This window comes from Gellertiella hungarica (assembly GCF_014197145.1).
GTDB classification, from domain to species: Bacteria; Pseudomonadota; Alphaproteobacteria; order Rhizobiales; family Rhizobiaceae; genus Gellertiella; species Gellertiella hungarica.
Map to the genome: position 1 here is coordinate 504331 of NZ_JACIEZ010000002.1, position 228024 is coordinate 732354.

Annotated in this window: 198 protein-coding genes, 3 tRNA genes and 4 pseudogenes (2 of these 205 cut by a window edge); 108 read left to right on the top strand and 97 right to left on the bottom strand. The window is 62.7% G+C overall.

Annotation, left to right across the window (positions count from 1 at the left end):
* The 12 genes from GGR23_RS06980 to GGR23_RS07035 form a co-directional block, all read left to right on the top strand.
* Positions 1-13: the 3' end of a glycosyltransferase family 4 protein gene (locus GGR23_RS06980; protein WP_183365446.1), read on the top strand. 1085 nt of this gene lie to the left of the window's left edge; only the last 13 of its 1098 coding nucleotides appear in the window; the start codon falls outside the window, past its left edge; the stop codon is at positions 11-13.
* Positions 14-40: 27 nt separating this feature from the next.
* Positions 41-1111 (top strand): non-hydrolyzing UDP-N-acetylglucosamine 2-epimerase, encoded by a 1071-nt coding sequence (wecB, locus tag GGR23_RS06985; RefSeq protein WP_183365447.1) that lies wholly within the window; start codon positions 41-43, stop codon positions 1109-1111.
* Positions 1108-2352: a glycosyltransferase gene (locus GGR23_RS06990; protein WP_183365448.1), complete on the top strand. Its 1245-nt coding sequence runs from the start codon at positions 1108-1110 to the stop codon at positions 2350-2352. The genes wecB and GGR23_RS06990 overlap by 4 nt, the downstream gene beginning before the upstream one ends.
* Before the next feature lie 17 nt (positions 2353-2369).
* Positions 2370-2936 carry a sugar transferase gene (locus GGR23_RS06995; RefSeq protein ID WP_210296903.1) on the top strand — a complete coding sequence of 189 codons (567 nt, stop codon included), beginning with the start codon at positions 2370-2372 and terminating at the stop codon, positions 2934-2936.
* Between the two features lie 249 nt (positions 2937-3185).
* Positions 3186-4361: a lipopolysaccharide biosynthesis protein gene (locus GGR23_RS07000; RefSeq protein ID WP_183365449.1), complete on the top strand. Its 1176-nt coding sequence runs from the start codon at positions 3186-3188 to the stop codon at positions 4359-4361.
* Positions 4358-4969, top strand: a complete 612-nt coding sequence (hisH, locus tag GGR23_RS07005; protein WP_183365450.1) for an imidazole glycerol phosphate synthase subunit HisH — start codon at positions 4358-4360, stop codon at positions 4967-4969. The genes GGR23_RS07000 and hisH overlap by 4 nt, the downstream gene beginning before the upstream one ends.
* Positions 4969-5724 carry an AglZ/HisF2 family acetamidino modification protein gene (locus GGR23_RS07010; protein WP_183365451.1) on the top strand — a complete coding sequence of 252 codons (756 nt, stop codon included), beginning with the start codon at positions 4969-4971 and terminating at the stop codon, positions 5722-5724. The genes hisH and GGR23_RS07010 overlap by 1 nt, the downstream gene beginning before the upstream one ends.
* 5 nt (positions 5725-5729) lie before the next feature.
* Positions 5730-7049, top strand: coding sequence for a hypothetical protein (locus GGR23_RS07015; RefSeq protein WP_183365452.1), 1320 nt, complete (start codon positions 5730-5732; stop codon positions 7047-7049).
* Positions 7050-7156: 107 nt separating this feature from the next.
* Positions 7157-8302, top strand: coding sequence for an N-acetyl sugar amidotransferase (locus GGR23_RS07020; RefSeq protein ID WP_183365453.1), 1146 nt, complete (start codon positions 7157-7159; stop codon positions 8300-8302).
* A 13-nt stretch (positions 8303-8315) separates the two neighbouring features.
* Positions 8316-9068: a hypothetical protein gene (locus GGR23_RS07025; RefSeq protein ID WP_183365454.1), complete on the top strand. Its 753-nt coding sequence runs from the start codon at positions 8316-8318 to the stop codon at positions 9066-9068.
* 199 nt (positions 9069-9267) lie between these two features.
* The gene (locus tag GGR23_RS07030; RefSeq protein ID WP_183365455.1) at positions 9268-10215 is read left to right on the top strand and encodes a diacylglycerol/lipid kinase family protein; all 948 of its coding nucleotides are present in this window, start codon (positions 9268-9270) and stop codon (positions 10213-10215) included.
* A 101-nt stretch (positions 10216-10316) separates the two neighbouring features.
* Positions 10317-11939 (top strand): ABC-F family ATP-binding cassette domain-containing protein, encoded by a 1623-nt coding sequence (locus GGR23_RS07035; RefSeq protein ID WP_183365456.1) that lies wholly within the window; start codon positions 10317-10319, stop codon positions 11937-11939.
* A 46-nt stretch (positions 11940-11985) separates the two neighbouring features.
* On the opposite strand, the gene GGR23_RS07040 is transcribed toward GGR23_RS07035, so the two are convergent.
* The 3 genes from GGR23_RS07040 to GGR23_RS07050 all read right to left on the bottom strand — a co-directional run bounded on the left by GGR23_RS07040 (position 11986) and on the right by GGR23_RS07050 (position 14820).
* Positions 11986-12369 (bottom strand): hypothetical protein, encoded by a 384-nt coding sequence (locus GGR23_RS07040; RefSeq protein WP_183365457.1) that lies wholly within the window; start codon positions 12367-12369, stop codon positions 11986-11988.
* A 64-nt stretch (positions 12370-12433) separates the two neighbouring features.
* Positions 12434-13675 carry a peptidase T gene (gene pepT / locus GGR23_RS07045; RefSeq protein WP_183365458.1) on the bottom strand — a complete coding sequence of 414 codons (1242 nt, stop codon included), beginning with the start codon at positions 13673-13675 and terminating at the stop codon, positions 12434-12436.
* Between the two features lie 95 nt (positions 13676-13770).
* Positions 13771-14820 (bottom strand): acyltransferase family protein, encoded by a 1050-nt coding sequence (locus GGR23_RS07050; protein ID WP_183365459.1) that lies wholly within the window; start codon positions 14818-14820, stop codon positions 13771-13773.
* Positions 14821-14911: 91 nt separating this feature from the next.
* Here GGR23_RS07050 and GGR23_RS07055 point away from each other — a divergent pair, with 91 nt between their 5' ends.
* Complete coding sequence (locus tag GGR23_RS07055; RefSeq protein ID WP_210296885.1) at positions 14912-15805, top strand: aldo/keto reductase; 894 nt, start codon at positions 14912-14914, stop codon at positions 15803-15805.
* A 177-nt stretch (positions 15806-15982) separates the two neighbouring features.
* On the opposite strand, the gene GGR23_RS07060 is transcribed toward GGR23_RS07055, so the two are convergent.
* Entirely contained in the window at positions 15983-18265 is a 2283-nt protein-coding gene (locus GGR23_RS07060) for an SNF2-related protein (RefSeq protein WP_210296886.1), read from the bottom strand.
* 261 nt (positions 18266-18526) lie between these two features.
* Between GGR23_RS07060 and GGR23_RS07065 the strand changes: the two genes are divergently transcribed.
* The 3 genes from GGR23_RS07065 to GGR23_RS07075 all read left to right on the top strand — a co-directional run bounded on the left by GGR23_RS07065 (position 18527) and on the right by GGR23_RS07075 (position 21945).
* Positions 18527-20038: a tyrosine-type recombinase/integrase gene (locus tag GGR23_RS07065; RefSeq protein WP_210296887.1), complete on the top strand. Its 1512-nt coding sequence runs from the start codon at positions 18527-18529 to the stop codon at positions 20036-20038.
* 237 nt (positions 20039-20275) lie between these two features.
* A complete protein-coding gene (locus tag GGR23_RS07070; RefSeq protein ID WP_183365462.1) occupies positions 20276-20821 on the top strand; it encodes a DUF4365 domain-containing protein in 546 nt (181 codons plus the stop codon).
* Positions 20818-21945, top strand: a complete 1128-nt coding sequence (locus tag GGR23_RS07075) for a hypothetical protein (protein ID WP_183365463.1) — start codon at positions 20818-20820, stop codon at positions 21943-21945. The genes GGR23_RS07070 and GGR23_RS07075 overlap by 4 nt, the downstream gene beginning before the upstream one ends.
* Before the next feature lie 82 nt (positions 21946-22027).
* On the opposite strand, the gene GGR23_RS07080 is transcribed toward GGR23_RS07075, so the two are convergent.
* The 14 genes from GGR23_RS07080 to brxF all read right to left on the bottom strand — a co-directional run bounded on the left by GGR23_RS07080 (position 22028) and on the right by brxF (position 41923).
* Complete coding sequence (locus GGR23_RS07080) at positions 22028-22588, bottom strand: recombinase family protein (protein ID WP_183365464.1); 561 nt, start codon at positions 22586-22588, stop codon at positions 22028-22030.
* A gap of 94 nt (positions 22589-22682) precedes the next feature.
* The gene (locus GGR23_RS07085) at positions 22683-23075 is read right to left on the bottom strand and encodes a hypothetical protein (RefSeq protein ID WP_183365465.1); all 393 of its coding nucleotides are present in this window, start codon (positions 23073-23075) and stop codon (positions 22683-22685) included.
* Positions 23076-23324: 249 nt separating this feature from the next.
* Positions 23325-24200, bottom strand: a complete 876-nt coding sequence (locus tag GGR23_RS07090; RefSeq protein WP_183365466.1) for a hypothetical protein — start codon at positions 24198-24200, stop codon at positions 23325-23327.
* Between the two features lie 230 nt (positions 24201-24430).
* Positions 24431-24607, bottom strand: a complete 177-nt coding sequence (locus tag GGR23_RS07095; protein WP_183365467.1) for a hypothetical protein — start codon at positions 24605-24607, stop codon at positions 24431-24433.
* A gap of 701 nt (positions 24608-25308) precedes the next feature.
* On the bottom strand, positions 25309-26934 hold the full coding sequence (gene groL, locus GGR23_RS07100; RefSeq protein ID WP_183365468.1) for a chaperonin GroEL: 1626 nt from the start codon (positions 26932-26934) through the stop codon (positions 25309-25311).
* Between the two features lie 48 nt (positions 26935-26982).
* On the bottom strand, positions 26983-27297 hold the full coding sequence (gene groES, locus GGR23_RS07105; protein ID WP_183365469.1) for a co-chaperone GroES: 315 nt from the start codon (positions 27295-27297) through the stop codon (positions 26983-26985).
* Between the two features lie 184 nt (positions 27298-27481).
* Positions 27482-28171 (bottom strand): IS110 family transposase, encoded by a 690-nt coding sequence (locus tag GGR23_RS07110; protein ID WP_246365008.1) that lies wholly within the window; start codon positions 28169-28171, stop codon positions 27482-27484.
* Between the two features lie 335 nt (positions 28172-28506).
* Entirely contained in the window at positions 28507-29250 is a 744-nt protein-coding gene (locus tag GGR23_RS07115) for a hypothetical protein (RefSeq protein ID WP_183365470.1), read from the bottom strand.
* Positions 29247-31241 carry a BREX-3 system phosphatase PglZ gene (gene pglZ / locus GGR23_RS07120; RefSeq protein WP_183365471.1) on the bottom strand — a complete coding sequence of 665 codons (1995 nt, stop codon included), beginning with the start codon at positions 31239-31241 and terminating at the stop codon, positions 29247-29249. Before pglZ ends, GGR23_RS07115 begins: the two co-directional genes overlap by 4 nt.
* The gene (locus tag GGR23_RS07125) at positions 31238-34051 is read right to left on the bottom strand and encodes a helicase-related protein (RefSeq protein WP_183365473.1); all 2814 of its coding nucleotides are present in this window, start codon (positions 34049-34051) and stop codon (positions 31238-31240) included. The genes pglZ and GGR23_RS07125 overlap by 4 nt, the downstream gene beginning before the upstream one ends.
* Positions 34048-36879, bottom strand: coding sequence for a DNA methyltransferase (locus GGR23_RS07130; RefSeq protein WP_183365475.1), 2832 nt, complete (start codon positions 36877-36879; stop codon positions 34048-34050). The genes GGR23_RS07125 and GGR23_RS07130 overlap by 4 nt, the downstream gene beginning before the upstream one ends.
* Positions 36880-36894: 15 nt before the next feature.
* The gene (locus GGR23_RS07135) at positions 36895-37611 is read right to left on the bottom strand and encodes a hypothetical protein (RefSeq protein WP_183365477.1); all 717 of its coding nucleotides are present in this window, start codon (positions 37609-37611) and stop codon (positions 36895-36897) included.
* A 107-nt stretch (positions 37612-37718) separates the two neighbouring features.
* The gene (locus tag GGR23_RS07140) at positions 37719-41450 is read right to left on the bottom strand and encodes a DUF6079 family protein (RefSeq protein WP_246365011.1); all 3732 of its coding nucleotides are present in this window, start codon (positions 41448-41450) and stop codon (positions 37719-37721) included.
* Between the two features lie 14 nt (positions 41451-41464).
* Positions 41465-41923 (bottom strand): BREX-3 system P-loop-containing protein BrxF, encoded by a 459-nt coding sequence (gene brxF, locus GGR23_RS07145; RefSeq protein WP_183365479.1) that lies wholly within the window; start codon positions 41921-41923, stop codon positions 41465-41467.
* Positions 41924-43018: 1095 nt separating this feature from the next.
* On the opposite strand from brxF, the gene GGR23_RS07150 reads away from it, so the two are divergent.
* From GGR23_RS07150 to GGR23_RS07175, 7 genes are all read left to right on the top strand, one after another.
* Positions 43019-44227: a hypothetical protein gene (locus tag GGR23_RS07150; protein ID WP_183365480.1), complete on the top strand. Its 1209-nt coding sequence runs from the start codon at positions 43019-43021 to the stop codon at positions 44225-44227.
* Between the two features lie 294 nt (positions 44228-44521).
* Entirely contained in the window at positions 44522-44650 is a 129-nt protein-coding gene (locus GGR23_RS23415) for a hypothetical protein (RefSeq protein ID WP_281375678.1), read from the top strand.
* Positions 44651-44770: 120 nt separating this feature from the next.
* A complete protein-coding gene (locus GGR23_RS23160) occupies positions 44771-45874 on the top strand; it encodes a hypothetical protein (protein ID WP_246365014.1) in 1104 nt (367 codons plus the stop codon).
* A 617-nt stretch (positions 45875-46491) separates the two neighbouring features.
* Positions 46492-48510 (top strand): ATP-binding protein, encoded by a 2019-nt coding sequence (locus tag GGR23_RS07160; protein ID WP_183365482.1) that lies wholly within the window; start codon positions 46492-46494, stop codon positions 48508-48510.
* Positions 48507-49274 carry an ATP-dependent metallopeptidase FtsH/Yme1/Tma family protein gene (locus GGR23_RS07165; RefSeq protein WP_183365484.1) on the top strand — a complete coding sequence of 256 codons (768 nt, stop codon included), beginning with the start codon at positions 48507-48509 and terminating at the stop codon, positions 49272-49274. Before GGR23_RS07160 ends, GGR23_RS07165 begins: the two co-directional genes overlap by 4 nt.
* Before the next feature lie 15 nt (positions 49275-49289).
* Positions 49290-50222: a DUF429 domain-containing protein gene (locus GGR23_RS07170; protein ID WP_183365486.1), complete on the top strand. Its 933-nt coding sequence runs from the start codon at positions 49290-49292 to the stop codon at positions 50220-50222.
* A 420-nt stretch (positions 50223-50642) separates the two neighbouring features.
* Complete coding sequence (locus tag GGR23_RS07175; protein WP_246365017.1) at positions 50643-50927, top strand: hypothetical protein; 285 nt, start codon at positions 50643-50645, stop codon at positions 50925-50927.
* Positions 50928-51169: 242 nt separating this feature from the next.
* On the opposite strand, the gene GGR23_RS07180 is transcribed toward GGR23_RS07175, so the two are convergent.
* Positions 51170-53188, bottom strand: coding sequence for a site-specific integrase (locus tag GGR23_RS07180; RefSeq protein ID WP_183365489.1), 2019 nt, complete (start codon positions 53186-53188; stop codon positions 51170-51172).
* Positions 53189-53344: 156 nt separating this feature from the next.
* Positions 53345-53418 (bottom strand) — tRNA-Gln (locus GGR23_RS07185).
* 277 nt (positions 53419-53695) lie between these two features.
* Between GGR23_RS07185 and GGR23_RS07190 the strand changes: the two genes are divergently transcribed.
* The 3 genes from GGR23_RS07190 to GGR23_RS07200 are packed head-to-tail and all read left to right on the top strand — an operon-like array spanning position 53696 to position 56377.
* Entirely contained in the window at positions 53696-55222 is a 1527-nt protein-coding gene (locus tag GGR23_RS07190; RefSeq protein ID WP_183365490.1) for a Ppx/GppA phosphatase family protein, read from the top strand.
* 10 nt (positions 55223-55232) lie between these two features.
* A complete protein-coding gene (locus tag GGR23_RS07195) occupies positions 55233-55961 on the top strand; it encodes an RlmE family RNA methyltransferase (RefSeq protein WP_183365491.1) in 729 nt (242 codons plus the stop codon).
* Between the two features lie 32 nt (positions 55962-55993).
* On the top strand, positions 55994-56377 hold the full coding sequence (locus GGR23_RS07200) for a VOC family protein (RefSeq protein ID WP_183365492.1): 384 nt from the start codon (positions 55994-55996) through the stop codon (positions 56375-56377).
* A 7-nt stretch (positions 56378-56384) separates the two neighbouring features.
* Here GGR23_RS07200 and GGR23_RS07205 read toward each other — a convergent pair whose 3' ends face one another.
* Positions 56385-57782, bottom strand: a complete 1398-nt coding sequence (locus GGR23_RS07205) for a DHA2 family efflux MFS transporter permease subunit (protein ID WP_183365493.1) — start codon at positions 57780-57782, stop codon at positions 56385-56387.
* 293 nt (positions 57783-58075) lie between these two features.
* Here GGR23_RS07205 and GGR23_RS07210 point away from each other — a divergent pair, with 293 nt between their 5' ends.
* The 3 genes from GGR23_RS07210 to GGR23_RS07220 all read left to right on the top strand — a co-directional run bounded on the left by GGR23_RS07210 (position 58076) and on the right by GGR23_RS07220 (position 61297).
* Positions 58076-59071: an MBL fold metallo-hydrolase gene (locus GGR23_RS07210; protein WP_183365494.1), complete on the top strand. Its 996-nt coding sequence runs from the start codon at positions 58076-58078 to the stop codon at positions 59069-59071.
* A 154-nt stretch (positions 59072-59225) separates the two neighbouring features.
* Positions 59226-60722 (top strand): IMP dehydrogenase, encoded by a 1497-nt coding sequence (guaB, locus tag GGR23_RS07215; protein WP_183365495.1) that lies wholly within the window; start codon positions 59226-59228, stop codon positions 60720-60722.
* On the top strand, positions 60722-61297 hold the full coding sequence (locus GGR23_RS07220) for a hypothetical protein (protein ID WP_183365496.1): 576 nt from the start codon (positions 60722-60724) through the stop codon (positions 61295-61297). Before guaB ends, GGR23_RS07220 begins: the two co-directional genes overlap by 1 nt.
* Positions 61298-61329: 32 nt before the next feature.
* Here the strand turns inward: GGR23_RS07220 and GGR23_RS07225 are convergent, their stop codons facing one another.
* Positions 61330-63081, bottom strand: coding sequence for a methyl-accepting chemotaxis protein (locus GGR23_RS07225; RefSeq protein ID WP_183365497.1), 1752 nt, complete (start codon positions 63079-63081; stop codon positions 61330-61332).
* Positions 63082-63549: 468 nt separating this feature from the next.
* On the opposite strand from GGR23_RS07225, the gene GGR23_RS07230 reads away from it, so the two are divergent.
* Positions 63550-64200, top strand: a complete 651-nt coding sequence (locus GGR23_RS07230) for a TetR/AcrR family transcriptional regulator (RefSeq protein ID WP_183365498.1) — start codon at positions 63550-63552, stop codon at positions 64198-64200.
* A gap of 4 nt (positions 64201-64204) precedes the next feature.
* Here GGR23_RS07230 and GGR23_RS07235 read toward each other — a convergent pair whose 3' ends face one another.
* Positions 64205-65158: a LysR substrate-binding domain-containing protein gene (locus tag GGR23_RS07235; protein ID WP_183365499.1), complete on the bottom strand. Its 954-nt coding sequence runs from the start codon at positions 65156-65158 to the stop codon at positions 64205-64207.
* Positions 65159-65362: 204 nt separating this feature from the next.
* Between GGR23_RS07235 and GGR23_RS07240 the strand changes: the two genes are divergently transcribed.
* Positions 65363-65626 carry a DUF1127 domain-containing protein gene (locus GGR23_RS07240; protein WP_183365500.1) on the top strand — a complete coding sequence of 88 codons (264 nt, stop codon included), beginning with the start codon at positions 65363-65365 and terminating at the stop codon, positions 65624-65626.
* A 350-nt stretch (positions 65627-65976) separates the two neighbouring features.
* The gene (locus tag GGR23_RS23165; protein WP_246365024.1) at positions 65977-68547 is read left to right on the top strand and encodes a methyl-accepting chemotaxis protein; all 2571 of its coding nucleotides are present in this window, start codon (positions 65977-65979) and stop codon (positions 68545-68547) included.
* 27 nt (positions 68548-68574) lie between these two features.
* Here the strand turns inward: GGR23_RS23165 and GGR23_RS07250 are convergent, their stop codons facing one another.
* The 10 genes from GGR23_RS07250 to GGR23_RS07295 form a co-directional block, all read right to left on the bottom strand.
* Positions 68575-69423: a DUF937 domain-containing protein gene (locus GGR23_RS07250; RefSeq protein WP_183365501.1), complete on the bottom strand. Its 849-nt coding sequence runs from the start codon at positions 69421-69423 to the stop codon at positions 68575-68577.
* A gap of 158 nt (positions 69424-69581) precedes the next feature.
* The gene (locus tag GGR23_RS07255) at positions 69582-70955 is read right to left on the bottom strand and encodes a glutamate--cysteine ligase (protein WP_183365502.1); all 1374 of its coding nucleotides are present in this window, start codon (positions 70953-70955) and stop codon (positions 69582-69584) included.
* Positions 70956-71121: 166 nt separating this feature from the next.
* Positions 71122-71859, bottom strand: a complete 738-nt coding sequence (locus tag GGR23_RS07260; protein ID WP_183365503.1) for a 16S rRNA (uracil(1498)-N(3))-methyltransferase — start codon at positions 71857-71859, stop codon at positions 71122-71124.
* Between the two features lie 11 nt (positions 71860-71870).
* The gene (locus tag GGR23_RS07265; RefSeq protein ID WP_183365504.1) at positions 71871-73355 is read right to left on the bottom strand and encodes an inorganic phosphate transporter; all 1485 of its coding nucleotides are present in this window, start codon (positions 73353-73355) and stop codon (positions 71871-71873) included.
* Positions 73356-73457: 102 nt separating this feature from the next.
* Positions 73458-73940 (bottom strand): NUDIX hydrolase, encoded by a 483-nt coding sequence (locus GGR23_RS07270; RefSeq protein WP_183365505.1) that lies wholly within the window; start codon positions 73938-73940, stop codon positions 73458-73460.
* Positions 73941-74146: 206 nt separating this feature from the next.
* Positions 74147-74800 carry an outer membrane protein gene (locus tag GGR23_RS07275; RefSeq protein ID WP_183365506.1) on the bottom strand — a complete coding sequence of 218 codons (654 nt, stop codon included), beginning with the start codon at positions 74798-74800 and terminating at the stop codon, positions 74147-74149.
* Positions 74801-75076: 276 nt separating this feature from the next.
* A complete protein-coding gene (locus GGR23_RS07280; RefSeq protein WP_183365507.1) occupies positions 75077-75745 on the bottom strand; it encodes a LutC/YkgG family protein in 669 nt (222 codons plus the stop codon).
* Positions 75746-75747: 2 nt separating this feature from the next.
* The gene (locus tag GGR23_RS07285; protein ID WP_183365508.1) at positions 75748-77166 is read right to left on the bottom strand and encodes a LutB/LldF family L-lactate oxidation iron-sulfur protein; all 1419 of its coding nucleotides are present in this window, start codon (positions 77164-77166) and stop codon (positions 75748-75750) included.
* Positions 77167-77168: 2 nt separating this feature from the next.
* Positions 77169-77963 carry a (Fe-S)-binding protein gene (locus tag GGR23_RS07290; protein WP_183365509.1) on the bottom strand — a complete coding sequence of 265 codons (795 nt, stop codon included), beginning with the start codon at positions 77961-77963 and terminating at the stop codon, positions 77169-77171.
* The gene (locus GGR23_RS07295) at positions 77960-78793 is read right to left on the bottom strand and encodes a FadR/GntR family transcriptional regulator (RefSeq protein WP_183365510.1); all 834 of its coding nucleotides are present in this window, start codon (positions 78791-78793) and stop codon (positions 77960-77962) included. Before GGR23_RS07295 ends, GGR23_RS07290 begins: the two co-directional genes overlap by 4 nt.
* 511 nt (positions 78794-79304) lie before the next feature.
* On the opposite strand from GGR23_RS07295, the gene GGR23_RS07300 reads away from it, so the two are divergent.
* A complete protein-coding gene (locus tag GGR23_RS07300) occupies positions 79305-80582 on the top strand; it encodes a DUF3422 family protein (protein WP_183365511.1) in 1278 nt (425 codons plus the stop codon).
* Between the two features lie 3 nt (positions 80583-80585).
* Here GGR23_RS07300 and GGR23_RS07305 read toward each other — a convergent pair whose 3' ends face one another.
* The gene (locus GGR23_RS07305) at positions 80586-81482 is read right to left on the bottom strand and encodes a LysR substrate-binding domain-containing protein (RefSeq protein ID WP_183365512.1); all 897 of its coding nucleotides are present in this window, start codon (positions 81480-81482) and stop codon (positions 80586-80588) included.
* A gap of 183 nt (positions 81483-81665) precedes the next feature.
* Between GGR23_RS07305 and GGR23_RS07310 the strand changes: the two genes are divergently transcribed.
* Genes GGR23_RS07310 through GGR23_RS07325 form a run of 4 tightly spaced genes read left to right on the top strand, consistent with a single transcriptional unit; the run spans position 81666 to position 86174 of the window.
* Positions 81666-83102: an FAD-binding oxidoreductase gene (locus tag GGR23_RS07310; protein WP_183365513.1), complete on the top strand. Its 1437-nt coding sequence runs from the start codon at positions 81666-81668 to the stop codon at positions 83100-83102.
* Entirely contained in the window at positions 83099-84319 is a 1221-nt protein-coding gene (glcE, locus tag GGR23_RS07315; protein ID WP_183365514.1) for a glycolate oxidase subunit GlcE, read from the top strand. Before GGR23_RS07310 ends, glcE begins: the two co-directional genes overlap by 4 nt.
* A gap of 6 nt (positions 84320-84325) precedes the next feature.
* The gene (gene glcF, locus GGR23_RS07320; RefSeq protein ID WP_183365515.1) at positions 84326-85666 is read left to right on the top strand and encodes a glycolate oxidase subunit GlcF; all 1341 of its coding nucleotides are present in this window, start codon (positions 84326-84328) and stop codon (positions 85664-85666) included.
* Positions 85667-85691: 25 nt separating this feature from the next.
* On the top strand, positions 85692-86174 hold the full coding sequence (locus GGR23_RS07325; RefSeq protein WP_183365516.1) for a hypothetical protein: 483 nt from the start codon (positions 85692-85694) through the stop codon (positions 86172-86174).
* Here the strand turns inward: GGR23_RS07325 and GGR23_RS07330 are convergent.
* The 3 genes from GGR23_RS07330 to GGR23_RS07340 all read right to left on the bottom strand — a co-directional run bounded on the left by GGR23_RS07330 (position 86160) and on the right by GGR23_RS07340 (position 88704).
* The gene (locus GGR23_RS07330) at positions 86160-86849 is read right to left on the bottom strand and encodes an outer membrane protein (RefSeq protein ID WP_183365517.1); all 690 of its coding nucleotides are present in this window, start codon (positions 86847-86849) and stop codon (positions 86160-86162) included. The two genes, GGR23_RS07325 and GGR23_RS07330, sit on opposite strands and share 15 nt — an antisense overlap.
* Before the next feature lie 239 nt (positions 86850-87088).
* On the bottom strand, positions 87089-87769 hold the full coding sequence (locus GGR23_RS07335; protein ID WP_183365518.1) for a L,D-transpeptidase: 681 nt from the start codon (positions 87767-87769) through the stop codon (positions 87089-87091).
* A gap of 122 nt (positions 87770-87891) precedes the next feature.
* Entirely contained in the window at positions 87892-88704 is an 813-nt protein-coding gene (locus GGR23_RS07340; RefSeq protein ID WP_183365519.1) for a L,D-transpeptidase, read from the bottom strand.
* Positions 88705-88967: 263 nt separating this feature from the next.
* Here GGR23_RS07340 and GGR23_RS07345 point away from each other — a divergent pair, with 263 nt between their 5' ends.
* A complete protein-coding gene (locus GGR23_RS07345; protein ID WP_183365520.1) occupies positions 88968-89603 on the top strand; it encodes a DNA-3-methyladenine glycosylase I in 636 nt (211 codons plus the stop codon).
* Positions 89600-90034 carry a hypothetical protein gene (locus GGR23_RS07350; protein ID WP_183365521.1) on the top strand — a complete coding sequence of 145 codons (435 nt, stop codon included), beginning with the start codon at positions 89600-89602 and terminating at the stop codon, positions 90032-90034. The genes GGR23_RS07345 and GGR23_RS07350 overlap by 4 nt, the downstream gene beginning before the upstream one ends.
* On the opposite strand, the gene GGR23_RS07355 is transcribed toward GGR23_RS07350, so the two are convergent.
* The 4 genes from GGR23_RS07355 to GGR23_RS07370 are packed head-to-tail and all read right to left on the bottom strand — an operon-like array spanning position 90035 to position 92013.
* Positions 90035-90742, bottom strand: coding sequence for an HAD family hydrolase (locus GGR23_RS07355; RefSeq protein WP_183365779.1), 708 nt, complete (start codon positions 90740-90742; stop codon positions 90035-90037).
* Positions 90742-91536: a hypothetical protein gene (locus GGR23_RS07360; RefSeq protein ID WP_183365522.1), complete on the bottom strand. Its 795-nt coding sequence runs from the start codon at positions 91534-91536 to the stop codon at positions 90742-90744. Before GGR23_RS07360 ends, GGR23_RS07355 begins: the two co-directional genes overlap by 1 nt.
* The gene (locus GGR23_RS07365; RefSeq protein WP_343066614.1) at positions 91533-91808 is read right to left on the bottom strand and encodes a type II toxin-antitoxin system RelE family toxin; all 276 of its coding nucleotides are present in this window, start codon (positions 91806-91808) and stop codon (positions 91533-91535) included. The genes GGR23_RS07360 and GGR23_RS07365 overlap by 4 nt, the downstream gene beginning before the upstream one ends.
* Positions 91747-92013 (bottom strand): DNA-binding protein, encoded by a 267-nt coding sequence (locus GGR23_RS07370; RefSeq protein WP_183365524.1) that lies wholly within the window; start codon positions 92011-92013, stop codon positions 91747-91749. The genes GGR23_RS07365 and GGR23_RS07370 overlap by 62 nt, the downstream gene beginning before the upstream one ends.
* 166 nt (positions 92014-92179) lie before the next feature.
* Between GGR23_RS07370 and hisS the strand changes: the two genes are divergently transcribed.
* The 3 genes from hisS (at position 92180) to hisG (ending at position 95749) form a co-directional block, all read left to right on the top strand.
* Positions 92180-93694, top strand: a complete 1515-nt coding sequence (gene hisS, locus GGR23_RS07375) for a histidine--tRNA ligase (protein ID WP_183365525.1) — start codon at positions 92180-92182, stop codon at positions 93692-93694.
* Positions 93695-93929: 235 nt separating this feature from the next.
* Entirely contained in the window at positions 93930-95057 is a 1128-nt protein-coding gene (locus GGR23_RS07380) for an ATP phosphoribosyltransferase regulatory subunit (RefSeq protein ID WP_183365526.1), read from the top strand.
* On the top strand, positions 95054-95749 hold the full coding sequence (gene hisG / locus GGR23_RS07385; protein ID WP_183365527.1) for an ATP phosphoribosyltransferase: 696 nt from the start codon (positions 95054-95056) through the stop codon (positions 95747-95749). The genes GGR23_RS07380 and hisG overlap by 4 nt, the downstream gene beginning before the upstream one ends.
* A 4-nt stretch (positions 95750-95753) precedes the next feature.
* Here hisG and GGR23_RS07390 read toward each other — a convergent pair whose 3' ends face one another.
* Both GGR23_RS07390 and GGR23_RS07395 read right to left on the bottom strand, forming a co-directional pair.
* Positions 95754-96110, bottom strand: a complete 357-nt coding sequence (locus tag GGR23_RS07390; protein ID WP_183365528.1) for a PilZ domain-containing protein — start codon at positions 96108-96110, stop codon at positions 95754-95756.
* Positions 96111-96274: 164 nt separating this feature from the next.
* Positions 96275-96712: a DoxX family protein gene (locus GGR23_RS07395; protein WP_183365529.1), complete on the bottom strand. Its 438-nt coding sequence runs from the start codon at positions 96710-96712 to the stop codon at positions 96275-96277.
* 255 nt (positions 96713-96967) lie between these two features.
* Between GGR23_RS07395 and GGR23_RS07400 the strand changes: the two genes are divergently transcribed.
* Entirely contained in the window at positions 96968-97669 is a 702-nt protein-coding gene (locus tag GGR23_RS07400) for a glutathione binding-like protein (protein ID WP_183365530.1), read from the top strand.
* A gap of 73 nt (positions 97670-97742) precedes the next feature.
* On the opposite strand, the gene GGR23_RS07405 is transcribed toward GGR23_RS07400, so the two are convergent.
* The 3 genes from GGR23_RS07405 to groES (GGR23_RS07415) form a co-directional block, all read right to left on the bottom strand.
* Positions 97743-98207, bottom strand: a complete 465-nt coding sequence (locus GGR23_RS07405) for a hypothetical protein (RefSeq protein WP_183365531.1) — start codon at positions 98205-98207, stop codon at positions 97743-97745.
* 1080 nt (positions 98208-99287) lie between these two features.
* Entirely contained in the window at positions 99288-100925 is a 1638-nt protein-coding gene (gene groL / locus GGR23_RS07410; RefSeq protein ID WP_183365532.1) for a chaperonin GroEL, read from the bottom strand.
* 63 nt (positions 100926-100988) lie between these two features.
* Entirely contained in the window at positions 100989-101285 is a 297-nt protein-coding gene (groES, locus tag GGR23_RS07415; protein ID WP_183365533.1) for a co-chaperone GroES, read from the bottom strand.
* 170 nt (positions 101286-101455) lie between these two features.
* Here groES (GGR23_RS07415) and chrA point away from each other — a divergent pair, with 170 nt between their 5' ends.
* The 3 genes from chrA (at position 101456) to GGR23_RS07430 (ending at position 104871) form a co-directional block, all read left to right on the top strand.
* Positions 101456-102910 carry a chromate efflux transporter gene (chrA, locus tag GGR23_RS07420; RefSeq protein ID WP_382342270.1) on the top strand — a complete coding sequence of 485 codons (1455 nt, stop codon included), beginning with the start codon at positions 101456-101458 and terminating at the stop codon, positions 102908-102910.
* 88 nt (positions 102911-102998) lie between these two features.
* The gene (locus tag GGR23_RS07425) at positions 102999-103850 is read left to right on the top strand and encodes a TIGR01459 family HAD-type hydrolase (RefSeq protein ID WP_183365534.1); all 852 of its coding nucleotides are present in this window, start codon (positions 102999-103001) and stop codon (positions 103848-103850) included.
* A gap of 40 nt (positions 103851-103890) precedes the next feature.
* The gene (locus GGR23_RS07430; RefSeq protein WP_183365535.1) at positions 103891-104871 is read left to right on the top strand and encodes a bifunctional riboflavin kinase/FAD synthetase; all 981 of its coding nucleotides are present in this window, start codon (positions 103891-103893) and stop codon (positions 104869-104871) included.
* Here GGR23_RS07430 and GGR23_RS07435 read toward each other — a convergent pair whose 3' ends face one another.
* The 4 genes from GGR23_RS07435 to parS form a co-directional block, all read right to left on the bottom strand.
* A complete protein-coding gene (locus GGR23_RS07435; protein ID WP_246365027.1) occupies positions 104872-105090 on the bottom strand; it encodes a type II toxin-antitoxin system RelE/ParE family toxin in 219 nt (72 codons plus the stop codon).
* 127 nt (positions 105091-105217) lie between these two features.
* Positions 105218-105451, bottom strand: a complete 234-nt coding sequence (locus GGR23_RS07440; RefSeq protein ID WP_183365536.1) for a ribbon-helix-helix domain-containing protein — start codon at positions 105449-105451, stop codon at positions 105218-105220.
* Positions 105452-105535: 84 nt separating this feature from the next.
* The gene (locus tag GGR23_RS07445; protein ID WP_183365537.1) at positions 105536-105964 is read right to left on the bottom strand and encodes an RES family NAD+ phosphorylase; all 429 of its coding nucleotides are present in this window, start codon (positions 105962-105964) and stop codon (positions 105536-105538) included.
* A 3-nt stretch (positions 105965-105967) separates the two neighbouring features.
* Entirely contained in the window at positions 105968-106384 is a 417-nt protein-coding gene (parS, locus tag GGR23_RS07450; protein WP_183365538.1) for a type II RES/Xre toxin-antitoxin system antitoxin, read from the bottom strand.
* 306 nt (positions 106385-106690) lie between these two features.
* Between parS and ileS the strand changes: the two genes are divergently transcribed.
* From ileS to GGR23_RS07470, 4 genes are all read left to right on the top strand, one after another.
* Positions 106691-109597 (top strand): isoleucine--tRNA ligase, encoded by a 2907-nt coding sequence (ileS, locus tag GGR23_RS07455; RefSeq protein WP_183365539.1) that lies wholly within the window; start codon positions 106691-106693, stop codon positions 109595-109597.
* A gap of 158 nt (positions 109598-109755) precedes the next feature.
* Entirely contained in the window at positions 109756-110382 is a 627-nt protein-coding gene (locus GGR23_RS07460; protein ID WP_183365540.1) for a hypothetical protein, read from the top strand.
* 117 nt (positions 110383-110499) lie between these two features.
* Positions 110500-111000, top strand: a complete 501-nt coding sequence (locus tag GGR23_RS07465; protein WP_183365541.1) for a GNAT family N-acetyltransferase — start codon at positions 110500-110502, stop codon at positions 110998-111000.
* 114 nt (positions 111001-111114) lie between these two features.
* Entirely contained in the window at positions 111115-112389 is a 1275-nt protein-coding gene (locus tag GGR23_RS07470) for a hypothetical protein (protein WP_183365542.1), read from the top strand.
* A gap of 3 nt (positions 112390-112392) precedes the next feature.
* Here the strand turns inward: GGR23_RS07470 and GGR23_RS07475 are convergent, their stop codons facing one another.
* Positions 112393-112842 (bottom strand): nucleoside deaminase, encoded by a 450-nt coding sequence (locus tag GGR23_RS07475; protein ID WP_183365543.1) that lies wholly within the window; start codon positions 112840-112842, stop codon positions 112393-112395.
* Positions 112843-112912: 70 nt separating this feature from the next.
* Here GGR23_RS07475 and GGR23_RS07480 point away from each other — a divergent pair, with 70 nt between their 5' ends.
* From GGR23_RS07480 to GGR23_RS07490, 3 genes are read left to right on the top strand one after another with little or no spacing between them, the layout of a single operon-like run.
* Positions 112913-114712, top strand: coding sequence for a pseudouridine synthase (locus GGR23_RS07480; RefSeq protein WP_183365544.1), 1800 nt, complete (start codon positions 112913-112915; stop codon positions 114710-114712).
* A gap of 6 nt (positions 114713-114718) precedes the next feature.
* Positions 114719-115276, top strand: coding sequence for a 16S rRNA (guanine(966)-N(2))-methyltransferase RsmD (gene rsmD, locus GGR23_RS07485; RefSeq protein WP_183365545.1), 558 nt, complete (start codon positions 114719-114721; stop codon positions 115274-115276).
* Positions 115277-115310: 34 nt separating this feature from the next.
* A complete protein-coding gene (locus GGR23_RS07490; RefSeq protein ID WP_183365546.1) occupies positions 115311-116192 on the top strand; it encodes a patatin-like phospholipase family protein in 882 nt (293 codons plus the stop codon).
* Positions 116193-116512: 320 nt separating this feature from the next.
* Here the strand turns inward: GGR23_RS07490 and GGR23_RS07495 are convergent, their stop codons facing one another.
* Positions 116513-118297 carry a monovalent cation:proton antiporter-2 (CPA2) family protein gene (locus tag GGR23_RS07495; RefSeq protein WP_183365547.1) on the bottom strand — a complete coding sequence of 595 codons (1785 nt, stop codon included), beginning with the start codon at positions 118295-118297 and terminating at the stop codon, positions 116513-116515.
* Positions 118298-118504: 207 nt separating this feature from the next.
* On the opposite strand from GGR23_RS07495, the gene GGR23_RS07500 reads away from it, so the two are divergent.
* From GGR23_RS07500 to lpxK, 7 genes are all read left to right on the top strand, one after another.
* Complete coding sequence (locus GGR23_RS07500; protein WP_183365548.1) at positions 118505-120067, top strand: acetolactate synthase large subunit; 1563 nt, start codon at positions 118505-118507, stop codon at positions 120065-120067.
* A 94-nt stretch (positions 120068-120161) separates the two neighbouring features.
* On the top strand, positions 120162-121508 hold the full coding sequence (locus GGR23_RS07505) for a TldD/PmbA family protein (RefSeq protein ID WP_183365549.1): 1347 nt from the start codon (positions 120162-120164) through the stop codon (positions 121506-121508).
* A gap of 4 nt (positions 121509-121512) precedes the next feature.
* Positions 121513-122328 carry a 3'(2'),5'-bisphosphate nucleotidase CysQ gene (locus tag GGR23_RS07510; protein ID WP_183365550.1) on the top strand — a complete coding sequence of 272 codons (816 nt, stop codon included), beginning with the start codon at positions 121513-121515 and terminating at the stop codon, positions 122326-122328.
* A 62-nt stretch (positions 122329-122390) separates the two neighbouring features.
* Positions 122391-122624: a DUF4170 domain-containing protein gene (locus GGR23_RS07515; RefSeq protein WP_183365551.1), complete on the top strand. Its 234-nt coding sequence runs from the start codon at positions 122391-122393 to the stop codon at positions 122622-122624.
* Between the two features lie 175 nt (positions 122625-122799).
* Entirely contained in the window at positions 122800-124119 is a 1320-nt protein-coding gene (waaA, locus tag GGR23_RS07520; protein WP_183365552.1) for a lipid IV(A) 3-deoxy-D-manno-octulosonic acid transferase, read from the top strand.
* A 25-nt stretch (positions 124120-124144) separates the two neighbouring features.
* A complete protein-coding gene (locus GGR23_RS07525; protein WP_183365553.1) occupies positions 124145-124861 on the top strand; it encodes an HAD family hydrolase in 717 nt (238 codons plus the stop codon).
* Positions 124862-125005: 144 nt separating this feature from the next.
* Positions 125006-126043, top strand: a complete 1038-nt coding sequence (gene lpxK / locus GGR23_RS07530; RefSeq protein WP_183365781.1) for a tetraacyldisaccharide 4'-kinase — start codon at positions 125006-125008, stop codon at positions 126041-126043.
* 18 nt (positions 126044-126061) lie between these two features.
* Here the strand turns inward: lpxK and GGR23_RS07535 are convergent, their stop codons facing one another.
* Entirely contained in the window at positions 126062-127453 is a 1392-nt protein-coding gene (locus GGR23_RS07535; protein WP_183365554.1) for an aminotransferase-like domain-containing protein, read from the bottom strand.
* Between the two features lie 115 nt (positions 127454-127568).
* Here GGR23_RS07535 and GGR23_RS07540 point away from each other — a divergent pair, with 115 nt between their 5' ends.
* On the top strand, positions 127569-128465 hold the full coding sequence (locus GGR23_RS07540) for a DMT family transporter (RefSeq protein ID WP_183365555.1): 897 nt from the start codon (positions 127569-127571) through the stop codon (positions 128463-128465).
* Here the strand turns inward: GGR23_RS07540 and GGR23_RS07545 are convergent.
* Both GGR23_RS07545 and GGR23_RS07550 read right to left on the bottom strand, forming a co-directional pair.
* Positions 128446-129450 carry an inorganic phosphate transporter gene (locus GGR23_RS07545; protein ID WP_183365556.1) on the bottom strand — a complete coding sequence of 335 codons (1005 nt, stop codon included), beginning with the start codon at positions 129448-129450 and terminating at the stop codon, positions 128446-128448. The two genes, GGR23_RS07540 and GGR23_RS07545, sit on opposite strands and share 20 nt — an antisense overlap.
* Entirely contained in the window at positions 129450-130094 is a 645-nt protein-coding gene (locus GGR23_RS07550) for a DUF47 domain-containing protein (RefSeq protein WP_183365557.1), read from the bottom strand. The genes GGR23_RS07545 and GGR23_RS07550 overlap by 1 nt, the downstream gene beginning before the upstream one ends.
* Positions 130095-130321: 227 nt before the next feature.
* Between GGR23_RS07550 and GGR23_RS07555 the strand changes: the two genes are divergently transcribed.
* Together GGR23_RS07555 and GGR23_RS07560 are read left to right on the top strand one after the other, a co-directional pair.
* Positions 130322-130630 carry a flagellar basal body protein gene (locus tag GGR23_RS07555; protein WP_183365558.1) on the top strand — a complete coding sequence of 103 codons (309 nt, stop codon included), beginning with the start codon at positions 130322-130324 and terminating at the stop codon, positions 130628-130630.
* A gap of 115 nt (positions 130631-130745) precedes the next feature.
* Positions 130746-131501: an SDR family oxidoreductase gene (locus GGR23_RS07560; RefSeq protein ID WP_183365782.1), complete on the top strand. Its 756-nt coding sequence runs from the start codon at positions 130746-130748 to the stop codon at positions 131499-131501.
* A gap of 43 nt (positions 131502-131544) precedes the next feature.
* Here the strand turns inward: GGR23_RS07560 and GGR23_RS07565 are convergent, their stop codons facing one another.
* Both GGR23_RS07565 and mutL read right to left on the bottom strand, forming a co-directional pair.
* Entirely contained in the window at positions 131545-131772 is a 228-nt protein-coding gene (locus tag GGR23_RS07565; RefSeq protein WP_183365559.1) for a DUF2093 domain-containing protein, read from the bottom strand.
* Between the two features lie 156 nt (positions 131773-131928).
* Positions 131929-133743: a DNA mismatch repair endonuclease MutL gene (mutL, locus tag GGR23_RS07570; RefSeq protein ID WP_183365560.1), complete on the bottom strand. Its 1815-nt coding sequence runs from the start codon at positions 133741-133743 to the stop codon at positions 131929-131931.
* 393 nt (positions 133744-134136) lie between these two features.
* Between mutL and GGR23_RS07575 the strand changes: the two genes are divergently transcribed.
* Positions 134137-135849: a response regulator gene (locus GGR23_RS07575; protein ID WP_183365561.1), complete on the top strand. Its 1713-nt coding sequence runs from the start codon at positions 134137-134139 to the stop codon at positions 135847-135849.
* A gap of 294 nt (positions 135850-136143) precedes the next feature.
* The gene (locus tag GGR23_RS07580; protein ID WP_183365562.1) at positions 136144-137487 is read left to right on the top strand and encodes a putative bifunctional diguanylate cyclase/phosphodiesterase; all 1344 of its coding nucleotides are present in this window, start codon (positions 136144-136146) and stop codon (positions 137485-137487) included.
* On the opposite strand, the gene GGR23_RS07585 is transcribed toward GGR23_RS07580, so the two are convergent.
* The gene (locus tag GGR23_RS07585) at positions 137475-138422 is read right to left on the bottom strand and encodes a LysR substrate-binding domain-containing protein (RefSeq protein WP_183365563.1); all 948 of its coding nucleotides are present in this window, start codon (positions 138420-138422) and stop codon (positions 137475-137477) included. The genes GGR23_RS07580 and GGR23_RS07585 overlap by 13 nt on opposite strands.
* A gap of 120 nt (positions 138423-138542) precedes the next feature.
* Here GGR23_RS07585 and GGR23_RS07590 point away from each other — a divergent pair, with 120 nt between their 5' ends.
* Positions 138543-140087, top strand: a complete 1545-nt coding sequence (locus GGR23_RS07590; protein ID WP_183365783.1) for a trimethylamine methyltransferase family protein — start codon at positions 138543-138545, stop codon at positions 140085-140087.
* Between the two features lie 143 nt (positions 140088-140230).
* Here GGR23_RS07590 and GGR23_RS23170 read toward each other — a convergent pair whose 3' ends face one another.
* The 5 genes from GGR23_RS23170 to GGR23_RS07615 all read right to left on the bottom strand — a co-directional run bounded on the left by GGR23_RS23170 (position 140231) and on the right by GGR23_RS07615 (position 144538).
* Positions 140231-141067 (bottom strand): PRC-barrel domain-containing protein, encoded by an 837-nt coding sequence (locus GGR23_RS23170; RefSeq protein WP_246365029.1) that lies wholly within the window; start codon positions 141065-141067, stop codon positions 140231-140233.
* Between the two features lie 225 nt (positions 141068-141292).
* A complete protein-coding gene (locus GGR23_RS07600; protein WP_183365564.1) occupies positions 141293-142168 on the bottom strand; it encodes an SMP-30/gluconolactonase/LRE family protein in 876 nt (291 codons plus the stop codon).
* Complete coding sequence (locus GGR23_RS07605; RefSeq protein WP_183365565.1) at positions 142161-142817, bottom strand: 2-dehydro-3-deoxy-6-phosphogalactonate aldolase; 657 nt, start codon at positions 142815-142817, stop codon at positions 142161-142163. Before GGR23_RS07605 ends, GGR23_RS07600 begins: the two co-directional genes overlap by 8 nt.
* A gap of 9 nt (positions 142818-142826) precedes the next feature.
* Positions 142827-143759 (bottom strand): 2-dehydro-3-deoxygalactonokinase, encoded by a 933-nt coding sequence (locus GGR23_RS07610; RefSeq protein ID WP_183365566.1) that lies wholly within the window; start codon positions 143757-143759, stop codon positions 142827-142829.
* A complete protein-coding gene (locus GGR23_RS07615; RefSeq protein WP_183365567.1) occupies positions 143759-144538 on the bottom strand; it encodes an SDR family NAD(P)-dependent oxidoreductase in 780 nt (259 codons plus the stop codon). The genes GGR23_RS07610 and GGR23_RS07615 overlap by 1 nt, the downstream gene beginning before the upstream one ends.
* A gap of 90 nt (positions 144539-144628) precedes the next feature.
* On the opposite strand from GGR23_RS07615, the gene GGR23_RS07620 reads away from it, so the two are divergent.
* From GGR23_RS07620 to GGR23_RS07670, 11 genes are all read left to right on the top strand, one after another.
* Complete coding sequence (locus tag GGR23_RS07620) at positions 144629-145417, top strand: IclR family transcriptional regulator (protein ID WP_183365568.1); 789 nt, start codon at positions 144629-144631, stop codon at positions 145415-145417.
* Positions 145418-145820: 403 nt separating this feature from the next.
* Positions 145821-146561, top strand: coding sequence for a helix-turn-helix transcriptional regulator (locus tag GGR23_RS07625; protein ID WP_183365569.1), 741 nt, complete (start codon positions 145821-145823; stop codon positions 146559-146561).
* 429 nt (positions 146562-146990) lie between these two features.
* A complete protein-coding gene (locus GGR23_RS07630) occupies positions 146991-148169 on the top strand; it encodes a P-loop NTPase (protein ID WP_183365570.1) in 1179 nt (392 codons plus the stop codon).
* 313 nt (positions 148170-148482) lie between these two features.
* On the top strand, positions 148483-149481 hold the full coding sequence (locus tag GGR23_RS07635) for a magnesium transporter CorA family protein (protein WP_183365571.1): 999 nt from the start codon (positions 148483-148485) through the stop codon (positions 149479-149481).
* Between the two features lie 17 nt (positions 149482-149498).
* The gene (locus tag GGR23_RS07640; protein WP_183365572.1) at positions 149499-151454 is read left to right on the top strand and encodes a potassium transporter Kup; all 1956 of its coding nucleotides are present in this window, start codon (positions 149499-149501) and stop codon (positions 151452-151454) included.
* 323 nt (positions 151455-151777) lie between these two features.
* Positions 151778-152950, top strand: coding sequence for a cell wall hydrolase (locus GGR23_RS07645; protein ID WP_246365032.1), 1173 nt, complete (start codon positions 151778-151780; stop codon positions 152948-152950).
* Positions 152951-153274: 324 nt separating this feature from the next.
* Positions 153275-153613 carry an AtpZ/AtpI family protein gene (locus GGR23_RS07650; RefSeq protein ID WP_183365573.1) on the top strand — a complete coding sequence of 113 codons (339 nt, stop codon included), beginning with the start codon at positions 153275-153277 and terminating at the stop codon, positions 153611-153613.
* A 90-nt stretch (positions 153614-153703) separates the two neighbouring features.
* Entirely contained in the window at positions 153704-154456 is a 753-nt protein-coding gene (locus GGR23_RS07655; protein ID WP_183365574.1) for a F0F1 ATP synthase subunit A, read from the top strand.
* 69 nt (positions 154457-154525) lie between these two features.
* Positions 154526-154753 (top strand): F0F1 ATP synthase subunit C, encoded by a 228-nt coding sequence (locus GGR23_RS07660; RefSeq protein WP_183365575.1) that lies wholly within the window; start codon positions 154526-154528, stop codon positions 154751-154753.
* A 181-nt stretch (positions 154754-154934) separates the two neighbouring features.
* On the top strand, positions 154935-155573 hold the full coding sequence (locus GGR23_RS07665; protein WP_183365576.1) for a F0F1 ATP synthase subunit B: 639 nt from the start codon (positions 154935-154937) through the stop codon (positions 155571-155573).
* Positions 155574-155577: 4 nt separating this feature from the next.
* Complete coding sequence (locus GGR23_RS07670) at positions 155578-156063, top strand: F0F1 ATP synthase subunit B (protein WP_183365577.1); 486 nt, start codon at positions 155578-155580, stop codon at positions 156061-156063.
* Between the two features lie 106 nt (positions 156064-156169).
* On the opposite strand, the gene GGR23_RS07675 is transcribed toward GGR23_RS07670, so the two are convergent.
* From GGR23_RS07675 to GGR23_RS07695, 5 genes and pseudogenes are all read right to left on the bottom strand, one after another.
* Positions 156170-156850 (bottom strand): ribonuclease HII, encoded by a 681-nt coding sequence (locus GGR23_RS07675; RefSeq protein WP_183365578.1) that lies wholly within the window; start codon positions 156848-156850, stop codon positions 156170-156172.
* A gap of 164 nt (positions 156851-157014) precedes the next feature.
* Positions 157015-158172 carry a PA0069 family radical SAM protein gene (locus GGR23_RS07680; RefSeq protein WP_183365579.1) on the bottom strand — a complete coding sequence of 386 codons (1158 nt, stop codon included), beginning with the start codon at positions 158170-158172 and terminating at the stop codon, positions 157015-157017.
* Positions 158173-158349: 177 nt separating this feature from the next.
* On the bottom strand, positions 158350-159219 hold the full coding sequence (locus tag GGR23_RS07685; RefSeq protein ID WP_183365580.1) for a 4-(cytidine 5'-diphospho)-2-C-methyl-D-erythritol kinase: 870 nt from the start codon (positions 159217-159219) through the stop codon (positions 158350-158352).
* 321 nt (positions 159220-159540) lie between these two features.
* Positions 159541-161334: pseudogene (locus GGR23_RS07690) on the bottom strand (tetratricopeptide repeat protein); the annotation flags it as partial.
* Positions 161335-161482: 148 nt separating this feature from the next.
* Positions 161483-162499 carry a polyprenyl synthetase family protein gene (locus GGR23_RS07695; RefSeq protein WP_183365582.1) on the bottom strand — a complete coding sequence of 339 codons (1017 nt, stop codon included), beginning with the start codon at positions 162497-162499 and terminating at the stop codon, positions 161483-161485.
* Between the two features lie 109 nt (positions 162500-162608).
* Here GGR23_RS07695 and GGR23_RS07700 point away from each other — a divergent pair, with 109 nt between their 5' ends.
* On the top strand, positions 162609-162833 hold the full coding sequence (locus GGR23_RS07700; RefSeq protein WP_183365583.1) for a putative signal transducing protein: 225 nt from the start codon (positions 162609-162611) through the stop codon (positions 162831-162833).
* Positions 162826-163644: a tRNA1(Val) (adenine(37)-N6)-methyltransferase gene (locus GGR23_RS07705; RefSeq protein WP_246365035.1), complete on the top strand. Its 819-nt coding sequence runs from the start codon at positions 162826-162828 to the stop codon at positions 163642-163644. The genes GGR23_RS07700 and GGR23_RS07705 overlap by 8 nt, the downstream gene beginning before the upstream one ends.
* On the opposite strand, the gene GGR23_RS07710 is transcribed toward GGR23_RS07705, so the two are convergent.
* Complete coding sequence (locus GGR23_RS07710; RefSeq protein ID WP_183365585.1) at positions 163623-164957, bottom strand: Nramp family divalent metal transporter; 1335 nt, start codon at positions 164955-164957, stop codon at positions 163623-163625. The two genes, GGR23_RS07705 and GGR23_RS07710, sit on opposite strands and share 22 nt — an antisense overlap.
* Positions 164958-165211: 254 nt before the next feature.
* Here GGR23_RS07710 and GGR23_RS07715 point away from each other — a divergent pair, with 254 nt between their 5' ends.
* Both GGR23_RS07715 and GGR23_RS07720 read left to right on the top strand, forming a co-directional pair.
* Positions 165212-166078 carry a S49 family peptidase gene (locus GGR23_RS07715; RefSeq protein WP_183365586.1) on the top strand — a complete coding sequence of 289 codons (867 nt, stop codon included), beginning with the start codon at positions 165212-165214 and terminating at the stop codon, positions 166076-166078.
* A gap of 31 nt (positions 166079-166109) precedes the next feature.
* Complete coding sequence (locus GGR23_RS07720) at positions 166110-166301, top strand: hypothetical protein (protein ID WP_183365587.1); 192 nt, start codon at positions 166110-166112, stop codon at positions 166299-166301.
* Positions 166302-166752: 451 nt separating this feature from the next.
* Here GGR23_RS07720 and GGR23_RS07725 read toward each other — a convergent pair whose 3' ends face one another.
* Positions 166753-168108 (bottom strand): pilus assembly protein TadG-related protein, encoded by a 1356-nt coding sequence (locus GGR23_RS07725; RefSeq protein ID WP_183365588.1) that lies wholly within the window; start codon positions 168106-168108, stop codon positions 166753-166755.
* 157 nt (positions 168109-168265) lie between these two features.
* Positions 168266-169573 carry a vWA domain-containing protein gene (locus GGR23_RS07730; RefSeq protein WP_183365589.1) on the bottom strand — a complete coding sequence of 436 codons (1308 nt, stop codon included), beginning with the start codon at positions 169571-169573 and terminating at the stop codon, positions 168266-168268.
* Between the two features lie 267 nt (positions 169574-169840).
* On the opposite strand from GGR23_RS07730, the gene GGR23_RS07735 reads away from it, so the two are divergent.
* The gene (locus GGR23_RS07735) at positions 169841-170800 is read left to right on the top strand and encodes a glycine--tRNA ligase subunit alpha (RefSeq protein ID WP_183365590.1); all 960 of its coding nucleotides are present in this window, start codon (positions 169841-169843) and stop codon (positions 170798-170800) included.
* 367 nt (positions 170801-171167) lie between these two features.
* Here the strand turns inward: GGR23_RS07735 and GGR23_RS07740 are convergent, their stop codons facing one another.
* On the bottom strand, positions 171168-171800 hold the full coding sequence (locus tag GGR23_RS07740; RefSeq protein WP_343066616.1) for a glutathione S-transferase family protein: 633 nt from the start codon (positions 171798-171800) through the stop codon (positions 171168-171170).
* Positions 171801-171999: 199 nt separating this feature from the next.
* Between GGR23_RS07740 and GGR23_RS07745 the strand changes: the two genes are divergently transcribed.
* The 7 genes and pseudogenes from GGR23_RS07745 to GGR23_RS07770 all read left to right on the top strand — a co-directional run bounded on the left by GGR23_RS07745 (position 172000) and on the right by GGR23_RS07770 (position 178046).
* Positions 172000-172548 carry a LemA family protein gene (locus GGR23_RS07745; protein ID WP_183365591.1) on the top strand — a complete coding sequence of 183 codons (549 nt, stop codon included), beginning with the start codon at positions 172000-172002 and terminating at the stop codon, positions 172546-172548.
* 8 nt (positions 172549-172556) lie between these two features.
* A complete protein-coding gene (locus GGR23_RS07750; RefSeq protein ID WP_183365592.1) occupies positions 172557-174488 on the top strand; it encodes a DUF2207 domain-containing protein in 1932 nt (643 codons plus the stop codon).
* Between the two features lie 50 nt (positions 174489-174538).
* Positions 174539-174823 carry a type II toxin-antitoxin system RelE/ParE family toxin gene (locus GGR23_RS07755; RefSeq protein ID WP_183365593.1) on the top strand — a complete coding sequence of 95 codons (285 nt, stop codon included), beginning with the start codon at positions 174539-174541 and terminating at the stop codon, positions 174821-174823.
* An 11-nt stretch (positions 174824-174834) separates the two neighbouring features.
* Positions 174835-175134, top strand: a complete 300-nt coding sequence (locus tag GGR23_RS07760) for a HigA family addiction module antitoxin (RefSeq protein WP_183365594.1) — start codon at positions 174835-174837, stop codon at positions 175132-175134.
* A gap of 145 nt (positions 175135-175279) precedes the next feature.
* A pseudogene (glyS, locus tag GGR23_RS07765) lies at positions 175280-177043 on the top strand (glycine--tRNA ligase subunit beta); the annotation flags it as partial.
* Positions 177017-177535: pseudogene (locus GGR23_RS23610) on the top strand (DALR anticodon-binding domain-containing protein); the annotation flags it as partial. The pseudogenes glyS and GGR23_RS23610, both read left to right, overlap by 27 nt.
* A 19-nt stretch (positions 177536-177554) precedes the next feature.
* Positions 177555-178046, top strand: a complete 492-nt coding sequence (locus GGR23_RS07770) for a 2-thiouracil desulfurase family protein (RefSeq protein WP_281375679.1) — start codon at positions 177555-177557, stop codon at positions 178044-178046.
* A 6-nt stretch (positions 178047-178052) separates the two neighbouring features.
* Here the strand turns inward: GGR23_RS07770 and GGR23_RS07775 are convergent, their stop codons facing one another.
* From GGR23_RS07775 to GGR23_RS07790, 4 genes are all read right to left on the bottom strand, one after another.
* Positions 178053-178559, bottom strand: coding sequence for a plant virulence effector HPE1-like domain-containing protein (locus GGR23_RS07775; RefSeq protein WP_246365038.1), 507 nt, complete (start codon positions 178557-178559; stop codon positions 178053-178055).
* 114 nt (positions 178560-178673) lie between these two features.
* The gene (gene purD / locus GGR23_RS07780; protein WP_183365597.1) at positions 178674-179945 is read right to left on the bottom strand and encodes a phosphoribosylamine--glycine ligase; all 1272 of its coding nucleotides are present in this window, start codon (positions 179943-179945) and stop codon (positions 178674-178676) included.
* 168 nt (positions 179946-180113) lie between these two features.
* Entirely contained in the window at positions 180114-180404 is a 291-nt protein-coding gene (locus GGR23_RS07785) for a type II toxin-antitoxin system RelE/ParE family toxin (protein WP_183365598.1), read from the bottom strand.
* Complete coding sequence (locus tag GGR23_RS07790; protein WP_183365599.1) at positions 180401-180649, bottom strand: type II toxin-antitoxin system ParD family antitoxin; 249 nt, start codon at positions 180647-180649, stop codon at positions 180401-180403. Before GGR23_RS07790 ends, GGR23_RS07785 begins: the two co-directional genes overlap by 4 nt.
* Positions 180650-180952: 303 nt before the next feature.
* Here GGR23_RS07790 and GGR23_RS07795 point away from each other — a divergent pair, with 303 nt between their 5' ends.
* Positions 180953-183256 carry a Tex family protein gene (locus tag GGR23_RS07795; protein WP_183365601.1) on the top strand — a complete coding sequence of 768 codons (2304 nt, stop codon included), beginning with the start codon at positions 180953-180955 and terminating at the stop codon, positions 183254-183256.
* A 530-nt stretch (positions 183257-183786) separates the two neighbouring features.
* Complete coding sequence (ubiA, locus tag GGR23_RS07800; protein ID WP_183365603.1) at positions 183787-184746, top strand: 4-hydroxybenzoate octaprenyltransferase; 960 nt, start codon at positions 183787-183789, stop codon at positions 184744-184746.
* A gap of 60 nt (positions 184747-184806) precedes the next feature.
* On the opposite strand, the gene GGR23_RS07805 is transcribed toward ubiA, so the two are convergent.
* A complete protein-coding gene (locus tag GGR23_RS07805; protein WP_183365604.1) occupies positions 184807-185373 on the bottom strand; it encodes a DUF6101 family protein in 567 nt (188 codons plus the stop codon).
* A gap of 326 nt (positions 185374-185699) precedes the next feature.
* Here GGR23_RS07805 and GGR23_RS07810 point away from each other — a divergent pair, with 326 nt between their 5' ends.
* The 4 genes from GGR23_RS07810 (at position 185700) to modC (ending at position 190589) form a co-directional block, all read left to right on the top strand.
* A complete protein-coding gene (locus GGR23_RS07810; protein WP_183365605.1) occupies positions 185700-187901 on the top strand; it encodes a DUF1217 domain-containing protein in 2202 nt (733 codons plus the stop codon).
* Positions 187902-188015: 114 nt separating this feature from the next.
* Positions 188016-188795: a molybdate ABC transporter substrate-binding protein gene (gene modA, locus GGR23_RS07815; protein WP_183365606.1), complete on the top strand. Its 780-nt coding sequence runs from the start codon at positions 188016-188018 to the stop codon at positions 188793-188795.
* Between the two features lie 14 nt (positions 188796-188809).
* Complete coding sequence (modB, locus tag GGR23_RS07820; protein ID WP_183365607.1) at positions 188810-189508, top strand: molybdate ABC transporter permease subunit; 699 nt, start codon at positions 188810-188812, stop codon at positions 189506-189508.
* A complete protein-coding gene (gene modC, locus GGR23_RS07825; RefSeq protein WP_183365608.1) occupies positions 189501-190589 on the top strand; it encodes a molybdenum ABC transporter ATP-binding protein in 1089 nt (362 codons plus the stop codon). Before modB ends, modC begins: the two co-directional genes overlap by 8 nt.
* On the opposite strand, the gene GGR23_RS07830 is transcribed toward modC, so the two are convergent.
* From GGR23_RS07830 to GGR23_RS07845, 4 genes are all read right to left on the bottom strand, one after another.
* The gene (locus GGR23_RS07830) at positions 190574-190960 is read right to left on the bottom strand and encodes a winged helix-turn-helix domain-containing protein (RefSeq protein WP_183365609.1); all 387 of its coding nucleotides are present in this window, start codon (positions 190958-190960) and stop codon (positions 190574-190576) included. The genes modC and GGR23_RS07830 overlap by 16 nt on opposite strands.
* A 3-nt stretch (positions 190961-190963) precedes the next feature.
* Positions 190964-192394: an FAD-binding oxidoreductase gene (locus GGR23_RS07835; RefSeq protein ID WP_183365610.1), complete on the bottom strand. Its 1431-nt coding sequence runs from the start codon at positions 192392-192394 to the stop codon at positions 190964-190966.
* A gap of 25 nt (positions 192395-192419) precedes the next feature.
* Complete coding sequence (locus GGR23_RS07840; RefSeq protein WP_183365611.1) at positions 192420-193400, bottom strand: L-threonylcarbamoyladenylate synthase; 981 nt, start codon at positions 193398-193400, stop codon at positions 192420-192422.
* A gap of 78 nt (positions 193401-193478) precedes the next feature.
* Positions 193479-194084, bottom strand: coding sequence for a DUF6656 family protein (locus tag GGR23_RS07845; protein WP_183365612.1), 606 nt, complete (start codon positions 194082-194084; stop codon positions 193479-193481).
* Between the two features lie 272 nt (positions 194085-194356).
* Here GGR23_RS07845 and GGR23_RS07850 point away from each other — a divergent pair, with 272 nt between their 5' ends.
* The 3 genes from GGR23_RS07850 to GGR23_RS07860 all read left to right on the top strand — a co-directional run bounded on the left by GGR23_RS07850 (position 194357) and on the right by GGR23_RS07860 (position 197371).
* Positions 194357-196141 carry an acyl-CoA dehydrogenase family protein gene (locus GGR23_RS07850; protein ID WP_183365613.1) on the top strand — a complete coding sequence of 595 codons (1785 nt, stop codon included), beginning with the start codon at positions 194357-194359 and terminating at the stop codon, positions 196139-196141.
* Between the two features lie 12 nt (positions 196142-196153).
* Positions 196154-196915, top strand: coding sequence for a crotonase/enoyl-CoA hydratase family protein (locus tag GGR23_RS07855; RefSeq protein WP_183365614.1), 762 nt, complete (start codon positions 196154-196156; stop codon positions 196913-196915).
* 66 nt (positions 196916-196981) lie between these two features.
* The gene (locus tag GGR23_RS07860; RefSeq protein ID WP_183365615.1) at positions 196982-197371 is read left to right on the top strand and encodes a DUF4267 domain-containing protein; all 390 of its coding nucleotides are present in this window, start codon (positions 196982-196984) and stop codon (positions 197369-197371) included.
* A gap of 17 nt (positions 197372-197388) precedes the next feature.
* Here GGR23_RS07860 and GGR23_RS07865 read toward each other — a convergent pair whose 3' ends face one another.
* Entirely contained in the window at positions 197389-197574 is a 186-nt protein-coding gene (locus tag GGR23_RS07865; protein WP_183365616.1) for a hypothetical protein, read from the bottom strand.
* Between the two features lie 302 nt (positions 197575-197876).
* On the opposite strand from GGR23_RS07865, the gene GGR23_RS07870 reads away from it, so the two are divergent.
* On the top strand, positions 197877-199961 hold the full coding sequence (locus GGR23_RS07870) for a methyl-accepting chemotaxis protein (RefSeq protein WP_183365617.1): 2085 nt from the start codon (positions 197877-197879) through the stop codon (positions 199959-199961).
* 471 nt (positions 199962-200432) lie between these two features.
* Entirely contained in the window at positions 200433-202517 is a 2085-nt protein-coding gene (locus GGR23_RS07875; protein WP_183365618.1) for a methyl-accepting chemotaxis protein, read from the top strand.
* Positions 202518-203038: 521 nt separating this feature from the next.
* On the opposite strand, the gene GGR23_RS07880 is transcribed toward GGR23_RS07875, so the two are convergent.
* On the bottom strand, positions 203039-204292 hold the full coding sequence (locus tag GGR23_RS07880) for a class I SAM-dependent RNA methyltransferase (RefSeq protein ID WP_183365619.1): 1254 nt from the start codon (positions 204290-204292) through the stop codon (positions 203039-203041).
* On the bottom strand, positions 204289-205035 hold the full coding sequence (locus tag GGR23_RS07885; protein ID WP_183365620.1) for a TlyA family RNA methyltransferase: 747 nt from the start codon (positions 205033-205035) through the stop codon (positions 204289-204291). The genes GGR23_RS07880 and GGR23_RS07885 overlap by 4 nt, the downstream gene beginning before the upstream one ends.
* Before the next feature lie 173 nt (positions 205036-205208).
* Between GGR23_RS07885 and GGR23_RS07890 the strand changes: the two genes are divergently transcribed.
* Positions 205209-206240, top strand: a complete 1032-nt coding sequence (locus tag GGR23_RS07890; RefSeq protein WP_183365621.1) for a DUF4424 domain-containing protein — start codon at positions 205209-205211, stop codon at positions 206238-206240.
* Between the two features lie 28 nt (positions 206241-206268).
* Here the strand turns inward: GGR23_RS07890 and GGR23_RS07895 are convergent, their stop codons facing one another.
* A complete protein-coding gene (locus GGR23_RS07895) occupies positions 206269-207195 on the bottom strand; it encodes an MBL fold metallo-hydrolase (RefSeq protein WP_183365622.1) in 927 nt (308 codons plus the stop codon).
* Between the two features lie 2 nt (positions 207196-207197).
* The gene (locus GGR23_RS07900; protein WP_183365623.1) at positions 207198-207494 is read right to left on the bottom strand and encodes a cupin domain-containing protein; all 297 of its coding nucleotides are present in this window, start codon (positions 207492-207494) and stop codon (positions 207198-207200) included.
* Positions 207495-207696: 202 nt separating this feature from the next.
* Between GGR23_RS07900 and GGR23_RS07905 the strand changes: the two genes are divergently transcribed.
* Together GGR23_RS07905 and GGR23_RS07910 are read left to right on the top strand one after the other, a co-directional pair.
* Positions 207697-207771 (top strand) — tRNA-Gln (locus tag GGR23_RS07905).
* A gap of 154 nt (positions 207772-207925) precedes the next feature.
* Positions 207926-209611: a site-specific integrase gene (locus tag GGR23_RS07910; RefSeq protein WP_183365624.1), complete on the top strand. Its 1686-nt coding sequence runs from the start codon at positions 207926-207928 to the stop codon at positions 209609-209611.
* Positions 209612-209626: 15 nt separating this feature from the next.
* Here the strand turns inward: GGR23_RS07910 and GGR23_RS07915 are convergent.
* Positions 209627-210816 (bottom strand): IS3 family transposase gene (locus GGR23_RS07915; RefSeq protein WP_183365625.1). Its coding sequence is split into 2 segments (ribosomal slippage): positions 209627-210564 and positions 210564-210816, totalling 1191 coding nucleotides; the frame shifts between segments, so codons are not numbered across the junction.
* A gap of 76 nt (positions 210817-210892) precedes the next feature.
* Between GGR23_RS07915 and GGR23_RS07920 the strand changes: the two are divergent.
* Positions 210893-211738, top strand: a pseudogene (locus GGR23_RS07920) (IS3 family transposase); the annotation flags it as partial.
* Positions 211739-211828: 90 nt separating this feature from the next.
* Positions 211829-212143 carry a hypothetical protein gene (locus tag GGR23_RS07925; protein ID WP_183365627.1) on the top strand — a complete coding sequence of 105 codons (315 nt, stop codon included), beginning with the start codon at positions 211829-211831 and terminating at the stop codon, positions 212141-212143.
* A 146-nt stretch (positions 212144-212289) separates the two neighbouring features.
* Here GGR23_RS07925 and GGR23_RS07930 read toward each other — a convergent pair whose 3' ends face one another.
* From GGR23_RS07930 to GGR23_RS07970, 9 genes are all read right to left on the bottom strand, one after another.
* Positions 212290-214047 carry a COG3904 family protein gene (locus GGR23_RS07930; RefSeq protein WP_343066628.1) on the bottom strand — a complete coding sequence of 586 codons (1758 nt, stop codon included), beginning with the start codon at positions 214045-214047 and terminating at the stop codon, positions 212290-212292.
* A gap of 172 nt (positions 214048-214219) precedes the next feature.
* Positions 214220-214957, bottom strand: coding sequence for an 8-oxoguanine DNA glycosylase OGG fold protein (locus tag GGR23_RS07935; RefSeq protein ID WP_183365629.1), 738 nt, complete (start codon positions 214955-214957; stop codon positions 214220-214222).
* Positions 214958-214959: 2 nt separating this feature from the next.
* Positions 214960-215964, bottom strand: a complete 1005-nt coding sequence (locus GGR23_RS07940) for a helix-turn-helix transcriptional regulator (protein ID WP_183365630.1) — start codon at positions 215962-215964, stop codon at positions 214960-214962.
* A gap of 92 nt (positions 215965-216056) precedes the next feature.
* The gene (locus tag GGR23_RS07945) at positions 216057-217130 is read right to left on the bottom strand and encodes a hypothetical protein (RefSeq protein WP_183365631.1); all 1074 of its coding nucleotides are present in this window, start codon (positions 217128-217130) and stop codon (positions 216057-216059) included.
* Positions 217131-217140: 10 nt separating this feature from the next.
* Complete coding sequence (locus GGR23_RS07950; RefSeq protein ID WP_183365632.1) at positions 217141-219342, bottom strand: AAA family ATPase; 2202 nt, start codon at positions 219340-219342, stop codon at positions 217141-217143.
* A 102-nt stretch (positions 219343-219444) separates the two neighbouring features.
* A complete protein-coding gene (locus GGR23_RS07955) occupies positions 219445-220188 on the bottom strand; it encodes an NYN domain-containing protein (RefSeq protein ID WP_183365633.1) in 744 nt (247 codons plus the stop codon).
* A gap of 684 nt (positions 220189-220872) precedes the next feature.
* Positions 220873-221367, bottom strand: coding sequence for a hypothetical protein (locus GGR23_RS07960; protein WP_183365634.1), 495 nt, complete (start codon positions 221365-221367; stop codon positions 220873-220875).
* A 52-nt stretch (positions 221368-221419) separates the two neighbouring features.
* Entirely contained in the window at positions 221420-222379 is a 960-nt protein-coding gene (gene lepB, locus GGR23_RS07965) for a signal peptidase I (protein WP_183365635.1), read from the bottom strand.
* A gap of 107 nt (positions 222380-222486) precedes the next feature.
* Positions 222487-222906, bottom strand: coding sequence for a hypothetical protein (locus GGR23_RS07970; protein ID WP_183365636.1), 420 nt, complete (start codon positions 222904-222906; stop codon positions 222487-222489).
* Positions 222907-223296: 390 nt separating this feature from the next.
* Between GGR23_RS07970 and GGR23_RS07975 the strand changes: the two genes are divergently transcribed.
* The 3 genes from GGR23_RS07975 (at position 223297) to GGR23_RS07985 (ending at position 225946) form a co-directional block, all read left to right on the top strand.
* Positions 223297-223373, top strand: a tRNA-Pro gene (locus GGR23_RS07975).
* Between the two features lie 712 nt (positions 223374-224085).
* Positions 224086-224325 (top strand): hypothetical protein, encoded by a 240-nt coding sequence (locus GGR23_RS07980; protein WP_183365637.1) that lies wholly within the window; start codon positions 224086-224088, stop codon positions 224323-224325.
* A 178-nt stretch (positions 224326-224503) separates the two neighbouring features.
* Positions 224504-225946 (top strand): pyridoxal phosphate-dependent decarboxylase family protein, encoded by a 1443-nt coding sequence (locus GGR23_RS07985; protein WP_210296889.1) that lies wholly within the window; start codon positions 224504-224506, stop codon positions 225944-225946.
* 267 nt (positions 225947-226213) lie between these two features.
* Here GGR23_RS07985 and dxs read toward each other — a convergent pair whose 3' ends face one another.
* Positions 226214-228024: the 3' portion of a 1-deoxy-D-xylulose-5-phosphate synthase gene (gene dxs, locus GGR23_RS07990; protein ID WP_183365788.1), read on the bottom strand. 112 nt of this gene lie beyond the right edge of the window; the window shows 1811 of its 1923 coding nt (coding positions 113-1923); its start codon lies off the right edge, out of view — the gene reads right to left on this strand; its stop codon occupies positions 226214-226216.

Here is a 228024-nt window from a genome sequence, read left to right on the forward strand (position 1 = left end):
TACTCAGATATGATCGTCAAGCGAACGAGTCGAGATATCCATGAAGAAGATTGTGACAATAGTCGGGGCAAGACCGCAGTTCATTAAGGTAGCTCCGGTTAGCGCTGCACTTAAGGCTACATCAAAGTTTCACGAGATACTTGTTCATACCGGCCAACATTTCGATGCAGATATGTCAGATGTGTTTTTTGAAGAGCTTGGTATTGATCCACCTGAACACAATCTCGCAATTCACGGCGGCGGCCATGGTGAGATGACCGGCGCAATGCTGCAGAAAATCGAGCCATTGTTGCTGCAGGTTAAGCCAGAGTGCGTGCTAGTCTACGGGGACACAAATTCGACGCTTGCAGGGGCCCTCGCAGCAGCGAAGCTTCATATTCCCGTGGCTCACGTGGAGGCGGGCCTTCGTTCATTCAATAAGAAGATGCCCGAAGAGCTAAATCGTATACTCACGGATCATATGGCGCGTTATCTGTTTGCGTCGACAGAGTCAGCTCGTGAAAACTTGCTGCGCGAAGGAGCGGATCCCTCCACCATTTACTTCGTTGGGGACGTTATGTTCGATGCCTCCCTTCACTTCGCGGACGTGGCAAGAAGCCGCAGCTCGGTAATGGAGCGGCTTGCACTGAAAGAGAAAGAGTTTGTACTTGCGACCGTCCATCGTGCGGAAAACACGGACGATTCCATCCGGCTTTTAAATATCGTGGACGGTCTCGAAACTGTGGCGGCTTCCATGCAGGTAGTTCTTCCGCTACATCCCAGAACCCGGCAAAAGCTCGCCCAGATAGGCTTTTCGTTTAAAAACGTTATGGCAATTGATCCGGTGGGATACCTCGACATGATCTCCCTGGAAGCGAATGCCACGCTCATTGCCACAGACTCTGGTGGAGTCCAAAAGGAGGCTTTCTTCTTCAAGGTCCCTTGTGTAACGCTGCGGGATGAGACCGAATGGGTTGAACTTGTAGCCTCCGGCTGGAACACCCTCTTGTCACCGAGCCTCCCCGATCTTGCTTCGCAGATTTTGGATAAGATAGGGAGGGTCGGCGCAGACATTGAGCCTTACGGCCAGGGAAATGCTGCGGCACATATCGCTGAGGTGCTTCTTCAGTGACGAAGGTTGTCTGGATTCTTAGCCATTATGCGCAGGAGCCCAGCGGGGGAGGCGCAGGGGGAACACGTCACTATTCCCTGTGCCAAAGTATCAGGTCCCTGGGGTGGAAACCAGTAATTGTCGCCTCAAGCGTTGAGCATGGAACTGGCCGCCAAAGATTGGGCGATGCGGAAAAAACTCGGCTTGAAGAAATCGGTGGTGTGACTTTCCTTTGGGTCAAAGGTCCTTCGTATACAACAAACGGTTTGGCCCGCATAAGAAACATGCTCAGCTATTTTTTCAACGTAATGCAGGGCGAAACTACAGATACATTGCCGCGCCCGGATGTCGTCGTCGGATCGAGTTTTCATCCCCTTGCTGCTCTAGCAGGATACTTTCTCGCAAAACGAAGAAAGGCAGCCTTTGTGTTTGAAGTGCGGGACCTTTGGCCAGAGACAATCATTGCCATGGGCAAGATATCCCGGAACGGCCCGGTCGCCGTCGTCATGAGGCAATGGGAGAAGTATCTTTACAAACGCGCACAACGCATCATTACCCTCCTGCCTTCAGCGCACGAATACATCGGATCCTTGGGCATCGATTCAAGCAAGGTGCGCTGGCTCCCCAACGGTGCCGTTATAACAAATTTCAACCATTCGGCTGACAAGGTCCGCGGCGGTCCGTTTACATTTATGTATTTTGGCAGTCACGGGGTAGCCAATGGCCTGGCTCCGGTCATCCGCGCCTTCGCCAAAGTCCGCAAAGAATACCCCGCTCTTGCCTGTCGCTTGAGAATGGTAGGCTCCGGTCCCGAAAAGACAGCGCTTCGGGAGCTGGCCGAGTCGCTAAGCACGGGCGAAGACATCAGCTTCGAGCCGCCAGTACCGAAAAGCGCAATTCCCGCTCTCGCTGCGGAAGCGGATGCATTCGTTGTCAATCTTCGCGATCTCGAACTGTATAGGTACGGCATCAGCCTGAACAAGATGTTTGAATACATGGCTGCTGCAAGGCCCATTTTGTTCGCTGGCAATCCAAAAAACAATATGGTCAAGGATGCTCTATGTGGTATCACGGTAGCGCCTGATGATGTCGATGCCATTTCGAAGGGCATGGTGGCAATGGTCCAAGCCGACCCGTATATTCTGCGCACCTGGGGAAGTAACGGTCGTCAATACGTGATTGAGCACTTTGACTACCAGAAGCTTGGCCATGATTTTTCGCGCATCCTCGACGAGGCAATCGCCAATAAGGCCGACGCTTGAAGCCCGACGGACTGGATCTGATATTGAAAAGAGTAACCGATTTACTGTTGGCCTGTTTCATTGCTGCTCTGGCCGCATTACCTATGCTTCTTACGGCACTTGCAGTCAAACTCACCTCTCCTGGACCCGTGCTCTACTGGTCCGACCGGATTGGAAGAGGCAACGCCATATTCAAGATGCCCAAGTTCCGGAGCATGCGCGTGGGTACGCCCGCCGTTGCGACCCACCTTCTCAAGGATCCGCGGTCAGCGCTCACGCCTATCGGCGCATTCATTCGCGCGACCAGCCTTGATGAACTTCCCCAGCTATGGTGCGTCTTTACCGGCGACATGAGCTTCGTCGGCCCGCGACCCGCATTGTTCAATCAGGACGATCTCATCGCCCTGAGAACGGCCTGCGGCGTGTCGGCCCTGCGGCCGGGCATCACCGGCTGGGCACAGGTAAACGGCCGGGATGAGCTATCGGTCGAGGAAAAAGTCAGGTTCGATCGGGAGTATCTTGAAATGCAGTCGCTTCTATTCGACCTCAAGATCCTCTTTCTGACGGGGGTCAAGGTTCTCCAACGCAGCGGCGTGAGTCACTAGAGCAGAGCAACGAAGGACTGAGAGAGGTCGGGGTAGAGGGCTCTGGACCGTTGGACCTGTCTCCATGCGGCGAAACAGCTGTTGAACGGGTTTGGCGAAGAGGCTAACCGTCTAGGGACTTCATCTGAGTACACTGTCGCCCAGGCATGAAGTGGCGGGTCCGGGACGGCGCAAGCGAACAGGAAAAAGTGAGTGAACGGTCGCGCAAGTTATTGGAGGGCAGTGGCGCTCGTCTTTTCCGGAACAGCCATGGCTCAGGCGATACCTATTCTGGGTTCTTTGCTGATTGCGCGTATTTTTGCCCCAGCCGAGTTCGGAACATTTATGACGTGGTTCGGGCTCGTTTCGATTGGCGCGGTATTCGTCACAGGCCGCTTCGAGATGGCCCTCGCACTTGAGCCAGACGGTCTTCCAAGGGCCGAGGCAGCAACCTGCGCCTTATACACGACTTTCGTGCTTCTTGCGACGCTGAGTCTCCCCGCTGCAGTCCTCTATCTATTTTTCCGCGCGCGTGTGGACTATCTGCCTGTATCGCTGCTGCTATTGTACGCCCCAGCCGTGGCCGCCTCTGCATGTGTGCTCATATTTCAGGCTTGGGCTGCTGCCGAAGGTCGCTTCAAGTCGCTCTCCGCCATGCGAATCGCACAAGCAGGCACGATTACCGGACTCCAGATCATCGTTGGGTTGATAACGCCGTCTGCGGCCGGTCTGGCCACAGCGCATCTTATCGGTGTTGTAACTGGCGTTGCCTTCATAGCACGAAAACTCCGTCCGGTGTCGCTGCCAAACGGCTTCCAAAGCGTAAGAAAGTTCTGGATGCGCTATCGCCGATTTCCCATGTTTTCCCTCCCGGCTGATACTGTCAACACTGCGGCGGCTCAACTGCCGCTGACCATTCTTGCCCATCGCTTCGGCGCGGACGTCGCGGGGTATGTAGCAATGGCATTCAGAATGCTGGGTGCGCCAATCTCGCTTTTAGGCTCCGCCGTGCTCGATGTATTCAAGCGCCGGGCTTCGGAGAGCTGGCGCGCCTCGGGCTCTTGCAGGGGGCCGTATTTGGAAACACTGCTGGTTTTAGCAGCCGGCTCGGCATTTGCCACCATCTTCTTCTGGTTTTTCGGCGAGGCTGTCTTTGTGCTTGCCTTCGGAGAGCGCTGGGCCGAAGCTGGGAGGGCGGCAGTCATTCTTCTGCCCCTTTTCGCCTTGAGGTTTGTCGCCAGTCCGCTAAGCTACACTTTCTATATAGCGCAAAAGCAGCCGGTCGATCTGGCTTGGCAAATCTGTCTCCTGGGCATGACCCTATTTACCCTGTTGAGCTTAGACACCTATCATCAAAGTCTAACGGCTTACGCGATGGGATATGCCGCCCTTTACGCCATCTACATTACCCTTTCATATCGCTACAGTGCAGGCAGGACCACATGATCGCCATCATAGACTACGACATCGGCAACTTGGGGGCCGTGGCAAACATGCTCCGGAGAATTGGTCACGCCAGCACAATCACCGCAGATCCCGAAACCATCTCGAAGGCAGACCGAATTATTCTGCCGGGTAACGGACATTTCGATACGTGCATGCGAAATATCCGCGCCAGTGGTCTGGTTCCTTTGCTGGAAGACCTGGTAAAGGCAGGCAAGCCGCTACTGGGCATTTGCGTGGGCGCGCAGATGCTGGGAAGCGGAAGCGAGGAGGGTATCGAGCCTGGCTTGGGTTGGCTCGATCTAAAGGTCAAACGGTTTCCAGAGATGGAAGGCCTGCGGGTCCCTCATATGGGCTGGACTGAGGTTTCACGTCCTCAGCCGGAAAATCTCCTTGTGCAGGGTTTGGAGGATGATGCCCGCTTTTACTTTGTCCACAGCTACTACCTTGCGCCAGCGGACAAATCGACGATCTTGCTCTCCGCTCATTACGGTATAGATTTCGCAGCAGGTGTATCGGTTGGAAACATTGCTGGTGTGCAGTTCCACCCGGAAAAAAGCCACCGCTTCGGAAAGGTTCTGCTCGGCAATTTTGCAGGAGGGAAACTCTGATGTTCAGGCCGCGCGTTATTCCGGTCCTCCTCCTACGGGGTCATGGGCTTGTAAAAACCAAGAAGTTCAAGGATGCCGTCTATGTCGGCGATCCCGTCAATGCGGTGAGGATATTTTCGGAAAAGGAAGCGGACGAAATAGTAATCCTTGATATAGATGCCTCCAAAGAGGGTAGAGAGCCCAACTATGACCTTATCGAGGAAATAGCGGGCGAGTGCTTGATGCCTATGGCTTATGGCGGTGGCGTGAGGTCCTACGATCAAGTCCGGAGACTAATTCGCTCCGGAGTAGAGAAAGTGGTAATCAACTCTGCAGCCGCTTCAGGCGATTTGGGAGTAATTACGCAGTCATCGCAGGCGTTTGGCAGTCAGGCTATCGTCGGTGGAATTGATGTACGTCACAGTATGCTAAAGGGGTACCGGGTCGTAGCCCGTTCGGCGACTGTTGAGACTGCCCTTAAGCTGGAGGAGCACGCAAGAGAACTCGTGCGTGCTGGTGCGGGTGAAATCTTGATCAACAACGTGGATGCAGACGGGACCATGGCCGGTTTTGATTTGAAGTTAATCCGGCGAGTAGCAGATGCCGTTAACGTCCCTGTAGTGGCATGTGGTGGGGCGGGGAGTATCCAGCACCTTCGAAGTGCCCTGTCAGAGGGTGGTGCCTCCGCTGTTGCTGCGGGCAGCATGTTTGTCTTTCATGGCAAGCACCGTGCTGTCTTGATAAATTACAATCCCCACGAATTGCCAGTGTCGTGAACTGCATGTTTCGCGCTCACACCCTTCTTCTAGGGGCAATCGCCCTTGTATACGCACTGACTTATCAATGGTGCTTGGTGCCGATTTATGCCTATCAGGGCATGCGTCCCCTAGAGATGGATACTGAGTTCTGGGGCTTCTATGCCTTTGTGATTGGCTGCCTCGGCTGCATCTTCCCGGCCAAGATTAAGCATCCCTCGGACTTTTTTCTCTTTTTCTACTGCATTATCAGTGTCCTCTGGCTGAGTGTTGCATGGTCGGCCACGGACTATGGCACCAGCGATCGAAAATGGATGCTGTTTGCCGTCATGTTCATACCCGCCCTTTTTCTGGTTGCAGCTCGCAGGGCCGCCTTGGGGATTCTTGGCCGGTTCGTAATGCCCCTCCAGCTGGGGCGGGAGGCGTACCTGCCATTTGTACTCGTATTGTTGTTGATTACAGGAGCGGCACTTGCATTCACGACCATCGGCGGTGGCAGTCTCAACTGGGAAGAGATGTACGTACGACGCCATGCGGCAAGGGCCGCTTTCTCCGATAACCTCACCGCTGCCTATTTTACGGGTATGGCGACCAACGGCGCTTTGCCCATCCTGGGTTTCATTGCCGGATACCGTCGTAGTGCAAGCCTCATGTTCCTCTGCATTTTATTCATCCTTCTGATGTTTTTCCTGATCGGTCTGAAGTCGCCAGCTATCAACTTCGCTGGACTGGGCACTCTAGGCTTTATGCTTTCTTCCAGAAACCTGCGGCCAAATTTGGTCGTTTATCTACTGATTGCCGTTCTCGGAGTATACCTCACTGGACTGCTGGTTTATCTGCAGTCCGGAAACCTGTTCATCGCTGACTATTTAGTCCGGCGTATCTCCATGCTTCAGCCACAGATTCAGTCTTTCTACCTTGATTACTGGCTGTCTAGAGGGAGCGACAACAATGCTTGGAGTGCTGCAGGTGCGTTTTCAGATCTAACTTACCACATGGGTTATCGTTACATGGGTAATCCTGATGCCAATCTAAACACGAACACCTTTATATACGCCTTGGCCAAGGGAGGTTTCGGTTCATACCTGTTTACAATTGTTGGGGTGGTCTCGGTGCTTCTGACACTGGACGTTTTTTATGGCAAGACTCGGAAGCCGGCTTTTCTGGCCCTTGCTGCCCTTTTTTCGGTATTGGTCTCCGAGCAGGTCTGGACGACATCGCTGGTTACATCTGGTATTGCTTTATGTATTTTTCTGGCAATGCTCTTTTCCTATGGAACCGAGACACGGGCGCTTCGGTCCGGTGGTGATGAACGCACCCTTTCCGGAAGCAGTGAGGGCACATGATGCCACCCCGGGCGATGTTCGTCGGGAAGGGGCTACGCTTGTTAAAGCGGGCTGATTCAACTATCAGTTCCACCGTTCTCCGGAAAATATCCTAGGAAGCTGATAAAATGACTGCATTGAAGTACCAAAGATGTTCACGCTGCGTGATGGACACGACCGACCCGGAAATCGTGTTCGACGCTGCTGGGGTTTGCAATCATTGCCATTCGTTTGAAAGCTTGAAGGGAACAAAATGGTTTCCCGGGCCTGAGGGCCAGCCAAAGTTGCAGGCCATGCTCGACCGAGTGAAGGCAGAAGGCCGCAAGCAGGAATACGATTCTATCCTTGGACTGTCCGGCGGCGCGGACAGTACCTATTTGGCCATGAAGATGAAGGACTGGGGGCTTCGTCCACTTGTGGTCCACGTGGATGCCGGGTGGAACAGCGAACTTGCTGTCGCCAACATTGAGCGGGTAGTGAAATACTGTGGCTATGACCTCCATACGCATGTAATCGATTGGGAGGAGATGCGCGACCTCCATCTTGCTTATCTAAAAGCAGGCATCCCCAATCAGGATGTTCCACAAGATCACGCTTTCTTTGCCAGCCTGTATAACTTTGCTACCTCGAACGGCATCCGGACAATTTTCTCTGGCGGCAATCTGGCAACGGAGGGAGTCTTTCCGAAAAGCTGGCATGGGAGCGCCATGGATGCCATCAATCTGAAAGCGATCCACGCCAAATACGGAAGCCACCCCTTGAAGTCTTATCCTACGGTGAGCTTCTTTAACTATTACTTCTGGTATCCGTTTGCCAAGAAGATGCGTACAGTGCGTCCTCTGAATTTTATGCCATACGTGAAGGCAGATGCCATAAGAGAAATGGAGAATACTTTCGGTTATAAGCCATACGATCGAAAGCACGGTGAATCGCTATTCACGAAGCTCTTCCAAAATTACTACCTTCCTACCAAGTTTGGCTACGATAAACGGATTCCGCATTTATCCAGCCTTATTGTGTCAGGCCAGATGACGCGTGATGAGGCCTTGAGTAAGCTCCAGGAGCCCCTTTACGATCCGTTCGAACTCGAAACGGACATTACATATTTCTGCAAAAAACTTAGGATTTCGAGGGACGAGTTTAACGCCCTCATGACTGCGCCCAATCGGCATCATACGGATTTCCCGACATGGGATAATCGTTACCGTATCGCCAAGAAGGGGCAAGATATTGTCGGGCGTCTGCTGGGCCGCCAAATCGCTGTATATTCTTGATCCGGAGAACCACATGAACGACGTCGAACAGAACGACGGCATTGATTTCTTTGATTTTCTTTACGAGGTTTGGAGCATCAAGTGGACAGCCGTTGGTGCCCTGCTGGTGCTGACGGTTGCCGGCGCTCTCTGGCCATTTGTTGGGCGCGCTGGGGTTCCGGAATTGGTAGCAGTGGAAGAACCCCTGACGGGGCGAGTCCCCTTCATTCTAAAGGTTTTGGATGATCCGGTTCAAAGAACGGCTGGTGCTCTCGTGCTGGATTTAGCCGCCCGTGTTGATCCGGAAGGAAAACTGGGTCTTCGTTATGCCGGATACGTGACTGACGACGGCAAGACACCTTTGGCACCCCTTACAAATGAGGCCAGGACTTTTCAGTTTATATTCGACGGATCTGCAAACAGCGGGGTCATACGGATAGCTATTCCCAGTGGCACGGCCAACGATCTCAAAGCCGCATCGGACGCTATCTCTGCCGCTGCAACAGAACAGGCGAAAGACGCTGCAGAGATAGCGGAAGGCACGACAGATTTGCTGAAGACCACGGTTGGATACACCGCTAATCCGGAGCAGCCCGTTCTCGCCAACCGGCTGGTTGCCTCGGTGCAGTTTCTCGCCAATCCGAAAGTTAAAGCAGGCAGTTTCCGTTTTTTCCAGACACAGCGCGTAGAGATCCTGGATCGGCAGAAGCCTTCCATGGCCGAAGCCCTGCCAAGCAATGGACGGTCGATAAAGTCCGCGGCGATCGGCTTATATTTGGTCTGCTGATTTGCACCTTGATCGTCATGTTTCGCATCGCGATTCGCAGAAATACTGTCCGGTAATCGGCGGCATTCCACGCAGCCGTGCTGATAAATCTCATCCTGCTGCCCTTGCCCAGCTTGGGCTGCCGCACCAGCTTAGGCCTTGGCGCCCATTCGGGGTCCTGTTGGATGCGGTGTGGTTTCTCTAGGGAGCGGAGCGAGATATGCGGGTTCGGGTCGTCTTGAACCGGGATGGCGGTACGCTGAAGACTGCCGACATCGAGGCGCTTGCCGAAGAACTTGGCAATGCACTGCGGGCGCGCGGGCACGAGGCATCCGTGCAGATCGTGGCGGGCAAGGAAATTGCCCAGGCGGTCGAGGATGCCGCCGCCGCTCCGGAGGTGGAGGCGGTGATCGTCGGCGGTGGGGATGGTACCGTTTCCCTCGCAGCTTCGCTGTGCTGGCGTGAGAACAAGGTCCTCGGCGTCTTGCCGGCCGGGACGATGAATCTCTTTGCCCGCTCGCTTGGCATGCCACTCGATCTTCCCGAGGCAGCCAAAGCGCTGGCGGGCGCCGAGGTGCGCGAGGCAGATATTTGTACCGTCAACGGCCACCCATTCGTGCATCAGGTGTCGATCGGCGTCCAGCCGCGCATGGTGGAGCTGCGCAAGGCCATCCCCTACCGCTCGCGCATCGGCAAAATCAACGCCAGCGTCAAGGCGGCCCTGAGGGCGATCCTGCGGCCCCCAAGCTTTCGCGCGCGGCTGAAGGGCGGTGATGTGGATAGCGTCCGACCCTATTCTATCCTTGCCGTCTCCAACAACGTTTATGGCGATGGTCATCTGCCCTTCGCGGATACCATCGATGGCGGGACGCTTGGCGTTTATGCCTCCGGCCCCCTTAGTCCGGTGATGAACCTGAAGCTGGCACGCGACCTGCTCCTGAGGCGCTGGACCAGCAACGAACACTTTCTCTCCCAATCCGGTGACCGGGTGGAAATCGAGATTTTGTCAAGGACGCGCGGCCGCAAGATGTCCGTGGACGGGGAATTGCTCCCATTGCCGCCGCGGCTCGATATTCAACTGCACCCGCGCGGGCTCAAGGTACTCGTGCCGGTGCCGGAGCCTCCGGCCGCAGGGCAGGAGGTGCCGGCCGCGATCCCTGCCGGCTGATCCTGAAGGAAACCGGCGACATCGCTTTCGTCGCATGCTAGGAGGCGCTCGCAAGCGCCGGCGTGGCCGGCTTCCGTGCCTTCAGGTCGAGACCGGTTTTCATGATACGCATCGAGAATATCTCCAAGCAGCTCAGCCACCGCATCCTTTTCATCGAGGCGTCCGCCGCCTTGAACCGCGGCGAGAAGATCGGCCTTGTCGGGCCGAACGGGGCCGGCAAGACCACCATCTTCCGGATGATAACCGGGCAGGAATTTCCCGACGAGGGGCAGATCTCCGTCGATAGGGGCGTCACGATCGGCTATTTCAACCAGGATGTGGGCGAAATGTCCGGCAGGAGCGCCGTGGCCGAAGTGATGGAGGGCGCAGGCCCCGTCAGCGAGGTTGCGGCCGAGTTGCGCGCGCTCGAAGCCGCCATGAGCGATCCCGACCGCATGGACGAGATGGATGCCATCATCGAACGCTATGGCGAAGTGCAGGCCCGCTTCGAGGAACTGGACGGCTATGCGCTCGAGGGGCGCGCCCGCGAGGTGCTGGCAGGGCTTTCCTTTTCCGAAGAGATGATGGATGGCGATGTGGGCAAGCTTTCGGGCGGCTGGAAGATGCGCGTGGCTCTGGCCCGCATCCTGCTCATGCGTCCCGATGTGATGCTGCTCGACGAGCCCTCCAACCATCTGGATCTCGAAAGCCTCATCTGGCTCGAGGACTTCCTGAAGGGCTATGAGGGCGCGCTTCTCATGACGTCCCACGACCGGGAATTCATGAACCGCATCGTCAACAAGGTTCTGGAAATCGATGCCGGCAGCCTGAACAGCTATACCGGCAACTACGAGTTCTATGAAGAGCAGCGGGCGCTTGCGGAAAAGCAGCAGCAGGCCCAGTTCGAGCGGCAGCAGGCCATGCTGGCCAAGGAGATCAAGTTCATCGAGCGGTTCAAGGCCCGCGCCTCCCATGCAGCCCAGGTGCAGAGCCGCGTGAAGAAGCTGGAGAAGATCGAGCGCGTGGAGCCGCCGAAGCGCCGCCAGACGGTTGCCTTCGAATTCCGCCCGGCACCCCGCTCGGGCGAGGACGTGGCAAGCCTGAAGAATGTTGCCAAGGCCTATGGCTCGCGCGTCATCTATGACGGCTTCGATTTCATGATCCGCCGCAAGGAGCGCTGGTGCCTCATGGGCGTGAACGGGGCGGGCAAGTCCACCCTGCTGAAACTGGTCGCCGGGGCGACCGAACCGGATTCAGGCAGCGTTTCCATCGGCGCAAGCGTCAAGATGGGGTATTTCGCCCAGCACGCCATGGACCTGATCGATGGTGACAGGACGATCTTCGAGGAGCTGGAACACCACTTCCCGCAGGCCGGACAGGGCTCTCTGCGGGCGCTTGCCGGCTGCTTCGGCTTTTCCGGCGACGATGTGGAAAAGCGCTGTCGCGTGCTTTCGGGCGGGGAAAAGGCGCGCCTGGTCATGGCGATCATGCTGTTCGATCCGCCGAATTTCCTCGTGCTCGACGAGCCGACCAACCACCTCGACCTCGACACCAAGGAGATGCTGATCAAGGCGCTCTCCGATTTCGAGGGAACCATGCTGTTCGTCTCGCATGACCGGCATTTCCTAGCCGCGCTTTCGAACCGCGTGCTGGAGATCACGCCGGAGGGTGTGCACCAGTATGGCGGCGGCTATACGGAATATGTCGCCCGCACCGGCCACGAGGCACCGGGCCTGCACAGCTGAGCAGACCCGGCCTGAAGGGGACGGCACAGATGGCGAGGGCCGGAGCTCAGTTGCCCACGGTCACGTTGACGAAGTCTCCCTCGTCGCCATTGCCATAGATTTCCACGGTAACCATGACGCCGCCGCGCACCAGCGCCTTTGCAGCGGAGCGGGCTATGCTGCCGTGCTGCACCATGTATTCCATGTTTGCCCGGTTTTCGGCGCTGGCAAAGAAGTCGTCGTCCTCGTCGCCCCGCTGGGCAATGCCGAACTTGTGAAAGTTCGCCCGGTCCTGGCGCAGCACCTGCCACGGTTGCCTGAGGCGTTCGCCACTCGAATTGTAGAGATCGTCCTCGCCGATATAGGCGCGGTAGCTGCCGATGAGTTCATCGGCAAGGGCCGGCGCGGCGGGAAGGGCGGCAAGGGCCGCCAAAAGGCAAAGGGTCTTCACGGGGGTCTCTCTCCTCAGGGATCTCGAAGCGGAGCGAAGCATATCACGCATCAGGCGCTGCTGCCTATGCCGGGGCTTGCTCTTCCCAGACCTGGACGAGTTCGACGATGGTTTGAACCGCCTTTTCCATATCCTGGCGGCTCACCCATTCGAGCGGCGAATGGAAGGCATGGCCACCGGCAAAAAGGTTGGGGCAGGGAAGTCCCATGAAGGAAAGTCGCGAACCATCGGTTCCGCCGCGGATGCTGCCCCGCACCGGCTCCATTCCGGCCCGGCGGATTGCCTCGAGCGCGTTTTCCACGATCGCCGGGCTCCGCTCCAGAACCTCCTTCATGTTGCGATACTGCTCGGTGATCTTCATCCGGTAGCTGGAGCCCGGATGATCTTTCATGACCTCCCGCACGATCTTCTCCAGGAGGCGTTCCTTCTCCTTCAGCCCCTCGACGGTGAAGTCCCGGACGATCAGGCCTATATGGGCCTTCTCCATGGAGCCGGAGAGATCGGTCGGGTGAAGGAAGCCTTCCCGGCCTTCGGTCGTTTCCGGTGCCATGTGCTTCGGCAGCCGGTCGATGATGGCAGCGGCGATGCGGATCGCGTTTTCCATGCGGCCCTTGGCAAAGCCCGGATGGATGGCCACGCCGGTGATCTCGATGTCGACGCCATCGGCGGAAAAGGTCTCGTCCTCGATATGCCCGGCCGTCTCTCCATCGAGAGTATAGGCAAAATCGGCGCCGAGCTTCTGCAGGTCCACGCGGTTCACGCCACGCCCGACCTCTTCGTCGGGCGTGAAAAGGATCTTGATCGTGCCGTGCGGTATCTGCGGATTCGCCATCAGCTCCGCCGCCGCCGTCATGATTTCGGCAATGCCTGCCTTGTCATCGGCCCCCAGCAGCGTCGTGCCGTCGGTGGTGACGATATCGTTGCCGATCTGGTTGGCGAGCTCCGGATGCTCCGCCACCCTTATGATGCGCGTGGCATCGGCCGGCAAAACGATATCGCCGCCCCGATAGTTCTCTATCACCTGCGGCTTAACGCCCGTCCCGGAGAAATCGGGAGCCGTATCCATGTGGGAGCAGAAGCAGATGACCGGTACCTGGGCCTTGCCGGTATTGGCCGGAATGGTGCCATAGACATAGCCATGCTCATCGAGATGCGCATCCGCAACGCCGATCGAACGCAGCTCCTCAACCAGCAGGCGCCCGAGATCCTTCTGCTTCTCCGTCGTCGGCTGAGACGTGGAGGAGGGATCCGACTGCGTATCGATCGCGACATAGCGCAGGAAACGGGAAAGGACGGTGTCGTTCATGGGGGTACTCCAGAATATTTGGGAAGCCGATGCGCTACGAGATCCTGCACTGCATGAGCGGTTAGGTAAACGCGCCTGCAGGACACCTATATGCGTTACGTCTTCCTCGACTGGTAGGCCGCCTCCGTCGAGCCAAAGTAACGCCTGAGACGGGAAATCGGCTGCTCAAAGTAATGGAACGAAAGCATTGCGGCAGGAAGGGTCAACGCGGCGCCCAGATAAACGTCTGGCGGCCAATGCGGTGTTTCTCGGTACGTACCGTTGCCAGTCAGAATTCCCTGCCAGACATAGAGTCCGTAAGATATGGTGCCGAGATAGGCGAGCGGTCGGAATTCCAAGGCATTGGCCAGCCAGCTTTCTTGGCGCAGGAAAACCCAGCAGATGAAACCTCCAATTCCGACCGGCGACAGCTGGACAGACAGATCGGTTGGCCCCGTCGCCAGCGGTAATAGGATGATCGCGATACAAAGTCCAAGGAAGAAATTCGACCGAAAAACCGTTGAACACCTGTCCACGATCAAGGCGTAGAAGCAGCCGCAGATGATCGGGTAAATTGCCGGAATAGTCCAGCTGGGCTGTACGCCCATTCCGCGGAAGTCGAAGGGAATTCCGTTGAGCACCAGTAAACATAGCCCGATGATCGCCAGGCTTGCCACACCGAGCCAGTAGCGGTGAGGCAGTAGTGCCAAGCTCACAAACGGCCAGAAAAGATAAAACTGCTCTTCAACCGCCAAGCTCCAGAAATGGGAGAGATAGTTCAGTTTGGCATCGGGCGGAGTGTAATTGCCAAGAAAGAGAAGTGAAAAAGTAAACGCTTGAGGCTTGAATTTAGCTATACCGGCTGCTGCGAGGGCAATGCATACGGCGAGAACTAGAAAATAAAGTGGGAATATTCGTAGCGCGCGCCTTACGAAGAAATTAAAAATTTTTATTGTGCCCGTTTTATCATTCTCGCGCAGGAGAAGTGTCGTAATCAAAAAGCCAGAAAGAACGAAGAAAGTCTTGGCGCCATAATTTGCGTTGAAAACAGAGAAAAAGAGCTTCACGCTTTCTGTTGTTGCGCCTTCGACTATTCCAACATGCGAAACTATTACCAGAATTACAGAAAAGGCTCTAAGGGCATTAAATCCCTTTATATGCTGCATCACGAAAAGTCCGTTTCTAGATTGCCTAGCTTGTTATGTCGCATTACAATTATTATATGAAGCGACATAACGCAAAGGAAGGCTCAGGCACTTGTTGGCGAAAAGGCAGATTGGCGCAAGCGGAATTTCGATTTCCTCACTCGGTTTCGGTGCAGGCGGCTTCTGGGGGATGCCCCTTTTCGATGAAGGCGTCGCCCGCTCGCTAGTCGATATCGCACTGGAGCGCGGGATTGATGCCTTCGATACCGGCCCCAATTATTCCCAAGCGAACGCAGAGCCGCGATTGGGCAGGATTTTGGGTTCCCGTGTCAATGATGTCTTTCTGGCCACGAAGGTCGGTACGAGACTAATCAATGGCAAGCACGTGAAGGGCTACACTCGGGCCGAGATGACGCAATCGTTTGAGCAGAGCCTCCGTCTGCTCGGCCGAGACCACGTGGATCTCCTACAGTTCCACGGAATGCCCGACCCGCTCACAAATGAAGCCATGGACTTTCTGCTCGAGCAAAAACAAAAGGGACGCACCCGACTTGTTGGGACCTCCACGAGCGTTGAAGGTGGACGGCAGGCGCTGGCGGCAGGCGGCTTTGATGTCCTGATGATTGAGTACAACGTCATTCATCGGCACGAAGAGAAGCAGCTAACAGAAGATGCGGCGAAGGTTGGCGTGGGTATCCTTGTGAAATCACCACTTGCGCAGACGCTTTACTCAAACCGAATCTGGAAGGTTCGTTCACTTTCGGATTTCTGGTACCTTGCTCGTGCACTGAAGAATATGCGCCACAAGATAATAAAAGGCCGAAAGTACCGGTTCCTGACGGAAAACGGCCCCGGCCACGATCTCGCTCTTCAGTTCGTTCTCGATAATAAAGATGTAACGGCAGCAATCATAGGAACCACGCGGCCCCATAACCTGCTGGCGAATATCCAAGCGGCCCAACAACCTCTTCCCCCCGACATTCGCCGGCGAATTCTGGCAGCCTGACTCTATAAGACGCTTTCACAGCGCCGTTTCAACGTTAGACTGAGTCGAAAGCAGGACTCGAGACGTCGACAACTTAACCATAAGGTGTATACAATACGAGTTGCTATTCGCTTGTACGTAGCTAAACGAAGCAAACCTCGCTGCCTCAAGCCTTCTCGCTCTTATCTCGGCTTCGAACTAAACCCGGTAGCCGCCATCCGGCAGACGCTCGTATGACACGCCGCCCTCTCGCGCAAACATTGCCGCCATTGCGTCTTCGACCGGGTGGCCCGTCGAACGGCGTCGGTCATCCTTCAGCATGGCCTGCAGTTGATCGGCGTCGTCTTCCGTGTCGCCCATGGGCCATAGCACCGTTGTGGCAAGGTTTCGCTTGCGCGTCATGAGGCTGTTGAGAAGGCAGTCGAAAGACTGCTCCTGGAAAGCGGGATGAATTGCCATGGGCAGGTGGATCGTTACCGGTCTTGTCTGGCCTATGCGGTGAACACGGTCATTGCATTGCTCTTCAACAGCAGGATTCCACCATCGTGACAGGTGGATAACATGCGTGGCGGCCGTCAGGGTTAGGCCAGTGCCTGCCGCCTTGGGTGCCAAGACGAGCAGATCAAAACCCCGATCGTCCTTGAGGTGATTCTGGAATCGGTTGACGATCTCCTGACGTTTGTGGATGGGCGTGGAGCCGTTGATCAGATCGACCCTGTTCAGCCCGAATACCTGCTTGACCAATCCGATAAACCGGTACTGCATCTGGAGATGCTCGATGAACACCAGGGCGCGTTCCCTCTTTGCCCGGATCTTTTCGAGAATGTCGAAACAAGCGGAGAGCCGGGCAGACATTTCGATAAAGGACTGAGCTTCGTCCGACGCGGTGATGGCCGGGTGTACCGATACTGTCCGGATATGGTGCAGCATTTTGAGTGCACTCCCGCGGCTGCCGGTCGTGAGCTTAAGGCGGGCATCCTCATAGGTGCGGGCCTGATAGTCAGGCATGAGCCGAGGCCGAAGGATGCGCGTCTTCGTCGGCAGGTCGCGGGCGACATCCTCCTTCAGTCGGCGCAAAGCGACGGGAGGAAGTCCGTTTTGCCTGCTGAATACGAGCTGATTGAGCTCCTGCATGTTTCCCGCCTCCGGCGTCCTGAACCGGGCCCGGAAATCAAGAAGTGTACCCAGCCGTCCCGGAACCAACTGTTCGTAGATCGCCCAGAGATCCGTCGTCGAGTTTTCGATGGGGGTACCAGTCCGGCCGATATGGAAATCCGCCTTGACCGCCATTCCTGCCTTTGCCCTCAAGCTCACCGGGTTCTTCAGAGCCTGAATCTCGTCGAAGACGACGGCGCTGAACGGGATTGCGCCGAGGGAGTGCTGATAGTTGGTCAGCGTCGTGTAGGTGGTCAGGACCCAGAAATCATGACCACGGCCTTGCCTGATCGCATCTTCGAGGAATCCCAGTTCGAGAAGGGTATCACCGAAATCAGTGTCCATCCCACGGGCCCCGGCCTTCTTCACCGCCCCGGTTGCGCTTCCATAAAGACGAACGAGATGGCCGAGGCCGCCCGGACCCACATGGTTTGCCACCTCCATCTCCCAGTTTTCGAGGAGAGACGTAGGTGCAACCACGAGGATTGGCCCAGCCTTTTGTCCGGAGACAGGGCTATTGGCTCGCAACCAGCACAGGAAGGCAATCGTCTGAAGCGTTTTACCGAGACCCTGCTCATCTGCGTTCAGAATACCAGGCAAACCGGACTGCCAGGCCTCGATTTGCCATTTCAGGCTTTCGATCTGATGTTCCTTGAGTGCGGTTCGGATGACAGGCGGAACGGATGCGGGCAGAAACGCCATGCGGGGCTTGAACGCGAGCTTCCATTTCAGGCTCTCATAATTGTCCTCTGTTTCCAGGATGACCGGCCCTTTAGGCTTTTCCTCTGCTTCCTCTGGCAGTTCGCGTTCATTGATTGGCGCCTCCGCCTGTTCGGCCTCCATGAGTTCCCGTTGCCGCCGCACGGCATGCTCGGTTGCCGGCGTCGCAGCGATGGTCTCCCCGGCAAACGGGACGTCCGGGCGACTTGCCTCTATGGCGCTCCTGATATCCTGCTCCAGAACCGCAAGGTCTTCCGCGGGCAGACCGCGGATCATTCTCGCAGTCGCTTCGCCAAAAATTTCGGGAAGCCATGTGGTGCCGCTGGGCTCGAACAGATCGAGATTAGGCTTCATATAGACGACCTTGCCCGTAACGCGTTCGGAGTATTCCCGCGTTTCGACCAGAACGGGTTCCGCGTGGGCGTCGATCAGCTCCTGCTCCTGCGCCGCCGAGAGGCCGTCAAGAAGCCCGCGCCGGCGCAAGTCTGCCTCGATTGCTTCAGAGATCAGGAGCCGAGGGTTCCTGATGAAGTCACGACGGGCTTCTGCGGGCGCCGACTTCATCCGGTGCATTACGTCGAGCGCGGGTGCTGCTGAGCGGTCCACGACAAGATAGCTGCGCTCGCCGGTCTTATAGGCGGGGATCGAGCCTTTATCTGCAAGCCTGCTCCTGAACGCCTGCAGGGCAGGACCGTCGAGAAGGCTTGCTTCCTCTCTAGCCGTTGCCCGCTTTCGGGCATGGGCATCACCTCTGGGCTACAGTTCTGGGCATCAGGTCGCCAATGATGCCAAAACAGGATCCGGCGCGGCTGGAAAACTCAAGAATAACAGGAATTTGGGAGAAGTGGCTGGGGAACCTGGACCCTCATGGGGTACGCAGATAAGCGTTTGATCTTGAAAAACATTCAGCGATTTCATAAAGGTAGGGTACATTCAACAGGGCATTTTGAGGTACATACTTTGTCTCGCAGTCGTGCGCCGACCTACCTTGAGAGGATGAACAACGGTGGCTGGAGGGTGTCGGTTCCGGTCCCCCGAGAACTCGTCAAAGCCATCGGCAAGACCCGCCTGAAGCGTTCCCTTGAGACGCATAGCCAAGCCGAAGCGGAACGGAAGAAACATGCCGTCGTGGCCGAGTTCCTCGCGATGATACAAGCCGCCCGGGAAGGAAGGCTGCCGAAGGCCACAGTCGTGGGGATCGCCGCCGCGCCTTCCATGTCCGACCGGGAGCTTACCAGTCTGGCCCTTGATCTTCGAAGCAATCTCCAGTCCCAACACGAAGGCACCGACGATTTCGAGTTGGAGAAAGAAGGCATCTTTCAGGTGGCAGAACGGATCAGGGGGCCTGAGATCGGGGTTGATGAGGAGACGGACAGTCCGGTGTTCGACCCGCACAGCGAGAAGAAGGCTGGCCAGTTTCTCCGCGTTGCCCTCGGCAAGGAAACGCCCGTTCGTGAGCCGCTGGATCTCTTCCATGCACAGGTGAAGTGGTCGCCGCGTACCAAGAGCGACAGCGGCAGGGCGATCAACGCGCTGGAAGACTGGTGCAAGGACAAGCGTGTGCCCTTCGTCATTGAGGCCATTACCCGCAAGAGGGCTGGCCAGTTCATCGGTGACCTCGCGGCCAACCCAGACAGGCCACTGACCAACCGCACCATCAACAAATATCTGTCCTGCCTTTCACAGTTCTGGTTCTGGCTGGAGAAGCGTGGCTATGTCGAGCTTGATAGCTCTCCTTGGTCACGCCAATCGCTGCCCAAGGTCCAGCCGAAGGAGGACGAGAAGGAACGACCGTTCACTGACGACGAGATGCTTAAGCTGTTCAGCGGCCAACCCAATCAACCCTATCTCAAGGACGTGATGTTGATCGGTGCCCTGACAGGTGCCCGCATCGACGCGATCATCAGCCTCAAGCGCAAGGACATCACCGAGGACGGAAACATTCGCTTCAAGCCGCAGAAACGGGAGAAGGCGTCCCGTCTGGTTCCGATCCATAGCGCCTTGAAATCGACCATGGAGCGGCTTGTGAAGGGCAAGCAGCCCGATGATGATCTATTCCCCGAATGTCCTCCCGTGGCCGCTGACAAGCCGCAGGAACGGTCCATGCCGGCGGTCAAAGCCTTCACCTACTACCGCAGGGCCTCGGGCATCGTTGATCCGGTGGAGGGCAAGCGCAGAGATCGCGTCAACTTCCACTCGTTCCGCCGATGGTTCATCACGAAGGCGCTTCAAGCGGGCCAGCCTGAACTGGTGGTTCAGATCGTGGTCGGGCACAAGCCGCAGAGCGTCGCAGCTAACGTGTACCTTGGAGGGCTTACCATCGAGCAGATGATTGAATGCGTTGAGGCGGTGAAGCTGCCGTCGGCTCTCACTGAATGACGCCGTTCCAGCCATGTATCTTGCGATGACAGCGGTCCCTTCCGCGTCCAGCTCCGATGTCCGGACATCAATCTAAATGCAGAGGCCTCAAAAGATTCACTTCTCTGAATTAGTTTGGCATACGCATCGGCCTGAACATGGGACAATTGCGCAGGAACGCACGGTTTGTGGATGGATTAGGGAAAGAAATCGATTAATTATTTTCGCTTAGCATCGGGTTTCTCAACGGGATTGTCTATGCGTCCGCTCACCTCCCAGAACATCGAATCAGAACTGAGCTATGCCTACATCCATGCGGTGGCGGCCAGCGCCGGTATGGGGTGTGAGGTTGCTGGTAGGCATGATGATGCAGCAGGCGTCGATGCAAAGATCACAGCTTGGGGACCGTTTAAGGGTGGCCTCCTGCAAGAGGTGGATTTAAAGGTTCAGCTCAAGGCTACTGTGAAGCCGCCCACATTAGCGGGGAGCTGCTTTTCTTATAGCTTGGCTGGCATACCACGTTATGATGATTTGCGGTCGACGGAGGTTGCTACTCCACGGATACTGGTTGTGCTTTTTCTGCCCTCAAGGCCTGAGGAGTGGGTTTCTCACTCAACTGATGCATTGATGCTAAGAAATTGCGCTTACTGGGTCAGTTTGCGTGGAGCAGACCCCTCATCTAATGCGACTGCGCAGACGGTTTACATACCGCAGATGCAAAAATTTGACCCCGCTGGGCTGACCGAGCTTATGAGTTCCCTGTCGAGATTTGAACTGCCATCCTACAAGGGAAGCGAACCTTGAGCGATAGACCTGTAATCACCCCAATGGATCTGCGCGACTTTTTGAAAGCGCAAGGCTGGTCTCTGCATAAGGAAGCTCTGCAGCATCGCTATTATGCGATGTCCAGCGCTCTGTATCCTCGCCGTCAGCTCGTGTTCCCGATGGATATCACAGCGGACTACGAAGAGACGCTGGGCCACATTCTTGAGAAATTTGCTGACATCACCTCCACAAAAATACAGGCCCTGTGGTCTCGGTTATCGACGGTGCGTGATGACGTGCTGCGTTTTCGCGTGTTCTTTGATGGTGATGACCGTTCTCTTCCTCTGTCCTACGCTTCAACGCTTGTAGCCAGCACTGAAAAACTGCTTAAGGCTTCAGCTTGCACCGTCGTAATTCCCCGCACCAATCATCCCCGGCTGAATCTCACGGAGGCCAATCAGTTCGTTGAAAAATCTCGCTTCAACCAAACAGAAGAGGGAAGTTTTATTCTCAGCGTTTCTTGCCCTGTTAACTCAATGGATGCGCAAAGCAGGATTGAGTTCGACGCTGATGACGCACCATTCGTGCGAAAAGTGACTCTGTCCCTTCAGAAAGCGCTTGGGGAACTGGTTACCGCCATAGAGGGGGACGCATTGGAGGCCTTGGTGGATGACTTGAAGGCCTCGGATGTGCCACTCATTTCTTCCAACTTGTGTGACGCGCTTCTAGGTATGCATGATGAGCAGGTCGACAACTCTTTGGACATAGGCTTTGAATGGTCATCTCTGCGCGAAGCTCCAAAGTCGCATAATCTTCCAAGGCTTCGCTTTCAGCGGGACTATTTTTCTCGGGTGGAGGATGTGAGACGGGAGCTGAAGGCTCAGGACAGGGACGAGATTGACTCCTTTATTGGTACGGTCGAACGTCTAGAAGGCGAGATGGGCGAAGACGGAAGAAGGTCGGGGGCAGTCGTCTTGGCGCTCCTGCTACCCGAAGGAGAGATAGTCCGTGCTCGAACCGTTTTGAGCGCTGATGACTATCTCAAGGCCGACAAGGCTCATATGTCAGCCGGTGCATATGTTCGTGTCACGGGGATATTGAGACAAGGTAGGCAGCCTCGGGCGCTAACTGAGGCGAAGAGTTTCGAGCTTCTGACCGCCTGAGGTAAGACGCTGTAGCGTTCAGCCGCGACCGAGTTTGATTTTTCGAAAACACATTATCGCCTCGCGACAGACGTGATGCCGACTATCTCGCTCGCAGCATCCTGAACACGCTCGAACGGCTGATGCCGAGTACCGCGACAATCTCTTCCGCAGTCTTTCCTTCGGCCTTCAGTCGCCTGACATCCTCTGCCTTGCGCTGGGCTGTTGGTGCGCGGCCCTTGTACTTGCCCTCTTCCTTGGCCTTGGCAATGCCTTCCCGCTGCCGCTCCAGCATGATGTCCCGTTCGAACTCGGCAATGGACCCCAGCAGGTTCATCATCAGCTTGCCGGTGGGCGTCGAGGTGTCGATCCCGAGGGCCAGGATTTTCAGCGTCACGCCCTTGGCTTGAAGCGTGTCCCTGATCCTGACCAGATCGGGCATGGAACGGGCAAGGCGGTCCAGCTTGGTGACCACGAACACGTCTCCCTCTCGGGCATACTCCAAGGCCCGCTCCAGTTCTGGCCGGTTCTTGTCGACTGAGGAGACCTGTTCCTGAAACACCTTCTCACAGCCGGCAGCCTCAAGATCGCGAAGCTGGGCAGCAAGGCCATAGGTCTGATCGAGGGTGGAGGTGCGGGCATAGCCGATGATGGTAGAGGGCATGGGTGAAGCTCCGAAAGTGCCAGATGAGTTTTAGATCTTGTGGCACTATGAGTTCCAAAAGTCAATAACCATTCATGTGGCACTATCGATGACGTCACTCCGAGGGAATCACTAGGGCGTGGTCTATTGGCACTGGTGTGCCTTCTGGGGTGCTACAGCGCCTCTTGGCCGTGCGGCCCCGTTCAAGTACCCGCTGCCGATATTCAGGGGCACTGTGGTAGCGCCTCTTGTTCGCCTCACGGCTGACCTCCAACCTCTTGGCTCGAAAGACAGGGTCGGTCCTGTAACGCTCCTTGATGCGCTCCAGCTTGCGCTTCTGCTTCGCCTGATACGCTGCCTGTCTCTTCTCCAGCTTGGTCTTACGTGCTGCCTCGTCGTCCGACTGTTGGTGGATCTTCTGGGGCCGGTGGTGCTGGCCCCAATGGTCGTCGGTCTTGGCCTCGTAGTCATCACCCCAGCGGAGATCGATGGTGGTGCTATGATCCATGGTGTTCCTTCTTAGACGCCATGACCAACCACCCCCAGAGGGGGGAAGTGGCCACAACTCTTTCTATGATTGGGGTCTCGAAAATTTGCTGCAGATATTCGTGACCCCTCGTCAGGCTCGACCTCGAAGAAGGCGGCAGAGGGAACCCGACAAGAGGCCACGAAGGGTGACCGGCAAGGGTGGCAAGAGGTGCCGGTCAGGCGGCAGGGTGTACAAGATGTACACCTCTAGAAATGTACACCCTTGGCTTCAGAAGTCGGCTTCTTCCTCGTCGTCGGTAAAGCCATCCAGATCGCCTTCAGACAGCAGCCGTATGATGTCCTCGACCCTGCCCGGGCAAAGCTTCTCAATGGTAGCCGCCATGATCTCCGTGTTCTTGAAAAACTGGGGGCCAACGGCCCGTTGTATTCTGTCAGCGTATTCCTTCGCCTTCTGCTCCACGACATCCTCCCAATCTAAATCCATCTTGCATGTTCGGCCCTTGGCCAACGACAGAGCCGCATTCCAAGCCGAAGGCAGCGTTTGATCCGCCTTCAACAACTCCTTCCTCACCTTCCGCATGTTGCCGATGGTGCTAGTAGGGAGCCCCGTAAGCTTGTTCTCCTGTTGTTTGGAGTAGATCCCAAGGCAGACCAGCATCCATGCGTGGTTGCTTCTCTGTGCCGATGTGAGGGGAAGCTTGATGTCGAGGTGAGAACCAGTGGCGAAAGCTAGTGCGTCTTGAGGTGTGCCTTCAAACCAACTGACGGGGATCGTCACCGGCTTCCCGGTTCGCCTCCGATACAGCTTGTAGGCCTTCACGCGATGATGGCCATCAAGGAGGATGATCGAGCCACCGCATCTCCAAACAGAGATGGGTCTCAGATCGTCCCCAGTGGTCAGGGTGTAGAGCAGGCTCTCAACGTGTCTGTTATCGATCTCCCCCGCTCCCCGTGCCTGAAACAGGGCTTCGATGTGGAGCAGGTCATTAGGGTTGATCCTGTCTGGCTTGGCGGGATCGTCGCGCCCCGTAGCTTTCACCTCCCCCAACACCTTCAGTATGTCGGCAGGATCTCGCCACGGCAAATCAGCCGGTAATGTTCCGAAACCCTCCAATGAGGGCGCATTGTGTTCCTTGGTCGTCATCGTTGTTTCCATTGATTGTCATGATGTTCGTTTTGTTGTTGTCGTCTCCACCACCGACCAAAAAGAAACCCCGCAGTCGCAGGACCACGGGGCTAAGCTGACAATGGAAACGTGAGCGGGACAGAGGCCAACTCTCAAGTGTCGAGTGGTCATAAAGACCGGCCTTCTCTCTCCCTATGTGAGGGGCATTCGTGCCTCTTCCCCATAGGGGTGGCAATCGGCCCTTGCCCTCAGGCTGCAATGCCTTTCCTGTCGAAACACCAGTGTCGGACCTCGCCATTCTTCCCCTCGAACCGCTCATGTCTCGACCAAAAGGCCTCGAACCAGTTCGTGCTGACATAGGCCCAGTGAGTCCCGACGACCTCGACCAACAGCTTCAAACCCAAAACATCGATATTCCAGCGCATGACTTCTCCTTCGGGCTTTGTGCCCGTTGCAAATAAGGCCCACAGAGGGGCGTGATGTCCTTCGAAGGTCAGGCGAAGAAGAAATGAAAATCAGATTTATGTCAACAAAAACATGTATTTAACCCACGCGTGGGACAGTTGCAGTCGTGGGTGGATCAGGTGCTTTTGCTGGGAGCAGCTTGTGTTGCCTCAGTTCCGGCCGGGAGCGTTTGGCGACAGTGCCACTCACGGTCGGTCGATCTCTTGAGAGAGACGGCTAGGAGAGGCGTCAGAGGTACATACCGGGGTACCATCTGAGGTACGCGCTGGGCCATAAGTCATTGAATTTGCTGAGGCAAAAAAGATTGGCTGGGGAACCTGGATTCTCACATGATTTCAGAGGCTTAATGGAAGCAGCCTTTAGATTTCCTCTGTTTTCCCATCGCGAGCGACCGTGGATGCCACACTTGTGCCCTGGCTTTGGGCATCAGTCAACCGGCGGGGTCAGCGGAAATAATTTCCGCTTTCGGCCCTAACAGTTGCGCAGGCGCAGCCATAAAGCTGCCTGGCAGTTTTGCGCCTCCAAGCCAGATATAAGCATCACGAACAAGGCACCTTCAAAGCGGACGTCCCTTTCAAGGCTCGTTCCCAGCGAGCTGATGAGTCATCTGCTTGTTCGAGGATGGCCCGCCCCCGAGGGAAGGGCGGGCCGAGGTGGCAACTCAGAAATCCATGCCGCCCGCGGGCATGGCCGGTGCCGCTTCCTTTTTCGGCTTTTCGGCGATCATCGCTTCGGTGGTCACCAGAAGGCCGGCGACGGAGGCTGCATCCTGAAGCGCTGTACGCACTACTTTCACCGGGTCGATCACGCCTTGCGCGAACAGATCACCATATTCGCCGGTTTGAGCGTTCCAGCCGTACGCGAACTCGCTCTTCTCGCGGAGTTTGCCGACGATGATCGAGCCTTCCTTGCCGGCGTTCTCCGCGATCTGGCGGACGGGTGCCTCGATGGCACGGCGGATGATGTCGATCCCGACGCGCTGATCGTCATTGGCGGCCTTGAGGCCGTCAAGCGCCTTGGCAGCACGCAGCAGCGCCACGCCGCCACCGGGAAGGATACCTTCTTCCACTGCAGCGCGGGTGGCATGCAGTGCATCGTCCACCCGGTCCTTCTTCTCCTTGACCTCGACTTCGGTCGCACCGCCGACGCGGATCACGGCAACGCCACCGGCGAGCTTGGCAAGACGTTCCTGCAGCTTCTCACGGTCGTAATCCGAGGTGGTTTCCTCGATCTGCGCCTTGATCTGGGCAATGCGGCCATCGATCTCAGCCTTGGAGCCGGCACCATTGATGACCGTCGTGTTCTCCTTCTCGATGGACACCTTCTTGGCCCGGCCGAGCATGTTGAGGGTGACGTTCTCAAGCTTGATGCCGAGGTCTTCGGAAACGACGGTGCCGCCCGACAGGATGGCGATGTCTTCTAGCATGGCCTTGCGGCGATCACCGAAGCCCGGAGCCTTCACGGCAGCGACCTTGAGCCCGCCGCGCAGCTTGTTGACGACGAGGGTCGCCAGCGCTTCGCCTTCCACGTCTTCGGCGATGATGACGAGCGGCTTGCCGGACTGCACGACGGCTTCCAGAACCGGAAGCATGGCCTGCAGGTTGGAGAGCTTCTTCTCGTGGATCAGGATGTAAGGATCCTCGAGCTCGACGCGCATCTTGTCCTGGTTGGTGATGAAGTAGGGCGAGAGATAGCCGCGATCGAACTGCATGCCCTCGACCACCTCAAGCTCGGTATCGGCAGTCTTGGCTTCCTCGACGGTGATCACCCCGTCATTGCCCACCTTCTCCATGGCTTCCGCAAGATAGCGTCCGATCTCGGTGTCGCCATTGGCGGAAATGGTGCCGACCTGAGCGATTTCAGAATTGTTGGAGATCTTGCGAGCATTGGATTTGAGCTCGGCGACGACGGCATCGACGGCAAGATCGATGCCGCGCTTCAGGTCCATCGGGTTCATGCCGGAGGCGACGGCCTTTGCACCTTCGCGGACGATGGCCTGGGCGAGCACGGTCGCGGTGGTGGTACCATCACCGGCCAGATCATTGGTCTTGGAGGCAACCTCGCGCACCATCTGGGCGCCCATGTTCTCGAACTTGTCCTCAAGCTCGATCTCCTTGGCGACCGAAACGCCGTCCTTGGTGATGCGCGGTGCGCCGAAAGACTTGTCGATCACGACGTTGCGGCCCTTGGGGCCGAGCGTGACCTTGACGGCATTGGCGAGGATATCGACGCCACGCAGCATCTTCTCGCGTGCATCGGAATGGAATTTGACTTCCTTGGCAGCCATGATTCACTCCTTCTTTAGGCAGCTTTGATGACTGGATGCAGAAACCGCTCAGGCGGCCTTCTTCTGTTCGGCCTGGGCTTCGATGATGCCCATGATGTCGGCTTCCTTCATGATCAGCAGCTCCTCGCCGTCGATCTTGATCTCGGTGCCTGACCATTTGCCGAACAGCACGCGATCGCCGACCTTGACGTCGAGCGCCACGACCTGGCCCTGCTCGTTGCGCGCGCCGGGGCCGACGGCGATGACCTCGCCTTCCTGCGGCTTTTCCTTGGCAGTGTCGGGAATGATGATGCCGCCCTTCGTCTTTTCTTCGGACGTGACGCGGCGGACGACGATACGATCATGCAATGGTCGGAACTTCATGTTTTCCTCCTGGACAAACACAACAGTTGATACCCCTCCATCCCGGTCCGGACGACCGTTCCGGGGCGGGACCGGACCTTTTCAAGCATCCGGCGACCAACGATCTGGTTGCTCGATTTTCCCTGTTCAAGAGCGGGCAGTAAAATTTTCTTCAGTGGAGATAGAGGTTTTTCAAGGTCCGCTTTTAGAACACAAGAAAGGAAGACTGCAGACTAAAAACCAACAGCAAGCCTGGACCTCGGTGCCTTCGACTGAATCGCCCCAATTCCCTGCCATCGCCGGTCCGGATGTTCGAAAGTGCCTCCTTCCAGCGCCCTCCCCAAAGACCAGGAACAGAGCGGATACCATGGAGAATAAGCAATGCGCGGATACGATTGACGTGCCGCGTGCGCTCCTTCTTTAATTGAGTGCGCTCTCGGGCAAGACGTTTCGCGTCTTCTTCCGCGACCGAGGGCAGCCGAACCGGTCGACAAACTGACCTGTCGCCAAGCAAATACGCCTTCAGCGTGAACACCATCGCTTCGACATCGATGCGATCTGTCTTCACACGTCGGCCTCGTCGCGAAACCAGAAAGCTGGATGGGTCCAGGATTGTGGTATCGATGCCGCGATCGATAAGATACCGGGCAAGCCAGAAGCCGTCATAACCGGCCTCGAAGCAGACCCGCATCAACACCATGGTGCATTCTGCAGGCGACCGAATTCCTGCCAGGCTTTCAATCCTTCTGAGCTCCGACAGAAGAGATTCGGCGTCACCGCCAGCAACTGCCGTAGTCTGAACTTTATCCGAGCCGGGCAGAAGATAGCCGATCAGCCATGTGCGTTGGCTGAGTTCAAGGGCGACATAACAATCGTTGACACGTTCGGCGCTCATGATCATCCTCCTTGGAAAGCGGAGGCAGATTATCAAGCTCCGCGGCGAGCTTGCATAGGATCTACAATGAGGTTCGGCCACATGGCGCGATCGGAAACAAGGTCCCGATCTCGCTGATAAATCCGGGAAGCGAAACCAGCCCGCCTCCCTGAATGAAGCCGGAAAACTCCAACCTCCGCTGGTCCAGAAAGTCGGGGCGGTTCAACAACCACCCAAGCTCTAATCGCCGCCGGATGAAAGATCAGTGGCAGGTCAAGGTGCATTAGAGTCGATTACTCACTACATAATAGGATTTAGGAAATTTATGGCCGCGCTTTAGAATGAAGTGGCTTAAGTCATGTACGAAGCGCTGTATTACTCTGTTGGCTTTCTAGGCCCACGACCTGAACACCGGCACTGTCCATCCGCATTTCAAATCTGCTGGATCTAGAGAGGAGGTAAGCCGTAGAGCCGCCTAGAATAAACGGATAGATAGTGGGACTCGACTCTATACTCATAACAGGCAGCGCACGTCCACTATACAGAAGGCATGCTTCGGCGAGCCAAGCAGCCACTGCTGATCCTTTCAGATCCATCGCCTCCTTGCGTGCGATCCGCTTGCCTTTGTCTGTGCGTTCGATGGCACCCCAATTGGCCTGCGACTGCAGCACCATGTTTGTCATCCGACGAGTGCCTTCTCGTTCGCCAAAGATTTCGGCCATGCGCCGGTGAACCTCTGCCGATGTGCATTCACCTTGAAGCGTTGTGAGTCGACCAACAATCTCCGCCACCTTTCCGAAGAAAGGGTATGTAGCGAGCGCCATACCCCATATCAGTGCCGGCACTGTGGTCTCGGGCGCATCGCAGAAGATTTCAACTCCGCGGTCGGCAAAGTCGACAAGGTCAGCACGGGGCTCCAGCCAAAGGCGGTTGAGTACCGTCCTAGTCTTTTTCTTGGCTGCTGGTCCGGAGTGCGAAGACGCCAACACCGCGTCGAGCTCATCCAGAGTGCCCCTACCAGCCCGGATGCGGAGTGCCAGCAAAGCCCAGTCCAGCTGGATGAAGCGGTCGAAACCTATTTGCGGCGACGAGGAGTTCATGATGCTGGTCTTTTTATGTTTATCTTAATGAAGGGAACGATGAGCTCCTCAACGGAGATCCCCCCGTGCGCGACGATTTGGTCTCCTATTGGAACGAATGCTCCCCGCGTGTCGGCGTATACCGGCAAGAAGTCTGGCGGTAGTCCAGGACTATCAAACCTAAACGCATCGATTTCCGACGGCACAGATGCTGCCAGAGTTTCACTGCGATAGGTCCGGACCCTTTCGCCTCTCAGCTCTGACACGACACCTTGGCTGAGACGGCCAATGCCCTCCGCGTCGACGTTGCCGTGGTCAGCAGTGAGGTAAATTTGATACCCTTGCTCTGCGAGGAGCAAGAACAGCTTCTCGACGAAACCAGTTTCGCACCAGGCATTGATTTGTCCGGCGATACCTCGCTTTCCTAGCATCGCCCCGTGAACGATTTCATCGACCATATCGACGACTATGCCGGCGACCCTTGTTGCCGGCCTGGCGATGGCATCCTCTAGCTCAGCCATTTGCTCCGTTCGCTTCAGGCCTTTCTGATAAACGATCTCTGGCTTTCGAAGGCCGTTCTCCTGCCAGAAACGGGCCCATAGAGACGGCTCCTGGGTTGTGCTTTCGATCGAGTTCGAGAACTCGCGGGGCTTTAGACCTGAAAAAAGAGCTTGTCGTGAGACGGAAGTGAGAGTGGGCAGCCAAGCGAAGCACCCACCTTCTTCCGCTGAAAAGCCAGGTAGACGAGCCGCCAAGTACTCTCGGATTTGGAACCACTGATCCAGAGCCAAGCCGTCGAACACAAGGAGAGCAACCCGTTCCTCGCCGGCACTTCGGCGCAGCGCCAGGTACCGCGGCACGTGATGAACCATCACTGGCCCTTTCGCTGCTGGGAGGGAGGGTAGATCCGCGTAATGCTGAACTAGCCAGCCCCTCAGCCGCTCGTCAGCGTCGCGCTGCAGCTTGCAGATATGCTCCTTGATCGGCTCGGCGATCTCTGTGCTGAGACTATTGAAGCGCGAGATTAGTTCGCCGAGCCGGCGGGCCAGTTCGATCCAGTCGCGATGCGTCGCGTTGGCATCAGGAAGGTCGGCGGCGACTCTCCTTACACCTTCGGATACAAGGTTGCCGAGCGCAACTGGATCCTCAACCAGCCCTACCTTGACCCACCCTGGCAAGTCAGTCGGAGAGTCATGCGCCCCGACAGGCTGAAGAGCCCCTTCGAGGAACATCGTGTCGACGATGACCCTGACGTCGGGATGCTCAAACGGTAATGAAACCTCCGGCGATACCTCTACCAAGTCGTTCGAAGTGCGTTCGCTGTGAACCCCATACTGCGACAAGAAGCGGCCCCAGGCATCCTGCACGGTGCGCACCATGTAGCTCTTTGACGCCAGCAGCTCCGCTATGGGCAGATCGCCGAGAGACGTGTCCTTCAAGATTGCCGCAACGTGCCTCGCCAGCAGATCCGGCAGCCCTGCACCGCGGTAATGGAGACGCAAGACCTCTCGCCAGAAATCCTCGGGCCTGCTCAGCAGGTAAGGGCTGATGCGGAAGATGTGGGTCAGGATGAAGTCTTTGGTGGCGCCTTCCCCGAGCGGCTGAGTGGCGTGCTTGTTGTGCGCCAGAAAGAGGGCTTCGTGGTGCTCCGAGTCCATTTGCCGGATTACGCCATAGCTCAACCTCGGAAACAGGTCGGCCAGGCTCAGGCTGACCTTGCGTCCCATGCGGACATAGTCCCATGGCAGCGTGTTCAGATCAGTCCCACGCAGTTGAAGGACGAGCGCCTTCGACGTTCCTTCGTCGCCGCGATCCCAAGCCGCCCGGTAGCGCTCTTCATACTCTGTTCTAAAGGCGACAGGGTCCTCGAAGGGCAGCACTTCGAAACCCCGTTCCCGAAGACCGTGCAAGATGCGCTCATCCAACAGGAGATCATCCGGGTCGCAGGCGATCCAGAAGCGGGAAAGATCGGCAGGAAACTCTTGCAGGATGCGATCGGTCCAGGTGCTCATGATGCAGCCATTCCCGGTTGGCCGACACGCAACAGGAGAACGGCGTTCAGATCGGGCGTGTATGCCTCGGCGGCATCCAGCTGCGCCATTCGAGCCTCATGGTCCGTACGCAGACGCTTGCGACGGTAGTCGCGGACCGTCTGGAGCCCGATCCGGCCTATGGCCTGATGCCGCGCATCGTAGGCGTACTTGGCACGTTCGCGCTCTTCCTGGATGCGGGCCCTGTGCTCCTCCACCATGTCCGCAAAGATGCGTTCGCCTTGGGTGAGAGCAGCGTTCTTTGAGCGCTCAAAGCAGCCGTTTGCATCTGCGGCGGCAACGGCTCCGACACTCTCGACCCGTTCCGTCAGAAGAAGATCCCAGATCCGCTTCGCTGTCGGCAGGAAGGTTCGCCCTTCATCATTTACGAAAACGGACAGGAAGCGCCGTCGGCTGAAATCATCGGCGGACAGGCTGATCTCCCACAGCGACCATACGCCCCGAACGCTCTCCGGAAGGCCGGCAATCCGGACGATAGGAAGCGGTTGACCCGAAACGCAGCGCGGCAGATCGCTGATCACTGCCCGAGCGCGAGGATCTTCAAGGGTCACCCATTCGACATCGGGCCGCTCCTCGGCCGTCCTCGCGTCGAAGCAGACCTTGGTCGACTCGCTGCCATCCACCCAACGCACCCGCCAAAAATCGGCTTCCTTGACGGCGTCTCCGCCCCGCGCGGGCAGTCCGGTTGTGATCGCCCGCTCCAGCCAGAACTGTGCCGGGTGGTCTCTCCATTTGCGGGCATCGTCCGCATCAAGCTTGTGCCCATCGGACAAGAGCTCGCTGCTCTTGCGGCCTTCGGCGATGGTCGACCGAAGCTGCGACACAACCGCGTCGCATTCGCTTTCGATGGCGTCTGGGTTTTGAAGCCCTTGAACGAAGAGCTCATCGAACAGCGGCTCTGCTTCGACCGAGTCCATCACGTCGGCGGCCTTATCCACGCCGAACTCTTCGGCGATGACCGCGAGCTTCGTCTCCAGTACCTCGCGCACGCGATGCTCGACCGTGTCCTCCAGGACGAAGTTGATTGCGCGCACGACGTGCGGCTGCCCGATACGGTCGACGCGGCCGATGCGCTGTTCGACCCGCATCGGGTTCCATGGCATGTCGAAGTTCACGATGACGTGGCAGAATTGGAGGTTCAAACCCTCGCCGCCGGCATCGGTTGAGATGAGGACGCGCACCGATTGCGCGAATGCCTTCTGGGCGCGGCTGCGCGCTTCGAGATCCATGCTCCCGTTCAATGTGGCGACCGAAAAGCCGCGGCTTTCGAGGAAATCCGCAAGCATCGCCTGCGTGGGCACGAACTCGGTGAAGACCAACACCTTCAGCTCAGGATCATTCTCCTCCTGCTGAAGCTTGTAGATCAGTTCCAAGAGCGCCTCAGCCTTGGCGTCCGTCCCCTGTGCCTCCGTGGCGCGGGCCAGGTCGAGCAGCGTTTCGACCTCGGCCTTTTCCATCTCCCACCCCTTGGTCTGGATGGCGAGATCCACCTGGGTCTGCCCGTCCAGCTCGGCCCATTCGTCAACGTCCGCCGTTTCGAAGAGGGATGGCTGAAGCTGCGGCTGGTCCAGCAAGGCTTGGCGTTTTTCGAGGGTCGCCCGAATGGCGGCAGTGCTGGATGTCACGAGCCGTTGCATCAGGATCATCAGGAATCCGATATGCCGCTGCTTCGCGGCCATGGCCTGGTTGTAGCCGTGTCGGACATAGTCGGTGACAGCCTCGTAGAGCTTCTGCTGGCTCGCGTGGCGGTCCTGCCATGCCACCGGATGGAGGCGGGTCATGCGCGGTTTGAAGAGCGGCTTGCCCTCGGCATCGATCGCGACGCGCTTCTCCGTGCGCACGACGAAGGGGCGCACCCGCTCGCTGGAAACGCTGCTCTCGTCCGGGAAGGAGTCCCGGTCGAGCAGCTGCATCAGCCGATGGAACTGGTCCGTTTTGCCCTGGTGCGGGGTTGCGGACAGCAGAAGCAGGTAAGGTGCCGCCTCCGCTAGAGCGGCACCCAGCTTGTAACGAGCGACCTGATCCGTGCTGCCACCCATGCGATGGGCTTCGTCGATGATGACCAGATCCCAGGATGCCGAAATCAGATCCTCGAAACGCTCCCGGTTGTAGGTGCTGAGCTGCTCAAGGCTCCAGCCGCGGCGGCCTTCGAGCGGCTTCACCGAGTCGAGCGAGCAGATCACCTGATCATGCAGCCGCCAAAGGTTTTCCTCGTCGCTTCGCCATTGGCGGAAGGCCGAAAGTTCGGCGGGTTCGATAAACTGGAAGTTCTCGCCGAAATGCAGCCGCATCTCGGCCTGCCATTGTCGTACCAGCCCCTTCGGCGCCACGACGAGAATCCGCTTCGCCATGCCGCGCAGCTTGAGCTCGCGCAGGATTAGCCCCGCTTCGATCGTCTTGCCGAGCCCCACCTCGTCCGCGAGCAGATATCGGATGCGGTCCCGGCTCATGGCGCGGTTGAGCGCGTAGAGCTGGTGTGGCAGCGGCACGACGCTCGACTGGATCGGCGCCAGCAGGAGGTTGTCCTCCAGCGCATCCAGCAGCTTCGCCGCCGCGGCGGTGTGGAGGATCTGATCGACCGTCGGCTGGACCGCGTCGAGCGGACTCAGATCGCGCGCACGGGCGCGGACGACAGCGTCCTTACCGGGCAGCCAGACCCGATAGGCGGTCTCGCCCCAGATCTCCTCCCGATCAACGACACGGCAGGGTGCGGCATGCCTCTCATGCCAGCACCACGCGCCGATGCCATGTCCGCCGTCCGCATGGGTCACGCATTGGCCTCCATGCGGGTGAGCGCCTGGTCGTACCAGAGCAGCAGCTTCTCATCCTCCTGCAGCGCCTCCTCGGGGATCTTTTGGGCGATGCCGATGATGGTCTTGTAGTCCTTAGCGGCCCACGCGGTTTTGAAGCCGGCGCGCAGGACCTCGAGCCGGAACTCCTTAAGCTTTCGGCCAGGCGCAGACTTGTAGCTCTCGAACTCCTTCAGCAGCGCTCGCTCGCGTTTCTGCTCCAGATCCTTCGCCTTGCTCGGGTCGGGCGCGTACCAGCGGTCCTTCGCCTTGGCCTTCAGCCTTGGGTCATCCTTCTCCAGACCACGCAGATCCTTGAAGTTGGTGGACAGATAGCTGTGGATCTGGCTCGGAACGTCGCCGTTGCCATCGTAGCGCAGGAAGTTGTCGGCGAGCAGCGCCGAGAGCTCTGGTCGTTCCTCGTGCTTCTTCCATCCCGCACCCAGCTGCGCGATGAACTCAGGGTGGATTTCTTGGTATGTTGATGGCCGCCTTCTCAAGAACTCAGATATCCAGTCGATGGCGCTGCGTTCATCCGAAACGAATAACTCCATCTGCGGCGCTTCTGAGGTTAAAGCGCGCTTCTTATCGTACTCCGCTGCTTGTTCGGGCAAGAAAAACATTCCGTCCCGCTCTGGGAAACGGCTGCGTAGCCCGTCCTGAAACTCTTGGCTAGAAAACGGTACCGGCGCACTGTGACCAACAAACCAAGCAACCATACGATCAAACAAGATACGCGCGTCTCGTTCTGCAACATATTCTAACCGGCCGCTCTTCAGCTTAATTACCGGAAGCTGCTTCAAGTGCGTCTGAACGAAGTCCCACACCGACTCCGCCGTGGCCCCACACTCCGCAAAGCGCTGTTCAAGCCCACCATTAGGCTTGTAGGCAGAAATGACCAAATCCTGCTTAACAGCAGTTTTCGTCGTAACAGCTTTGAAGCTTCCCTGCTGTTTATCGAGTGCTGATACGTTAGCAACTACAAACCCGGCTTGCTGCAGAGCCGTTTGTATTGCGTTCCATACTGAAGCTTGGGTGTTTGAAAACTCGACAGTCATCCACCGTCCGGGCTTCAGCGTTTCGAAGGCGCGCTTAAAAGATTCGGTCATCAATCGGCGATATTCGTCTAGCCCCTTTTCCTGCGCCTTGCTGACAATCGCCTCCTCTTGGTTATTCGTTTTCACCCCAAGCCACGCCTCCCAAAGAAAACTTAGCTCAGAGTAATCTATGTTTGCGCCAAACGGCGGATCAGTAAATATATAGTCCGCGACCACCGGCTGCTGACTGGCGGCGGAACCCGTTGTTACGATGTTTTGATGCCTGACTTGCGAAAATGCAGCAATCAGCCTATTGAGCTTGTTCTCATAAGCTGTATGCACATTTGCCTCGGATACGAGAGAGCCAACGTAAAATGTTCCGCTAAGAGGGTTGTACGGGAATGAGACTTCAGGTCGATAGCGATTCAACTTGCTTACATTGACCAACTGGGCATTGAACCATAGCCGCGTCTGCATTGAGTGGCACCGCGATTTTAAAGCGGCGAGATACGCAAGGTTCCGTTTTGTATAAAAATGATGAACATGAGTGAGTCCGACAGGATCGTTCCTCCTTGTTTCGCGTCCCTCGATCATCCGATCTTGGGGAAACCAATAAGGAATTTTCATCTCATTGATATGCGCGATCAGCGCCAAGTCGAACGCGTCGGGCCTTTTCTCAAAACGCTGCCTACCCACTGAGTAGCTAATAAGTACCGGAACTTGTTTGATCTGCTTAATGTCCTGATCAATTGCGTCATCACGAAGTTGCGTTAGCTTTTTCTCGACATTGCGCTTCGTCAACTCTGCGCTGCAGTGAGAGCAACAAAACGTGTCGCTGACTTTTCCTGTGCTCTTGTTCGCGGCAGCCTCCCAAAAAACGATGTCACCAGCACAATGAGGGCAGGTAAAAACGTCGGACCATACAGTATAATGGATTCGACCTATCGTCGCTGACGCTGGAAGCCGAACGTGGCCGCTTACTCGCATGGCCTCGATGGCTTCAGACAACGCGCTCTCGCTTGCTTGATGCACGGTTTGATACATCCACCCGAATTCGTCCTCCACTGCTTGAAGAGCGGCTTTGGCTTCTTCTTCGAATTCGCGGACGTCTATGGGAGTATTGTAGTTGGCTGCGATGAATGATGCCGCCGGAGAGAGATCGTTAAGAATGGCGTGTCTGCGTCCAATCCGCGAAAATGGTAGCCATTTTTGTTCGTCCGAGCCCTCGCCCCTATTATAAATGACTCCATCTTTGTCGACCCTATATCCGAGTGACTCAACGACCTTTTTATCGCCGCATAGTTGAGCAGCAACTCCTGTCATCCCAGTTCCACAAAATGGATCGTAAACGACGTCGCCGGGTTCTGTGTAATGCAGTATGTAACGCATAATTGCCTTATGCGGCACCTTGGTGTGGTAGCTGTGCGCATTGTAAATAGGATCCATCTTTCCTTCGCTTACATCAGCAATAAATGGCTTTCTGCTATACGAATTTGTTGGATCACTGGCATCGCTGTATTGAGCGACGAAGTCCCCTAGCCAAGGATTCGGGCAAGCGGTGTAGTATGGCGGGTTAGACATGGCGAGAATGGCCTCGTCCGTCCCTGCCGGAAAGCCAGGCTGCTCGCGATACTCTGGAGCCTTGAGTTTCTCGGCCAAAATCCTCAGGAATTGCTCGTGTCGAGCCGCGTCGCTAGGGAAGTGCTGTCCGAGGCAGTCGACCGGGCCGGATGCTACCGGTTCGTCGAAGTTTAATGTTCGATTTTCGCTCATGTCGTGGACCTCCTCCTACAGCCGCGATAGAAATTGCTGATAGGTGCAGAACGTGGCATCGGCTGGCACTCGGCCATTCGCTAAGGCGGCGACCGAATTACTTGTCAACGGAAAAAATAGTACGTTGCCTTTCGTATTCAGCGCGCTACCTACGCGACCGACTGTATTCGCGCAGACAAAATAATATTCTACATTTAAGTCCATGGCAGCGAGTGCTATTTTTATCATTGCATGCGCTCCGTTGGGACCAGCCCACGATGGCCTGCGATTAATCATTGAAACTAGCCGCCTAGCTTCCGCTTCGGTAGAAAACGGTACCCAGAACGTCGTCAGCTCAAAACCTTTGAAGGCTGTTCCGGTAAACCAAACGTAGTCCAGATCGACTGTTGAGTAAGTGTCTTGCTGCAAAATAAAGTCATAGCTGTTGTCAAATGAAGCCGACAAAAAAGGATTGAAGAGCTTAGCCGGTGGCGTTGCGGAACGTGGATTCGACATGTAGTCGACAAAGAAGGTTTGTATGCCGGATTGGCTTGCAGGCCTAATGTCGTCTTTTGAATTGATCTGATTTTGCGCATTTCGTTCATAGTAATATGCCAGTGTGTCTCCAGACGGTCCGGATAGCACGATGGGCGAGGTCAATGCTTTCGTGCCGTACTTTTCTACCAACATATCAATAATTGGCGCTTCGGCCGTTCCCGTCGCGTAAGGATAGTTGGGTGTCGTCTGCGACATCACGTGTTTCCTTCGGAAGAAGCCAATCTCGCGTCTCGCGCTATGGGATCGTGTTACTGATTAAGCGGCGATTGACGAGACAGATATTGCTCAAGAACACCCGGTGTTCACTCGATCACAAATCTGAGCTTTCCGGTGTCCTTGCCTTTGCAGCGGTCGTTCAGGAAAGACTCGAATCTCTTTCGGAGGTCCTCGGGTGTAGCCGGTGAACCGCCTTGCAAGAGTGCCTGTCTGATGTCCGCATTGCTGACATTGATCTTTTCCAGCCCAGACAACGCTTCCTGAACAGCTGCGACAAATTCAGGCGTGATGAACTCGGGAAGGGTCTTCGTTTCCGCGAAGCCAAGGACGATCTTTCGAGACGACTGCTTCAACAATTCGAAATTCGACTGAATGATCGGATCTTCGAGGTTATCAACCAGCGTCTGCACCCAGCCGTCAAGAAGGCGATCCAGCTCATCATCGAGCTGCTTCAGGACATTGGTCGCAGGAAGCATGTCCCCTTGCTCGTTCGCCGGCCGGAAGCCGCAATGCGGGCAGACAGGGTTTGCCGAAAGCTCAGACTCGACAAGCGATGCACAGCTCTTCAGCTTGTCCAGCTTCTCCTCGAAACTCGTTAACTGGCTGGTCGGCATCAAGGAGATGCCAGCCAGCGCCCGCATGGCGATCAGCCGCGGGTCCTTGCGCAGCGCCGATTTCGTCTTCTCTTCCGTGACCCCAAGGCGCGCCTTGCTGTGCAGCCCGACATAGGCCGTGATGTAATCCTTCTTCAGCTTGGCCAGCGTCTGCCGGTACTCGGCCGCATGCTGCGCAGTCCGATCTGCCGCGAGCTTGTCGAGGACCTGCTTGCGCGCATCTTGCGCCTGTCGCACCCAGGCATGGTCTGCCGACAGAACCATCTCGGCTTGCGACAGATAGCTGGCCGTGGTGCCGAGGTCGGCGACCAGCTCCAGCATCCCCTCGACAGCCTGCAGAACCTCGAGGTTCTTTTTCTGGGCCGCGATATCGTCAGAGCCGATGCGAAGGTTCTTGAGCTTCCCGACTGTGTTGTAGGGGGCCAGGCTCTCCGAAAAGGCTTTGAGCGCATCAAGCTTGGTGCGCCAGTCCCGGATCTCTTCTTCCCGCAGCAACGGCTGACCCCAGAAGCTCAGCCGACCAGACATGTCCGTGGCGGCGCTGAGCACGCGCCGCGTCAGCTTCCCGACCTCCTCCTGGAGCAGCTTGACTGGCTCGTCCGAGCCCTGTGTTGCCTGCTGAGCGAGCCCGGGCGGCAAGCCCAACATCTCGAACAGTGAGCGGAGGACGGCGACGTTGATCTCCTTCGGCGCCTCAACGTGCTTGAACTGCTTCAGCTCGTCGAGCGGCCTTTCAGCCAGGAGCGTGATCTTGCCGGAATCAATCTTGTCGCCGGTGATCGCCAAGACGATGTCGCCGGCATAGACCAGCCCGCCCAGAACGGTGACCAGCAGATCGGGCTCCAGGCGGAACTTGATCGGCGCGAAATACTCGACATCGGCATCTCCGCTGACCAGCTCGCCGCGGTTCAGCACCTGGCCATGGCCTTTCGCCTTCAGCCGAGCCAAGACGTCCTGCGCGTAGCGAGACCGTGTGGGGTCGATGCGATCGCCGTCCAGCATCTCCAGGCCGTCGAGGATGACCACGGCGTCCTTGGTCCGGTTTCCGCCTGCGAGTGCGCGCAGGGCGTTGCCGACAAGCTGCTTCCGGTTCGCTTCAGTGACGAGTGCGGAGAACCTCGGGTATTCGGGCGCTACCTCGGCAAACTGATTGTTAAGCGCGAGACCGGAGATGATGTTGACAACGTCGCGGAAGTTGATCCGCTCGTCCGGGCCAAGACGCGCCTTATCGCGCAACGAGACGCCTTTGGTCCACTCCTGTAGGGTCTTGCTCTTGCCCTGATAGGTGACCTCGTAGGCTGTCATCTGCTTTTCCTGCAGCCACTTGCTCATGTCGCGCAGGGCGTCTTTGGCCTTGTCGAGGTAGATGGACTTCGCGCCGCCACTGGCCGTGGACGCGAGATCCTGAGCTGCGGCATAGAAGGAGAGATGACGCTTGATCGCCTCATCGAGCCCTTTGAGCCGGAAGAAGACCTCGTCGGCCTTGTGGTCGTCACGAAACCGTGGCGGCTCGAACGGCTGAATGAAATAGATATAGAAATCCCGCTCGGGCTGCGCCGTCGGCCGGTCGTTCGGGGCGCCGAAGAAGAGATACCCGCTGCGCTCGACGCGGTTATCCTGCCATTCGATCTGATATTGCCAGATCGAATGGCCGGTGACGTAGGTGGTCTCGTCAGTCCGCTCCATCAGCTGGCGGATCGCGCTGTAGTACGCGCGGTCGAGCGCATCATCGGACAGGGCTTCAGCCCGTTTCTCGATCTGGGCGTCGTAATCGACGTCCTTCTTCAGATCGAGGTAGTATTGTTCGGTGTCCGGCGCTTTCGAGATGAACTGGCCGTTGACGGTCTTCAGCGTCTCCCGCAGGACTGTCTGGACGAGGGAAAGAAGGTCGGCCTCCGGCTCTCCGCCCATGTCTTCGATGCCCGGCTGAAACAGGCACAGCGTGTCGCGGAGCTCCTCGGCCGTCGGTCCCACGGGAACATAAATGTCGCCGCCCGTCGTCAGGCGATGAACCGAAAGTCCGTCGATGATGCGGATCGCCATCGGCCTATATGCCGGGCGGGTGAAAGCCTTCCTTACGCGCTCGGACAGGACTTCGGATACCTTAAGCACTGGCCCGATGTTCGGATCCGCGCGCAGCACGGAGTTCGACGTGACCGTTTCCCAGAACTTGTCGTAGCCGATCAGTCCCGGCCGATCGTCGGGCACCTCTTCGCTGAGAATAGCCTGGATCTGATCCCGGAGTGTCACCAGCGCCCCGCGCTTCTCGGTGAACACCAGCCGCTCGAAGGTCCCGATGTAATCAGGGTGCACCGGGAACAGCCGGACGTACTCGTCCATGCGTTCGTTCATCGAGCCATAGAATTTGGCGAACGGCGTCAGGTAAGCGCGGATCTTGTTCTGCTGATCCGCCGTCTTCTTCAAGAGGCGTTCGGCCACGACGAAACTGACGTCCTGGCGGGCGAGCAGGATCTGCGTGAAGCGATCCTTCACACGACGAAGGCTGTCGGCGACATGCTGGAAGCGGCTGCTGTCGAAGATCGCTTCCTGAACGCCGGCGACAAACCGGAAGCGGAGGTGCTTTGTGACCTCGCCGATCTCTCGCAGGAACGACAGGTCAAGGACCAGGTCGTGATCCTTGCGGGATCGCAGGTATTCGAGAAACTCGTCGACTACCAGCAGGACGCCGTGGTTGGGGTGGACCTCGGCGAACGCCGCCATCATCTCTTCGAAGGCGGCCTTGTTATTGATGACCTTGTCGGCTGGCGGGAAGGAATAGCTGACGCCGTGCTTGTCGAGGAATACCTCAAGCTGTTGCGTGATGATGTCCCGCAGGGACATCTGGCTAGAAATCTCGATCCGGTGAACCTTGAATTTTCCGGCAATGACACTTGCGGCCTCGGCCACCTTGGGATGACGGATCATAGGGACATATGCGGAGTCTTCGGCGACCAGCGATAGCACCGACATCAAGTGCGACTTACCGGTCCCATAGTTGCCGACAACCAGCACGCCCTTATGGTCTACAGCCTCGTCGAACGAGAGCTGGGGGATCATTTGCTTGGCGATCCGCTCGGCCATGTCGTCGGAAATGACGTAGGTCGAAACAAGCTTCTTGGCCTCATCCGGACGATTGGCGTCCAGAAGCTGAATGACCGACTCGATCGGTTCAAACTGAATGAGATCGCCATAATGCATCGGCATCCCGAGTTCCCCCTTCAATGAATTTTGAACGGGACCAGGCCGTCGATGCCGTAGTCCTGATGTTCTGGATGTCCTGTCGTGGCATAGGAAAGCCGTCCTGCCTGCAGCTCTCCTGGCCACGCTGCAACCACGCGATGTGCGTGAGCAAGCCGCTTCATTAAATCAAGCGGGTTGAGTTGAAGTGTTCGATCGAAAAGGAGTTCAATGTTATCCAAGAGCAAGAGACCGTTGCTGGCAAATCCATCGGCAAGCTCCTTCAGTAAATGAGCGGCCTGCAGGTGTCTACGGGTGCCCGGCACCTTAAGCATTTCACGGCCAAGAACTGCGCCAACGCTCAAGACCCTCGCCTGCCGCAGCTCGGCCAACTGACGAACCATATTGCTTTTCCCTGACCGCGGGGGACCGACCAATAGGATCAGCTTGCTATTCACGCCAGAAATATCATCGACAAGTTGATTCAGGTTCCCGATCATCTGCGCTCCTAGGCTCCACTCACCGGACATCGCCTGACTCATTTGAAAAATTGTTACTGTCCGTCCGTTTGTGTATTTCTGATGAGGCTTATTTGACAAGCGTATCAGCCAACTGGGAGAAAAAAAGGCTACGCAAGGGTGAGGTTGGCGGCTGCTGCTTCGGCGACTGTAGTGAGATCTAAATTTGGCTGGTCCTCAAGATCCACAGAGGACGCCGGATCATCTTCCTGATGGACGTCGTCGATGACGGGGAGCGAAGAGGAGCTCGCGAGCGAGTCCGGCATGACTGTCGGTTCGCTCTCTTCTATGACTGATACTCAAGTGCATGCAACCGGATGGACAAAGTGCCGGCGGCACATCCGGAGGAAACGTTAATCGTAGAGACGTTCCATTCCGAATGAGGGGTCTATTACCGCCGTTTTTCGTTTGGTGGATGCGGCCGTACAAGTGTCATGGATGTAGGCATAGTCGGAAATTATTTCCGGATCCTCACCACTTGAAATACCTTCTCTTAATGATGGTGCCTGAACTCATGTGGCCGCTTGTGAGGGCGTGCCCGCACAAGCAGGCTTCGCCCCAAATCATAAGCCGTGCGACGGTATCAGGAACGCTACCACCTGCAACAAACAGTTTGCAGTCGTCACTGACGCAAATCAATTCACGATCGAACATCCAGTACACCGTTGACGAAAGCTCCAACGCTCACTGACGGTGAACGGTGCGACGACAGCTATCCGCGGCAGGGAGGCTCTGCATAAAGCTCTGGGCAAGTTTCCTTTCCCACAGCGTAAGCGTTTAAGAGTTTATGAAATGCCCGTGATTTCGCCGTCCCGGCAAGGTCGAAATGCGCGATGTCACTTGAGTGCAGAATGTGTGTGGAAATTTTTTTACGAATGTATAAAACGGTTAAAACGTAAATATAAATGCAAGTATAAGACAGAGATACTGTTTAAATTTGAGGAAATTTCGGAAATTGCGCTTGGAATTCAAATTGTTGACAATTGAGCCGTTTGACAAGATTTGGAATATCGCGGACCATTGTTGTGTGAGCTGCTGAAAAGTGCTCACGATATTGTCAACAATTAGGAGCGTGACGTGAGTAGCATTCTCAAGACTTTGAAGGCGACGGTAAGCGACTTGTACGTGAAGATGGATCTGGCGAAGCCCACCCAGCTTCAACTCGAGAAAATCGCCGGCGAGCTACAGGCGGTCGACCAGCTGACCACCAAAACGGTTTTTCAGCGTGGAGAGCTGTTCGAGAAGGTCGCCGAGCTTCTTCCTGAGAAGGAGATGAGCGTCTGGACGAAGGTCCGATGTGACATCGAAGCCCGTCATGCGCGGAACTACCGTGCCGTGGCCCGAAACCTCGGCCGGTACCGGGATCGGGCGATCGAACTGGGTCTCAACGCCACGGTGCTGTTCAAGCTCGCACCTGCGGAACCGGAGCAGATCGAGCGGGCCATGGAGCTTGCAAAAGAGCAGGGGTACCTCAAAGTGCGGGATGTCGTCGCCATCCTGGATGAAGGCAAGGACGCCGCCGTCGAGAAGTCGGATCCACACTCTCAAGGCGGGCTCGCAGGCCTGAGGGTGGCAATCGCCTACAAACTTTCGTGTACGACGGGTTCGTTCATCGAGCACTGCAGAGAGCTTGCCGAAGAGCTCAAAGCGGCTTTGGACGGAGGGCGCATCAAGAAAGCCGAACTCATCAGGATCGTCTACAAGAAAGCTCGCTTGGCGGGTAAAGAGCTGGAAAGTCTGGCGTGGTCGGTTGAGCCAAACCCCGTAGTGCCGGAGGTCATCTGGAACAAAGACCTGACTGGCGAGTCGCGCTGGGGGCAGGTTCATAAACTGCTCAGGCTGCTCGGCGGGCTGGAAGGGTGGCCGGACGCTAAGGAGCTCCCTGAATGGCTGACCCGCTATGCCATCCCGGTTCTGGAGTGGGCATCGAGCAGAGCCAAGAACCCGGAATGGACGGCTGCTGCCGTTGGCTCGAATCTTCAACTGCTAGCATCGGAAGATGAGCGCACTCGTACTGTCATCCCGTTCCCCACCTCCAGCGATCGCCGTGTTCCGACCAAGCCCGAAAAGGCGGCGTCGGAAACGGGAGAGGCAATTGGTGATATCGGACTTGCCGAGGCCGAAGCTGGGGGTAATCCAGCAGAAGCCGAAGGCACCGAAACACAGTCGGAGCTCGATGAGGCCTTGCCAAGGCAAACTGCGCCATCGGTCTCAGTCGTGACACAGATCTCGTCGCGGAAGAAAGCGAGAAGCGCCGAAACCGACGATGCGGCTTCTGCCGGCTAGCTAGCGAGTGTGCCTTAAGTTCGATCGTGCATCACATTCAAACTCAACTGGGGCCTTTGCGGCCCCTTTTGCTTTTGCCGGCCTGGCCGATCATTCGGGTCCTATCGAGCTCCTGAGCCCGGCGTTAACTGTGTACCGGCTTTGTTCTAATCTTTCGATTTTGGTCCTTGAGCCCGACCTCGGGTCCTGCCAGGATGCAGGCGTTCCAGATTGGCTGGAACAAGCGGCCAAGGCCGGTGCTGGTAACACCGACCAAGGCCTGACCCTCAAGCCTTCGTCAAAAGGAATCGGGCTATGACCATGACTACTCCCATCATCCCCTCTGGGGAAGCTCTCCGTGCCTTCACTGGTTTCGTCGCCGTTGCCTCGGCCGGCCGCGCCGCCGACGTCTCGCTCTTCGGCTGCATCTCGATCAGCCACTGACGACCGGCTCCAGCCTGCATGCGATCCACGCTGTCTTCCGTGCCGCCCTCCGCGGCCAGTGAATACACGTGTCCCTCGATCAGCCGGCCTCGACTTCACATCAATCTCGGAGACATTCCCATGACCAAGACGATCAAGACCAAGCTCGCCTCTGCTGCCAACCGCTCTGCCACCTCGTCCTTCGCGCTCGCCGCCGGTCTCGGAGGCTCAAGCCTCGGCTTCCGCCGCGACGCCACGCACGGCAGCGTCGAAGCCGTCGAGACGGCCGATGCTTCCGCGCCGGCTTATCCGTACTCGGTTTGCTATGCCGAGTTGGAAGCCGAGCTTGATGCCCTTATCGATCAGGCGATTGCCGCAATCGTTGAAGGCGACATCGTCGAGGATGACATCCTCGGTCACTACGTCCACATCGCCTCCCTGGTTCGAGCCGTCTCGTTCCGCGAAGGGAAGCTCCTGGAGCTCGCTATCGAGCTGATCAGCAGGGTCCGCCCGGACCTTGTCGTGCTGACCAAGTCGCTGCGGCTGCCGCTGGTCAAGGCCGCTCTTGAAGCGGTCGCAAACAATAACTGGGCGAACTTGGATGGAGTTCTGCTTGACTGCGAGGCGCCCGCGAAAGGCACCTATACCCCCGACGTCATCATCGTCGACCTCACGCGCCGGCTCGGCTACATCCTCGACGTCAAGCGCTCGCTGGCCAGCTACGGCGATACGAGCAGGCTCGAAGAGCTGAAGGCCAAGATGATGGCGTCGGCCTTGGTATTGCCGGACTGGCTCTACAAGCATCACAAGCGGCTGATGATCGACACGGTGGGTGTCGCGATCCTCGATGGCGCGAGCCGGCCGAGCGATCACGAAAACGGAGTCTGGGCCCTAGACGAGCTCGATGACTTGCTCGGGATCTCGGGTGCCGCCGCGACCATGGCGGAGCTTCGCCGCAGGCTCGCCGCTCGGGTTCAACAGGTTCTCGAACGGGAGACGCGGAAGGCGCTCGGCATCAAGTCGGCGAGCGCACAGGTAGATGCCGGGGGAACCGAGCTTTCCGTCAAAAGGCAGCTGAACTTCAACGCCGTTGCGAGCCTTCATGAAGGTGACCCGCAGCACTGGTCTGAATACGGCGACGACGACGGCCTGGAACAAGAGCCTGCCGACGAGGAAGACGAGCCCATGCACGTTCACCCGGTGCGTCTCAAGGTAGGCTTCGCCCGCAGCCTGCGGCTCAACTGATCCAGGCTGAGGCCGGCCGGGACCTGTTCCGGCTCCGGTCGCGCTTAGCAAACAATCCCATCCCCCTTTCTTTTTTGGCGCCGCGTGTCCAAAGCCCCGGCGCGGGAGATCCTGCATGCCCAAATTCCCCAAAGATCACCTGTCTGTCGCAACACCAACGGCTTTCAAGACCGGTGGTGTGCCATCCAACTGTCTGCCCTGTGAAACCGAGGTCGAGACACCACATTCGTCTCTGATCACCGATGATCCGGCGCTGCTCATCGGCCTTGCCCTCGCCTTTGTCCGGCAGGATGCTCCCCTCGGAGGCGTCGTGCCGTTACCGGTCCTCGTGCGGCTCGGAGTCCATGTCAGGCATGGCAACCCTGCCGCACGTCTGGTCCTCGACTGGCTAGCGCGCCGGCATGCTCGACTTGGTCTCAGCCCAGGATCCGAAAACGCACACTCTGACAGCATGAGGCAAGGCCGGAGTTCGCCGCGCCAGCGGGTCATGGAAGAGCTTGCTCGCCCTGCGCCTAACGACCTCCGACCGCGTGGCCGCATCCGCCCACGCTGGCCAAGAGAGCCCGCCTCAACCGCATTTGCGCCGGAAGCTGTTTCCGTTTCGAGCGAGGTGAACCATGGATAAATTGACGCGCCTCTTCATCAAGCGTCTGCAGCAGGACGTCCGCCGTCGCACCCTGCGCAACGCGCTTCTCAGCGGCTTGCTCGAATTGAAGCTTGCGGAACATGACGGCCATTTGCTGAAACGCTTCAGCCCGGCCTTCGATACCAGCCAGCTCTCAGGTCATCTCGATGAGGACGTCGCTTGGGTCAAGAAGCATTTTGCCTCGTTCCTGATCGAACCACCGAATGCGCAAGAAGCGAGCCTGGTGGCAAATGCATCTCATGGTGCCTCGGTAGACGTCCTGCCACCGGTGCCTGACCGCCTCAAACTGCTGTTCCGGCGGAAGCTTGAGACTGCAGCCTGGCCGGTGGCTGATGAGGCACGCCGCGCTTACGCGGTTCGGCTGGTCGCCGCGGCAGGTGAGGCGCCTGCTTCGGGTCATGTAGTTACCGCCATCCTGCTTGCGCGGGCCTTCGCGCAATCGGGCCGTACCGTGTCAGATTGGATGCGGGTTCTCCGCGCCGGCACCAGCTTCATCTGCATCCAGTCCGACGTCGAAGGCTTCGAGCGTCATCTGATGCGTCTGCTGGAGCACACAGGCCTGCTGGCCGGCAATCGTCTTTCTCTCATCGATGGTGGCGCGCCGTTCCGCGACTGCGATCTCGGTCTGGACGATCGTGGGCCCTATCGCCCCGTTATGCACATGGATGGCCGCGATGCCGCCCGCCTTACCGGCCCTTCGCTTCGCCGGCGGATGGTCGACGCCGCAGCACGCGATCTTCCTGTACTTCTGACAGCCGACGACCCGGAGCGCCTGCCGGAGCAAGTACTGCTCGCTTCCGATCTGAGGCTGGTCATCATGAAGCCGGATCGAGACCTTCTCGTCGATATCATCGAAGCGATCTATGGAGTGCCGGCCATGGAGGAGCTGAAGAGGTCGCCTCTCCGGTTCTCGCCAAGATGGCTCTCGGTGGAGGAACTGATCCTCGCTTTCCGTCCGACCCGGCGGCTGGCAGATGCCATGCGGATTGTCGAAGCTCTCGCACGGCAGAATCGTCAAGCGGCCGGCGAGACGGACGACGCTGACGATGAATGCTGGGACGATGAACAGGATGGGGCCGTAAAGCCGCACAACCGTCAGGCCGAGGAAACAGGCATGACGTCCAATGCAGGTTCTGACAAGCCTGGGCCAAAGAAGGTCGTTAGATCAGGAGGGCAGGGGGAGGGGCGGCCCGTGACCTACAATCCCGAGAAACAAACACCAGCTCGCAAGCGTGATAAGCCGAGCGGCGCCGAGGTCATCCAGCCGCAGCGAAATTCCGGGACGACGACTCTGCACTTTGGCAATTACCTGGCGGTCGAAACGCTGGCCGGCTATGGCAGGGCACGGGACTGGGCCCTCGATCTGAAGGCCGATCTCCAGGACTATCTGGCGGATCGTCTTGATTGGGCGGAGATGAGCACACGGCTGCTTCTCTCCGGTCCGCCCGGTACCGGCAAGACGACCTTTGCCCGTGCGCTCTGCAATACACTTCAGGTTCCCCTCGTCGTGACCTCGGTCGCGACCTGGCTGGAAGGTGGGCATCTCAATGACGTCATTCGCAAAATGTCGAAGACCTTCGAGGAAGCGCGCGAACTCCAACCTTGCATTCTCTTCGTCGACGAGATCGACGGCATCGGCAAGCGGCAGCCCGCCGAGCGCGAGTATGCCGATTACTGGAATACCGTCGTCAATCGGGCGCTGGAGCTCCTCGATGGTGCCGCCAAGTCCGAAGGTGTCATCGTCGTCGGCGCGACCAATCGGCCCATGGAGATTGATGAAGCTCTGCGGCGTTCAGGCCGGCTCGAAACACACATCGAGATCCCGAGGCCCGATATCCCGGCACTCGCCGACATTCTCAGGTTCCATCTGGGCGAAGACATCGAGCTGTTGAAGGGACATCAACCTGGCGGCAGTGCCACGATCGCACCGCTAGATGCTGAGAGCCGGCGCGATCATATCCTGGACCGAAACGAGGGAGCGCAGCCATGACCCAGCAGATGGAAGATATCAGCGTCGCGCTGCAGCGCCTGGCCGCTCGCGCGCTCGGCATGACCGGAGCGGACATCCAGCGCGTCGTTAAGGAGGCGAGGGCGCAAGCCAGGCGCCAGAAGCGGCCGCTCATGCTCGCCGATCTTGAAGCCGGCATTCGCCGTCAGCGGCCAGTGCCGAGCATGGAGCGCCTGCGGACAGTCGCGGTACATGAGGCGGGCCATGTCCTGGTGCACCATGTGCTTGGACTGGGATCGATCGCGAGCGTGACCATCGATGATCCCTCAGGGCGCGGCTACGGGTTGGTCGGATTCGAACCGACAGCGATGGAGCATGTAACCTGGTTCCACAATACGCTTGCGATGTTGCTTGCCGGCCGCGCCGCCGAGGTGCTGGTTTTTGGTCTGCCCGGAGCAGGGGCCGGCGGCAGCGACGACAGTGATCTGGCCCGTGCGACAAGCCTTGCCTTTGCGCTTGAGCGAACCGTCGGTCTTGGCAGCGAGCATCCGCTTCTCTACCGTCCGCATCAAAACCCCACTTCGGTACTCGACGCCCAGCCGCAACTGGCCGAACGGGTGCATGAGCATCTTGAGCGCGCTGAGAAAAGGGCAGGGGATCTCATCCTCGAGTACCGGCCGGCCTTCGATACTTTGGTGGAGGCACTTGTCCGTGCCCAGGCACTCGATGGACCTGAGGTCGTTGATATCCTCGAGAAGGCTGGCGCGAAGCCGCTGAAGGAAGCTATCAAGGCAAGAGAGCAATGAGACCGGAGGAGCACCGTGGCGAACACCCTACTGGCACACTGCGACTGGGGGCGGGATCCTGCAAAGCGGTGGATGGCGGCGGCGGTTCGAACAGAAGGCGTCTGGCAGATCACACGGCCAGAGCTGGTCGGCGACACCGCCACGTTGATCGACCGTCTTCATGACCGGCGCAAGGAGGCTGGAAGTGTCTTGATCGGCTTCGACTTCCCGATCGGGCTTCCCACTGCCTATGCGAAGGCAGCGGAACTGCCGAGCTTCAGGCAGGCCCTTTCGCTCCTCGGCCATGGGCAGTGGGCCGATTGGTTCAAGGTCGCCGGGCACCACTCCGAGATCGGTCGGCATCGCCCATTCTATCCGATGCGCCCCGGTGGCACGAACCGGGCCCATCTCCTCAAGGGCCATGGGCTCGAAGAGCTTGTGCATCTCCTGCGCGAATGCGAGCGGGCAACGCCTGACCGCCAGGCAGCTTGCTCGCTCTTCTGGACGCTTGGCGGCAACCAGGTTGGCAAGGGTGCAATTGCCGGCTGGCAGGAAGTCATCATCCCGAACCTCGCACGGATCGGGCTTTGGCCATTCGACGGCAGCCTGACCGAGGTTGCGGAGATGTCGGAGACGATCATCGCGGAAACCTATCCCGGCGACGTCTACCACTGGATCGGCATCAAAAGGCGCGCAGGCTGGAGCAAACGCCGCCAGTCGGATCGCGCGGGAGCCGGCCCGATCCTGCTCGACTGGATTGCGGCGAGACCCGTGATTGACGCTCAAGCCGTCAGCTCCGCCATCCAGACTGGTTTCGATCCAGGTCCTGCAGGCGAGGACCAGTTCGATGCGATGATCGGTCTCCTCGGCATGATTGCGGTTGTCGAGGGCGAAAGAGGCGAGGGCGTGCCTTCCCAGAGCCTCGACATCCTCAAATGGGAAGGCTGGATCCTCGGGCATCAGCGATAAATCTTGCCGGTAAAGCGTCTCGCCTTATCGGCGCTTCATCTCGACACGCCCGCACATTGAAACAAGTTGCGATCATTCGATTCGAGATCCCACGCAGATGATTCCGATCTCTTTGCCGTCGATTCAGAATTGGGGAAATCCGATTCCGCAGCACAGTTCAAACGCTGTTTGTGGCGGACAGAAAACGCGCACATCATCTCAATGTGTCCGCACTTCAAGACAAATTGCGCTCATTCGATTCCAGATTCGAGAGCGCTGATTCCCGGATTGATAAAACCGATTCAGCGAGAAATCGGGTTGCGCCGGCTGTCCGGGCCCGGCAGCATGAGTGGGGTCAGAGCATCTTCAGAGGGCAGAATGGCGCGGCAATCGGACGATGAGCGGCTGGCGAGGCAACGGGCCTACCAGCAGGAGAAGCGCATGAGGGACGCCAAGGCGCGGCGCCCCGGTCGAGACGATGTGGCACGCACTGCGTTCTTCTGGATTGTGAAGCGGATGGCGGAGCGGACCCCGCATGAGATGGAGCTGTTCCAGGAGCGCATGGTCGAGATGCTGGTCGAGCAGGGGTTCGATCATCAGGCGAGCGACGCCGTGTTGGACGAACTGATCGCCAAGTACCGAACCGGGGGCCCGCCGTTCCGGCGCAAGGTCCATCTGCTTTATCCGGACGGGCGGCCGCTACTAGAGAACGACGAGGACGATTAATCGCCTCGTTAGGCTGCGCTCTAGCAGCCGGTGGACTGGCTCTCGAGGTTCCTGAACGCTTTCCGTGTTCCCGTTCGAGATGGACTGTCCAGATCAAACTGCGTTTGCCAAGCCACCCCAAGAAAGCCGGTCTCCCCCCATTACTTCGTAAAACGCCGTTTGAAGAGGAATCGGAGATCTTAACGGATAGGCGCATAGGCTTACGTGATCCAATGCCACTAAGAGCGGAAATTGTTTCCTAACTATTGGCTCTTCTTTCCTCTACGAGCCCAGGGCGCAGGCAGCTTGTTTTCCACCCAAGGCAACAGCTGAATTGGTTTCGGTTCAACGCCGGACGTGATGATGGGATATTTGGACAGCGCCTCCCTCATGAGAGGAAGACCGGCTACGTTGGTATAGCGGGTTGCCGTCTCGCTATCATCGCCAAGACGTCCGGCAATATCGTCGATGACAGCGGTGGGCACGCCGGCCTGATATAGCGTGTCTGCCATCCCGTGCCGAAGCGCGTGCAGAGCCCTGTTCCACATTTTGTCCTGAAGTGCCTTCTTCATGATCGGCGTGAAAGCGTCATAGAACCGATCGCCGGGGTCATTGTTCGACTTGTCTGAAAACAGGTCCGGGAACAGTTGGATATAGCCGAGCTTTCGGATCGCCTTCTGGTAATCCAGAATTCCGAGGCGCACGAGTTCGTCCGGAAGAGGCAATATGCGTTGCGACTGCTCGTTCTTGAGACGACGCAGCGAGTTTGGCTGGAGATCGATCACATACCCGCCGGCCTCCTGGTAAATGTCATCGACTTCAAGAGCTGCAAATTCTTTCCGCCTTGCGCCGAGATAGGTGAGCATGATCGGCAGGAAGTAGAGGGAGTCGTGGTAGACTTCCTTGCCAGGTTTGCTCCGACCACGGCCGCTGTTCAGCGAGCCCGTGTAGATCGAAGAAGAAAAGATTGGCTTAATGTCTTCGGGCGTCGGTTTGAACTGTTGCGCCCGGATGGATCCCTTCTTCGGTTTTCGTGGGCGTAAGCCATCGAAGGTCCAATCGGTGATCTCGAAGCCGTGACCCCGGATGTGCTTCAAGAAGTGCTGAAGGTTGCCGAAGTGCTTTCGGATGGTTCCTGCTGAAAGTCCAACCTTGGCTTGATCCCCGAGCGTAGCCTTCAGCTTTTCGCCTTCGGCCCGAAGCTCAGGCGCCGACATTCCTCGCATGCGATGGCTCTGGCCCCAACGTGCCGGAATGTCGTTGAAGTGCTGACGCAGCTTGCCGATGTGGTATTGGGTAATCTGGCCGGAGTGCTTGACGTCGTGTTCCTCAAGCACGGTTTTAAACAGCCGGACAAGCGCCAGAACGTCGCGCGCCGTCGCCGGCTCCCATTCTTCTCCCATATTTGTAATCAATTTATTGCATTCGCTCTCGAACTCTTCGAGGGCGACAACGGGCCGCGGATCGGTGCCAGGCTTCACCTCGGTCGCCTGTGAACCTGAATTGTCCGCATCGATGACGGGGTCGTGCGAGGGCGCCGCTTCCTTGGTTTTTGGCTCCTCGGCTGCGTTTGGGACGAGCTTCAGTGTTGGACGGCCACCGCCGGTGAACTCGCTGAGAGAGCGGTCGGCGAGGGGATGGCGATCATCGACGTCGAGAAGGGCTTCTGCTTTGCCTTCGAAGAAGCGGGAAGCTGCTTTCTCACGGTTGATCGGATTGTCGTTGATGTCGAAGGCTTCCATCAGCTTGCGGATGCTGTGCTCGAAGCTCGGCTGAATGGAGCGCTTGAGCTCGTTGAAATAGTTTGCCCGGATTGCAGGGATATGGGAGGCCGGTACGCCGTTCTTCAGGAGATAGGTGGTACCGCTGCAATCGTCTTCCAGCGTCAGTTCGCGACGAAGCCCGAACTGGGCGAGCAGCTTGTAGGCCCAGCCCATTTCCAGGTCATGCTCGAGCTCCTCGATATCGTCGGCGCGGCCGTTGCGCTTGGCTGCGACGCTGATGTCCTCCAGGTGATCGAGCATCTCGTCTCGAACCTGGATGAAGAGCTTTTGTAGCTGTTCCCGTGTCGACATGCGTTCCCGTTCGACAAACCGTAGTTCCGCGAGCCGGGTGTTGAGCCGGCGCGCAACCATCTGCGCCTTTCTATGATCGGAAACCTGAAGACTGAGTGAAAGCCGGCTGCCGCTCGGACAGGCGGTGAAGTGCGCCGGGATGCGCGGCCGCCAGTAGAAGATGTTTCCGCGGCGGATGAGATTCTCGACCTCGTGGCGAACGGCCATGACGGAATGCCCTGTCTTGCCAGAGCTGACGCCGTAACCTCTTTAGGGCCTGGGCATCACCTTTGGGTATCAGTTCTGGGCATCAGGTCGCCAATGACGCCAAAACGGGATCCGGCGCGGCTGGAAAACTGAGAAATAACAGAAATTTGGGAGAATTGGCTGGGGAACCTGGATTCGAACCAAGATCGACGGAGTCAGAGTCCGCTGTTCTACCATTGAACTATTCCCCAGCAGTGCGAGCGGTGTTCGCCGCTGGTGTGGCGGGCTTATAACCAAAAGATTGGAAGATGCAAAGGCCTGTTTCGAAAAAAATCGGAAGTTTTCCAGAAGCAGGCGTGGCAGTCCTTCGGGTACTCCCGGCCGCCGTCGGGCGGGGCGTTGCGGGCCGGTGGGAAAAAACAGTTTGGAGAAGAAGCGTCCCGCTGTTATTCTCGCCGCAACGAAACTGATGAACCGCCAGCGGCATGCCTCTCTTGACGGCTTTGCGCGGCGAAGTGGACCATAGACGTGAAAGACCCCGAAAACGGCGCAAGCGCGCCAAAATCAGGGGCGTCTGATGCGGGCCGCAGGGCAGGGAAGCCTTCCCGGCGCGGCAAGAGACGGCGGAGTGGGAGCCCCCATGCCGCCGGCATCGCCGTATCCGCAGGCCAAGCGGGCTCTGTTCCCGCCGCCGGACGTCCAAACGAGGCCGGAGACGCCAAAGCGTCCCGCAAGCGGAAACGCAGGCGGTCGAGACCCGAACATTCGCCCGAAAAACAGGCCTTGCAGCCGCGCGGCCCCCAGTCGCCACAGCCTCCCCAGGCCGAAGCTCCTGCGGGCGAGGCCAGCGGAAAGGCGCGCCGCGGCCGGCGCAAGAACCGCAGCAAGCGCAGCCTGCAGGGCCGCCCCATGCCGCCTGCCGCCCCAGGCGCAAGCGTCGGGCACAGGGCCGAGCCCCGCAGCGACGCCCGCATCGATCAGCCGCGGGGCGCCCCGCCCCCCCAGCGCCACGCACCCGAACGGGCCTCGCCGCCCGTGGCAAGGCCGCGGGAAGAAGATCTTTACGCCGCACTCGATCTCGGCACGAACAATTGCCGCCTCCTGGTCGCGCAGCCTGGGCGGCCGGGCCAGTTCCGGGTGGTGGATGCCTTCTCGCGAATCGTTCGCCTCGGCGAAGGCCTTGCCGCCAGCGGCCGGCTTTCCGATGAGGCGATGGACCGCGCCGTGGAGGCGCTGCGCATCTGCGCGGCCAAGATCCGCAACCGCGATATCCGCCGCATGCGGCTGATCGCGACCGAAGCCTGCCGCGCAGCCGAAAATGGCGAAAGCTTCCTGAAGCGGGTCACGGAGGAAACGGGGCTCGAGCTGGAGATCATCAACCGCGAGACGGAAGCACGGCTTGCGGTCTCCGGCTGCTCCTCGCTGGTCGGACGCGAGGCGCGTTCGGTGGTGCTATTCGATATCGGCGGCGGCTCTTCGGAAATCGCCGTGCTCGACATCAATGGCCAGCGCTCCAGCCGGCTTGCCCATCACATCACCCACTGGACATCGCTTCCCGTCGGCGTGGTGACGCTATCCGAGCGGCATGGCGGGCAGGATGTCACGCCCGAGGTCTTCGCCGCCATGGTGAGCGAAGTCGAGGGCATGCTGGCGCGTTTCGATTGCCCGCCCTTGCCCTCCCGGGGCGATGGTTTCTACCTCATCGGCACTTCGGGCACGGTCACCACGCTTGCGGGCGTCCATCTCAACCTGCCGCGCTACGACCGCCGGCAGGTGGATGGCCTCTGGCTCAGCGATCCCGATGTCACCGCCATGCAGGCCAAGCTTCTGTCCTGGGGCTTTGCCGAGCGTGCGGCCAATGCCTGCATCGGCCCGGACCGGGCGGATCTCGTGCTGGCGGGCTGCGCCATCCTGGAAGCCATCCGCCGCCGCTGGCCGAGCCAGCGCATGCGGGTTGCCGACCGGGGCCTGCGCGAGGGCCTGCTCACCGACATGATGGCCGACGATGGCGTGTGGAGCCGCAACCGCGCCCGCCGCACCCAGAAGAACCGCTGAGGAAACCCGTATGACCAAACCACCCGTCGGCGGAAACCGCACCGGCCGAAAGCTGGGACAGAAGGTGAAGAAGGGCAAGCTGAAGGCCTCTTCACGCCGCTGGCTCGAGCGCCACATCAACGATCCCTACGTTCAGCGCGCGAAGCTGGAGGGCTATCGCGCCCGCGCCGCCTTCAAGCTGCTGGAGATCGACGAAAAGCACCAGATCCTCAAGGGCGCGAAGCGCATCATCGATCTCGGCGCCGCTCCGGGCAGCTGGAGCCAGATTGCCGCGAAGGTGACCGATTCCACCGATGAGGACGTGCGCGTCGCGGCCATCGATTTCCTGGAAATGGCGCCCCTGCCGGGTGTGCACATCCTGCAGCTCGACTTTCTCGATCCGGAAGCGCCCGCCAAGCTGATGGAGGCGATCGGCGGTGCGCCGAATGTGGTGCTATCGGACATGGCGGCCCCCACCACCGGCCATCAGAAGACCGACCATCTGCGCACCATGCATCTCTGCGAGGTGGCTGCGCATTTCGCCGTCGAGGTGCTGGCCGAGGGCGGCCACTTCCTCGCCAAGACCTTCCAGGGCGGTACCGAGCGGGAGCTCCTCGCCATGCTGAAGCAGAATTTCCGGCAGGTCATCCACATCAAGCCCGCCTCCTCGCGGGCCGAATCGGTGGAAATGTTCCTGCTCGCCAAGGGCTTCAAGGGCCGGAAGAAGGAAGAGGCGCAAGAGGACGAGGCGGCTGCCTGACCGGCAAGCCCAAGGGGAGGGGAACACCAATCATGCTGCTCTACATCACGCTGGGCACCAATGATCTCGAACGCGCAAGGCGCTTCTACGAAGCGGTCATGCCCACCATCGGCCTGACGCTCGAGGGCGCGGACGAGACGGAGTTCGGCTTTGGCCGGACGGGCGACCTGCGCACCCGCTTCTGGGTCACGAAGCCCTTCGACGGTAATCCCGCAACCATCGGCAATGGTTCGATGGTCGCTCTCGAGGCGGAAAGCCGCGCTGCCGTCGATGCCTTCTATCATGCCGCGCTCGCCCATGGCGGAACGGACGAGGGCGCGCCGGGGCTTCGCCCCTATCACGCCCATTTCTATGCCTGCTACATCAGGGATCCGGATGGCAACAAGCTTTCCGCCGTCTGCGAACGGGCGGAATAGCCGGCCATCAGTCGTGCCCGCGGGAGGCGGGTATGCGGTGGCCTGAAACGGCCGCTCCCACGCGCTTGTCCAGCCGGACGAAGGGGATGACTGCGGCGAGCGAGAGACCGGCGACAACGAAGAAGGCCATGTGGAAGTCGGCGAGCTGAAGCTCCCCGCCGCGCAGCGCCGAGCCCCCTTCGAGGATGACTGCCGCCAGCGCGACGCCCAGCGCCAGGCTCACCTGTTGCGCCACCGAGCCCATGGAGGTCGCCTGGCTCGCCCGCTCGTCGGGGATCTCCGCATAGCCGAGGGCATTCACGCCGGTGAAGAAGAAGGAGCGGGTAAAGCCCGCCATCAGCAGGAAGGCGATCATCACCGCCACCGGTGTCGTCGCCTCGAAGAAGCCGTTGGCAGCCGTGGTCAGGGCCGAAGCGGTGGCGGCGACGATGAGGGTGGTGCGGAAGCCGATGGCGGCAAAGACGCGCTGCGCCAGGAATTTCGTGCTGATGGCGCCAACGGCACCGGTGAAGGTGATCATGCCCGACTGGAACGGGGACATGCCAAAGGCGATCTGCAGCATGAGGGGCGTGAGGAAGGGCACGGCGCCCGTCGCGACCCGAAAGATGGAACCGCCGATCGTGGCCGCCCGAAAGCCGGCATTGCGGAAGATCTCCGGATCGAGGATCGGATTGGGATGCCGCCGGGCGTGGCGCAGGTAGAGGACAAGCGCGAGAATCCCGGCGAGAACCGAGGCATAGCCGGTGACAGGCGGCAGGGCGGGCAGGCTGATCACCGATAGGCCGAAGACCACGCCCGAAGCCGACACCGCAACCAGAACGAAACCGAACACATCCATCGGCGGTGGCCTCGGCGTTTCGATCTCCGGCAGGTGCACCGTTGCCAGCCATATCCCGAGAAGGCCGATCGGCACGTTGATCAGGAAGATCCAGTGCCAGCTGAAATAGGTGGTGATGAAACCGCCGAGCGGCGGCCCGGCCATCGGACCGATCAGCGCAGGGATGGTCAGATAGGCCATCGCCGCCACCAGTTCGCTGCGCTTGGTGGTCCGCAGCAGAACGAGCCGTCCGACCGGCGTCATCATGGCCGCGCCTGCTCCCTGCAGGAAGCGGAAGAGCACGAATTGCAGCAGGCTGCCGGCGATGGCGCACAGCACCGAACCGATCATGAAGACGAGGATCGCCCCGCGAAACACCGATTTGGCGCCGAACCGGTCCGCCATCCAGCCGCTGACGGGAATGAAGATCGCAAGCGCCACCATATAGGCCGTCAGGGCAAGCTTCAGGGTGATCGGCCCCACGGAGAGATCGGCGGCAATTGCGGGCAGCGCCGTCGAAATCACCGTCGCATCCATCTGCTCCATGAAGAGCGCCACGGCGAGAATGAGCGGAATGATGCGGTTCATGAAGAGAATGTCCGGTGGCCGGTGGTCATGCGGGATGCAGCGCTGGCGCGCTGGCTTTGGCATCGATCCTGCCGCCCCGGCGGGTCCGGGGCGGCAGGGACACGCGCCGGTGGAGGAGATAGCGGTTCGGGGCGATTTGTCCAGCAAAAGCGGCGCCCTGTCGTGGCGTCCCGCCGCCGGCGCAACCGGCAACCCATCAAATCGGCGTGAATGGCCCGCTGGCTTCGTTTCCCTGCCGCTCGTGCGCCCTAGTCTCTGTCCCGGGTCTGAAGCCATAAAGGGAGTGACCGGAGATGAAGAACTTGGGATTGAACAGGCGCAGCCTGATGGTAGGAACGGCTGCGGGCGTGCTCGCAGCCCCCGCGCTGATCGCGGGAGGCCGTACGGCGGAGGCAGCAATGGCGGCGGATGACGCGGCAGGCAGCATGATGGGCGAAGGCATCCGGCCCCTGAAGGTCGGCAGCTTCCGCGTGACCGTGATCCGCGACGGGGCCCGCGCCGGTGACAAGATCAACGAGACCTTCGGAACCGACCAGCCCAAGGAGGAGGTCGCCAAGCTGCTTCGGGAGAATTTTCTGCCCGAGGATCAGTTCGTGAACAGCTTTTCCCCGGTGCTGGTCGAAACCGGCAGCGAGAAGATCCTCTTCGATACCGGCATGGGTGAAATGGGGCAGTCTTTCGGGGCAGGGCGCCTGGTCGACGGTCTTGCGGCCGCCGGCGTGAAGCCGGAAGACATCACCACGGTCGTGCTGACCCACCTTCACCCCGACCATTTCGGCGGGCTGATGAAGGGCGGCGAACCGGCCTTCCCGAAGGCCCGCTATGTGATCGGCGAGGCGGAATACGGCTTCTGGACCTCCACCGACCGCAAGGGCACGCCGGCGGAAAAGAACCACGACATGGTGATGCAGGCGGTGGCGCCGCTGGCGGAGAAGGCAACCTTCCTGAAGGAAGGCGATGCCGTGGTGCCGGGGATTACCGCCATGCTGGCGCCCGGCCATACGCCCGGGCACCTGATCTTCGGGCTGGAATCGGAGGGCCGCAAGCTGATGCTGACAGCCGATACCTGCAATCACTATGTGCTTTCGCTTCAGCGGCCCGACTGGGAAGTGCGCTTCGATGCCGACAAGGCCGGAGCCGCAGCCACACGCAAGAAGGTCTTCGACATGATCGCCACCGACCGGATCGCCTTCATCGGCTATCACATGCCGTTCCCGGCCGTCGGCTTCGTGGAAAAGTCTGGTCCCGGCTATCGTTTCGTGCCGGCCAGCTATCAGTTTGATATCTGAATAAAATCCAAAAGCCCGCCTCGCCAGCGGGCTTTTGCTATTCCCTTCGGGCAAAAGTCATGTTACCAGCCCTCGCCAACTCCACGGAACACCTCGAAGGTAACGGCGGCCCGAAAGGCTAGACCGGCATCTTCCATTTTCAAGGGATTTGGTCATGGCACGCATCATTGAAACGGCAACCGGCGCGGAAGCGCTTACCTTCGACGACGTGCTCTTGCAGCCCGGCCATTCCGAGGTCATGCCCGGCCAGGTCAATGTCGCCACCCGCATTGCCCGCGATTTCGAGCTCAACATCCCGATCCTTTCCTCGGCCATGGATACCGTCACGGAGGCGCGTCTCGCCATCGCCATGGCACAGGCCGGCGGTCTCGGCGTCATCCACCGCAACCTCACCCCGGTCGAGCAGGCCGAGCAGGTCCGCCAGGTGAAGAAGTTCGAAAGCGGCATGGTCGTCAACCCGGTCACCATCAGCCCGGAAGCACCGCTTTCGGAAGCGCTCGGGCTGATGAAGGCCCATGGCATTTCCGGCATCCCGGTCGTGGAAAATGGCGGGAACGGCAAGGCCGGCCGCCTCGTCGGCATCCTCACGAACCGCGACGTGCGCTTTGCCTCCGACCCGAACCAGCGCATCTATGAGCTGATGACGCGGGAAAACCTGGTGACGGTGAAGGAAAACGTCGATCAGCAGGAAGCCAAGCGCCTGCTGCACAAGCACCGCATCGAAAAGCTGCTGGTGGTGGACGGCGACGGGCGCTGCGTCGGCCTCATCACCGTCAAGGACATCGAGAAGTCGCAGCTGAACCCGAATGCATCGAAGGACGCGCAGGGGCGCCTGCGCGCCGCCGCCGCCATCAGCGTCGGCGATGACGGCTTCGAGCGCGCCGAGCGCCTCATCGATGCGGGCGTCGACATGCTCGTCGTAGATACCGCCCACGGCCATTCGCAGCGCGTGCTGGATGCCGTTTCCCGGGTGAAGAAGCTCTCCAATTCCGTCCGCGTCATCGCCGGCAACGTCGCCACCGCCGAAGGCACGCTCGCACTCATCGATGCGGGCGCCGATGCGGTGAAGGTCGGCATCGGCCCCGGCTCGATCTGCACCACGCGCATCGTCGCAGGCGTCGGCGTGCCGCAGCTGGCGGCCATCATGTCGGCTGTCGAGGCCGCCAATGCCCATGACGTGCCCGTCATTGCCGATGGTGGCATCAAGTTCTCGGGCGATCTTGCCAAGGCGATTGCCGCCGGCGCCTCCGCCTGCATGATCGGCTCGCTGCTGGCCGGCACGGACGAAAGCCCGGGCGAGGTCTATCTCTATCAGGGCCGCTCCTTCAAGGCCTATCGCGGCATGGGCTCCGTCGGTGCCATGGCGCGCGGTTCGGCAGACCGCTACTTCCAGGCGGAAGTGCGCGACACGCTGAAACTGGTGCCGGAGGGCATCGAGGGCCAGGTGCCCTACAAGGGACCGGTCTCCGGCGTGCTGCACCAGCTGACCGGCGGCCTGCGCGCTGCCATGGGCTATGTGGGCGGCAAGGACCTGAAGGATTTCCAGCAGAAGGCCACCTTCGTGCGGATTTCCGGTGCAGGCCTGCGCGAAAGCCATGCCCATGACGTGACCATCACCCGCGAAAGCCCCAACTATCCGGGCAGCGTCTGATGGCGCGTTTCTCGCCCAGCCTGTTTCCGCTGGCGGCGGGTTTTCTCGCCGCCGTTTCGCTCGGCATGCTGGCGGTCATGGGGCTCCGCATCGAGCCTGCCTTTCATGCGCTAACGGGACTTTCCATTCCCGATCTGCGGCTGGGCGGTTACGAGGCGGCCGATGTGAAGGCGCTGATCGCCGCTCTCGCCCAGTCGCCGGAAGCGGCGGCAATGCTGCGGGGCATGCATCTGGGAGCCGATCTCGCCTTCCCGCTTGCCTATGGGCTGCTGTGCCTCATGCTGCTCGCCCGCTTTGCCCCCGGAGCGACTGTTTTCCACAAGCCAGTGGCAGGTATCCGCCTCGTGGCCATGCTTGCCATGCCGGTTCTCTACATGGCCGCCGATTATGTGGAGAATATTGCGAGCCTGATGCTTTTCCCGCCAGCCCTGCCGGCACCGGAACGGCTGGCGCTGCTGACGGATCTTTTGCCGCTCGCCACGCGGGCGAAGGCGATGCTGTTCTTCATCTCGCTGATTCTGGTTCTGCGATTCACGCTCTTCCGCGAGGCCGGAAAAACGAATGCCGGCGCGTGAGCGCCGGCATCCATCGGGTCATGCCCGCCTGATCAGAACTGGCTCCATTCCTCCGCGCGCTCGACCGCCGCGCCCCCCGCAACCCTGCGGAACGAGGGCGTGGGCTGTGCCTGCGGCTGACGCACGGGAAGGGGTGCCATCCGGCCTTCTGCGCCGAGGTTGAACTGCTTGAGCAGGCGGTCGAGCTGATCGGCCTCATGGGCAAGGCTGATGCTCGTCGTCGTGGTCTGCTCCACCATGGCCGCGTTCTTCTGCGTTCCCTGATCCATGCTGGCGACGGCATGGTTGATCTCTTTCAGCGCATTCGATTGCTCCTGCGAGGAGCTGATGATCGCCGCCACGTGCCGGCTGACATCCCGGACGTCGGAGACCATGGATTTCAGCGACTGGCCGGCGGCATCCACCAGCGATACGCCGGCGGTCACCTGGTCGCGGGAACTCAGGATCAGCGCCTTGATCTCCTTGGCTGCGGTGGCCGAGCGTTGCGCCAGCTCCCGCACTTCCTGCGCCACGACCGCAAAGCCCCGGCCCGCATCGCCGGCCCGCGCCGCTTCGACCCCGGCATTGAGGGCGAGCAGATTGGTCTGGAAGGCGATGTCGTCGATCACGCCGATGATGCTGGCGATTTCTCCCGACGACTTGTCGATGTCGTAGATGGCTTCCACCGCCTTGCGCACGATCTCGCCGGAATGCTCGGCACCCGAGCGAGTCTGTTCGACCAGCCGTCCGGCATCCTCGGCACGCACGGCGGCATCCGAGACCGTACGGGTAATCTCCTCGATGGCGGCTGCCGTCTCCTCCACGGAGGCGGCCTGCGAATTCGTGCGCCGCGCGAGATCGTCCGTCGCAGCCCGCATTTCCACCGCAGCCGCATTGATCGCCGAGGCATTCATGCCGACGGCGCGGAGCGTATCCAGAAGCTTCTCCGCGGATACGTTGAAGTTCTGCCGCAGGGGTTCCAGCTCCTCGGAGAAGCGCCGGTCGATGCGGTAGACGAGATCGCCGGAGGCGAGGCGCGAAAGCCCCTCGCCGAGATTGTCGATGGCGAAGGTGAGGTTGGTGCGCTCCTGCCGGCGCTCCTGGTCGCGCAGCTCCCGTTCGGCCTCGCTCTCGAGGCGGGCGGCATCGGCGCGCAGCTCAAGCTCTATCCGGTTGATTTCATTGGCGCGGAATACGGCCACGGCCTGAGCCATGTGGCCAATCTCGTCCTTGCGGCCGAGGCCATCCACCGGGGTCTGGGTGTCTCCGGCCGCCAGCGCCGACATGCGTTCGATGGAGCGCAGCAGGGGCCGGATGACCCCACGGCGGGCTATCAGCAGGGAGGCGGCGATGGCCAGGGTCATGGCGAGGGCCATCAGGCCCACCGTCATGATCAGCGCCCGGTGGTTCTCGTCGCTGAGCTTCTGGCGCGACGTATCGGTTTCGGTTTTCACGAACCGCGCAAGTTGCACCAGGCTCTGGTCCATCTGATCCCCGGCCGCGTCGAGCGACAGGAAGAGGGTCTGGCCTGAGGAGCGGCTTCCGGTTTTTGCCATGTCGACGGCATTGGCCAGTTGCTCCAGCAGTTTGTCCGCCCTGAGCCATGCCTGGTTGATGCCCTGGCTGAACTTGGGAGCCAGTTCGCCTGCATCCTTGAAGAGTTCGCCGATTTCCTTGCGTGTCGCCGCCATGTCGTGCTGGCCGCCCGCACCATCGGTGGCATAGATCATGTTGCCCGCCTCGACGGTGGCGCTGCGAAACTCGGCCCTGGCTTCCATCAGCTTCGAGATGGCCGCTGTATTCATGTTGAGAAACTTTGCATATTGTATGTCGCTGCCCACCAGCTGATATCCGAGCGCGGCCAGACCCAGGCATCCGCACAGGCAAACGCCGACGATGGGCAGGAGAATTTTCGTGGTCAGATTCAAATTGCCTAAATTAAACATGGGTTTCATCCTTGAATTGGGCTGTAAGCGGTAGAGGCGGCCCATCGTCCTTGCCTTTAAGTTATAGAAATCGAAAATTAGAAAATAATTAAATCCGTTTGACGCGGCCTTCTGCAACGCACGGATGAACCGCGAATGCCGAAAGTGCAGCAGTTATGTTTTGTAAAATTAAAGTTGCTTTATATCTAAATAATACATGTGAATTGAGGTAATACTTTAGATTTCTGCTGTCACCGCCGTTGGAAACCGGCTAAACATCCCTGTCTTTCAAACGGCCTGCCGGCATGGCCCTTCGGCAGGGCGGACGGAACATCGGAATTCAAGGGAATGGCGCAGAAATCGGGTTCGGACCGGATCAACTACAGGAAAAAGCCTCAGCAGGATCGTAGCGTCCAGCGTGTCGAGCAGATCCTCGCGGCGGCACGCCTCCTGATCGGTCGCCACGGCATGCAGGGCCTCAAGATGACCGAGATTGCGGCCGAAGCCGGCGTCCCCATCGGCTCGCTGTACCAGTATTTCCCTGAGCGCGCCGCCATCATCAAGGCCTTGTTCGATCGGACGGCAGAGGCGGTTCAGGAAAAGATCCGGTCGAGCTTCCATGCCGTCGGCAGCCTCGAAGAGGCCCTCGACATCATCTGCTCGGTGACCGACTGGTACTATCAGCAGTTCCGCGAGAATCCCGCCGATTTCGAGATCCTGATCGCCACGGAAACCGATCGGGACCTGATCATGCTGAATGTGGAGGATAGCCGGCAGGTCGGAGAGCTGTTCTACAACTCCGTCCGCCATCTGCTGCCCGAGGATTTTCCCGTCGACATGTCGACCCGCAGCTTCCTGTTCAGCCATCTGATCGGCTCCGCCATCCGCCTTGCGGTGGTGGCAGGCGAGCCGCTCGGGCGGACACTCCTCAACGACTGGAAAACCCTGATCCGGGACATGCTTTTCCACGTCCCGGCAGGCGCGGGCCGAAGGGGCTGAGGTTTCACCACCCCTGAAGCGAACCGGTTCCGCCGCGAGCGCGGAGATACCGGCCGAAGCTTTTCACGTCGCCTTCCACCTCGTCGTTCATGTTGGCGGGGGTGATGTTGTCAAGGCAGGCGGTGATGTGGTTGGTGATCGCGTTCATCAGCGATGTGGCGACGCCGGGGCGCTTCATGATGCCGATCTGCATCGGGGGCAGGGCGGGGAAGCCGTCGGCCTGGGTCAGCACCTTCATGCCCGTGCGCAGGGCCGATTCCGGCAGCACCGAAACCGCCATGCCCGCGAGAACCGCCGAGGCGACCACGGTCGAGGACCAGCTGGTGAACAGGATCTGGTACTCGCGGCCGATGCTGTCGAGCGCAGAGCTTGCGAGCTGCCGCCACTGGCAATCGCGTCGCCCGACCGCAAGCGGCACCGGCGCGTCGTCCGGGAGCGGATGGTTGGCCGAGCCAACCCAGCAGAGCGGCTCCGTTCTCACCACGTCCGACATGCGCTCCCGCGGATTGTGCGTGACCAGCGCGATGTCCAGCTCGCCCTTCGCCATCTTCTCCGCAAGATCCACGGAAGGCTCGCAGACGATGTAGAGCTCGACATTCGGGTGGGTCTTGGCGAAGCGGCCGATGATCTCGGGCATGTAGCGGTCGGCATAATCGTCGGGTGTGCCGATACGCAGCGTTCCCTCGAGGCGGTTGTCGTCGAAGGCGGCGATGGCCTCGTTGTTGAGGCGAATGATGCGACGGGCGTAGTTCAGGAGCTTCTCTCCCTCGCTCGTCAGGCGGATGCCGCGTCCGTCCTTGGCGAAGAGCTGCTTGCCGATGCGCTCCTCCAGGCGGCGCATCTGCATCGAAACGGCGGACTGGGTCTTGTAGACGCGATCCGCCGCTTTCGTGAAGCTGCCCGTATCCACGATGGCAATGAAGGTCTGCAACTGGTCGAGGTCGAGTGGCGCAGTCATCGGAACACCCATGAATATGTTTGATGGTTACTATTAAAAACATGCGTTGGACTGATCAATAGTTATTTGACAAGTTTCAAGGGCAATCTCACCGGAAGCCGCCTCCCACGGTTTCCAAGCCCCTGATCCACCCCGTGCCGCCAGCGGACCGCCTCCATCCGCTGCCGGTGGCGTGGCGGATTCTTCGTAAAGAGGTCAACGACCATGCACGTGATGGATGATACCTGCGCGGGTGCCATGCCCGCGGTCGCCGGGCGTCCTGCAAGGCTCTGGACTGCCCTTGTTCGCAGCCTGCGCAACAGGCTGCACCGCAAGAAGGTGCTGCGGCTCGACGGCATGACCGATCACGAACTCATGGATATCGGGCTCACGCGGCTCGACATCCAGGATGCCCTTCGCGAATCCCGTTTCTTCGAGGATCCGAGCCACCGGCTCGCCTCGGCCGCGCGGCGCCGCCGACGCGCGTGACGTGGTGAAGCCGGCCCTGTCCGGCCGGCTTCACGGTTACTCCCTTTTCCCCGCAGGGCCCATCCCAAGAAGCCCTGCCACTTCGCCGGCGGAGCATTGGCTTCGCCGGTTTTTTTATCCACAGCTTCCTTAGCCGGGCGCAAGGTGCGCTGGGTTGCCGGGAACCCTTGTTTTTCAGGACCTTCGGGCTGTTCAGTCCCGTATCCTCGGGCTCCGCGGGCCATTCGTTAACCCCCGTTAAACTCCGCTCCTGCTAGTCTTGCGCAGATGGCGGACAGCCTTTGTCGCGCATGATGCGGGTCGCCTCGCCGGTTCCCTCCGGCATGCTGCAGGTTTGAAGGGTTTCAGTCATGCGTTTTTCCCGGAAGTTACCGCTTGTTGCAGCGCTTTTCGCGATTGCCTCCATCAGCGGAACGGCAGCGGTCGGCCTCTATTCGAATGCCAACAATCTGGTGGCACAGGAATACGAGAAGCTCGAGGCGACGGCGGATGGCCGCCGCAACGAGGCGCGCGTCTATCTCCAGTCGATCCGCAGCGACATCACCAGCCTCGCGGCCTCGGCCATCACCCAGCAGGCCCTCTACGGTCTTGAAGGCGCGTGGAAATTCCTCGGCGCGGACCCGAAGGCGGAGATCCAGGCGCGTTACATCGCGGGCAACCCGCATCCCCCCGCCGAGCGAATGAACTTCGATACCGCCAAGAAGGATGCCTTCGACCGGGCCCATCGGCAGAGCCATCCCTTCTTCCGCGATCACCTGATCAGCGAAGGCTATGCCGATATCCTGCTGATCGATCCCGAGGGCAACGTGATCTATTCCGTTGCCAAGCAGGAGGATCTCGGAACCAACCTTAAGAGCGGTGCAGCCCCGGACAGCGCCCTGTCGCAGGCGGTGGCGGCTGCCCTTGTCCTGAAGCCCGGCGAACCGGCCGTCATGACCGGTTTCTCGGCCTATCAGGCCGCCGGCGGCGAAGCCTCCGCCTTCCTCGTCGCGCCGGTGCTGATGAGCGATCAGGTGATCGGCCTGGTGGCCTACCGTCTTCGCGCCACGATGCTGACGCCGATGTTCTCCAACGCGACGGGTCTGGGGCAGACGGGCGAGTCCCTTCTCGTCGATGCCAATGGCCTCGTCATCAACGACAGCGTGAAGACACCCGAAGCCGATCCGCTCGCGGTGCAGATCGACAGCGCGCTGATCGGGGAGGCGCTCGTGAACGAGCGCTCCCACGGGATGATCGAGGGATATCGCGGCATGACGAGCTATGCGGCCCTCAGCAGGCTCGAAATCGGCGGGTTGCAGGCAGCCGTCGTTGCGCTGGTCGACCGCCAGGAGGTGAATGCGGGCCTCTTCCGGGGCATCCGCGACGTGGCGCTGGTCTCGCTGCTGATGGTCATCATCGGCACCATCGCCGGGATCCTGTACTCGCGCACGATTACCCGCCCCATCTCGTCCCTCGTCGACAGCATGAAGAGCCTTGCCGGAGGCAACACGGCCGTGAAGCTCGAGGGCGAGGAGCGGAAGGACGAGATCGGCGACATGGCGCGATCGGTGGCGGTGCTGCGGGAAGCGGCCATCGAGAAGCTGCGGCTTTCGGCCGAATCCGAGGATGCCCGCCGCCAGGCCGACGAGGCCCAGCGTCAGCGGGAAGCGGCCAAGGCCGAGGAACAGCGCCAGCTGGCCTTCGCGATCGACAGCCTCGGCGCCGCACTGGAGCGCCTGTCCGCCGGCGATCTGACCGCCAAGATCCACAAGCCCTTCTCCGCCCATCTCGATCAGCTTCGGCTCGATTTCAATGCCTCGCTCGAGCGTCTTTCGCAGACCATGGCATCTGTCCATAACAATGTGGTCGGCATCAACAGCCGCGTGGTGGAAGTGGGCAAGGCCGCCAACGAGCTGACCCAGCGCTCCGGCGAGCAGCAGGCCTCGCTGAACGAAACCTCCGCCGCGATCCGCAGCATCATGGCCGCGATCCGCTCCTCGACCGAAAAGGCCGAGGTGGCATCCCAGCTTGCCCAGGCGGCACGGCGGGAATCGGACCAGTCGGCCAACATCGTCACCGATGCGGTCGATGCCATGCACCGGATCGAAAGCGCGTCGCGCGAGATTTCGCAGATCATCAACGTCATCGACGAGATCGCCTTCCAGACCAATCTCCTGGCACTGAATGCCGGCGTCGAGGCGGCGCGCGCGGGGGAGGCGGGCAAGGGCTTTGCCGTCGTCGCGCAGGAGGTCCGGGAACTCGCCCAGCGCTCCGCAAAGGCGGCGAAGGACATCAAGGCGCTGATCACCAAGTCGGGCCAGGAGGTTGCAAGCGGCGTCGGCCTCGTCCAGCAGACGGGCGAGGTGCTGTCCTCGATCGCCGGGCAGGTGGTGAAGATCAACGACCACATCCAGTCGATCGCCGATGGCGCCAAGGATCAGTCGTCCAGTCTGGGCGAGATCAACACCGCCATATCGCGCATGGAAAATGCCAGCCGCCTCAGCCTCCAGGCGACCAATGACACGAATGCGAATGTCGGGCTTCTGGCCGGCGATGCGGAGGCCCTGACCTCGCTGTTGTCGCAGTTCAACACCCGCGACACGGAGTATCGCACCGCTTCCGTGACGCGTCCCGATGGCGGCACGACCGCCCAGCAGTTCGGAACGCCGGTCCCGCCGCAGAATCCGCGTCCTCCGGCCGCTTCGAGGACGCCCCGTCCAGAACGGCCGCAGCCGCCGGCTTTCGAACCGCCGAAGAAGCCCGCACCTCCGAGGTCGTCGCTCTTCACCTTCTCCAAGCGCATCGAATCGGTGGATAGCGCCACCCGGCCGAAGCGCCCCGTGGCCTCGCCGGCCCGCGAGCTCCTGGGCCGCGTCAGCGCAGGGCTCGGCCTCAAGCAGCAGGATACATCGAAGGACAATCAGAACTGGGAAGAGTTCTGACCGATGGCAGGGTAAACGGGGCGGCGCTCAGGCGCCGCTCTTTTTCGTCCAGCTGTCGAAGATGGCGTCCAAGCTCTGCTGGTAGGATTTCTGCACTTCGAGGCCCGTGTCGAACATCTGGTTGATGAAGGTGCCATAGGCATCCGGCGCCGGTGCTTCCGGCGGGGCTTCCTCCGCCCTGGACGGCGCCGCAGGCGCCGCCGCCTTCGCCATCATGTCCTGAAAAGCCTTCATGTAGGGATTGAAGCCGAAGGGATCGCTTTCGGTCGCCTTCTGCTCCGCCTTCTGGGGCGTGAAGAAGGCCTGCATCGCCTGCGTGAAGGGGTTGTCGAAGAAGGTGGCCTGGGGAGCGGGTTCGCGGCTCCGGAAGCCCATCGCCTCCATCCACTGGCGCGACATGTCCGCCATGCCCTCGGCCGTGAAGGGATTGGCCGGTGAAGCCTGCTGGCCGAGTTGCCCCGTCATCTGCTTCAGCAGGCCACCCATCATGGTGTCCGCCATGATCGGCATCATCCGCTTCAGAACGTCCTGGCCTATGCCGGTCAGTTGTTCGGCCTGTGCCGCCACGGCGCGGGAGATTTCCTTCGAGCCGAAGATCTGGGCAAGGGCCGCATTGCCGTCGGCAATGCCCTGCGGGGTAAAGGCGCGGGTGAAATCCTCGAAATAGCTCTGGTAGTTGCCGCTTGCAGCCCTGCCCATCAGGGTGGCGAAGTCGAAGGGGTTGCTGCTCTGGCGCTTGAGGCCCGCGGAAAAGGCGGGCATCAGCGCGGCGACCGCCTGGGCGGCCTGCTCCTGCGCGAGGTTGAACTGGCGCGCCAGCGCCTCCATCGCCTGGCCGTTCTGGGCCTTCATCATCAGGTCGAATAGTGGCAGCATCCCGTTCCCCGTCTGGTTCAGGGGCGCTCCGCGGCCATTCCCTGCTGAAGGAAGGCACATGCCGCCGGCGCCCGCCGAAGCACTATAGCGGCAAATGCCTCAACGGAAACCGCTTTCTGACATTTCGGCAGGCAACGAAGGTCTTAGGTGCGGCCGCGTCAGTACTGGTATTCGGAGAAGACCGGCTCCACCGACCCGTTCCAGCGACCGTGATAGAGGGCAAGCAGCTCGTCCGCGAGCGTGGCACCCTTGGCAATCGCCTCCTCGAGCGGGGACAGGAACACGCTTTCGTTCACGCCGTCGCTGTTGCGGCAGGCGCGGTCCCGAAGGCCGTCCCGGGAGATCGCGAGGATCTCGCGACCGATCTCCAGCAGCGAACGCCCACGGATGGTCGCCCGCAGCCCTTCGGCCGGAACCGTGTCACGGAGTTTCTGCACGTCTTCGAAGGTCCAGGCAGCCGTTGCCTGCTCGGCGGCATCGAGCGCGCTTGCGGAATAGAGAAGACCCACCCAGAAGGCCGGAAGCGCGCAGATGCGCCGCCACGGGCCGCCATCCGCACCGCGCATCTCGAGGAAGCGCTTCAGGCGGACATCGGGGAACAGCGTGGAGAGATGGTTGGTCCAGTCGCCCATCGTGGGTTCCCACTGGGCAAGCTCGCCCTTCAGCGCGCCGTTCATGAACTGGCGGAAGGTCACATGGGTGCAGTCGTGATAGCGTCCGTCGCGGACGACGAAATACATCGGCACGTCGAGCGCCCACTCCACGTAGCGCTCGAAGCCGAAGCCCGGCTCGAAGGCAAAGGGCAGCAGGCCGGCGCGCTGGTTGTCCGTGTCGCGCCAGATGTCGCCGCGCCAGGAGAGAAGACCGTTCGGCTTGCCCTCGGTGAAAGGCGAGGATGCAAAGAGCGCAGTCGCGAGCGGCTGAAGCTTCAGCGACACGACCATCTTGCGACGCATGTCGGCTTCCGAGGAGAAGTCGAGGTTCACCTGGATGGTGCAGGTGCGGTACATCATGTCGAGCCCCCGCGAGCCGACCTTCGGCATGTAGCGGCTCATGATGGCATAGCGGGATTTCGGCATGCGCGGCGTGTCGGCGAAGCTCCATTTGGGGCTGCCGCCCAGGCCGAGGAACCGGATGCCGAGCGGCTCGGCCACCTCGCGCAGGGTTGCAAGGTGGTGGTTGGATTCCTTGCAGGTCTCGTGAATGGTGGAAAGCGGGGCACCGGAAAGCTCGAACTGGCCGCCGGGCTCCAGCGAGATCGCGCCCATGCCTGTCGGCGAGGCAAGACCGATGATCTTTCCCGCATCCATGATCGGGTCCCAGCCAAGCTTGTCCTGCATCCCGGTCAGGAGCGCGGAGATGCTCGCTTCGCCCTCATAGGGAACCGGGCTGTTGTCTGCGCGGAAGAAGGCGAATTTCTCGTGCTCGGTGCCGATCCGGAACGCCTCTTCCGGCTTCGACCCCGCCGCGAGATAGGCGGCCAGTTCGGAAACGGAGGAAATCGGGGTGTCGTCGGTCGTATCGCGAGCCATGAAGAAATTCTCTTGCCTGGTTGAAATTCAGGTGGACACCATTCTGTCCGTCTGGGTGATTGAACTGGAAACGGGTGACGCGCAAGTGAATTTGTTTCATGTGCGCGTGAAAAAAATCTGAGCCGTCGCCTCTTGAATTCCCGCTTCTGCCTGCCCGCGATGGCCGTTACCGCCAGTCGCCGATCGCGGCCTGCACGACGGCAAGGGCCGCGACGGCGGCCGTATCCGCCCGCAGGATGCGCGGGCCGAGCGGAATCGCGGTGACGAAGGGAAGGCTGCGCAGCTGCCGCCGCTCGTCCTCGGAAAATCCCCCCTCCGGCCCGACCAGGAGCCCGAGCTTCTGGGTGGCGATCCGCGCGAGCACCGGCAGAGGGTTCTGTCCCTCGTCCCCCTCGTCGCAATAGATCAGCGTGCGTTCGCCATCCCAGTCGGAGAGAATGTCGGAGAGCTTTCGCGCCGGTTTGACGGCCGGCACCGCGAGCACACCGCATTGTTCGGCCGCCTCGATCACGTTCGCCTCGATCTTGTCGCTGGAGGGCGCCTTGCCCTGGGTGTGCTGGGTCAATGCCGGCTGCAGCACGCCCGCACCCATCTCCACCGCCTTCTGGACGAGGTAATCCATGCGGCCGACCTTCAGGGGCGCGAAGACATAGACGAGATCGGGCTGTGGTGGCTGGGGACGGGTCTGCTCGAGCATGGAAAGCCGTATCCGCTTCTTCGTCGGATAGGTCAGCCGGGCCCGCCACTCCCCGTCGCGGCCATTGAAGACGAGAAGCTCCGCATCCGTTTCCATGCGCAGCACATGGGCAAGATAATGGAACTGGTCGTCGGTTGCGGCAATCTCCGCACCCGTGCCGAGGTCCTCGCGCACGAACAGGCGCTGCATGCGGAAATTGGCACGCATGGTGTCCTCCCTCACAGGAAAATGATGCGAAACAGCAGGAACAGCAGGGCCGAAAGCCCGCCTGAAATCGGCAGCGTGATCATCCAGGCGCCGGCGATGGTCATGAAGTGCGAGCGACGCACCAGCAGCCTGCGCCGCAGCTCCTCGGTATCGTCCTCGCTGTCCTCCGTGACCGCCTTGCGCTTCTTCGAGGGCTTCTGTGCCGCCGGACGCCAGCTGTTGACATACCATTCGCGGAAAAAGCCGACGCCGAAGACCGATCCCACGGCGATATGAGTGGACGAAACCGGAAGTCCCGCCCAGGAGGCGGCCAGCACGGTCAGGGCCGCCGAAAGCGCGACGCAATAGGAGCGGACGGGGTTGAGCTTGGTGATCTGCTCGCCCACGAGACGGATCAGCCTCGGGCCGAACAGCAGCAGACCCGTCGAGATGCCGAAGGCGCCGATCGTCAGCGCCCAGAAGGGCACGATTTCACCGGGCGCCGGCGGCTGGTCGGAGACCGCCACGATGGCTGCCAGGGGACCGATTGCGTTCGAAACGTCGTTTGCGCCATGGGCGAAGCAGAGAAGCGCCGAAGAGGCAATCAGGGGAATGCGAAAGAGGATGCGCAGGGAGGCATTGCGGTTCTCGAGCCCCTCCGACTGGATGCGCACGTAGGGAATTGCGGAAAGCCACCCGACGAGCAGGAACATTCCCCCGAGCGGCAGCACCGCGTCTTCCGGAAAGCGGCCGCGGACGGCAAACTGCAGCGCGAGATAGGCGGAGAAGGCACCGGTCATCAGCCCGATCAGCACCGGGACCCACCGTCTTGCGGCGGCAATCTTGTCCTCCTTCTGGAGGATGCGCTCCTCGATGAAGAACAGCATGCCCGCAGCCAGAATGCCGCCGATCAGCGGCGAGGCGACCCAGCTCATCACGATCTGCCCGATGACGCCCCATTGCACCACGCCGAAACCGGAGGCCGCTATGCCTGCCCCGATGATCGCCCCGATGATCGAGTGGGTGGTGGAAACCGGCGCATGAAGCCAGGTGGCGAGATTGATCCAGAGCGCGGCGGCACTGAGCGCCGCCATCATGACGGCCATCACATGGCCGTCGCCGGGAAGGGCTGCCGGCGGCACCACGTGAACCGAGATCGTCTCCGTCACGTCCCGCCCGGCAATCACGGCGCCCAGGATTTCGAAGACGGCCGCCATCAGCAGTGCCGAACGCATGCTGATCGCCCGGGCTCCCACGGCCGCGCCGGTATTGTTGGTCACGTCGTTCGCGCCGATATTCATGGCCATGTAGCCGGCCAGCGCTGCCGCGATGATCAGGACCGCGGGGCTGGCGTGGCCGAGCGCATAGGTTCCGGCATAGACCATGGCGAGAAGAACGAAGAGCATGCCGGCGCTCGGAGCGGCAAGCCGCCTCCAGACATGCTGGGAGGCATGCTCGACAAGCGTCATCTTGTCGAGATCCTTGTCCAGCGCCGATTTCTTCTTCGTGCCGCCCATGCGGAACCAGTCCTCCCTTTGCCCCGGCCCCCTGACCCTCAAAAGGGTGGGTAGAGGCTTGATGCTCCGGGGGCAAGCCCGAAAACGACGAATGCGGAGGCTTCAGGCGGCGCGCTGTTCCAGGCTGCGGCCGAAATCCAGGATGAGCGAGCGAAGCGTCGGCTCCCGGACCTGCTCGGCGGCCGACTTGTAGGGAAACCAGCGATGCTTGCGCTGGTCCTTTTCCGGGTAGTCGTCGAGCAGCTTGTCAACCGCCAGCGCATGCACCTGCACGCGACAGCCGACGGCGAAGTCGTCTTTCAGCACCTTGTCGTAGAGATAGTAGCCGATCGGCCGCTTCTCGACCTGGCCGGTGACGCCCGCTTCCTCGAAGGCTTCCTGAGCGGCCACGCCGTGGCCGGGCTTGTCGGCCATGGGCCAGCCCTTGGGAATGATCCAGCGGCCGGTGTCGCGGCTGGTCACGAGAAGCACCTCGACATGGCGGTCGGCAGGATCCTGCCGGTAGCAGAGCGCAGCATATTGCTGGCGCGGCGGGCGCCGGAACATCAGCTTCAGCCATGCTGCCAGTCGGGAGATCAGCGCCATGTCGAACACGACTCCTTTCGAGAGAGATCATAAATGGAAATGGCTAAGGCCGAGTTTCCATCCACGCAAGTTCTTTTTGACCGATTTGTGACGGTCGGCACCACCTGCCCGAAGCTTCCCACCGCATGCTTGCGCCGGGCGTGACAAGAAACGAGAAAACCCCGGCGAACCGGGGTTTTCGGTACGTTGACGCGGAAGACGCCAGATCAGAACTTCATACCGAAACCGACGGTGACGGCATGCTGGTCGAAGTCGACATTGGTGCCGCCGATGTCGCGGTCGCCGTAGTTGTTGTAGCGGTACTCCGCACGGCCAAAGAGCGTGTCGGTGAAGGCGTAGTCCACGCCGGCGCCGACGGTAAAGCCGTTGAAGGTTTCGGTTTCCTTGTCGCCGCCGGTGACGTCGACATAGCCGCGGGCCGCGGTCCAGCCGCCCGTTGCGTAGAGCAGGGCGTTGTCGAAGGCATAACCGAGACGACCGCGAACCGAGCCGGAGACATCCGTACCGACTTCGGTTTCCGTGCCGAAGAGGGTGTAGGTGTTGCTGTTCCAGTTGTAGTTCAGGTCACCTTCGATACCGTAGACGAAGTTGCCGGACTGCATGTTGGCACCGACGAAACCGCCGAAGATGCCACCGTTGAAGTCTTCCTCGGCGGTCAGGCCGCCGCTGGCAAAGTCGGCATTGGCCCAGGTGCCGCCGCCCTGAAGACCCACGTAGCCGCCGGACCAGGTGAAGAGCGGCACGGTGGTCTGCTCGACGGGCGCAGGCGCATATTCCGTCTGTGTCACCATGTCGGCGGCGTGCGCCGAGAAGGCAAATGCAGAGGCGATGACCGCCGAAGCAATGATGGGCTTGAACATGTCACGTTTCCTTCTTTTCATAAACGCGTCGGTTACAAGTGCCCCCCGTGAAGCGACCGAGACAGGAGATTTGTCGTTTTTCCCGTTCCTGCCGGCCCAGCCATCCCCATGGCGGGTGCCGGCCATCCCGGGTAACCCCGCTGGCCTGAGATCGGAAATGGATGCTGGGTTGGCTTTTTCCATGGCAGCCAAGAGAATTTCGATCGAAGCGAGCAACAGATTTTGTTGAAGACACCCAAAAGTGTGTCTTTTTGGTCTCACTTTGGGTGCAAGGCCTTATCCTACCACCATCACGTGAAGAGCACGGGGGCCGTGGGCGCCGAGAAGAATGGTCTGTTCGATGTCCGCCGATCGGGATGGGCCGCTGACGAAATTGACGGTGCGTGGCATCCGATCCTTGCCCTGCAGCATGCGCAGGCGGGCAATTGCCGCCTCCATGTCGCCCCCGATGTCGTCAGCCCGAACCACCACCAGATGATGTTCCGGCAGGAAGGTGAGAGTCACGGGATTGTCCGGACCGGAAAGCAGCATCAGGGTGCCCGTTTCGGCAATGCCGAAGTCCGCGTGGCTGATCGCGGCGAGATCGGAGCCGTCGCTCGCGCCCGCGAGCATTTCGATTGCCGGCTCCTGCTCGAAGCCCAGCGCTTCCAGGCGGGGATCGGTGCCCCGGCGCAGCCGGGCGGGCAGATTGTGGGCACGAAGATAGGCGGCGGCAAGCGCCGGGACATCCCGGGGAAGCGGCGTGCGCTCATGGGTGGCGCCGGCCTTTGCGATCATGTCGAGGAAGAGCGCGATCCGGCCCTCCCGGTCGAGCTGGCCGCGGGAAGGCACGATGCCGGAAGCGGGTCGTGCAAGGCGGCTTTCCACGGCGAGGCACCGTGCCGTTTCGTCGCCGGTGTCGCGTGTCGCACGGATCTTCGAGAGTATGGCGCTGCGGCTGTCCATGGTCAGGCTCCCTTCTGCCTGTGGTAGGCGGCGACGAAGGTTTCGCCCTCCGGCGCGGGCAGGTCGCGATGGGCGGTCCAGCCGCCGGCCAGGGGAAGGCTGGAAAGGCGGTGGTTGCGGGCGCCCATGCGCCCGAGGAGCTTCATGCCGATGCCGGACGCCCAGCGATAGAGCGCCGGCCGCCTGGCGAAAAAGGCCCAGATGCCGAGCCCGTAGCGGCTGGCGGCGGGCGCGAGGTTGCGTTCGAACTCCCGCTCGCGCCAGTGCCGCATCATCTTGGGCAGCGGTATCTTCATCGGGCACACGCTTTCGCAGCGCCCGCAGAAGGTCGATGCATTGGGCAGGTGGCCCGACACGTTGATGCCGTTCAGCGACGGCGTGAGCACCGCCCCCATCGGCCCCGGATAGACCGATCCGTAGGCGTGACCGCCGACGGCGTGATAGACCGGGCAGTGGTTCATGCAGGCGCCGCAGCGGATGCAGCGCAGCATGTCCTCGAATTCGGAGCCGAGCATGGCCGTCCGGCCATTGTCGATCAGCACCACGTGATATTCTCCCGGACCGTCGGGATCCTCCGGCCGCCGCGGGCCGGTGGAGAAGGTGGTGTAGACCGACATGTCCTGACCGGTGGCCGAGCGGGCGAGAAGTCTCAGGATGCCGGCGCAATCCTCGAGCGTCGGCACGATCTTCTCGATCGAGGCGACCACCACATGCACCTTGCCGAGTGTCTGGGTGAGGTCCCCGTTCCCTTCATTGGTGACGATGACGGATGAGCCGGTTTCGGCGATGAGGAAATTGGCGCCGGTGATGCCCACATCGGCGGCGAAATAGCGCTGGCGCAGCACCGCCCGGGCTTCGGAGAGAAGGGCCACCGGCTCGGAGAGATCGCGGCTGTCGGGCAGGTGGGTATGCACCCGCCGGAAGTCTTCCTCCACCTGCTCCTTGTTGAGATGGATCGCGGGGGCGATGATGTGGCTCGGATGTTCATGCCTGAGCTGGATGATGTATTCGCCGAGATCGGTCTCGACCGGCTCGATGCCGTTCTTCTCCAGATAGTCGTTGAGGTTGATCTCCTCCGAGATCATCGACTTGCCCTTGGTCACCGTCCTGGCATTGGCCTTGCGGCAGATGCCGAGGATGATCTCGCGGGCCTGTTCGGCGCTTTCGGCCCAGTGCACATGGCCGCCGCTCGCCGTCACCCTGGCCTCGTAGGCCTCGAGATAGAGATCGAGATTGGCGAGCACATGGGTCTTGATCGCGCGGGCCTGGTCGCGCAGCGCCTCGAACTCCGGCAGGGCGGCCCGGGCAGCCGCTCGCTTGGCGACGAAGCCCTTCTCCACATTGCCGAGCGCCTTCTGCAATTGCGGATCGTTGAGCGCGCGGACGGCATTCTGCTTGAAGGCGGGGGAGGTGAGTTCCATGGTCAGCGTCCCTTTCCACCCGTGGTGCCGGCAATCGGCGGCTTGTCGGTGATCCCTGCGAGCACCTCCGCCACATGGCGCACGGCGATGGCTGAGCCTTCGCGCCTCAGCTTGCCCGCCATGTTCATGAGACAGCCCATGTCACCGGCAAGCAGCAGATCGGCGCCCGAGGCCTCGATATTGGCGGTCTTTTTTGCCACGATGGCATTCGAGATGTCGGAATACTTGATGCAGAAGGTCCCGCCGAAGCCGCAGCAGATGTCGCTGTCCTTCATTTCCTTCAGCTCCAGCCCCTCGACTGTGGCGAGCAGCTTTCTCGGCTGGGCGGAAATGCCGAGCTCGCGCAGCCCGGAACAGCTGTCGTGGTAGGTGACGGAACCGGAAAACGTCGCCGCGACCGCCTCTACCTTCCTGATATCCGTGAGGAAGGAGACGAGCTCGAACACCTTTTCCGAAAAGGCCCGGGCCCGGGCCTCCCAGGCGGGATCGCCGTCGAAAAGCCCCGGATAATGCTTCTTCAGCATGGCGGCGCAGGAGCCGGACGGTGCAACCACATAGTCGAAACCCTCGAAGACCTCGATCACCTGCCGTGCGAGGAGCCGGGCATCGGCTCGGTCGCCGGAATTGTAGGCCGGTTGCCCGCAGCAGGTCTGCGCCATCGGCACGTCCACCCGGCAGCCGGCCTCTTCAAGAAGCTTCACCGCCGAGAAGCCCACGCTCGGGCGGAAGAGATCCACCAGACAGGTGGCGAAAAGCCCCACGCGGGGGGAGGCATTGTCATGGATGGGGGTCGTCATGGGTCATTCCTGGAAGATGATGCGGTGCGCCGTGGCGTGTTTGCGGGCCGTGCCTGCCTCTGCTGGAGCCGGAGCGTCGCGATCCGGTTGCGGTCGTCCTGCCGGGCCGCCTCGCGATTGGTCTCGGTGACATAGTCGATATGCTCTTCCGCCGCGCGTCGGGCGCGGGCGGGATCCCCCGCCATGATTGCCTCGGCCAGCGCCACATGCTGGGCCAGCAGCCGGTCGCGCGCGCCAGGCAGGTCGAAGATCAGCCGGCGGTGATAGAAGATGCCCTCCGACAGCAGCCGGTAGCAGGCCCGCAGCGTGTGCAGCAGCACGATGTTGTGCGCGGCCTCGCCGATGGCATTGTGAAGCTCGAGATCGGCTTCCATCTCGTCGTCGAAATGCCCCGCTTCGTGGGCGGCGCGCATGTCGTCGACGATCCGGGCAAGAAGCGCCCTGTCCGCCGGCGTGGCCCGCGCCGCAGCAAGCTCCGCCGTCAGCCCTTCGAGTTCGCGGCGGTATTCGAGATAATCGGCCGTCGCCCGCTCGTGCCGGGCGATCAGCGCGGCGAGCGGGGCTGAAAAGACCTGCCCGATGATATCGGCGACGAAGGTGCCGCCGCCGTGGCGGCTGACGAGAAGCCCCCTGTTTTCCAGCTCCTTCAGCGCCTCCCGGAGGATCGGCCGCGAAACACCCAGCCGTTCTGCCAGGTCCCGTTCGCCGGGAAGCCTGTCCCCGTCGCGCAGCACCCCTTCGAGGATCAGGAGCTCCACCTGGCGCACCACTTCGTCAGCGGTGCGTCCGTGCTCGATGGGAGGAAAAAGGGCAATCAAGGGTTCGTGCATGGGCGCTTCATAGCACCCGTTCGCCAAGTGGTCAATTATATGGACCACTCGTCAATGCGCGCAAGAACGATGACACCCTGAGAACCGGCATCTGTTTCTGAAGGAATGCCAAGAAGAGGGTGGCGCACGGAGGGTAACGGGTTGTTCTGGTTTGTCCGGCAGTCCGACAAGGGATGAACGATTGCTCTGCCGCTTCGTGTGTCCTGCGGGTGCTGATCACGACGGGGCACGTTCTCCGGATCTCCGGCAGGCGGAAAACCTCTTCCGGCACCTTGTTGCACCAGTTGAGGGTCCCGGCTTTCGGCGTCGTCCTGATAAAGGGGGGATGGTGTCTGGCGCTGGTGCAGATCACGGGAAAAAGAAGGCAAGTGAAACGCAATGACGCCGCGTCAAACCAACCGGTGGCCTTGCGGCTTGATGGATGCTAAGCCGTCGCAAACAGAAGCGCGGACGAGGCCTTTCCTGGCGGATCGTACCGGCCGTTGGACGGAACAGTTGCGGGGGCATTTTCATGGGCAATGGGTCCTTTTCCTTTCCGGTATCGCCGGATCGAACGCTGGCGCTCGGCGAAATCCATGCGCGGCCCTATGCGCTGGTGACGGCTCCGCGGGTGATCTTCCAGCTGGCCTTCACCATGGAAGGCGGCTCCGCCGTGCATCATTCGGTCATTTCGGAGCTGTCGCGTGCCCGCGGCATTTCCCCGCCGGACAGGGATGCCCGCCATCACGCCATTCCCTGGGGGCAGGGAACGCTGCGCTGGGAGCGGCACACGGAATTTTCCACCTGGTTCTGGGATTGCCCCGCGCCGGAGCAGTTTGGCGCACCCATTCCCGTCCATCCCTTCGGCGACGGCTTTCATGCCCCGGGCTCGCTGATATCGGGCATCCGCCTCGAAATCCGCCCCGATGGGCAGGAAACGGAAGCGGCCCGGCAGGTCTTCGATCCGACCAGCCTCTGCCGGAGCTTCACCAAGAACGGGCAGGCCGAGATCCTCACCGATTTCCGCCAGAACGGCGACGGCCTGACGCAGATCCTGGTGATCGACCGCGGCCTCACCCAGGCGGGCACCGGCGCGCTCGCCCAGCGCCTGCTCGACATCGAGACCTACCGCACCCTTGCCATGCTCGGGCTTCCGCTCGCGCAGACGCTTTCCCCGGAAATCCGCCGCATCGAGGACGGGCTGACGGCGGTGACGCAGCGCATGAAGGCCCATGCCCGCGAGGAGGCCGATGCGATGCTCGGCGAGATCACCCGTCTGCATGCGGAGCTCGAGGCGAATGCCGCGCTCAGCCTCTACCGTTTCGGGGCAAGCCGGGCCTATGACGGCATCGTGCAGGAGCGCATCCGCACGCTGGACGAGGCGCCGGTCCCGGGCTTCGAGACGCTGGGCTCCTTCCTCGGCCGGCGTCTGGCCCCGGCCATGCGCACCTGCCAGTCGATCGAGGAGCGGCAGGCAAACCTGTCGCGCAAGCTCACCCGCGCCACCGGCCTCGTGCGCAGCTGGATCGACGTGGAACTGGAGCGGCAGAATTCCGCCCTGCTCGCCTCGATGGACAAGCGCGCCAATCTGCAGCTTCGCCTGCAGCAGACGGTGGAAGGCCTTTCGGTCGCGGCCGTGTCCTATTACATCGTCGGGCTGATCGGCTATCTCGCAAAGGCGCTGCCCCACGGCGAGGATGGCCATGGCGGGCTCGATCCCGCGCTGGTCACGGGGGCTTCGGTGCCGCTGGTGGTGCTCTTCGTCTGGCTGATGGTGCGGCGCATCCGCCGCCACCATTCCGGCGAATAGGCCTCACCGTTCCCAGTAGGGGACGGGCCCGTAGAGATCGCCGAGAAAATCGATGAAGGCACGCACCTTGGCCGGCAGGAACTGCCGGCTCGGATAGACGGCCGAAAGGGTTACATGCCGCGAGCCTTCGATGCCCGGCAGCACCTGCACCAGGCGGCCGCTCTTCAGTTCCTCTCCCACATCCCAGGTGGAGCGCAGCGCAATCCCCATGCCCGCAAGCACCGCCTCGCGGATCACCTCGCTGGAATTGGTGATCAGCCGTCCTTCCGGACGGATCGCCAGCGGCCCCTCCGGGCCGACGAGCCGCCAGACCTCGCCATTGTGCGGTCTCAGGCACACGTGGCCCTTCAAGTCCGAAACATTGTCGGGCCTGCCATGGCGGCGGATATAGTCGGGCGTGGCGCAAAGCACGCGGCGAACGGGCGCGAGCTTGCGCGCCACAAGGCTCGAATCGCCCGGCTCGCCGATGCGGATCGCCAGATCGAACCCGCCGCCGATGATGTCGGTATAGTCGTCGGAAAGGATGAGGTTCACGGAAAGCTCGGGGAAGCGGTCCATGAAGCCCTTCAGGTGCGGCGCAATGTGCATCCGCCCGAAGGAGGTGGGCGCCGATACCTTCAGCACGCCCTGCATGCGCGCGCCACGGCCCATCACGAAGGCCTCCGCCTCCTCGACGCCGGCGAGGATCGCCAGCACCCGCGCGTAAAAACCCTGTCCTGCTTCGGTGAGCGACATCTGCCGCGTGGTGCGCTGGAAGAGGCGCGCGCCAAGCCGCTCTTCCAGCCGCTTCACGCTTTTGGAAACGACGGCCGGCTGCAGTCCGAGCGCGCGCGCCGCCGCCGACATGGATCCCGCCGTCACCACGCGGGCAAAGATTTCGAGATCGCCAAGCTGGCTCACGGTGGGGCCTTCCAGATGTCCGTCCTGCCTCCATTACTAGAGGAGGAAGGGGCGTTTGCGAAGGTCCCGGCTGCCCGCTCGGCAGCGAAGGCGGTCCCCGGGGTGGATATCCCGGATAAATCGATTCCTGTTTCAGGACCAATGCTGTAGAACAGCGGGGAGCATGCATGAAGGGGGAAGCCCATGGGCGAAACGATCCGGTTTCTGACGCCGAAGGCTCCGGTGCTGTCGCGGCGGGACGTCATCATTGCCGACCTGCGGGAGCTGGTGCCTGCCGAGTGCCTGGTGCATGACGAGCGGGCGCTGGTGCCCTTCGAGACCGACGGCTTCATCGCCTATCGCCGCCGTCCGCTGTGCGTCGCCCTGCCGGGCACGACGGCCGAGGTTGCGGCACTGCTGAAATACTGCCACCGCTACCAGATCCCCGTCGTGCCGCGCGGGGCGGGAACGTCGCTTTCGGGCGGCGCCATCCCGGAAGAGGATGCGGTCGTCATCTGCCTGTCCCGGATGAACCGCATCCTGGAAGTGGATGCCGCAAACCGCACGGCCACCGTGCAGGCCGGCGTCACCAACCTGTCGATCTCCGACCGGGTGGGTCCGGAGGGCTTCTTCTATGCGCCCGACCCCAGCTCGCAGCTTGCCTGCACCATCGGCGGCAACATCGGCATGAATTCCGGCGGCGCCCACTGCCTGAAATACGGTGTCACGACGAACAATCTGCTCGGGGTGAAGATGGTGCTGGCCGACGGCGAGGTGATCGAGCTCGGCGGCAAGGCGCTCGATAGCGGCGGCTACGATCTCCTCGGCCTCGTCTGCGGCTCGGAAGGCCAGCTGGGCATCGTCACCGAGGCGACCGTGCGCATTCTCGCGCGGCCGGAAGGGGCACGCCCCGTGCTCTTCGGCTTCGAAACGCCGGAGGATGCCGGTGCCTGCGTTTCCGCCATCATCGCCTCCGGCATCATCCCCGTGGCGATCGAATTCATGGACCGGGAGGCCATCGCCATCTGCGAGGCCTTCGCCCATGCGGGCTACCCGCTCGATGTCGGTGCCCTGCTGATCGTCGAGGTCGAGGGTTCGGAGGCCGAAATGGAGGCCATGCTGCAGTCGATCATCGCCATCGCCCGCGGTTTCGGCGTCAAGACGGTGAAGGAAAGCCAGTCCGCCATGGAAGCGGCGGCGATCTGGAAGGGGCGGAAATCCGCCTTCGGCGCGACCGGCCGCATCGCCGATTACATCTGCATGGACGGAACGGTGCCCCTCGGGCAGCTGTCGCATGTGCTGAAGCGCACGGGCGAGATCGTCTCCGGCCATGGACTTCGGGTCGCCAATGTCTTCCATGCGGGCGACGGCAACATGCATCCGCTGATCCTCTACGACATCAACGATCCCGAGGAGGCGAAGAAGGCCGAGGCTGCAGGCAACGACATTCTCAAGCTCTGCGTGGAGGCGGGCGGCTGCCTGACCGGCGAGCACGGCGTCGGCATCGAGAAACGCGATCTCATGCGCTTCCAGTTCGCGGAGGCCGATCTGCAGCAGCAGATGGCGGTGCGCGCTGCCTTCGATCCGGGCTGGCTCCTCAACCGGTCCAAGGTCTTCCCGCTGGAGGGCAGGCCGGAATGAGGCAGTTCTACTATCCGCGCACCGAGGCGGAAGCCGCCGACATCGTGCGGTCCCATATTGCGTCGAAGATGCCGCTCCGGATTGCCGGCGGCAACACGCGGGCGCTCATCGGCCATCCTGTTGCGGCCGAATACGGCCTGCGCAGCACCAGCCTTTCCGGCATTCTTGCCTACAATCCGGCGGAAATGGTCATGACCGCCCGTGCCGGAACGCCGGTCCGCGAGATCGAGGCCGCACTGGCCGAACGGAACCAGATGCTCGCCTTCGAACCGATGGATCACCGGGGCGTGCTCGGCACATCGGGCGAGCCCACCATCGGCGGGCTCTTTGCCGTCAACAGTTCGGGCCCGCGGCGGCTGACCGCCGGTGCGGCGCGCGACCATCTGCTCGGCATCCGCTTCGTCAATGGCCGTGGCGAGGCGATCAAGGCCGGCGGACGGGTGATGAAGAACGTCACCGGGCTCGATCTCGTGAAGCTGCTGGCCGGCTCCCATGGCACGCTGGGTTTCCTCACGGAGGTCACCTTCAAGGTGCTGCCGGCACAGGCGGAAACGGAAACGGTGCTGGTCTCCGGGCTCGGCGAGGCGGAGGCGGCGATTGCCATGGCAACCGCCATGGCCCTGCCGGTGGAGGTCTCCGCAGCCGCCCATCTTCCCTTCACGGTCCGCCATCGTTTTCTCGGAAACCGGCTGCCGGATGGCGCCGCCACCATCTTCCGTCTCGAGGGGCTGAAGGCTTCGGTCAAGGCACGGCTGCAGACGCTGGTGAGCGCGCTTGCGGGCTTCGGTCCCGTCAGCCGCATCGCCGCGCCGGAAAGCCGCATGCTCTGGCAGGAAGTGCGCGATTGCCGCGCCTATGCGGATGGCACCAGCCGGGCGCTCTGGCGCATCTCGGTTGCGCCCTCGGCCGGCCACCGGATCGTCGCGGCGCTGCGGCTCGAGGCCGGGGTGGATGCCTGCTACGACTGGCAGGGCGGTCTTGTCTGGATGCGGATGGAGGCCGATCCGGAGGCCGACATGCTGCGCCGCCTCATTAAAGCCGCAGGGGGAGGGCATGCGACGCTGATCCGCGCCAGCGAGGCCGTTCGCGCAAGCGTCCCGGTCTTCGAACCGCAGGCGCCGGCGGTTGCAGCGCTTTCTGCCCGCGTCAAGGCGGCGCTCGATCCCGATGGCATCTTCAATCCCGGCCTGATGTACCAGGAGAAAGGCGAGCGCTAGCCCGTCATGCAGACCCGTTTCTCGACCGAACAGCTTGCCGACCCGCGCATCGCGGAAGCGGAAAAGATCATCCGAAAATGCGTGCATTGCGGCTTCTGCACGGCCACCTGCCCGACCTATGTCACGCTCGGCAACGAACTGGACAGTCCGCGCGGGCGGATCTACCTCATCAAGGACATGCTGGAAAACGGCCGCGCGGCGGATGCGGAAGTGGCCCTGCACGTCGACCGCTGCCTGTCCTGCCTTGCCTGCACCACCACTTGCCCTTCCGGCGTCGATTACATGCATCTGATCGACCAGGCGCGGGTCCATGTGGAGGAAACCTATCGCAGGCCGCTTGCGGACCGCTTCATCCGTGCCCTTCTTGCCCGCGTGCTTCCCTATCCCGGCAGGTTTCGTCTGGCGGTGCGGATGGCGACGCTTGCCCGCCCTTTCTCCGGCCTCTTCTCCCGGATTGCCGGGCTGAAGCCGCTCTCGGCCATGCTGGCGCTGGCGCCGCAGGCGCTGCCCCGGCGGCTTGACCAGCCGAAGAACGGGCTTTTCCCCGCCCAGACGGCGCGGCGCGGCCGCGTGGCAGTCCTTGCGGGCTGCGCCCAGTCGGTGCTCGATCCCGAGATCAACCGCTCGGCCATCGCGCTGCTGACCCGGCTCGGCATCGACGTGGTCATGCCGAGGGGGGAGGGGTGCTGCGGCGCGCTCACCCATCACATGGGCCGGGAGGAAGAGGCCAAGGCCCATGCCCGCCGCATCATCGACGGCTGGATGGCGGAAATCGAGGGCGAGGGTCTCGATGCCATCGTCATCACCACCTCGGGCTGCGGTACGGTGATCAAGGATTACGGCCATCTCTTCCGCGACGATCCGGCCTATGGCGAGAAGGCGGCGCGCGTTGCCGCCCTTGCCCGCGACGTGACCGAATATCTCGCCACGCTCGAGCTTCCGGATCTGAAGGCCAATGGCGTTTCGGTCGCCTATCACGCGGCCTGTTCGCTCCAGCACGGGCAGAAGATCACGCTCCAGCCGAAGGCGCTGCTGCGCAAGGCAGGCTTTGCGGTGCGCGAACCGGCGGAAGGCCATCTCTGCTGCGGTTCTGCCGGCACCTACAACATTCTCCAGCCGGAGATCGCAAGCCGGTTGCGGGACAGGAAGGCGGACAACATCCGTGCAACGAAGGCGCAGATCATCGCTGCCGGCAATATCGGCTGCATGACCCAGCTTGCAGGCGCACTGGATGTGCCAATCCTGCACACCGTCCAGCTTCTGGACTGGGCCTATGGCGGAGAACACCCATCATTTCTTAATGAGAAAAGTATTATGTTAAAACCTGTGGAGGTGCCCGCGACCTGATGGCCCTCCCTTAAAGGAGAGTGCCATGCGGAATTTCCTGCTTCCTGCGGCCATCCTCACGGCCGCTGCGCTGCCCGGTGCGGCCGATGCCGACGAACGCTTCGGCTGCATGGCGGAGGACAGCCGCCTCAAGCTCGCTGCCCACGTGGAGTTCGCCGACGAGCTCGGCGGTCGCCTCTCGCATCTGTCCGGCCGCTTCACCGTGCACGAAAAGGGCGCACCCGCCACGCTTTCGGACCGCCGCCTCAGCAGCCAGATGCTGGCGCAGAGCTGGGCGGAGGATGGTCTCGTGATGGTGAGGCTCTATGACGACAGCGACCGTGTTCCCCTCGACGTCACGCTTGCCGCCGCTGCGTCCGGCATGGCGGGCAGCCCGCTCCAGGGCCACTATCTGATCCGCGAACGGCAAGAGAAAGGGCCCGGCTTCCACATGGAAGGGGCCCTGTTCTGCCAGCGTCAGCCGCCGCGGGATCCGCTTTCCGCAGATCCGCCGTCAGAAGCGGAATGACACCCCGAAATTGACGGCATTCGTCCAGATGTTGGTGTCCAGCGTGGCGTTGTTGTCGATGTCCACATTCACGAAGGAATAGTTGCCCTTGTATTCGGCAAAGACCGACCAGCGATCCGTCAGGCGGTAGTCGATGCCGGCCTGCGCCTGCAGCGTGGCGCCGCCGATCTGGTACTCCGAGGTGATGCCGCTCGGGCGGGTCACTTCCACATGCGGCACGTTGATACCCGCACCGGCACCCACATAGGGTGTGAAGCTGGTGTTCTCGATGGGGAAGCGATAGAGCGCGTTCAGCGTCAGCAGGTTGAGGCCGTCGGTGAATTCGAAGTGGGTCCAGCCCGGCGTCGATGCCAGCGTCTCGTCATCCGCATAGACCTTGGCATGGGTGAAATCGAGCGACAGGCCGAGATCCGGCATGCTGTCGACCGCACCCCACCAGACACCCCGGGCGCCGAGATAGAGCGGCATCTCGAAGGAGTTGCCTTCCCATCCGGCGGTGAATTCCGTTCCGTCGGATGTGGATACGGTGCTGTGCGGCGCGCCCTGCAGGCCACCATAAACCTGGATGTCGAAATCGTCGGCGCTTGCACCGGCAAGTCCGATGGACAGAGCTGAGACGGAGGCAATGAAACCGACCTTGCCGGCAGTTTTCAGGCGACGGAGCGTCGAGCGCATGGGCTCTCCTTGAGACGAAGCACAGGTTGAAAGGCGAATCTTCCATGTTCTCGCACTATCGGTTCTGAATTGCAACTACGGCTCGTAAAATATCAGTCAGCATCGTCCAGATTTGGTGCAATCATGGCGGGGCTGCATCAGTGGCAATAGTTCGCTTCGCCTGAATAAACGGAAAGACGCGCGGCCGGAGGGCACGCGCGTCCTGTCGTAAAGGCTCGAAAGGCGGAGCTGAGATCCGCTCAGCCGCCGAAGAGGGTCCGGAAGAAATCGAGACCGCGGTCCTCGTAGTTCACCTTGCCCTGCTTGTTGCCCGGGCCGATGACGATGACCTTCGCCCCGATGGCGACCCGCGAATAGAGATCGATCACATCCTTGTTCATCATGCGAATGCAGCCGGAGGAGAGGTTGAGCCCGATGCTCCAGGGCTGGTTGGTGCCGTGGATGCGGAAGGCGGTGTCTCGTCCCTTGCGGTAAAGATACATGGCGCGCGCGCCCAGCGGATTGTCTTCGCCGCCCTTCATGTGCACCGGAAGGAAATGGCCCTTGGCCGCCTCGCGTGCGCGCATCTCCGGCGGCGGCGTCCAGTCCGGCCATTCCTGCTTGCGGCCGACCTTGACCACGCCCGACCAGCCGAAGCCCTCCTTGCCGACGCCGACGCCGTAGCGGATCGCCCGGTTGCCGCCCTCGACGAGGTAGAGGAACTTGTTGTTGGTATCGATGATGATCGTTCCCGGCGCCTCGTCCGTCGCAAGCCGCACGAGGCGCCGCTTGAACTGCTGAGGCACCTGGCGATGCGTGTTGTAGGTAGGTTCGGCCCGCGAATTGCGCGCCAGTGCGGGCTCCTGCGCGGCGGCCATGTCGGCCGCCAGCATGCCCGCCACAAGTCCTGCCATCGCAAGACCCATCCTGATCGTCTTCATTGTCGTCTTCCTTCCCAGCCCCGGAAATATCGGGTCTATCCCGCCTGAAACGCTAAACCCAAATTGCAAAACCGCAAGTGGAAATCTGCCTTCCGGCCTGCATGGTCGGGTCACCGTGTTCTTCAGAGCACGATGACCTTCGTGCCGACCTTTACCCGTTCGTAGAGATCGACCACATCCTCGTTGCGCATGCGGATGCAGCCGGAGGAGACGGCATAGCCGATCGTCCACGGCGCATTGGTGCCGTGGATGCGGTACAGCGTGGAGCCGAGATACATGGCGCGTGCGCCGAGCGGGTTTTCCACCCCGCCTTCCATGCTGGCCGGCAGGATATGGCCCTTTGCGGCCTCGCGGGCCCGCATTTCGGCCGGCGGGTTCCAGGTGGGCCATTCCTGCTTGCGGGTGATGCGGTGGGTTCCGCGCCACTCGAAGCCGGGCTTGCCGACACCGACGCCATAGCGCCGGGCTTCCCCATTGCCGAGCACGAGATAGAGGAAGCGTTCATTCGTATCGATGACGATGGTCCCGGGCTTCTGCTCGGTATCGTATGCCACCGTCTGGGGCAGGTAGGCGGGATCGATGGGCCGGCGGGCGGGATCGCGCGAGGGCACGAAAGCGACGGGCTCGGCTGCCGGTGCTGCCGGGTTGATTGCCTGCGGCCGCATTGCGGCAGCCGGCATCCCGAAGAGCGGCTGCTTCTGGCGATAGACCACCACGCTGCGCTGCTGGCCGTTCTGGAAGACCATCGGCCGGTAAACCACCTTGCGGGACGAATAGACGACGGCGCCGCCCTGGCCGAGCTGCATGACCCAGGGAGCCGTCAGCGCCGGATCGACCATCACGGGTGCGCCCGACCGGTAGCGGTCGCGGGCTTCTGCGGGCAGGGCCGCAAGGGAGGAGAGGGCAAGCAGGACGGCGGCAGTTTTCTTCAGCATGGGCAGACTCGCTACAAACAGCCGGAACGGTTCCGGCGACCCGGTAAACGTAAGCGCGCCCGTTTTCGATCCATGGGCTGCTCTTTGCCCGCAATGGTGGCGATGATCCGCCAGATAATGGTTAACGGGTGGAGTTTCGCCTTTAACCGAATGCATAAACCTTTTGTCAGGGTTAGCGCCCGGTTTGGAAACAGGGTAAGCAGGTGGTAAATGCAGCCGAAGCGGGCCGGAAACAGGCCCGGCGGCTGCGGGAAGGAACTGGAATGGACGAGGCGATCGAGGGAATCATCCGCGAGGACCATGGCGTGGGCCGCTGCTCCTGGTATGGCGGTCTTGCGGATTACCGGCGCTATCACGACGAGGAGTGGGGCCGCCCCGTCGCGGATGACCGGCGTCTGTTCGAGAAGATCTGCCTCGAAGGCTTCCAGTCGGGCCTTTCCTGGCTCACCATCCTGCGCAAGCGGGAAAACTTCCGCTCCGCCTTCGCCGGCTTCGATTTCCACCGGGTCGCCGCCTTCGACGAGACGGATGTCGAACGTCTGGTGCTCGATGCGGGCATCATCCGCCACCGGGGCAAGATCGTCTCGACCATCAACAACGCGCGCCGGGCGGTGGAGCTTGTTGCCGAGCGTGGCTCGCTGGCGGCTTATTTCTGGAGCTTCGAGCCCGATGAGGCCGAGCGGCCCGCCCGGATGGACCTGGCAACGCTGCGCGTCAATCCGACAAGCCCCACCTCGGTGCGTCTTTCGAAGGATCTGAAGAAGCGCGGCTGGACCTTCGTCGGTCCAACCACCATCTACGCCTTCATGCAGGCCATGGGCCTCGTCAACGACCATCTCGACGGCTGCCATTGCCGGCCCGTGATCGAGGATCTCCGGAGGGATTTCAAGCGACCATGACCGCGAAAACGTTCCGTTTCCGTCCCGCTCTCGTTGCGCTTGCGCTGGGGCTTGCGGCTGCCGCCCCGGCCTTCGCCGCCTACGAGCTCTATCCCGGCGAGCGCCTTCAGGGGATCGCCGTGCCGCTCAAGGGACCGCTGACGCTGAGCGGCTGGACGCGGGAAGGGCGCGGCATCGTCTACAGCCTGCCGGTCAAGGCGGGCGAGAGCTTCCGCTTCCGGTTCAAGCCGCGCAACAATTTCGTGGGTCTCGTCGTCTTCGACGAGCAGGGGGAGGACGAGGAGGAGCTCTTCTCCGTTCAGGGCACGGAAGCGGACAAGGTGCTGAAGGCCGAAACGGATACCAGCTGGATCATCCGCCCCTATTACGCGCGCATGTCGCCGCGCCGCGGGCCGGGCGCACCCTATTCCATCGAGATCATTCCCGAGTGATCAGCGGGCGATGTCCTGGATCAGCGGCAGCAGATGGCCGAGATCGGGTATCTCGCGGAAGCGGGGCGCCTCGCGCGGCACCTCCACATGTTCGTAGACCCAGGTGAGTTCGTGCGGCACGAAAATGCCCCAGGCACCGCTTGCCAGCGCCGGAACGATATCCGATTTCAGCGAGTTGCCCACCATCGCCGCGCAATCCGGCCCGCCCGCCGTCTTCGAAAAGATCCGCCGGTAGGTGGTTGTGGACTTGTCCGAGACGATCTCGACCGCATCGAAGAAATCGCCGAGACCTGACTGGGCCAGCTTGCGCTCCTGGTCGAAAAGATCGCCCTTGGTGATCATCACGAGGTAATACTGGCCGCGCAGGGCCTCCAGCACATCGCGCGCATGGGGCATGGTTTCCACCGGGTGCTTGAGCAGCTCCCGGCCGATGGCGAGGATGTCCCCGATCACCGAGGCGGGCACCTTTCCCTCGGTGATCTCCACCGCGGTCTCGATCATCGAGAGGGTGAAGCCCTTGATGCCGAAACCGTAATAGGCAAGGTTCCGCTTCTCGGCCTCCAGCAGCCGCGACGTGATGTGCTCGCCCTTGGCAAAATCGCTGAGCAGGTCGGTGAACTGCTGCTCCGTCAACCGGTAGAACTGCTCGTTCTGCCAGAGCGTGTCATCCGCATCGAAGCCGATGGTGGTGATCTTGCGCAGGCTCATCATGGGGCATTTCTCCGCGAGACATTGAACACATGGGCCATAACCCGATGCCGCAGCGCGTAATTCTTGCTGGCTTCGCCAAGCGGAGCAACGGGCCAGTCCCAACTTTCCCCGGCTTCCGGCAGGGCCGCGCCATGGGTGAGATCCACGCGATCCTCCACCGCGCCCGCCCGATTGACGATCTCGAAGCCGATGTCGCTGACCAGAAGAGCAGGGCAGGACAGCGCCCGAAGTCCCTCCAGATGCACCTCGACGACCTTGCCGAGCAGGGCCTCCCGCTCCTCCTCCCCCATGGCCGGCTCCTCCTTCTCCAGCCGCCGCCCGGCACCGATGGCAAGCTGGGAAAGCAGGTTCGCGGAAATCACCAGATCGAGATAGGGAACCCGGGCGAGAAAGGCGAGGGGTTCTGCCGCGTCGCCCCTTCTGATCGCCTGGAAACCGGAGACATCCCGGTGGATGAGGCGGAAGCTTCGCGCGCCCTGCCGCCAGAGGCGGGCGCGCGTGCTCGCAAGATGGAGAAGGTCGACGAGGATCACCGTATCGAAAGCGTTCCCCAGCAGGCGAACCGGCATGTCCCGCATCAGCCCGGAGCCGAGTATCACGCAGCTGCGGCGCGCGGGCAGGGCGCTTACCGTCTCCGCAACCACCCGCCTGGTGTTCTCCTCATGCGCCCTCCACGCCGCCGCGCATCGGTTGGCGCGCGACCACAAGCTGACGGAGGACGGGATGAACGGACGAAAGGCGGGCGGCGTGAGTGGCCAGGTTGCCGCATAGTTCAGCGCTTCGAGGATCATCGATAGATATTCTTCCTGTTCCCGATTTCGAAGACCAGCACGACGGGTTGCCTGTCGCGGATCTCGCGGACGATCCGGTAGTCGCCGACGCGGTATCGCCATTTATCTTCATAGTCGGGACCCTGAAGCGCTTTGCCGATACTCCGCACGTCCTGGAGGTTGGCGAGGCGGACTTCCAGAAAATCATGGATCCGCCTGCGCTGCTTCGGATCAAGCTTTTCGGCGAATTTTCGTGTAGACTTCCGGTACCGTATCGTCCAGCGCGAGCCCACTCCAAAACTTCTTGGCGTCTTTGAATTCGTCCTCGCCATTGCGGATGCGTTCCAGCGCTTCCTCGGCAGCCTTGAGGTCTTCCGTGTCCTCTGCGGCTTCCAGGATGGCATCGAGGATAAAATGGCGCACCGGCTCGCCCTTCCCGGCGGCGGCGGCTTCGGCCCGTTTGAAAAGGTCTTCGGGAATATCGACTGGCTGGCTCATGCGGTCCTCGCATCGGCTGCTTGCAATGGCCTGATCATAGTCCTCTCAAGGCGGCAAGGCCAGCGGCCTTTCACGCGCTTCTAAAACGCCCTCCGCCCTTGCCGCTGCGGGCTCAATCCGCTAGGAACCGCACGAACAGAAAGCCTCGGTAACCAAGAGTCCCGACATGAGCGAAAAGTCAAAGAAACCGCAGAAGCTGAAAGCCCGCTTGCCTCGTGGTTTTGTCGATCGCCATGCCGGCGACATCCGCGCCGTCGAGGAGATGGTGGCGAAGATCAAGGCGGTCTACGAGCGCTACGGCTTCGATCCCGTCGAAACCCCGCTCTTCGAATATACGGATGCGCTGGGCAAGTTCCTGCCCGACAGCGACCGGCCGAACGAGGGCGTGTTCTCGCTGCAGGACGACGACGACCAGTGGATGAGCCTGCGCTATGACCTGACCGCGCCGCTCGCCCGCCACGTGGCCGAGAACTTCAACGAGATCCAGCTTCCCTACCGCACCTATCGTGCGGGCTATGTCTTCCGCAATGAAAAGCCCGGCCCCGGCCGCTTCCGCCAGTTCATGCAGTTCGATGCCGACAGCGTTGGCGCCCCCGGCGTCCAGTCAGATGCGGAAATGTGCATGATGATGGCAGATACGCTCGAGGCGCTCGGCATCAGGCGCGGCGATTATGTGATCCGCGTCAACAACCGCAAGGTTCTCGACGGCGTGATGGAGGCGATCGGCCTCGGCGGCGAGGAGAATGCCGCCCGGCGTCTCAACGTGCTGCGCGCCATCGACAAGCTGGACAAGTTCGGCGAGGAAGGCGTGCGCCTGCTGCTCGGCGAGGGCCGCAAGGACGAAAGCGGCGACTTCACCAAGGGTGCGGGCCTGAACGAGGAGCAGATCGGCAAGGTTCTCTTCTTCGTCGGTATCAAGAATTACGCCGAAAGCGCAGACGCGCTGGCGGCACTTGTGGCAGGCACGTCGAAGGGTGCAGAAGGCGTCGAGGAACTGAACCTCATCGGCGCGCTGGTATCGGGCGCCGGCTATGACAGCAGCCGCATCAAGATCGATCCCTCCGTCGTGCGCGGCCTCGAATACTATACCGGCCCGGTCTACGAGGCCGAGCTCACCTTCGACGTCACCAACGAGAAGGGCGAGAAGGTCGTCTTCGGTTCGGTTGGCGGCGGCGGGCGCTATGACGGGCTCGTTTCGCGCTTCATGGGCCAGCCGGTGCCGGCCACGGGCTTCTCCATCGGCGTTTCGCGCCTGATGACGGCGCTGAAGAACCTCGGCAAGCTCGGTCAGGACGAGGTGCTGGCACCTGTCCTCGTCACGGTCATGGATGGCGACGTGGAGGCCATGGGCCGCTACCAGCGCTTCACCCAGGCCCTGCGCAACGAGGGTATCCGCGCCGAGATGTACCAGGGCAACTGGAAGAAGTTCGGCAACCAGCTGAAATATGCCGACCGCCGCGGCTCGCCGGTCGCGATCATCCAGGGCGGCGACGAGCGCGCCTCGGGCGTCGTGCAGATCAAGGACCTGATCGAGGGCAAGCGCCTTTCCGGCGAGATCGAGGACAACGCCACCTGGCGCGAGGCGCGGGTGGCCCAGGTCACCGTGCCGGAAGCCGAGCTTGTGGAAACCGTCAAGCGCATCCTCGCCGAACAGGCAGAGGATCGGGCGAGGGCGAAGTGAACATGTTGCCGAGGGCTTTCCCCTCCCCCTTGTGGGGAGGGGTCAGGGGTGGGGGTATCTTGGCGCACCGGCTTGCTGTCGCGCGCAAGAATGATATCTCCCGCCTTGCCCGGACAGTCCTTTCTTTTCGTGCGGAATTACCCCCACCCCTGACCCCTCCCCACAAGGGGGAGGGGAAGGTTGCCGCAAGTGCTTCCTTCCCGAAGGGAGGCCGTCAATGTCCCGAGGTCACCCCATGCCTCTGATGAAACTTCCCGCCTTTGCGGCAGAACTCTCCGGCCTGCTTGCCGCGCGTGGCACGGAGCGGGTCGATACCGCCGTGATCCAGCCGGCCGAGCCCTTCCTCGACATGGCCGGTGAGGATCTCCGCCGCCGGATCTTCATGACCGAGAGCGAGACCGGGGCAAGCCTTTGCCTGCGGCCGGAATTCACCATTCCCGTCTGTCTGCGCCATATCGAGACCGCCACCGGCACGCCGCGGCGCTATTCCTATCTGGGTGAGGTCTTCCGCCAGCGGCGCGACGGTCCGAACGAGTTCTATCAGGCCGGCATCGAGGATCTCGGCGATGCCGCGACCGATGCGGCCGACAGCCGTGCGATCGGCGATGCGCTCGACATTCTGGCGGCGCTGCTGCCGGGCCGGACGATCACCACGATTCTCGGCGATCAGGCGGTTTTCGAGGCCGTGGTCGGAGCGCTCGGCCTGCCGTCCGGCTGGCAGAAGCGCCTCATCCATGCTTTCGGCAACATGGCGCAGCTCGAAACCTGGCTCACGCGGCTTGCCGAGCCGCAGCCGGTGACGGGCCTGACGGACGAGGTCCGCGGCCTTCTCGAAGCCGGCGACGAGGCGGCGCTGATCGGCTGGATCGACCGCACGATGGCCGCAACCGGCTATTCCACCAATGCAAGCCGCAGCCCCGAGGATATTGCCCGGCGGCTGAAGCAGAAGCTGGCGCTCGCGGAAACCCGGCTCGATCCCGGCAAGATCGCCGTCCTCCGCCGCTTCCTCTCGCTCTCGGTTCCGCTTTCGGAAGCACCCGCCGCGCTCGACGGCTTTGCGGCAGGGGCGGGGCTGGATCTCGGTCCGGCGCTCCAGGCGTTCCGCGAGCGGGTCTCGGCGCTCACGCGCCTCGGCGTCGATGCCGCCGCGATTACCTACCGCGCCGCCTTCGGGCGACCGCTCGATTACTACACCGGCCTTGTCTTCGAAATGACCGGTCCGAACGGTGCCGTGCTTGCGGGTGGCGGGCGGTTCGACCGGCTGCTGACGCTGCTGGGCGCCGAGCGTGCCATTCCCGCCGTGGGCTTCGCCCTCTGGCTCGACCGGATCGAAACGGCCCGCGCGACAGGAGGCGAGGCATGACCATCACCATCGCACTGCCCTCCAAGGGCCGGATGAAGGACGATGCATCGGCCATCTTCGAACGTGCCGGGCTGAAGATCTCCGGCATCGGCAACGACCGCAATTATCGCGGCCGGGTCGACGGGCGGGAGGACATCGAGATTGCCTTCCTGTCCGCGTCCGAGATTGCCCGCGAGATCGGCAATGGCGGCGTCGATTTCGGCGTGACGGGCGAGGACCTGGTGCGCGAGGGGCTGGCGGATGCGGATCGCCGGATGGAGATTGCCGCCCGCCTCGGCTTCGGCCATGCGGATGTGGTGGTTGCCGTGCCGGAAATCTGGCTCGATGTCGCCACCATGGCCGATCTCGGCGATGTGGCGGCGGATTTCCGCACCCGCCATGGCCGGCGGCTTGCCATCGCAACCAAATACTGGCGCCTGACGCAGCAGTTCTTTTCCTCGCAGCACGGGATCCAGCTTTACCGCATCGTCGAAAGCCTGGGCGCGACGGAAGGCGCCCCGGCCGCCGGTTCCGCCGATATCATCGTCGACATCACCTCCACCGGCTCGACCCTTGTCGCCAACCATCTCAAGATCCTTGACGACGGGGTCATCCTGAAGTCGGAGGCCTGTCTCGTGCGCGCAAAAAAGCCCGCGCACGAAGGCAGCGGGCTTGTGTCGGAGATCGTGGAGCGCGTTCGCGCGGCGCTCTGAGCCTTTAGCGCAGCACGCGTGGCATCGGCTTCATGTCCTCGTGGAAGAAGCGGAAATAGGATGCCACCTGCGCATAGGTGCTGGAGGTGTGCTTCAGGCGCACGCCCACCGTGCCGTTGCGATACCAGGAAACGGTTCCGTTCAGGTGCCCGAGTTCCTTGCCGTAGAAGGAAACGGGGATGCCGGGCGTCATTTCCCGGGGCTGCTCGAGCGCCAGGCCGATGCCCTGCTCGGAGAGATTGACGACCCGGCACATGATTTCCGCGTTCATGTATTTGAGGCGACCGAAAAGGCGCACTTCCGAACGCGCTTCCTTGCGTGCCTTGATCCCGCCCGCTGCTGCCTGACCTGCCGTCGTCATATCGTCCGTCTCCCGCTTTTATCGTTGGGGGCAGACTAGCAGCCACATATTGTATATTCATAAATCTGCATGGTTCACCAAGGGTAACCGCAGCAGGCGGCATTCGATCGAAAAAGCCCCCCGCTGGCGCGGAGGGCGAGGCATGGGAACAGGCGTCGTGCCGATCAGGCGAGGGCAGGAGCGCCGCGGCGGGCGTCGACGGAGAGCGCGCCTGCACCGACCGTTGCCAGCAGGATATAGGCGCCGGCCAGCGTCAGGTTCTTCATCAGCATGATCTGGTTCAGCGTGGACAGCCAGCCATTGGCTTCCGGCGGGAAGGTCGGAACATTGATCGCGCTGCCGTGGAAGACAAAGCCGGTGAACACGCAGAAGATGGCCAGCGCCCAGCCGACGATGCGGACCTGATAGCCGACCAGCACGGCCAGACCGGCCACCAGTTCGAAGAGACCGGCAAGATAGGCAAGCGCGGTCGGGGCCGGCAGGCCGGCGCCGGCAATCATCCCGGCAGTGCCGGACGCATCCATCAGTTTGCCGAAGCCGGCCATGATGAACATGAAGGCGAGCAGGACGCGGGCCACCAGAATAAGGATATCGCGAGACATGGAAAACTCCCTGGCATGGTGTGATCCGCCCGGCCCGGGGCCGGAAACGGTTTCGAGACGATCGCCGCGCCACTATGGCGGAGCGAACAACTGTCGTAATGGTTACCCATTTCTTGACAAAAGCGAAATATAAACAACCAACGACACATCGTTCAAAATTCCTGAACGAATGCCGATAAAGTTTTATGGTATTTCTGTATTGCGGGCTTCGTATGCGGTTCCTACCTTGCCTGTCGAACCAACGGAGACCCTGTCATGACCGATCTTTCCGCCTTCCCCGTCACCCGCCGCTGGCCGGCTGCCAATCCCGACGTGCTCCAGCTTTACTCGCTCGCGACGCCGAACGGCGTGAAGGTATCCATTGCGCTCGAGGAGCTCGGCATTCCCTACGAGGTTCACAAGGTGACCTTTGCCGACAATTCCCAGAAGAGCCCGGAATTCGTGTCGCTGAACCCGAATGGCCGCATCCCCGCCATCCTCGATCCGCACGGTCCGGGAGGCAAGCCGCTCGGCCTGTTCGAATCCGGCGCGATCCTCGTCTACCTTGCGGAGAAGGCCGGCAAGCTCCTGCCGTCCGATCCCGCTGCACGCTACGAAACGCTCGCCTGGGTGTTCTTCCAGATGGGGGGAGTGGGGCCGATGTTCGGCCAGTTCGGCCATTTCTTCAAATATGCCGCCGACAAGGTCGCGAACAATTCCTATCCGGTCGAGCGCTATCGCGACGAGGCAAAGCGGCTTCTCTCCGTGCTCGAGGCGCGGCTTGAGGGGCGCGACTATCTGATGGGCGACGAATACTCCATCGCCGACATCGCCACCTTCCCGTGGGTGCGTGGCACCGATGTGTTCTACAATGCGCGCGAGGTTCTGGAGCTGGACAGCTTCCCGCGGGTGATGGCCTGGGTGGAGCGCTGCTGGGCGCGGCCAGCAAGCCAGAAGGGCTGGGCAGTACCGGCCTGAGGCGGGGCTCGCGCACTGCTTCACGTAACCCGGCCGAAAGGCCGGGTTTTTTCATGGGTGTGGCTGGACGCCTTCAGGCGAAGCGCGCAATGAAGGGCAGGGGCACCTCGGCGATTTCCGCTTCCACCTTGAAGCGCGGAAAGATGAAAATGCCGCGCAGCGTCAGCCCGCATTCCTCCTGTTCCCGCAGCGAGCGGGCGATGCAGAAGACCGGCTGGCTGCGGCCCTGGCCGAGCTGCAGCGAGGAGGAGAAGCAGAAGGACGAGGGTGCTGCCGCGGCCTGTTCGAACAGGCTGAGAATGTGACGGCGGTCCTGCGGGTCGTAGGCACGGGTCAGGCTGGTAAGTCCGCAGCGGCCGGAACCGAGATTGTGCAACGCCGCCGTCCACCGGCCGACGCTGATGACCCCTTCCTCCAGATCGGCGGACCAGTCTTCCGAAATGCAGTAATCCGAAAGGGCAGCCTCGCTCCCCGCGCCATCGGCGATGGCGGGCATGCGGGCAGGATTCCGTCCGGCAGTCTCGACGATCTTGAACACCTCAATCCCCCAGTTCGGCTGTGGCGGCAGCCGTCTTGCGCTCGATCCAACCGGCGCTGGAAAGCTTCCGGTTGCATTTCGAAGTCACGCCAGAACGAGCCCGGGCAGGTACCGTCGGGCTTCGCTGGCCGCGTTCCGGGAATTTACGGGTGCCCCAACCCCTGACGGGACAATCATAAACCGGCGGAACAACAATAGGTGCGGTGATGTCCATCCGCACGCACCGCCATCTGTTATAGCCGGAAAACGGCATCTTGTTGTGATATGGCGACGGCCGAACAAATCATTTCGGCGAACGGATGTATAAATAAGGTATGGAATATTGCAATCCCATTTTATGGCTGCATAAATTCACAGTATTAACCGCTGGGTTGCAGGAAGCCCCTGCCGATTTCTGGTTCTCCGGCTGGCGAATACCTGACAAAAGTCAGAAAACACCAATGCCCCTCCGCCGCTGCCCTTCTCGCGGGATCAGCTGGTTCAGGCTGATACAGTATTGTTATCATTGATGTTTGCGTGATGGTGGCGGGAGCGGCAACGCTCTTCCTCTGCCGTCCGGCACCTCCCTCTGTCCCTGCGGGCGTGGAGATTGGCGATGTGCACCCGCGCCGCACGGTGTGGTGGAGTTTGCCGATGCGCACCCCCCTCTGCCCTGCCGGGCATCTCCCCCTCAAGGGGGGAGATTGGGATGGGGATTCTTGGGGCAGTCCCCAGCCACCTTTTTGCGGATGAGACGCCAGTTGTCTGGGGAAATCAAAAACCGCAATGTCGATCTCCCCCCTTGAGGGGGAGATGCCCCGGCAGGGGCAGAGGGGGGTGCGGTGCGGCAAACTCCACGCCCTGCCAGGCAGGGGGGTGCGGTGCGGCAAACTCCCCGCCGTGGCTGCAGAAGGATTCAGCGCGCTAATCCCGCTTCGCGCCGTCCCTGGTAAGCAAAAAAAGGCGGCCCCTGAGAGCCGCCTTCCTGATGTCAGTCCTGTTGGACCGACATATTACATCATGCCGCCCGTTCAGCGCGCTTGACGCGCTGAACCATGCTTGGTTATGGGCGGCTTTATGATGTTCAGGCCTTTGGCCTGATTACATCATGCCGCCCATGCCGCCCATGTCGGGCATGCCGGCGCCGGCCGGTGCATCCTTCTTCGGAGCGTCGGCGATCATGGCTTCGGTGGTGATCAGCAGCGAGGCAACGGACGCGGCGTCCTGAAGCGCGGTGCGGACAACCTTGACCGGATCGACGATACCCATGGCGATCATGTCGCCATATTCGCCGGTCTGGGCGTTGTAGCCGAAGTTGTCGTCCTTGGTTTCAAGGATCTTGCCGACGATGATCGATGCTTCGTCACCGGCGTTCTCGGCGATCTGGCGGCACGGAGCCTGGAGCGCGCGGCGAACGATGTTGATGCCGGCTTCCTGGTCCTGGTTTGCACCCTTGGCCGAGATCTTCTGGGCGGAGCGGAGGAGGGCGGTGCCGCCACCGGGGACGATACCTTCCTGAACGGCAGCGCGGGTCGCGTTGAGCGCGTCGTCGATGCGGTCCTTCTTTTCCTTCACTTCGATTTCGGTCGCACCGCCGACGCGGATGACGGCAACGCCGCCTGCGAGCTTTGCCAGGCGCTCCTGGAGCTTCTCGCGGTCGTAGTCGGAGGTGGTTTCTTCGATCTGGGCCTTGATCTGGGCAACGCGGCCTTCGATTTCAGCCTTCTGGCCTGCACCGTCGACGATCGTGGTGTTTTCCTTGGAGATCGCAACCTTCTTGGCACGGCCGAGCATGTCGAGCGTGACGTTCTCGAGCTTGATGCCGATGTCTTCGGAGATGACCTGGCCGCCGGTGAGGATCGCGATGTCCTCGAGCATGGCCTTGCGGCGATCGCCGAAGCCCGGAGCCTTGACGGCAGCAATCTTCAGGCCGCCACGCAGCTTGTTGACGACGAGCGTTGCAAGGGCTTCGCCTTCGACGTCTTCAGCGATGATGACGAGCGGCTTGCCGGTCTGCACGACGGCTTCGAGAACCGGCAGCATGGCCTGGAGGTTGGAGAGCTTCTTCTCGTGAAGGAGAATGAAGGCGTCTTCCAGCTCGGCAACCATCTTTTCGGCGTTGGTCACGAAGTAGGGCGACAGGTAGCCGCGGTCGAACTGCATGCCTTCGACGACTTCCAGCTCGGTTTCGGCGGTCTTGGCTTCTTCAACCGTGATGACGCCTTCGTTGCCGACCTTCTGCATGGCTTCGGCAATGTCGAGGCCGATCTGGCGCTCGCCGTTGGCGGAGATGGTGCCAACCTGTGCGACTTCTTCGGAGGTGTTGATCTTCTTGGCCTTGGCCTGGAGATCGGCAACCACTTCGGAGACCGCGAGGTCGATGCCGCGCTTCAGATCCATCGGGTTCATGCCGGCAGCAACGGCCTTGGCGCCTTCGCGAACGATGGCCTGGGCAAGAACGGTGGCGGTGGTGGTGCCGTCGCCGGCGATGTCGTTGGTCTTGGAAGCGACCTCACGAACCATCTGGGCGCCCATGTTCTCGAACTTGTCTTCCAGTTCGATTTCCTTGGCAACCGAGACGCCGTCCTTGGTGATGCGCGGTGCGCCGAAGGACTTGTCGATGATGACGTTACGACCCTTCGGGCCGAGGGTGACCTTTACGGCATCCGCCAGGATGTCGACGCCGCGCAGCATCTTTTCGCGTGCGGTACGGCCAAACTTGATATCTTTTGCAGCCATTTCTCTTAACTCCCGGGCCTCAAGTGCCCACTGGTTGTCAATTCAAAGGATGGGGTTCGGCTATCAGCCGATGATGCCCATGATGTCGGCTTCCTTCATGATCAGAAGGTCTTCGCCGTTGAGCTTCACTTCGGTGCCGGACCACTTGCCGAACAGGACGCGGTCGCCGACCTTGACGTCGAGAGCAACAATCTTGCCGGATTCATCGCGGGCGCCCGAGCCGACAGCGACGATTTCGCCTTCCTGCGGCTTTTCCTTTGCGGTGTCCGGAATGATGATGCCGCCCTTGGTCTTTTCTTCAGACTCGACGCGACGAACGACGACGCGATCGTGGAGCGGACGGAAATTGGTGCTTGTCATTGTCTAATCCCTCGATCAAATGACTTGGCGGATCGCTCATGGGACCCGCGTGGATGGGTGTTAGCACTCACCTTGGTCGAGTGCTAGCGGCTTGGAGATAAGGATGGCCCTTCGGAGAGTCAAGAACGGCACGCTGAAAAAAATCGGCGCCGGGCCGCGGAGCGCAAAGCGTGGTTAAGGCCATCAAGCGGCCCCCGGCTGCCGAGGACAGTCCCGAGGTGGATCCACCGGGTCTGGCGCGGGCCAGTCTCACCTGGGCAAAGATCGGTTTTCTCAGCTTTGGCGGGCCGGCAGGCCAGATCGCCATGATGCATCGCATCCTGGTCGAGGAGAAGAGGTGGATCGGCGAGGAGCAGTTCCTGCATGCGCTGAACTTCTGCATGCTGCTTCCCGGCCCCGAGGCCCAGCAGCTCGCCACCTATTGCGGCTGGCTCATGCACGGCAAGCGGGGAGGGGTTGTCGCCGGCTCGCTTTTCGTCCTGCCGGGACTTGCGGTCATCCTGCTGCTCTCGAGCCTCTATGCGCTCTACAGCGATACCCACTGGCTGGACAGCCTGTTTCTCGGCCTGAAGGCCGCGGTGCTTGCGATCGTCGTCGACGCGCTGATCCGTGTCGGGCGGCGGGCCCTCACCAGCCGCTTTCACCAGGGGGTGGCGCTTGCGGCCTTCCTTGCTCTCTTCCTCTTCAACCTGCCCTTTCCGCTGGTCATCCTTGCGGCTGCGGCCTCCGGCTATCTGGCCCTGCGGCGCGGCCTGATCGACAAGCCGAAGCTCAAGAAGCTTCCGGCCCTCAAGGGCAAGCGCCCGAAGAAGCCGGGCCTGACGGCCACGCTGAAGACGGTCCTGGTCTGGGGGGCGATCTGGATGGCGCCGCTGCCCATTCTATGGATGCTGCCCGCCGATCCGGACCTGATCGCGGAAGTGATGACCGGCGCACCGAATACCTTCGCCACCGTGTTTCTCTTCTTCTCCAAGATGGCGCTGGTGACCTTCGGCGGAGCCTACGCGGTGCTTGCCTATGTGGGGCAGACGGCCGCCAGCCATTATGCCTGGCTCAATGCGGGCGAGATGCTGGACGGACTTGCGCTTGCGGAAACGACACCCGGGCCGCTGGTGCTGGTGCTGTCCTTCGTGGGCTTCCTGGCCGGCTATCGCAACCCCTCCGGCTTTCCGGCGCTGGCGGGCGGTCTTGCCGGCGGGGTGCTGGCCGCATGGGCCACCTTCCTGCCGAGCTTCCTCTTCATCTTCGCCGGCGCGCCCTACATCGAGAGGCTGCGCACGAACAGGGCCCTCTCCGGCGCCCTTTCCGCCGTCACCGCCGCGGTGACGGGCGTCATTCTCAACCTCTCCGTCTGGTTTGCGCTTCACGTCATCTTCCGCTCCAGCCACCGGGTGGCGCTGCTGACCTATTCCACGGGAACGGGCGCCGGCGAGACCGCGCTGCCGCTGATGTCGCTGCCTGTCCCCGATGTGACGACCATCGATCTGCCCGTTGCGCTTCTCTCGGCGCTGGCGCTGCTGCTCGTCTTCCGGTTCAAGGCAGGCATGGTCACGGTGCTGGGCATATCGGCGGCGCTCGGCTTCGGCTGGCGCCTGCTTGCACCCTCCCTGGGTTTCGCACCATGAGGAAGACGAAATTTTGGGCGGATGCGCTTGCCTTCCGGGGCGTCCTTTGTCATGTCACCCACACCGAACCTTATGGACTGGAATGATCATGGCCGAGCGCATCCAACGTTTCGAGGACATCACGCCGAATTATGACGTGGTGCTTTGCGATGTCTGGGGCGTCCTTCACAACGGGGTCGACGCCTTCGCCGAGGCATCCGACGCGCTGATCGCAGCGCGCAAGGCGGGTGCGACCGTCGTGCTTCTCACCAACTCTCCCCGTCCGACCCCTGGTGTCACCGCACAGCTGCGGCTGATCGGCGTGCCGGACGAGGCCTATGACGGCACCGTCACCTCCGGCGACGTGACCCGCAAGCTGATCGCGGAAGGCCCGAAGAAGGTCTTTCTTCTCGGTCCCGAGCGCGACCTGCCCCTGATCGAAGGCCTCGGGGTCGAGCGGACCTCCGCGGAAGAGGCGGGCGCCATCGTCTGCAGCGGCTTCTTCGACGACGAGCGCGAGACGCCGGAAACCTATCGCGAGATGCTTTCGGCCTTCATCGCCCGCGGCGTGCCCATGATCTGCGCCAATCCCGACCTGGTGGTCGAGCGCGGCAGCCGGATCATTCCCTGCGCCGGAGCCATCGCCCAGCTTTACGACAGGCTGGGCGGCGAGACGCGGATCGCCGGCAAGCCGCACCGGCCGATCTACGAGGCAGCGCTTTCGCTGGCGGCCGGCCTTCGGGGCGGCACGCTGGACAAGGCCCGCGTGATCGCTATCGGCGACGGCATGGTGACCGACGTTCGCGGCGCTCTGGATCACGGTCTCGATCTCCTTTACATCAGCGGCGGCATTCATGCCGCGGACTATGTGCAGGAGGGCCGCACCAACGAGGCTCTGCTTGCGGACTTCCTCGCCAGGCACGATGCGCATGCCCGCTACTGGATGCCGCGGCTGGCCTGAGCCAGGCCCGAGGGGACAAAACGGATTTCAAGGACCTGCAATGACCGTCTTCCATCGCAATGACAGTCTTTCTCCCCTGCCGGATCACCTGAAGGGCGGGGTCGTGGCCATCGGCAATTTCGACGGTGTCCATCGCGGTCATCGCGCCGTGCTGGAACGGGCGCTGCAACTGGCCGAGGCCCGGGGACGCCCGGCGCTGGTCTTGACCTTCGAACCGCACCCGCGCTCGGTCTTCAAGCCCGATCAGCCGGTTTTCCGCATCACGCCCGCGCCGCTGAAGGCCCGCATCCTCGAGGCGCTCGGCTTCCAGGGCGTCATCGAATATCCGTTCACCCTTGAATTCTCGCAGCGTTCCCCGCAGGACTTCATCCAGTCGATCCTGATCGACTGGCTGGGCGTTTCGGATGTCGTGACCGGCTTCGATTTCCATTTCGGCCGCAACCGCGAGGGCGGACCCGCCTTCCTGATGGATGCCGGCACCCGCCACGGCTTCGGCGTGACGCTGGTCGATGCCTTCCGAGATGAAAATGCCGATGTCATCTCCTCCAGCCGCATCCGCGACCGCATTGCCGAAGGCCATGTGGCCGAGGCCGCCGGCCTGCTCGGCTATCGCTACACGGTGGAAGCGGAAGTGATCCACGGCAAGCAGCTCGGCCGCACCCTCGGCTACCCGACCGCGAACATGGCACTGCCCATGGAAGTGCCGCTCCGGCCTGGCATCTATGCGGTCAAGTTCCGCATGGGCGACGGATCGATCCACAATGGCGTCGCCAGCTTCGGCCATCGTCCGACGGTGACCGAAAACGGCCGCGCGCTCCTCGAAACCTTCGTCTTCGATTTTTCCGGCGATCTCTACGGACAGGTCTGCGCCGTATCCTTCTTCGGGCATCTGCGCGACGAGCAGAAATTCGACGGCCTCGAAGCCCTCGTGGTCCAGATGGAGCAGGACGACCAGGAGGCCCGCGCACTGCTTGCCGGTGTCACCCCGCTCGGGCCTGTGGATGCGGCGGTTTGCTTCTGATTACCGTTCACCGAACAGCAGGCGGTTCATGTCCATGCTTGCGCGAACCACATGCGGGATGACGACCGTGTCGCCCGACTGGCGATAGAGGATCAGATAGTTTCCATGCACCCGGCGCCGTATATTCCTGTCCCGATGGGAGGCAAACAGCGGAAAGGCGAGGGGAATATCGGCAAGTTCCTCGCATTTCTCGGAGTTCAGCGAGGAATGTGGCCGCACGGGCCGGGTTGTGCTCAGCGATGAAATCACCGATCGCGACCAGGTCTGCCACTGCCTTCGAGGTGGAGACGACGTCCATTGTGAAAAGGTCTTAATTAAACAGATAGAAAAAGATGCGTCCGCCGGATCAACTGGCGAAGCGCGTCACAAGCCTGGCCCGCACATCCGCTGCGGAATGGATCCGGCCGGCGCCGAGATCCGCAAGTCCCTCTTCGATGCCGGCGTCTATGGACTGGAGAAGGCGCTCTCGCTCCGCAACGAGGCGAACACCTTCATCCAGCACGTCGCCAGGCGTGGAAAAGTGGCCGCTTTCCACCGGCTGCTCCACGGTCTCTTCGAGATTGCCTGGATCGTTTCTCATGCAGGATACTCCCCGGTTCATGAGCGACAGCTTAACAGGAAGGCGCCTGCCCGTCCATCATGGCTTTTGCCGGTTTGCTTCTGATCAGCGCTTCAGCCGCTGGTCGAACGGATACTGGTAGGTCGCCGCAATCGCGATGTCACCCGCAAGCGGATGCCGGGGATTGATGAGGATGTTCCGGGCCGCCGGCATGACGGCCGACGGCACGTCGATCAAAAGGGTTTTTGCGTCTTCGAGAAGCCGCGAGCCTTCCGCCTGTGTTCCGGCGAGATCGGCAAAATCGGCGGTTTCAACCCGGTGGATCGGCGCGCCGCCGGGGCAGGTGATCTTCAGCAGCTGGTAGTGGCTCGGTACATCTTCGAAATCCATGTGAACAAGAATTTCGAGCATGGCCGTCGAGGGGTGGTCGGCGCAGTAGGTCACGGGCAATCCCTGCCGATGCCAGCGCCCCGGGGCCAGCAAGCCCCCACGTCCGCTGAGGTCGGCGAAGGCCGAGATGCGCCAGATATCCATGGCTCAGAGGAAAATGCCGTGTTCGATGCGGTTGAGCTCCTGTTCCACGAGCAGGGCACCGCTTTCGGAAGGAAGAAGTTCGATCGGCGCCACCCCTTCCAGGGCCCGACAGGGCTTGCGCAACCAGCGCTCGGCCTTGGCCTCGTCTCCAAAAACACGACGGGAATGGGCGGCAATGCGCTCCACCCGCAAGAGGCTGTCGTTTTCCTGTATCGTCAGCGGTTCGTTCGCTTGCAGGCGGCGGGCAAGCGTGCGGCGGGGCGCCACCAGGCGATAGATTTCCTCCTGCGAGAACCCGTATTGCCTCAGCCGGTCAACCGCGCGCGCGGAGTGGATCCGGTAGGCACCGCCCGAAGCGGTGGCGACCCGTTGCGAAAGAATCTCGTCCCGCTGCGGTATGCTGTGTGCAAGCTCGGTCATGACGGAAGATCCTTGCTTTTGCCAACTGCCCTTCAATATAGGCGCAAATGGCACGATGCTCAAGCGGAGCCAAAACCCCTTTCCTTTCGCGGGAAAAACGCTTAAACAACCGGCCATCATGAGCAAGCTCTTCCGGCGTCCTATTCTTCGAATTATTGGCCCGGCCTTCCGCGCGATCTGACGCTGCTGGAAGTCCGGGATTTCTGGCGTTCGCCGCAAGGCCGCGAACGCAAGCCCTCACGCCTCTATCCCCAAATCCAAAGCGCATGAAGCCCGTCGGGGCCGCGCTCCAGAATGGCCGAGACCATGACCGAGACCGAAACCAAGATCGATTATTCCACCACGCTTTACCTGCCGCAGACCGATTTCCCGATGCGTGCCGGCCTGCCGCAGAAGGAGCCCGAAATGGTGGCCCGCTGGCAGAAGATGGACCTTTACAAGCGGCTCCGCGCCTCCGCCGCCGGCCGGGTGAAATTCGTGCTGCATGACGGCCCGCCCTATGCCAACGGCAACATCCATATCGGCCACGCGCTGAACAAGATCCTCAAGGACGTGATCGTCCGCTCCTTCCAGATGCGCGGCCGCGATGCCAACTACGTGCCCGGCTGGGATTGCCACGGCCTGCCGATCGAATGGAAGATCGAGGAAAAGTATCGCGAGAAGGGCAAGAACAAGGACGAGGTTCCGGTCAACGAATTCCGCAAGGAATGCCGCGAATTCGCCAGCCACTGGATCGGCGTGCAGACCGAGGAGTTCAAGCGCCTCGGCATTGAGGGCGATTTCGAGAACCCCTACACGACCATGGCCTTCCACGCCGAAGCCCGCATCGCCGGCGAACTGCTGAAGATCGCCAAGAGCGGCCAGCTCTATCGCGGCTCGAAGCCCGTCATGTGGTCGGTGGTCGAGCGCACCGCGCTCGCCGAAGCCGAAGTCGAGTATCAGGATTACGAGAGCGACACCGTCTGGGTGAAGTTCCCGGTCACCAAGGGGCCGGAAGATTTTGCCGGCGCATCCGTCGTCATCTGGACGACCACCCCCTGGACCATGCCGGGCAACCGCGCAATCGCCTTCTCCTCGCGCTATCCTTACGCGCTCTTCGAGGTGGAAACCGCTGAAAACGCCTTCGGCCCGCAGCCCGGAGACCGGGTGATCTTCGCGACCCGTCTGGCCGATGATTGCGCCGCCAAGGCCAAGGTCTCGCTGAAGATGGTCCGCCACATCGAGCCGGAAGAGCTCGGCACGGTCGAATGCGCCCATCCGCTCGCCTCGCTCGGCTATTCCTTCCGTGTGCCGCTTCTCGATGGCGATCACGTCACCGACGATGCCGGTACCGGCTTCGTGCACACCGCACCCGGCCACGGCCGCGAGGACTTCGATGCCTGGATGGCGGAAGCCCGCAATCTGGAAGCCCGCGGCATCTCCTCGAAGATCCCCTTCACGGTCGACGATGCCGGCTTCTACACCGCAGACGCGCCCGGCTTCGGCCCGGATCGCGAAGGCGGACCTGCGCGCGTCATCGACGACAAGGGCAAGAAGGGCGATGCGAACGATGCCGTCATCAAGGCGCTGATCGCGGCCAACAACCTCTTTGCCCGCGGTCGCCTGAAGCACACCTATCCGCACTCCTGGCGTTCCAAGAAGCCGGTGATCTTCCGCAACACGCCGCAGTGGTTCGTCTACATGGACAAGACGCTCGACGACGGACGTACGCTGCGCGACCGGGCGCTTTCCGCCATCGACGACACCCGCTTCGTGCCCGCCGCCGGCCAGAACCGCCTGCGTGCCATGATCGAGGGCCGTCCGGACTGGGTGCTCTCGCGTCAGCGCGCCTGGGGCGTGCCGATCGCCGTCTTCTGCGACGAGAAGGGCGAGATCCTGGTCGATGACGCCGTCAACGCCCGCATCCTCGAGGCCTTCGAGCAGGAAGGCGCCGATGCCTGGTTTGCCGACGGTGCCCGCGAGCGCTTCCTCGGCGACCGCGCCTCCGAAGGCTGGACGCAGGTGAAGGACATTCTCGACGTCTGGTTCGACTCGGGCTCCACCCACACCTTCACGCTGGAAGACCGTCCGGATCTCAAGTGGCCGGCGGATGTCTATCTGGAGGGTTCCGACCAGCATCGCGGCTGGTTCCATTCCTCGCTGCTCGAAAGTGCGGCGACCCGTGGCCGCGCGCCCTATGACGCCGTCATCACCCATGGCTTCACCATGGATGAGAAGGGCCAGAAGATGTCGAAGTCGCTCGGCAATGTCGTCTCGCCGCAGGACGTGATGAAGGAATCGGGCGCCGATATCCTGCGCCTCTGGGTCATGACCACCGACTACTGGGAAGACCAGCGCCTCGGCAAGACGATCATCCAGACCAACATCGACGCCTATCGCAAGCTGCGCAACACCATCCGCTGGATGCTCGGCACCCTGGCGCATGACAAGGGCGAGGAGATCGCGCTTGCCGACATGCCGGAACTCGAAAGGCTGATGCTGCACAAGCTGGCCGAACTCGACCGGCTGGTCCGCGACGGCTACGATGCCTTCGACTTCAAGAAGATCTCCCGCGCGCTGATCGATTTCTCGAATGTCGAGCTCTCGGCCTTCTACTTCGACGTCCGCAAGGATGCGCTCTATTGCGACGCGCCCTCGAGCGTGAAGCGCCGCGCCTCGCTGGCCGTCATCCGCACGATCTTCAACTGCCTCGTCACCTGGCTTGCGCCCATGCTGCCCTTCACCACCGAAGAGGCCTGGCTGTCGCGCTATCCGGAGAAGGAGAGCGTGCATCTCGAGCAGTTCCCCGAGGTTCCGGCCGAATGGCTGAACCCGGCACTGGACGAGAAGTGGGAAAAGATCCGCACCGTCCGCAAGGCGGTGACCGGTGCTCTGGAAATCGAGCGCCGCGAAAAGCGGATCGGCTCTTCGCTGGAAGCGGCCCCCGTCGTCCACGTGGCGGACAAGGACCTTCTGGCGGCGCTGTCCGGCCAGGATTTTGCGGAAATCTGCATCACCTCGGCCATCTCGGTCGTGGAGGGCGAGGGGCCGTCGGACGCCTTCCGGCTGGACGACGGTACGAAGGTGGCGGTCGAGCCGAAGCTCGCTTCGGGCAGGAAGTGCGCCCGCTCCTGGAAGATCACCGACGATGTCGGGTCGGACCCGTCCTATCCCGACGTATCCGCCCGCGATGCGGCGGCGCTGCGCGAGCTGGGCGTTGCCCCGGCTGCGTGAGGCGGCCAAATTGAGGATGACCGGCCGGATGAATTGCGCTTTCGTGGTTCATCCGGTACAACCGGCCTGAAATTGGCCGGATTTCCGCGGCAGGTGACATTCGACAAGGGTGTGCCGCCTGTCCTGGAGTGGCGCACCGGCGAGGCTGGAAGGGTTACATGAGCAATCTGCGTGCTATTCGCGTTATCGCCGGGCTGACCGGTCTTCTCGCAGCGACCGCGGCCTTGAGCGGCTGCGTCAGCAGCCCGACCTACGGGACCGGCACGACGGCTGCCGAACAGCTGGTGGACGACATCGGTGCAGCCGCGACCATCGGTGGCGGCGGCAAGAAGAAGAACATCAAGTATGCACCGCGTCCGGGTCTGGTCGTTCCCCCGGCCGGCGAACAGACCGCGCTGGTAACGCCGCAGCCTTCCGTTGCCGACAAGGACAACGGCCAGTGGGCCGAAAGCCCCGAGGAAATGCGCGCCCGTCTGGCCCAGGAAGCGGAAGACAACCGCAACAATGCAAGTTATCAGTCGCCTCTGGCGAAGGGTCCGGGCTTCGGCGACAAGCCGGGCGTGTCCTCCCAGGCGCAGTTTGCCCAGTTCCGCCAGAACATCCAGACCCAGAAGGGCAACTACGAAGGCCGCCGCTATCTTTCCGATCCGCCGCCGGTCTATCGCCAGGCCGATCCGGCAGCGCTTACCGATCTCGGCGAACCGGAAAAGGTCAAGGAAAAGCGCCGCCGCAAGGCAGCCGTGGTCGAAGGAACCGGCGCCAGCTGGTGGCAGCCCTTCCAATAAGCGGCTCTCCCAAGAATTCGGGGTCGCCTTTTGGCATGAAACCACGCATGGTCACGATGGCCGCCCCGATCCGGGCGGCCATTTTCATGTCCGCACACAAAGCATGAGGAATTCGACATGACGTTTGTCCTTCGCCCGGCCACGCCCGACGACGCAGCCACCATTCTGCGCTTCATCCGGGAGCTGGCTGCCTATGAGCGCGCCGAACACGAGGTCGAGGCGACGGAAGAGACCATCCGCAGCTCGATCTTCGGCGAGGGGGCGGTCACGCGGGCGCTGATGTGCGAAGTCAACGGCAAGGCTGCAGGCTTTGCGGTGTGGTTCTACAACTATTCCACCTGGCAGGCCCGCAAGGGGCTCTATCTGGAAGATCTCTACGTAACGCCGGAGTTCCGCGGTTCGGGCGCCGGCAAGCTCATCCTGCGCAAGCTGGCCGAAATCGCGGTGAAGGAAGGCTGCGGCCGCTTCGAATGGAGCGTGCTGGACTGGAACGAACCGGCGATCCGCGTCTACAAGGCCATCGGTGCCGAACCGCAGGACGAGTGGGTCCGCTACCGGTTGTCGGGCAAGGCACTGCACGATTTCGCCGCCGGCGTGACAGAAGCCGCACCCGCCTGAGGTCAGGCACTCAAGCATTGCAGCTCCCAAAAATGGTTTTCCCGGCGAGATTGCTTTGCCGGGCGATCAGGATAGTCTGCGCGCATTCGCAAACCTCCCTTCCTGGACCTTTGGATGCGCCCGACTTTCCTTGCCCTCCTGACTGCATTTCTTTCCGCCACCACCGTTGCCGAGGCAGCCGAGGCCTGGACCTACAAGGGCACGTTGGGGAAGTTTCCCATCATCGTGGAAATGACCGAGCTTGCCGCCGACGGCACGCGTCAGGCGCGGTACAGCTATCTCGCAAAGGGCGTGGACATCCCGCTGCATGCCCCGGCTTCGGATGAGGAGGACAGCTTCACCTTTGCGGAGGAAGCGCCCTGCACGCCGAAAACCTGCGTTTCCTCGATGAGCGGCGACGGCACGAACCAGAAGCCGGCGCCGATTGCCGCCGACTGGTCGCTGACCTTCTCCGACGAGGGCAACCACCTTTCCGGAACCTGGAAGGACCGCAAGAGCGGCAAGACCCTGCCGGTCGAGCTGGACTATGTGGAGACGCGCAATGTGGATGCGGAGTTCGATTCCGCCCTGCCGCTGGTTCTGGACAGCCTGCTCGATTCCGAACGCATCGAGAGCTTTCCCTATGACGACCTGAAGTTCCAGCGGCCCTACAAGAAGGGTCCGGTCCAGGAGTTCAACGGAGCCAGGTTCCGGATCGACGAAGACCCCCGCATCGCGCTCGGCTATCCCGCCATCGAGTCGCTCGAAGGGGCCAGCCCCGATGCGGCCAACCGCTGGCTCCAGGATCAGCGCATCCGCATGTCGCTGCGCGATTTCGCCTGTGCTGCCCGGGCCTACCAGGATTTCGGCTGGGACGAGAACGTGATGGCGGACAAGAGCCCCTATCGGTCCGATCAGATGGCCCGGCTGGAATACCTGTCGGACCGCCTCGTCGGTCTGACCGAAAGCGGTTCCTTCTTCTGCGGCGGCGCTCATCCAGACAATTTCTGGAACTACCGCCTCGGGGACGTGAAGACGGGCAAGACCGTTGCACCCGAAAGCCTGGTCAAGGGCTTCACCTTCCGCGATTACAACGACAAGCCGATGGACCCTGCGGACGCGAGTGAGGAAAACCCCGGCCAGTACAAGCCGGACGCCAGCCTCGTCGAGCGGGTGAAGAAGGAGCGTCCGATCGACGAAAGCGAGGCCGAAAGCGGCTGCGAAATGGACACCTTCATCCGCGAGAACCTCTCCGTTGCCTTCAAGGGTCACAATCTCGTCTTCGTGCTGAAGGATCTGCCGACCTATGCGGCCGCCTGCTACACCGATCTCTATTCCATCCCGCTGACCGAGGCGCGCGATTACCTGACCGCGGAGGGCCAGCGCTATTTCGTCGAGCTCGACCGGTAAGGACTAGCGGCGCTCCGCAAAGAACTGCCGGAGAATCTCCGCCGCCTCGCGCTCGGCAATACCGGAATAGACATCGGGAGCGTGATGGCAGGTCGGCTGCCGGTAGAAGCGTGCGCCGTGATCGACACCGCCGCCCTTCGGATCCTCCGCGCCGTAGTAGAGGCGGCGGATCCGTGCGAAGGAAATGGCCGCGGCACAGAGGGTGCAGGGCTCCAGCGTGACATAGAGATCGGCGCCTTCGAGACGTTCGTCCTCAAGTGCCGCGCAGGCCGCGCGGATCGCCAGCACCTCGGCATGGGCGGTCACGTCGCGCAGCTCGCGGGTGCGGTTCCCCGCCGCGCCGATCACCCGGCCATCCTTCACCACGACGGCACCGACGGGCACTTCGCCCCGCCTTGCAGCGGCGCGCGCTTCCTCGAGCGCCCGCTCCATGTACGGATTTGTCTCCGTCATCCGCAGATTTCCTCTTAACCCCGGCCTTTCGACCTGATAGGACACCGGGTCAAACCAAGGCAAACAGCAAATGACATCCAAAGACAAGTCCAGCCGTGGCGGCAGGCCCGCCGCAGGGCGCGACGGCGCCAATCGCAACCGCTCCGGCAAACCTTCCGGCAAGCCGCCGGGGAAGCGTTTCGGCGGCCCGCGCGGCGCTGACCGGCCCGCCGACGGCGAGCGATCCGAACGCCCCTTCGCCAAATCGCGCCCCGCAGGCGCGCGCGACGAGGGCGCAAAACGCGAAAAGAGCCATTTCGGGGAAAAGCGCGAAGGCCGCTCCTTCGGAAAGCCTGCCGGCAAGGGCAAGCCCTTTGCGGCCAAAGGCGATGCACGCCCGGCACGTCCCGCACGCCCGCGTCCGGCACCGGTTGCCGTCGAAGCGGCGACCGACGGTCCGAAGCCCGAGCGCATTTCCAAGCTGCTGGCCCGCGCAGGCGTTGCCTCGCGCCGCGACGTCGAGCGGATGATCATGGAAGGCCGGGTCTCGCTGAACGGCACGGTGCTGGACACGCCGGTCGTGCTTGCGACGCTTGCCGACAAGATCGAGGTGGACGGCATGCCGGTGCGGGGCATCGAGCGCACCCGCCTGTGGCTCTATCACAAGCCTGCTGGCCTCGTGACGACCAATTCCGATCCGGAAGGCCGTCCGACCGTCTTCGACAACCTGCCCGACGATCTGCCGCGGGTCATGTCCGTCGGCCGGCTCGACATCAACACCGAAGGCCTGCTGCTGCTGACCAATGACGGCGGCCTCTCGCGCGTTCTCGAACTGCCCTCGACCGGCTGGCTGCGTCGCTACCGCGTGCGCGCCCATGGCGAGATCGACCAGGCGAAGCTCGACACGCTGAAGGACGGCATTGCCGTCGACGGCGTGCTCTATGGCGGCATCGATGCCGTCCTCGACCGCCAGCAGGGCCACAATGTGTGGATCACCATGGGCTTGCGCGAAGGCAAGAACCGCGAGATCAAGAACGTGCTGGGCGCGCTCGGTCTCGACGTGAACCGCCTGATCCGCCTGTCCTACGGCCCGTTCCAGCTGGGTGACCTGCCGGAAGGCGCGGTGGTGGAGGTGCGCGGTCGCCTGCTGCGCGACCAGCTCGGCCCCCGCCTGATCGAGGAGGCCAAGGCCAATTTCGACGCCCCCATCTTCAACCAGCCTGTCCGCGAGGAGGGTGAGGCCGAGGCAGACGAAGCCCCGGCAAGGAAACCCGCCCGGGCAAGACCCGCGGCAGCGGACCACGCCTTCGACGATCGCCCCGAACGCCGGGGCAAGCCGGCAGCAGGCGGAAAGCCGTTCAAGGGCAAGGGTTTCGACCGCAAGGACGAGCGCGACGACCAGTTCGATGCCCGCCCGAAGCGCAAGCCGGCCGGCACGACGCGCACCGCCAATGTCTGGATGGCGCCGGGCGCCAAGCCCCTTTCCGACAAGCAGCGCTCCAAGCGCGGCGCGATCCCCAATGCCAAGCCCGTCGTTGCCTCGCCCGATATCAAGGGACCGCGCGTCAAGGTGACCCGTGCCCAGGAGGACCGGGACTGGATCCGCGCCGAGAATCCCGCGCCGAAGAAGGACGAGGGCGGCTTTGGCGGCCGCAAGTCCTTCGGCGACCGCAAGCCGCGCGAGGACCGCGACGACCGTCCGCCCCGTGGCGAACGGGCTGACAGGGGCTCCTTCGGTGACCGGCCTGCCCGGGGCGACCGTCCGGCGCGCGGCGAAAGGGGTGATCGCCCCATGAGCCGCAAGCCCTCCGGCGACCGCCCCTTCGGCGGCAAGCCTTCCGGTGGCCGTCCGTCGGGCAAGCCCGGCGGCCCGCGCGGCAGGAAGGGCTGAGCCACCATGCGCATCGTCGGTGGAGACCTGCGCGGGCGCGCGCTCGCCACGCCGAAGACAAACGCCATACGGCCCACCACGGACCGGACGCGCGAAAGCCTGTTCAACATTCTTGCCCATACCTATCCCGATGCGCTGGATGGGGCGCGGATGATGGACCTCTTCGCCGGGACCGGCGCCGTCGGCATCGAGGCGCTCTCGCGGGGGTGCCGCTTCGGCCTCTTCGTCGAATCGAGCGTCGAGGGCAGGGGCCTGCTCTGGCAGAATATCGAGACGCTGGGCTTGACCGGCCGGGCGCGGATGCTGCGTCGGGACGCCACCGATCTCGGCTCTGCCGGGACGATGGAAGCCTTTCATTTTGCCTTTGCAGATCCGCCCTATGGTCAGGGTCTCGGGGAGAAGGCGCTTGCCGCCGCTGCCGCCGGCAACTGGCTGAAGCCCGGCGCGCTTGTCGTTCTGGAAGAACGGGCCGATATTGAGCCGGCAATGGATGCGGTTTTCCAGCGACTGGAAGACCGCACCTTTGGCGATACCAGGATGCATTTCTACCGCTATAGGCCCTGACCTCCCGGGCCATGCGGATCGAGGACGGATACGCATGACCCGCGCGCACCATGCCGGCAGGACCAGCCCTTCGGGCAGCACGCCCACGATTGCCATCGCCTTCGGCGGCGGCGGCGCCAGGGGCCTTGCCCATATTCACGTCATCGAGGCACTGGACGAGCTCGGCATACGGCCGGTAGCGATCTCGGGTGCTTCCATCGGCGCGATCATGGGGGCCGGCATGGCCGCCGGCCTCTCCGGCGCTGAAATCCGCGAGCACACGCTCGCAACCGTCGGCAACCGCGCCAATGTCGTCAACCGCCTCTGGAGCCTTCGTCCCTCCACGGTCAAGGCCGCCATGTCGGGCGGCTTTCGCATGGGCCAGTTCAATCTCGAGCGCATCCTGGGCGTCTTCCTGCCGGAAGCCCTGCCCGAGGATTTCGCCGACCTCCAGATCCCGCTCAAGGTCTCGGCCACCGATTATTACGGCCAGTGCGAGAAGGTCATCGAGACGGGCGCGCTCGTGAAGGCGCTTGCCGCGAGTGCAGCGCTGCCGGCAATCTTCATGCCTGTCACCGTCGAGGGCAGGGTGATGATCGATGGCGGCATCTTCAACCCCGTGCCCTACGAGGAGCTTCTGCCCCTGGCCGACATCGTCATCGGCATCGATGTGGTCGGAGGGCCCGAGGGCGACGGCACCCATGTGCCCAACCGGCTGGACAGCCTGTTCGGTGCAAGTCAGCTGATGATGCAGGCCAACATCGCGCTGAAGCTGAAGCTCGGCCCGCCCCACATCTTCCTGCGACCGGCCGTCAACCGCTTCCGGGTGCTCGATTTCCTCAAGGCAGGCCAGGTGCTGGACGCCTCGGCCGGCATCAAGGAAGACCTGAAACGCGCGCTCGAGAGCGAAATGGAGAAGCGCCTCAGGGCCTCCTGACGATATCCGATTTCATGATCCCGATCGGGAGCAGCGGCAGCTCCGGCGGCTTTTCCCGCCCATGGCGGATACGCAGGATCTTGGATGTCTCCAGCGCGAATTCGATGATCCACGAGATAGGCGCCCATAAAAAATGATACCGGGTGATCTCCGGTATCTCGCGTCCTTCACTCGCGAGACAGGTCTTCAGGGCACGGCCCCGACCTGTTGCAGCACGTCAGGGGCAGCCTGAGGTTCAGGGGAGCGGATAACTGTTGTTCTGACACAGATATTCTCCCCTTTTATAATGCCGGAATGGACAAGAAGGGCGAGAGCTCCGTTCAGGTCTTGGCTTCTTCCGCCACCTTTCCGTGCCGGGGCTTCATCAGCGGCTCCGGCGTGACCGGGCGGGTGTGGAGCTTGTCGGTGCCGGCATAGATGCCTTCGGCGGCCTGTATGGCGAGCCGCTCCTCGTCGCGGCGGCGGATGTCCCGGCGGATCTCGTCGGCCGTCGCCTCGTCGGTGCCGAGCGCCTCCAGCGTGCGGGCGCCGAAAAGCAGGCCGGATTCCAGCGTCTCGCGCAGCTCGTATTCCACGCCCTTTTCCCTGAGCGCGATGGTGTGGATGCGGTCATAGGAGCGCACGAAGAGCCGCACGTCGGGAAAATCGGCCTGCACGAGATCGACGATGCGGTCGGTGATGTCGCGCTGATGGGTGCAGATCGCGACGATCTTCGCCCGTTCGATGCCGGCGGCGATAAGCACGTCCTTGCGGGTGCCATCGCCGAAATAGATGCGGAAGCCGAAGCGCTCCGCCTGCCGGACACGATCGGCAGAGGTGTCGATGATGGTCACGTCGCGTCCGGCGGCAAGCAGCATCTGGGAGGCGATCTGTCCGAAGCGGGAGAAGCCGATCATCAGCACGTCGGAGCCGGCGCCTTCGAAATCCTCCTCCAGTTCCTCCTTCTCGCCCTTGGTCAGCATCCGGCGCGAGAGGGCGGAGCCGAGCGGTGTGAGCGCCATGGAAAGGGTGACGACCGCAATCAGCAGCGAGGCGGTTTCTGCGGAGAACAGGCCGGAAGCCGCCGCCGTGGTGAACAGCACGAAGCCGAATTCGCCGCCCTGCGGCAGGAGGAAGGCGATGCGGATCGCGTCGTTGTGGCTGGAGCCCGTCATGCGGCACAGGCCATAGATCACGCCCGCCTTCAGCAGCATCATGGCCGGCACGGCAATGGCGATCACCACCAGCTTGTCGAGGAGCACCTCGATCTCCAGCGAAAGGCCGACCGCCATGAAGAAGGTCGCGAGCAGAATGCCGCGGAAGGGTTCGATATCCGCTTCCAGTTCGTGGCGGTAGCTGCTTTCCGCCAGCATCACGCCCGCAAGAAAGGCACCCATGGCCATCGAGAGGCCAACCGCCTGCATCAGCGTCGCCGAACCGAGGACGAGGAAAAGCGCTGCCGCAATCATCGCCTCGCGCGCACCGGTGCGCGCAATCACGTTGAAGATGCGGGAAAGCAGGTAGCGCCCCGCAAGCACCATGCCGCCCACGGTGGCGACCGCAACGAGAATATCCACCCACAGCGGATTGGCCGCTTTCTCGCCGGAGCCGTCGAGGAAGCTGGTGAGCGCCAGAAGCGGCACGATCGCAAGGTCCTGGAACAGCAGCAGCGAGAAGGAGCGCTGGCCGTAGCGGGTGTTCACGTCGCTTTCGCTTTCGAGGATCTGCATGGCGAAGGCGGTGGAAGAGAGCGCCAGCCCGAAGCCTGCGACGATGGCCGGCCGCCAATCGAGTAGGCCGGTCACCCGGATGGCGGCGGTCAGGACGAGACCCGTCACCACCACCTGCGCCATGCCGAGCCCGAAGATGTCGCGCCGCATCTGCCAGAGCCGCGAGGGCTTCAGCTCCAGCCCTATGATGAACAGCAGGAAAACGACACCCAGCTCCGAGACGGACAGGATTTCCTCCCCCGTCGTGATGATCCTGAGGAGCGGCCCGATGACCACCCCGGCCGCGAGATAGCCAAGCACCGTGCCAAGGCCGATCTTCTTGAAGAGCGGCGCTGCGACGGTCACCCCGCCAAGGAGCACGAGGACTTCGGCGAAAAGGGCGTTGGGGGTGGTCATGAAGGAGGGTCCTGTGCGATTCGGCGCCAAAATCTGAAAATTGATGATTGCATAGTAAAGCCAACCGCCCGCCGCGCCAATGCATGGGGGCATGTCTGCCCTGTGCGACCCGTGGCATTGCGGATAAGCACTCGGGCGAGCGCCTTCTCCCTTGCGCGGCTGCCTCGATCGCCGATATCAAGGCCGCACAATCGAGAGGAGATGGGCATGAACGGCGCGGAAATCCTGGTCAACACGCTTCTTTCGGGAGGCATCGACGTCTGTTTCGCCAATCCGGGCACCTCGGAGATGCATTTCGTCGCCGCGCTTGACCGCTATCCCCGGATGCGCTGCGTGCTGGGACTGTTCGAGGGTGTGGTTACCGGCGCTGCGGACGGCTATTACCGCATGGCCGGCAAACCGGCATCGACGCTGCTGCATCTCGGCCCCGGCCTCGCCAACGGCCTGTCCGCGCTCCATAACGCGATGAAAGCCTCCTCCGGCATCGTCAACGTGGTTGGCGATCATGCAAGCTGGCATTTGCAGTATGATGCGCCGCTGACCAGCGATGTCGATGGCATCGCGCGCCCCGTCTCGCACTGGCTGAAGCGCTCCCACGCGCCCGATGATGTGGGCCGGCATGCGGCGGAGGCGATCGAGGCTGCCAATGGCCGTCCGGGCGCCATCGCCACGCTCATCCTGCCCGGTGACGCGGCCTGGAACGAGGCTGGAACACCCCTCCGTTTCGACCCCGCCACCAGCGCCGCCCCCCATCGCCAGCCGCTCGCCCCGCGCGCGGATGCCATCGATGCCGCGGCAAGGGCGCTTCTTTCCGGACAGCCGGCCGCGCTCTTCCTCGGCGGTGCTGCACTGACGGCAAAGGCCATGGAGATCGTCGGGCGGATCGTCGCGAAGACCGGCGCACGCCCCTTCAGCCAGACCTTCGCCGCCCGCGTCGAGCGGGGGGCGGGCCGGGTGGCGGCCGAGCGGCTTCCCTATCCGGTCGATCATGCGGTGGAGGTGCTGAAGCCCTATCGCCACATCGTGACGGTCCAGGCAAGCCAGCCGGTCGGCTTCTTTGCCTATCCCGGCAAGCCGAGCGTCCTGTCCCATCCGGAGGCGGAAATCCATCCCCTGTGCGGTCTGCAGGAGGATGTCGTGGCAGCGCTCGAGGCGCTGGCCGAAGCGGTGGGCGCGGCAGGAGTTCAGCCGGTTCGCGCCATGCGCGCCGAAGCCGCACTGCCGACCGGGGCGCTCAATCCGCTCGCCATCGCCCAGGCGCTCGCCGCCCTGATGCCGGAGGATGCGGTGGTCGTCGACGAGGCGATCACCGGCGGGTTCAGCTCCTATCCGTTGACGGCAACGGCCGCGCCGCATGACTGGCTGCAGAACATGGGCGGCTCCATCGGCTTTGCCCCGCCGGTCGCGACCGGTGCGGCGCTCGGCGCGCCCGGCCGTCCCGTCATCTGCCTGACCGGCGACGGCAGTGCGATGTATTCCCTTCAGGCGCTCTGGACGCAGGCCCGCGAAAGCCTTCACGTCGTCACGCTGGTCTTTTCGAACCGCACCTACCAGATCCTCAAGATGGAGTTTGCCGGCGTGGGCGCCGGCGAGCCCGGCCCGAGCGCGCTCGCGATGATGAACCTCGACCGCCCCGATCTCAACTGGGTGAAGATGGGCGAGGGCATGGGCGTTCCCTCCACCCGCGTGACGACGGCGGAGGAACTCTGCACGGCGCTGTCGCGGGCGCTTTCCGCCGAAGGCCCCTCGCTGATCGAGGTCATGCTCTGAGGGGCAGGGGCCCGGGGTCCGGCCAAAACTTCTCGCCCGCCCCTTGATGCGGCGGGGGTCGGGGAATAAATGCAGGGCAACGAAAGGCCTTCCCATGACGTCAGAACTCAAGAGCAGCACCCTAGTCGATCGCGCCGCGCAGCTGATCGAGCTCGCCAGAGCCGCCGGTGCTGATGCCGCCGATGCGGTCGTGGTGCGCTCCCGATCCCAGTCGGTTTCCGTGCGCCTTGGCAAGGTGGAGAACACCGAGGCCTCCGAGAGCGACGATTTCTCGCTTCGCGTCTTCGTCGGACGGCGGGTGGCGAGCGTCTCGGCCAATCCCGGCTTCGACCTGAAGGTGCTGGCCGAACGCGCCGTTGCCATGGCCCGGGTCTCGCCGGAGGATCCGTTCGCCTGCCTGGCGGACGAGGAGCGGCTGGCAAAATCCTATCCCGATCTCGCGCTCTTCGATCCGACGACGGTCGAGACCGCACGGCTCAGGGAGATGGCGCTCGAGGCGGAAGCGGCGGCCCTTGGCGTTGCCGGCGTGACCAATTCCGGCGGCGCCGGAGCCTCCGCCGGCTTCGGAGGACTGGTTCTCGTGACCTCCCACGGTTTCGAAGGGTCATACACCGCCTCCCGCTTCGGCTGCTCGGCGAGCGTGATTGCCGGCGAGGGCACGAAGATGGAGCGCGACTACGACTATGACAGCCGCCTCTATTTCGGCGAGCTCGACGATCCCGCGGAGATCGGCCGCCGCGCCGGCGAGCGCGCGGTGCGAAGGCTCAATCCGCGGCAGGTGGAAACGGGGCAGGGCGTGACCGTCGTCTTCGATCCGCGCGTGGCGCGCGGCTTCGTCGGCCATATCGCCGGTGCGATCAACGGCGCCTCTGTCGCCCGCAAGACCTCGTTCCTGCGCGACCGCATGGGCGAGCGGGTGCTCAAGGCCGGGCTCAACGTGATCGACGATCCTCTGGTCGTGCGCGGTTCTTCCTCGCGCCCCTTCGATGGCGAGGGCGTCACCGGGGAACGGCTTGCGATGATCGAGGACGGTGTCCTGAAGCACTGGTTCCTCTCCACCTCCACCGCCCGCGAACTCGGCCTTGCCACCAACGGGCGCGGCGTGCGCTCCGGCACCATGGTATCGCCGTCTTCAACCAACCTGTCGCTGGAGCCCGGCGAAGTCTCCCCGGAGGAGCTCATCCGCTCGGTCGGCAATGGCTTCTACGTCACGGAGCTGATCGGCCAGGGCGTCGACATGATTACCGGCGAGTACAGCCGCGGCGCTTCCGGTTTCTGGATCGAGAATGGCGCGCTGACCTTCCCGGTTTCGGAGGTCACCATCGCCTCGAACCTCAAGGACATGTTCATGCGGGTGACCCCGGCCAGCGACATCGATCGAAAATACGGTGTCGCCAGCCCGACGCTCGCCATCGAGGGCATGACGCTCGCAGGAAAGTGATCCCATGACCCTCCGCATCACCGGTGCCCAGACCTGGGCCGACGATCTCGCCCTCATCGCGGAGGCGGCGCGCGCCGCCGGGGCGGTCGCGCTCGGCTATTTCCGCCAGTCGCCGGAAGTGTGGTGGAAGAACAAGGATCGCTCGCCGGTCAGCGCTGCGGATTTTGCCGCCAACGAGTGCCTCTCCGACATGCTGCGCAGCGCCCGCCCGGGCTATGGCTGGCTTTCGGAGGAGACGGAGGACAGCCGGGACCGGCTTTCCTGCGAGACCGCCTTCGTCATCGACCCCATCGACGGGACCCGCGCCTTCATCGGCGGGGAGGTGACGTGGTGCGTCAGCGTCGCGGTGGTGCACCAGGGGCGGCCGGTTGCCGGCGCGCTCCATGCACCGGCGCTGGAGGAGGAATATCTGGCCATCGCCGGCGGGCCGGCCCTCAAGAACGGGCTGCCGATCGCCACCACCCGCTGGCACGAGGGCGAGCCGATGCGGCTTGCCGTGCCGGAGGACATGCTGGCGAAGTTTCCGCCCGAACGGCGCCAGTCGATCACCCGCATCACCCACGTGCCGTCGCTGGCCTACCGGCTCGCCATGGTGGCCGAGGGGCGGATCGACGGGACGCTGGTAAAGCGCAATTCGCACGACTGGGATCTGGCTGCAGCCGACCTCATTCTCGAATGCGCCGGCGGCCGCCTGACCGACCTTCAGGGGCAGGCCCTAGCCTATAACCGCGCCGAGGTGAGCCACCCGGTTCTCTGCGGTGCGGCGGGCTCGCTGGTGAAGCCGCTGGCGCGGGAATTCGCGGCGCTTCAGCACGGTTGACCCCGGCCCGTCTTTGAGCCAAGGAGGGGCGGGAGGACCGCACCACAGAAGGGGCTTGATAAATGGCAGAAACGGAAGACAAGAAGCAGCTTCTCCACCTGGTTTTCGGTGGCGAGCTCGAAAATCTGCAGGACGTCCAGTTCCGGGATCTGGAGAAACTCGACATCGTCGGCATCTTCCCGGATTACCAGAGCGCGCTGACTGCCTGGAAGGCAAAGGCACAGCAGACGGTGGACAATGCGCACATGCGCTACTTCATCGTTCACATGCACAAGCTGCTTTCGCCGGGGAGTTGATCCGCGCCGAATACAACCCGTCTTCGGTTGCGTCGCGAATTAGACGCAATTATATCGGATGGGACGCCCTTACATAATAATAATGCCGCAAAGGCGTGCGGCACACGGCAATGGCGGGGATGAAGACCTTGATCTCGAGCATGGCTCTGCCCGGAAGGGCGCGGAGAGCGATCCGATGAGCAGCCGTTTCGCGCGGCTCGCGCTTTCGAGCTACAAGCTGGCAGGGCTTGCGGCCTACCCGCTGCTCGGCCCCTATCTCAGCTACCGCGCCGCCAAGGGCAAGGAAGACCGTGCGCGCCGTCTGGAGCGCTTCGGCTTTCCGAGCCTCGAGCGCCCCGCCGGCCCGCTGGTCTGGTTTCATGCCGCAAGCGTCGGCGAAACCTCCGCCGTCATCCCGCTCATCCGGGAAATGCGCCGACGGGACATCTGGGTGGTGCTGACCACCGGCACCACGACCTCCGCCCATCTGGCCGCCACGCGGCTCGGCGAGGACGTGCTGCACCAGTATGTTCCCCTCGACCTCAAGCCTGCCATCGACCGTTTTCTCGATTACTGGCAGCCCGATGTGGCGATCATCGCCGAATCGGAGATCTGGCCTGTCACCATCATGGGGCTCGGCGAGCGGCATATCCCGCAGATCCTGGTCAATGCCCGCATGTCGGACCGGTCCTTCGCGAGCTGGAGCAAGCGGCCGTCCATCGCCGAGGCGCTGTTCGAAAATCTCGCGCTGGTAATTGCGCAATCGGAGGCGGATGCCGAGCGCTTCCGCGATCTCGGCGCGCTTCCGGTGATGACCTCGGGCAATCTGAAGGTCGATACGGACGTGCCGCCGCACGATCCGGCGGTGCTGGCGGAATACCGCCGTCAGCTCGGCAATCGCCGCACCTGGGCAGCCATCTCCACCTTCAAGGGGGAGGAAATGGCGGCAGCGCAGGTGCACAATGCACTGAAGGAGCGCACCGGACTGCTTTCCATCGTCGTGCCGCGTCATCCGGAGCGCTGCGACGCTCTCGAGGCGCAGCTGAAGGAAAAGGGGCTGAAGGTCGCCCGCCGCACCCGCGGGGATGCGCTCACCCCCGATGTGGATGTTTTCCTCGGCGATACCATCGGCGAAATGGGGCTCTACCTGCGCCTGACGGAAGTGGCCTTTGTCGGCCGCTCGCTCTTTGCCGAAGGGGGGCAGAACCCGCTCGAACCGGCCCTGCTCGGCTGCGCCGTGCTGTCCGGGGGGCATGTGCAGAATTTCCGCGACACCTATCAGCGGCTGGCGCGCAACGGCAGCGCCCGCATGGTGCGCGACACCGAAATGCTCGCCAAGGCGGTGCATTACCTGCTGTCCAACGACAATGCGCGCCAGACCATGATCAAGGCGGGTCTGGAGACGGTGGAAGAGATGCGCGGCGCACTCACCGCCACCATCAAGGGGCTGGAGCCCTATATCAACCCGCTCACGGTCAAGGCCCGGCTTCAGCCGCGGCTTGCGGTGCGCGGCTGACGCACGATCTTCGGGGGAGGACTTCATGAGCGGCACTCGGACCATTCGCGCCATTCTTTTCGACAAGGATGGCACGCTGCTCGATTATGCCAAGAGCTGGCTGCCGGTGAACCGCGAGCTGGCGATCTTCGCCGCCGACGGCGACCAGGAGCTTGCAAACCACCTGCTGCGCGAGACGGGCATGGACCCGGAAACGGGCTACGTGGTTCCGGACAGCCTTCTTGCGGCCGGAAACACCCGCGAGATCTCCGAAGGTCTGGTTGCCGCCGGCGCCCGGCGGGAGATGGAAGAGCTCGTCGCCCATATGGACGGCCTCTTTGCCTCCGCCGCGAGCCGCGCCGTCCCGGTGACCGACCTGCGGCAGTTCTTCGAAAGCCTTCATGGCAAGGGGTACAAGCTCGGCATCGCCTCCAGCGACAACGAGCGCTCGATCCGCCACACCGCCGAGCGTTTCGGCTTTGCCCATCTGGTGCATTACGTGGCGGGCTATGACAGCGGCTTCGGCACCAAGCCGGAACCGGGGATGGTTCTCGGCTTCAGCGAAGCCACCGGCATCGACGTGAGCGAGATCGCCGTGGTCGGGGACAACAATCACGACCTGCACATGGGCCAGCGCGCCGGCGCCGGGCTGAAGGTCGGCGTGCTGACCGGGACCGGCTCGCGGGAATCGCTGTCGGCCGCCTCCGATCATTGCCTCAACGACATCACCGAACTCGAGAGCATCCTGCCCGCGCTTGCCTGAGCGCCGCATCCGCTTTCCGGAGTTTTTGCCATGCCCGCTTTGCCCCCGCAATTTCTAGCAGTTGCGGGCGGCGCGTTCCTGGGCTTTCCTGCTACCTTGAAGTCGCTGCTTTTCCGCGCGGCTGGATTTCGGGACGGCATGCAGATGGTATCGGATTCTCCGCCCTTCTGGTGGACGAAGGCAGACTGGCGCGCCTATGCGCTTTCCCCGGTCTCGTTCCTCTATGGCCGCATCGCCGGTTATCGCATGGCCAATGCGCCCCGCACCGGCGTTTCCGTTCCCGTCATCTGCGCCGGCAATTTCACCGCCGGCGGTGCGGGCAAGACACCGACCGCGCTGGCACTTGCGGAGGCGGCAAAGGCGAAGGGCCTCGTTCCGGGCTTCCTCAGCCGCGGCTATGGCGGCTCCATCGATGTCACCACGGTGGTCGATCCGGATCATCACCGCGCCGATGCGGTGGGGGACGAACCCCTGCTTCTCGCCCGCACCGCGCTGACGGTGATCGCGCGCCGGCGGCTCGAGGGCGCCGAACGGCTGATCCGGGAGGGCGCGACGCTCATCATCATGGATGACGGCTTTCAGAGCGCCCGGCTCGCCATCGATTTCGCGCTGCTCGTGGTCGACAGTCACCGGTCAACCGGCAACGGTTTCGTCATCCCCGCCGGCCCCGTGCGGGCGCCGATGGACGTGCAGCTGCGTCATGCCACCGCTCTCCTGAAGGTGGGCGACGGCGACAATGCGGATTACCTGATCCGCCGGGCGGCAAGGGCGGGGCTCGGCGTGATGGAAGCGCGGCTGATGCCGAAGCCGATGCCGGAACTTGCCGGAAGGCGTGTGCTTGCCTTCGCCGGCATTGCCGATCCCGGCAAGTTCTTCCGCACGGTCGAGAGCCTCGGGGCCGAGATCGCGGAAAGCCGCAGCTTTCCCGACCACAGCCATCTGGAGGAAGACCAGATGCGTGACCTCCTCGAGACGGCACGCAGGCAGGCGCTGATGCTCGTCACGACGGCGAAGGACCATGTGCGCCTTGCCGGCCATGGCGGAACGGCGGCGGAGCTTGCCGCGGCTGCCACCGTCATCGCGGTCGAGATGCAGTTCGACGATCCCCGCGCGCCGGGCATGATCATCGACCGGGCGGTGGACGCCGCGCGCAAGCGGCTTCTTGGCCAGAAGACGTCCTGACCACCCAGCTGTCTTGCATCACGGCCCGGCCAGTAGCCGTTCGAGGACTTGCCAGATCCTGTCGTCCGCCGACTGGGCCACGTTGAATCTCAGGAATTGCCGTGCCGCGCCCGACGGGCTGAAGGCATCGCCGGGAGCGAGCACGATGTTCTCCGCAAGACAGGCGCGGGCGAGACCCGCGGCCTCCACGCCCTCGGGAAGGCGGCACCAGAGGAAGAGGCCCGCCTCCGGCTCTATCCAGGGTTCGAGCCCGAGCGCCCGTACCCGCCGGATCGTCTCGTCCATGGCCCTGCCGAGGCGAACCCGCAACTGTTCCGCATGCCGCCGGTAGCTGCCGTCGCTGAGCACCGACAGCACCAGTTCCGCGGAGAGGCGCGATGCGGAAAAGCCGGTGGCGATCTTCAGGTCGACCAGCGGATCGACCCAGTCCGCCCGCAGCGCCACATAGCCCGAGCGGGCTGCCGCCGAGAGCGTCTTGGAAAAGCTCCCGATGGCGATGACCCGCTGCAAGCCGTCGATGGCGGCAAGCCGCGGCTGGTGACGGTTCTCGAGATCGCCGAAGATGTCGTCCTCGATCACGCTCATGCCCGCATCGGCCGCTAGCCGAATCAGGCGGTGAGCCGTGACCGGCGCCATGACGGCGCCCGTCGGATTGTGCATGCCGGCCGTGGTGATGTAGAGGCGCGGCTTTTCCGCCGCCACGATCCGGGCAAAGGCGTCCGTATCGGGCCCCTCGGGCGTCATCGGCACGCCGACCACCCTTGCCCGGTGCGCCCTGAGCAATGCGTGGAAATTGAAGTAGCAGGGATCGTCCACAAGCACGGTGTCGCCCGGTTCCAGAAGGAAGCGGCAGATGAGGTCGATGGCCTGCGTGCCCGAATCCACCAGGACAATGCCGTCCGGGCCTGCCGGAATGCCCCGGTCCATCATGCGCCGGGACAGCCACTGCCGGAGCGCGGGCAGGCCCTTCGGGCTGTCGTAGTCGGTCAGCGCCGCGCCCGCCTGCCGGGAGAGCGCCTTTAGCGCGCGCTGCAGGGCGGCCTCCGGCATCCAGTCCGACGGCAGCCAGCCACAGCCGGGCTTCAAGAGATCGGCCCTCTCCTCGAGCGCCTGACGCGAGATCCACAAGGGATCGACCGCCCGGTCGAGCCGGGGGCCGATCTCGGCAATCGCAAGCGGAGCCGCGGTCTGCGCCACATAAAAGCCGGAGCCCGGTCGCGAGCGGATGACGCCCTGTGCCGCAAGCCGTTCATAGGCTTCGACCACGGTGGAGGGCGAAACGCCCATGGTCTTGGCAAAGACCCGCACGGACGGAAGCCGCGCACCGGTTACCAGGCTGCGCGAGGCGATCCGTCTTTCGATTTCCCCGATCACCGCACGGGTCCGGCTTCTCGGTGTCTCTTCCAGCATCGGTCCCATCCGTATGGATCATGGATACAGTACAGTTTATCGATATCGTATGGAACCGTTACTGGCCTGTCCAGCCCGCCCTCCTTCATACAGGATGCGAAGAAGGAGGTGTTTCATGGACAGAAGCACGATTGGATGGATCAACGGGTTCCTGGGCGTTCTGATCTTCTCCGGCTCGCTGCCGGCGACCCGCATCGCCGTGGCCGATTTCGATCCCACATTCCTGACCGCCGCAAGGGCGGTGATTGCCGGGCTCATTGCCGTGCCTGCGCTGTTGCTCATGGGAGGGAAGCGGCCGGGCAGGAGGGATATCCTGCCGCTGCTGGTGGTGTCGCTCGGGGTGGTGATCGGCTTTCCGCTGCTGACGGCGCTGGCGCTGCGTCATGTCCCGGCGGCCCATACCATCGTCTTCGTCGGCCTACTGCCGCTGGCCACCGCATTCTTCGGGGTGCTGAGGGCGGGGGAGCGGCCGCAGCCCGCCTTCTGGCTGTTTTCGGCGCTCGGCAGTGCCGCCGTTGCCGGCTTCGCGCTGGCCGGCGCGGGCACGGGCTTTTCGGCCGCAAACCTCTTGATGCTGGGCGCAATCCTCGCCTGCGGCCTCGGCTATGCCGAAGGCGCCCGCCTCTCGCGCGAGTTCGGCGGCTGGCAGGTCATCTCCTGGGCGCTGGTGCTCTCGCTTCCGGTCATGATCCTGCTCGGCGTCGTGACCCTTCCGGAAAGGCTGCCGCCCCTGGGCGCCGTCTCCTGGGCCGGCCTTGCCTATGTCTCGGTCTTCAGCATGTTCGTGGGATTTGTCTTCTGGTATCGCGGCCTGGCGCTCGGCGGTATTGCGGGCGTGGGCCAGCTCCAGCTGCTTCAGCCCTTCATGGGGCTGCTGCTGGCGGGCTGGCTGCTCGGCGAGCATGTCAGCCCGTCCATTTTCGCGGTGACGGCTGCGGTCGTGCTTTGCGTTGCGGGGGCGCGGCGGTTTTCCCGCCCGCCGCCCGCGCTTGTCAGCCGAAAAGCGTCGTGAGGGCGTAGGTCAGCGCCGAAATCGCCGCCGCTGCCGGCAGGGTCACGACCCAGGCGATGACGATGTTTCCGGCCAGGCCCCAGCGGACGGCGGAGACCCGCCGTGCCGCGCCGACGCCGACGATGGCGCCGGTGATGGTGTGCGTCGTCGACACCGGAATGCCGAGCCACGTGGCGCCGAACAGCGTCAGCGCCCCGCCGGTTTCCGCGCAGAAGCCCTGCATCGGATTGAGGCGGGTGATCTTCGAACCCATGGTGTGCACGATGCGCCAGCCACCGAAGAGCGTTCCGATCGCCATGGCCGCCTGACAGGAAATCACCACCCAGAAGGGTACGTGGAAGGTATCGCCGAGATAGCCCTGCGAGAAGAGCAGCACGGCAATGATGCCCATCGTCTTCTGTGCATCGTTGCCGCCATGGCCGAGAGAGTAGAGCGAGGCCGAGACGAACTGCAGCACGCGGAACGTGTTGTCGACGGCAAAGGGCGTCTGCCGCACGAAGATCCACGATACGAGCAGCACGAGGATGAGCGCCAGGAAGAAGCCGATCGCGGGCGAGAGGAAGATGGCGAAAACCGTCTTCGTCAGGCCCGAGAAGACCACGGCCGAAACGCCGGCCTTGGCCACGCCCGCACCCACGAGTCCGCCGACCAGCGCATGCGACGAGCTTGAGGGAATGCCGAAGATCCAGGTGACGATGTTCCAGACGATCGCCCCCGTCAGCGCCGAAAAGATCACCGCCGGGGTGATGACCCCGGGGTCGACGATGCCCTTCCCGATCGTTTCCGCCACATGCAGGCCGAAGAACAGGAAGGCGATGAAGTTGAAGAAGGCGGCCCAGGCCACCGCATATTGCGGCTTCAGCACCCGGGTGGACACGATGGTCGCGATGGAGTTCGCCGCATCGTGGAGGCCGTTCAGGAAGTCGAAGAACAGCGCGACCCCGATGAGCGCCACCAGCAGCGGAAATGCGAGTGTCGCCTCCATCAGACGTTCTCGATCACGATGCCGCTGATTTCGTTCGCCACATCCTCGAAACGGTCGACGACCTTCTCGAGCTCGGCATAGATTTCCGCGCCGATGATGTAGGACATGGGGTCGGACTTGCCGTGCCGCTTGAACAGGTCCTTGAGGCCCTTTTCATAGGCTTCGTCGGAGCGGCCCTCGACGCGGGTGATTTCCTCCGCGATTTCGGCAAGGCGATGGGCGTTGGTGCCGATCTTGTCGAGCAGCGGAACGGCTTCCGCAATCAGCCGGGCGCATTCGCCGATCATCACGCCGATGTCGCGCATGCCGGGATCGAAGGTGGTCTGCTCGTAGAGACGGATGGTCTTCACCGTCTTGTGCATCATGTCGATCGCGTCGTCGAGCGACTGGATCAGGTCCTTGATGTCACCCCGGTCGAAGGGGGTGATGAAGGAGCGGCGCACCGCCTGCAGCACCTCGCGGGTGATTTCGTCCGCCTCGTGCTCGAGCGCGACGATGCGATTGCAATGGGCTTCCAGATCGCCTTCGCCGGCGAGCAGGGCCTTCATTGCGTCGGCCGCCCCGACGACGGTCTTCGTGTGGTTCTGGAAATAGTCGAAGAACTTGTCTTCGCGGGGCATCAGTTTCTTGAAAAGGCTGATCATGCTTCTTGGGTTCCGGCCTGGGTCTGTCACGAAAGTGTCATAAAGGAATTCCCACCGCTGCAAAAGCGAGGAATCCGCCTTTGCTGTGGGTTTTCCGGCCCGATCCGCCGCCATTGCGCCGTCCGATGTCCCGTAACGGCACAGGCGCCCGATCCGTTCCGCCAAAGGCGTGCACGGGCCGTCAACCCCTGTCGGGTAAAACGGGGCAAAATCGGGGAGCGCCGTGAATGACCGACCGGATCATGTCCATCGCCGTGAGTGGCCTTGAGGCCTCGCAGGTCCGCCTTCGGGCGGTCGCCGCCAACCTTGCCCATGCGCAAACCGCCGGCTACCGTCCGCTCGAGGCGCGCCTTTCCTCCCTTCCCGGCGGCGGGGTCGCGGCAAGCCTTCAACCGGCATCCTCTCCTGCCGCACCGGATACCGCCGAAGCCATGGTTGCGCTGGTCGAAACCCGGCTTCAGTTTTCTGCCAATGCCCGCGCCTTCGAGACGGGCGCCACCCTCTGGGATCTCCTGCAGACGATCCGGCGCGACTAGCGAAAAAAAGAATCCCGCATGCCGTGCAAGAAACGGGTGGTTCGCACGCTCTCCGTGCTCCTATTGCTTTGCCTCCCCTGAACAGGAGGTTTGAACCATGGGACGTTACGACAGACTGGGACTGCTGGAAAACAAGGTGGCGCTGATAACCGGTGCATCCGCGGGGATCGGCCGGGAGACCGCGCTGCTGATGGCCGGCGAGGGAGCGAGCCTCATCCTCAACGCCCGCCGCGCCGAGCCGCTGGAGGCGATCCGGCAGGAAATCGAGGCGGCAGGCGGCACCGCCTTTGCCGTTGCCGGCGACGTTGCCGATCCCGCAACCCATGCAGCCCTGGCAGAGGCTGCCGAGAGAAGGTTCGGCGGGCTCGACATCGCCGTCAACAATGCAGCCGTCATCGGGCCCTACAAGCCGCTTGCGGAGGTGACGCTCGAGGAATGGCAGCACACGCTTGCGGCCAATCTCACCGCTGCCTTTCTCGGTGCCCGGGCCCAGGTTCCGCTGATGCTCAGGCGGGGCGGCGGGTCGCTGCTCTTCACATCCACCTTCGTCGGCACCAGTGTCGCCATCCCCGGCATGGGCGCCTATGGCACCAGCAAGGCCGCGCTTGGCGGGCTCGTGAAGGCGCTGACGGCGGATTATGCGGCGCAGGGCATCCGCGCCAATGCGGTGCTGCCGGGCGGCGTCGATACCGATCTCGGCGGCAGCGAGGAGCAGAAGGCCTGGGCAGCGACGCTCCATGCGATGAAGCGGATCGCCAAGCCCCGCGAGATTGCCGAGGCCATGCTGTTCCTAGCCTCCGACCGGGCAAGCTTCATTACCGGCGCCTCGCTCTTCGTCGATGGAGGCAATGCGGCGGTCAAGCTCGGCTAGCGCGCGAAAAAAAGGGGATGGGCTCCGCCTCGGCGAGCCCGTCTCAGCGCTGGTTCGGCAGGGCGCCGGCGCGCTTTTCCGCTTCCAGGGAGGCCGCGGCATCCACATAGGGCTCCTGACGCGCCACGCTCCAGTATCGCAGTTCGTCCAGCGGAATGGTCCGCCCGGTCATGGCGCAGATCACATGCGACCCCGGCAGCAGGATCTGGAAGTCGGCATCGAGATACCTGATCTTTGCCTCGCGGTTTCCGCCGCCGTCAAACCGGTTCATCCTGGGTCTCCTGCCTCTGATCATGTCCCGCGGGCCGTCCCTGGCCGTGTCGCGCCGCCGTCCGGGCAAGCCCTGGCGCCTGTCATGGTTATTTGCCATACTCCTCGCATCCGCGGATTTCCAGTCCCCCTGGCGGAGCCAGGCGCCGCCTTTTCCTCAGCTTCGCCCGAAGAGGCGCTCGATATCGGCCAGCTTCAGCTCGATATAGGTCGGCCGGCCGTGATTGCACTGGCCGGAGCCGGGCGTGGCTTCCATCTTGCGCAGCAGGGCATTCATCTCCTCCGGCTTCAGCCGCCTGCCGGATCGAACGGACCCGTGGCAGGCCATGGTCGCGGCGACGTAATCGAGCTTGGCGGCGAGCGAGGCGGCATGGTCCCATTCGGCAATCTCGTCGGCCAGCTGCCGCACGAGGCCGACCGCATTCACTTCGCCCAGAATGGCCGGCGTTTCCCGCACGGCCACGGCGCCCGGCCCGAAGCGCTCGATGCCGAGGCCCATGGCGGCAAAATCTTCCGCATGAGCCATCAGCCGGTCGCAATCCTCCTCCGGCAGGTCGATGATCTCGGGGATCAGCAGCATCTGCGAGGCGCGCGACCGCGTGGCGAGGCTCTGGCGCAGCGCCTCGTAGACCAGCCGCTCATGGGCGGCGTGCTGATCGACGATGACCAGCCCGTCGGCGGTCTGCGCGATGATGTAGTTTTCGTGGATCTGTGCCCGCGCCGCGCCGAGAGGATGATCGCGCTCCTCGACCGGCAGGTCTTCGGCCCGGTCGAGGCGGGCCGAGGGTGCCGCCATGCTGTCGAAGCCGGCCTGTGCGCGTTCGGCAAATTGCGGCGCCGACGCCGGAGCTGCAGGAGCGGAGACCGGCCGTGACGGGGAGGTCTCGTAGGACCACGCGCGGCCTGGCTGCGGGGTGCGATGGAAGGGCGAAAAGCCCGGGCGGAAGGCCGAGGCCATCGCCGCCGCACCCGTGGTTGCCGCCCGCGATCCGTCCCGTGCCAGCGCCTCCTTCAGCGCCCCCACGATCAGACCCCGCACCAGCCCGGGATCGCGGAAGCGGACGTCAGATTTGGCCGGATGGACGTTCACGTCGACGAAGGCGGGGTCGAGCGCGATCGAAAGCACCGCCACGGGATAACGGCCATAGGGGACGGTATCGGAATAGGCGGCGCGGATTGCCTGCAGGATCAGCTTGTCCTGCACCGGCCTGCCGTTGACGAAGGCATATTGATGGGCGCTGTTGCCCCGGTTGAAGGTGGGAACGCCCGCAAAACCGGTCAGCCGCACGGCCTCCCGCTCCGCCTCGATCTCGATGGAATTCTCGGCAAAATCCGCGCCGAGCACCTGGCCCATGCGCGCCAGGGAATCCTTGCCGCAGGCAGAAAATTCGAGTGTCGAGCGGTCCGGACCCGACAGCACGAAGCGGATGGCCGGAAAGGCAATCGCCATGCGCTTCACCACCTCGGTGATGGCGCCGGCCTCCGCCCGTTCCGTCTTCAGGAACTTCAGGCGCGCGGGCGTCGCGAAGAACAGGTCCCGCACCTCCACCACCGTGCCCGGATTGGCGGGCGCCGGGCGAACCGGCGAAACCTTGCCGCCGATGACCTCGATCTCGCTGCCGCTGTCGTCTCCCGGGCGCCGGCTGCGCACCGAGAGCTTCGCCACCGAGCCGATCGAGGGCAGGGCCTCGCCGCGGAAGCCGAGCGTGCGGATATGCATCAGCGTGCTCGAGATCTTTGATGTGCAGTGCCGGCGGATGGCGAGCGCCAGGTCCTCCGGGCTCATTCCGCAGCCGTTATCGGTCACGCGCAGCAGGGATTTGCCGCCGCCCGCGGTTGCGATCTCGATGCGGGTCGCCCCCGCATCGATGGCATTCTCGATCAGTTCCTTGGCAGCGCTCGCGGGTCGCTCGATGACCTCGCCGGCGGCTATCTGGTTGATCAGGGTTTCGGGCAATTGCTTGACGGACATGATGCCGTTTCTAGCGGGATTCGCGCCTGCGGGCCACCATGCGGCCGCTCCCGTCCCCGGTCTTTTCCCGGCCCACAGCGAGCTCATGAACAAAATGCTGGTGTGCCATCTTAATCCCGATTTAACGATCAAGTGTCAGGTTAGGCGTATCTGCCATGGGTGCAGATCAACGGTTGTAATCCGTTCGGCAAGGCGATGGTGCTGGACCCATCGCATGACACTTGACGAAGGCTGCTGTTCGGCAGTCCTCCCAGCATGTTCCCCTCGGCATCGAATATCGGATCGGGTGATGAACCATCTCCCAGGCGGCATGGAAATGACACGGAATGCACACCGGGCGACCGGCGGGCAGGGTTCCGGCTGCCGCATCGAGGCGCCGCGGGGGGAGGTGTCATGAACGATGCGCTGACCGAAGCGATCCAGGCGCAGTCGCCCCTGCTCGACATCGTGTGCGAGGCATTGCCGGCGGCCATGCTTGTCTATGACGGCAACGACCAGATCCTGTTCGCCTCGAAGCAGATCCTCAATTTCTTCTCGCTGCCCACCGAAGTCCTGCTTCCGGGAACCCGGCTGAGGGATTTCCTCGGCGCGGTCTACGACAACCGCTCCCGCGCAACAGCCACCGCCGGCGACATGCGCGGTGCCAGCGGGCGCGACGACTGGGTCGCCGAGCGGCTGGCCAGCCACTGGCGCGAACGCTTCGAACTGACGGAAAGCTACGGCTACGGCCGGTGGGTGCGCTTCATCAAGCGCCGGTTCCCGAGCGGCACCGGAATCTGCCTTATGACGGACGTGACCGAGCACCACAAGCGCGAGGAACAGTGGCGCGCCGACATGGCGCGGGTACAGCTCACCGAGGAGATCCTCGACAACCTGCCGTTCCCCGTCTTCGTCAAGGATCCGGCGATGACCTACATCGCCGTCAACCGGGCCTTCTGCCAGCTTCGCGGCGTGGAAGCGGACGGCATTCTCGGCAGGACGGTCTTCGATTTCGCCCCGCGCAGCGTCGCGGAAATCTTCGATGCAGCCGACCGCCAGGTTCTGGAAACCGGCGAGCCGCTCCCCGTGCCCGAGCGGCTGGTGCGTCCCGATGGCCACGAGGTTGCCGTGATCACCCGCAAGCTCCGGATCGGCAAGCCGGGCCGCTTCCTGCTTCTCACCACCATGGAAGACGTGACCGAGCTCACCGAGGGCTACGAGCAGGAGGGCTGGCTGAAGACCCAGCTGAAGATGCCGCTTTTCCCGAACATCGAGGGCGGCGAGGTGCTGGAAACGGTGGCGGTTCAGGCAGGGCCGGCATCACCGGCCGAAAGCATGCTGCCCGACCGGTTCCTCGGGCGCCGCGTTCTGCTCGTCTCTTCCGACGTGACGGTCGAGGCGCAGGCAGGCCGCGTCTTTGCGCGGCTCGGCATCGATTACTGCTGCGTCAGCAGCGCGCTCGAGCAGGAAGCCTTCCTGCGGGCCGCGGCCGAGGCCGGTGTCGACATCGACGTGATCGTCATCGACACCCAGATGGAGGCGCGCACCATCGAGCTTGCGGAACACCACGGCATCAACGTGCTGGTGATGGACGGATCGCAGATGTCCGGCGAGCTCTCCTATCAGCTGGTGCGGCACTTCAACAGTCCTTGGGGACGCCCGCGCTCCGAGCGCAATCCCATCGAGGAATGGGACATCGAGACCATCATCGTCGAGCCGCAGATCGCCGTCAGCCTCGTGGATGTGCTTGTCGTCGAGGACAATCCCGTCAACCAGATCGTCTTTTCGCAGATCCTCGAAGGCCTCGGCCACAGCGCCCGCATCGTCTCCACGGGCGAGGAGGCGCTCCGTGCCGCCGCCGATCTCATGCCCCGCTGCATCCTCGTCGATCAGACGCTGCCCGACATGACCGGAATCGAGCTGACGGCGGCGCTCAGGAAACTCACCGATGCACTGGCGCACGTGCCTGTCATCGGCGTCCTGGTTGCCGCCCGCGAGCCGGATGCGGATGCCTGCCTCGCGGCAGGCATGAACGGCACGCTGATGAAGCCGATCAGCCCGGAATCGCTGGAAAATCTCCTGCGCACCTATCTCGCTCACGACAGCCGCAGCGTCATCGCCGGTTAAGCCCCGAACAGCCCGCAAATGCCCCGGACGAGGCCCTTCCGCGCCTTGCGAGATCCCCTTTCCATGCCCTTCCTTCCGTGACCCCAGAAATCAGGGGCGAATTCCCATAGCCCATTGTGTTTATGCGATATAACAAAATTAAGGGTTTGTCGGCATCGTGTGAGCAGGGACCGGCTCGAGGCCGTTCCCGGGAAATGAATTGGGTAGACGAAGGCTCATGCACCCCAAAATGGTGGTTGCGCCGTGGTGCGTTGAACAGGATGCGCGGCGCTTGGAAACGCTCGGGATCGGGGAATGAAGCTGACTGAGGAATTGGCGCAGCAGGTCAGCCAGAATGAACTGCATGCGATGGCCTATACGGACGCACTGACCGGCCTTGGCAACCGGCACCGGCTCCGGGACAAGATGCGCCGGCTGGTCCATGAACGGGCAGCCGATCCGGCGCCCTTTGCAATCTGCATTGCCAATCTGGACGGCTTCAAGCCGATCAACGACCTGTTCGGCATGGCCGCAGGCGACGAGATCCTGTGCAAGGTGGCCCATCGCCTGAAGGCCTGCATTCCCGATGGCGCGACCGTGACCCGGCATGGCGGCGACGAATTCGCCTTCCTCTTTCCGCTGGTCTTCGAGCGCACGGGTGCGGAGAAGATCGGCCAGATGATCCGCGATGTCCTGTCTGCCCCCTACGATCTCGGCGACCGCAACGTCCGGCTTTCGGCGTCCTTCGGCTTCGCCGTCTATCCCTTCGCGGGCGAGGATTTCGACGATCTGCTGAAAAGCGCGGAAACGGCCCTCTACCGCTCGAAGCGGCGCGGGCGCGGGCAGATCACCGTCTATTCCCAGCAGATCGCCCAGGAGATGAAGCGCGCGACCCAGCTCGAGCAGGCGCTGCGCAATGCCATCATCAACGATCAGGTGGACGTGCATTTCCAGCCGATCGTCACCATGGCAACCGGCCTGCCTGTCGGGTTCGAGGCGCTTGCCCGCTGGAACGATCCGGATCTCGGCTTCGTGTCGCCGGCCATCTTCGTGCCGCTGGCGGAGGAGCGCGGCTTCATCGACGCGCTTTCGGAAGCCTTGCTGCGCAAGGCGGCGGAAGCCGCCCTGTCCTGGCCGCGCGAGCTGTTCCTCTCCTTCAACGTTTCTTCGGCCCAGCTGATGGACCCGGGAACGGCGGGAAACATCCTCTCGATCCTCAACCGCGTCGGCTTCGATCCGCACCGGCTCGATCTCGAGATCACCGAAACCGCGATGATGACCTCCGCGGAAACCGCCCAGCGCATCCTTCTCGAACTGCGCCAGCTCGGCGTGCGCGTCTCGCTTGACGATTTCGGTACCGGCCAGTCGAGCCTGGGGCGCCTGCGAGACTTCACCTTCGACAAGGTGAAGATCGACCGCGCCTTCGTGGCCCGCATCACGTCCGACCGTGCTTCCGAGCACATCATCAAGGCGATCATCACCATGTGCGAGGGCCTCGATCTTCAGGTGGTGGCCGAAGGCATCGAGCATGCGGAGGAAGCGGAAATCCTCAAGCGCTTCGGCTGCGGGCTCGGCCAGGGCTATTATTACGGCAAGCCCGCCGATGCGGCGGCAACGCTGCGCTATCTCAATGAACGCTACTACGATCAGAGCGCCTGAACGGCGGGGCCCTGTCCGTCGCCGGCCTCGGCCTGACCCTCGGCGATCAGCCAGTCGCGCACCCGGCGCGCGGGTGCCGAGAGCTCGCGCGAGCGCGGCCATACCACATAGAAGGCAAGGCCGGTTCTGAGCACGTGGTTTCCGACGGGTACCAGCAGGCCCGAACGCGTTTGCCGGTCGGTCAGATGCTGCCATCCGAGCGCGATGCCGTCCCCCGCCAGCACCGCCTGGATCACCAGCACGTAATCGTTGATAGCCAGCCGCTTGCCGCGCGGCTGCCAGGAAAGACCGGCGCTTTCGAACCATTCCGGCCAGTCGCAGGCACGCCGCACCGGCTCCTCGAGATCGATCAGGCGATAGCGCGTGAGATCGGCGGGCGTTTCGGGAAAGCCATGGGCCTCGATGAAGGCGGGGCTTGCCACCGCGTTGATCACCTCCGGCGCCAGCTCCGCCGCGTGGTAGCGCGGCCACTGGGAAGGATCGCCGCCTCGGATGCCGAGCGGAATGCCTTCCTCCTCGAGATCCAGGTCGCGCACGCTGGTCTGGATGCGCAGGTCGACGTCAGGCAGGTCCTGACGCAGTTTTGCCAGGCGCGGCAGCATCCACATGGAGGCGAAGGCGGTGGAGGCGGCAAGCGTGACGTTCTGCATCCGGTTCTTGGCGCGGATGTCCTCGGCCGATTTCTGGATGCGGGCGAGCCCGGCCGAGACGTCGCCGTGAAAGCGGGCGCCGACCTCCGTCAGCTCCACCGAGCGGTGCAGGCGCTTGAAAAGGGTGACGCCCATCTGCTCCTCCAGCGCCCGGATGGCATAGGAAACCGCCGCCTGGCTCAGGCCCAGTTCCGATGCCGCACGGGTGAAGTTCTCGTGCCGCCCCGCCGCCTCGAAGATGATGAGATGCGTTGCCGATGGCAGCAGCCGGCGCAGGCCGTCCATGTCTGATTCTCCCTCTCTCCCATAAATGCAGCTTATTGGAAGCTTATAAAAATACCAGCGTCACGCGACGCTTGGCGGGCGGTAGGTTCTTTCCCGACAGAACATACCGGAGTGAAGACCATGACCCTCGTCGCCGAAAAGCCCGCAAGCGCGGAGCGCCGCACCCGCGGCAACCGCCGCTCTCCGACCGCAAAGCCGGTGGGCGTACCCTATATCGTGCGCAACATTCCGACCTATGACATCCTGTCGGAGGAGAACCTCGTCAAGATCGAGCAGACGGCGGACCGCATACTTGCGGAAGTCGGCATCGAGTTCCGCGACGATCCCGTTGCCATCCAGCACTGGAAGCGGGCAGGCGCGAAGGTGGACGGCCTCAAGGTGACCTTCGAGCCCGGCATGCTGCGGGAAATCGTCTCCTCGGCGCCGCGCCAGTTCACCCAGTATGCCCGCAACCCTGCCAACAATGTGGAGATCGGCGGCAAGAGCGTCGTCTTTGCCCCCTCCTACGGATCCCCCTTCGTGATGGATCTGGACAAGGGCCGCCGCTACGGCACGCTCGAGGATTTCCAGAACCTCATCAAGCTCGCGCAGTCGAGCCCCTGGCTGCACCATTCCGGCGGCACGATCTGCGAGCCGGTCGACGTGCCGGTGAACAAGCGCCACCTCGACATGGTCTACAGCCACATCAAGTATTCCGACCGTCCCTTCATGGGTTCGGTCACGGCGGAGGACCGGGCGGAAGAGTCCATCGAGATGGCGCGCATCCTGTTCGGTGCCGATTTCGTCGACCGCAACTGCGTCATCCTCGGCAATGTCAACGTCAATTCGCCGCTCGTCTGGGACGGCACCATGACGAATGCGCTGCGCGCCTATGCCCGCGCCAACCAGGCGGCCGTCATCGTGCCCTTCATCCTCGGCGGGGCCATGGGCCCGGTCACCAATGCGGGGGCCATCGCCCAGGCCTTCGCGGAAACCCTGGCGGGCTGCGCGCTGACCCAGCTGGAGCGGAAGGGCGCGCCGGTGATCTTCGGCAACTTCCTCTCCTCCATGTCGCTGCGCTCCGGTTCGCCCACCTTCGGCACGCCGGAACCGGCAATCGGCTCCATGGTCATCGGCCAGCTTGCGCGCCGTCTCGGCCTGCCCCTGCGCTGCGCCGGCAACTTCTCGAATTCGAAGCTGCCCGACGGTCAGGCCATGCAGGAAGGGCTGATGTCGATGCTCTCGGCCATCCATTGCGGCGCGAACTTCATCCTCCATTCCGCAGGCTTCCTCGATGGCCTGCTGTCGATGTCCTACGAGAAGTTCGTGATGGATACGGATCTGTGCGGTGCACTCCACTCCTACCTGGCGGGCGTGGTCGTGGACGACAACACGCTGGCCATGGATGCCTTCCTGGAAGTGGGCCCGGGCAGCCATTTCCTCGGCTCCGCACACACCATGCGCAACTACACCACCGCCTTCTGGGATTCGGCGCTCTCGGACAACGAGCCCTACGAGAAGTGGAGCGAGGAGGGTGGGTCGACGGATATCGCGACGCGCGCGAACCGTCTCTGGAAGAAGACGCTTGCCGAATACGAGGCTCCGGCGCTGGACGAGGGCGTGGACGAGGCACTGTGCGATTACGTCGCCCGCAAGAAGGGCGAACGCGCCGACGCCTGGTACTGAGACAAAATAAAAGCGGCGGTGCCGAAGCACCGCCGCATTCGCCGGAAATGGAGGGGGAACCTTCCCACTTTACCGATTGTCGAGCCGGGGGCGGTGCTGAACAACGGTAACGCCTGGGAGGATTTCCGGCGAATCTCTCCGCCTTACTGGCCGGTCGTGCCGCCCGTGGAGGGCGAGGTACCGGTGGCAGGGGCGCCCGGAGCGGTTGCCGGCGGCGTGGTGCCGGTTGCCGGATCGGTCGTGGACGGGGCTGCCGTATCGGCGGCGGTGTTCTGATCGTCCAGCGTCTTGAACTCCGGAGCGTTCTTCAGCGTATCGGCCGTCTCGTTGGTGGTCAGCTTCAGATCGCTGCCATCTTCCTTCTGCGACGCCATGATGTTGGTCATCGGGACGGCGACGTTCTTTTCGCCGATGCCGAGGAAGCCGCCGACGCCGATCACCGCAGCGACAACGCCGCCATTCTTCTCGATGATCAGGTCGTTGATCTCGCCGATGCTCTCATCCTTGGAGTTGTAGACCGTCGCGCCGATGTAATCGTCCGCGCTGATCTGGTCCGGGGACTGCTCGGTCAGATAGGTGCCGGCCACTTCGCCGCCATCGGTCGAGGTGGACGTCGAGCTGGAAGAGGTGTCGGTGCCGGTCGTGCCGGAACCGGCCGTGCCCGATGTCGAGCTGCCGGACGTATCGGACGAACCCGTGGTACCCGAAGTGCCCGAGGTGCCGGACGTATCGGAGGAACCGGACGTGCCGGATGCACCCGAAGTGCCCGACGTGTCGGAAGACCCTGCCGTGCCCGAGGTGCCGGACGCGCCAGAGGTATCGGAAGAACCGGAGGTGCCGGATGCACCCGAATCGGTGGAGGTGGCGGGGGCAGTGCCCGAAGTATCGGCAGGCGGGTTCGTCGCATCCTGGGCAAAGGCCGCAGTGGTGGCCATGAGGAAGGTGCTGGCCGCAGCGACGGTAACGAGCTTCTTGATCATGTCGGATCTGCCTTTCTGTGAACTGTTCATCGGCAAGCGCGGCAGGGAGGAAGCCGCGCTCCGTCTTGCGGGGGGAAAACGGAGGTTGCCCTTTTTGGTTCCGAGAAAATCGTCGCCGACGGTCAAAAAATGCACTTAAAGGATGTGCTATATTTCGAAATTTAGTCCGAAAAGTAGAAAAGGCCAGCGCTAGCCGGCCTTTTGAATGCATTTTTCGCCCGCGTCCTAGAGAAGGTAGGAATGCTCGGCGCGGCCGTTCACGCGGATGCCGAGATCGAGGAGACAGCCATCCGGCGCTCCGGGCGCATCCATGCCCTCGGTCGCCGTGGTGACCAGAAGCCTGTCGAGCTGCGGCCCGAAAAAGGCGGGGCAGGAGGGCTGGCGGGCAGGGGTGGCATAGCGCGCCACGAGGCGCCCTGCGGGATCGTAGCGCTCGACGCAACCTTCGCCCCAGCGGGCATTCCACACATCGCCACTGGCATCGCAGACCGATCCGTCCACGCCGCCCGGCCGGCCGGAGGCATCGGCAAAGAGCTGCGGCTCGCCCGTGGGCAGTCCGGTCGCCGGATCGACGGCGATCTTCATGTAGCGGTTCACCTTGGTATCGACGAAATAGCCCGTGGCGCCGTCGGGCGAGAAGCAGATGCCGTTGGTGATGCCGATCCGGTCGACGATCCGGGTCACCGTGCCGCGGGCCACGTGATAGATGGCGCCGGCTTCCGGTTCTGCCTTCTTGCCCATGGTGCCGATCCAGAGCGCGCCGGAACGGTGCACGCGGCCGTCATTCGACCGGTTCTCCGGCCTGTCGGCCTCGAGAGGCGCGTGGAGAGAAAGCGCGCCGCTCGCACGGTCCCTTATATAAAGACCGTCTTCCATGGCGATCAGCTGCCGCGCATCGTCGATCCGGGCCGCGACGCTCGCCATCCGGGGCAGGGGGTGGACCCGCTTTTCACCGCCTGCGAGCTTCAGTTCGTGCAGCTCCTTTCCCAGAATGTTGAACCACCAGATGGTGTCCGTTTCGGGCTCGTAGGAGGGGCCCTCTCCGAGGATGAGCTGGCTGCTGCACAGCACCTTGCCAGCAAAGGATAGCGTCTCAACCATGGGTCTTCCCCTCTTTCGCGCAGGCGTCGTCATAGGCGGCAATGGTCTTCCGGGCGCGTGCCTTTACCTCGGCGGCGTCCATGCCGGGCTTGTAGAGGCTCGAGCCGAGGCCAAAGGCGGTGATGCCGGCCCGCACATAGTCTCCGAAATTCTCGTCCGACACGCCACCGACCGCCGCGATCACCAGATCCTTCGGCAGGACGGCGCGGATGGCGTTGATGCCGGAGGGGCCGAGAACGCTGGCGGGGAAGAACTTGAGTCCCGTCGCCCCGGCCCTGGCGGCCTGCAGCGCTTCCGTCGGCGTGAAGACGCCCGGCAGCGTCACCATGCCCCGCTCGCGGGCTGCGGCAATCACGTCGGGTTCGACATTGGGGCTGACCATCAGGCGGCCGCCAGCCGCGTGGAGGCTTTCCACCTGCCCGACGTCCAGCACCGTGCCGGCACCGATCAGCACGCTATCCGGTGCCATCTTCGCGGCGATCTCGATCGAACGGAACGGGTCGGGCGAATTCAGCGGTATCTCGATGGCGGTAAAGCCGGCCTCGATCAGCCCGCCGACGACGCCTTCGGTTTCCTCGGGCTTCAGCCCCCGGAGGATAGCGACCAGTGGATGGCGCATCTGGGGGAAGGGGATTCGGGTAGGGGTCATGTCTTTTCCTTATGCAGGCCAGAGGGCGCGCGCTGCGCGGATCAGCCCGTCGCGGACGGCATGATCCGCGTCCGTCACGCGGAAGGGTCGGTTGAGCGTTTCGAGCGCGGTGGCGTAGAGTTCGCCGAGCTTGCCGGAAACGAAGAGGGAAATGGTGCCGTTCCATGCCTCGCCCGCGGCGCCGCTTGCGCCGGCAATCTCGAGGCCGATCAGCGTGCCGGAAAGCCGCGCGCGTGAAACATCCGCCGGCGCACCCTGCAGGAGCTGTCCCGCACGGATGGCAAACAGCAGGTTGGTCGCCCGGGCGGGTTCGGCAACCGCCATCTGCACGGCGGCGCGGAAGGCTGCCATGTCCATCCCGTCGCTCCCGGCCAGAGAATGGGCGAGCAGCGAATGCCGGGCAATCACGTCGAAGAGTTCGCCCGTCATGTAGGTGGAGAAGCGGGTGACGGTCGATCCCTCCAGGCGCACCCATTTCGAATGGGTGCCCGGCATGCAGGCGAGATGCTCGCCGCTACCCAGATCCGCCGTTGCGCCGAGAAGCTGCGTTTCCTCGCCGCGCATCACGTCCGGATGGGCGGGGTCGCGGTTGGCAAGGCCGGGCAGGATGCGGATGTCGCGTGCCTCGCCCGGCACGCGCACCGCGCCCTCCAGCACGGCATCGAGAAGGGCGGGGACCGTCACGTAGCCCGCTTCCACCCAGCCCTGCCGGGCACCGGCCATGCCGCAGATCACCACCGGCAGGTCATCGGCTGCACCGAGCGCCGACAGGTGGCTCTTCAGGATCTTGGGGAAGCCGCAGGCCGCCGATGCCATGGCCATGCCCTCGTTGCTGCGCCGTTCGTCCAGCACCGCACCGGCCTCGGTGAGGAGCCACAGCCGGAAGCTGCTCGTTCCCCAGTCTACGGCGGCAAAGGCGGGACGCCTGTCGGTCTTCGTCATCAGAAAATTCCTCCGTCGGCGATGATGGATTGGGCGGTGATCGCGCCCGATGCGGCGGATGCCAGGAAAAGGCAGGGACCGGCCATGTCTTCGGCCACCAGCACGCGCTTCACGCATTGCCGTCGAACCATGGCGGCAATCCCCTCCTCGGTGAGCCAGAGCTTCTTCTGGCGCTCGGTGACGATCATGCCGGGAAGCACCGCATTGACCCGGATGCCCTCGGGGCCGAGACGCCCGGCCAGGCTTTTGGTCAGCCCGACGATGCCCGCCTTGGCGGCGGCATAGGAGGGCAGGTCCGGCATGTTCAGCAGATAGGCGATGGACGACATGTTGACGATGGCGCCGCCCGCCGCGCGCAGCGCCGGTGCCGCTGCCTGCACGGTGAAGAAGATCTGGCGCAGGTTGATCGCCTGGTTCTCGTCCCAGTAGGTCTCGGTCACGCTATCGAGATCGTGCCTGTCATCCCATCCGGCATTGTTGACAAGGACCCGCAGGCCCCCGAGCGCGCCGACGGCATCCGTGACGGCGCGCTTCAGCGCATCGATATCGGCGAGATCCACCTTGAAGAAGCCGGGCCGGTGGCGCACCTTGTCCCGAAGGGAGGCCAAAAGCGCGTTCGCAGCCTCCTCGTCCCGGTCAAGGAACGCAACCCGCGCATCCTGGGCCGCAAAGGCGCTGACCAGCGCCGCGCCGATGCCCGACGCCCCGCCGGTGACGAGGACCGGCGCCTCCTCCAGATCCGTGTAACGGGCGTTCACCTCAGCCTCCCTATGTTCCATTATTTGGAACTCAATTTGACTAAGTGGAATTATCGGAGTAAGCTTCGCCTCCGTCAAGGCGCTGCAATGCCTTTTGCCAGGAGATCGAGGATGGCTGTCGACAAAGCGAAGGGACGCGATACGGGAACCCTCGGCAAGGCCATGCGCCTTCTCGATCTCGTCGCCGAGGCGGATTTACCGCTGCGCTTCTCCGATATCCTCGCCCGATCGGGCGAGCCGCGGGGCACGGTTCACCGGCAGCTCACCCATCTGGTGGAGGAGGGGCTGCTGGAAATCGGTTCCGATTCCACCTACCGCCCGGGTCTCCGGCTTCTCTCCCTTGCCGCGCGCGCCTGGGCGTCCGCAGACTTCCGCGAGATCGCCGCCCCCGCCCTGCGTGCCCTGCACGAGGAAACCGGCGAGACGGTTCATCTCGGCGTATTGCGCGGCACGGACGTGATCTACCTGGACAAGGTCGAGAGCCGCCAGTCGGTGCGCATGCATTCGCAGATCGGCAAGGCGTCCCCGCTCTATTGCACCGGCATCGGCAAGGCCGCGCTGTCGCTGCTGCCGAAGGAAGAGGCCTCGCGGCTGATCGCCGGGCTCGACTTCCACCGTTTCACGCCCTCGACGATCACCTCTGCGGCGGCTCTCGAAGAGGAACTCGAGGCGATTCGCATGGCCGGCCACGCCTTCGACCGGGAGGAGCACGAGGAGGGCATCCGCTGTGTGGCGGCCCCGATTCGTCTCTCCGGGTCCGAACGCGCGGCGGGTGTTTCCGTGACCGGTCCCGCCTTCCGCGTCGGCCGCGACCGGCTGGAGCACTGGGCGGATGCGGTCAAGCGGACGGCCGCCCGGATCGGCGAGGAGGCCGCTCTCAGGCTTGGGCCGCGGCACTGAGCAGCCACGCCTTTTGTGCACTTGTCGACTGACAAGATATCGCCATTAATTTCTCGCATTCTAAGCAACTAGTGTTTTTTGCTACTTTTCGTAGTGGATACCTTTCGCCCTGCTCGGCCCGCTTTCTTGATTTTCATCAATTTTCGCGTCAAAATCGGGCATCCATTTTGTTATAGGAGATAAGTATTTGGGTTGAGATGCAGAATGTTGGCGTGCTGCGATTGAGAAGATCTGTGCGCTCAACCAAGCCCGGTGCGACGGAAGAAAGTACCGGTCTGGAAATCCAGGAAAAGTATCGCCGCTATAATTGAAATAAACTTTCCGCGCATTTATGGTTAAGCAGAAACCCACCTGCATCGGCAAGAACTGATTTCATCCCAGCGCCTAGCAAGACAAATGGACAATGGAAGCAATAGAGTCACTCACGCCGTTGGAAAAATGCAACAAGCTGATTGAAGAAATCAGCGGCTTCAAGACCCAGTTTGACGTCTTCCGTTTCATGAAGCGCGTCACCGAGTCCTTTGGCTCGAAGGTATTCATGGTGATGACACTGCCGGCGCGCACCACGCTTACCCTGGCAGGCAGCTCCGTTATTACGAACTGGCCGCCGGAACTCATCGCCTTCTATGATCGCGAGGGCCTGCTGACGGCAAGCCCGGTCATCGATCGCCTGCGCAATTCCACGACACCCTTCACCTACGATACCAGCCGCATCAATCACGGCCGCAAGGATGGCAAGCACGAGAAGGTCGTGGAGGCCTTCAACCGGTATGGCATGGAGCGCGGCGCCTATTTCCCGGTGCATGATTCGCTCGGCCAGCGCGGCGCCATCTCGCTTTCGGGCGAGCGGGACGGGTTCGACTTCGACGAGATGGTGGCCCTGTCCTACATTTTCGTCCACGTCTTCGACAGCCTTTCGGCGCTGCGCGAGATGGACCGCCGCCCCGGCGAAAGCCTCACCGACCGCGAGATCGACTGCCTCACCTGGACCGCGGCCGGCAAGACCAGCGCGGAGATCGCGGAAATCCTCACGCTCTCGGAACATACGGTCAACCACTACCTCAACCGTGCAACCAAGAAGCTCGATACCGTGAACCGCACACAAGCGGTTGTAAAGGCGATGAAAACCGGTCTCATCAAGTGACCGGCGACGGGTCTGAACGGTCCCAAATAAGCGTTTGACTCTTTGTGAAATCGTGCTTTTCTAAGGCCGGGTCCAGAGGGGACTGCCAACAGAGAACATCCGCAAAACAAGGATGTCATGGTCAAAGACCGCCGCGCCTTGCGGGATCGCCATCGGCTTGATCCTGCGGCGCGGCGATCTTTTTTCATGGCATGCCGCTTCCGGACCGTTTTCCTTTCCCGCGCCTGTCATTCTTGCGTTCCGGACCGGGCCTCCTGCCGATGCATGCCGTGCGGCGTGCCGGCGCTGGCGCGGAACGCGCGGCGAAACCGGTTCGCACTTTCGCGGCACATGCACTATATCGGTTCGGGATGCGCCTTCCGCCCGGGAGGCGCGTGAAGCAGGAAGGCGCGGCGTTCTCAGCGCCGCCAAGGTGAGGAAAGGCGGAACGTGGTTTCCAAGGAACAGGTGACGGACGCACTGAAGACGGTGCGTGGCCCCGATTTCGAAAGCGACATCGTCGCGCTCGGCATGGTGTCCGATGTCTTCATCTCCGATGGCAAGGTCTATTTCTCGCTCACGGTTCCGGCCGAGAGGGCGCGCGAGCTCGAGCCGCTGCGCCAGGCGGCGGAGCGGGTGGTGAAGGCGATCCCCGGCGTGAAGGGGGCGATGGTGGCGCTGACGGCGGACAAGAAGCCCGCGGCCTCGGCTCCGGCGGCGCGTCCGGCCCCGGCCGCCGGTCATTCCCACGGTCACGCCCACGGTCACGCCCATGATCACGCTCATCACGGCCACGCCCATGGCGGCGCAGCGCCCAAGCCGCAGAAGCCCGGCATTCCCGGCATCCGCCACATCATCGCGGTGGCCTCTGGCAAGGGTGGTGTCGGCAAGTCCACCACGGCGGTCAACCTCGCGCTGGGACTGAAGGCGAACGGCCTGAGGGTCGGCATTCTCGATGCGGACATCTATGGCCCGTCCATGCCGCGCCTGCTGAAGATCTCGGGCCGCCCGAGCCAGATCGACGGCAAGATCATCCAGCCGATGGAAAATTACGGCGTCAAGGTGATGTCCATGGGCTTCCTCGTGGACGAGGAGACGGCGATGATCTGGCGCGGGCCGATGGTCCAGTCCGCCCTGCTGCAGATGCTGCGGGAAGTCGCCTGGGGCGAGCTCGACGTGCTTGTCGTCGACATGCCGCCGGGCACCGGCGATGCGCAGCTCACCATGGCGCAGCAGGTGCCGCTTTCCGGCGCCGTCATCGTCTCCACCCCGCAGGACCTCGCCCTCATCGACGCACGCAAGGCCATCACCATGTTCCGCAAGGTGGAAGTGCCGCTTCTCGGCGTCGTGGAAAACATGAGCTATTTCATCGCCCCGGATACGGGCGCGCGCTACGACATCTTCGGCCATGGCGGCGCTCGCGCCGAAGCCGGCCGGATCGACGTTCCCTTCCTCGGCGAGATACCGCTCACCATGGCAATCCGCGAACTGTCCGATGCCGGCACGCCGGTCGTGGTGGCCGAGCCGGATGGTCCCCAGTCGGTGGCCTACAAGTCGATCGCCGCACAGGTCTGGCAGCAGCTTGCCGGCGCGGAAGCCCGCCCCGCACCCAATCTCGTCTTTGAATGAAAGCCCGTCCGGCGCGTCCCGAGCGAGGCGCGCCGGACACATCCAAAAAAAATCTGCTGCGCTGCACAATTCTCGACAGGCTTCGGTCGTTTCTTGACCGATTGGAAAAATATCAGCCATTCCTAGGGTTTGGACTGGCTGTCTCACGCGTGGTGTAAGGGTTTGTTAACCCGTTTGTCCAAAATGGGGCACAGGATGCGCCGACCCCCGCTCTTGATTCCGCCGGGACTTTGCGCGATATGCCCGCACCTTCCGGCCTCGGGCCGGTCTATAAGGAGTTGAACACCGTGAACCGGTTTGCGGGAGCTCTCGCGTGATCACCGCCTATCGCAGGACGGGCGAAGCCACGGTTCTGGCTGCCGACAGGTTTGCGGCCGGCCTTGATGGCGATATTGTCTGGATCGATCTCGATGCGCCCTCCCGCGAGGAAGAGGCGGCGATCGAGGCTGCGCTCAGCATTTCCGTTCCCACCCGCGAAGACCTCAAGGACATCGAACCCTCCAGTCGTCTCTTCGTCGAGAATGGTGACGTTTTCATGACCGCTTCGCTGGTCTGGAAGACGGAAACGGATTTTCCCGACCTGACCGACATCGCCTTCATCCTCACCCACGAGCGGCTGGTCACGGTGCGCTATGCGGAGCCGCGCGCCTTCAAGCTGTTCGCGGCAGCGCTCGCGCGGTTCTGCGCGAACGGGCACGGGCCGCAGCCGGGCCCCACCGCCATGACCGCACCGCATCTCATGGCGCGGCTTCTCGAGACCATCAGCGACCGGACGGCGGAGATCCTGGAGCAGGAGACAGCCCGGATCGACGCGCTTTCGCTGCAGGTGTTTTCCGGGGGCACGAAGCGCCGTCCGCCGCGCTATCTGGAAGAGCGGCTGCTCGATGTGGCCTCCCATCACCGCCTGCTCGGAAAGGTCAAGGAAAGCCTTGCCTCGCTTTCGCGGCTCGTCAGCTTTCTCCAGTCGCTGCCCGCCGTCCAGGGCGACGACGACGCCCGCAATCTCTGCCACACGATCGCACGCGACATTCAGTCGCTGTCCGAGCACGTGTCGTTCATCGCGGGCAACATTACCTTTCTGCTGGATGCATCGCTCGGACTGATCAATCTCGAGCAGAACGCCATCATCAAGATCTTCTCGATTGCCTCGGTGGTATTCCTGCCCCCGACCCTCGTGGCATCGATCTACGGCATGAATTTCCAGTTCATGCCGGAAACCGGATGGACCTATGGCTACCCCATGTCGCTGATCGCGATGCTGGTCTCCGCCATCGTGCCCTATTTCTTTTTCCGTTGGAAAGGCTGGCTCTGAAGGAGCCTGAGGTCATCATGCCTGAACATGCAGAACAGAATGCGCAGGACAAGGTCACGGTTGCCGTCCCCGAGGACAGCCACGCCCATCATGGCCATGGCCCCGGCGGGCTGAAGGGGCTCGTCGGCCTCGCCATCGGGTCCATCGGCGTCGTCTACGGCGATATCGGCACCAGCCCGCTTTACGCCTTCCGCCAGGCCCTCCTGCCGATGACCCGCGACGGGGTGATCGCACCGCACGAGGTGGTCGGTCCCATCTCGCTGATCCTCTGGACGCTGACGATCATCGTCATGCTGAAATACATCCTCTTCCTGCTGCGCCTCGACAACGACGGCGAAGGCGGCACGCTCTCGCTGCTCGCACTCCTGCTGAAGACGGCGAACGGACACACCGTTTTCCTCACCTTCCTGGGGCTCATCGGTGCGGCGCTCTTCCTCGGAGAGGTGATGATCACGCCGGCCGTCTCGGTTCTCTCGGCGGTGGAAGGCCTGAAGCTCGTCGCCTCGGGCATGGATCCGTTCATCCTGCCCATTGCCATCGGCATTCTCATCGCGCTCTTTGCCATCCAGTCCCACGGGACGGGCGCGGTTGCCCGCTTCTTCGGGCCGATCACCCTGCTCTGGTTCCTCGTCATCGGCGTCGGCGGCATCTCGCACATCCTCGACAGCCCGCAGATCTTCGCCGCGATCAATCCGATCAACGCGGTGCGCTTTGTCCTGAACGAGGGCTATGTCGGCTTCGTGGTGCTGGGCGCCGTCTTCCTGACCGTCACCGGCACGGAGGCGCTCTATGCCGACCTCGGCCATTTCGGCCGCAAGCCGATCCAGGTCGCCTTCATCTTCGTCGTCTATCCCTCGCTGGTGCTGAACTATCTGGGGCAGGGAGCCTATGTGCTCGCCCATCCGGAAGCCGCTTCGGACCCGTTCTTCCTGATGTTCCCCACCTGGGCGCTGCTGCCGGTGGTCATCCTGGCGACGGCGGCCACCATCATCGCCAGCCAGGCGGTCATCACCGGGGCCTTCTCGCTGACCCGCCAGGCGATCCATCTGGGCTTCCTGCCGCGCATGGAAATCCTCTTCACCTCCGAGACCAATACCGGGCAGATCTACCTGCCGGCGGTCAACCGGCTGCTGCTGGTGGCGGTCATCATCCTGGTGCTGACCTTCCGCTCTTCCGAGGCCCTCGCCACCGCCTATGGCATCTCCGTCACCGGCGCGATGGTGGTCACCACCACCATGTCCTTCGAGTTCGTGCGGGCCCGCTGGAAGTGGCCGCTCTGGAAGGCGCTCCTCGTGCTGCTGCCGCTCTTCCTGCTGGAATGCGTCTTCTTCAGCGCCAACCTGCTGAAGATTCACGATGGCGGCTATATCCCGGTCATGTTCGCGATCATCTTCACGGTCGTCATGTGGACCTGGCGCCGTGGCACGCAGATCCTGTTCAACAAGACCCGGCACACCGACATTCCGCTGATGGCCTTCATTCCCTCCATCGAGAAGGAAAGCGCCCATGCGCCGAAATCCGTGCCGGGAACGGCGATCTTCCTGACTTCGGATCCGGATTCGGTGCCGGCGGCGCTGATGCACAACCTCAAGCACAATCACGTGCTGCACGAGAAGAACGTCATCCTGACGATCAAGACCGTGAACCGTCCGCGCGTCAATCCGGAGGACCGGTACAAGATCGAGAAGCTTTCCGAGCGCTTCTCCCGCGTGCAGCTGAACTTCGGCTTCATGGAAACGCAGAATGTCTCGCAGGCGCTTGGCCATCTGCGGAAGGGCGGGGTGAAATTCGACATCATGTCCACCTCCTTCTATCTCGGCCGTCGAAAGCTCGTCTGCGATCCGAAGTCGGAAATGCCCGCCTGGCAGGGCAGGCTCTATGTGGCCCTTGCCAATGCGGCGACCGATCCCTCCGACTATTTCAAGCTGCCCACCAACCGCGTGGTGGAGCTGGGCTCGCACGTCGTCATCTGACGGCGCTCCGGCTGCCGGCACATCGAGCCCCGGGTCGGTGCGGCCCGGGGCTTTTTCATGCGCGCTGCCCAAGGTGGTTAACGGCGCCGGCGCCTGCATCGCCGGCTCTGCCATAAAAAGCCCGCAGTTCCCGGGCGTTAACCAATGATCAAGGTTAATCGGCGATAGTTCCCGAAGAGATCGGCGCGCACCCGCACTGGAGCAGCCGTTTCACCATCGACATTCGCGCACGCCCGGGAGGGTTCGGATGGCAGGCCGCCGTCCGGCACCGATGGCGCGTGTCCGGAAGAACCGTATCGCGTCCCAGTGTGGAGTATGCCGTTTTGAGTCAGAAAGGCCGTTTCGCCCTTCCCATCCGGGGCAGCTGGATTTCTCCCTTCGTTTTCGGCATCGCGGCCTGGCTCGGCACCCCCAGCCTGCCGGCCCACGGCGACATGGCCGGCCTGCTCACGGGCCTGGACGATGGCACGCCGGCCTGGCGCATGGTCGTCACCGCCGTGAAGGCGGATTCGGTCGCCGGGCCCAAGCTCACCTTTCACGATCCCGTGACGGCGGAGATGCTCGGCCGCAAGAGCGGCATGGTGCTGCCTGACGGCAACCGCGTCGCCATGACGGAGGACAAGTATCCGCCGGATCCGCGGCCGGACGAGGAGCGCATCAACCGGAAGGACAAGCGCGGCCGCATCGTGGCGGCCGAAACCATGCAGCCGCCGAAGGCCTTCACCGCCGGTTCCGTGCTGCAGCGTGTCAGTGCCGTCTTTGCCAATCCCGAAACTCCGGACGAACTCATGGCCTTCGCCAAGGCGGAGCCCAAGGGCACGGAAATGATGATCGCGCAGACCTTCTACCGCAAGCCGGACGAGAAGGCCCTCGATGCCCAGGTGCCGGCGCTGATCGCCGACCTCGTCACCAACCGCAATGCCGACGTGCTGGCGACCGCCTATGCGCCGGCCGATCCCGATGCCGGCAGGACCTCGCCCTTCGATGCGATCCTGAAGAAGGATCCGGAAGAGGGGCGCTTCCGCCCCGTCATCGGCCCCAAGGATCACGCCTGGGCCGCGAATATCCTGCCGCCGAGCGTCTTTACGGCGAAGGAGCAGAAGTGCCTCGCCGACGCCATCTATTTCGAGGCGCGCGGCGAGCCGCTTAAGGGCCAGGCCGCCGTGGCGCAGGTTGTGCTGAACCGGGTGCGCAACCCGGCCTATCCGGACACCATCTGCGGCGTCGTCTACCAGAACAAGGACTGGACCAACCAGTGCCAGTTCTCCTTTGCCTGCGACCGCATCAAGGACATCATCTGGTCGCCCGAGCGCCACAAGGTGGCCGAGGAAATCGCGCTGGCCGTGACTGCCGGCAAGATCTGGCTTCCGGAGGTCGGCTCCTCGACCCACTATCACGCGATCTACGTGAAGCCGAACTGGGCGCCCACCATGAAGCGCGTTGCCAAAATCGGCTGGCACATCTTCTATCGCACCTATGGCGGCGGATGGAGCTGAGTCTCCCCGCCCGATGGAACTCTCCGCTTTCAATCGGTTTTATCGGACTCAGGGACCGCCGCCCGGGCGGTCATTGTGCCGCATGCGCCTAAGGAATGTTGACGAAGTTTAAGGGGAATCCCCCTTCAAACAGATCAACTATTTGATTTTAATGGACAAATTTCCGCCTGCGCCACTGCGGGCTGAAGCTTGACTATACGGACACCTAAAACTATGTTGCGCCCGACTTCAAAACGGGCCGGAAGGTGTTAAACCTGGGGCGTTTGTGGGGCGTTGGAAGCCGGTTCAGGCCGGAAAATCGAACCCAGACAGACGGAGGCAGGAATGACCGACCAGCGGGATGAAGCACTCGAAGAACGCAGGAAGCGTCTCGGAGCCGCCTTGAAGGATGTGCGACGGGATGCGGGCCGCGAGGCGGCGGACGAGCGCAAGGCCGAGGCAAACCGCAAAGGTTTCGCCGAGGCGATGAAGCTCTCCTCCGAATTCGTGGCGGCGGTGATCGTCGGCGGTGCTCTCGGCTACTTCCTCGACCGTTTCGCAGGCACGGGACCCTGGGGCTTGATCATATTGCTGCTCCTCGGCTTCTGCGCCGGCGTCTTGAATGTGATGCGGGCCGCGGGGCTGGTGGCAAGGCCGGATCCTGGCGACCGCAAGGACAGGTAAGTTTCGACAGGAAGGGCGGGTGTCGCCCGTCCTTCAAGGCATGAATTTCCGGCTCCCGGTGAGCGCGGGCAACGTGAAGAGAGACCAACGGTGTCAAACGATCCGACCCATCAGTTCCTGATCCAGAAGATTGTGCCGCTCAATGTCGGCGGTTATGACGTTTCCTTCACCAATGCCTCGCTGTTCATGGTTGCGACCGTCGCCGTGGCTTCGGGCTTCCTCTACTTCTCCAGCTCCAGCCGCAGCCTCATTCCAGGCCGCTCGCAGTCGCTGGCCGAGATGTCCTACGAATTCATCGCCAACATGCTGCGCGAAGGCGCCGGAAGCCACGGGATGAAATTCTTCCCCATGGTCTTCTCGCTGTTCATGTTCGTGCTGACGGCGAACCTGCTGGGCATGGTTCCCTACTTCTTCACCGTGACGTCGCAGATCATCGTGACCTTTGCGCTCGCGCTCTTCGTCATCGGCACCGTGATCGTCTACGGTTTCTACAAGCATGGTCTGGGCTTCCTCAATCTCTTCGTGCCCTCGGGCGTTCCGGGCGCGCTTCTGCCGCTCGTCGTCGCGATCGAGGTGATCTCGTTCCTGTCCCGTCCGATCTCGCTGTCCGTTCGTCTCTTCGCGAACCTGCTGGCCGGTCACATCACGCTCAAGGTCTTCGCCGGCTTCGTCGCCTCGCTGGGCGCGCTCGGTGCGCTGGGCGTCGGCGGTGCCGTGCTTCCCCTCATCATGACGGTCGCCCTGACCGGTCTCGAATTCCTCGTTGCCTTCCTGCAGGCATATGTCTTTGCGGTACTCACCTGCATGTACCTCAACGACGCCGTGCACCCGGGTGGCCACTGAGGATTACCAACATTGACGTCCCCGGACGTCAGTCGAAACGCCGCAACAACCATTTCGAAGGAGTTTAAGATGGATCCTATTGCAGCAAAGTACATCGGCGCTGGTCTCGCTTGCTTTGGCATGGCCGGTACGGCTCTCGGCCTCGGCAACATCTTCGGCAGCTACCTCTCGGGCGCCCTGCGCAACCCGTCCGCTGCTGACAGCCAGTTCGGCCGCCTCGTATTCGGCTTCGCCGTTACGGAAGCTCTGGGCATCTTCTCGCTGCTCGTAGCTCTGCTTCTGCTGTTCGCTGTCTGATACAGTGACGAAGACAGGATCACGGTTCGTGTTGGTCGCGGACCGTGATCTTTTGCATTTCTGACGCAGTTCCCGCGGGCCCGTCGGCCGACGCGGACCGGATTGCGAAATCAAGAGAATTCAAACGCTTCTTGGGCTCCATCGCCGGGAAGTGCACCAAAGGACACCCCTGGAGGTGAGCATGTTTGTGACCCCGGCCTACGCCGAAGAAACCACGGCTCAGCCCGCGCCTGCGGCTGCGGATGCCGCGGCAACCGAGGCCCATGGCGCTCCGGCGGCCGAAGAGACCCATACGGAGACCGGTGTCGCCCATGAAGGCGGCCCGAAGGTCTTCCCGCCCTTCGATTCCACCACCTTCGCTTCCCAGCTTCTGTGGCTGGTCATCACGTTCGGCCTCTTCTATCTGCTGATGCAGAAGGTGATTGCGCCGCGCATCGGTGGCATCCTGGAAGACCGCAAGAGCCGGATCTCCAAGGACCTGAACGAGGCTGCGAGCCTCAAGAAGGAAGCCGATCTCGCGGTCGAGACCTACGAGAAGGAACTCGCCCAGGCCAAGGCCAAGGCGAACACCATCGCGTCGGAAGCCCGTGAAGCCGCCAAGGGCAAGGCTGCCGCAGAGCGCGCCGCCGTCGAGGCCGAGCTCACCAAGAAGGTCACCGAAGCGGAAGGCCGCATTGCCGAGATCAAGGCCAAGGCCTTTGCCGATGTCGGCACCATCGCAACCGAAACCGCCAGCGCGGTTGTCGAGCGCCTGATCGGCGGCTCGGTCGCCCCGGCGGACGTCGCCGCGGCTGTCGCCAGCGCAAAGCAGGAGGGCTGATCCCATGCATTTTGATGCTACCTTCTTTGCCTTCGTCGGCCTCGTCATCTTCCTGGCTCTGGTCGTCTACCTCAAGGTTCCGGGCATGGTTGCCAAGAGCCTCGACGCCCGCGCCGACCAGATCCGCAACGACCTCTCGGAAGCCAAGCGCCTGCGTGAAGAGGCCCAGCAGCTGCTGGCCGAATATCAGCGAAAGCGCAAGGAAGCGGAAGCCGACGCTGCCAAGATCGTCGCCGCCGCCGAGCGCGAGGCCGAGATGATCGCCGCCGAAGCCAAGCAGAAGACGGAAGAATTCGTCGCCCGCCGCAACGCGCTGTCCGAGCAGAAGATCAAGCAGGCCGAGACCGACGCCGTGAACGCCGTTCGCGCCGCCGCCGTAGACCTCGCGATCGCCGCCGCCGAGAAGGTGCTGGCAAGCCGCGCTGACGCAAATGTCCAGGCCGACCTGTTCAACCAGGCCGTCGGTGAAGTGAAGACCCGCCTGAACTGAGGCGCTCTCCTCACGCTCCCATCACGAAAAAGCCCGCGAAAGCGGGCTTTTTTCATGGGCGACGTCAGGAAACGGGCAGGGAGGGCGGTGGCCTGCTGAAGAAGCCTCAGGCCGTCTGCTGGCCGTCTTCCTGGGCAAAGAGCGCAATGGGGCGGAAGCTCATCCGGTGCAGGGGGCAGGGGCCGTGAAGCGCGATCTGCTCCCGGTGAAAGCTGGTCGCATAGCCTGCATGGATTTCGAAGCCATAGACCGAATAAAGCGTGCCCGCCTGCTCCATCATCCGGTCGCGAGTGACCTTGGCCACGATGGAGGCCGCGGCGATGGACAACGAGCGGCTGTCCCCCTTGACGACTGCCTTGCCGGGAAAGGGCAGCCCCGGGGGCACGTCCCGGCCGTCCACCAGCAGGAAGTCGGGACGAAGCGCGAGGCTGCAGGCGGCGCGGCGCATGGCATCGAGGCTCGCCTTGAGGATGTCGGTATCGTCGATCCGTCGCGGCCCGGAGGAGGCAATCGCGACCATCGAGGTCCGCAGCACCTCGCTGTAGATGGCGTTGCGCTGCGCAGCCGAGAGCTTCTTGGAATCGTTGAGCCCGTCTGGAATGTTGTCCGGATCGAGGATGACCGCGGCGGCGACGACAGGGCCCGCCAGCGGCCCGCGGCCGGCCTCGTCCGCACCGGCCACCACGGAATAGCCGTCGCGCATCAGCGCGCGCTCCAGGTTGAAGTCCGGCTTGTTGGCGAGCAGCTCGAAAAGTGCGGGAGAATCGGGAGGCGTGCGGCGTGTCATGCGGCGAGACTCGCACGCCTCACCGATCTCCTGCAAGCCCTCGGGTCGGACGGCATTAAAAAATGCGGTCCTCAGGGCGGCGGAACCCGAGGGGTGCCGGCTCGTCAATCAGGGTCTTGAGGCCGGACGGGTGGGGCAGGCCGGCAAAGGCCGGCCAACCGATTTCAGAGAAGAGACAGCTGCACGCCCGCGCCATCCGGTGGGGTGAAGGCGTCGTCGCGCAGCTGTATCGAGCGACGCACCAGCCCGAGCCGCTTCGTTGCAAGCTCGAAGCGACGGCCGATCTGCCAGGCATAGGGGCCGGCGCCTTTCATCCGCTTGCCGAACTCCGCGTCGTAATCCTTGCCGTCCCGCATTGAACGGATCAGCGACATCACGCGACGGTAGCGGTCGGGATAGTTGCGCAGCAGCCATTCGCGGAAGAGAGGGCTGACCTCGAAGGGAAGGCGGAGCAGCACGTAGCTTGCCTCGCGAGCGCCCGCGGCATGGCCGGATTCCAGGATGCGCTCGATCTCGTGATCGTTGAGCGCGGGAATGATCGGCGCCATCATGACCGCGACGGGAATGCCGGCATCGCTCAGTGCCTTGATGGTTTCGAGCCGCCGTGCGGGCGTGGCCGCCCGCGGCTCCATCGAACGCGCCAGCTTCCGGTCGAGGGTGGTGACCGAGATGCCGACCTTGACCAGCCCGTTGGCCGCCATCCGCTGGAGAATGTCGAGGTCCCGCAGGATCAGGGCCGACTTGGTGACGATCACCACGGGGTGACTGGCCTTCTCCAGCACCTCGAGGATCTGGCGCATGATCCGCCATTCCTTCTCGATCGGCTGGTAGGGATCGGTGTTGGTACCGATGGCGATGGTGCGCGGCTTGTAGCCCGGCTTGGAAAGTTCCCGCTCCAGAAGACGTGCGGAATCGGGCTTGGCGAAAAGCTTCGCCTCGAAATCGAGCCCCGCCGAAAGCCCCATGTAGCTGTGGGTGGGCCGTGCAAAGCAGTAGATGCAGCCATGCTCGCAACCCCGGTAGGGGTTGATCGACCGGTCGAAGGGAATGTCGGGAGATTCGTTGCGGGTGATGATGGAGCGCGGCTTCTCCACCTGCACTTCGGTGCGGAAGGGTTCGAGTTCCTCCAGCGTCTGCCAGCCGTCATCGAAGGTTTCGCGGTTCAGGGTTTCGAAGCGGCCATCCGGGTTGATGGCCGCACCCCGTCCGCGCCGGCGGCCGACATCGACACGCAGACCGGAAGAGGCAAGCAGGTGTTCGGCAATATCCGCCGTATGGGCAGGCGCGAACGCGTCCTGCCCCGCAAGGGCCAGTTCAGTCATCGATCGCTCCTTACCGTCCTGGCCGCCGCATGGGGCGACACCGGACCGGACATTCGTGCAAGGTCCTTCGGATACGACCATCCTCGGGTGGCGGGCGACCGGGCGCCCAGCCTTGCTGATTGATAAAATTCCTACCGCGAAAATGAGAACAATGCAAGAACAAAAATGCGTTCTGGTCTAGCCGAGGGTGGTGGTGGGCTCCACGAACCAGTCGGGCCGAGCCTTTCGAAGGGCTTCGGAGGCGGCGAGAAGGCGCGCTTGGCCGGAGAACAGACCGAAGCAGGTCGCGCCGGAGCCGGACATGCGGACGAGATCCGCCTGCTGCGCCGCAAGGGCTGCCAGGGCGGCGGAGACCAGGGGCTCGATCTCTTCCGCCGGAGGCTGCAGGTCGTTGCGCATTCCCGCAAGCGCGCGCACGGGATCGCGCGACAGCGCCGTCCGGTCGAGCGGAAGGGGAGAATTGTTCTTGTCACGCAGGCGGCGGAAGATCGACGGCGTGGAGACCGGCACGAGCGGATTGACCAGCAGCATGAACAGGGACGGAAGCGTCACTTCCTCGATGTCTTCCCCGATTCCGCGCGCTACCAGCGGGCGGGATACGAGACACATCGGCACATCCGCCCCGAGCGACAAGGCGAGTGCATCGAGATCATCCCGCGCGGGGCGCATGTTCCAGAGGCGCATGAGGCCGCGCAGGCAGGCCGCCGCATCCGCCGAGCCGCCGCCGATTCCGGAGGCAAGGGGAAGGTTCTTTTCGAGGTGAATGTGCACCGGCGGCGCGGTATGTCCCGCCTTCTCGAGAAGCGTTCGCAAGCCGTCCCGGGCGCGAATGACGAGGTTCTCGGCGGGAGGCGATTCCGACAGAAGCGGCCCGAACCGTCCGGACAGCGAGAATGCGTCGTCCTCGGCCGGTTCGAGGCAGAGCCGGTCTCCCGCTTCCGCGAAGGTTACCAGCGTGTCCAGCAGATGATAGCCGTCTTCGCGCTGCCCCGTCACGTGCAGCGCGAGGTTCACCTTGGCGAAGGCGCGCTCCTCGACCGGTGCCATCCGACCTGTCCCGGATCAGTTGGTCTTGGCGGGGATCTTCAGGACCTGGCCGACCTTCAGCCTGTCGGGATTCTTCTGCAGCGCGGGGTTGAGGCGGATGATTTCCTCGCCGCGCTTCCAGTCGCCGAGCAGCCGCGCCGCGATCTTCCAGACCGAATCGCCGTTCGCAACGGTGTAGTCCGTCGTGGCCGTTGCGGCAGCCCCCTCCGCGGTGGCGGCCGGTGCAGCCGGTGCATCGGGTGCCGGTGCGGTGGTGGTCGCGGCGGGTTCCGATTTCGGCGCAGCCGGTGCGGCGGGTGCAGCCGCCTCGGTCTGCCCGGCGGGGGCGGGCGCCTTCGTCTCGGTATTCTCGACCTTCTTCTGCGGTTCGAGCGGCGGCAGCCCGTTCTTGATCTTCGCGTTGATCTTCGGGATTTCCGCCTCTTCCGGCTTCATCACCAGCGCGCGCTGCCACTGGAAGACGGCTTCGCGGGTGCGCCCGACACGCCAGTAGGCATCGCCGAGGTGATCGTTGATGGTGGCGTCGCCGGCCTTCAGTTCGGCCGCACGCTCCAGCTCCTCGACCGCGTCCTGGAACTGGCCGAGCCGGTAATAGGCCCAGCCGAGCGAATCGACGATGTAGCCGTCGTCCGGCCGCAGCTCGACGGCGCGGCGGATCATGTCCATGCCCTCCTTGAGGTTCCGGTTCATGTCCACCCAGCTGTAGCCGAGATAGTTCAGCACCTGCGGCTGGTCGGGGTTCAGCTCCAGCGCGGTCTTGAAGTTGGGTTCGGCCTTGTCCCACTCCTTCAGGCGCTCATAGGCGATCCCGCGCTGGAAATAGAGCGACCAGTGGCTCTTTTCCCGCCGGGCGCCGAGCGAAGCGATGGCCTGATCGTAATTGCGGGCCATCTCGCGATAATCCTTGGCATCCGAAAGGATGCTGCCATAGGCGAGATAGCTGCGCAGGTCCTTGGGGTCGCTGGCAATCAGCGCCTGCAGATGCTTGCGGGCATCGTCCATCTTGCCGGTAGAGGCGAGCGCGAGGCCCAGCTGCAGCTCGGAGATGCGGCGCAGCGGCGAGCTGGACGGCACCTTCCTGTAGAATTCGATTGCCCGTTCCGGCTGGTTTGCAGCTTCTGCAAGGCCACCCAGCAGCACCAGCGTGTCGGCGCTGTCGGGATCGAGCGCATGGGCAATGTTGAGATAGAGCGATACGGCTTCGTCGGCGCCCTGGCGGTTCAGCGCGCCACCGATGGAAAACAGCACGGCTGCCGCCCCTTGCGCGGCGGTGCGGACCTGCTGCTCGGGCTTGCCGCCCTTCTTCAGCTCGTCGGCCAGCGCCTTCAGCGGCGCATAGTTGTTGATCAGCTGGTCGCCGGTCGCGATGGTGTCGAGCGCCTTCTGCAGGTTGCCTTCGCGGGCCTCCAGGCGGGCGAGCGCCATCACGGCGCGAATATAGGTGTCGGGTGCGGTAGAGCCGCCATCCTTGTCGATCACCGCGGTTTTCAGCAGCGCGCGCGCCTTCTCCGTGTTGCCGGCCGCAGCAGCCAGTGCGCCTGCATGATAGTTGCGGAAGATGGCGAACCATTCCGGCCCCTTGAGGTCGGTCACCATCTTCAGCGCCTCGTCCTTCTGGCCGGCGCCGAAGCGCGACCAGGCCAGGAGAAGGCTGGTCATCAGCCGTTCGAGATCGTTCGGCCCCTCGTATTTCAGGATGCTGTCCGCCTTGGCATAGTCGCCGCGCTTGATCGCATCGAGGCCGCGGGCGATCACCGTGATCCGCTCGACCGCGACGTCGGAGCGCAGCTGTTCGGCGAGCTTCACGCCGCCGTCGAAATCACCGGAGAGGAAGGAGGCGATCATCAGCCTTTCGCGGATCTCGGTGTTGTCCGGCTCCAGTTCCAGCGCCTTGCGGTAGAGAGGAATGGCGTTGCGGTAGTCGCGGTCGACATCCGCGGTGCGTGCGGCCAGAAAGGCGCCGGCAAAGGACGATACGCCATCGGCATTGAAGCTTTCCTCGGCGGGCGCCGGCTGCTTGGCATCGCCCGCAGACCAGGCCGGCGTGGCCCCGGCGAGCAGCATGGCTGCCATCGCAACGCTCGAGAGAAACCGGAGGGCAAGACTCTGCCGCATGAAGTGGCCTTTCATCGAAAATGTCCGGCACGCGCCGTAAAGAAACGGAGAGCCGGACATGCAGATCCTCTGCCTGTCCGGCTGATTCGCTGGAGAATGGCCTTTTTGGACCGCCGCTGCAAGCTCATGAGCCAACGCGCCCTGCGCTTCAGTTGACCCGCGAGATGCAGAAATCGATCACCTCGAGCAGCGCATTTTTCCAGGCGCTGTCGGGCAGCGGGGCCAGCGCATCGCGCGCAATCGCGCCGTAATGCAGGGCCCGTGCGGTGGTATCGTTCAGGCTGCCATATTTCTGGATGAGGCCCATGGCCTTTTCCAGGTTCTCGTCGGAGCTGTTGCCGCCCTCGATGGCATCGCGCCAGAAGGCGCGCTCCTCCTGCGTGCCCCGGCGATAGGCAAGGATGACCGGAAGGGTGATCTTGCCCTCGCGGAAATCGTCGCCGGTGTTCTTGCCGAGTTCCGCAGACTTGCCGCCATAGTCCAGCACGTCGTCGACGAGCTGGAAGGCGAGGCCGAGATTCATGCCGTAGCTCTTCAGCGCATTGCGCTCGGACTTGTCGGTGCGGGCCACGATCGGCCCCACTTCTGCGGCCGCGGCAAAGAGGGCCGCCGTCTTGGCGCGGATCACGGAGAGATATTCGTCTTCCGTCGTCTCCATGTTCTTGGCGACGGAAAGCTGCAGCACCTCGCCCTCGGCGATCACCGAGGCGGCGGTGGAAAGCACGTCGAGCGCGTCGAGCGAGCCCACGTCCACCATCATGCGGAAGGCCTGGCCGAGAAGGAAGTCGCCCACCAGCACGCTTGCCTGGTTGCCCCAGATCATCCGCGCGGTGGATTTGCCGCGGCGCAGGTCGCTTTCATCCACCACGTCGTCATGCAGCAGCGTGGCGGTGTGCATGAATTCCACGGCGGTGGCGAGCTTCACGTGATGTTCGCCCTGATAGCCGAACATCGAGGCGGAGGCGAGCGTCAGCATCGGGCGCAGGCGCTTGCCGCCCGAGGAGATCAGGTGGTTCGCCACTTCCGGGATCATCTGCACGTCCGAACCGGCCTTGGAAAGGATGAGCTGGTTCACCCGCTCCATGCCCTCCCGCGTCAGCTCGACCAGCGGCTTGACGGAAGCCTGTTTGTTTTTGCTCTCTTCGAGCGGTATAACGACGCCCAAGGGTCCGGACTCCTTCGATATTTCATTGTCCGGAACAATAGAAAGGGGCGCCCGCAGCGGCAAGGGGCGAATTGTCCCGGTCGCCCGGTTTTTGACGGAAATTAAGCCAATGCTGGAAATCATCCGCACCAACGATCCCGTGGTGCTGTCCTATGCCGAAAGCCTGATGCGCGATTTCGGCATTCACTGCTTCATCGCCGATCAGGGCATGAGCGTGCTGGAAGGCTCGCTCGGCATCCTGCAGCGCCGGCTGATGGTGGATGCGGAAGAGGCCGAAAGGGCCCGCCGCATCCTGACCGATGCCGGCCTCGGCGCGGAACTGCGCGATGCCTGAGGCCGTTTCCGAGGCGATTGCGGAAACGGTGGACGCCTTTCATTACGGCCGTTTCCACCTGGTGCAACCGAAGGGCAGGGGGCATCGCTCCGGCATGGATGCCATGCTGCTCGCATCGCTGGTGGCGGAGGAAAGACCGGTGCGCGTGGCCGATCTCGGGGCGGGAGCGGGTGCCGCGGGCCTTGCGGTCGCCGCCCGCCTGCCGCAGGCGCAGGTGCTGCTCGTCGAACGCTCGCCGGAGATGGCCGCCTATGCCCGCAAGAGCCTTTGCCTTGGCGAGAACGCAGCGCTTGCCGCACGGGTGGAGCTCCTCGAGGCGGACGTGACGCTGACAGGCAGGGCGCGCCTTGCCGCCGGCCTGCCGGACGATCACTTTCACCACGTCATCATGAACCCGCCCTTCAACGATGCGGCGGATCGCCGGACACCCGATGCGCTGAAGGCCGAGGCCCATGCCATGGTCGGCGGGCTCTTCGAGGGGTGGATCCGCACCGCCGGCGCGATTCTCCTTCCCGGCGGCCAGCTGTCGCTGATCGCCAGGCCGGAATCCATTGCCGAGATCGTCGAGGCATGCGGAAAGCGCTTCGGCGGGATCGAGATCACCGCCCTGCATCCCCGGGCGGGAGAAAACGCGGTGCGCATCCTGGTGACGGCGATCAAGGGTTCACGGGCGCGGCTTTCGCTTCGGGCACCGCTCGTCATGCATGATGAGGGCACGCACCGCTTCTCCGCCCTTGTCGACGACCTCAACAACGGCCGCGCGGCCTATCCCCGCAAGGGGTCTACCCCTCAGCCGAGGAAGAAATCGTAGACGAGCTTCACGTTCAGCCCCGCAATCAGGAAGGCGGTCGCAAATGCGAGGCCGGACAGCCAGCGGGGTGCCACGAGCGCCCCCATCTTCATCTTGCTGGCGGTGAACATCACCAGCGGAAAGACGGCGAAGGAGAGCTGCAGGCTCAGCACCACCTGTGTCAGGATCAGCAGCTCCGCCGTGCCGCCTTCGCCATAGAGCACGGTCACGACGGCAGCGGGAATGATCGCGATCGAGCGCGTGGCAAGCCGCCTGATCCAGGGCTTCAGCCGGAAGCTGATGAAGCCCTCCATCACGATCTGCCCGGCGAGCGTCGCCGTTGCCGTGGAGTTCAGGCCGCAGCACAGCAGCGCGATGGCAAAGAGGGTCGGGGCAATCGCCGTGCCGAGAAGCGGGGCAAGCAGCGAATGGGCCTCGCCGAGCTCCGCGACCTCGGTGCGCCCGGAGCCGTTGAAGGCTGCCGCGGCAAGGATGAGGATCGAGGCATTGACGAGGAGCGCCAGAAGCAGGGCGACGGTGGAGTCGATGGTGGCAAAGCGCAGGGCCTCGCGCTTTTCCGGCACGGTTTCGCCATAGGCCCGCGTCTGGACGATGCCGGAATGCAGGTAGAGGTTATGCGGCATGACGGTGGCGCCGAGAATGCCGAGAGCCAGGTAGAGCATGCCGGGATCGGTGGCGATGCGGGTGGTGGGGATGAAGCCCTGGAAAACGGCCCCCCATTCCGGGTCCGCCAGAACGATCTGGATCCCGAAGCAGATGCCGATGACGCCCAGAAGCGCGATGATGAAGGCCTCTACCCAGCGGAAGCCGAGCTTCTGCAGGCCGAGGATCACGAACACATCCAGGGCCGTGATGATCACGCCGATCTCCAGCGGAATGCCGAAGAGCAGTTGCAGGCCGATGGCCGTGCCGATCACCTCGGCGATGTCGGTGGCGATGATGGCGATTTCCGCCAGCAGCCACAGCGCCAGCGAAACCGGCCGCGGATAGGCATCCCGGCAGGCCTGGGCAAGGTCGCGGCCCGAGGCGATGGCCAGGCGCGCGCAGAGCGACTGCAGCAGGATGGCCATGAAGTTGGAGAGCAGCGCCACGGACAGCAGCGCATAGCCATAGCGCGATCCCCCGGCGAGAGACGTGGCCCAGTTGCCCGGGTCCATGTAGCCGACGGCGACCAGATAGCCGGGGCCGACAAAGGCCGCCATCCGCCGCCATGCCGAGCCGCGCCGGGCCACGGGTATGCTCGCATGCACGTCCGATAGCGAGGCCTCGCCCCGCGCGGAATGCCAGCCTGCCAGTTCCTGTCTGTCGAGCATCACGCCTTCTCCGCTCCCGCGATCACCGCTTTCTGGAATGATAATGATAATGATTTGCAATAAGGAGTAAAGCGCCGATTTGACATTTGTTGCCTTCGCTGCCGCAATGGTCCGGTCGGACGGAAAAACGCCTGGCCCCGCTCCCGCCGCTTGCCGTTTTCCCGGCCGGGGGCGGCATTGCGTTTCGCTGCCGAGTGCATACATGTGTTGCTATTGGCGGCCCCGGTTCGCGCGCGGCCCTTATGGAGATTTGGATGTTTGCCTTTTTAAAGCGCCTATTGCCCAAGCGGTTCCGCAAGACGAACGTGGTGGTTCCCGTCGTCCAGCTCTATGGAACCATCACGCCCGAAAATAGCCGTTTCCAGTCCTCCCTCAATCTCGGCAGCGTAGCCGCCGCACTGGAGGAGGCCTTCGAGATGAAGGATGCGCCCGCCGTGGCGCTTGTCGTGAATTCGCCCGGCGGCTCGCCGGTACAGTCCCGCTTCATCTACCAGCGCATCCGGTCGCTTGCGAAGGAACATGGCAAGCAGGTGCTGGTCTTCGTCGAGGATGTGGCGGCCTCCGGCGGCTACATGATTGCGCTTGCCGGTGACGAGATCATCGCCGATCCGACCTCCATCGTCGGCTCCATCGGCGTGGTATCCGGCGGCTTCGGCTTTACCGATCTCATCGCCAAGCTCGGCATCGAGCGCCGCATCTATACGTCAGGCGAGAACAAGGTGCTTCTCGATCCCTTCAAGCCCGAGCAGGAAAAGGACGTGGCCTTCATCCTCGACATGCAGCGCGAGATCCACGAAATCTTCATCGCCATGGTGAAGGAGCGGCGTGCCGGCAAGCTGAAGGACCATCCCGACCTGTTCTCCGGCCTGTTCTGGACGGGGACGAAGGGCGTCGAACTGGGGCTTGTGGACCGGCTCGGCAGCCTGCGCGAGGTGGTGCGGGATCGGTTCGGCGACAAGACCGAGCTGGAACTAATCGAGGAGCCGCGCACCCTCTTCGGGCGGCGCTTGCCGGCAGTGTTCGCAAGGCCGCCCAAGGCCGAGGCGGTGGCCGGCGCCATGGCACGCGGACTTGTGGAAACCGCGGAAGAAAAGGCATTGTGGGCGCGCTACGGTCTGTAGCGGAACCCGGACGACAAAGGGGGAATGAGCAATGCAACTGATCCTGATCGCGATCCTGGTGGCGGGCGCAATCCTGCTTTACCGGCGTTTCGTGGCGGATGCGACGAAGCTTGCGGAGCGTTCGCGCCGTGAGGAGCGGGAGCGCCAGTCCGGCGCGACGGGAACATTGGTCAAGGACCCCGAGACGGGTGAATACCGCCTCGACCGGTCGGGGGAAGTCTGACGCTTCCGCCCGCCCGGGTACGGCGCTGGCCAGGCGCCGCTCCCTTGCGGGACTTTCCATCACTGCGTGCTTGAAAATATGGCCGTCAATATGGGATGCCCGCCTGAAGACCCTCGTGCATCCCGTCATGGAATGCGTCCCGGCGGTAACAGATGTTTCGTAATGAAACCGGATTCTCCTCCTCGTTTTCCGATGTCTAATTTATTGAATAAGACTGTAGTAGGCGACGAATCGTAATTCCGGCATAACAAAACCGTCCGCCTTCGACTTAAATTTTAGCGACTGGCATCCAGCCTGTACTGGGGACCTGCCGCACGATGCCGGGAAGTGCTTTGGAAACGGATGCTTAGCCGCCTCGTTTGCCATTTCTGCGAGAGGTTGCATCGCCTTGGGGCAGCTTCGGTGTCCCACTTGATGACAAAGGCGAGGGATCGTCACATAGCGGGCCGCTTCACTGCGTCAGGTGCGGATTGGCGGTCATCTGCACGAAAAGGTTAACCATGTTCGTGGGTATGTGCTCGCCGAAATCCAGCTTCATCGAAAAACCGGGGGAGGCGCATGCGCTCATGGCATCGCCGGACTGGATCACGGACGGCAGGACGTAGCGGCTGAAGAAGCTGCCGCGCAGAAGGCGATAGTAATCGAGGTGAATGGTAGCCACGGTGACGCCCTTCTCCTTCAGCAGGCGGCAGGGGGCGGCCGCGACCGCCTGCAGGCAGCGCGGGCCGAACACGGCGCCGCTGCAGGGCCGGTATTGCGGTCCGTCCTGAAGTCCGTCGGAAAGGATCAGCACCATCTGCCGGCGGTGCGCCGGATCGCGTCCGTCGCCGGACGGTGGAATGCGGCGCTCCAGTGCATCGATGGCATCGGTCAGCCGGGTCGCGCCGAGCGCCGGACCGAGGTCGGCATCCTCGACGCCCATCAGGGCGATCTCTTCGAGTGCGCTGATCAGCCTGTCCGGTTCCGTCTCCGACTGGGTGAGTTGCAGAAGGGGGTTCTGGAGCGTGCCGCTCATGGTCCGGCCCAGCGAGTAGAGATTGAAGCGGAAGCGGTCCTTGAGCAGATGGTTGCTCTGGAAGAGATCGACGATATCCCGCACGCCGCTCCGGACCAGGTCTATGCGCAGCGGGATGCCGGCTGCCCGGGCGACCGGAAGGTAGTCCTGCGACGGACCCTCTTCCTCGCTCGTGACATGGCAGGCGAATTCGCACCCCGCGGTATCCTGAAGGTTCAGCGCCCTTGCAGAGGTGCGGATGACGGTGAGAAGCCGCGCCACATCCTCGAGCGTCGGCGGAATGCCCATGGAGGGCGAATTGTCGATGAGAATATGCAGGTCCGCATAGCCCGGCCGGGAGACCGTTGCCTCCGCCACCCCCGTGACCGTGATGTCGTCATAGCCGAGGAGCCGCAGGAACCAGGTGGCGATCTGTGCCCGATAGCCCACCTCCACCACATAATCCGACCCCCTGTCGATGACCCTTGGCTCGGCCTCGACCCTGACCGATCCGTCGGAATAGGCGCGTTCGGCCTGCGCGGAAAAGAAGGCATTGGCCACACGCGGAATGGCATCGTCCGCCAGTTCCTCGCGCGCGCCCCCGAGGCGCGTTGCCGTTTGCAGCGCTGCCGCATCGGCCATTTCCTGAAGGTTCGTGCGAACCTCGAGCGCCTTGCTCACCTCGACCGCCATTCCGACGGTGAAGAGGAGGACGGGCATGAGGAATGCGGTGAGTATCCCGAAATTTCCTCGCCGGTCCTGCAGGTAGCCCCGCAAGGACAGGGCAAGCATGCGACGGATGCATCCGGCCATTGCAAAACCCCTAAACTAATGTTTTTCAAAATATTTTTAGGTTATCTACCTCTGGTCATTTTATGTGAGAAATTCCTAATTCGAAGTTGAAATTTTGCGCCATTGCAGAAATTGCCGTGCCGCAGGGGCGCTTTGCCGTGGAGGCCGGCCCCTGCTTCTATTGCGTCACGAGCGGCATGCGGAGGTCCGTTCCGAAAAGCCTCGACACCTCGGGCGGCAGGCTGCCGTCCGCATCGGCCTCGAAGAAAAGCCCCGGGCTCGCGCAGGCCCGCATGGCACCGGCGGCCGTGGCCCGGATCGTTCCGATCCGAGTCAGGATGACCGGTTGCGCATTGAGGTTGCGAGGCTCCACCAGGATGGTGACTATCCGGACGCCGCGCGCCTTCAGCCGCTCGCAGGGACGGGGCGAGAAGGGGTCGACGCAGCGTCCGTCGTTGATGAAGCCGGTGCAGGCGGCATCCGCTCGCCGTGCATTGAGCCCATCGGAAACCAGCACCACGACCTGTCGCCGGCTGCCGGGAAGCTGCCCGTTGCCGGAGGGCGGAACGATGCGCGCAAGCGCCGCGATGGCCTTTGTCAGTGGCGTTGCACCGAAACCGCTCCTGAAGCCCGGGTCCGGCACCATCATCAGTCCCGTGTCCGCCAGCCGGGCCCGCACCGTTTCGGTCCGCGCTTCGTTGCGCAGCGTCGCCTCGAGCGGCTGCAGCGCAGCGCGCCCGATATCGGACCCGAACGTGTAGAGCGAGAAGCGGTGCTGCTCCGGTTGCACGAGCGCCTTTTGTGCGAGGGCGACGATGCCGAGGGCTGCCTCCCTTGCCGCATCGATCTTCAGCCGGATGCCGCCTGCCCGGGCGAGAGCGAAAAGATCGATCCGCCCGTTGGCAGCGGGCATATGGCAGACGAAGGCGCAGTTCGGGCTGACCCCGGCAGGATTTCCGGCATTGGCTCCGGTCGCCTGTGCCCTCGCGAGCGCCACGAGCCGCTGGGCCTCGTCCGGCGTGACGGCAATGCCCATCGAGGGAGAGTTGTCCACCAGGATGTGGATGTCCTGAAAAAGCGCATCGCCTGCCACCGCCCGTGCCACCCCGCCGATGCGGAGCGTATCCTTGCCGAGCGCCTTCAGAAAGGTGGTGGGAATGGCCGCGCGATAGGCAACCCGCATCGAGAAACGGCCGCCATTCTCCTCGGCAAGCGGTTCGACCGCGATGGAAACCCGGTCGGTCATGCCGGAATTGCCCACCTCCTCGCCGAACACCCGCCTTGCCTGTTCCTGCAGGGTGCGGCGGCGATCCGGTTCCGGCAGGCCGTTCACCGATGCAAGGCTGGCAAGCGAGACGGCGTTGAGGGCGGTTGCCTCCGCCGCCGCCTCCAGCTGCGTCCTGACCGCCAGCGCATGGGCGAGGTCGATGGCAAGGCCCGCGCTTCCGGCAATGGCGGGAAAGAGCAACGCCATGATGACCGCCAATTGCCCCCTCCGGTCCCGGCGAAGCCTTCCCGCCGTCCGCATCCACCCGAAAAACATGTCTTCTCTCCGCTTCCCGTGCCGCCGATCCGGCACGGAGGGCATTAAAGGAAGAACATTCTAATGTTCCGAAAAGATGGAGCCTCAATTGCAGACGATTGTTTTCCATCATCATCGGCCGGCGAAAAGCAGGGCCGTGGCAAAGAGCTTGACGCCCGGGGTTCAGCGTGGCACCTCTCCGGCCCGATCCAAGTTCACGCGGAAAAGACGATGGCCGACCTTCCCGATCACATGAACCCGAAGCGCTCCTTTCAGGCGCTGATCCTCACGCTCCACAATTACTGGGCGGACAAGGGTTGTGCCGTCCTGCAGCCCTACGACATGGAAGTGGGGGCGGGCACGTTCCATCCGGCGACCACGCTGCGTGCGCTCGGCCCCAGGCCCTGGCGCGCTGCCTATGTCCAGCCGTCGCGCCGCCCTTCCGACGGTCGCTATGGCGAGAACCCCAACCGCCTGCAGCATTACTACCAGTACCAGGTCATCCTGAAGCCGAACCCCTCCAACCTGCAGGAGCTCTATCTCGGCTCGTTGAAGGCGATCGGTCTCGACCCGCTGCTGCACGACATCCGCTTTGTCGAGGATGACTGGGAAAGCCCCACGCTGGGTGCCTGGGGTCTGGGCTGGGAGTGCTGGTGCGACGGCATGGAGGTTTCGCAGTTCACCTATTTCCAGCAGGTCTGCGGCATCGAGTGCTCGCCGGTTTCCGGGGAGCTCACCTACGGTCTCGAGCGTCTGGCCATGTATGTGCAGGGCGTGGACAATGTCTACGATCTGAACTTCAACGGCCGCGAGGGCGCCGAGAAGATCAGCTATGGCGACGTCTTCCTGCAGGCCGAGCAGGAATATTCCCGCCACAACTTCGAATATGCCGATACCGAGATGCTGCACCGGCACTTCATCGATGCCGAAAAGGAATGCCAGGCCCTGCTCGCCGCCGGCGCACCCGGCGACGGGGGCAACGAGCGCCTGAACAAATGCGTGCTCCCGGCCTATGACCAGTGCATCAAGGCCTCCCACGTCTTCAACCTTCTGGACGCCCGCGGCGTGATTTCCGTGACGGAGCGGCAGGCCTACATCCTTCGCGTCCGGACGCTCGCCAAGGCCTGCGGCGAGGCCTTCCTGCTGACGGACGCCGGCGGCGCCAACTGGTCCCGCGACGCGGCAGCCTGAGAAGGCGGCATCGGACGCGACGACCGGCCCTGTGTTTCAGGGGGAGTTTGCCGATGCGGACCCCCCTCTGTCTGAATGAGGGGTAGTTTGCCGTGCCGCACCCCCCTCTGTCCCTGCCGGGACATCTCCCACTCAAGGGGGGAGATCGACATTGCGGTTTTTGGTTTCCTCAAACAACCAGCGTCTCACTTGCAGAAACGTCTGCTGGGGACTGCCCACATAAACCCCATCCCGATCTCCCCCCTTGAGGGGGAGATGCCCGGCAGGGCAGAGGGGGGTGCGCATCGGCAAACTCCACGCCTTGCAAGGCAGAGAGGTGCACCTCGGCAAAACCCAACCCCGATCCGCCCGTCGAATGCCACCCTCCTTACGCCGGGGCGGCGAAGGGCTGGGAGATCTCCTGCATGACGGGGAGGTCCTCCATGCGCGCGGCAAAGGCGAGGAGGCCGGGATGGTGGGCGGGGTCGAGCATGCCGGGCAGCACGTCGCCGGCAAAGCGCACCGCAACGGCGACTGCAATATCCGCATGGCCGGGGGCCTCGCCGAACCAGAAGGGGCTGGAGCGTTCCCGGCACTGGCGGTCGAGTTCCGCTGCCACGGAGCGGATCTGCATGCTGCACCGCTCGGACCAGGTTTCGGAGACCACCTCGTGCAGGCGCCTTTCGTAAAAGAGGCTGACGGATTTCTCCGCAAGGCCCATGCCGAGCGACGCGACCTTCAGCGCACGGCGCCGATGCGGCTCCTCCGCCGGAAACAGGCGGCGCTCCGGGGGCACCAGGCTGTCGAGGTAATCGAGCATCATGTGGCTTTCGATGATGACGTCGCCATCGGCGAGCACCAGAACCGGCACCTTTGTGACCGGATTATAGGCCCTGACGAGATCGGCATCCCCGAAGACCGACCACGGCCGGTGCTCGAAGGGGAGGTCGTAGAGCCGCAGCGCCACGCCCACGCGCCGCACGAAGGGTGAATCATACTGCCCGATCAGGATCATCGTCATGGCCTCCCTGTCCCCGTGATCGCCATGATACAGAGGCCAGCCGGAGGTTGAAAAGCCATGCTCCGGCCGAAAGGCCGGTCCCGTCCCCGAATTATTCTGACAGTCCTGTTTGCCGCGCTTCAGCCGGATTTGCCCATGATGACAACATTTGTTTTAAACGATAGTCTCTGCGCGAATTCCGGCCCGGAGGTTCCTGCGCATGTATCTGTTGATCGTCATCGCCATCGTCGCGGTCATCGCCGTGATGCTCTACAACAGCCTGGTGAAATCCCGCCAGATGGCGGAGGAGGCCTGGTCCGGCATCGACGTGCAGTTGAAACGCCGCAGCGATCTCATTCCCAACCTGATCGAGACCGTGAAGGGCTATGCCGCGCATGAGAAATCCACGCTCGACGAGGTGATCGCCAGGCGCAACCAGGCCCAGGCGGTGCCGCCCGGAGACGTGGCGGCGCGCGGCCAGGCGGAGGGCCTGCTTTCCCAGGCGCTCGGCCGGGTGATTGCCCTTGCCGAAGCCTATCCAGACCTCAAGGCCAACGACAACTTCGCCCAGTTGCAGACCTCGCTGGAAACCATCGAGGCGGATCTGCAGATGGCCCGGCGCTATTACAATGGTGCCGCGCGCGACCTCAACACCAAGGTGGAGAGCTTCCCGTCCAACCTGCTCGCCCGCCAGTTCGGGTTCGAAAAGCGGGCCTATTTCGAAATCACCAACGAGGCGGACCGGGCCGTGCCGCAGGTGAAGTTCTGAAGGTGGCGATGACCGCGAGACCGATGCGACTCCTGCTTGCCGCCGGCCTGCTGGCCGTTTCCACCATGGTGGCGCGTGCCGAGGAGGTGATCACCCGCTTCCACGCCGACATCAAGGTTGCGGCATCGGGCGAGATGGACGTCACCGAAACCATTGCCGTCGTCTCCGAGGGCATCGACATCCGCCACGGCATCTTCCGGGATTTTCCGCTGACCTTCCGGGATCGCGACGGCCGCATCGCCCATGTGGATTTCACGCTGGAGGAGGTGAAGCGGGACGGCGAGGCGGAGCCCTACCATACCGAGGACATCCCCGGCGGTATCCGCATCTATGCCGGATCGGCGGAGACGGAGGTGGCGCGGGGCGCCCATGTCTACGAGATCCGCTACCGCACCGACCGGCAGATCCGCTATTTCGACGATCACGACGAGCTCTACTGGAACGTCACCGGAAACGGCTGGCTGTTTCCCATCCGCGCCGCAACGGCGCATGTGGAAATGCCGGACGCCATTCCGGCTGGCGGGGTGGCCTTCTATACCGGCCCGGAAGGCTCCACGGCGCAGGACGCGCGCATCCTGAAGCTCGACGGCGCGACCGTCGATATCGCCACGACGGGTCCTCTCGGCGCCCGGGAGGGGCTGAGCATCGTCATCGCCCAGAAGAAGGGCGCCATTGCCGCGCCCACCTCCGCCCGGACCGGCTACTGGTTCCTTCGTGACAATCTGGGTGCGATCATCGGCTGGACAGGCTTTGCCGCGCTCTTTGCCTATTACTTCTCCAGCTGGGCCCGGGTGGGGCGCGATCCGCCGGCCGGCGTCATGGTCCCCCGCTGGGACCCGCCGGGCGGTCTTTCGCCCGCCCTCATCAACTACGTGGACAACAAGGGCTTTTCCGGACAGGGCTGGACCGCCTTCTCCGCCACCGCGCTGCAGCTTGCCGTCAAGGGCTATGTGACGCTCGAGGATCTGGACAAGGCCGTCACCTTCCGCCGGACCGACAAGCCTCTTGCCGGAACGCTGCCCAAGGGCGAGGACGTGCTGCTTGCCGCCATCGAGAAGGCCGGCGGCACCTATACCGTCAACAAGGCGAACGGCACCTCCGTCCAGTCTCTCGGCAACCGCTTCCGCTCCGCCATCGAGGGGGAACACCGCAACAAGTATTACATCCACAACAGCGGCTATGTGACGGGCGGCGTCATCGCCAGCATCCTCATCCTGATCGGCTCCTTCTGGTTCGCCCATGTGAGCGAGGACGTGGTGGGACTGGGGTTTGCCATGGTCTTTGCCGCGACGGTGGGCGGCGGCATGATCTCCGCCTTCGGCCGGGCGCTGACCGGCGGGCACTCGCTGTTCCGCAAGCTGCTTGCGGTGGTCGCCATGGGCTTCGTCGCCTTCGTCGGGTTGATCATCCTCTCCGTCATTATTCTCGCCGGCATGGAGACGGTCGATGGCGTCGGCGGCATGGCGCTGATCTCCGCGGCCGGCGCCATCGTGCTCCTCAATATCCTGTTCTTCTTCCTGATGGGCGCGCCCACGCCGCTGGGGCGGCAGCTGATGGACGGCATCGAGGGCTTCCGCACCTACATGACGCTTGCCGAGAAGGACCGCATGAACCTGATGGGCGCTCCCACCATGTCGCCCAGCCATTACGAGACGCTTCTGCCCTATGCGGTGGCGCTGGGCGTGGAAAAGCCGTGGAGCCAGAATTTCGAGCGCTGGCTGGTGACGGCCGCCGCCGCCGGTGCGGCAAGCGCTGCCTATCAGCCCGCCTGGTACAGCGGGCACGGCTTCTCCAGCGGACGCCTGACGGATTTCTCCTCCTCTATGGCCAGCACCATCGCCTCCACCCTCCCGCAACCGAAATCCTCGAGCTCCTCCGGCTTTTCCAGCGGCGGCTTCTCCGGCGGCGGCGGCGGCGGCGGTGGCGGCGGGGGGTGGTAGCCCTTTGACAGTCCGGGTGTATCATGCCATGATACATTCATGGGGGTGTCATGGCGATCCGGTCATTCAGAGGAAGCCGAACCGCGGCCATTGCCGAGGGTAGGGCAGGCAAGGGCGTTTCTGCCGACATCGCCCGATCCGCGTTGCGCAAACTGGTCATGCTGGATAGCGCGACTGCGCTGGAGGACCTGCGAGCGCCACCCGGCAACCGTCTCGAGGCGCTGAAGGGACCTCTTTCCGGTTATCATTCGATCCGGATCAACGATCAGTGGCGCATCATTTTCCGCTGGATGGACGGTGGGGCGGAAGACGTTGAAATCGTGGATTATCATTAGGAGGTGCCATCATGTCCGGTCTCAAGCTGGCTCCCGTTCATCCGGGCGAAATTCTCAAGGAGGAGTTTCTCTCGCCGCTGGGAATGAGTGCGGGTCAGCTGGCCCGTAACCTCAAGGTGCCTCGGACGCGCATCGAGCGGCTCGTCACGCTGTCCACACCTGTTACCGTCGATACGGCGCTGCGCCTTGCGCGTTATTTTGGCACCACCGCCGAGTTCTGGATGAATCTGCAGGTCCGGCATGATCTTGCGGTGCAGGCCGAGGCCCTGGAAGGCGAGCTCTCGGCGATCACGGCCCGCAACGCAGCCTGAAGCGGACGCCATTTCCCCGCATTCCCTTCGTGACATTTGAGCGCTCGCTTGCTAGAGCCCGTCGACACCTTTTTGATAACCGGACCCGTTATTTCCCATGCCCGATCTTCTCATCGAACTCCGCTCCGAGGAAATTCCTGCCCGCATGCAGCGCAAGGCTGCCGGCGACCTGAAGAAGCTGGTCACCGATGCACTGGTCGAGTCGGGTCTGACCTATGAAGGTGCGCGCGAATACTGGACGCCGCGCCGTCTGGCGCTCGACATCCGCGGGCTGACGGCCCGCTCTGCCGATGTGCGCGAGGAGAAGAAGGGTCCGCGCACGGACGCCAACGAAAAGGCGATCGAAGGCTTCCTGCGCGCCGCGGGCCTTTCCTCGATTTCGGAAGCGGAAGTGCAAAGCGATCCGAAGAAGGGCGATTTCTATGTGGCGGTGATCAACCGGCCCGGCCGTCCCGCCGAGGAGATCATCGCCTCGGTGATGCCCGATATCATCCGCAATTTCCCCTGGCCGAAATCCATGCGGTCCGGCGCGGCATCCGCCCGTCCGGGCGCCCTGCGCTGGGTGCGTCCGCTCCAGTCCATCGTCTGCCTCTTCGGACCGGAGCACGACGAAACCGTGGTCATCCCCTTCGAGGTCGATGGCATCGTCGCAGGCAACGTCACCTACGGCCACCGCTTCCACGCCCCTGAAGCCATCACCGTCAAGCGCTTCGGCGATTACGTGGCGAGCCTCGAGAAGGCGAAGGTCATCCTGGATGCGGAGCGCCGCAAGCAGGTGATTGCCCATGATGCGGCGAACCTTGCCTTTGCAAACGGGCTCGAACTCGTCGAGGACGAGGGCCTGCTCGAGGAAGTCTCGGGCCTGGTCGAGTGGCCGCAGGTGCTTCTCGGCACCTTCGAGGAGGATTATCTGGCGATCCCGGCAGAAATCATCCGGCTGACAATCAAGACCAACCAGAAGTGCTTCGTCACCCGCAAGGCGGGCGCGACCGATGGCAGCCTGTCGAACCATTTCGTGCTGGTCTCGAACATCGAGGCCATCGATGGCGGCAAGGAAATCATGCATGGCAACGGCAAGGTGGTGCGCGCGCGCCTCTCGGATGCCAAGCATTTCTGGAACCGCGACCAGGGCGATCTGCCCGATCTCGACACGCTGAAGGCCGCGGCCGCGAAGTTCGGCCTCGATCTGAAGAAGCCGCTCGACCAGCGCATGGCCAAGCTCGATGCGCTGAACGTCACCTTCCATGCCAAGCTCGGCACGCAGGGCGAGCGCGTCCAGCGCATTCGACAGATCGCGGCAAGGCTTGCGCCGGTTCTCGGTGCCGATGCGGCGCTTGTCGACCGGGCCGTGGTGCTTGCCAAGGCGGATCTGCGCACGGAAGCCGTCGGCGAGTTTCCCGAGCTCCAGGGCGTGATGGGTCGCAAATATGCGCTTCTCCAGGGCGAGAATGCAGATGTGGCGGCCGCCATCGAGGATCACTGGAAGCCGCAGGGCCCGGCGGACCGTCTGCCGGAAGGCAAGGTGGGACTGACCGTCGCGCTCGCCGACAAGTTCGATACGCTGACCGGCTTCTGGGCGATCGACGAGAAGCCGACCGGATCGAAGGACCCCTATGCGCTGCGCCGTGCGGCACTCGGCGTGGTGCGGATGATCCTAGAAAAAGGCATCCGCCTCAATCTGTTCGAATTGCTCAGTACTTCCTGGAGTAGTTCAGTTGCTCATCGTGACCCCCTAAGTGTTTCGATCGGCGAGCTACGGCAAGCGGGAATTTCGATAGACGGTTCCGACGATACTCTGCCGCAACGCGCGTCCCGGCTGGTTAAAAACCAAGATCGGCAACAGGTTATGGATAAACTAGACCACTATTTGACAACCGTCGTACCCGACCTCATCTCCTTCTTCCATGAGCGCCTGAAGGTCTATCTGCGCGAGCAGGGCGCCCGTCACGACCTGATCGATGCGGTGCTGACGCCCGATGCCGACGACCTCCTCATGGTTGCGCGGCGCGTGGAGGCGCTCACCGCCTTCATCACGTCCGAAGACGGCCGGAACCTGCTTGCCGGCACCAAGCGCGCGACCCAGCTGCTGGCCGCAGAGGAAAAGAAGGGCACCGTGATTGCCGACGGCATCTCGGAAGAGCTTTTCCGCCTCGATGCAGAGCGCGATCTCTTCACCGCCATCCGCGCCGCCTCGGCCGCTGCCGCCGATGCCGTGGCCGGCGAGGATTTCCGCTCCGCCATGACCGCGCTTTCGACGCTGCGCGCCCCTGTCGACCGCTTCTTCACCGATGTGCTCGTCAATGACGAGGATGCGGCGATCCGCGCCAACCGTCTGGCGCTCCTCTCGCTCATCCGCTCCGCAACCGGCACCGTCGCGGATTTCTCGAAGATTGCGGGGTAACCATCAGGAGGCGACACATTTGTCCGGAAGGATCCTGGTCAGCGCCTGTCTTCTTGGCATGCCGGTCCGCTATGACGGGCAGGGCAAGCCTTTTGCCCACGCGCTGATGGAGCGGTGGCGGGAGGAGGGGCGGCTGGTGGCGCTGTGTCCGGAAATGTCTGCCGGCATGCCGGTGCCGCGCCTGCCGGCCGAAATCGAAGGCGGGGCGAGCGGCGACGACGTGCTGGACGGGCGGGCCCGTGTGGTGGACGCCAAGGGCGGCGATGTGACCGATGCGTTCCTCGAGGCAGCGCGCAACGCGCAGCAGACCGCCACGGCCGAGGGCTGCCGCGCCGCGCTGCTGATCGACGGCAGTCCGTCCTGCGGGTCGATCACGATTTACGATGGTTCCTTTTCCGGCCGACGGATGGCGGGCGCCGGGGTGACGGCGGCTCTGCTCCGGCGAAACGGCATCGCCGTCTTCGCGCCGGATGGGGTCGCGGCGCTGTCGGCCTTTCTGGAGCCCCCCTGAGGCCGATCAGTCGGTGCGGAGCGAGAAGGAGGACGTGTCCAGCGGCTTTGCCGCGGCAGGGGCGTCCTCGCTGGCCATGCTCGCCGCGATGGGCGGCTTTGCGCCGCTTTCGCTTCCCGCCTCCGGCCCGTCCTTCACGGCGGCCGTCGTTGCATTCTTGTCGATGCCGTCGCCGGCCAGGCCGGGCTGTTTCGGGCGCCCTTCCAGTGCTGCGATTTCATCCTGGCTTGGGGTCGAGACGAACACCACCGGGGAGCCGCCGAGCCACGCTTCGGTGCGGAAAAGCTTGCGTTCGCCGGCCACCGTGCGCAGTTCGAGCTTCTGTTCGCCGGGCTTCAGCACCGGCACCTGATAGGCCAGCTTCTTGGGCGCGGGGGCCGGGCAATCGCCGCAGCCGATCACCGTAATGCTCTCCACCTTGGCGCTTTTCGGCAGGGCCGTCACCTCTTCGACGGAACCCGCATGGGCGGCACTGGCGAAGGCAAGGAGAGCAAGGCTGGCGAAAAGGCGCATGAGGATCATCCCAGGGTGCAGACCGATATCGGGAGAAGCCTAGCGGCCTTTCCTTTCGATCCCCTGAGAAAAGAGGGTTAAATTTTCGTAAAAGCTTATGGAAGATACGTTTTCTCAGCCGCGTTCGCGGGCGACCGCCCGCCAGCCGATATCACGGCGGCAGAAGCCTCCGTCCCACTTCACCGCATCGACCAGCGCATAGGCGCGCGCCTGCGCCTCGGACACCGTCTTGCCGCGGGCCGTGACATTCAGCACCCGGCCACCCGTTGCGGTGAGCTTCTCGCCTGCCTTCGAGGTGCCGGCATGGAAAACCTTGGTGTCCAGCCCTTCCGCCGGCAGGTGGGCGATCTCGCTGCCCTTCTCATAGGTGCCGGGATAGCCCTTCGCCGCCATGACCACCGTCAGCGCCGCCTCGTCCAGCCATTCGGCCTTCACCTGATCCAGCGTGCCGGTGGCGCAGGCATGCAGGATCGGCAGCAGGTCCGATGCAAGCCGCATCATCAGCACCTGGCATTCCGGATCGCCGAAGCGGACATTGTATTCGATGAGCTCGGGACCCTTTTCCGTGATCATCAGCCCGGCGAAGAACACGCCCTGGAAGGGATGGCCCATTTCCGCCATGCCGCGGATCGTCGGTTCGATGATCTCCTTCATGGTGCGCTCGACGAGATCGGGCGTCATGACCGGGGCGGGGGAATAGGCCCCCATGCCGCCCGTGTTCGGCCCGGTATCGCCATCGCCGACCCGCTTGTGGTCCTGGGCGGTGGCAAGCGGAAGCGCCGTCTTGCCGTCGGACAGGCAGAAGAAGCTCGCCTCCTCGCCATCGAGAAAGGCCTCCACCACCACCTCGGCGCCGGCCGCGCCGAAGGCGCCCTCGAAGCAGTCGTCGATGGCGGCGAGCGCCTCCTCGACCGTCATGGCGACCGTCACGCCCTTGCCGGCGGCAAGCCCATCCGCCTTGATGACGATGGGCGCGCCCTGGGCCCGCACATAGGCCTTGGCCTTCGGGGCATTGTTGAAGCGCTGGTAGGCACCGGTCGGAATATTGTAGCGGGCGCAGAGATCCTTGGTGAACCCCTTCGAGCCCTCGAGCTGGGCCGCAGCCGCGGACGGCCCGAAACAGGCAATGCCGGCCGCGCGCAGATCGTCGGCAAGCCCGGCGACAAGCGGCGCTTCCGGCCCGACGACCACGAATTCCACGCCCATCAGCCGGCAGAAATCGATGACCGCCTTGTGATCGGTCACATCGAGCTTCACACAGTCCGCATGCTCGGCAATGCCCGGATTGCCCGGCGCGGCATAGAGTTTGGAAAGCAGCGGAGACTGGGAAAGCTTCCAGGCCAGCGCATGCTCGCGTCCGCCCGATCCGATCAGAAGTACCTTCATCTTGTGTCTCCGCTTGCTGTCTGAAAGCGGTTTAAAGCGGACGGCAAAAAGATCAAGCGGGCGGGTGATGATTATAAGACTGTACCCATGACGTGATGGGAATGAAAGCAATCGGGGGCGACGGGAAACCCGTTTGCAGGGATTGGCAAACCCACCTTGTTTCGTCTCTCAGGAAAAGAGTGTCTGCCAGTCCTGCCGACCATGAAGGACACGGACGATTAGAATGTCATCCCCGGTAATTGTGTAAACAATCATGTGCGCTCCATAGGGGTGAAGGCGCATCGGTGGGTTCAACTCGCGGCGCTCGCGGGCCAGATAGGGATTTTCGGCAAGCAGGTCGAAAGTTTGAAACAGGCCTTCGAGATATTGCTCGGATTGCTGTACGCCGAACCGCTCAGCTCCGAAAACGTAGATCTCGATCAGTTCCCGGTCTGCCTCGGTCGTCGTACGGTAGGTCATGGCCGCCGCGCAGCCAGTTTGTCACGCGCAGCCTTGAGGATTTCCTCCTTTGAACGGGCACTTACGCCACTTTCCAGCCCTTCCACGATCAGACGCTGCAACTCGGCCAGCTTGTCGGCCCGCTCCTGATCGCGGCGGATCAGGTCACGGACATAATCGCTGGCATTGCTGTATCGGCCGGTCCTGGTTTGGGAATCCACCCATTCCTTCATGGGATCGGGCAGGGAAACATTCATCGTCGCCATATCATCACCTCTGATGCAAGCATGGCATAATTTGGCAAAGATTGCCATTGGCTTCGATGGATACATTTGAAACCGACTTGTCGATAATTGCATCGCCACCCGCTTCAAGTATGAGCATTAAGAGCCCATCCAACTTTTCAGCCAAGTCGATGCCTCTAGACTGAGGAATATATCCTAATAAAGCATGCACGCAAACACGTTCCCCCTGATCATCCCCAGCCTTGGCCGGCGCCGGCCTTGCCTTGCCGCAATCGGCCACTATGGTCCGCTCTCCTGAATTGCCTTTCGAGTCGGAGTTTTCCCATGAACGAGCGCCTGCTTGCCACGCTGATTGCCGCCGAGATCAAGGCCCGGCCCGAACAGGTCGAGGCCGCCGTCGGGCTGATCGACGAAGGCGCGACGATCCCCTTCATCGCGCGCTACCGCAAGGAGGTGACGGGCGGGCTGGATGACACGCAGCTGCGCACGCTGTCCGAGCGGCTGATCTATCTGCGCGAGCTCTCTGCCCGCCGCGCCTCGATCATCGAGAGCGTCACCGGCCAGGGCAAGATGACCGACGAGCTCCTGAAGAAGATCAATGCCGTCACGACAAAGGCGGAGCTGGAAGATCTCTACCTGCCCTACAAGCCGAAGCGCCGCACCAAGGCGGAGATTGCCCGCGAACGGGGGCTGGGGCCTCTGGCGGAAGCGCTGCTTTCCGACCGCAAGGCCGATCCGCAGGCGCTGGCCGCCGCCTATATCACCGCCGAGGTTCCCGATGTGAAGACGGCACTCGAGGGTGCGCGCGACATCGTCGCCGAAGGCATGACCGAGAATGCCGATCTTCTGAAGCGGCTGCGCGAGCACATGATGGCGAATGCCGTCATCAAGGCCCGCGTGGTGGAGGGCAAGCAGGAAGCGGGCGCGAAATTCTCCGATTATTTCGAGCACACGGAAAGCTGGGCGAAGGTTGCCGGTCACCGGGCGCTTGCCATGCTGCGCGGCTGGAACGAGGAGGTCCTGACGCTCACCATCGCCGTCGACGAGGACGATGCCTCGCCGGTGAAGCCCGCGGAGCGCATCATCCAGTCCGCCTATGGCATTACCCGCACCGGCGCTGCCGACAACTGGCTCGCCGATGTGGCGGGCTGGTGCTGGCGGGTGAAGCTGTCTGCCTCGCTCTCGCTCGACCTCATGCGCATGATGCGCGAGCGCGCCGAGGAGGAGGCGATCCATGTCTTCGCCCGCAATCTGAAGGACCTGCTGCTTGCCGCCCCGGCGGGCTCGCGCCCTGCCATGGGGCTCGATCCCGGCATCCGCACGGGCGTCAAGGTGGCGGTGGTCGATGGCACGGGGAAGCTTCTCGATACCGCGACCGTCTACCCCTTCCAGCCGAAGAACGACCTGCGCGGCGCGCAGATGGAAATTGCCCGCCTCATCCGCAAGCATGGGGTGGAGCTGATCGCCATCGGCAACGGCACCGCCAGCCGCGAGACGGAGAAGATGGTCGCCGATCTGCTGGCGGAGCTTCCCGCGCCCAAGCCCACCAAGGTGATCGTTTCCGAAGCGGGCGCCTCGGTCTATTCGGCCTCGGAACTCGCGGCTGCCGAATTCCCCGGCCTCGACGTCTCGCTGCGCGGTGCCGTCTCCATCGCCCGGCGCCTGCAGGATCCGCTGGCCGAACTCGTCAAGATCGAGCCGAAATCCATCGGCGTCGGCCAGTACCAGCACGATGTCGACCAGACGAAGCTCTCCCGCTCGCTGGACGCGGTGGTGGAAGATGCGGTGAATGCGGTCGGCGTCGATCTCAACACGGCTTCCGCCCCGCTTCTCGCCCGCGTTTCCGGCCTCAGCAATGCGATTGCCGAATCCATCGTTGCCTATCGCGATCAGGCAGGCGCCTTCGCCACCCGCAAGGAGCTGCTCAAGGTGCCGCGTCTCGGGCCCCGGGCCTTCCAGCAGGCGGCGGGTTTTCTCCGCATTCCCGACGGCAAGGAGCCGCTCGATGCCTCCGCCGTGCATCCTGAGGCCTATGACGTGGCGAAAAAGATCGTTGCCGCCTGCGGCCGCGATATCCGCAGCCTGATGGGCGACAGCGCGGTGCTGAAGAGCCTCGATCCGAAGCGCTTCGTCGACGAGACCTTCGGCCTGCCGACGGTGAAGGACATTCTTTCAGAGCTGGAAAAGCCCGGCCGCGACCCGCGCCCGAGCTTCAGGACGGCGACTTTTGCGGATGGCGTCAACGAGATCACCGATCTCAAGCCCGGCATGCTTCTGGAAGGCACCGTCACCAATGTCGCCGCCTTCGGCGCCTTCGTCGATATCGGCGTCCATCAGGACGGCCTCGTCCACGTCTCCCAGCTGGCGGACCGCTTCGTGAAGGACCCGCACGAGGTGGTGAAGGCCGGCGACGTCGTGAAGGTGCGCGTGGTGGAAGTGGACGTGAAGCGCAAGCGCATCGGCCTCTCCATGCGCCGCGACGAACACGCCGCACCCGTCTCCCGCGAGGCAAAGGGAGCGCCGTCCCCGCGCTTCGACGCCCGCCACGCCCAGAAGGGCCCGGCGAAACCGCAGTCTTCCATGGGCGGATTGGGTGCGGCACTTCAGGAGGCGATGAAGCGGAAGTGAGTGAGTAGGGAGTAGTGAGTAGGAAGTAGGGAAAACACGGCGCTTCGCATGTTTTCCCTGCCCGACCCCCACCCCTAACCCCTCCCCACAGGGGGGAGGGGAATCTGCACCCCATATGCCGCCTCTCGAAGCCGCGAAGGGCGCGGCACACTCGACCCCCTCCCTCCCCACAGGGGCGAGGGGAATTCGCTTCGCATACGCCGCCTCTTGAAGCCGCGAAGGGTGCGGCACGCTCGACCTCCTCCCTCCCCCTTGTGGGGAGGGGCAGGGGTGGGGGTCTCCTTCAAACGGACTGTGATGGATGAGGTACTCGTCCTTTCGTTCAAGGAACTCGGATCATGAAATGCCCCCGCCGCGGCGCCCTTTGCAATCCCGCTGCCCGGAGCGGAAGAGGGAGAGGTCTGGTACCGGATGCCGCCGCCCGGTCTGCAACAGGAATGATCGCTGCCCGGTGCCCATTGCTCACTCTTGACCCCCGACCCCAATCGGGCCTATCGCACTGGCACGTCTCGAAAGCCGGTGAAACAAGCATGAGCATGAATCTCGACGCCAACAATCGCGTGGCGGATGCGCCGTCGGATAACTGGGTGTACCGGCTCTTGCCGCCGAAGGCATGGCCCTATGCGCAGCTGGCGCGCTGGGACAGGCCCATCGGCTGGCAGCTGCTGCTCTGGCCGTGCCTGTGGTCGTCGGCGCTGGCCTTCCATGCGGCGGGCGAGGGCGGGTTTTCCGTCTTTGCGACCATGATCTGGCACATGCTTCTCTTCACCGTCGGTGCGATTGCCATGCGTGGTGCTGGCTGCACCTATAACGACCTCGTCGATCACGAGATCGATGCGCAGGTGGCGCGCACCCGCTCGCGGCCGCTGCCGTCAGGGCGCGTCAGCCGGTCGGATGCAAAGCGGTTCATTGCCGCGCAGGCGCTTGTCGGCCTGCTGGTGCTTCTCCAGTTCAACTGGTTCTCGGTGAAACTCGGCATCTTTTCGCTTCTCATCGTCGCGGCCTATCCCTTCGCGAAACGGGTCACCGACTGGCCGCAGGCGGTGCTGGGGCTTGCCTTCTCCTGGGGTGCGCTGATGGGCTGGGCGGCGGTCTTCGGCGGGTTGTCTGCCTCGGCAGTGTTCCTTTATCTCGCCTCCATCGCCTGGACGATCGGCTATGACACGATCTACGCCCATCAGGACAAGGAAGACGACGAGCTGGTCGGCGTGCGCTCCACGGCACGGCTCTTCGGCGAGAAGACGCAGCGCTGGCTGGGCATCCTCTATGGCGCGACGCTGGTGCTGATGGTGATGGCCTTCGCGCTGGCGGGCTCAGGCTGGCTTGCCTTCATCGGTCTTGCGGCAGCGGCGGTGCTGTTCGGCTGGCAGATCCTGACGCTCGACATCCGCAACGGGCAGGAATGCCTGGAGCTCTTCAAGCTCAACAGCTGCGTCGGGGCGATCATCTTCGCCGGCCTTTTCCTGCAGGCGGTCTGGACCGTCGCCTGAAACAGGAAAAGCCAGCCCCCGGGGGCTGGCTCCTCCGGCCAGAAGAATAAAAGGGACAGATTAACTTCTGGCGATGATTTCCCGGCCGTTGATCTTCATCATCAGGCCGAGGTTGCCGGTGGTCCGGCGCACCAGGAAGCGCGGGCGCCGGTCGGCAAAATAGGAGTGGCGCCGGCGCGGCTTGGCGGGCTTGGCGCGCACGTCGCCGATGTGCTCTTCCAGCGGGCGGGCCACGCCGTCGGCTTCCACCATCAGCATGGGAATGCGGAAGGCTTCGGCCCAGCTGCGCCAGTCGGCGGCGATGTCGCAGAGATCGTGCGCCACGAGCAGCGGAATGCAGAGCTCCGGGTCCTCGTGGTGAAGTTCGAGCGTGACGGTCACACCGCCATCGCCATGATCGATCGCCCGGGCCGCGACACCCTTGAAGGCGCGGGCCGGAAGGGCGATGGAGATGGGCAGCCCGCTTCCGGGAAGAACCTTCCTCAGGATTGCGCCACGGGCATCAACGGTAATCGAGATATCGCCAGACATGCCCTGCATGGACAGCGTCAGTTGCTGCGGGATCCGTGCCGGATCAAGGCGCAAGGCCGCAGCCGCCCAACGCGGCTTCATAACCGAATGTGTCATTACGCATTTCCCTTGTTTTACCTGAGAGCCGTTTTCCGGTCTTCTCCGGGACGTTTTCCGTCCTCTGATGGCATCACAATAGGCGGGGGTCTTTCCCGGGCGCTTAAAAATTGCGGTTAAGAAAACTTTGCATTTTCTGATGGTTATCAAAACCGAACGGATGACGGTTGACAGAGGGTGAACCCCGGCGCCCCGCTGTTTCGCCGCGGAGCGCACACCGAACGTTAAGATTGTGTTGCTATGAAATAGTCAGCCAGAAGCAAGCCCCGGGGTCCACAACGCCTCTCAAACCCATAGATGCCGGTTTCCAGACAAAGGCGAATGCCATGAGCCTCACCCTCGTCAGTCTGAACAATATCCAGAAGGATATCACGAAGACGCTGAAACAGATCTCGAGCGACAAGCAGGTCGAGCGGGAAACGGCCTATTACAAGGCAAATATCGGCAAGATCACGTCGATCAAGGACTTCCTGGCGAACGACCGGCTGTATCAATATGCGATGAAATCCTTCGGCATGGAGGACATGATCTATGCCAAGGGCTTCATGCGGAAGGTGCTGGAAAGCGACCTGACGGACGGCAACAGCTTCGCCAACAAGCTGGCGGACGACCGCTATCGCAAGTTCGCCCTTGCCTTCAACTTCAACTCTGCCACCACCGCCGTCCAGACGAGCGCGCAGACGGAGGATGTGCTCGGCCTCTATGACCAGTCGATCGTGCGCGAGGACGATCAGGTGAGGGATGATACCCGCTACTTCCAGGCGATGATCGGCACCTTCCAGACGGTCGATCAGATGCTGACCAACGAGCGGGTGCGCAGCTACATCCTGAAGAATTTCGGCTATGACGCGGACCGCTACTCCTACAGCCACATCCGCAACATCCTGACCAGCGATCTCGCCGATCCGGCAAGTTACGTCAATTCGCTACCCACCACCACCGCGGCCCAGAGCACGGAAAAGCAGCGCGCGCTGAACCTCGCGAACGCCTTCACCTTCAACACCGACGGCACGGTGAAGAACGGCGCGGCGCAGACGGAAGCCCAGACGGCAGCCCTGATCGAGAACTACGTGCTCACCGTGCCCTCGCACAAGACGCCGTCTGCCGCCGCGGTCAACCGGCTCTACTACGACACGAAGATCAGGACGGTCACCAGCATGACCGAAATCACCGGCGATGCCCGCATGTGGGAAATCGTGCGGACCGCGCTCGGCAAGGACTCCACCTTCCTGAAGGCGACGTTCGAGAACATCGTCAGCTCCGATCTCAACGATCCCCAGAGCTACGTGAATACGGCCGGCAGCAAGAAGGAAGAGTACGCGGCCATCGCCCGGCTGTTCAATTTCGACACGAGCGGCAATACCACCGCCGGCAATGCCCAGACCAGCACCCAGGAAAACACGCTGCTCAACGGCTACAACACCCATTACGACGATGTTGACGAAGAAACGCGCAACATCATGAAGACGTCCTACAAGAACAACATCGGCACGATCACCACGATCGACAAGCTGTTTTCCAACTCCACGCTGATGATCGTGTCGCTGGCGGCCTTCGGCATCAGCCGCGACGAATACAATCTCACCGAGCTCCGTCAGGCGCTGACCAGCGACCTCTCCGACCCGAAGAGCTATGTGAACACCAAGGGCGATCCGCGTCTTCTCAAGATGGCGCAGGACTTCAACTTCGATGCCAAGGGCAATGCGGCAGCGCCGCGCATGGCGCAGACCGAAAGCACCATCAAGGAAGTGGCCAGCGCCTATGCCATCCAGAAACAGCGCTTCCTGAAGTCGCCGGAGCTCGACACCGTCAAGAAGAAGGTCGAGGCCGAGACCACCTATTACAAGACGGAAATCGCCAAGCTGAAGACCGCCGACGAGCTCTTGAAGAACCGTCGACTGATCGATTTCAACCTGGTTGCGCTGGGCCTCGACCCCGCCAAGATCTCCGACGACACGCTGAAGAAGCTCTTCAAGTCGGACCTCAACGATCCCAAGAGCTTCGTCAACACCCAGACCGACAAGCGGCTGAAGCAGCTGGTCTCGTCGTTCAACTTCGATGCGAAGGGCAACCTGATCCAGAGCGCCAAGGGCAGCGTCCAGGATCGCGGCCACATGCAGAAGACGTTGGACGGCTACCTGCAGAACGAGCTGGAAGTGCGCCAGGGCGAGGAAAATCCCGGTGTCCGTTTCGCGCTCTATTTCCAGCGCAAGGCGCAGACCATCACCTCTGCCTACGACATCCTCGGCGATACCGCCCTTCTGGAGGTGTTCAAGACCACCTTCAGCATGCCGGACCAGTTCTCCAGCATGAAGATCGAGCAGCAGAAGGCGATCGTCGAGAAGAAGCTCAACCTTGCCGATCTCAAGGATCCGGAAAAGGTGAAGAAGCTCATCCAGCGCTTCACCGTCATGTACGACATGAAGCAGGACCAGGCGCAGGGCGGCGCCCTTTCGGTGATGTCGGCGTCCGGGTCGATCAGCGCCGATACTCTCTTCACGCTGAGCCAGCTGCGCACCGGCCGCTAGACTGCTTTTTCCTGACCCGCCGCAGGGGCCGCTCTCCGACCGGAGGCGGCCCTTGCGCTTTTCGGGCGAGTCGATATATCTCGTCGGATATATCGATCAGGGAGACACGACCCCATGCCGCTTGCTCCGACCCGCCGCGCCGTTCTGGCCGCAGTGCTCCTACTCGCGCTTCCGGCCTCCGGATCGGCTACGGAGCGGCCGGTTACCGTCTTTGCAGCGGCAAGCCTCAAGGATGTCCTGACCGATCTCGCCGGCGCCTACGAGCGGGAGACCGGGGACAGGGCGGTGCTGTCCTTCGCCGCCTCCTCGGCGCTTGCCCGGCAGGTGGAAGCGGGTGCGCCGGCGGACATCTTCCTTTCCGCCGACCGCAAATGGATGACCTATCTGAAGGACAAGGGTTTGATCCGGGATGAAACGGTCCGCGATCTCCTTGGCAACCGGCTGGTGCTTGTAGGCGCGCCGGGGGCGGCGAAGGCCGAGATCGGCGCGGGTTTCGATCTTGCCGGCGCGCTGGGGGAGGGGCGGCTTGCGGTCGGGCTCACCGCCAGCGTTCCGGCCGGCATCTACGCCAGGCAGGCGCTCGAGCGGCTGAACCTCTGGGATGACTTGAAGGACCGGCTGGCGGAAGCGGAAAACGTCCGCGCCGCGCTCACCCTCGTCGCCCGCGGCGAGGCGCCGCTCGGCATCGTCTACGAAACCGATGCGCTTGCCGAAAAGGGGGTCGCGCAGATCGGCATTTTCCCCGAAGACAGCCATGAACCGATTGTCTATCCTGCCGCCCTGACGAAGACGGCAGAGGGGGAGAAGCCGGCCGCCTTCCTCGAATGGCTCTCTTCCGGGAAGGCGAGGGCGGCCTTCGAAAAGGCAGGCTTCCGCGTATTGGCGCCGAAATGACGGCTTGAGGGGCAATGGATTTTTCAAGTGACGACTGGGTGGCGATCGCCCTGAGCCTGAGGGTCGCGGCGGTGGCCGTCGCGGTTTCGCTGCCGCTCGGCATTGCCGTTGCCTGGCTTCTCTCGCGCCGCGACTTCCCCGGAAAGACGCTGCTCGACGGGCTCGTCCATCTGCCGCTCATCCTGCCGCCTGTCGTCACCGGTTATCTGCTGCTCGTCACCTTCGGACGCAAGGGCCTGCTCGGACCGGTTCTGGCGGAGATGGGCCTCGTCTTCTCCTTCCGCTGGACGGGCGCGGCGCTTGCAGCGGGCGTCATGGGCTTTCCGCTGATGGTACGGGCGATCCGGCTGTCGATCGACGCGGTCGACCGGCGTCTGGAAGCGGCGGCCGAAAGCCTCGGCGCACCGCCGCTCGGCGTCTTCTTCACGGTCACCCTGCCGCTCGCGCTTCCCGGCATCGTGGCCGGGGCCATTCTTGCCTTTGCCAAGGCGCTGGGCGAATTCGGCGCGACCATCACCTTCGTGTCCAACATTCCCGGCGAGACCCAGACCATCGCGGCCCTCATCTACAGCTACACCCAGGTGCCGGAGGGCGACGGGCCGGCCATGCGCCTCACGCTTGTGTCCATTGCGCTCTCCCTCGGGGCGCTGGCGGCGTCGGAACTGCTGGCCCGACGCGTCGCCGCCCGGTCGTCGGGAGCGGCCCATGCTTGAGGTCTCGATCCGCCACCGCCAGGGCAATTTCGACCTCGAGGCGCATTTTACCGCCGGTCAGGGCCTGACGGCCCTTTTCGGCCCGTCCGGATCGGGCAAGACCAGCATCGTGCAGATCGTTGCCGGTCTTCTAAAGCCGGACGAGGGCTTCGTCCGCTTCGGCGATACGGTCTGGACCGATACGGACAATGGGCGTCACGTGCCGGCCCACCGCCGCCGGATCGGCTATGTCTTTCAGGAGGCACGGCTTTTCCCGCATCTGACCGTCCGGCAGAACCTCGATTACGCGGCCCGCTTCCTGCCGGAGGCACGGGCTGGGTTGGGCGAAAACAGGAGCCGCATCGCCAGCCTCCTGCAGATCGCGCATCTCCTCGATCGCCGCCCCGCCACCTTGTCCGGCGGGGAAAAGCAGCGCGTCGCGCTGGGGCGGGCGCTGATGGCGCGGCCACGCCTGCTCCTCATGGACGAGCCGCTCTCGGCCCTCGACCACGCGATCAAGGCGGAGATCCTGCCCGATCTCGAACGGATCCGCGACGTGGAGGGGATCCCGATCCTCTATGTCTCCCATTCGGTCGCCGAGATCGCCCGGCTTGCCACGCGGGTCATCTCGCTTGATCGCGGCCGCGTCGTCTCGAGCGGCCCGCAGCCCGCGGGCGTCATCGAAGGCGCGGTCGTCGAAGGGGGAGAGGCGCTCGGAAGCTTCCTGGCCGCGACCGTCACAGGGCATCTGCCGGAGGATGAACTCACCGCCGCCGCCTGTGCTGCCGGCACGCTCTATGTGCGCCAGGTGGATGTGCCGCCCGGCACGCCGCTTCGCCTGCATGTGCCGGCCAACGAGGTCATCCTCGCCACCGGCCCGGTGGACGGCCTCTCCGCGCTCAACCGGCTTTCCGGCGAGGTGCTGTCGGTAGAGGATCATGCAAATGCCGTGGATGTCCGTGTCGATTGCGGCGGCCTGCCGGTTCTGGCGCGGATTACCCGGCTTTCGGCGCGCGAGCTCGGGCTGAAGCCCGGCACGGCAGTCCATGTGCTGTTCAAGGCGCTCTCGATCGGGCCGGACAACCTCTATCGCGGCGCCTGATCCCCCTTCCCGTCGGGAACGAAGGCGGGGTCGCGCTCCTGCTCCAGCGCCGCGAGATCCGCGCGAAGCGCGAGCCTCGCCGCCTCCTCCATCCGCCGGCACCGGGCAAGCAGGGCTTCGCCATAGGGGGTCAGTCCGGCGCCGCCGCCGGCCTTGCCGCCGTGCCGGGTATGCACCGAAGGCTCACGGAACATGCAGTTGATCTCGTCGGCCAGCAGCCAGGCCCGGCGATAGCTCATGCCCATGGCGGCACCCGCCGCGCGGATCGATCCGTGACGGGCAATCCCCTCCAGCAGCTCCACCTTGCCCGGACCGAGCCGGACACCGGTGTCGAAATCGATGCGCAGCGTCAGCTTCGGTCCGCTCTCCATCGCTCAGCTCTTCCGTTCCGCCAGGACCTTGCCGGGGTTCATGATGCCCTTCGGATCGAAGGCGTCCTTGATCCGGCGCATCAGCTCCATCTCGATCGGCGAGCGGATGGCGGCAAGCTCGTCCCGCTTCAGCTGGCCGATGCCGTGCTCGGCGGAAATGGAACCGTTATGGGCCAGCACGATGCCGTGGACGATCTCGTTCATCTCCCGCCAGCGGGCAAGGAATTCGCGGGTATCGGCCTCCACGGGCTGGGAAATGTTGTAGTGGATGTTGCCGTCGCCCATATGGCCGAAGGCGCAGATCCGCGCGCCGGGCATGGCCGCCAGCACGGCCTTTTCCGCCTCCGCCATGAAGGCAGGAATGCGCGCGACCGGCACCGAGACGTCGTGCTTGATCGAGCCGCCCTCCGGCTTCTGCGCAGGCGACATGCTTTCCCGCATGTGCCACAGCGCCTTGCGCTGCTCGCCGCTCGCGGCAATCACCGCATTTTCGACGAGCCCCGCTTCGTAGCCCTGTTCCAGCAGCGCGTGCACCATGCGCTCGGCCGTTTCGGCGCTGTCCGTGGTCGAGATGTCGATCAGCACGTACCAGGGGTGTGGCGAGGGGAGGGGATCGCGCACGCCCGGAATGTGCCGGCAGGTGAATTCCACACCGATGCGGGGCATCAGCTCGAAGCCGGTCAGCGCCCCCGCGCAGAGCGAGGAAGCCTTTTCGAAAAGCTTCAGCGCCGCATCCACCGAGGGCAGGCCGGCAAAGGCGACTTCATGTCCCGGCGGGCGGGGGAACAGTTTCAGCACCGCGCCGGTGATGACCCCGAGCGTGCCTTCGGCGCCGATGAAGAGGTCGCGCAGGTCATAGCCGGTATTGTCCTTCTTGAGGCTGCGCAGGCCGTCCCAGATTTCGCCGGTCGGCAGCACCACCTCCAGCCCGAGGCACAGCTGGCGCATGTTGCCATAGGCCAGCACCGCCGTTCCGCCGGCATTGGTGGAGAGATTGCCGCCGATGCGGCAGCTTCCCTCCGATCCCAGCGAGAGCGGAAAAAGCCGGTCCGCCTCCTCCGCCGCCCTCTGCACCTCGGCCAGGATCACGCCGCCATCGACGGTGATCGTGTTGCCGACCGGATCGATGTGGCGGATGCGGTTCAGCCGTTCCAGCGAAAGCACCACGTCATCGCCGCCCGTCCGCGGCGTCTGTCCGCCGACGAGGCCGGTATTGCCGGACTGGGGGACGATGGGCGTTCCCGTCTCGCTGGCGAGGCGCAGGATTGCCGAGACGTCCTCGACCGATCCGGGGCGCAGCACAAGCGGGGAATGGCCATGATAGAGCCCGCGGTTCTCGGTCAGATAGGGCGCGATCACCTCCACCTCGGTCAAAGCCTGGCCCGGCTGGACGAGAGCGGAAAAACGGGCGACCAGTTCGGGAGAAAGCGGCATGGCGTATCCTTCGGCGTACGGGTCTTCAGGCGCGGGGCGCGGCGGCCCTTTCGAGCCGGTCGTTGATCGCTTCCCCGAGGCCGTGACCGGGAATGGGGGCAACCGCAATCATGGTGGCGCCCGAGCGGTCTGCGGCCTTCATGGCGGCAAAGAGCCGGGCAGCGGCCTCGGCGAGGTTGCCGGCGGGGCTCAGGTTGTCGAAGAAGACCGCCTTCTCGCGGTCCGGCACGGGACGCGGTCCGAAGGCCAGGTAGGCCTCGCCCTCCAGGGGTGCCTCGGCCTGAAGCCGCATCGCGGCATCGGGGGCGTAGTGGGAAGCGAGCATGCCCGGCGCCTCGATCGCGGCACCGGCCTTTTCGGGCCGTTCGAGCGGCTTTCCCGCAACCCGCTCGATCTCTTCGGCGGGAATGCCGCCGGGGCGCAGAAGCCGCAGCCGGCCATCCGCCTCCACCTTGACGATGGTCGATTCCACGCCGACATCCGAGGCGCCGCCATCGAGAACCAGGCCGATCTTCTCGCCGAGGTCTTCCATCACATGGGTGGCCGATGTCGGGCTGATGCCGCCCGAGGTGTTGGCGCTGGGGGCCGCCAGCGGCTTGCCGAAGGCGCGGATGATCTCGCCGGCAAAGCCCTGCGGCACCCTCAGGCCAACGGTATCCAGTCCTGAGGTGGCAAGGTCGTGAATGCCGCTGTCGGGGCGCAGCGGCAGGATCAGCGTCAGCGGACCGGGCCAAAAGGCGTGTGCCAGCTTCTCCGAAAGCGGATCGAAGCGGGCATGGATGCGCGCCATGCCGAGATCGGCCACATGGGCAATCAGCGGATTGAAGCGCGGCCTGCCCTTGGTTTCGTAGATGCGGGTGATGGCGGCAGGATTGGTGGCATCGGCGGCAAGCCCGTAGACCGTTTCGGTGGGCATGGCGATGGGCCGGCCTGCGGCAAGCTCCGCTATGGCCGCTTCCAGCGCCTCCCGGGGCGCTTCTGCGATGGATATCAGCCGGGCCGTCATCTCTGTCCGTTGCCGTGAGGAAAGCCCGTTCCTAGCGCAGAGGACGGGGCAGGGCAAACGGCTTTTCGGCCGGGGGGATCAAAGGTCGCGGATCTTCTGGCGCAGGCGGGGGTCGTTGGTTCCCAGCATCAGCACATTCTTCAGCGCGACCTTGGGATCGTGGGTGCGGAAGAGGATGCCGTTCGGCCTCAGCTTCCTGTCCACCACCATCTTCGTGGATACCTCGTTGTCGTTCTCCACCGCCACGGCGAAATACATCCGCGAGACGCGCCGGTCGAGCCGGCCGACGAATTTCAGCTCCTCGCCGATCTCGGAGAAGAAGTTCGCGATGTAGAAGGACCACTTGAGCTGTTCCTTGTTCATCAGTTCCGTCTTCGCCGCGGTGACGTGGCAATAGCCGAGGTGCGGGCGGTTATCGAGCGTGCGGTGAAAGACGATCTTCGGGAAGCTGATCGAATGGTGCACAGAGTTGATCCGGTCGTGGGTCCGCTCGCCGGCCCGTTCGAGCACGCGGCCGGTGCGCTCGGCCACCTCCTCGTAGCTCATGTAGCGCTTCTCGATGAAGTCCCAGCGCTCCCGGCCGCGGAAGATCCTGCCGGTGCGCAGGAATTCCGAGTGGATCGTTGCAGGTGCCTTGATGGCTTCCCGAAGACCTTCGGCGGCAAAATAGCGGAGCTTCGACATCGGCAGTCTTTCATCGGTCGCATTGCATGGGCCGGAATTCCGGTTGCTGGCAAGGCTAGGCGGCCTCCGTTTCGCGAAGCTTGCGGCGGAAGGGTCCAGGCGGGGCGGAAGGACGCGGAGGCGCGGGGAAATGTTGACGTTTACGTAAAAATAAAATAGCCATCGAGGGGACCATAGGCCGGAAGTCCAATTGGCAAATGGCTCGGCAGGCGCTGAATTTGCGCTATGCTCCGGGCCGCCAGGACACCCGGGAATCAGGGAGTGGGAGAGCGATGTACAAGGCGCCGGTGGAAGACATTCTGTTCACGCTGAAGCATGTGGCGGGGCTTGGCCCCGCGCTGGAGGAGGGCGCCCTCGGCGACCTCTCGGAAGATCTGGTGGATGCGATCCTCGGCGAGGCGGGGCGTTTCGCCACCGAGGTGGTGGCGCCGCTCGGGCCGCAGGGCGACCGGCAGGGCGCCCGCCACGAAGGCGATGGCGTGGTGACGCTTCCCGATGGCTGGGCCGATCTCTATCGGCAATGGATCGAAGGCGGCTGGAACGGGCTCACGGCACCCGAAGCCTATGGCGGGCAGGCGCTGCCGCACATGCTGAACGTCGCGGCGCTGGAGATGTGGAACTCCGGCTCCATGGCCTTCGCGCTCGCCCCGACGCTGACGATGGGCGCGGTCGACGCGCTGACCAAGCACGGCTCCGAGGCGCTGAAGGAAAAGTTCCTGCATCGCATGGTCTCGGGCGAGTGGTCCGGCACGATGAACCTCACCGAGCCCCATGCGGGCTCCGATCTCGGCGTGCTCAAGGCCCGCGCCGAACGGCGCGAGGATGGCACCTACCGCATCTTCGGCCAGAAGATCTACATCACCTGGGGCGAGCACGACGCCACCGAGAACATCATCCACCTCGTCCTGGCGCGGCTTCCCGATGCGCCTGCCGGCACGCGCGGCATCTCGCTGTTCCTCGTGCCGAAATTCCTCGTCAACGACGACGGCTTGCTCGGCGCGCGCAACGATCTCTTCTGCCATGCCATCGAGCACAAGCTCGGCATTCACGGCTCGCCCACCTGCACCATGATCTATGGCGATGGCCGTTTCGGCAGCGAAAAGGGAGCGGTCGGCTATCTGGTCGGCGAGGAGAACAAGGGTCTCGCCTGCATGTTCACGATGATGAACAATGCCCGCCTTGCCGTCGGCGTGCAGGGCGTTGCGATTGCGGAGGCCGCCACGCAGAAGGCAATCCAGTATGCCCGCGAGCGCACCCAGGGCAAGGCGCCCGGTCACTCCGGCGAGGGCATGAGCCCGATCATCGACCACCCCGACATCCGCCGCACGCTGCTGACGATGAAGGCGCTGACACAGGGCGCGCGCGCCATCTGCTATTCCTGTGCCTATGCCACGGACATGGCGCATCACACGGAGGGGGAGACGGGCCGCCACTTTGCCGAGCGCGCGGCGCTGCTCACCCCCATCGCCAAGAGCTTCTCCACGGATGTGGGGGTCGATGTCGCCTCCATGGGCATTCAGGTGCATGGCGGCATGGGCTTCATCGAGGAAACGGGCGCTGCCCGCTATCTGCGCGATGCCCGGATCGCGCCCATCTACGAGGGCACCAACGGCATCCAGGCGATCGACCTCGTCACCCGCAAGCTTCCGCTTTCGGGCGGACAGCATGTGCGCGCCTATCTCGAGGAACTGCGCGCCGTTGCCGCCGATGTCGCGGCTCGGGACGATGCGGGTTTCGGCCGGACCGCAGCCTGGCTCGAGATCGCGGTGACAGACCTCTCCGAAGCGACTGCGCATCTGATGGCGGAGCTTGCCGCAGGCCGCATGAGCGAGGCGCTGTCGGGGGCGACGCCCTACCAGCGGCTGTTCGGCCTGACGCTGACGGGCATCTTCCTGGCAAAGGCCGCGCTTGCCGACCCCGGTGACGGCGGCCGGGAAGACCGCGTGGCGCTGGCCCGTTTCGCCGCCGAGAACCTGCTGGCGGAAACCGCAGCCCTGAAGGTGCAGGTGATATCCGGGGCGGACAGCCTCGCCGCCGCCGGCCGCCTGCTGGCCTGAAGGGAGACCGTGATGAGCGACACCCATATCCTGATCGAGCGCCCCGCCGAACGGCCGGGCGTTCTTGTCCTGCGCTTCAACCGCCCCGACAAGAAGAATGCCATCACCCGGGGCATGTACCAGACGCTGACCGATGCGATCCGCGCCGCCAACGGCGATCCCGACATTCGGGCCATCGCCTTCCTGGGCTCGCCCGGGGCCTTTTCGGCGGGCAACGACATGGCGGATTTCATGGCCTTTGCCATGGGCGGAAGCCTTGGCCGGGAGGTTCTCGATTTTCTCGATGCGCTCTCGAATGCCGAAAAGCCGCTGGTCTCCGGCGTGGACGGGCTTGCCATCGGCATCGGCACGACGATCCACCTGCATTGCGACATGACCTTTGCGACACCGCGCTCGCTGTTCCGCACGCCCTTCGTGGATCTGGCGCTGGTGCCGGAGGCGGCATCGAGCCTGCTCGGGCCGCTCGTGATGGGCCATCAGCGGGCTTTCGCCATGTTTGCCGCGGGCGAGGGCTTTTCCGCCGAGGATGCCCGCGATGCCGGGCTCATCTGGCAGGTGGTGCCGGAGGAGGAGCTCGAGGAGAAGGTGCTGGCCGCCGCCGCCGGGCTCGCCGCCAAGCCGCCGCAGGCGCTCAGGATCGCCCGCGACCTGATCCGCAAGGGCCGGCCGGATGTCGCCGGGCGCATCGCGGAAGAGGCGGCGCATTTCTCCGCCCAGCTGAAAAGCGCCGAGGCCATGGCCGCCTTCCAGAAGTTCATGGCACGCAAGGGATAATTTTCGAACTTGCGCATGTTTTGACATGTGGTAGCCTCCCCGGTGCGAGAGCCGGGGAGGGGAAGCATGTACCAGACGGCTGCCATCAGCTTTTCATCGCCGCTGTTCATGGTCATGCTGGCGGTGGCCCTCTATCTCATGGGCTACGGCTTGCGGCTGCTCATCCTGCCCCGCGAGGGCGTGCTGCGTTTCGGCGCCGACATGGAGGAGGGCAAGGACCTGCCCTATGCCCGCACCACCGGCAGCCGCTCCATCGCCCTTGCCATCATCATGATCGGCATGCTCGCGCTGGGCGACCGGCCGGCCCTTGTCATCGTGGCGCTTTCGGCGGCGCTGGTGAGTTTTCTCGATGTCTGGGTCATCCTGCGCGGGACCGCCCGGCCGGATGTGGTGATCCACCTGGGCCAGGGCATCATCCTGCTGGTGCTGGCCGGAGTCATGGCGCTCAATCTCTGAGCGCCGCTCGCGGCGGTTCAGCGGGCGTTGCGGCCTTCCAGCGCCTTGATGGCGATCTGGGCGCCGGCGGCGGCCTCCACCTGGCTGCGGAACGGGCCCTGCAGCGGCTGCGTCACACCCCGCCAGGTCATGGCGAACCACCAGCTGCCATCCGGCTTCTTCAACACGTTGACGGTGGCGAGGGGCTTCTTGTCCTGATCCATGGCAACTTCCAGTCGGTTCCTGAAAAGGGCGTCGCGGCAACGGTCGTCCGGCGCGCATCCCCGTGCCGATGCCCTTAGCCGGTTTTGCGCCGCCATGCAAAAGCTAAGCCGCGGCAACGCCCGGGGTCTCTTCAATCCATTATATCCTAATTAACTAAATAATATGATTATACGTGCATCGAGGCGCAGGACATACGCGGAAGAGTGGCATGAACGGCCACGCGGCAGGACGAGGGGGCGAAGCCCGCGCCTGCGAGGGCGAGTGGACCCAACCCTGCCTGCAACGATCGAGAGAACCGGTCATGCTGTCAAGAATGAACCTGATGATGCGCATCCTGGCCGTGGCGACGACCACCGTCGTCGCCTCCTTCAGCGGCTTCTATCTGTATATCGAGAAGGTGCAGCGGATATCGCTGACGGAAACCATCGAGCACGACATGGGTGCGGCCGGCAAAGCGGGCGCGCAATCCATCACCAACTGGCTGACCGGCCGCGTGCTGCTCACGCAGATGATGGCAGAGGAATTGCAGAAGGCGGCGGATCCGCCGGAGATCATGAAGATCCTGCAGAACGACCTCCTCTCCAGACAGTTCATCGGCACCTATATCGGCGACGTCGCCGGCAAGATGACGCAGTGGCCGGACATTCCGCTGCCGTCGGACTACGATCCGCGTCAGCGCCCCTGGTACAAGGACGCGGTTGCCGCGGACGGAACCGTCCTGACCGAGCCCTATGTGGATGCCTCGATCAACGAACTCCTGATCACCGCAGCGGTGCCGCTGAAGCGCGACGGCAAGCTGATCGGCGTTGCGGGAACGGATTTCTCGCTGAAGTCGCTCGTCGACATGGTGCAGGGCTACAATCTCGACGGCAACGGCTTTGCCTTTCTGGTGAACCGGGACGGCCAGCTGCTCGTCTATCCCGACAGCAAGCTTGTGACGAAGGAGCTGAAGGATGCTTTCCCGGCCGATACGCCGGCGATCTCGGACCAACTCACCTCCACCACCTATGGCGGCAAGGAGGTTCTGGTCGGCTTCGTGCCGGTCAAGGGTCTGCCGTCGGTCGAGTGGTATCTGGGCTTCGCGGTCGACAAGGCGGTGGTCTACGGCCCGCTCGATGCGCTGCGCAATGCCGCCTTCACCGCCACGGTCATCGCCATGCTGCTGATGATCGCGCTGATGTCGGCCCTGCTGTCCCGCCTCGTCGTGCGCCCTGTTCGGCAGATGACGGCGGCCATGGATGCGCTGGCCTCCGGTGACACCACCATTGACATTCCGGCCGGGGATCGCAGCGACGAGATCGGCCACATGGCTGCCGCCGTCGTGGTGTTCCGCGACAACGAGAACGAGCGGCGGGAGCTGCAGGCCGAGACCGAGCGGCAGCGCAGCATAGCCGAGCAGGAACGGCGCGCGCGGGAGGCGGAAAAGGCGCGCCGGGCGGAAGAGACGGAACGCGCCGTCGATCTCCTGGCCGAGGCGCTGGAGCACCTGGCGCGCGGCGACATGACCTTCCAGATCCGCGAGGCATTCCCCGCCGAGCTCGACCGGCTGCGCGAGGACTTCAACAATTCGGTGGTCCGCCTGCATCAGGCGCTGCTGACCGTCGGCAGTGCGGCACAGGCGATCAATTCCGGTTCGAGCGAAATCCGCAACTCCGCCGATGGCCTTGCGCGCCGCACGGAGCAGCAGGCGGCCTCCGTCGAGGAGACCGCTGCCGCGCTCGAGGAAATCACCGTTACCGTCCGGGAAAGCGCCTATCGCGCCGAGGAGATGGGCGCGCTCGTTGCCCGCACCCGCCAGGGTGCGGAACGCTCCGGCGAGGTGGTCGAACGGGCGGTTTCGGCCATGCGCGGGATCGAAAGGAGCTCCGGCGAGATCTCCAGCATCATCGGCGTCATCGACGAGATTGCCTTCCAGACGAACCTGCTGGCGCTCAATGCCGGCGTGGAAGCGGCGCGTGCAGGCGTGGCCGGCAAGGGTTTCGCGGTCGTGGCGCAGGAGGTTCGGGAGCTCGCCCAGCGATCCGCCATCGCGGCGAAGGAAATCAAGACGCTGATCCACGCTTCCGGCGGTCAGGTTCAGGCGGGCGTCACGCTGGTGGACGAGACCGGGGCCGCGCTGAGGACCATCGTGCGGGAGGTGCAGGAAATCAACAGCCATGTGGCCGCGATCGTTCATGCGGCGCGCGAACAGAGCCAGGGCCTGCAGGAGGTGAACCTTGCCATGAACCAGATGGATCAGGGCACCCAGCAGAATGCCGCCATGGTCGAGGAGCAGACCGCCGCAAGCCACCGGCTGGCGGAGGAAGCCGCCGAGCTCCACGCGCTGCTTACCCAGTTCAAGCTCCATTCCCTGTCCGGCGAGGCGCGGGAGGACCGGGCAGCCTGATCATTAATGCAGGCACCGGCGGGGAGGGGACCGGAAAGGCCCCTCCCTTTCGTGCGTCCTGCCCTTCGCCGGGCGCTCCATCCACAAGACCAGGGGAAACCGCCGCGGGTTGTGCCAAAACCTGACGATCGTCAGAATTCCATTCGGATACAACGATTTACCGCCCACGGAAATTGACGGGTGTGTGTTGAGAAATACAACCAGGGGTAAAATACCCCTCCGCGAAGATCGCGCGTCTAGCAGCTCGGGCCGCGCGGCGGAATACCCGAGAACGCAGGGTGTTTCGCCTCATCGTCCAATTTTGGTTTATTTTATAATTAACGATTGACCGTAATAATACCGTCATCTGTGGCGCAGGAAATACGCGGAAGAGTGGCATGACCGGCCACGCTGCTGCCAGGCCGGGTCTGGGCTTGGCATGCGATGGCGACCTGATCGAGTCCCTGCCCGGAACGATCGAGAGAACCGGTCATGCTATCAAAAATGAACCTGATGATGCGCATTCTTGCCGTGGCGACGATCACGGTGATTGCCTCCTTCAGCGGCTTTTCCTTCTATATCGAAAGCGTCCAGCGCACCTCGCTGACGGAAACCATCGAGAACAACATGCGTGCGGCCGGCAAGTCCGGATCGCAGTCCATCGCCAACTGGCTGACGGGGCGCATCCTTCTGACCGAAATGGCCGGCGAGGGGCTGGTCAAGGCGGCCGATCCCGCCGGCGAAATGGCGGTCCTGCAGAACGACTTCCTCGCCAGGCAGTTTCTCGCCACCTATTTCGGCGACGCCAACGGCAAGATGCAGATCTGGCCTGCCTCCGAACTGCCTGCCGATTACGATCCGCGCGTGCGCCCCTGGTACAAGGACGCCGTCGCCGCCGGCAAGACGGTGCTGACGGAGCCTTACGTGGATGCCAGCTCCGGAGAGCTGATCATCACGGCGGCGCTTCCCGTCCAGCGCAACGGCCAGCTCGCCGGCGTTGCCGGCAGCGATTTCTCGCTGAAGACGCTGGTCGACATGGTGCAGGGCTACAATCTCGAGGGCAACGGCTTTGCCTTCCTTGTCAACAAGGATGGCCAGCTGCTCGTCTATCCCGATGCCAAGCTGGTGACGAAGGGGCTGGCCGAGGCCTTCCCCGAGCAGACGCCCGTCATCGGCGATACCTTCACGTCCACCACCTATGGCGGCAAGGACATGCTGGTCGGCTTCGTGCCGGTCGCGGGCCTTCCCTCGGTGGAGTGGTATCTCGGCTTTGCCGTGGACAAGGCGGAAATCTATGCCCCGCTCAATTCGCTGCGCAATGCGGCGCTGACGGCCACCGTCATCGCCGTGCTGCTGATGATCGCCATGATGGCCGTGCTGCTGTCGCGCCTCGTGGTGCGCCCGGTCCGTGACATGACCGCCGCCATGGACAAGCTTGCCGCCGGCGATACCTCCATCGAAATCCCCGCGCAGGACCGCACCGACGAAATCGGCAAGATGGCCGCCGCCGTCGTCGTCTTCCGCGACAATGCCAACGAGCGCATGCGCCTTCAGGCCGAGACCGAAAGCCAGCGCAGCATGACCGAGCAGGAACGCCGCGCCCGGGAGGCAGAAGCCGCCCGCAAGGCCGAGGAAACCGGCCGGGCCGTGCATCTGCTCGCCGAAGGGCTGGAACATCTCGCCCAGGGCGACATCACCTGTCAGATCCGCGAGGCCTTCCCGCCGGAACTCGACCGCCTGCGCAACGACTTCAACAACTCCGTCTCGCGCCTGCACCAGGCCCTGCTCACCGTCGGTCACACCGCGGAGGCGATCAATTCGGGGTCCAGCGAGATCCGCAACTCCGCCGACGGCCTTGCCCGGCGGACGGAACAGCAGGCCGCTTCCGTGGAGGAAACGGCTGCCGCGCTCGAGGAAATCACCGCCACCGTCAAGGACAGCGCCTATCGCGCCGAGGAGATGGGGGCCCTCGTTGCCCGCACCCGCACCGCCGCCGAGCGGTCCGGCGAGGTGGTGGAACGGGCGGTTTCGGCCATGCGGGGCATCGAGAAGAGCTCCGGCGAAATCTCCAACATCATCGGCGTCATCGACGAGATCGCCTTCCAGACGAACCTTCTGGCGCTGAACGCCGGGGTGGAAGCCGCGCGCGCCGGTGAAGCCGGCAAGGGTTTCGCCGTCGTGGCACAGGAAGTCCGCGAACTCGCCCAGCGCTCCGCCAGCGCGGCCAAGGAGATCAAGTCCCTGATCCACGCCTCCGGCGAGCAGGTTCAGGCGGGCGTCACCCTGGTCGACGAAACGGGTGCGGCTCTGCGCGCCATCGTCCGCGAGGTGCAGGAGATCAACAGCCACGTCGCGGCCATCGTCCAGGCCGCCCGCGAACAGAGCCAGGGCCTCCAGGAGGTCAATGTCGCCGTCAACCAGATGGACCAGGGCACTCAGCAGAACGCCGCCATGGTGGAGGAGCAGACGGCCGCCAGCCACAAGCTGGCCGAGGAAGCCGCCGAACTCCACGCCCTGCTCACCCAGTTCAAGCTCAACACCGCCCGCCAGCATCAGGACGGCCGCTACGCGGCCTGATGGCGGACGGCATCACCCGGGAGAGGGGCGCGACAGCGCCCCTTTTCTTTTGGCAGGATGGCTGCGTTTTTGCCCTGTGGCGGCGCGGGGGGGGCGAGTTTGCCGAGGTGCACCCCCCTCTGCCTCGCATGGCGTTGAGTTTGCCGATGTGCACCCCCCTCTGTCCCTGCACGGCGTCGAATTTGCCGGACTGCACCCCCCTCTGCCCTGCCGGGCATCTCCCCCTCAAGGGGGGAGATCGGGATGGGAATTCTTGGGGAAGTCCCTCGCAAACGTCTCTGCAAATGAGACGCTTGTTATTTGGGGAAACCAAAAGACCACGGTCAATCTCCCCCCTTGAGGGGGAGATGTCCCGGCAGGGACAGAGGGGGGTGCGCATTGACACACTCAACCTCACGCAGGCAAAGCGGGGTGCACCTCGGCACACTCAACACAATGCGAGGCAAAGCAGGGCGCACATCGGCACACTCTACCCCCTGCGGCCCAGCCAGTGCTGCACCGCGCCCCTTCCCAGCCCGCAATTACCCCTTCACGAGCACGGCGACGGCTTCCACATGCGGGGTCCAGAGGAACTGGTCGATGGGGGTGACGGAGGCGATGCGGTAGCCGGCGGCGGTGAGGATCGAGAGGTCGCGGGCGAGGGTCAGCGGATTGCAGCTGACGGCGACGATGGTTTTCACGCCGCTTTTCGGGATTTCCTTCACCTGTGCCTCGGCGCCGGCGCGGGGCGGGTCGAAGACGATGGCGTCGAAGACCTTGAGTTCGCTTGCCATCAGCGGCCGGCGGAAGAGGTCGCGGCGTTCCACGGTCACGGGCTTGAGGCCCTGGGTGGTGCGGGCGGCCTGATCGAGCGCCGCGATGGCGGCGGCGTCGCCCTCCACGGCATGAACCCGCGCCTTGCGGGCCAGCCGCAGCGCGAAGGTGCCGGAGCCCGCGAAGAGATCGGCCACGCGCTTCGCCTTGCCGATGGCATCGAGCACGATCGCGGCCATGACCTCTTCCGCCTGGCGCGTCGCCTGGGTGAAGCCGCCGGGCGGCGGGGCGACGGAGGCGCCGCCGAAATCGAGCACCGGGCGCGCCGGTTCCACGAGGATTTCTCCGTTCAGCGACACGCGGGCGATGCCCCGCTCCGCAAGAACCGCTTCGATGGCCGCGCGGCGCTGGCGCTCGTCCGGCTTCTTCACCCCGTCGGCGGCAATGTCGAGGCCGCTCATCGTTTCGGTCACGGTCAGCTTGAAGGGATCGGCATTGGGGCTGAGCGCCCGGCCGATGCGGCGCAGGACATCCAGCCGTCCGGCGATGGCCGGCACCGCAACGGGACATTCGGCGAGATCGACGATGTGATGGCTTTCCGCCTGGTTGAAGCCAAGGAGCAGCGCCTTTTCCGTCCGCCGCGCGGCAAAGACCACGCGCCGGCGCTCGCCCGGATGGGCCGCGACGAGCGGGCCCACATCGGGGGTAAGGCCCCTGGCCTTCAGCGCATCCACCACCAGCTGCCGCTTCCAGGCGCGGTAGGGCTCGTCAGCCATGTGCTGAAGCGAACAGCCGCCGCAGGCACCGTTGACGCCATCGGGACCGAAATGCCGGCAGGGCGCGTCGCGCCGGTCGGGCGAGGCCTCGGCGACGGACATCACCGTGCCGCGGTTTTTCACCCGGGCAATCGCCACCCGGTCGCCGGGTACGGTGAAGGGCACGTAGACGGGACCCGCCTCGGTGTAAGCGATGCCGTCGCCCTCGGCGCCGAGCTTGTCGATGGTTACGGTTTCGGTGCTCATGGTTTCAGTCCTGCGAGAAGAAATTCGTGGTTGCCGTCGCCGCCGGCGATGGGCGAGGGGAGAAGCCCGAGGCTTTTCCACCCCATGTCCCGGATCAGCCAGGCTTCGAGATCGGCGGCGATGGCGGGCGCGGTTTCCGGCTGTTTCAGAAGGCCCGCCTTGCTGATGGCCTCGCGCCCCGCCTCGAATTGGGGTTTCACCAGCAGAACCGCAAGCGAGCCGGGCTCGGCCAGGGCAAGGGCTGGCGGCAGCGCCAGCTTCAGCGAGATGAAGGAAACGTCGGATACGACGAAGGAAATGGCCCGCCCGCCGATATCCTCGCGCGTCATGGCCCGCGCATTCAGCCCCTCGATGCAGGTCACGCGCGGATCCGCCCGCAGCCGATCGTGCATCTGCCCGTGGCCGACATCGATGGCGACGACATGGGATGCCCCGCGCTCGAGCAGCACCTCGGTGAAGCCGCCGGTCGAGGCGCCGACATCGAGACAGGTGCGGCCTTCGGGCGAAAGCCCGAACCCGTCGAGCGCCGCGACGAGCTTGAGGGCTGCGCGCGACACATAGCTGCGGGCCGGATCGTCGATCGAGATCGATGCCGCATCCGCCACGCTGGCCGAGGGTTTGGTGACGATCCGCCCATCGACAGACACGGTGCCGCGTTCGATCGCATCGCGCGCACGCGAGCGGCTGGCGAAGAGATTGCGGGAAAGCAGCAATTGGTCGAGGCGTTGGGTCTGGCCGGTCATGCCTTGCTGATGAACCCTTCGGCGGCGGCTGGCAAGCACTTTATCGACGGGCCGCCGGCGCTGCGGCCCCGAATTGCATCCGGTCCGGATTTGAACGTTGACGAGGGGAGCGCAGCGGACTTTAGTTGCCGCCAGTCCGCTTCAGCCGCTCCATAGAGAAGGATACCCGTTTCATGTCCGTCCACCGTTCCTCCCTTCCGGCGCTTGCACTCGCGCTCGGCGCCACCGTCGCCGCGCCGCATGGCGCGCTGGCCAATGACACCATGGCGGTGCTCGGTGCCGGAGGCCTGCGCCTCGCCACCACCGGCGACGTGACCATGACCAGCGAGGACCTCTACATCTCGCCCGACGAGGTGAGGGTGGACTATGTCTTCACCAACAATTCCGACAAGGACATCGAGAGCGTGGTCGCTTTCCCCATGCCCGATCTCGAAACCTATATCGAGACCGACATCGGCGTGGCCGACAAGGAAAGCGACAACTTCATGAATTTTCATGTGGAGCAGGATGGCGAGGAAATCGAGCCCGAGCTGCAGCAGCGGGTGATCGCCGGCAATCTCGACGTCACCGAAGAGGTGGACGCCCAGGGCGTGCCGAAGCTCGGCCTCAGCGAGAAGGCGCAGGCCGCCGTGAACAAGCTGCCGCCCGAAGTGCAGGACGACTGGGTTGCCCGCGGCCTTCTCTACAAGAACGTCTGGTACGAGGGCGACAAGGAGATGAGCGAGATTTCGCCCCGCTGGACGGTGCGCTCCACCTACTGGTGGCGCACCGTGTTCCCGGCGAAGAAATCGGTCACCGTGCACCACAGCTACAAGCCTGTCGTCGGCGGCACGGTGGCCATGACCTATATCGACAACGGCAAGCCGGGCACGAATTACCAGGACTACAAGACGAAGTACTGCATCGACGACGGCTTCATGAAGGCGTCCGCCAAGCTGGAGCAGCAGCAGAAGGACATTCCCGATACCTACTACATGGAAAGCTGGATTTCCTACATCCTGACCACCGGCGCCAACTGGGCAGGGCCGATCGGCGACTTCCACCTGACCGTGGACAAGGGTGCGGCCGACGCCATCGTGAGCTTCTGCGGCAAGGACGTGAAGAAGACGGGTCCGACCACCTTCGAGATGCGCGCCAAGGAGTTCTTCCCCGAGCGCGACCTCGATATCCTGATCGTCTACAAACAGATGATCCAGCAGCAGTAAGGACCGGCAACGGGCCGGCGGCCCCGGATCAGATGTCCGGGCCCGGCCGGTATTCGCCCGAAAGGCGGGGAGGCCCCCCGGTGATGACCCGGCCCTTTTCCGTCAGGTCTTCCAGATGGGCGAGCACGGAAAGGGCTGCGGCGCCATGGAGCCGCGGGTCGGTATCCCGGTAGATCGCCTTCACCATCTCGGGAATGAAGCGGTCGCCGGCCCGGATGCGCTCCAGAACCGCCCGTTCGCGCATGCGGCGATGGGTGCGCAGCCCGCGCAGGAAGGCCTGCGGCTCGTTCACCGGCCCGCCATGGCCGGGCAGGTAGAGGCGGTCGTCACGCTCGAGCAGCCTCTCGAGCGAGGCCATGTAATCCGCCATGGCGCCATCGGGCGGCGCGACGATGGACGTTGCCCAGGCCATCACGTGATCGGCGGAAAAGACGATGCCCGTACCCTCAAGGGCGAAGGCGGCATGATTGGCCGTGTGCCCGGGAGTGAGAATGGCGGAGAGCGTCCAGCCATCCCCTTCGATGACGTCGCCCTCGCCGAGCACGATATCCGGCTGGAAGCCGGTATCGGAGCTCTCGGCGAAAGGATTGGTCTCGCCGTCGTGCAGCGGGCGTGCGGGACGGTGCGGCCCTTCGGCGGCGGTCGCCGCCCCCGTTGCCGCCTTCAGCCGGGCGGCCAGGGGGGAATGGTCCCGGTGGGTGTGGGACACTGCGATATGGCTCACGCGCCGTCCGGCAAGCGCCCGCATCAGCGCCGCGAAATGCGCCTCGTCCTCCGGGCCCGGATCGATCACGCAGACGCTGTCGCGCCCGACGATATAGGTGTTGGTGCCGTGGAAGGTGAAGGGGGAGGGGTTGTTGACGGTGATCCGTTCGACGCCCGGCGCGACCGGCACCGCCTCGCCATAGGCTGGCGTGAAGGCCCGGTCGAAGGCGACATCCTGTTCGCCGGCCATTCCTACTTGTACTCGATCTCGATGAAGCTCATGGGCTCGGTGCCGGCATTCACCACATTGTGCTCGACGCCGGCATCGCGCCGATAGGCTGCGCCCCTGGCGATTTCGATGCGGCGCTCGCCGGATGCATCCTCGATGAGCATGGAAAGATCCGTCATCGGCACCACCACATAGCCCATGCCATGGACGTGATGGCCGGTATCGGCCCCCGGCTCGAAATCCCAGCGGGTGATGCGCACCACCGCATCGTCGAGCAGGATGGTGGGGATTGCAGGGGGGCGGGCACGGAACTTGCTCATGATTTTTCCCGGAAGTGGAACGAGGAAGGGTTGCGCCGGTGTTCTAGCACGCCGGTGCCGGCGCTGCATCCCGAAAGAGATGGCCGGCACGATCCGCCGCACGGCCTATCGAAAAATCCTGCCGCAACCGGATGCAAGACCATTGCCCGCGGCAGGAAGCTTTGCTAATCACCGGCCTCGCAGCGGCACCTTCGCCGCCTGCTGGGGCGTAGCCAAGCGGTAAGGCAGCGGTTTTTGGTACCGCCATCCCCTGGTTCGAATCCAGGCGCCCCAGCCAATCTCGCAAAATCTGCCAAAAAGCCATGATTTTCCAGCCTTTAAGCTTAGCTGGGAATCAAAATGGCGTCAGTGTCGTAACGAATTGTCGTAACGGGCTGTCGCCATCGGGATCATGAAACCTCGTCATCGCTCCAACTTTCAAGGAGTCGATCATGAGTGGAATACAGCATGTTTTCAGAAGGCTATCCGTCTATTGGTGGCGCCGCCGTTTACGGATTGGAACCGCTTCCTGTGCTTACCTACGCATCGAAGTGAGCCTGTGCACGAAGGACCAATCGGTGGCGCGATCAATCGCGCCCTACCTTACCCTTAGAAGTGCGGAGCTCGTCCATCAGATACGCGACGGTCTCATGACGCCTGAAGAAGCCAAGAAAGTCTTTATCTATCTGGTCCAGCAGGAAACCGCCCGCATCGATCACCTAGAACTGAACGCACCGCAGCGGCCAGGCACGCCGGACAAAAGGCGGAGGTCCGATCTGGCCATGGCCGCCTCGCTTCGCTTGCTTGCGGCTCAAGGGTGGGACGCAATCGTTGGGCCGACACAAGTTCAGCAATTGTTGGCAGAGGGATTTGACGAGGCTGACATCGAGGAGGTTCGTCAGAATCTGGAATTGCACCAGGACCTCGAACTTGGAAAGGTGCATGAACCTCGCGCCCGTCAAATCCTGTTCGAAGCCGGTGTTTCGGACACGGCTGCATCGAGAAGCAAGGTGCAGGCGATCTATCTCAGAGCACTCGCAGCGGTCTTTCAGAACGTGAGCAATCGTTGGATGGACCTCGCGAAATCCGACGAGGATTTGCTCCGCGAGGCTTTGAGCTCTTCTCCGGCAAAAAGCCTGAAAACTAGGATGGTTCCACCGGAACATCTGCCTCTTCCACCGGAGCCGGTGCCTCCAGCTACACACACATTAAGAGAACCAAGTTTCTCGCCGAAGCGATTTGCGCCCAAGCATGACAGCGATGATGACGTCGACGCCCAAGAGCCAGAAGCACCCGCGAATGTCGTTCAACCGGCCTCAATCCCTTCAGAGCGTCCGGTGGGTCGACGGTCCGGCAATCTAGTCGAGATTGTCATTCGGGAAGCAGGTGTCAAAGAGGCCAATGGAGAATGGGGAGATACCCAGGTCAGGCAACATGCGGCCCTGGCTCGCCTTCTGGTAAAGTTTCTTGGGCACAGCGACCCTACTCTGATCACTCAGGTCGATATCGCCGATTTCCGGGCAGCCGTGATCCAGTTCCCGAAGAACCACGGGAAATCGCCGGAAGATCATGCCATGACCTTTGATCAAATCCTTGAGAAGGCGAAGAAACTTCCCGCTGAAAAGGTTGGTTTGTCGGGCACTACCATGAATCGGTACCTGACCCAGATCAACAATATCGCCACCATCTGCAAGCATTCGGGTTATCCGTTTGCGGAATATCAGGGGGTCGAAGGCTTCAGGTTCTCTAAGAAAGGTAACAAGAGAAACGAGCGTCCCGGCTTCACCACAGAAGAGATCGAGATTTTGGCCGATCTACCCGTGTGGCGGGGTTGTGCATCCGAGGAACTTCGTTTCGAAGCAGGAGACCTTGTTTTCCATGATGCGAAATACTGGGCACCGCTCCTTGCCATATACACGGCAGCGCGGCGGGAAGAGTATTGTGGTCTGTTTCTAGAGGAAATCGATCACGTTGATGGGCTTCCGGTTATCAGGATCGAGAACAATGCAATTCGAAAACTGAAGACGGAACAATCGGAGCGCAACGTGGCGATCCATCCGGAACTGATCCGTCTCGGCTTTCTGGATTATGTGCAGGCACTTCGTGACGCCGGGCACACAATGCTTTTTCCAGAGTGACCTGCCACTGAACTTTCATCCGGCGGCGATTAGAGCGCGGGTGGTTGTTGATACGCCAATTGGCGCGATGGGAGCAACCGGCGCAAACGCGTAGCTTACATCTCGCGCAGTGTTGGAGCCGGTTGCGGCGATGGTCCCGGCATAGTTTGCCGGGGTCTGATATCCGAGCGACGAGTGCGGCCGGAAGTTGTTGTAGTCTTCAGCCCATTCGGCGATGGCGCTGCGGGCATGATCAAGGCCGAAGAACAGGCTTTCGTTGAGCAACTCGTCACGCATGCGGCCGTTGAAACTCTCGACATAGCCGTTTTGCATTGGTCTTCCCGGAGCGATGTAGTGCCACTCGACCTTGTGATCTTTCGACCAGGCAAGGATGGCATTTGAGGTGAGTTCGGTCCCATTGTCGGAAACGATCATGCCGGGCTTGCCGCGCCGTTCGACCAACGCCGTTAGTTCGCGAGCAACGCGACGGCCAGAGATCGACGTGTCAGGGATCGCCGCCAGGCATTCGCGCGTGACGTCATCGACGATGTTGAGCACGCGGAAGCGCCTGCCGCAGGCGAACTGATCGTGCACGAAATCCAGCGACCAGCGGGCGTTTGCCTTTGCCTCGACCAAGATCGGAGCGCGTGTGCCGACGGCACGTCGTCGGGTCTTTCGCTTGCGAACCGAAAGCCCTTCCTCGCGATAGAGCCGATAGATGCGGTTCACACCGGATGGTTCTCCCTCTCGCCTGAGCAGGATGAACAGCCGCCGGTAACCGAAGCGACGCCGTTCATTGGCCAGATCGCGCAGCCTCGCTCGCAGTTCGTCCTCCGGCGCTCGGCAGGACTGGTAACGGATCATTGTGCGGTCAGCGGAAATGATCTGGCAGGCCCGACGCTCCGAGAGGCCCATCACGGCCTTCAGATGCGCGACAGCGTCACGCTTGGCGGCAGGCCCTACCATTTTTTTGAAAGAAGCTCGCGGAGCGCGGCCACATCCAGCAACTGTTCGGCGAGCAGCTTCTTCAGCTTGGCGTTCTCCTCTTCAAGCGCTTTCAGCCGCTTTGCCTCGAAGACATCCATGCCTCCGTACTTGGCCTTCCAATTGTAAAAGGTCGCCTCGGAAATCCCGTGCTTGCGGCAGAGATCGGCCGTCTTCGCGCCCACCTCCTGCTCACGCAAAACACCGATAATCTGCTCTTCCGTAAATCTCTGCTTCTTCATCTGTCCGTCCTCGTTGGGCCGGACTCTAATCAATCCTGAAGGAAATTCTCAGTGGCAGGTCAAAGGATGTCGCTGCAAAAAAATGGTGACGCCCGATGTGAAGCGGAATGCGGTGGCTCACGTCTGTGCGCAGCATGGAGTAAGCCAGCGGCGGGCGTGCGAGGTTCTGTCGGTGGATCGGTCGAGCATGCGATATCGCAGTGTGCGGCCCGACGATGCAGCCATTCGGGAGGCGATGAAGAAAGTGGCGTCGGAGCGTCGCCGCTTCGGTTATCGCCGTATCCACGTCATGCTCGACCGGCAGGGGATCGTCATGAACCTGAAGAAGCTTCGTCGTCTTTATCGAGAGGAGAAGCTGACGGTGCGCAAGCGCGGCGGCCGGAAGCGAGCCTTGGGGACAAGGCGTCCTCTGGCTCTGCCCTCACGCCCCAATGAGCGCTGGAGCCTGGACTTCGTCAGCGATGCCTTCACTGACGGTCGTCGGTTCCGGGTTCTGGCCGTCGTTGACGACTTTACCCGCGAATGCCTTTGCCTGGTTGCCGACACATCCTTGTCAGGCGCACGGCTTGCCCGCGAGCTGGATGGTCTCATCGCCAGGCGCGGAAAGCCAAGGACGATTGTCTCGGACAACGGCACGGAGATGACCAGCATGGCCATCCTCAGATGGTGCCAGGAAACCAAGGTCGAATGGCACTACATCGCCCCCGGCAAGCCGATGCAAAACGGCTTCGTCGAAAGCTTCAACGGCAGCTTCCGCGATGAATGCCTGAACGAGACGCTGTTCTCGTCACTCGCTCAGGCTCGCGCCGCAATCGCTGCATGGAAGGAGGATTACAACAGAAACAGACCCCACTCGTCGCTGGGCAACATCACCCCCAGCGAGTTCGCAATGAAAATGACTATGGAAAGACAGGCCGCATGAGGCCAGATTAAAAATCAAAGACTCTCCCGAAAACTGGAGGGAAGTCGGGTCTCAGGTCAAGCGTTTCGAAGTGGGTTTGCTGAAATCGGTGTGGAGCTCCTGCTGATTACGGGTCGTTTCCAGAAAAACGGTCCTGAAGGCAGACCGCTCTTTGCATCGTACATGCTTTCGCTCTTCAAGGAGGGGAAGCCGGGTTTCCTGAACGTTCAAGAGCCTCTGTTTGAGTGGGAAGACGCTGCTTTCCCCGGGCCGTCATCAGTTGTGAAGGTACCGCGCTGGAAGAAGGCGAATTTGCGTTCCAATATCGAGCGGGCAAGCTCAGACATGATGGCCGGGATTCTGCAGCCATCCTTCTTCGAGGGAATTTATTGGTTTGCGAAGGAATTTCGCTTCCAAGTGCCATAATTCCAGAGCGTCGCCTGCCCGGCATCATCTTGCCGGGCGGACTTGCTTGCGGAAATTATTTCCGGGAGCTTGCTCTGTTCGCATCTGAGTTAAACGCGACATCGAGTTCCACGGGCAGCCCGTAAAGACAACGAACTGGTGCCCGTTCATTCGAGATTTTCGGCGATATCCCTATTACAGGCGTCTTTTGACCCTACTGCTTGCCTCGCAAGCTGTTTCCAGGCGTTCCCGTCGAAATCGAGAAACTCGACATAACAACGGTCGGCATTGAAGTCTGCCCACTGGGCGGTCATCAGGCGGCTTTTCAGATTGAACCGCAGAGTGAGGTACATGTTGGCCTCGCCACCCAAGGGAAAGTCCATTGGCCGGCCTGTCTTGTTGTCCCCTACGATGACCATGGAGCAGCCAGTGCCACAGCCGAACTGGATGACCGAATAACGGTCCGCGAAGTTCGGCCCGGCTTTCATGCCATCCCTGATCCGCGTACGGAAGCTGTTGAAGGCACGGTCGCGCTTCCGAAAATCCGGCAAACGAAGCTTGCCCTTATACAGCTCCGATACCCTAAACGCAGGTCCGTCCAAATCCTTCGCCTTCTGGACAATCGCGCCCTGCGTATTCTTATGGGTGCTCTCGTCGCACGAATGCCAATCCATCTGGTATCCGTACTCGCCCGGCCGGCCATAGCACCAGCCGACATTCCGAAGCTTGGTATCGATCACGTCGCGGCGGTCGCAGGCCTTTAGGGTTTCGTCGGAATCCCCTGATCCGCCGCGGCAAAGCCCGTTTTCCGCCTGCCATTGTGCGATGACGCGCAGCGGCTCTCGGGCACCCTTGTCTGTCGAGAGGACGGTCCCGGCTTCGGAGATGATCTTCCCACTGGACGGGTCCCAGCTGACGCGGAACTCTGCCGAACCGGACGACATTTTCCCCCGCTCCGGGCTGTGCGCAAACCAGTCGACAATACCGGATGCTGTGCAGGTCATGGCGCAAATGACATCCACGGAACCATGGCGCAGGACATAGGCCCTCCTCGGCCACCGTTCCGCAAAAGTACGCTTCTCATCGATGATGGCATTCCGGGAAAGAGTCTTGCCGTAGAAGCTGACAGTCTCGGCATAAGCCGCCTCCATGAAGCGGAGCGCATCCGAATTCGGCCGCGACCATGCATCATGGTAGGCGATCAGAAAGTTCTGGGCCCGGCTTTCATCAGTCGACGGTTCGGCTTGCGATGGCGCGTGGCTGCCGGCGGCAGAAGGCGAAGGAGCGTTCGGTTCAACAGGCTGGTTCGGAGAATGTGCAGGGGGTGGTGCGGATTTGGGGGGGTCTGCCTGCGCGTTCGTTACATTGTACTCCTCCATCTCGCTGGCTGTCAGATAGCGCATGTCGTCGGCTGCAACGGCGAGGCTGACTTGCAAGAGCTTCGGGTCAACACCCATTTCGATCATGTAGGTCATGATCTGAGATGTCATCGCCTGCACTGCTGCCACCGCGACATGTCCGTCAATATCGTCTTCGGGCGAGAAGGAAGATTGGTGAACACCCATTGATCCTGGTTCAGCCAGTCTCGTCACGCCCCCGATGAAGGCGAGCGTACAGGCGGAAGCACACTGGCTCGAACGCAACTGTATCGTGGACAGGCCGAGTGCACGGATCGCGCGTCCAAAGGCCATGGCCGAAACGACATTCCCGCCATTGCTGTCGAAAGTGACAACCGTGGCGCCGGTTGCTCCTGCTTCACGTTCGAGGATGGCTGGGGAATCGCTGAATTCGAATTCTCCCCTGATGAGGAGAAGGGGCGGCCCACCTGCAACCTCGATCCGCTCCATGGTCACAGAGGCAAAGGCCTGCTGGAAGAAAAACACAATAAATCCAAATGAAAGTATCAACAGACGCAAGACCGACACCCCCTGCCAGATGCACCTCATGATATCGCCTGCATCGCTTCATTCAACTCCAGTCTTCAAGTGCTCAATCTCTTTGCCGGCATAGCCCGCGACGGGACGAGCGGACGCAATCCGGTGTCCCGCCTGGTGCAGCCCTTCAGTTGCGCCGCAACCTGCCGACCTGAAACGCAGGTCACGCTGTCTGGCCGCGCCCTGCCCTTCCAGCCGGTATCTTCAGTTGCTTTCGGACATATTGACGCCAGCTTGTCGGCGAATGCCCCTTGCCATTTCCGGCAAACAGCCTGATCTCGATTTCTTCCGGCGAGCATTTTCCCATGCCGGCGAGATCTTCAACCAGCGTGCAGAATTCCTCGTATTGCCGGGCGGTGTTCGAATGGTCGACATAGAATGCCGGTGTCATCCTGACCACGGCCATCGACGGCACATCGCCAAATAGAAGATTGATGCTGTTTCCGGTCCAGCGATCCATGATGTAACCGTCATGCCGGGGAGAGCAGAAGAAGATCAACTTGGTGAAGAAAGCAGGACCCAGGCCGGGTTGCCGGTTTTCGGCATGGTTCCGCTTGAAACGGTCATAGGCATCGCTTCGAGACAGATTGCCAGAACGGATATCCTCTATGATCGGCGCGATTTCCCGTTTCACGTAGTCGGAAACGAGGCTGCAGTGAGACCTGCGCATGCCGCCCCAGGCCATGATCGACCAGAAAAGACTTTCCGGAGGAACGGAACTGTCTGCTGAGAGGCGCTTGAGATCATCGCGTTTCAGCTCCGCATCAGGCAGGAGCAAATGGCAGTCCTGGGCGAACTTTCCCGCACCGGTGAATTGCCGCGGATTGGCGGCGGGCCAGTATTCAGCGGAGCTGCTCAACTCCTTGAACTTCGCCCAGTGGACGCTGTTGAGCTTGGTCATGTTTATGGTTCCCCGTCTGTTTCGCCGGGAACTGCCGTCCAGCGCCCGACCTGAATTTCATGCACCCTCTGCCAGAAGTCTTCAGGCTGGATGACTGTCACCGCGTTTCCCCAGGTCGCGAGGTGCCAGGCCATTTCCAGAAGCCCGCCCGCGCGAAAACGCACTCGAAGGCCGCCATCCGCTGAACGCTCAAGCTCCTGCGATGGATGAAACACATAATCGGCTGCCTCAGCTGCGGCTTCCGGCCGGAAATGCCATTCGACATCGACAGGCTCTTCCTGAAAGACGCCGAAAGCCCCTCGCGAGAAGGTCACGATATCGAAGCCGGGATCACGCTCGAAAGCATCATCCGTCAGGGCAATCCCCGATATGGATTGAAGCCTGTATTGCTTGACACCGCTTCCTCCGGCCCTTGCCGCAAGCAGGTAGGGGCGCAGACCATAGAGCAAGCCATAGGGTTCCAGCCTGGCATCCTCAATCGTTCGGCCGGACTGCAGCCTGAGGTCACATCTGATCCGCCGAGAGGACAGAATTGCCGTGCGGATATTATCCAGTGCCACCGGATCGATGCGGACAACAGGCCCGGGCCGCAAGGCGATCCCCTCTGACTGCATCAAAGCCTCAAGGTCGGGCTCGATGCGACTCTTCGCCCTGCTGCTCAGAGCCGTTCGAAGCTTTTCGCCGAGCTGGCTGATCCGACTGGCGTCCTCGGAACGATTTGCCCGTCTCAGCATGTCCTCGCTGGCCTTGAGCGCGGCGAAGTCAGCAGCGTCGAACCGAACGAGAGGCTGAACAACATCATCGGGCAGGAACCAGCGCTTCAGGCCCTCGTGATCGCGTTTGCAGGCAAGCGAGGGGAAAAGGCGCTCAAGCGCATCGCGCATGCGCTCCGCTGTCCGTCGCGTGACGTGGAAACGCTCGGCGATCTCGCTGATCGTCATGCCCATTTTGCTTTGACCGAGGGCAATGCAGAGCTCGATCAGTTTCTCGGCGTTGGAATAGCTCATCTCGGACAGTCCGTTCGACGGATGGCGCCTTCGGGAATGACGGCATTGCAGACGCTTGATGCATTGATCGGGATAGGGACAGGCATGTTTCCTCACGGCGAAGGGGAAGATGTCGAGTGAAAGGCAAGGCGGACGATGGGTTTCAGCAAAAGCTGGATGAGGAACAACAGGACCGAGGCGAGGAGCCAGATCGACTTCAGAATGGCGATCATGCCACTACCGACGATCTCTCCCACGGAAAGAACGAACCGGCTTCCCTTCAGCAGGTGCAAGCCGCCGCGGAACGTGCTTCCCATCTGCTCGGAAAGACGATTGAGCTTCGGAAGATCATCAAGTCTTTCGGCCCGCTTCATCGCGTCCGAGGCACCCCTGAACCCTTGCGCCTTTACCAGCGTGCCCAGTGACCTTGCAGGAGACATCAGCATTTCAAGCCGGTCTGGACGAAAGAGCTTGTTGAGATCCGACGCCGCATCGCCGATGCCGCGGGAGGGTATCTCGTCCAGAATCTTGCGGGCAAGCTTCAGATCCACCACATCCTGTCCGACGAGTGCAATCTCCTTCAGGATGTGAGGCGGAACGGCCCCGCCCTTCTTCACCGCCTTGAGAAACGATGCGCCCACCCGGGCGGCCGGACCGGATACCAATGTTGCAGCACTCGCCGCGATCCCGACCGAGGCAAGTGCAACCGTCACGCCATCGTAATCAGGGTAATTGGAGGCCTCGATACTAAGGTCGCGCAGGTCCCCGATGACGATCTGATCCGCGATGACGGATGAGGTGAAGCTGACGAATGTGCCGGTCTCTCCGCGAATGAAGCCGTCATAAACTTCGCCTGCGGAGCGGGTGAGGCTGAATTTCTCCGCCTCGACGATCTCGGCAAGGAGGACCGGGTCAATGGTCTGACCGTAGCTCACGGCAAGATCGGCCAGGCTGCGGGCAAGCTCGGCATCCTCAGCCGCGAGCGCCGCCCTTATCTCCGTTTCGTAGGCGCTGCAGGTTACGGCTGCCAGCCGATGCCGGACCACGATTGCCGGGTCGAGCCGATTTGCAAAAAGTGACAGGCTGTCCCAAGCGCCCTGACCGAAGGCCAGCACCGCGGATGCCACTGTCATGGCGAGGATTGCCTTGCGCAGGACCGAAAACATCCGCAGCGATCGATTGATCATGCCAGGCTCCTCACCGGTCTCCTTGTGTCATCGGGCCATGACGGGACAACTCAGGGCTGTTTCCCGGCATATAAGTTTTTCGTCTCTGGTAGAAGGTTTCCTGTTTGAGCAGATCAATTATTTCCGATGCGTTCTGCGCCGGACGGAAGGCCAGCCGGCGCTTCACCACGGCCAGGTCGCCGATGCAGACAGACTGCGGCAGAGCAAGCCTTGGCGACAGGGCGAAACCGAAGAACCGGGTGAAGGCCTGACGCGCCTGTTCGCGCTTCAGCGGCAGAAACTCCATCTTGAACATGAATCTCCGCATGGCCGCCTCGTCGATGTCCGGGAGCCTGTTTGTTGCTGCAAGGACAGGCACCTTCGCCGCCTCGAGCCAGGTCAGCATTTCGTTTTTCTGAGAGATTTCCCAGCTGTATGTTGCTTTGGAGCGTGATGACAGAAGGCTGTCGACCTCATCGAAAAACAGAACCGCCTGCTTCTGCTCGGCCTCCCTGAACGCATTGGCGATGTTTCGCTCGGTTTCGCCATGCCATTTCGACAGAAGATCGGAGGCGCGAACCTCAAGTAGGTCCAGCCCCAGTTCCTCGGCCAGAAAATTCGCAAAGGCTGTCTTTCCGGTGCCCGAGGGGCCATGCAGGAGAATGCTGACGTCCCGTTCCTTCTGTTGCACAAGAGAGGCAACGAACCCGGCCGGATTTTCGCTCGCGTTGATGAACTCGACCGAAAAGGGCGTCGCGTCTCTTCGCATTGGCGAATCCCGTCCGAGGAGCGACAGGATGGATTGGGTTGTCGCGGAGAAGAGCTCGAGGTTGCCTTTGGCTTCTGACGTTGCCCGGGCAGCATTTGCAAAGACTGCGGCCGGTGCCTCGAAACGCCCGGCCAGCTGCTCGCTTTCCCTGCCGGACAGACGCAGTCCATGGCGAGCGAAAATTCGCCGGAGCATGGCTGCCCGATGCGCACGTCCGGGTACTTGAAACGACAGGGCGTAGGTCATGCGCCGAAGGACGGAAGCGCCCAGCCGCTCCGGATGATTTGTGATCCAGATTGTCGGGCGGCTGGCCAGCTCGACACTCTGGTTCACATGAAGTTTCGGAGCGGAACGCTGTGCAAGATTGGGATCGTCGAGGCCGCTCAGGAGATCGTCCGCCTCATCGATCAGCACGAGGGAGCGCGGGATGAGGCTTGCAATCTGCTTGCGGGCACGCAGAGCATTCGCCAGGTCTTCTCCGAAGAAGCGACGGCCACGCATTTCGCCCTGATCGAATGCCACGATCGGCATGTCGAGGCGGGCAGCTATCAGATGGGCGAGTTCGGTCTTGCCTGTGCCGGGAACGCCATAAAAGAGAATGTTGGTGTTCTGACCACCTGCAAGTCTGGAATTCAGGATGCGTTCGAGATCAGACAGGGCCTCGTGCATGTGGCTGAAGTCATCCCATGACAGGTCGGTCTTCGGATGTGTCACAAAGCGTTCCAGCAATGCGCCTTCGTCGAATTCCGTGGCCAGCATGGCATCCATGAGGATGGAGCCGGGCTCGCAATCCGAACCGTCCGACAGGAGGCCGTGGACAAAAAGCGGCGCGTCCTTCGCAAGCCGACCCTCCAGCTTCTCCTGGGGCATGCCGGTCATGAGTGGGAGATAATCCCTTGCGCCCAGCGGAAAATCGGTGCGTGGCGACTTGAGGATCGAGCCGATGCCGCCAAGGAAGCCAAGGCCGGAGCATCGCAAGGCGACCCCAAGGATGATCTCGTCCACGGGGTCGAGTTCAAGAAGCGTGCAGATGCGGCCCAGACGCTCCTGCATCGGCGACAGGATTGCCACCTCGCTGGCTGCCATCAGTTCGAAGACCAATTTCGAGAAGGCCGGGACGGTACCGATCTCGTGGTGTCCATGCTCGAGTTCGGCTGCGAGTGCGACGCAAGCGCCTTGCGGATCGATCAATGGCAGCCGTTCCAAGAGAAATGCGACCGCTGCATAGTCGAGGCTAAGCCGATTGCCGGAGATCATGGTGCGCAGTGCCCGCGCGAGGAGATGACGGGCTGCCTGCTGTTCGTAGGGGTGATCAAGTTGAAGGTGTGCGGTGGGGGAAAGATCAGGTTTGGTCATGGCTGGACCATGACATGCCGATACGACAGATGTGGTCGCATGAAACCAAATCGAGACCAGAAAGGATCGGTTGCGCGACGATAGAGGGGAAACACCACCCGGCGCCATCGAGCCATCGACAACCAGACGTCGAACTCGCTCTTGAACTTGCGGCTAACAAAAGCCGCTGCATGAATGGGGTAGTCCGGCTGGTTCGATCCGAAACAGCCCCTAGGCTTTGGTCTTTTTCTTCGTCGCATGCTCGACCTTCAAGCGAATTCGGACCGGCCCGCCCCCGGCGTGATTGACCTCGAACGCATTTGTCTGCCTGACGAGGTCGCTCAGTTTCTTGCAGCCATAGGTTCTCGGATCGAAATCGGAGGCGAGATTTGCCAGTTGTTGCCCTACCGGGCCCAATTGAACCCAACCGTCTTCGGTCTCCAGTTGGGCGATCACTCTCCTGAGAATGGGGATTGCGGCGCTTGGAGGTTGAAGCGGAGTGGCTGGCGGCTTCTGATCGGAATCGGCGAGGCCGGAATGCAGGTTTTCGGTATAGATGAAGCGACGACAGGCCTGTCTGAAGCTTTCCGGTGTCTTCTGCTCGCCAAACCCGAAAACATCCACTCCCTGTTCCCTGATCCGTGACGCAAGGCGGGTGAAATCGCTATCGGAGGAGACCAGACAAAAGCCGTCAAAGCGGCCGCTGTGAAGCAGATCCATCGCATCGATGACGAGGGCGATATCCGATGCGTTCTTCCCCTGCGTGTAAGCAAATTGCTGTTGCGGGATGATGGCATGTTTCGCGAGCACATTCACCCAGGCTTTTGCTTGAAGGCTGGAGAAGTCCCCATAGATGCGCCGGACACTCGCCTCTCCGATCTTGGCAATTTCCTCAAATAACCCATTGACGATTTTTGCTGACGCATTTTCGGCATCGATCAGAACAGCCAATCGGGGAGAGCGGGTTTCAGCCATCGCTCAGCTCCTGCTTTGTTCCTCATAATACATACTGATAGTGAGCCTATCATACGTCACAGTATCGGCAAATTCTGCATCTTATCCCGAAGCGCCGGTTGCTCCTGCTTCACGTTCGAGGATGGCTGGGGAATCGCTGAATTCGAATTCTCCCCTGATGAGGAGAAGGGGCGGCCCACCTGCGACCTCGATCCGCTCCATGGTCACAGAGGCAAAGGCCTGCTGGAGGACAAACACAAAAAATCCAAATGAAAGTATCAACAGACGCAAGACCGACACCCCCCGCCAGATGCACCTCATGATATTGCCTGCATCGCTTCATTCAACTCCAGTCTTCAAGTGCTCGATCTCTTTGCCGGCATAGCCCGCGACGGGACGAGCGGACGCAATCCGGGGATAAGCTCACTGTCGTCATCGACTGTCGTAACGAACTGTCGTAATGTCATCATTGTCGATGACTTGGGGTCTAATGATTTCAATGACTTGGCAGATATTGCCCGCTTAGCTGGGAATCCAGGCGCCCCAGCCAGTCTCTCAGCGCAGTTTTCTCCGTCGCTTGCCATACAGGGCACCTCATGCCCGTGAACCTTCACGCCGGTCTTGCCTGCCAGTCGTCGCGCCAGCGTGGTCAGAGATACATGCCGGCGGCAAGCGCCCCTTTGCTTTCAGCGTCGTCGCCGGAGGTCACCGGAGCCAGTGGCGCAGGGTTTCGGCGGTGGCTTCGGCGGGCGCTTTCTCGGCGAAGCTGCGCAGCTTCAGGGGCTTGCGGCTATCCTTCAGGGTGAGGAGGAGGGCGTAGGTATCGGGGCCTTCGCTCGCCGGCTCCACCACGGCTTCGATGGTGCCGATGTCGGTGAAGCGGAAGCTGCGCCGGCGGCTGAAGAGGGCGCTGCGGGTATGCACCGACCCGGTCTGGCTGGCGCGGTCGAGGCGGATGAGCCGGTCGCCGCCCAGAAATGCGGCCGCGACGAGCGGCAGGCCGATCGAGGCTGCCCCGATGGCGATGACCCAGAAGGGCAGAAGCACCAGCTGAAAGGGCGGAATGCCGGGGCGGATGAAGAAGTCCCATGCGGGAAAGAAGCAGAAAAGCCCGGCCACGCCGAAAATCGCCCGTTCCGCCCCGGTTATCCGGTCGCGGCTTTCGAAGCTGTCCCCGTCGATGGTCATCGCGCCCTGCATGGCGTTCAGCCTCGCACGACTTGCTTGCCGATCCGTTACGACGGAAGGCGGCTCAGTAAGCCCCGGTAAGCCGCGCGCTCAGATCGGGGGTCACCTTCGGGACATAGACATGCCCCTGGATCTGGGCTGCGGAGACGAAGCCCACCTTCTGCACGTCGCGGCTGTCGCGCGCCGCGTCCCTGTTGTCGCCGATCACGTAGTAGCTGCCTTCGGGTACCGTGCGTTCCGGATGGTTGTCGAAGCGGCCGGTTCCCGGCGCGGATTGGGCGATTGCCGTGTAGGTCCCGCCTTCCGGCAGGCGCTCCATGAAGCAGGGCAGCGGGTAGGTCTGGAACCCCGTGGAAAAATCGCAATCCGCCAGCCTGTGCCGCTCCAGCGGCTCGCCGTTGATGACCGGCACGCCCATCCGCATGGCGACCCGGTCCCCCGGAAGCCCGATGATCCGCGACATGCGCTGGATGGTGCTCTTTCCGGTCCGGGTGGTGAAGAGGATGATGTCGCCGCGCCTGGGTTCGGACCATCGGTAGGCGTAGCGGTTCACCAGATAGGGCGCGTTGATCTGCAGGGTGGGGGCCATGGAGGGGCCCTGCATCCGCTCGGTCACATTGGCGGTGATGAGGGCGATGAGCCCCATCAACCCCGTCATGGGGGCGGAAAGCAGCAGGGCCGCCCGCCGGTAGCTGATTTCGGGGCTCTTCTTCTCGGGCTTTGCCGCCCGGAAATTCGCGCAATGCAGCGCCCCCGCGGCATGCACCAGCAGGAAGTAGAAAAAGCCATAGGGCATGGAAGACAGGCTGCTGATATCCATGAAATAGAGCAGGGCGAAGACCAGGATCACCGCAAGCCCGTAGAAAAGATAGAGGAAAGCAAGCTTCAGCCGGCCCAGGTAGAGAAATCCGAGAAACGGGCTGAGGAAAACCGTCAGCAGCACCGCCGGCATCCGGACCGGATCGTCCTCCTGGCGCCCGGGGGACGCAGCAACGGTCCTGCGAACCCTGGGGTAGGCACGCATGCATGACTCCATAAAATATAAAATTTCTAATGTCTTAAATTAGCACAAAATGAAACGGCCCGCCAGCCATGGGCCGCGGGCCGCGTGTCTTCAGGGTAAAGAATGCCTTAAGCGGCCGGCTTTGCCCCTGCCAGGAATTCCGCGCAATAGGAGGGGCCGTTGAGGCCTGCGCGGTCGGAGATGGTGGTGATCTTGCGGATCGTGTAGCTCTCGTCCACCGTCAGCTTGACGGTGCAGCTCAGATAGCGGGTCTGGGCCGCGGCAATGCGCTTGCCCTTCTTGCCATTGGCGCCTTCGGCATATTTGGCCGGAACACGCACGGTCTTGTACCCGCCCTTCCAGGTATATTCGATGCTGCCGCCATCGCCGGCATCGGAAACCGGCGGGCCGAACTGGGCGAAGAAAGTGCCGGCGGACTTGCCGTTCCAGGCGCTTTCGATGGCGTTGCGCGGCAGGCCGCCGCCGGTGGTGGTGCAGCCGGCGAGCGCGATCGCAAGGCTGCCGAGCATGATCATGCGGATGTTCATCGGTCGAAGGTCCCTCGAAAATGGTTCGTCAGCCGAAAACGCGCTTCTCCTGTCCCCGGAACGGGCGCTCTCGGCCATGCAGACGGCCAGCGAAACGGTGATGCTGACCCCGCGCCGCCTGCCTTTGCGGAATGCAGCCTCCGGGAGATTTTTCCCCGGTTGCAGCACATCCCTGCGCTTGCTCTAGCGGATCGCACAGCCGTTGGAAATCGCCTGAAAGGGGGCGGATGCAACTAATTTTGCATCCGCGACGGTTCCGCCACGCTGCCTCCGCCGGCGTGCCTTCTGCCGTGATCGCCCAATCCGGAAAAACCGCAAGGCCAATGCGCTTTTTTTGTTTTTGCCGCTTGTGTCTCAAAAAATGCTGGTCTATAGAACCCGCGCTGGTCACGGAGTGTAGCGCAGTCTGGTAGCGCACCACGTTCGGGACGTGGGGGTCGAGTGTTCGAATCACTCCACTCCGACCAGCCGAAAAGCCCTTGATTTGCTTCGCAAATCGGGGCTTTTTTCTTTTCTGGGCAGCGCCGGTGCCTGACGCTCCGATGTGGCGGGAAAGGCGGGCCGGATGCGCTATTTCTGTTCCGGCCCCGCATGCGCCGGCCGGCCTTGCTCTCGGCGTTCGGCAGGCCAATCCGGTTGCCCTCGGCGGGAAGCCTCAAGCCGGCGAAAAGCCGCTGTGGCTCTTCGAAACGCCTGTTCTACCCGGGGACGGTGACAGGACGATCAGGTCTTCTCGCAAGCGGAAAAATGATGATGACGCAGTCCTTCGGCAGGCCGGCGGGGCAGAGACGCCCGGTAACCGAGGGCCTGCTGCTTCGCTTGCGGCCCGGACAAGCTCTGCCTCAGCCGCCCGCCGTTTTTCTGACCGCCGGTGCCTGCCTTGAGCGTGGCCCCGGGCGTTCGTTGTTGCGATATCGGCGGGTTCTCCGGGCTCGAACTCGACGGGAGAGAGCTGGGCAAGCCTTTCCGGTTCCGGAGACCCGAGGAACACCCCTTGGAGCGATACGAGCTCGTCAGACGGGGCGGACCAGGCGGGGGTAAACCCCTGAAACCGCGGCTTTCTTCAAGGGAGCCCGGAGGATGCGACGCTGACGGTGCCCGTCGCCTGTTGTTTCTTGCGCATGATCCGGGCGGGACGGCGGGGCAGGCCGATGACGGCCAAGTTCAGCGGAGAGAGCGTTGTGCCGCCTCGCTCAGGCGCGGGAAGGAGAGCATCTCGGCGCTTCGCCGGGCAGGATGCGGGGGCAGGTCGCAATTGCGAAATATGCGGCCGAGAAGGCAGCCAAAAACAGCCGCCATCAGGAACCAGACGATTCCGATCTCAAGAACGAACATGAACACAAAGCCCCCTTTGGTGAGGCCATTCTCTACTACCGGGGTGATTCGCGCAATAAATCAGAAGTTTCTTATAAAAGTTGACTGATATGCGATATAATTTCGCTCGGAGCGGCATCTTCGGCCGGATGCGCGACAGGATATTGTTAACATGTGAAAGAAAATTATGCGTCGCGTCTTGTCTTTCCCGGCGCATGACGCAAGTCTGCGGCTTTCGAAAATCGCCTCCTCCCGTTCGTGCGAGGAGGCCGGGAGGAATGACATGTCCGAAACCCTGCACGGGCGCGCGGCCGAAGCCGCAGCGCTTTCTTTCACCGAATCCGAAATGCGCCGCATCATGGACAAGGTCGGCGGCATGATCGTCGATCACTTCACCGGCCTCAAGGACCGGCCGGTGACCACGCCCTCCACCCTGCCGTCCTTGAAGGCGGGGCTGGCGGAGGCGCTGCCCATGGAGGCGGTGCCGGTCGACGATCTGCTCGATCAGGTCAGAAGCTTCGTCCTCGACCAGATGACCCATCAGGATCATCCCCGCAACTTCGCCTTCGTGCCGGGGCCGTCGAATTTCATCGGCGCCATGGCGGATGCGCTGGCGTCTGCCTACAACATCTTCTGCGGCGCATGGATCGGCCCGTCGGGCTCGGCGCAGATCGAGATCACCGTCATCGAGTGGCTGCGCCAGCTCTTCGAATTTCCGGAAACGGCGGGCGGGCTTTTCGTCTCCGGCGGCTCGATGGCCAACATGACCTGCCTTGCGGTGGCCCGGCACGAAATGCTGGCGAACAACCCGTTCAACGCCACCATATACTTCTCCGACCAGACCCATTCCTCGGTGGCCAAGGGCCTGAAGATCCTCGGCTTCCAGCAGTATCAGCTGCGCAAGATCGCCTCCGACGGGCATTATCGCCTGCCCATGGAGGCGCTGCGCCAGAAGATTGCGGCCGACCGCCAGCAGGGGCTCGTGCCCTTCTGCGTCGTCGCCAATGCCGGCACCACCAATGCCGGCGCCATCGATCCCTTGAACGAGATTGCCGATTTCTGCGCGGCTGAGGGGCTCTGGATGCATGTGGACGGCGCCTATGGCGGCAGTGCCGCGCTCTCGCCCTCCGGCCGCAAGGCGCTCGACGGGCTGAACCGGGCGGATTCGCTTTCCATCGATCCCCACAAATGGATGTTCCAGCCCTACGAGATGGGCTGCGCCATCGTTCGCAACCAGGCCTATCTCAAGGATACGTTCCGGGTTTCGGCCGAATATCTGAAGATCATGGAGGAAAGCGCCGAACAGCCGAACTTCTCCGATTACGGCGTCCAGCTCACCCGCGGCTTCCGCGCGCTGAAGCTCTGGATGTCGCTGAAGGCCTTCGGCGTTCCCGCCTTTCGCGAGGCGATCGAGGGCGGCATCCGCATGGCGGAGAAGACGGAGGAGCGGCTTCGCCAGAACCCCGCCTGGGAAATCGTCACCCCCGCCTGCCTCGGCATCGTCACCTTCCGCTGGACCGTCGACGGCATGGCGGAGAAGGATCTCGACGCGCTGAATGCCAAGATTTCCTCCGACCTCATCATGAACGGCTACGCCATGCTCTCGCCCACCGTCATGTCGGGCCGGCTGGTTCTGCGCATGTGCACCATCAACCCCCGCACCACGCTCGAGGACATCCACGGCACGGTGCGCACGATGGAGGAAATCGCCGCAGCGCTGGTGTGAGGAGGGGGCGCCCTCTGTCCGCATTTGCCGTACCGCACCCCCCTCTGGCCTGCCGGCCATCTCCCCCTCAAGGGGGGAGATCGGGATAGGGTTTATGATGGCATTCCTCAGCCAACATATCGACAAATGGGACGTTTGTTGTTTGAGGAAACCAAATACCGCAATGTCGATCTCCCCCCTTGAGGGGGAGATGTCCCGGCAGGGACAGAGGGGGGTGTGCTACCGCATGTTCAAACCCCAAGGACGGGGTGCACCAACACACACCCCTTAAGGCGCGAGAACCCGGGCCTTCAACCCGCCCTGACCGAGCGCCTCGAACACCGTGCGGACGATGCCGGCGCGGTCGAGGCCGGCTTTTTCGTACATGGCTTCGGGCTTGGCCTGCTCCATCCAGAGATCGGGCAGCACCAGCGGGCGGATCTTGAGGCCGTGGTCGAGGAGGCCGTTTGTCGCCAGATGCTGGAGCACCTGCGCGGCAAAGCCGCCGGCGGCCCCTTCCTCGATGGTGACGAGCACCTCGTGGTTCTTGACGAGATCGTGGATCAGGGCCGTGTCGAGCGGCTTGGCAAAGCGGGCATCGGCAACCGTGGTGGAAAGCCCAGCGGCATCCAGTTCTTCCGCCGCCAGCAGACAGTCGGCAAGGCGCGTGCCGAAGGAGAGGAGCGCCACCTTGCTGCCTTGCTTGATGACCCGGCCCTTGCCGATCTCGAGGATGTCGCCGCGCGCCGGAAGCTCGACGCCCACGCCTTCGCCGCGCGGATAGCGGAAGGAAATCGGCCCCTCGTCATAGGCGGCGGCGGTGCGTACCATGTGCTTGAGCTCCGCCTCGTCGGCGGCCGCCATGACGACGAAGCCGGGGAGGGCGGCAAGGAAGCCCGTGTCGAAGGAACCCGCATGGGTCGGCCCGTCGGCGCCGACGAAACCGGCGCGGTCGATGGGGAAGCGGACGGGAAGGCCCTGGATCGCCACGTCATGCACCACCTGGTCATAGCCGCGCTGCAGGAAGGTGGAATAGAGCGCGCAGAAGGGCTTGTAGCCCTCGGCGGCAAGGCCGGCGGCAAAGGTGACCGCATGCTGTTCCGCAATGCCCACGTCGAAGCAGCGCTTCGGGAAGACATCGGCCAGCTTGTCGAGGCCGGTGCCTGAGGGCATGGCGGCGGTGATGCCGACGATCTTCTCGTCGAGCCGGGCCTCTTCCACCAGCGCATCGGCGAAAACGGCGGTGTAGGCGGGCGCATTGGGCTTTGCCTTCGCCTGCGCCCCGGTGATGACGTCGAACTTGTTGACGCCGTGATACTTGTCGGCGGCGGCTTCCGCCGGGGGATAGCCCTTGCCCTTCTGGGTCACCACATGGATCAGCACCGGGCCGCGCTGGTTGTCGCGCACGTTGCGCAGGACAGGCAGCAGATGCTCGAAGGAATGACCGTCGATGGGGCCGATATGGTAGAAGCCCATTTCCTCGAACATGGTGCCGCCGGTCACGTAGCCGCGGGCATGTTCCACCGCACGGGTGATTGCCCGGTCGACCGTCTTGCCGAGATAGGCGGTGAGCTTCTTGCCGAGATCGCGCATGCCCATGTAGGTGCGGCCGGAGGCAAGGCGCGCGAGATAGGCGCTCATGGCACCCGTCGGCGGCGCAATCGACATGTCGTTGTCGTTGAGGATGACGATGAGGCGGGCATCGAGCGCGCCGGCATTGTTCAGCGCCTCATAGGCCATGCCGGCAGAAAGCGCGCCGTCGCCGATGACGGCGATGACCTTGCGATCCTTGCCGTCAAGATCGGCGGCAACGGCCATGCCGAGGCCGGCGGAAATCGAGGTGGAGGAATGGGCCGCCCCGAAGGGATCGTATTCGCTCTCCGCCCGGCGGGTGAAGCCCGAAAGCCCGCCTTCCTGGCGCAGCGTCCGGATGCGGTCGCGCCGTCCGGTGAGGATCTTGTGCGGATAGCACTGGTGGCCGACATCGAAGATCAGCCGGTCGTCGGGCGTGTTGAAGACCTTGTGGATGGCGATCGTCAGCTCCACCACGCCAAGCCCGGCGCCGAGATGCCCGCCGGTCACGGAAACGGCGCTGATCA

What these genes read in the sequence shown, in the direction of transcription:
- wecB (WP_183365447.1), top strand. Translation starts at nt 41, where the DNA reads ATGAAGAAGATTGTGACAATAGTCGGGGCAAGACCGCAGTTCATTAAG.
- GGR23_RS07000 (WP_183365449.1), top strand. Translation starts at nt 3,186, where the DNA reads ATGGCTCAGGCGATACCTATTCTGGGTTCTTTGCTGATTGCGCGTATT.
- hisH (WP_183365450.1), top strand. Translation starts at nt 4,358, where the DNA reads ATGATCGCCATCATAGACTACGACATCGGCAACTTGGGGGCCGTGGCA.
- GGR23_RS07010 (WP_183365451.1), top strand. Translation starts at nt 4,969, where the DNA reads ATGTTCAGGCCGCGCGTTATTCCGGTCCTCCTCCTACGGGGTCATGGG.
- GGR23_RS07015 (WP_183365452.1), top strand. Translation starts at nt 5,730, where the DNA reads ATGTTTCGCGCTCACACCCTTCTTCTAGGGGCAATCGCCCTTGTATAC.
- GGR23_RS07020 (WP_183365453.1), top strand. Translation starts at nt 7,157, where the DNA reads ATGACTGCATTGAAGTACCAAAGATGTTCACGCTGCGTGATGGACACG.
- GGR23_RS07025 (WP_183365454.1), top strand. Translation starts at nt 8,316, where the DNA reads ATGAACGACGTCGAACAGAACGACGGCATTGATTTCTTTGATTTTCTT.
- GGR23_RS07030 (WP_183365455.1), top strand. Translation starts at nt 9,268, where the DNA reads ATGCGGGTTCGGGTCGTCTTGAACCGGGATGGCGGTACGCTGAAGACT.
- GGR23_RS07035 (WP_183365456.1), top strand. Translation starts at nt 10,317, where the DNA reads ATGATACGCATCGAGAATATCTCCAAGCAGCTCAGCCACCGCATCCTT.
- pepT (WP_183365458.1), bottom strand. Translation starts at nt 13,675, where the DNA reads ATGAACGACACCGTCCTTTCCCGTTTCCTGCGCTATGTCGCGATCGAT.
- GGR23_RS07050 (WP_183365459.1), bottom strand. Translation starts at nt 14,820, where the DNA reads ATGCAGCATATAAAGGGATTTAATGCCCTTAGAGCCTTTTCTGTAATT.
- GGR23_RS07065 (WP_210296887.1), top strand. Translation starts at nt 18,527, where the DNA reads ATGGGGTACGCAGATAAGCGTTTGATCTTGAAAAACATTCAGCGATTT.
- GGR23_RS07070 (WP_183365462.1), top strand. Translation starts at nt 20,276, where the DNA reads ATGCGTCCGCTCACCTCCCAGAACATCGAATCAGAACTGAGCTATGCC.
- GGR23_RS07080 (WP_183365464.1), bottom strand. Translation starts at nt 22,588, where the DNA reads ATGCCCTCTACCATCATCGGCTATGCCCGCACCTCCACCCTCGATCAG.
- GGR23_RS07085 (WP_183365465.1), bottom strand. Translation starts at nt 23,075, where the DNA reads ATGGATCATAGCACCACCATCGATCTCCGCTGGGGTGATGACTACGAG.
- GGR23_RS07090 (WP_183365466.1), bottom strand. Translation starts at nt 24,200, where the DNA reads ATGACGACCAAGGAACACAATGCGCCCTCATTGGAGGGTTTCGGAACA.
- GGR23_RS07095 (WP_183365467.1), bottom strand. Translation starts at nt 24,607, where the DNA reads ATGCGCTGGAATATCGATGTTTTGGGTTTGAAGCTGTTGGTCGAGGTC.
- groL (WP_183365468.1), bottom strand. Translation starts at nt 26,934, where the DNA reads ATGGCTGCCAAGGAAGTCAAATTCCATTCCGATGCACGCGAGAAGATG.
- groES (WP_183365469.1), bottom strand. Translation starts at nt 27,297, where the DNA reads ATGAAGTTCCGACCATTGCATGATCGTATCGTCGTCCGCCGCGTCACG.
- GGR23_RS07110 (WP_246365008.1), bottom strand. Translation starts at nt 28,171, where the DNA reads ATGAGCGCCGAACGTGTCAACGATTGTTATGTCGCCCTTGAACTCAGC.
- GGR23_RS07115 (WP_183365470.1), bottom strand. Translation starts at nt 29,250, where the DNA reads ATGAACTCCTCGTCGCCGCAAATAGGTTTCGACCGCTTCATCCAGCTG.
- pglZ (WP_183365471.1), bottom strand. Translation starts at nt 31,241, where the DNA reads ATGAGCACCTGGACCGATCGCATCCTGCAAGAGTTTCCTGCCGATCTT.
- GGR23_RS07130 (WP_183365475.1), bottom strand. Translation starts at nt 36,879, where the DNA reads ATGAGCGAAAATCGAACATTAAACTTCGACGAACCGGTAGCATCCGGC.
- GGR23_RS07135 (WP_183365477.1), bottom strand. Translation starts at nt 37,611, where the DNA reads ATGTCGCAGACGACACCCAACTATCCTTACGCGACGGGAACGGCCGAA.
- GGR23_RS07140 (WP_246365011.1), bottom strand. Translation starts at nt 41,450, where the DNA reads ATGCCGATGCATTATGGCGATCTCATTCAGTTTGAACCGATCGAGTCG.
- brxF (WP_183365479.1), bottom strand. Translation starts at nt 41,923, where the DNA reads ATGATCGGGAACCTGAATCAACTTGTCGATGATATTTCTGGCGTGAAT.
- GGR23_RS23415 (WP_281375678.1), top strand. Translation starts at nt 44,522, where the DNA reads ATGACCATGACTACTCCCATCATCCCCTCTGGGGAAGCTCTCCGTGCC.
- GGR23_RS23160 (WP_246365014.1), top strand. Translation starts at nt 44,771, where the DNA reads ATGACCAAGACGATCAAGACCAAGCTCGCCTCTGCTGCCAACCGCTCT.
- GGR23_RS07160 (WP_183365482.1), top strand. Translation starts at nt 46,492, where the DNA reads ATGGATAAATTGACGCGCCTCTTCATCAAGCGTCTGCAGCAGGACGTC.
- GGR23_RS07165 (WP_183365484.1), top strand. Translation starts at nt 48,507, where the DNA reads ATGACCCAGCAGATGGAAGATATCAGCGTCGCGCTGCAGCGCCTGGCC.
- GGR23_RS07175 (WP_246365017.1), top strand. Translation starts at nt 50,643, where the DNA reads ATGAGGGACGCCAAGGCGCGGCGCCCCGGTCGAGACGATGTGGCACGC.
- GGR23_RS07180 (WP_183365489.1), bottom strand. Translation starts at nt 53,188, where the DNA reads ATGGCCGTTCGCCACGAGGTCGAGAATCTCATCCGCCGCGGAAACATC.
- GGR23_RS07195 (WP_183365491.1), top strand. Translation starts at nt 55,233, where the DNA reads ATGACCAAACCACCCGTCGGCGGAAACCGCACCGGCCGAAAGCTGGGA.
- GGR23_RS07200 (WP_183365492.1), top strand. Translation starts at nt 55,994, where the DNA reads ATGCTGCTCTACATCACGCTGGGCACCAATGATCTCGAACGCGCAAGG.
- GGR23_RS07205 (WP_183365493.1), bottom strand. Translation starts at nt 57,782, where the DNA reads ATGAACCGCATCATTCCGCTCATTCTCGCCGTGGCGCTCTTCATGGAG.
- GGR23_RS07210 (WP_183365494.1), top strand. Translation starts at nt 58,076, where the DNA reads ATGAAGAACTTGGGATTGAACAGGCGCAGCCTGATGGTAGGAACGGCT.
- guaB (WP_183365495.1), top strand. Translation starts at nt 59,226, where the DNA reads ATGGCACGCATCATTGAAACGGCAACCGGCGCGGAAGCGCTTACCTTC.
- GGR23_RS07220 (WP_183365496.1), top strand. Translation starts at nt 60,722, where the DNA reads ATGGCGCGTTTCTCGCCCAGCCTGTTTCCGCTGGCGGCGGGTTTTCTC.
- GGR23_RS07225 (WP_183365497.1), bottom strand. Translation starts at nt 63,081, where the DNA reads ATGAATACAGCGGCCATCTCGAAGCTGATGGAAGCCAGGGCCGAGTTT.
- GGR23_RS07230 (WP_183365498.1), top strand. Translation starts at nt 63,550, where the DNA reads ATGGCGCAGAAATCGGGTTCGGACCGGATCAACTACAGGAAAAAGCCT.
- GGR23_RS07235 (WP_183365499.1), bottom strand. Translation starts at nt 65,158, where the DNA reads ATGACTGCGCCACTCGACCTCGACCAGTTGCAGACCTTCATTGCCATC.
- GGR23_RS07240 (WP_183365500.1), top strand. Translation starts at nt 65,363, where the DNA reads ATGCACGTGATGGATGATACCTGCGCGGGTGCCATGCCCGCGGTCGCC.
- GGR23_RS23165 (WP_246365024.1), top strand. Translation starts at nt 65,977, where the DNA reads ATGCGTTTTTCCCGGAAGTTACCGCTTGTTGCAGCGCTTTTCGCGATT.
- GGR23_RS07250 (WP_183365501.1), bottom strand. Translation starts at nt 69,423, where the DNA reads ATGCTGCCACTATTCGACCTGATGATGAAGGCCCAGAACGGCCAGGCG.
- GGR23_RS07255 (WP_183365502.1), bottom strand. Translation starts at nt 70,955, where the DNA reads ATGGCTCGCGATACGACCGACGACACCCCGATTTCCTCCGTTTCCGAA.
- GGR23_RS07260 (WP_183365503.1), bottom strand. Translation starts at nt 71,859, where the DNA reads ATGCGTGCCAATTTCCGCATGCAGCGCCTGTTCGTGCGCGAGGACCTC.
- GGR23_RS07265 (WP_183365504.1), bottom strand. Translation starts at nt 73,355, where the DNA reads ATGGGCGGCACGAAGAAGAAATCGGCGCTGGACAAGGATCTCGACAAG.
- GGR23_RS07270 (WP_183365505.1), bottom strand. Translation starts at nt 73,940, where the DNA reads ATGGCGCTGATCTCCCGACTGGCAGCATGGCTGAAGCTGATGTTCCGG.
- GGR23_RS07275 (WP_183365506.1), bottom strand. Translation starts at nt 74,800, where the DNA reads ATGTTCAAGCCCATCATTGCTTCGGCGGTCATCGCCTCTGCATTTGCC.
- GGR23_RS07280 (WP_183365507.1), bottom strand. Translation starts at nt 75,745, where the DNA reads ATGGACAGCCGCAGCGCCATACTCTCGAAGATCCGTGCGACACGCGAC.
- GGR23_RS07285 (WP_183365508.1), bottom strand. Translation starts at nt 77,166, where the DNA reads ATGGAACTCACCTCCCCCGCCTTCAAGCAGAATGCCGTCCGCGCGCTC.
- GGR23_RS07290 (WP_183365509.1), bottom strand. Translation starts at nt 77,963, where the DNA reads ATGACGACCCCCATCCATGACAATGCCTCCCCCCGCGTGGGGCTTTTC.
- GGR23_RS07295 (WP_183365510.1), bottom strand. Translation starts at nt 78,793, where the DNA reads ATGCACGAACCCTTGATTGCCCTTTTTCCTCCCATCGAGCACGGACGC.
- GGR23_RS07300 (WP_183365511.1), top strand. Translation starts at nt 79,305, where the DNA reads ATGGGCAATGGGTCCTTTTCCTTTCCGGTATCGCCGGATCGAACGCTG.
- GGR23_RS07310 (WP_183365513.1), top strand. Translation starts at nt 81,666, where the DNA reads ATGGGCGAAACGATCCGGTTTCTGACGCCGAAGGCTCCGGTGCTGTCG.
- glcE (WP_183365514.1), top strand. Translation starts at nt 83,099, where the DNA reads ATGAGGCAGTTCTACTATCCGCGCACCGAGGCGGAAGCCGCCGACATC.
- glcF (WP_183365515.1), top strand. Translation starts at nt 84,326, where the DNA reads ATGCAGACCCGTTTCTCGACCGAACAGCTTGCCGACCCGCGCATCGCG.
- GGR23_RS07325 (WP_183365516.1), top strand. Translation starts at nt 85,692, where the DNA reads ATGCGGAATTTCCTGCTTCCTGCGGCCATCCTCACGGCCGCTGCGCTG.
- GGR23_RS07330 (WP_183365517.1), bottom strand. Translation starts at nt 86,849, where the DNA reads ATGCGCTCGACGCTCCGTCGCCTGAAAACTGCCGGCAAGGTCGGTTTC.
- GGR23_RS07335 (WP_183365518.1), bottom strand. Translation starts at nt 87,769, where the DNA reads ATGAAGACGATCAGGATGGGTCTTGCGATGGCAGGACTTGTGGCGGGC.
- GGR23_RS07340 (WP_183365519.1), bottom strand. Translation starts at nt 88,704, where the DNA reads ATGCTGAAGAAAACTGCCGCCGTCCTGCTTGCCCTCTCCTCCCTTGCG.
- GGR23_RS07345 (WP_183365520.1), top strand. Translation starts at nt 88,968, where the DNA reads ATGGACGAGGCGATCGAGGGAATCATCCGCGAGGACCATGGCGTGGGC.
- GGR23_RS07350 (WP_183365521.1), top strand. Translation starts at nt 89,600, where the DNA reads ATGACCGCGAAAACGTTCCGTTTCCGTCCCGCTCTCGTTGCGCTTGCG.
- GGR23_RS07355 (WP_183365779.1), bottom strand. Translation starts at nt 90,742, where the DNA reads ATGAGCCTGCGCAAGATCACCACCATCGGCTTCGATGCGGATGACACG.
- GGR23_RS07360 (WP_183365522.1), bottom strand. Translation starts at nt 91,536, where the DNA reads ATGATCCTCGAAGCGCTGAACTATGCGGCAACCTGGCCACTCACGCCG.
- GGR23_RS07370 (WP_183365524.1), bottom strand. Translation starts at nt 92,013, where the DNA reads ATGAGCCAGCCAGTCGATATTCCCGAAGACCTTTTCAAACGGGCCGAA.
- hisS (WP_183365525.1), top strand. Translation starts at nt 92,180, where the DNA reads ATGAGCGAAAAGTCAAAGAAACCGCAGAAGCTGAAAGCCCGCTTGCCT.
- GGR23_RS07380 (WP_183365526.1), top strand. Translation starts at nt 93,930, where the DNA reads ATGCCTCTGATGAAACTTCCCGCCTTTGCGGCAGAACTCTCCGGCCTG.
- hisG (WP_183365527.1), top strand. Translation starts at nt 95,054, where the DNA reads ATGACCATCACCATCGCACTGCCCTCCAAGGGCCGGATGAAGGACGAT.
- GGR23_RS07390 (WP_183365528.1), bottom strand. Translation starts at nt 96,110, where the DNA reads ATGACGACGGCAGGTCAGGCAGCAGCGGGCGGGATCAAGGCACGCAAG.
- GGR23_RS07395 (WP_183365529.1), bottom strand. Translation starts at nt 96,712, where the DNA reads ATGTCTCGCGATATCCTTATTCTGGTGGCCCGCGTCCTGCTCGCCTTC.
- GGR23_RS07400 (WP_183365530.1), top strand. Translation starts at nt 96,968, where the DNA reads ATGACCGATCTTTCCGCCTTCCCCGTCACCCGCCGCTGGCCGGCTGCC.
- groL (WP_183365532.1), bottom strand. Translation starts at nt 100,925, where the DNA reads ATGGCTGCAAAAGATATCAAGTTTGGCCGTACCGCACGCGAAAAGATG.
- groES (WP_183365533.1), bottom strand. Translation starts at nt 101,285, where the DNA reads ATGACAAGCACCAATTTCCGTCCGCTCCACGATCGCGTCGTCGTTCGT.
- GGR23_RS07425 (WP_183365534.1), top strand. Translation starts at nt 102,999, where the DNA reads ATGGCCGAGCGCATCCAACGTTTCGAGGACATCACGCCGAATTATGAC.
- GGR23_RS07430 (WP_183365535.1), top strand. Translation starts at nt 103,891, where the DNA reads ATGACCGTCTTCCATCGCAATGACAGTCTTTCTCCCCTGCCGGATCAC.
- GGR23_RS07440 (WP_183365536.1), bottom strand. Translation starts at nt 105,451, where the DNA reads ATGAGAAACGATCCAGGCAATCTCGAAGAGACCGTGGAGCAGCCGGTG.
- GGR23_RS07445 (WP_183365537.1), bottom strand. Translation starts at nt 105,964, where the DNA reads ATGGATATCTGGCGCATCTCGGCCTTCGCCGACCTCAGCGGACGTGGG.
- parS (WP_183365538.1), bottom strand. Translation starts at nt 106,384, where the DNA reads ATGACCGAGCTTGCACACAGCATACCGCAGCGGGACGAGATTCTTTCG.
- ileS (WP_183365539.1), top strand. Translation starts at nt 106,691, where the DNA reads ATGACCGAGACCGAAACCAAGATCGATTATTCCACCACGCTTTACCTG.
- GGR23_RS07460 (WP_183365540.1), top strand. Translation starts at nt 109,756, where the DNA reads ATGAGCAATCTGCGTGCTATTCGCGTTATCGCCGGGCTGACCGGTCTT.
- GGR23_RS07465 (WP_183365541.1), top strand. Translation starts at nt 110,500, where the DNA reads ATGACGTTTGTCCTTCGCCCGGCCACGCCCGACGACGCAGCCACCATT.
- GGR23_RS07470 (WP_183365542.1), top strand. Translation starts at nt 111,115, where the DNA reads ATGCGCCCGACTTTCCTTGCCCTCCTGACTGCATTTCTTTCCGCCACC.
- GGR23_RS07475 (WP_183365543.1), bottom strand. Translation starts at nt 112,842, where the DNA reads ATGACGGAGACAAATCCGTACATGGAGCGGGCGCTCGAGGAAGCGCGC.
- GGR23_RS07480 (WP_183365544.1), top strand. Translation starts at nt 112,913, where the DNA reads ATGACATCCAAAGACAAGTCCAGCCGTGGCGGCAGGCCCGCCGCAGGG.
- rsmD (WP_183365545.1), top strand. Translation starts at nt 114,719, where the DNA reads ATGCGCATCGTCGGTGGAGACCTGCGCGGGCGCGCGCTCGCCACGCCG.
- GGR23_RS07490 (WP_183365546.1), top strand. Translation starts at nt 115,311, where the DNA reads ATGACCCGCGCGCACCATGCCGGCAGGACCAGCCCTTCGGGCAGCACG.
- GGR23_RS07495 (WP_183365547.1), bottom strand. Translation starts at nt 118,297, where the DNA reads ATGACCACCCCCAACGCCCTTTTCGCCGAAGTCCTCGTGCTCCTTGGC.
- GGR23_RS07500 (WP_183365548.1), top strand. Translation starts at nt 118,505, where the DNA reads ATGAACGGCGCGGAAATCCTGGTCAACACGCTTCTTTCGGGAGGCATC.
- GGR23_RS07505 (WP_183365549.1), top strand. Translation starts at nt 120,162, where the DNA reads ATGACGTCAGAACTCAAGAGCAGCACCCTAGTCGATCGCGCCGCGCAG.
- GGR23_RS07510 (WP_183365550.1), top strand. Translation starts at nt 121,513, where the DNA reads ATGACCCTCCGCATCACCGGTGCCCAGACCTGGGCCGACGATCTCGCC.
- GGR23_RS07515 (WP_183365551.1), top strand. Translation starts at nt 122,391, where the DNA reads ATGGCAGAAACGGAAGACAAGAAGCAGCTTCTCCACCTGGTTTTCGGT.
- waaA (WP_183365552.1), top strand. Translation starts at nt 122,800, where the DNA reads ATGAGCAGCCGTTTCGCGCGGCTCGCGCTTTCGAGCTACAAGCTGGCA.
- GGR23_RS07525 (WP_183365553.1), top strand. Translation starts at nt 124,145, where the DNA reads ATGAGCGGCACTCGGACCATTCGCGCCATTCTTTTCGACAAGGATGGC.
- lpxK (WP_183365781.1), top strand. Translation starts at nt 125,006, where the DNA reads ATGGTATCGGATTCTCCGCCCTTCTGGTGGACGAAGGCAGACTGGCGC.
- GGR23_RS07535 (WP_183365554.1), bottom strand. Translation starts at nt 127,453, where the DNA reads ATGCTGGAAGAGACACCGAGAAGCCGGACCCGTGCGGTGATCGGGGAA.
- GGR23_RS07540 (WP_183365555.1), top strand. Translation starts at nt 127,569, where the DNA reads ATGGACAGAAGCACGATTGGATGGATCAACGGGTTCCTGGGCGTTCTG.
- GGR23_RS07545 (WP_183365556.1), bottom strand. Translation starts at nt 129,450, where the DNA reads ATGGAGGCGACACTCGCATTTCCGCTGCTGGTGGCGCTCATCGGGGTC.
- GGR23_RS07550 (WP_183365557.1), bottom strand. Translation starts at nt 130,094, where the DNA reads ATGATCAGCCTTTTCAAGAAACTGATGCCCCGCGAAGACAAGTTCTTC.
- GGR23_RS07555 (WP_183365558.1), top strand. Translation starts at nt 130,322, where the DNA reads ATGACCGACCGGATCATGTCCATCGCCGTGAGTGGCCTTGAGGCCTCG.
- GGR23_RS07565 (WP_183365559.1), bottom strand. Translation starts at nt 131,772, where the DNA reads ATGAACCGGTTTGACGGCGGCGGAAACCGCGAGGCAAAGATCAGGTAT.
- mutL (WP_183365560.1), bottom strand. Translation starts at nt 133,743, where the DNA reads ATGTCCGTCAAGCAATTGCCCGAAACCCTGATCAACCAGATAGCCGCC.
- GGR23_RS07575 (WP_183365561.1), top strand. Translation starts at nt 134,137, where the DNA reads ATGAACGATGCGCTGACCGAAGCGATCCAGGCGCAGTCGCCCCTGCTC.
- GGR23_RS07580 (WP_183365562.1), top strand. Translation starts at nt 136,144, where the DNA reads ATGAAGCTGACTGAGGAATTGGCGCAGCAGGTCAGCCAGAATGAACTG.
- GGR23_RS07585 (WP_183365563.1), bottom strand. Translation starts at nt 138,422, where the DNA reads ATGGACGGCCTGCGCCGGCTGCTGCCATCGGCAACGCATCTCATCATC.
- GGR23_RS07590 (WP_183365783.1), top strand. Translation starts at nt 138,543, where the DNA reads ATGACCCTCGTCGCCGAAAAGCCCGCAAGCGCGGAGCGCCGCACCCGC.
- GGR23_RS23170 (WP_246365029.1), bottom strand. Translation starts at nt 141,067, where the DNA reads ATGATCAAGAAGCTCGTTACCGTCGCTGCGGCCAGCACCTTCCTCATG.
- GGR23_RS07600 (WP_183365564.1), bottom strand. Translation starts at nt 142,168, where the DNA reads ATGGTTGAGACGCTATCCTTTGCTGGCAAGGTGCTGTGCAGCAGCCAG.
- GGR23_RS07605 (WP_183365565.1), bottom strand. Translation starts at nt 142,817, where the DNA reads ATGACCCCTACCCGAATCCCCTTCCCCCAGATGCGCCATCCACTGGTC.
- GGR23_RS07610 (WP_183365566.1), bottom strand. Translation starts at nt 143,759, where the DNA reads ATGACGAAGACCGACAGGCGTCCCGCCTTTGCCGCCGTAGACTGGGGA.
- GGR23_RS07615 (WP_183365567.1), bottom strand. Translation starts at nt 144,538, where the DNA reads ATGGAACATAGGGAGGCTGAGGTGAACGCCCGTTACACGGATCTGGAG.
- GGR23_RS07620 (WP_183365568.1), top strand. Translation starts at nt 144,629, where the DNA reads ATGGCTGTCGACAAAGCGAAGGGACGCGATACGGGAACCCTCGGCAAG.
- GGR23_RS07625 (WP_183365569.1), top strand. Translation starts at nt 145,821, where the DNA reads ATGGAAGCAATAGAGTCACTCACGCCGTTGGAAAAATGCAACAAGCTG.
- GGR23_RS07640 (WP_183365572.1), top strand. Translation starts at nt 149,499, where the DNA reads ATGCCTGAACATGCAGAACAGAATGCGCAGGACAAGGTCACGGTTGCC.
- GGR23_RS07650 (WP_183365573.1), top strand. Translation starts at nt 153,275, where the DNA reads ATGACCGACCAGCGGGATGAAGCACTCGAAGAACGCAGGAAGCGTCTC.
- GGR23_RS07660 (WP_183365575.1), top strand. Translation starts at nt 154,526, where the DNA reads ATGGATCCTATTGCAGCAAAGTACATCGGCGCTGGTCTCGCTTGCTTT.
- GGR23_RS07665 (WP_183365576.1), top strand. Translation starts at nt 154,935, where the DNA reads ATGTTTGTGACCCCGGCCTACGCCGAAGAAACCACGGCTCAGCCCGCG.
- GGR23_RS07670 (WP_183365577.1), top strand. Translation starts at nt 155,578, where the DNA reads ATGCATTTTGATGCTACCTTCTTTGCCTTCGTCGGCCTCGTCATCTTC.
- GGR23_RS07675 (WP_183365578.1), bottom strand. Translation starts at nt 156,850, where the DNA reads ATGACACGCCGCACGCCTCCCGATTCTCCCGCACTTTTCGAGCTGCTC.
- GGR23_RS07680 (WP_183365579.1), bottom strand. Translation starts at nt 158,172, where the DNA reads ATGACTGAACTGGCCCTTGCGGGGCAGGACGCGTTCGCGCCTGCCCAT.
- GGR23_RS07685 (WP_183365580.1), bottom strand. Translation starts at nt 159,219, where the DNA reads ATGGCACCGGTCGAGGAGCGCGCCTTCGCCAAGGTGAACCTCGCGCTG.
- GGR23_RS07700 (WP_183365583.1), top strand. Translation starts at nt 162,609, where the DNA reads ATGCTGGAAATCATCCGCACCAACGATCCCGTGGTGCTGTCCTATGCC.
- GGR23_RS07705 (WP_246365035.1), top strand. Translation starts at nt 162,826, where the DNA reads ATGCCTGAGGCCGTTTCCGAGGCGATTGCGGAAACGGTGGACGCCTTT.
- GGR23_RS07710 (WP_183365585.1), bottom strand. Translation starts at nt 164,957, where the DNA reads ATGCTCGACAGACAGGAACTGGCAGGCTGGCATTCCGCGCGGGGCGAG.
- GGR23_RS07715 (WP_183365586.1), top strand. Translation starts at nt 165,212, where the DNA reads ATGTTTGCCTTTTTAAAGCGCCTATTGCCCAAGCGGTTCCGCAAGACG.
- GGR23_RS07720 (WP_183365587.1), top strand. Translation starts at nt 166,110, where the DNA reads ATGCAACTGATCCTGATCGCGATCCTGGTGGCGGGCGCAATCCTGCTT.
- GGR23_RS07725 (WP_183365588.1), bottom strand. Translation starts at nt 168,108, where the DNA reads ATGGCCGGATGCATCCGTCGCATGCTTGCCCTGTCCTTGCGGGGCTAC.
- GGR23_RS07735 (WP_183365590.1), top strand. Translation starts at nt 169,841, where the DNA reads ATGGCCGACCTTCCCGATCACATGAACCCGAAGCGCTCCTTTCAGGCG.
- GGR23_RS07740 (WP_343066616.1), bottom strand. Translation starts at nt 171,800, where the DNA reads ATGACGATGATCCTGATCGGGCAGTATGATTCACCCTTCGTGCGGCGC.
- GGR23_RS07745 (WP_183365591.1), top strand. Translation starts at nt 172,000, where the DNA reads ATGTATCTGTTGATCGTCATCGCCATCGTCGCGGTCATCGCCGTGATG.
- GGR23_RS07750 (WP_183365592.1), top strand. Translation starts at nt 172,557, where the DNA reads ATGACCGCGAGACCGATGCGACTCCTGCTTGCCGCCGGCCTGCTGGCC.
- GGR23_RS07755 (WP_183365593.1), top strand. Translation starts at nt 174,539, where the DNA reads ATGGCGATCCGGTCATTCAGAGGAAGCCGAACCGCGGCCATTGCCGAG.
- GGR23_RS07760 (WP_183365594.1), top strand. Translation starts at nt 174,835, where the DNA reads ATGTCCGGTCTCAAGCTGGCTCCCGTTCATCCGGGCGAAATTCTCAAG.
- GGR23_RS07775 (WP_246365038.1), bottom strand. Translation starts at nt 178,559, where the DNA reads ATGCGCCTTTTCGCCAGCCTTGCTCTCCTTGCCTTCGCCAGTGCCGCC.
- purD (WP_183365597.1), bottom strand. Translation starts at nt 179,945, where the DNA reads ATGAAGGTACTTCTGATCGGATCGGGCGGACGCGAGCATGCGCTGGCC.
- GGR23_RS07785 (WP_183365598.1), bottom strand. Translation starts at nt 180,404, where the DNA reads ATGACCTACCGTACGACGACCGAGGCAGACCGGGAACTGATCGAGATC.
- GGR23_RS07790 (WP_183365599.1), bottom strand. Translation starts at nt 180,649, where the DNA reads ATGGCGACGATGAATGTTTCCCTGCCCGATCCCATGAAGGAATGGGTG.
- GGR23_RS07795 (WP_183365601.1), top strand. Translation starts at nt 180,953, where the DNA reads ATGAACGAGCGCCTGCTTGCCACGCTGATTGCCGCCGAGATCAAGGCC.
- ubiA (WP_183365603.1), top strand. Translation starts at nt 183,787, where the DNA reads ATGAGCATGAATCTCGACGCCAACAATCGCGTGGCGGATGCGCCGTCG.
- GGR23_RS07805 (WP_183365604.1), bottom strand. Translation starts at nt 185,373, where the DNA reads ATGACACATTCGGTTATGAAGCCGCGTTGGGCGGCTGCGGCCTTGCGC.
- GGR23_RS07810 (WP_183365605.1), top strand. Translation starts at nt 185,700, where the DNA reads ATGAGCCTCACCCTCGTCAGTCTGAACAATATCCAGAAGGATATCACG.
- modA (WP_183365606.1), top strand. Translation starts at nt 188,016, where the DNA reads ATGCCGCTTGCTCCGACCCGCCGCGCCGTTCTGGCCGCAGTGCTCCTA.
- modB (WP_183365607.1), top strand. Translation starts at nt 188,810, where the DNA reads ATGGATTTTTCAAGTGACGACTGGGTGGCGATCGCCCTGAGCCTGAGG.
- modC (WP_183365608.1), top strand. Translation starts at nt 189,501, where the DNA reads ATGCTTGAGGTCTCGATCCGCCACCGCCAGGGCAATTTCGACCTCGAG.
- GGR23_RS07830 (WP_183365609.1), bottom strand. Translation starts at nt 190,960, where the DNA reads ATGGAGAGCGGACCGAAGCTGACGCTGCGCATCGATTTCGACACCGGT.
- GGR23_RS07835 (WP_183365610.1), bottom strand. Translation starts at nt 192,394, where the DNA reads ATGCCGCTTTCTCCCGAACTGGTCGCCCGTTTTTCCGCTCTCGTCCAG.
- GGR23_RS07840 (WP_183365611.1), bottom strand. Translation starts at nt 193,400, where the DNA reads ATGACGGCCCGGCTGATATCCATCGCAGAAGCGCCCCGGGAGGCGCTG.
- GGR23_RS07845 (WP_183365612.1), bottom strand. Translation starts at nt 194,084, where the DNA reads ATGTCGAAGCTCCGCTATTTTGCCGCCGAAGGTCTTCGGGAAGCCATC.
- GGR23_RS07850 (WP_183365613.1), top strand. Translation starts at nt 194,357, where the DNA reads ATGTACAAGGCGCCGGTGGAAGACATTCTGTTCACGCTGAAGCATGTG.
- GGR23_RS07855 (WP_183365614.1), top strand. Translation starts at nt 196,154, where the DNA reads ATGAGCGACACCCATATCCTGATCGAGCGCCCCGCCGAACGGCCGGGC.
- GGR23_RS07860 (WP_183365615.1), top strand. Translation starts at nt 196,982, where the DNA reads ATGTACCAGACGGCTGCCATCAGCTTTTCATCGCCGCTGTTCATGGTC.
- GGR23_RS07865 (WP_183365616.1), bottom strand. Translation starts at nt 197,574, where the DNA reads ATGGATCAGGACAAGAAGCCCCTCGCCACCGTCAACGTGTTGAAGAAG.
- GGR23_RS07870 (WP_183365617.1), top strand. Translation starts at nt 197,877, where the DNA reads ATGCTGTCAAGAATGAACCTGATGATGCGCATCCTGGCCGTGGCGACG.
- GGR23_RS07875 (WP_183365618.1), top strand. Translation starts at nt 200,433, where the DNA reads ATGCTATCAAAAATGAACCTGATGATGCGCATTCTTGCCGTGGCGACG.
- GGR23_RS07880 (WP_183365619.1), bottom strand. Translation starts at nt 204,292, where the DNA reads ATGAGCACCGAAACCGTAACCATCGACAAGCTCGGCGCCGAGGGCGAC.
- GGR23_RS07885 (WP_183365620.1), bottom strand. Translation starts at nt 205,035, where the DNA reads ATGACCGGCCAGACCCAACGCCTCGACCAATTGCTGCTTTCCCGCAAT.
- GGR23_RS07890 (WP_183365621.1), top strand. Translation starts at nt 205,209, where the DNA reads ATGTCCGTCCACCGTTCCTCCCTTCCGGCGCTTGCACTCGCGCTCGGC.
- GGR23_RS07895 (WP_183365622.1), bottom strand. Translation starts at nt 207,195, where the DNA reads ATGGCCGGCGAACAGGATGTCGCCTTCGACCGGGCCTTCACGCCAGCC.
- GGR23_RS07900 (WP_183365623.1), bottom strand. Translation starts at nt 207,494, where the DNA reads ATGAGCAAGTTCCGTGCCCGCCCCCCTGCAATCCCCACCATCCTGCTC.
- GGR23_RS07910 (WP_183365624.1), top strand. Translation starts at nt 207,926, where the DNA reads ATGAGTGGAATACAGCATGTTTTCAGAAGGCTATCCGTCTATTGGTGG.
- GGR23_RS07935 (WP_183365629.1), bottom strand. Translation starts at nt 214,957, where the DNA reads ATGACCAAGCTCAACAGCGTCCACTGGGCGAAGTTCAAGGAGTTGAGC.
- GGR23_RS07940 (WP_183365630.1), bottom strand. Translation starts at nt 215,964, where the DNA reads ATGAGCTATTCCAACGCCGAGAAACTGATCGAGCTCTGCATTGCCCTC.
- GGR23_RS07945 (WP_183365631.1), bottom strand. Translation starts at nt 217,130, where the DNA reads ATGATCAATCGATCGCTGCGGATGTTTTCGGTCCTGCGCAAGGCAATC.
- GGR23_RS07950 (WP_183365632.1), bottom strand. Translation starts at nt 219,342, where the DNA reads ATGGCGCCGGGTGGTGTTTCCCCTCTATCGTCGCGCAACCGATCCTTT.
- GGR23_RS07955 (WP_183365633.1), bottom strand. Translation starts at nt 220,188, where the DNA reads ATGGCTGAAACCCGCTCTCCCCGATTGGCTGTTCTGATCGATGCCGAA.
- GGR23_RS07960 (WP_183365634.1), bottom strand. Translation starts at nt 221,367, where the DNA reads ATGCAGGGCGCGATGACCATCGACGGGGACAGCTTCGAAAGCCGCGAC.
- lepB (WP_183365635.1), bottom strand. Translation starts at nt 222,379, where the DNA reads ATGCGTGCCTACCCCAGGGTTCGCAGGACCGTTGCTGCGTCCCCCGGG.
- GGR23_RS07970 (WP_183365636.1), bottom strand. Translation starts at nt 222,906, where the DNA reads ATGAACATCCGCATGATCATGCTCGGCAGCCTTGCGATCGCGCTCGCC.
- GGR23_RS07985 (WP_210296889.1), top strand. Translation starts at nt 224,504, where the DNA reads ATGTCCGAAACCCTGCACGGGCGCGCGGCCGAAGCCGCAGCGCTTTCT.